This is a genomic window from Priestia sp. MDV22-iso46, from assembly GCF_058629175.1.
On record NZ_JBZVWT010000001.1, the window covers coordinates 2,187,365 to 2,360,853 of the forward strand.

The 173,489-nt window shown below is 38.2% G+C and carries 162 protein-coding genes, 1 tRNA gene and 1 other annotated feature (1 of these 164 cut by a window edge); of the genes, 49 read left to right on the forward strand and 114 right to left on the reverse strand.

Annotated elements, in window-relative coordinates:
- The 5 genes in view from AC4NPH_RS11085 to AC4NPH_RS11105 are tightly spaced (at most 13 nt apart) and all read right to left on the reverse strand, a layout consistent with a single transcriptional unit that may run on beyond the window.
- Window positions 1-869, reverse strand: the beginning of a protein-coding gene (locus tag AC4NPH_RS11085; RefSeq protein WP_097813381.1) for a 2-aminoethylphosphonate aminotransferase. It extends 973 nt beyond the left edge of the window; 869 of the gene's 1,842 nt are visible here — the first part of the coding sequence; the start codon lies at window positions 867-869; the stop codon falls past the left edge of the window.
- A complete protein-coding gene (gene aepY / locus AC4NPH_RS11090; RefSeq protein WP_063670581.1) occupies window positions 862-1,992 on the reverse strand; it encodes a phosphonopyruvate decarboxylase in 1,131 nt (376 codons plus the stop codon). The genes AC4NPH_RS11085 and aepY overlap by 8 nt, the downstream gene beginning before the upstream one ends.
- The gene (gene aepX, locus AC4NPH_RS11095; protein ID WP_013055492.1) at window positions 1,985-3,502 is read right to left on the reverse strand and encodes a phosphoenolpyruvate mutase; all 1,518 of its coding nucleotides are present in this window, start codon (window positions 3,500-3,502) and stop codon (window positions 1,985-1,987) included. The genes aepY and aepX overlap by 8 nt, the downstream gene beginning before the upstream one ends.
- Window positions 3,503-3,515: 13 nt before the next feature.
- Window positions 3,516-4,925 (reverse strand): Mur ligase family protein, encoded by a 1,410-nt coding sequence (locus AC4NPH_RS11100; RefSeq protein ID WP_061859574.1) that lies wholly within the window; start codon window positions 4,923-4,925, stop codon window positions 3,516-3,518.
- Window positions 4,922-7,543, reverse strand: a complete 2,622-nt coding sequence (locus AC4NPH_RS11105) for a putative amidoligase domain-containing protein (protein ID WP_097813382.1) — start codon at window positions 7,541-7,543, stop codon at window positions 4,922-4,924. The genes AC4NPH_RS11100 and AC4NPH_RS11105 overlap by 4 nt, the downstream gene beginning before the upstream one ends.
- A 245-nt stretch (window positions 7,544-7,788) precedes the next feature.
- Here AC4NPH_RS11105 and AC4NPH_RS11110 point away from each other — a divergent pair, with 245 nt between their 5' ends.
- Window positions 7,789-8,463, forward strand: coding sequence for a hypothetical protein (locus tag AC4NPH_RS11110; protein WP_097813383.1), 675 nt, complete (start codon window positions 7,789-7,791; stop codon window positions 8,461-8,463).
- Window positions 8,464-8,466: 3 nt separating this feature from the next.
- On the opposite strand, the gene speE is transcribed toward AC4NPH_RS11110, so the two are convergent.
- Complete coding sequence (speE, locus tag AC4NPH_RS11115; RefSeq protein WP_057274336.1) at window positions 8,467-9,354, reverse strand: polyamine aminopropyltransferase; 888 nt, start codon at window positions 9,352-9,354, stop codon at window positions 8,467-8,469.
- Window positions 9,355-9,723: 369 nt separating this feature from the next.
- On the opposite strand from speE, the gene AC4NPH_RS11120 reads away from it, so the two are divergent.
- Window positions 9,724-10,905: an MFS transporter gene (locus AC4NPH_RS11120; protein WP_029324800.1), complete on the forward strand. Its 1,182-nt coding sequence runs from the start codon at window positions 9,724-9,726 to the stop codon at window positions 10,903-10,905.
- A gap of 49 nt (window positions 10,906-10,954) precedes the next feature.
- Here AC4NPH_RS11120 and nasC read toward each other — a convergent pair whose 3' ends face one another.
- Both nasC and nirB read right to left on the reverse strand, forming a co-directional pair.
- Complete coding sequence (nasC, locus tag AC4NPH_RS11125) at window positions 10,955-13,105, reverse strand: assimilatory nitrate reductase catalytic subunit NasC (RefSeq protein WP_097813384.1); 2,151 nt, start codon at window positions 13,103-13,105, stop codon at window positions 10,955-10,957.
- 19 nt (window positions 13,106-13,124) lie between these two features.
- A complete protein-coding gene (nirB, locus tag AC4NPH_RS11130) occupies window positions 13,125-15,470 on the reverse strand; it encodes a nitrite reductase large subunit NirB (protein ID WP_013055485.1) in 2,346 nt (781 codons plus the stop codon).
- Window positions 15,471-15,807: 337 nt separating this feature from the next.
- On the opposite strand from nirB, the gene AC4NPH_RS11135 reads away from it, so the two are divergent.
- The gene (locus AC4NPH_RS11135; RefSeq protein ID WP_016763097.1) at window positions 15,808-16,242 is read left to right on the forward strand and encodes a hypothetical protein; all 435 of its coding nucleotides are present in this window, start codon (window positions 15,808-15,810) and stop codon (window positions 16,240-16,242) included.
- 55 nt (window positions 16,243-16,297) lie between these two features.
- On the opposite strand, the gene lrgB is transcribed toward AC4NPH_RS11135, so the two are convergent.
- The 12 genes from lrgB to AC4NPH_RS11195 form a co-directional block, all read right to left on the reverse strand.
- A complete protein-coding gene (gene lrgB / locus AC4NPH_RS11140; protein WP_013055484.1) occupies window positions 16,298-16,978 on the reverse strand; it encodes an antiholin-like protein LrgB in 681 nt (226 codons plus the stop codon).
- A 33-nt stretch (window positions 16,979-17,011) separates the two neighbouring features.
- Window positions 17,012-17,446 carry an antiholin-like murein hydrolase modulator LrgA gene (lrgA, locus tag AC4NPH_RS11145; protein ID WP_013055483.1) on the reverse strand — a complete coding sequence of 145 codons (435 nt, stop codon included), beginning with the start codon at window positions 17,444-17,446 and terminating at the stop codon, window positions 17,012-17,014.
- Between the two features lie 162 nt (window positions 17,447-17,608).
- Window positions 17,609-18,349 (reverse strand): LytR/AlgR family response regulator transcription factor, encoded by a 741-nt coding sequence (locus tag AC4NPH_RS11150; protein WP_013055482.1) that lies wholly within the window; start codon window positions 18,347-18,349, stop codon window positions 17,609-17,611.
- A 1-nt stretch (window position 18,350) separates the two neighbouring features.
- Entirely contained in the window at window positions 18,351-20,102 is a 1,752-nt protein-coding gene (locus AC4NPH_RS11155) for a sensor histidine kinase (RefSeq protein WP_097813385.1), read from the reverse strand.
- A gap of 121 nt (window positions 20,103-20,223) precedes the next feature.
- Window positions 20,224-21,552, reverse strand: coding sequence for a 6-phospho-beta-glucosidase (locus AC4NPH_RS11160; RefSeq protein WP_013055480.1), 1,329 nt, complete (start codon window positions 21,550-21,552; stop codon window positions 20,224-20,226).
- Window positions 21,549-21,878 carry a PTS sugar transporter subunit IIA gene (locus AC4NPH_RS11165; RefSeq protein WP_063670569.1) on the reverse strand — a complete coding sequence of 110 codons (330 nt, stop codon included), beginning with the start codon at window positions 21,876-21,878 and terminating at the stop codon, window positions 21,549-21,551. The genes AC4NPH_RS11160 and AC4NPH_RS11165 overlap by 4 nt, the downstream gene beginning before the upstream one ends.
- Window positions 21,879-21,891: 13 nt before the next feature.
- Complete coding sequence (gene celB / locus AC4NPH_RS11170) at window positions 21,892-23,250, reverse strand: PTS cellobiose transporter subunit IIC (protein WP_013055478.1); 1,359 nt, start codon at window positions 23,248-23,250, stop codon at window positions 21,892-21,894.
- Window positions 23,251-23,263: 13 nt separating this feature from the next.
- Window positions 23,264-23,569, reverse strand: coding sequence for a PTS sugar transporter subunit IIB (locus AC4NPH_RS11175; protein WP_013055477.1), 306 nt, complete (start codon window positions 23,567-23,569; stop codon window positions 23,264-23,266).
- Window positions 23,570-23,729: 160 nt separating this feature from the next.
- Complete coding sequence (locus AC4NPH_RS11180) at window positions 23,730-25,679, reverse strand: BglG family transcription antiterminator (protein ID WP_097813386.1); 1,950 nt, start codon at window positions 25,677-25,679, stop codon at window positions 23,730-23,732.
- Window positions 25,680-25,939: 260 nt separating this feature from the next.
- On the reverse strand, window positions 25,940-26,518 hold the full coding sequence (locus tag AC4NPH_RS11185; protein WP_013055475.1) for a TetR/AcrR family transcriptional regulator: 579 nt from the start codon (window positions 26,516-26,518) through the stop codon (window positions 25,940-25,942).
- Between the two features lie 4 nt (window positions 26,519-26,522).
- Window positions 26,523-27,245: an MBL fold metallo-hydrolase gene (locus tag AC4NPH_RS11190; RefSeq protein WP_013055474.1), complete on the reverse strand. Its 723-nt coding sequence runs from the start codon at window positions 27,243-27,245 to the stop codon at window positions 26,523-26,525.
- Window positions 27,246-27,526: 281 nt separating this feature from the next.
- Window positions 27,527-27,865, reverse strand: a complete 339-nt coding sequence (locus AC4NPH_RS11195; protein WP_013055473.1) for a YflT domain-containing protein — start codon at window positions 27,863-27,865, stop codon at window positions 27,527-27,529.
- A 444-nt stretch (window positions 27,866-28,309) separates the two neighbouring features.
- Here AC4NPH_RS11195 and AC4NPH_RS11200 point away from each other — a divergent pair, with 444 nt between their 5' ends.
- Window positions 28,310-29,701, forward strand: a complete 1,392-nt coding sequence (locus tag AC4NPH_RS11200) for an amino acid permease (protein WP_063670565.1) — start codon at window positions 28,310-28,312, stop codon at window positions 29,699-29,701.
- A gap of 288 nt (window positions 29,702-29,989) precedes the next feature.
- Here AC4NPH_RS11200 and AC4NPH_RS11205 read toward each other — a convergent pair whose 3' ends face one another.
- The 3 genes from AC4NPH_RS11205 to AC4NPH_RS11215 all read right to left on the reverse strand — a co-directional run bounded on the left by AC4NPH_RS11205 (window position 29,990) and on the right by AC4NPH_RS11215 (window position 32,369).
- Window positions 29,990-30,619 (reverse strand): copper homeostasis protein CutC, encoded by a 630-nt coding sequence (locus AC4NPH_RS11205; protein WP_013055471.1) that lies wholly within the window; start codon window positions 30,617-30,619, stop codon window positions 29,990-29,992.
- 64 nt (window positions 30,620-30,683) lie between these two features.
- Window positions 30,684-32,129, reverse strand: a complete 1,446-nt coding sequence (locus AC4NPH_RS11210) for a DEAD/DEAH box helicase (protein WP_057274323.1) — start codon at window positions 32,127-32,129, stop codon at window positions 30,684-30,686.
- Between the two features lie 168 nt (window positions 32,130-32,297).
- Window positions 32,298-32,369, reverse strand: a tRNA-Val gene (locus AC4NPH_RS11215).
- A gap of 130 nt (window positions 32,370-32,499) precedes the next feature.
- Here AC4NPH_RS11215 and AC4NPH_RS11220 point away from each other — a divergent pair.
- Together AC4NPH_RS11220 and AC4NPH_RS11225 are read left to right on the forward strand one after the other, a co-directional pair.
- The gene (locus AC4NPH_RS11220) at window positions 32,500-33,111 is read left to right on the forward strand and encodes a DsbA family oxidoreductase (protein ID WP_013055469.1); all 612 of its coding nucleotides are present in this window, start codon (window positions 32,500-32,502) and stop codon (window positions 33,109-33,111) included.
- 20 nt (window positions 33,112-33,131) lie between these two features.
- Entirely contained in the window at window positions 33,132-33,887 is a 756-nt protein-coding gene (locus tag AC4NPH_RS11225) for an arylamine N-acetyltransferase family protein (RefSeq protein ID WP_013055468.1), read from the forward strand.
- A gap of 27 nt (window positions 33,888-33,914) precedes the next feature.
- Here AC4NPH_RS11225 and AC4NPH_RS11230 read toward each other — a convergent pair whose 3' ends face one another.
- Window positions 33,915-34,364, reverse strand: a complete 450-nt coding sequence (locus AC4NPH_RS11230; protein WP_013055467.1) for an Lrp/AsnC family transcriptional regulator — start codon at window positions 34,362-34,364, stop codon at window positions 33,915-33,917.
- Window positions 34,365-34,536: 172 nt separating this feature from the next.
- On the opposite strand from AC4NPH_RS11230, the gene AC4NPH_RS11235 reads away from it, so the two are divergent.
- Complete coding sequence (locus AC4NPH_RS11235) at window positions 34,537-35,157, forward strand: YitT family protein (RefSeq protein WP_491938717.1); 621 nt, start codon at window positions 34,537-34,539, stop codon at window positions 35,155-35,157.
- A gap of 38 nt (window positions 35,158-35,195) precedes the next feature.
- Here AC4NPH_RS11235 and AC4NPH_RS11240 read toward each other — a convergent pair whose 3' ends face one another.
- The 5 genes from AC4NPH_RS11240 to gnd all read right to left on the reverse strand — a co-directional run bounded on the left by AC4NPH_RS11240 (window position 35,196) and on the right by gnd (window position 41,831).
- The gene (locus AC4NPH_RS11240) at window positions 35,196-35,807 is read right to left on the reverse strand and encodes a DUF1349 domain-containing protein (RefSeq protein WP_013055465.1); all 612 of its coding nucleotides are present in this window, start codon (window positions 35,805-35,807) and stop codon (window positions 35,196-35,198) included.
- Between the two features lie 153 nt (window positions 35,808-35,960).
- Window positions 35,961-37,289, reverse strand: a complete 1,329-nt coding sequence (locus AC4NPH_RS11245; RefSeq protein ID WP_029324788.1) for a GntT/GntP/DsdX family permease — start codon at window positions 37,287-37,289, stop codon at window positions 35,961-35,963.
- Between the two features lie 270 nt (window positions 37,290-37,559).
- Complete coding sequence (locus tag AC4NPH_RS11250) at window positions 37,560-39,086, reverse strand: NCS1 family nucleobase:cation symporter-1 (protein ID WP_097813387.1); 1,527 nt, start codon at window positions 39,084-39,086, stop codon at window positions 37,560-37,562.
- Window positions 39,087-39,364: 278 nt separating this feature from the next.
- Entirely contained in the window at window positions 39,365-40,906 is a 1,542-nt protein-coding gene (gene gntK / locus AC4NPH_RS11255) for a gluconokinase (RefSeq protein ID WP_013055462.1), read from the reverse strand.
- A gap of 25 nt (window positions 40,907-40,931) precedes the next feature.
- Window positions 40,932-41,831, reverse strand: a complete 900-nt coding sequence (gene gnd / locus AC4NPH_RS11260; protein ID WP_013055461.1) for a phosphogluconate dehydrogenase (NAD(+)-dependent, decarboxylating) — start codon at window positions 41,829-41,831, stop codon at window positions 40,932-40,934.
- A 150-nt stretch (window positions 41,832-41,981) separates the two neighbouring features.
- On the opposite strand from gnd, the gene AC4NPH_RS11265 reads away from it, so the two are divergent.
- Both AC4NPH_RS11265 and AC4NPH_RS11270 read left to right on the forward strand, forming a co-directional pair.
- Window positions 41,982-42,827, forward strand: coding sequence for a MurR/RpiR family transcriptional regulator (locus AC4NPH_RS11265; protein WP_013055460.1), 846 nt, complete (start codon window positions 41,982-41,984; stop codon window positions 42,825-42,827).
- A 169-nt stretch (window positions 42,828-42,996) separates the two neighbouring features.
- Window positions 42,997-43,476, forward strand: a complete 480-nt coding sequence (locus AC4NPH_RS11270) for a GNAT family N-acetyltransferase (RefSeq protein ID WP_013055459.1) — start codon at window positions 42,997-42,999, stop codon at window positions 43,474-43,476.
- Window positions 43,477-43,601: 125 nt separating this feature from the next.
- On the opposite strand, the gene AC4NPH_RS11275 is transcribed toward AC4NPH_RS11270, so the two are convergent.
- Complete coding sequence (locus AC4NPH_RS11275; RefSeq protein ID WP_013055458.1) at window positions 43,602-44,138, reverse strand: phosphatidylglycerophosphatase A family protein; 537 nt, start codon at window positions 44,136-44,138, stop codon at window positions 43,602-43,604.
- A 172-nt stretch (window positions 44,139-44,310) separates the two neighbouring features.
- Between AC4NPH_RS11275 and AC4NPH_RS11280 the strand changes: the two genes are divergently transcribed.
- The 5 genes from AC4NPH_RS11280 to AC4NPH_RS11300 all read left to right on the forward strand — a co-directional run bounded on the left by AC4NPH_RS11280 (window position 44,311) and on the right by AC4NPH_RS11300 (window position 47,387).
- Window positions 44,311-44,697: a hypothetical protein gene (locus AC4NPH_RS11280; protein ID WP_013055457.1), complete on the forward strand. Its 387-nt coding sequence runs from the start codon at window positions 44,311-44,313 to the stop codon at window positions 44,695-44,697.
- A 162-nt stretch (window positions 44,698-44,859) separates the two neighbouring features.
- Window positions 44,860-45,585: an alpha/beta hydrolase gene (locus AC4NPH_RS11285; RefSeq protein WP_097813388.1), complete on the forward strand. Its 726-nt coding sequence runs from the start codon at window positions 44,860-44,862 to the stop codon at window positions 45,583-45,585.
- An 82-nt stretch (window positions 45,586-45,667) separates the two neighbouring features.
- Window positions 45,668-46,180, forward strand: coding sequence for a YjcG family protein (locus tag AC4NPH_RS11290; RefSeq protein WP_013055455.1), 513 nt, complete (start codon window positions 45,668-45,670; stop codon window positions 46,178-46,180).
- A gap of 5 nt (window positions 46,181-46,185) precedes the next feature.
- On the forward strand, window positions 46,186-46,620 hold the full coding sequence (locus AC4NPH_RS11295) for a GNAT family N-acetyltransferase (protein WP_013055454.1): 435 nt from the start codon (window positions 46,186-46,188) through the stop codon (window positions 46,618-46,620).
- Window positions 46,621-46,709: 89 nt separating this feature from the next.
- Entirely contained in the window at window positions 46,710-47,387 is a 678-nt protein-coding gene (locus tag AC4NPH_RS11300; RefSeq protein ID WP_029324783.1) for a DUF421 domain-containing protein, read from the forward strand.
- Window positions 47,388-47,463: 76 nt separating this feature from the next.
- Here AC4NPH_RS11300 and AC4NPH_RS11305 read toward each other — a convergent pair whose 3' ends face one another.
- Window positions 47,464-47,715: a hypothetical protein gene (locus AC4NPH_RS11305; protein ID WP_029324782.1), complete on the reverse strand. Its 252-nt coding sequence runs from the start codon at window positions 47,713-47,715 to the stop codon at window positions 47,464-47,466.
- A gap of 385 nt (window positions 47,716-48,100) precedes the next feature.
- Between AC4NPH_RS11305 and AC4NPH_RS11310 the strand changes: the two genes are divergently transcribed.
- The gene (locus tag AC4NPH_RS11310) at window positions 48,101-50,419 is read left to right on the forward strand and encodes an ATP-dependent helicase (RefSeq protein WP_097813389.1); all 2,319 of its coding nucleotides are present in this window, start codon (window positions 48,101-48,103) and stop codon (window positions 50,417-50,419) included.
- Window positions 50,420-50,536: 117 nt separating this feature from the next.
- On the opposite strand, the gene AC4NPH_RS11315 is transcribed toward AC4NPH_RS11310, so the two are convergent.
- The gene (locus tag AC4NPH_RS11315; protein WP_161515058.1) at window positions 50,537-50,710 is read right to left on the reverse strand and encodes a hypothetical protein; all 174 of its coding nucleotides are present in this window, start codon (window positions 50,708-50,710) and stop codon (window positions 50,537-50,539) included.
- 86 nt (window positions 50,711-50,796) lie between these two features.
- Between AC4NPH_RS11315 and AC4NPH_RS11320 the strand changes: the two genes are divergently transcribed.
- Window positions 50,797-51,096, forward strand: a complete 300-nt coding sequence (locus AC4NPH_RS11320; protein WP_255256007.1) for a hypothetical protein — start codon at window positions 50,797-50,799, stop codon at window positions 51,094-51,096.
- 226 nt (window positions 51,097-51,322) lie between these two features.
- Window positions 51,323-51,589 carry a M48 family metalloprotease gene (locus tag AC4NPH_RS11325; RefSeq protein WP_231101673.1) on the forward strand — a complete coding sequence of 89 codons (267 nt, stop codon included), beginning with the start codon at window positions 51,323-51,325 and terminating at the stop codon, window positions 51,587-51,589.
- A gap of 47 nt (window positions 51,590-51,636) precedes the next feature.
- Here the strand turns inward: AC4NPH_RS11325 and spoVIF are convergent, their stop codons facing one another.
- The 5 genes from spoVIF to AC4NPH_RS11350 all read right to left on the reverse strand — a co-directional run bounded on the left by spoVIF (window position 51,637) and on the right by AC4NPH_RS11350 (window position 53,109).
- Window positions 51,637-51,894, reverse strand: coding sequence for a sporulation-specific transcription regulator SpoVIF (spoVIF, locus tag AC4NPH_RS11330; RefSeq protein WP_097813390.1), 258 nt, complete (start codon window positions 51,892-51,894; stop codon window positions 51,637-51,639).
- A 133-nt stretch (window positions 51,895-52,027) separates the two neighbouring features.
- Window positions 52,028-52,150: a YjcZ family sporulation protein gene (locus tag AC4NPH_RS11335; protein ID WP_013055448.1), complete on the reverse strand. Its 123-nt coding sequence runs from the start codon at window positions 52,148-52,150 to the stop codon at window positions 52,028-52,030.
- An 87-nt stretch (window positions 52,151-52,237) separates the two neighbouring features.
- Complete coding sequence (locus tag AC4NPH_RS11340) at window positions 52,238-52,417, reverse strand: hypothetical protein (RefSeq protein WP_029324780.1); 180 nt, start codon at window positions 52,415-52,417, stop codon at window positions 52,238-52,240.
- Between the two features lie 61 nt (window positions 52,418-52,478).
- On the reverse strand, window positions 52,479-52,649 hold the full coding sequence (locus AC4NPH_RS11345; protein ID WP_171843210.1) for a hypothetical protein: 171 nt from the start codon (window positions 52,647-52,649) through the stop codon (window positions 52,479-52,481).
- Window positions 52,650-52,716: 67 nt separating this feature from the next.
- Entirely contained in the window at window positions 52,717-53,109 is a 393-nt protein-coding gene (locus AC4NPH_RS11350) for a hypothetical protein (protein ID WP_029324779.1), read from the reverse strand.
- Window positions 53,110-53,370: 261 nt separating this feature from the next.
- Here AC4NPH_RS11350 and AC4NPH_RS11355 point away from each other — a divergent pair, with 261 nt between their 5' ends.
- Both AC4NPH_RS11355 and AC4NPH_RS11360 read left to right on the forward strand, forming a co-directional pair.
- A complete protein-coding gene (locus AC4NPH_RS11355; RefSeq protein WP_013055446.1) occupies window positions 53,371-54,105 on the forward strand; it encodes a BMQ_0737 family morphogenetic spore coat protein in 735 nt (244 codons plus the stop codon).
- 138 nt (window positions 54,106-54,243) lie between these two features.
- Window positions 54,244-55,077 carry an OmpH family outer membrane protein gene (locus tag AC4NPH_RS11360; RefSeq protein ID WP_013055445.1) on the forward strand — a complete coding sequence of 278 codons (834 nt, stop codon included), beginning with the start codon at window positions 54,244-54,246 and terminating at the stop codon, window positions 55,075-55,077.
- 47 nt (window positions 55,078-55,124) lie between these two features.
- On the opposite strand, the gene AC4NPH_RS11365 is transcribed toward AC4NPH_RS11360, so the two are convergent.
- The 4 genes from AC4NPH_RS11365 to mgtE form a co-directional block, all read right to left on the reverse strand.
- Window positions 55,125-55,460 (reverse strand): DUF1360 domain-containing protein, encoded by a 336-nt coding sequence (locus AC4NPH_RS11365; RefSeq protein WP_013055444.1) that lies wholly within the window; start codon window positions 55,458-55,460, stop codon window positions 55,125-55,127.
- 77 nt (window positions 55,461-55,537) lie between these two features.
- Window positions 55,538-56,230 (reverse strand): CotO family spore coat protein, encoded by a 693-nt coding sequence (locus AC4NPH_RS11370; RefSeq protein ID WP_063670555.1) that lies wholly within the window; start codon window positions 56,228-56,230, stop codon window positions 55,538-55,540.
- 209 nt (window positions 56,231-56,439) lie between these two features.
- A complete protein-coding gene (locus tag AC4NPH_RS11375; RefSeq protein ID WP_013055442.1) occupies window positions 56,440-58,299 on the reverse strand; it encodes a monovalent cation:proton antiporter family protein in 1,860 nt (619 codons plus the stop codon).
- Window positions 58,300-58,457: 158 nt separating this feature from the next.
- Window positions 58,458-59,834, reverse strand: coding sequence for a magnesium transporter (gene mgtE / locus AC4NPH_RS11380; protein ID WP_013055441.1), 1,377 nt, complete (start codon window positions 59,832-59,834; stop codon window positions 58,458-58,460).
- 177 nt (window positions 59,835-60,011) lie between these two features.
- Between mgtE and prpE the strand changes: the two genes are divergently transcribed.
- Window positions 60,012-60,752 carry a bis(5'-nucleosyl)-tetraphosphatase PrpE gene (gene prpE, locus AC4NPH_RS11385; RefSeq protein WP_013055440.1) on the forward strand — a complete coding sequence of 247 codons (741 nt, stop codon included), beginning with the start codon at window positions 60,012-60,014 and terminating at the stop codon, window positions 60,750-60,752.
- A gap of 18 nt (window positions 60,753-60,770) precedes the next feature.
- Here the strand turns inward: prpE and AC4NPH_RS11390 are convergent, their stop codons facing one another.
- The 4 genes from AC4NPH_RS11390 to AC4NPH_RS11405 form a co-directional block, all read right to left on the reverse strand.
- On the reverse strand, window positions 60,771-61,679 hold the full coding sequence (locus AC4NPH_RS11390) for an RluA family pseudouridine synthase (protein WP_013055439.1): 909 nt from the start codon (window positions 61,677-61,679) through the stop codon (window positions 60,771-60,773).
- Between the two features lie 14 nt (window positions 61,680-61,693).
- Window positions 61,694-62,491: an NAD kinase gene (locus AC4NPH_RS11395; protein WP_025749877.1), complete on the reverse strand. Its 798-nt coding sequence runs from the start codon at window positions 62,489-62,491 to the stop codon at window positions 61,694-61,696.
- Between the two features lie 61 nt (window positions 62,492-62,552).
- Complete coding sequence (gene yjbM / locus AC4NPH_RS11400; RefSeq protein WP_014461566.1) at window positions 62,553-63,188, reverse strand: GTP diphosphokinase; 636 nt, start codon at window positions 63,186-63,188, stop codon at window positions 62,553-62,555.
- A gap of 27 nt (window positions 63,189-63,215) precedes the next feature.
- Window positions 63,216-63,602, reverse strand: coding sequence for a UPF0738 family protein (locus tag AC4NPH_RS11405; protein WP_013055436.1), 387 nt, complete (start codon window positions 63,600-63,602; stop codon window positions 63,216-63,218).
- Window positions 63,603-63,818: 216 nt separating this feature from the next.
- Between AC4NPH_RS11405 and AC4NPH_RS11410 the strand changes: the two genes are divergently transcribed.
- From AC4NPH_RS11410 to AC4NPH_RS11430, 5 genes are all read left to right on the forward strand, one after another.
- On the forward strand, window positions 63,819-64,409 hold the full coding sequence (locus tag AC4NPH_RS11410) for a CYTH domain-containing protein (RefSeq protein WP_029324774.1): 591 nt from the start codon (window positions 63,819-63,821) through the stop codon (window positions 64,407-64,409).
- Between the two features lie 4 nt (window positions 64,410-64,413).
- Complete coding sequence (locus AC4NPH_RS11415; RefSeq protein WP_013055434.1) at window positions 64,414-65,103, forward strand: lytic transglycosylase domain-containing protein; 690 nt, start codon at window positions 64,414-64,416, stop codon at window positions 65,101-65,103.
- A gap of 286 nt (window positions 65,104-65,389) precedes the next feature.
- Entirely contained in the window at window positions 65,390-65,800 is a 411-nt protein-coding gene (locus tag AC4NPH_RS11420; protein ID WP_013055433.1) for a globin domain-containing protein, read from the forward strand.
- A 26-nt stretch (window positions 65,801-65,826) separates the two neighbouring features.
- A complete protein-coding gene (locus tag AC4NPH_RS11425) occupies window positions 65,827-66,678 on the forward strand; it encodes a ClpXP adapter SpxH family protein (RefSeq protein ID WP_013055432.1) in 852 nt (283 codons plus the stop codon).
- A 294-nt stretch (window positions 66,679-66,972) separates the two neighbouring features.
- The gene (locus AC4NPH_RS11430; protein WP_013055431.1) at window positions 66,973-67,152 is read left to right on the forward strand and encodes a hypothetical protein; all 180 of its coding nucleotides are present in this window, start codon (window positions 66,973-66,975) and stop codon (window positions 67,150-67,152) included.
- Window positions 67,153-67,183: 31 nt separating this feature from the next.
- Here the strand turns inward: AC4NPH_RS11430 and pepF are convergent, their stop codons facing one another.
- The 4 genes from pepF to mecA all read right to left on the reverse strand — a co-directional run bounded on the left by pepF (window position 67,184) and on the right by mecA (window position 72,878).
- On the reverse strand, window positions 67,184-69,001 hold the full coding sequence (gene pepF, locus AC4NPH_RS11435; protein ID WP_063670553.1) for an oligoendopeptidase F: 1,818 nt from the start codon (window positions 68,999-69,001) through the stop codon (window positions 67,184-67,186).
- Between the two features lie 163 nt (window positions 69,002-69,164).
- Window positions 69,165-70,346 carry a competence protein CoiA gene (locus AC4NPH_RS11440; protein ID WP_029324772.1) on the reverse strand — a complete coding sequence of 394 codons (1,182 nt, stop codon included), beginning with the start codon at window positions 70,344-70,346 and terminating at the stop codon, window positions 69,165-69,167.
- 119 nt (window positions 70,347-70,465) lie between these two features.
- On the reverse strand, window positions 70,466-71,983 hold the full coding sequence (gene cls / locus AC4NPH_RS11445) for a cardiolipin synthase (protein WP_013055428.1): 1,518 nt from the start codon (window positions 71,981-71,983) through the stop codon (window positions 70,466-70,468).
- A gap of 214 nt (window positions 71,984-72,197) precedes the next feature.
- On the reverse strand, window positions 72,198-72,878 hold the full coding sequence (gene mecA, locus AC4NPH_RS11450) for an adaptor protein MecA (protein ID WP_013055427.1): 681 nt from the start codon (window positions 72,876-72,878) through the stop codon (window positions 72,198-72,200).
- Window positions 72,879-73,238: 360 nt separating this feature from the next.
- Here mecA and AC4NPH_RS11455 point away from each other — a divergent pair, with 360 nt between their 5' ends.
- Window positions 73,239-73,904, forward strand: a complete 666-nt coding sequence (locus AC4NPH_RS11455; RefSeq protein ID WP_013055426.1) for a TerC family protein — start codon at window positions 73,239-73,241, stop codon at window positions 73,902-73,904.
- Between the two features lie 96 nt (window positions 73,905-74,000).
- On the opposite strand, the gene madM is transcribed toward AC4NPH_RS11455, so the two are convergent.
- From madM to AC4NPH_RS11490, 7 genes are all read right to left on the reverse strand, one after another.
- On the reverse strand, window positions 74,001-74,762 hold the full coding sequence (gene madM, locus AC4NPH_RS11460) for a malonate transporter subunit MadM (protein ID WP_013055425.1): 762 nt from the start codon (window positions 74,760-74,762) through the stop codon (window positions 74,001-74,003).
- Window positions 74,759-75,172: a malonate transporter subunit MadL gene (gene madL / locus AC4NPH_RS11465; protein WP_013055424.1), complete on the reverse strand. Its 414-nt coding sequence runs from the start codon at window positions 75,170-75,172 to the stop codon at window positions 74,759-74,761. The genes madM and madL overlap by 4 nt, the downstream gene beginning before the upstream one ends.
- Window positions 75,173-75,367: 195 nt before the next feature.
- Complete coding sequence (locus tag AC4NPH_RS11470; protein ID WP_013055423.1) at window positions 75,368-76,264, reverse strand: LysR family transcriptional regulator; 897 nt, start codon at window positions 76,262-76,264, stop codon at window positions 75,368-75,370.
- Between the two features lie 201 nt (window positions 76,265-76,465).
- Window positions 76,466-76,864 (reverse strand): transcriptional regulator SpxA, encoded by a 399-nt coding sequence (gene spxA / locus AC4NPH_RS11475; protein ID WP_013055422.1) that lies wholly within the window; start codon window positions 76,862-76,864, stop codon window positions 76,466-76,468.
- 418 nt (window positions 76,865-77,282) lie between these two features.
- Complete coding sequence (locus AC4NPH_RS11480) at window positions 77,283-78,689, reverse strand: amino acid permease (RefSeq protein WP_013055421.1); 1,407 nt, start codon at window positions 78,687-78,689, stop codon at window positions 77,283-77,285.
- Window positions 78,690-78,948: 259 nt separating this feature from the next.
- Window positions 78,949-79,149: a hypothetical protein gene (locus AC4NPH_RS11485; RefSeq protein WP_171843207.1), complete on the reverse strand. Its 201-nt coding sequence runs from the start codon at window positions 79,147-79,149 to the stop codon at window positions 78,949-78,951.
- 58 nt (window positions 79,150-79,207) lie between these two features.
- On the reverse strand, window positions 79,208-80,572 hold the full coding sequence (locus AC4NPH_RS11490) for an amino acid permease (RefSeq protein ID WP_491938718.1): 1,365 nt from the start codon (window positions 80,570-80,572) through the stop codon (window positions 79,208-79,210).
- A gap of 451 nt (window positions 80,573-81,023) precedes the next feature.
- Here AC4NPH_RS11490 and AC4NPH_RS11495 point away from each other — a divergent pair, with 451 nt between their 5' ends.
- Window positions 81,024-81,599 (forward strand): GNAT family N-acetyltransferase, encoded by a 576-nt coding sequence (locus AC4NPH_RS11495; protein WP_013055419.1) that lies wholly within the window; start codon window positions 81,024-81,026, stop codon window positions 81,597-81,599.
- 283 nt (window positions 81,600-81,882) lie between these two features.
- Here the strand turns inward: AC4NPH_RS11495 and AC4NPH_RS11500 are convergent, their stop codons facing one another.
- The 5 genes from AC4NPH_RS11500 to AC4NPH_RS11520 all read right to left on the reverse strand — a co-directional run bounded on the left by AC4NPH_RS11500 (window position 81,883) and on the right by AC4NPH_RS11520 (window position 87,495).
- Window positions 81,883-82,800: an ABC transporter ATP-binding protein gene (locus AC4NPH_RS11500; protein ID WP_029324759.1), complete on the reverse strand. Its 918-nt coding sequence runs from the start codon at window positions 82,798-82,800 to the stop codon at window positions 81,883-81,885.
- A 1-nt stretch (window position 82,801) separates the two neighbouring features.
- On the reverse strand, window positions 82,802-83,872 hold the full coding sequence (locus AC4NPH_RS11505; protein WP_013055417.1) for an ABC transporter ATP-binding protein: 1,071 nt from the start codon (window positions 83,870-83,872) through the stop codon (window positions 82,802-82,804).
- A gap of 14 nt (window positions 83,873-83,886) precedes the next feature.
- Window positions 83,887-84,813, reverse strand: coding sequence for an ABC transporter permease (locus tag AC4NPH_RS11510; protein WP_013055416.1), 927 nt, complete (start codon window positions 84,811-84,813; stop codon window positions 83,887-83,889).
- Between the two features lie 2 nt (window positions 84,814-84,815).
- Window positions 84,816-85,751 carry an ABC transporter permease gene (locus AC4NPH_RS11515; protein WP_013055415.1) on the reverse strand — a complete coding sequence of 312 codons (936 nt, stop codon included), beginning with the start codon at window positions 85,749-85,751 and terminating at the stop codon, window positions 84,816-84,818.
- 97 nt (window positions 85,752-85,848) lie between these two features.
- Window positions 85,849-87,495 carry a peptide ABC transporter substrate-binding protein gene (locus AC4NPH_RS11520; RefSeq protein WP_013055414.1) on the reverse strand — a complete coding sequence of 549 codons (1,647 nt, stop codon included), beginning with the start codon at window positions 87,493-87,495 and terminating at the stop codon, window positions 85,849-85,851.
- A 666-nt stretch (window positions 87,496-88,161) separates the two neighbouring features.
- Window positions 88,162-88,366, forward strand: a binding site (T-box leader).
- 76 nt (window positions 88,367-88,442) lie between these two features.
- On the opposite strand from AC4NPH_RS11520, the gene trpS reads away from it, so the two are divergent.
- Window positions 88,443-89,432, forward strand: a complete 990-nt coding sequence (trpS, locus tag AC4NPH_RS11525; protein WP_491938719.1) for a tryptophan--tRNA ligase — start codon at window positions 88,443-88,445, stop codon at window positions 89,430-89,432.
- A gap of 27 nt (window positions 89,433-89,459) precedes the next feature.
- Here trpS and AC4NPH_RS11530 read toward each other — a convergent pair whose 3' ends face one another.
- The 9 genes from AC4NPH_RS11530 to AC4NPH_RS11570 form a co-directional block, all read right to left on the reverse strand.
- Window positions 89,460-90,209, reverse strand: a complete 750-nt coding sequence (locus tag AC4NPH_RS11530) for a YjbA family protein (RefSeq protein WP_013055412.1) — start codon at window positions 90,207-90,209, stop codon at window positions 89,460-89,462.
- A gap of 300 nt (window positions 90,210-90,509) precedes the next feature.
- Window positions 90,510-91,424, reverse strand: coding sequence for an oligopeptide ABC transporter permease (opp4C, locus tag AC4NPH_RS11535; RefSeq protein ID WP_013055411.1), 915 nt, complete (start codon window positions 91,422-91,424; stop codon window positions 90,510-90,512).
- 11 nt (window positions 91,425-91,435) lie between these two features.
- Window positions 91,436-92,401 carry an oligopeptide ABC transporter permease gene (gene opp4B, locus AC4NPH_RS11540; RefSeq protein WP_013055410.1) on the reverse strand — a complete coding sequence of 322 codons (966 nt, stop codon included), beginning with the start codon at window positions 92,399-92,401 and terminating at the stop codon, window positions 91,436-91,438.
- Between the two features lie 27 nt (window positions 92,402-92,428).
- Window positions 92,429-94,168, reverse strand: a complete 1,740-nt coding sequence (opp4A, locus tag AC4NPH_RS11545; protein WP_098196971.1) for an oligopeptide ABC transporter substrate-binding protein — start codon at window positions 94,166-94,168, stop codon at window positions 92,429-92,431.
- A 43-nt stretch (window positions 94,169-94,211) separates the two neighbouring features.
- Window positions 94,212-95,195, reverse strand: coding sequence for an ABC transporter ATP-binding protein (locus AC4NPH_RS11550; RefSeq protein WP_013055408.1), 984 nt, complete (start codon window positions 95,193-95,195; stop codon window positions 94,212-94,214).
- A complete protein-coding gene (locus AC4NPH_RS11555) occupies window positions 95,195-96,217 on the reverse strand; it encodes an ABC transporter ATP-binding protein (RefSeq protein WP_013055407.1) in 1,023 nt (340 codons plus the stop codon). The genes AC4NPH_RS11550 and AC4NPH_RS11555 overlap by 1 nt, the downstream gene beginning before the upstream one ends.
- A gap of 226 nt (window positions 96,218-96,443) precedes the next feature.
- The gene (locus AC4NPH_RS11560; RefSeq protein WP_013055406.1) at window positions 96,444-97,217 is read right to left on the reverse strand and encodes a DUF2268 domain-containing putative Zn-dependent protease; all 774 of its coding nucleotides are present in this window, start codon (window positions 97,215-97,217) and stop codon (window positions 96,444-96,446) included.
- Between the two features lie 105 nt (window positions 97,218-97,322).
- The gene (fabF, locus tag AC4NPH_RS11565) at window positions 97,323-98,564 is read right to left on the reverse strand and encodes a beta-ketoacyl-ACP synthase II (RefSeq protein ID WP_013055405.1); all 1,242 of its coding nucleotides are present in this window, start codon (window positions 98,562-98,564) and stop codon (window positions 97,323-97,325) included.
- 39 nt (window positions 98,565-98,603) lie between these two features.
- Entirely contained in the window at window positions 98,604-99,542 is a 939-nt protein-coding gene (locus AC4NPH_RS11570) for a beta-ketoacyl-ACP synthase III (protein ID WP_013055404.1), read from the reverse strand.
- Between the two features lie 256 nt (window positions 99,543-99,798).
- Between AC4NPH_RS11570 and AC4NPH_RS11575 the strand changes: the two genes are divergently transcribed.
- Window positions 99,799-99,999, forward strand: coding sequence for a hypothetical protein (locus AC4NPH_RS11575; RefSeq protein ID WP_029324750.1), 201 nt, complete (start codon window positions 99,799-99,801; stop codon window positions 99,997-99,999).
- Between the two features lie 28 nt (window positions 100,000-100,027).
- Here the strand turns inward: AC4NPH_RS11575 and AC4NPH_RS11580 are convergent, their stop codons facing one another.
- The 3 genes from AC4NPH_RS11580 to AC4NPH_RS11590 form a co-directional block, all read right to left on the reverse strand.
- Window positions 100,028-100,222 carry a ComZ family protein gene (locus tag AC4NPH_RS11580; RefSeq protein ID WP_029324748.1) on the reverse strand — a complete coding sequence of 65 codons (195 nt, stop codon included), beginning with the start codon at window positions 100,220-100,222 and terminating at the stop codon, window positions 100,028-100,030.
- A 78-nt stretch (window positions 100,223-100,300) separates the two neighbouring features.
- Entirely contained in the window at window positions 100,301-101,185 is an 885-nt protein-coding gene (locus AC4NPH_RS11585) for an NAD-dependent epimerase/dehydratase family protein (protein WP_013055402.1), read from the reverse strand.
- Window positions 101,186-101,366: 181 nt separating this feature from the next.
- Complete coding sequence (locus tag AC4NPH_RS11590) at window positions 101,367-102,107, reverse strand: hypothetical protein (protein ID WP_013055401.1); 741 nt, start codon at window positions 102,105-102,107, stop codon at window positions 101,367-101,369.
- Between the two features lie 209 nt (window positions 102,108-102,316).
- Here AC4NPH_RS11590 and AC4NPH_RS11595 point away from each other — a divergent pair, with 209 nt between their 5' ends.
- Both AC4NPH_RS11595 and AC4NPH_RS11600 read left to right on the forward strand, forming a co-directional pair.
- Window positions 102,317-102,505 (forward strand): YjzD family protein, encoded by a 189-nt coding sequence (locus AC4NPH_RS11595; protein ID WP_013055400.1) that lies wholly within the window; start codon window positions 102,317-102,319, stop codon window positions 102,503-102,505.
- A 203-nt stretch (window positions 102,506-102,708) separates the two neighbouring features.
- The gene (locus tag AC4NPH_RS11600; protein WP_013055399.1) at window positions 102,709-103,593 is read left to right on the forward strand and encodes an NAD(P)-dependent oxidoreductase; all 885 of its coding nucleotides are present in this window, start codon (window positions 102,709-102,711) and stop codon (window positions 103,591-103,593) included.
- A 42-nt stretch (window positions 103,594-103,635) separates the two neighbouring features.
- Here AC4NPH_RS11600 and galT read toward each other — a convergent pair whose 3' ends face one another.
- Complete coding sequence (gene galT / locus AC4NPH_RS11605; RefSeq protein ID WP_097813394.1) at window positions 103,636-105,159, reverse strand: UDP-glucose--hexose-1-phosphate uridylyltransferase; 1,524 nt, start codon at window positions 105,157-105,159, stop codon at window positions 103,636-103,638.
- 30 nt (window positions 105,160-105,189) lie between these two features.
- On the reverse strand, window positions 105,190-106,368 hold the full coding sequence (locus AC4NPH_RS11610) for a galactokinase (protein WP_013055397.1): 1,179 nt from the start codon (window positions 106,366-106,368) through the stop codon (window positions 105,190-105,192).
- A gap of 338 nt (window positions 106,369-106,706) precedes the next feature.
- On the opposite strand from AC4NPH_RS11610, the gene AC4NPH_RS11615 reads away from it, so the two are divergent.
- Window positions 106,707-107,600, forward strand: coding sequence for a helix-turn-helix domain-containing protein (locus tag AC4NPH_RS11615; protein WP_013055396.1), 894 nt, complete (start codon window positions 106,707-106,709; stop codon window positions 107,598-107,600).
- Between the two features lie 28 nt (window positions 107,601-107,628).
- Here AC4NPH_RS11615 and AC4NPH_RS11620 read toward each other — a convergent pair whose 3' ends face one another.
- The 11 genes from AC4NPH_RS11620 to argC all read right to left on the reverse strand — a co-directional run bounded on the left by AC4NPH_RS11620 (window position 107,629) and on the right by argC (window position 121,331).
- On the reverse strand, window positions 107,629-107,880 hold the full coding sequence (locus AC4NPH_RS11620) for a hypothetical protein (RefSeq protein WP_014461601.1): 252 nt from the start codon (window positions 107,878-107,880) through the stop codon (window positions 107,629-107,631).
- Window positions 107,881-108,080: 200 nt separating this feature from the next.
- Entirely contained in the window at window positions 108,081-110,684 is a 2,604-nt protein-coding gene (clpB, locus tag AC4NPH_RS11625) for an ATP-dependent chaperone ClpB (RefSeq protein ID WP_061859562.1), read from the reverse strand.
- Between the two features lie 114 nt (window positions 110,685-110,798).
- On the reverse strand, window positions 110,799-110,978 hold the full coding sequence (locus AC4NPH_RS11630; protein WP_013055394.1) for a YjzC family protein: 180 nt from the start codon (window positions 110,976-110,978) through the stop codon (window positions 110,799-110,801).
- 129 nt (window positions 110,979-111,107) lie between these two features.
- Window positions 111,108-111,752: an SDR family oxidoreductase gene (locus AC4NPH_RS11635; protein WP_013055393.1), complete on the reverse strand. Its 645-nt coding sequence runs from the start codon at window positions 111,750-111,752 to the stop codon at window positions 111,108-111,110.
- 103 nt (window positions 111,753-111,855) lie between these two features.
- Window positions 111,856-112,806, reverse strand: a complete 951-nt coding sequence (gene argF / locus AC4NPH_RS11640; protein WP_013055392.1) for an ornithine carbamoyltransferase — start codon at window positions 112,804-112,806, stop codon at window positions 111,856-111,858.
- Entirely contained in the window at window positions 112,803-115,913 is a 3,111-nt protein-coding gene (carB, locus tag AC4NPH_RS11645) for a carbamoyl-phosphate synthase (glutamine-hydrolyzing) large subunit (protein WP_013055391.1), read from the reverse strand. Before carB ends, argF begins: the two co-directional genes overlap by 4 nt.
- Window positions 115,906-116,979: a carbamoyl phosphate synthase small subunit gene (locus AC4NPH_RS11650; protein WP_013055390.1), complete on the reverse strand. Its 1,074-nt coding sequence runs from the start codon at window positions 116,977-116,979 to the stop codon at window positions 115,906-115,908. Before AC4NPH_RS11650 ends, carB begins: the two co-directional genes overlap by 8 nt.
- 70 nt (window positions 116,980-117,049) lie before the next feature.
- The gene (gene argD / locus AC4NPH_RS11655; protein ID WP_491938720.1) at window positions 117,050-118,204 is read right to left on the reverse strand and encodes an acetylornithine transaminase; all 1,155 of its coding nucleotides are present in this window, start codon (window positions 118,202-118,204) and stop codon (window positions 117,050-117,052) included.
- On the reverse strand, window positions 118,170-118,994 hold the full coding sequence (argB, locus tag AC4NPH_RS11660) for an acetylglutamate kinase (protein WP_053486825.1): 825 nt from the start codon (window positions 118,992-118,994) through the stop codon (window positions 118,170-118,172). The genes argD and argB overlap by 35 nt, the downstream gene beginning before the upstream one ends.
- A 12-nt stretch (window positions 118,995-119,006) precedes the next feature.
- Complete coding sequence (gene argJ / locus AC4NPH_RS11665) at window positions 119,007-120,239, reverse strand: bifunctional ornithine acetyltransferase/N-acetylglutamate synthase (RefSeq protein ID WP_371388540.1); 1,233 nt, start codon at window positions 120,237-120,239, stop codon at window positions 119,007-119,009.
- 48 nt (window positions 120,240-120,287) lie between these two features.
- A complete protein-coding gene (argC, locus tag AC4NPH_RS11670; protein ID WP_097826863.1) occupies window positions 120,288-121,331 on the reverse strand; it encodes an N-acetyl-gamma-glutamyl-phosphate reductase in 1,044 nt (347 codons plus the stop codon).
- Window positions 121,332-121,682: 351 nt separating this feature from the next.
- Between argC and AC4NPH_RS11675 the strand changes: the two genes are divergently transcribed.
- Window positions 121,683-122,381: a Crp/Fnr family transcriptional regulator gene (locus tag AC4NPH_RS11675; RefSeq protein WP_097813400.1), complete on the forward strand. Its 699-nt coding sequence runs from the start codon at window positions 121,683-121,685 to the stop codon at window positions 122,379-122,381.
- A 30-nt stretch (window positions 122,382-122,411) separates the two neighbouring features.
- On the opposite strand, the gene AC4NPH_RS11680 is transcribed toward AC4NPH_RS11675, so the two are convergent.
- Window positions 122,412-122,720, reverse strand: a complete 309-nt coding sequence (locus AC4NPH_RS11680) for a metal-sulfur cluster assembly factor (RefSeq protein WP_013055384.1) — start codon at window positions 122,718-122,720, stop codon at window positions 122,412-122,414.
- Window positions 122,721-122,955: 235 nt separating this feature from the next.
- On the opposite strand from AC4NPH_RS11680, the gene AC4NPH_RS11685 reads away from it, so the two are divergent.
- The 3 genes from AC4NPH_RS11685 to AC4NPH_RS11695 all read left to right on the forward strand — a co-directional run bounded on the left by AC4NPH_RS11685 (window position 122,956) and on the right by AC4NPH_RS11695 (window position 124,804).
- Window positions 122,956-123,768 (forward strand): Cof-type HAD-IIB family hydrolase, encoded by an 813-nt coding sequence (locus AC4NPH_RS11685; protein WP_050691042.1) that lies wholly within the window; start codon window positions 122,956-122,958, stop codon window positions 123,766-123,768.
- A gap of 118 nt (window positions 123,769-123,886) precedes the next feature.
- Complete coding sequence (locus AC4NPH_RS11690) at window positions 123,887-124,039, forward strand: hypothetical protein (protein ID WP_013055382.1); 153 nt, start codon at window positions 123,887-123,889, stop codon at window positions 124,037-124,039.
- Window positions 124,040-124,042: 3 nt separating this feature from the next.
- Window positions 124,043-124,804, forward strand: coding sequence for a DUF3813 family protein (locus AC4NPH_RS11695; protein WP_013055381.1), 762 nt, complete (start codon window positions 124,043-124,045; stop codon window positions 124,802-124,804).
- 37 nt (window positions 124,805-124,841) lie between these two features.
- On the opposite strand, the gene AC4NPH_RS11700 is transcribed toward AC4NPH_RS11695, so the two are convergent.
- Window positions 124,842-125,681 (reverse strand): YitT family protein, encoded by an 840-nt coding sequence (locus tag AC4NPH_RS11700; protein WP_025749916.1) that lies wholly within the window; start codon window positions 125,679-125,681, stop codon window positions 124,842-124,844.
- A 256-nt stretch (window positions 125,682-125,937) separates the two neighbouring features.
- On the opposite strand from AC4NPH_RS11700, the gene AC4NPH_RS11705 reads away from it, so the two are divergent.
- Both AC4NPH_RS11705 and AC4NPH_RS11710 read left to right on the forward strand, forming a co-directional pair.
- Window positions 125,938-126,798: a DegV family protein gene (locus tag AC4NPH_RS11705; protein ID WP_013055379.1), complete on the forward strand. Its 861-nt coding sequence runs from the start codon at window positions 125,938-125,940 to the stop codon at window positions 126,796-126,798.
- 52 nt (window positions 126,799-126,850) lie between these two features.
- The gene (locus AC4NPH_RS11710; RefSeq protein ID WP_013055378.1) at window positions 126,851-126,982 is read left to right on the forward strand and encodes a DUF3941 domain-containing protein; all 132 of its coding nucleotides are present in this window, start codon (window positions 126,851-126,853) and stop codon (window positions 126,980-126,982) included.
- A 34-nt stretch (window positions 126,983-127,016) separates the two neighbouring features.
- On the opposite strand, the gene AC4NPH_RS11715 is transcribed toward AC4NPH_RS11710, so the two are convergent.
- Window positions 127,017-127,880: a CvfB family protein gene (locus AC4NPH_RS11715; RefSeq protein ID WP_013055377.1), complete on the reverse strand. Its 864-nt coding sequence runs from the start codon at window positions 127,878-127,880 to the stop codon at window positions 127,017-127,019.
- A 255-nt stretch (window positions 127,881-128,135) separates the two neighbouring features.
- Between AC4NPH_RS11715 and AC4NPH_RS11720 the strand changes: the two genes are divergently transcribed.
- The 3 genes from AC4NPH_RS11720 (at window position 128,136) to AC4NPH_RS11730 (ending at window position 131,148) form a co-directional block, all read left to right on the forward strand.
- Entirely contained in the window at window positions 128,136-128,627 is a 492-nt protein-coding gene (locus tag AC4NPH_RS11720) for a YajQ family cyclic di-GMP-binding protein (protein ID WP_013055376.1), read from the forward strand.
- A gap of 140 nt (window positions 128,628-128,767) precedes the next feature.
- On the forward strand, window positions 128,768-129,631 hold the full coding sequence (locus AC4NPH_RS11725; RefSeq protein WP_013055375.1) for an SDR family oxidoreductase: 864 nt from the start codon (window positions 128,768-128,770) through the stop codon (window positions 129,629-129,631).
- Window positions 129,632-129,735: 104 nt separating this feature from the next.
- Window positions 129,736-131,148 carry a sigma-54 interaction domain-containing protein gene (locus AC4NPH_RS11730; RefSeq protein ID WP_029324706.1) on the forward strand — a complete coding sequence of 471 codons (1,413 nt, stop codon included), beginning with the start codon at window positions 129,736-129,738 and terminating at the stop codon, window positions 131,146-131,148.
- A 27-nt stretch (window positions 131,149-131,175) separates the two neighbouring features.
- Here the strand turns inward: AC4NPH_RS11730 and AC4NPH_RS11735 are convergent, their stop codons facing one another.
- From AC4NPH_RS11735 to asnB, 13 genes are all read right to left on the reverse strand, one after another.
- Window positions 131,176-132,594 (reverse strand): amino acid permease, encoded by a 1,419-nt coding sequence (locus tag AC4NPH_RS11735; RefSeq protein ID WP_013055373.1) that lies wholly within the window; start codon window positions 132,592-132,594, stop codon window positions 131,176-131,178.
- A gap of 23 nt (window positions 132,595-132,617) precedes the next feature.
- Window positions 132,618-134,297 (reverse strand): M20/M25/M40 family metallo-hydrolase, encoded by a 1,680-nt coding sequence (locus AC4NPH_RS11740; RefSeq protein WP_097813402.1) that lies wholly within the window; start codon window positions 134,295-134,297, stop codon window positions 132,618-132,620.
- Window positions 134,298-134,400: 103 nt separating this feature from the next.
- Entirely contained in the window at window positions 134,401-135,606 is a 1,206-nt protein-coding gene (locus AC4NPH_RS11745) for an ornithine--oxo-acid transaminase (protein WP_491938721.1), read from the reverse strand.
- A 23-nt stretch (window positions 135,607-135,629) separates the two neighbouring features.
- Entirely contained in the window at window positions 135,630-137,177 is a 1,548-nt protein-coding gene (gene pruA / locus AC4NPH_RS11750; RefSeq protein WP_013055370.1) for an L-glutamate gamma-semialdehyde dehydrogenase, read from the reverse strand.
- Between the two features lie 173 nt (window positions 137,178-137,350).
- Window positions 137,351-137,482, reverse strand: a complete 132-nt coding sequence (locus AC4NPH_RS11755; protein WP_255256005.1) for a hypothetical protein — start codon at window positions 137,480-137,482, stop codon at window positions 137,351-137,353.
- 74 nt (window positions 137,483-137,556) lie between these two features.
- Window positions 137,557-138,591, reverse strand: coding sequence for a LacI family DNA-binding transcriptional regulator (locus AC4NPH_RS11760; protein WP_013055369.1), 1,035 nt, complete (start codon window positions 138,589-138,591; stop codon window positions 137,557-137,559).
- Window positions 138,592-138,648: 57 nt separating this feature from the next.
- Window positions 138,649-140,163 carry an alpha-amylase family glycosyl hydrolase gene (locus tag AC4NPH_RS11765; RefSeq protein ID WP_097813403.1) on the reverse strand — a complete coding sequence of 505 codons (1,515 nt, stop codon included), beginning with the start codon at window positions 140,161-140,163 and terminating at the stop codon, window positions 138,649-138,651.
- A 149-nt stretch (window positions 140,164-140,312) separates the two neighbouring features.
- Window positions 140,313-141,572, reverse strand: coding sequence for an ammonium transporter (locus tag AC4NPH_RS11770; protein ID WP_371388974.1), 1,260 nt, complete (start codon window positions 141,570-141,572; stop codon window positions 140,313-140,315).
- Window positions 141,573-141,749: 177 nt separating this feature from the next.
- Window positions 141,750-142,091 (reverse strand): P-II family nitrogen regulator, encoded by a 342-nt coding sequence (locus AC4NPH_RS11775; protein WP_098315067.1) that lies wholly within the window; start codon window positions 142,089-142,091, stop codon window positions 141,750-141,752.
- A 185-nt stretch (window positions 142,092-142,276) separates the two neighbouring features.
- Window positions 142,277-143,125 (reverse strand): phytoene/squalene synthase family protein, encoded by an 849-nt coding sequence (locus AC4NPH_RS11780; protein WP_053486816.1) that lies wholly within the window; start codon window positions 143,123-143,125, stop codon window positions 142,277-142,279.
- Between the two features lie 70 nt (window positions 143,126-143,195).
- Window positions 143,196-144,653, reverse strand: coding sequence for a phytoene desaturase family protein (locus tag AC4NPH_RS11785; protein ID WP_098315065.1), 1,458 nt, complete (start codon window positions 144,651-144,653; stop codon window positions 143,196-143,198).
- Window positions 144,650-146,182: a phytoene desaturase family protein gene (locus AC4NPH_RS11790; RefSeq protein WP_098315064.1), complete on the reverse strand. Its 1,533-nt coding sequence runs from the start codon at window positions 146,180-146,182 to the stop codon at window positions 144,650-144,652. Before AC4NPH_RS11790 ends, AC4NPH_RS11785 begins: the two co-directional genes overlap by 4 nt.
- Window positions 146,183-146,497: 315 nt before the next feature.
- Window positions 146,498-148,345: an asparagine synthase (glutamine-hydrolyzing) gene (gene asnB / locus AC4NPH_RS11795; RefSeq protein WP_013055362.1), complete on the reverse strand. Its 1,848-nt coding sequence runs from the start codon at window positions 148,343-148,345 to the stop codon at window positions 146,498-146,500.
- Window positions 148,346-148,516: 171 nt separating this feature from the next.
- On the opposite strand from asnB, the gene AC4NPH_RS11800 reads away from it, so the two are divergent.
- On the forward strand, window positions 148,517-149,077 hold the full coding sequence (locus AC4NPH_RS11800; RefSeq protein WP_013055361.1) for a DUF2777 domain-containing protein: 561 nt from the start codon (window positions 148,517-148,519) through the stop codon (window positions 149,075-149,077).
- A gap of 41 nt (window positions 149,078-149,118) precedes the next feature.
- Here the strand turns inward: AC4NPH_RS11800 and AC4NPH_RS11805 are convergent, their stop codons facing one another.
- Together AC4NPH_RS11805 and AC4NPH_RS11810 are read right to left on the reverse strand one after the other, a co-directional pair.
- Window positions 149,119-149,466, reverse strand: a complete 348-nt coding sequence (locus AC4NPH_RS11805) for a DUF1516 family protein (protein WP_013055360.1) — start codon at window positions 149,464-149,466, stop codon at window positions 149,119-149,121.
- A 78-nt stretch (window positions 149,467-149,544) separates the two neighbouring features.
- On the reverse strand, window positions 149,545-150,717 hold the full coding sequence (locus tag AC4NPH_RS11810; protein WP_491938722.1) for a DUF418 domain-containing protein: 1,173 nt from the start codon (window positions 150,715-150,717) through the stop codon (window positions 149,545-149,547).
- Between the two features lie 198 nt (window positions 150,718-150,915).
- Here AC4NPH_RS11810 and AC4NPH_RS11815 point away from each other — a divergent pair, with 198 nt between their 5' ends.
- From AC4NPH_RS11815 to AC4NPH_RS11840, 6 genes are all read left to right on the forward strand, one after another.
- Window positions 150,916-151,137 carry a spore germination protein gene (locus AC4NPH_RS11815; protein ID WP_013055358.1) on the forward strand — a complete coding sequence of 74 codons (222 nt, stop codon included), beginning with the start codon at window positions 150,916-150,918 and terminating at the stop codon, window positions 151,135-151,137.
- A gap of 30 nt (window positions 151,138-151,167) precedes the next feature.
- Window positions 151,168-151,443 (forward strand): spore germination protein GerPB, encoded by a 276-nt coding sequence (locus AC4NPH_RS11820; protein ID WP_029324687.1) that lies wholly within the window; start codon window positions 151,168-151,170, stop codon window positions 151,441-151,443.
- Between the two features lie 89 nt (window positions 151,444-151,532).
- A complete protein-coding gene (gene gerPC, locus AC4NPH_RS11825; protein ID WP_029324684.1) occupies window positions 151,533-152,234 on the forward strand; it encodes a spore germination protein GerPC in 702 nt (233 codons plus the stop codon).
- On the forward strand, window positions 152,231-152,407 hold the full coding sequence (locus AC4NPH_RS11830) for a spore germination protein GerPD (protein WP_013055355.1): 177 nt from the start codon (window positions 152,231-152,233) through the stop codon (window positions 152,405-152,407). Before gerPC ends, AC4NPH_RS11830 begins: the two co-directional genes overlap by 4 nt.
- 12 nt (window positions 152,408-152,419) lie before the next feature.
- Window positions 152,420-152,851 carry a spore germination protein GerPE gene (locus AC4NPH_RS11835; RefSeq protein ID WP_013055354.1) on the forward strand — a complete coding sequence of 144 codons (432 nt, stop codon included), beginning with the start codon at window positions 152,420-152,422 and terminating at the stop codon, window positions 152,849-152,851.
- A gap of 59 nt (window positions 152,852-152,910) precedes the next feature.
- Entirely contained in the window at window positions 152,911-153,129 is a 219-nt protein-coding gene (locus AC4NPH_RS11840; protein ID WP_013055353.1) for a spore germination protein, read from the forward strand.
- A gap of 46 nt (window positions 153,130-153,175) precedes the next feature.
- On the opposite strand, the gene hlpB is transcribed toward AC4NPH_RS11840, so the two are convergent.
- The 8 genes from hlpB to AC4NPH_RS11880 form a co-directional block, all read right to left on the reverse strand.
- On the reverse strand, window positions 153,176-153,481 hold the full coding sequence (gene hlpB / locus AC4NPH_RS11845; RefSeq protein WP_013081707.1) for an HNH nuclease-like protein HlpB: 306 nt from the start codon (window positions 153,479-153,481) through the stop codon (window positions 153,176-153,178).
- 13 nt (window positions 153,482-153,494) lie between these two features.
- Window positions 153,495-156,887, reverse strand: coding sequence for an SbcC/MukB-like Walker B domain-containing protein (locus AC4NPH_RS11850; RefSeq protein ID WP_491938725.1), 3,393 nt, complete (start codon window positions 156,885-156,887; stop codon window positions 153,495-153,497).
- A complete protein-coding gene (locus tag AC4NPH_RS11855; RefSeq protein WP_098315061.1) occupies window positions 156,884-158,068 on the reverse strand; it encodes an exonuclease SbcCD subunit D in 1,185 nt (394 codons plus the stop codon). Before AC4NPH_RS11855 ends, AC4NPH_RS11850 begins: the two co-directional genes overlap by 4 nt.
- Before the next feature lie 53 nt (window positions 158,069-158,121).
- On the reverse strand, window positions 158,122-161,859 hold the full coding sequence (addA, locus tag AC4NPH_RS11860; RefSeq protein ID WP_308334360.1) for a helicase-exonuclease AddAB subunit AddA: 3,738 nt from the start codon (window positions 161,857-161,859) through the stop codon (window positions 158,122-158,124).
- The gene (addB, locus tag AC4NPH_RS11865) at window positions 161,852-165,352 is read right to left on the reverse strand and encodes a helicase-exonuclease AddAB subunit AddB (protein WP_063670529.1); all 3,501 of its coding nucleotides are present in this window, start codon (window positions 165,350-165,352) and stop codon (window positions 161,852-161,854) included. The genes addA and addB overlap by 8 nt, the downstream gene beginning before the upstream one ends.
- A 262-nt stretch (window positions 165,353-165,614) precedes the next feature.
- A complete protein-coding gene (gene fabG / locus AC4NPH_RS11870) occupies window positions 165,615-166,355 on the reverse strand; it encodes a 3-oxoacyl-ACP reductase FabG (RefSeq protein ID WP_013055347.1) in 741 nt (246 codons plus the stop codon).
- A gap of 580 nt (window positions 166,356-166,935) precedes the next feature.
- Entirely contained in the window at window positions 166,936-167,553 is a 618-nt protein-coding gene (locus tag AC4NPH_RS11875; RefSeq protein WP_013055346.1) for a TVP38/TMEM64 family protein, read from the reverse strand.
- A gap of 162 nt (window positions 167,554-167,715) precedes the next feature.
- The gene (locus tag AC4NPH_RS11880) at window positions 167,716-169,695 is read right to left on the reverse strand and encodes a S9 family peptidase (protein ID WP_013055345.1); all 1,980 of its coding nucleotides are present in this window, start codon (window positions 169,693-169,695) and stop codon (window positions 167,716-167,718) included.
- A gap of 176 nt (window positions 169,696-169,871) precedes the next feature.
- Here AC4NPH_RS11880 and AC4NPH_RS11885 point away from each other — a divergent pair, with 176 nt between their 5' ends.
- A complete protein-coding gene (locus AC4NPH_RS11885; protein WP_013055344.1) occupies window positions 169,872-170,108 on the forward strand; it encodes an IDEAL domain-containing protein in 237 nt (78 codons plus the stop codon).
- Window positions 170,109-170,303: 195 nt separating this feature from the next.
- On the opposite strand, the gene aceA is transcribed toward AC4NPH_RS11885, so the two are convergent.
- Together aceA and AC4NPH_RS11895 are read right to left on the reverse strand one after the other, a co-directional pair.
- Window positions 170,304-171,587, reverse strand: a complete 1,284-nt coding sequence (gene aceA / locus AC4NPH_RS11890; RefSeq protein WP_098196964.1) for an isocitrate lyase — start codon at window positions 171,585-171,587, stop codon at window positions 170,304-170,306.
- Between the two features lie 392 nt (window positions 171,588-171,979).
- Window positions 171,980-173,239, reverse strand: a complete 1,260-nt coding sequence (locus AC4NPH_RS11895) for a M48 family metallopeptidase (protein WP_013055342.1) — start codon at window positions 173,237-173,239, stop codon at window positions 171,980-171,982.
- Window positions 173,240-173,489: the final 250 nt, after the last annotated feature.

Below are 173,489 nucleotides of genomic sequence, written 5' to 3' on the forward strand. Positions count from 1 at the left end.
GCAGAGATAAATTCCATTATCTCTCCAAATTGTTTTTCTCTCGGGCAAATGTCCTCCACTATTTGAGCATATTTGACGGTATCTGTTGTAGTTGCCGGTCCGGGGTTTAGGAGTATATTTCTCTTAACTGTATGTGGAATACCTTCTCGAGCTTTAATAATCGGATAAACAATAGTAGTTGCTCTTGCCCAGTGATCTTCATCATCCACTTCACACCATGCCAAATTATCCAGTTTATGAACATACACATTTGCTTTTTCGGAAATTTTAACGAGGCCATATTCATAATCGATCGTTTGATTAAACTGAAACAGCGTATTTGCTTCATCACAAAGTCTCTGAAATGTAGCATAAGAGAGTTTGGTTAAACCAACTAGTTCTGCATAGATACTATTCAACTCTTCTTTTTGTTTTGACATATTCTTAAGGTTATTATCTTCATCAGCTTCAATATAAACTTCATCGCCAGCACCGTTCAATTTACTCGCTAGTATGACATCTGATCTCGAATGATTTACTAATGTTTCCAACGCATTCTTTTCATAAATTACATCCGATTCCAATAGTAAAAAATCTTCTTTAATATAATTTTTAAATTGATACAGCGTAAACAGACTTCCTGTTGTTTCGTATCTAGAATTATAAACACATTTTATTTGAGGATATCTAACCATTAGCTTTTCATATTCTTCTTTCATATAACCTGTTCCAATAAAAATCGTTTTGACTCCTGCTTCTATTAACTTCGAAATGGAATGTTCAATAATCGATTTTTCATCAATCATCAAAAAACCTTTAGGGCGGTTTCCAGCTCTTTTACGAATCCTGCTCCCCATCCCTGCAGCTAGAATAACAGCTGTTTTAATCATCTAAAAACACCTGCAGTCTTTCTCTGACTTCATAAGGCTTCATTTCAGGACGCCCCAGGTTCTTTTTAGATCCTTTCGCTATTTTAAGATATAAAAACGTTAATTTTTTATCACTTTTCCACTGTTTGATATACGTCTCTAACTCATGTAAGTTATGAACATGAATGGAATTTTGATACCCACAGGAAGAAGCAATATCTACAAAATTAATGTTATGAGAGACCGTATGTTGTCCCCCTGTAGAATCATGGGTTTGATTGTCTAAAAGAATGTGTAATAAATTTGCTGGACAGTAGTATCCGTTGGTTGCTAGATTTCCCATGCGCATAAGCAACGCTCCGTCTCCATCAATTGTAATGATGTTCTTTTCATTTCTGCTCAAAGCTAAGCCTAAACCAATGGAACTAACGCACCCCATAGATCCAACCATATAAAAATTATTTCTTGCGTCTTCTATTTCGTAAAGCTCTCTTCCTGTTTTTCCTGTAGCGGCCAATTGAATAGTATCGTTGTCTTTTAATGAATTAACTACTTGTAATGCCTCATACCTTGAAGGTAACTCGTCGGTTGTTATCTGTTCACTTTTCATTTTAGGAGTAACGTTTTTTATTGATTTTTCTAAAAGCTTAACTGGCTCAAACGTTCCTTTTTTTACAATAAAGAAGTAGCTTTCATTATTTTCCACAGCTTGATTAGCCCGCTGTAATTGTTTTTTAACTTCCGCAAAATCAAAAGATAAATATTCCCATTTTATTTTCATCGTATTTAGTAGGGCAGGAGTAATTTCTCCCATTAATTCATGCTGTGGTTCATCTGGACATCCAGGTTCTCCGCGAAAACTGACAAATCCAAGGACAGGAATTTTAAACGGATGAATAAGAGAGGTTAAAGGGGAAACAGCATTTGCTAATCCGGAGTTCTGCATTAAAACAACCGCTTTGTTGCCAGCAATTGATGCCCCAGCAGCAATCGCTACCGCTTCTCCTTCGTTTGCTGCTGCAACATATTCACATTCGTTGATAGCGTAGTTAATAAGATGTTTAAGATAGGAACAAGGAACCCCGCTATAAAATTGAAAACCTAGTTTTTTTAATTGAGTTCCAAATACGGACGTACTAATCATTTTTCCCACCATCTTTTTGAATCTTTGTATACGTTTCGGTATCTATCCATGACCCCATCGTATATTTAACAGCAACTGGGTGAATTAGATTAATATAATTAAAGAAATCAGAAAACGTGAGCTGAGCAAAATCTTTTCTTTGTGCCAGTTCTTCCAAAGCTTTTTTTACAACCTCAGTGCCTTTTCCAGAAACTTTCCAAAGACCAATGAATTCACCATGAATGTTGTTAGAGTTTGGATTGCACGACATTTGAATCAAGTCTACTGTTTTAGAATACAGCTGCTTGGAATAGGGAAGTTTAGCAGTTACATAAGATGTTTGATTCCCTTTTAACTCATAATCAGCTCCTGCTACGATAGTGATATCGCCACTTTCATGAATTAACTCCTCAAAAACATGTGTTTTATATACGATGTTACTATCGCTTATTAAAGTAGCCGTTCCTAGCTTATCTCTTGCAGCATAGAGATGATATAATTCTCCTTTATTAGGAAACGCCTTATCTTCCATAGCTTTGTTGGAACCTGCTTTTATACTATTTGTCACGCCGACTTTTTTTAACTGATTTATCTGCTCGGTTATCAAAGCTTCATTTGCTGATTCTTTTACCAGAATCATAGCGTTCGTGCTATGATTGGCAGAGCTTAAATAAAGTTTCTCTGCCATATCGAGCTCTTCAGCTTTTTGAAGACGGAAAACTTCCTCAAGCGGAGAGACATTTTTTTCTACATTAATCAAACTTTTATCGCAATAAATCTGAGCGGACGTTTTTTGCATAGCTGTAATGGAAGATCTTAAGTTATGGTTGGCCCAAATGCTCAAGCTAATTCCTAAATCACTAAATTTATCAGTTGGAACCGAATAATATTTGGTTGGAACAATAATAACCGGAAGCCTGTTTCCCCACTCTTTCATAAAAGCTTCAATCTCTGTCATATCTGACCTTTTACTATGAATCAAAACGGCGTCGGTTCCTGCTTGGCGATAAGCTTCTGCACGCTTTAAAGCTTCCTTCAGCCCCCACCCTGCAATAAAAGCTTCTACACGCGATACCACTACAAAATCTTCGTCATTTTGGCTATCTTTCATTGCTTTAATTTTGCCGCAAAATTCATTAATATCTGCAAGCGGCTGTGCTTCACCTTTAATAAATGAGTTTGTTTTTGGAAACAATTTATCTTCAATACATACGCCTGGAATGTCTCGCTGCTCCAATTTCTTAACTAATCTTCTTGCATTATTAAAGTTCCCATAGCCTGTATCACCATCAAGAAGAATTGGAACGGACGTTGCGTCACTCATAAACTCTAAGATGTCTAACACCTGTGTCCATGAAGCCTCGTTATTATCTCTTACACCCAGTGCTGCAGATAATGACAGGCCGCTGGCCCATATCCCTTTGAACCCTGCTTCTTCTACAATCTTGGCAGATAGCGCACTGTGAGCCTCCATAATAAACTCTAGCTGTTTACTTTCTATCAACTCTCTTAGCTGTTTAGTCTTCTTCATGTCTATCCTCCTTTTACTCTTCGTTGTCTGGAATAAGTTTATTTCTTAATTCTTTAAAAGTAGGTTTTGTCATAACACGGTGCGTTACTTTTAATAAAATTATTGTATTTTCATTTAAATATGGAGCTAGCACATTGTATACTTCATCACCAGTCTTGCAAAAATAGACTTTATTAGGGTCCATTCCACATTTTAAAGCTCCTGTTCCAATAGCTTTTGCTTCATCTCCTACTACAACTAGAATGTCAATTTTGGATTCCGCTGCTTTTTTTCCCATATCTTCATATTGTTTAATTGCATATGGTCCTTCTCCTAGTTGAGGCATGTAGCCTAATAAAGCGATAGACTGTTTCTCTTTTGACATATCACTAAGAACTCCAAGAGCTGTAGCCATCGATAAAGGTGAAGAGTTCCATGTGTCGTTAATTACCGTACATTCATTCAGTCCTCTTTTAAATTCCAAATGTTCTTCTACTTGTTCAAATAAGCTAAGTCTTTGTATGGCAACGGAAATATCAACGCCCACATAAAATACTGCAGCAATGGCTGCCAGTGCATTATACACATTATGTTCACCATATCCAGGGATAAAGGCATCGTACTCTTTGTTTTGGTACTTTAAAGTGAAAGCCATTCCTCCCTTAGCATATTTAATATCTTTTGCTTGAAATTGGGAATCATCACCTTTACCTATATATACAACACCTTGAAGATGACTAACATCAAGCACTCTCTTAATATTTTCATCATCTGCGTTTAAAATCAAAATGCCGCTATTTGGATCTAAGCCTTCTACAATTTCGGCTTTTGCTTTCATATATTCTTCAGGTGTTTCACAATCAGCGAGATGGTGCACGCCTATATTTAATAGAATTCGTATTTGTGGCTGAAAGTAGCGACACGCAACTTTTAAATAGCCCGGATAAGCGACCGGCATTTCAAAAACAGCTACTTCTGTCGTATCATCAATACCTGTTAAATAACGTAGATTTACAGACATAGAATTCATACTCATCCACGTAGCTTTCACTTTATAATCTTCAATTAATATTTGTCGGATCATCTCTTTCGTGGTCGTTTTTCCACAAGTTCCTGTAACACCAATAACAGGAAGATCAAAAAGTCCTCGGTAGTATTCGATAAATTTCCAATAAGCCTCTTCTAATTGAGCTGTTTTAACAAGAATAATATTTCCCTCTAAGTTCGTGCACAGCTCAGGGTGATCTGTTATAACGACAATTGAATGATTTTCTTTCCAATACTTCCCTCTAATCGGTTCTCTATCTAAATGAAAGATGAGTGTATGATCCTCTATATCCTTTTTAGCGTAGTTTATAGCATGTTTAATAACAGGATTTCCTGATCCATAACAAAGGTCTCCCCCCGTTTGTTTAAGGATTTTATTTAATGTGAAGTGCTTCATGTTAAATCCTCCTTTTCTTCTTCGTAGCCAGCCAGTGAAGACGCATAATTGAGCAGGCGAATCCCCGCCAAAGTACGCAGCTTGTAGGCTCTAATTTGTGAGAATAGACTATCTGGTTTTGCATTTATTTCAAGTAACTTTATGGAACCGTACTGATCTATACATAAATCTACCGCCAGCTCCCCAAAAGGACCCACTTTCTCCTCTACTGTTGCAACAATATTTTTAGATATTTTAGCTAATTGGTTTATAATGAGCCTTCTGTCTGTTGGATCGGGATATAAACTGTTTAATATTTTACTGAGGCGCATATTCGTTTCAGAATCTTCCGTTAGCACATCTTCACCAGTGAGACGCGCAACCATACCCGTTCGAAGCCAAATTTGCTTTTCATTTTTTTGCATATAAACCCGTATTTCTAAATTTTTATCTTTATGCTGTTTTCTGCGAATTCCTTCTTGAACAAGATAAGGATTGTTTTTCATCAAAGGAGAGAGCAAAGTAAATAATTCTTCCATATTACTGAATTGATGCAGCTCTTTTTTATTAAGATCAAACCAAAAGATGCCTGTTGGTCGGCGAACGATACGCATGACTCCTTTACTTAAGGCCCCGCCAAGCGGTTTTAAATAGACTTCTCCGTAGCTATCAAGCATTTCTGCAATGTCAGCAGATTTTTGTACGAGACGTGACTCTGGAAGAAATTCTTCATATTCTTTCATAAGAAGTTCATATGTTGCCCACTTATCTCCCGTGAGCTGAAACAAATTTGAAGAATTAACAAAAGGAATTTTATAAATCGCCTGAAGTTTTGCCCTTACTTCATCTATTAAAATATTTTTTCTACTATCTATGAAATAACGGTCATAGATAACAGCAGGAAAAGGAAAAAGCCCTTCACCGTTAATGGTTGTTCCTTTAACCAATTTTTTCTCCCAATCAATATCTTCGGGTTCAAACACATATACAAGCATTCGCTTTTCATTTGCTAAGCGACATAGATGATGGAAATAGGTTGTTTGTCTTTCAAAAGGACGGTTAGCAAGAATGCCAATGATAGGACCTAAAGTTATGATGCCTTCTGAAGCTGATAGCTTGGGGCACCAATCTTTCGGGAGAGATAGTTTATCACGGAGAGATTTAGAGAGTTGAACCATATTTGGATGGCGAAATGAAAAAGGATAAGAATGAACAGTTGCAGTTGATATTGCCTTTCCTGCACTAACCATCGTAGACTGCCCCTCTTTGAGGCCGTATTTTAAACGGAGCTTTTTGGGGATTTGGATAATATGTCCGCGGTCATAGATTTCTTTAGAAATCGTTACATTCCAATTCCGGCGAATATCATTTGATTCATCACAAGGAATTTCTTTTTCTATCATTTCAAATAGAAAAGATAGTTCATTTTGATAGTGTGGATAGCTGGATGTTTTCATAAGATTGGCTTTGATATCTTTCCACATTCGTTTAAGAAAGATTTTATTCCCTTGATAGTAGGCACGCTGCGTAAGTGGATGAAATAAAAATTCGCTTTTTAATTCATGATGATGGGTAGCAACTAGCTGAGCAAGAGCTAAAGTGGAGAGAGTAATTCTAGGGTCGATAATCCAAGAGCTTAAAGTTAAATACTCAAATCCATACGATTTCTCACGATAGCGTCCAAGACCTCCATGGTTCGTTTTCCGTCTGAGTTTAGCGGTCTTAGATTCTTCTATCAGCGCTACTGGAATAGCAAGGTAGTGGTCAAGAGCTCTTAATAAGGATAAAGAAAGCGGAATACCAAAATGAATATGTCCTCCACATTGATACCCTGAAAACGGCATGCTGCCTGCCCGAAAATGAATATTTTCATATGGTACCTGTGCAGATGCTTTTTCTATTAACTTTTGGATATTCTCAAATAGTTCTGTTGATGAATTTGCTTTTTCAGGCCTAACTTCTACTAATGCATACTCACCGCTATCTTGCTCTATTTGTCTTTCATCACAGCCTACCGGACCTTCAACAGAAAAAAAAGTAGAAGCTGGTAGAAGCTCTCCATCACAACTTAACATAAACTCAACGTCAGCACCCATGCTAAAAGGAACGCTAGGCTTTAATGGATTTTCTATCCATTCACTTTCTGATGAGTTAATATCTGTGACGATACACTCTCCATTTTCTAATACCCCCATTTTGACAAAGCCGCTTTTAGCTCCCGTTACGTAGAGCGCTCGAATGGCTACGTTCACCAGCATTTCCGGTACATCCATGCCGTTTACCTGTTCTAATTTCCAGCCGAAGGCTTGCGTTCGAATGGGTATTTCATTAAATACAACATGTTCACTGGTCACTACTTGTACTGTTTTTACGCTCAGTCCTTCTACTTCTAGACAATATTCTTTGTCTATTGCATATATTTTCGTAAAATAGTCATATCCTTCATATATTGCTTGATCCTTTGTATTTACGATAACAATATCTCTTCCGCTATGGTGACCATACTTCCTCCCTATCACTGGATATGAACAGGTTTTGGGGTCAACTAATTCAACAGACGGTATATTATTCAGATTAAGAGTTTGCAACGTCATTTCTTTATCAGATAATATCCCTAACTCTTCTCTCATTGGATCCATTTTAAAGCCTCCTAATTAGAACTTTCTATCGTATTTTGCTACTTTAATGCCCTATAACAATAATCAGCTACTCATATAGTATGTAACTATTCAAAATAATCCTGTACATTTATCTATTTATCTCCACCATCTCTAAAAACTTTTTATGTATGTATTTAACACGTGTAATAATTCACCGATTTTATTTTTACTGCATTTATTATAGAAAGGATAGATTTCAAACGATATAAAAGGAGAAATAGTCAATGACATTAAAATTCATTCATGGAAACTACTTAAAATACAACAAAGGAACTGGTTTTATAAGCTGTCATGTGGATGCACTTCATGCAGAACCACCTGCTGCTGATTTATTTACGGATAAAGTTGTAGAAAATTTAGTCAAGAAAACAGGATGTGCAGGAATCGTTAGTACGGTTTCCAGAACCATAGCAGATTTAAATAGAAATCTAAATGAAACAAACCATGAGGGGATACATGAATATAGAAGAACAATCCAAGAAATTGTTAAATATTTAAAAATAGCAGATAGTAATAATCGCCTTCTAACGCCCTATTTGCATTTATCTTTTCATGGAATGAAGGATACACATTACGGACCTTATGCAATTGAAGTCGGGACTTTATATGGACAATCTTGCTCAAAGGAAGTTAAAGATTGGTTTCAACAGGTGCTGACTAAAAAATCTGAAGATTCGTTCCCGAAAATCCATGTAATATTTGATAATAAATTTGTTGGAAACGAATCAATTGCCTTTCACAGACAAGGCGACAACAGCGGCTATTTAGGTTACAGTCATAATTTTAATACATTTCAAATTGAATTATCCCGGACCCTGCGCAGCAAACACAGAACTACTATAACAAATATATTTTCCGAGATTATTGATGACTTTCAACAAACATTCGTCGCTACTTAGTTTTTAGGAATCTTTTCCGTCTACTATTTCTTTTATATATTTAGGTAAAACAAATGATGCACGGAAAATTTCAGGATCAATATATTGAGTATCTGTATGCTCTAGCTTCGTCAAATCGGCCTGAAGAGGATCCATTTTTTTAGAAGCAATCGTAAAACTCCAAATGCCGCAAGGGAAAAGAGGTATAGTCACTAAATATGTGCGGACAATTGGAAATAGCTCCTTTAGATTTTTAATTGTGCCTTGTAATGTAGAAGTATTGTAGTAAGGAGATCCTGATTGAAAAACAACCACGCCATCATCCTTAAGGCTGTTGTAGACATATTGATAAAAATCAGGTTGAAATAGTTTTTTTCCCGGTCCAACAGGGTCAGGCCGATCAATTATGAGAACATCATAAACTCCCTTGTGTTCTTGAATCCAATCTATTCCATCGCGATGTATCATATTGAGCCTGGTTTCACCATCATAACAAGAAGCCGGAGTTAGCCATGTGCGGCAGATTTCTGTAACTTTTGGATCGATTTCGACTACATCAATTTGTTGAATTCCGTCATACTTCATGGCCTCCCGTGCAGGACCGCAGTCTCCTCCGCCAATCATCGCAACTTTTTTGGGATTTGAATGCGTTATAATTGGCACATGGCTAATCATTTCATTATAAATAAACCCTTCTCCTGTTGAAATTTGTGGAGTACCATCTAGCACCAACATTTTCCCATACCATTTTGTATCCACAATACTGATTTGTTGATAGGAAGATTGCTCATAGTGAAGCAGACTTTTTACTTTATACCCCATTTTCACTCTAGCCTGTCCAACGTAACTCCATATCCAGAGCACTCCGTTATCATCCTTTTTATAACCTGAAAGAGGATGCTTTTCTGTCACTTTTTCCACCTTCTATTTCAAAAATTTGTGTTCTATATAAAATATGAATTATTTTTTATTTCGCTATAATTCGATAGCACAAATTTATAGATGCTTACTCTATTAATCTCTTCTAATTTCAATTTTTCTTCCATTCTTTCGACAATATTTCTACTTACTGTTCTTTCAAAGCTTTTTAACCGTTTCTTCATCAGCACTTAGATAGAGTGTAAGTCTAAGTTATCTCTCCACTTTTATCTGCGTCCGTTCTTCAGCAAAAGTACGGAAGAAAACCTAACACAGAATGATACATAAGAAAGAAAGCGTAGTATCATAATTACCATATTGCAACAGCTTTACGCTGCATATAAAAAAGGAGGTTTTTAAGCAATGTTTTCTAAACGGCCCTTATCTGTACTTCTTATCTCGACTTTATCTATGATTATTGCTTTTTCAGTATGGTCTGTCTTCGCGCCTATCGCTGCAGATATTCAAGTGATGTATTCATTAACCAATGCTGAAAAAAGTATCTTAATTGCCACTCCCGTCTTATTAGGTTCCCTCATGCGAATTCCGATGGGGATTTTAACAGATCGCTTCGGGGGAAGAAAAGTCTATTCTTTGACTATGCTGGCTCTTTTACTCCCTACCATTTGTGCAGGCTTTACTCATTCTTATTCCATGCTGCTCTTTTGGGCATTTTTTATCGGCATGGCTGGAACAACATTTGCTATTTCCATTACATATGTCTCTAAATGGTATTCACCTCAAAAGCAAGGTTTTATTTTAGGAATTGCCGGGATGGGCAACTTAGGATCGGCGGTAGCAAGCTTTAGTATTCCACTTATCTTTTCTTCTTTTGGCTTGCCTTGGGTATTTTGGAGTTTAGCAATTGCGGTAGCCTTAATGGCTCTTTTATTATGGGTAGGAACTTCAGACCAGCCTTCTGCTGCTTCCCCCAAAACGCTGCAGGAATCTTTATCGGTATTAAAATTTAAAGAAACGTGGTTTTTATCCATTTTCTATTTTTTAACATTTGGTGGATTTGTAACGTTCAGCATCTATCTCCCTACCATTTTGCATGATCAATTTAATGCTTCAACTGTAGACAGTGGGCTAAAAACAGCTGGATTTGTCGTACTAGCAACGTTTGTACGACCTCTTGGAGGATATTTATCGGATGTCTTCGGAGCAAAAAAAGTACTCACCTTCGTCTTTACCGGAATGCTACTAATAGGGTTATTTATTGCATTTACCATCACTGCCTTCTCCTTATTTAGCGTAGGTTGTTTACTTGCAGCCATTACTCTTGGTATCGGAAATGGAGCTGTTTTTAAAATGGTCCCATCTGTTTCAACAGGAAATATTGGAGCTGTTACCGGGATCGTAGGCGCATTCGGAGGAGTAGGCGGCTTCTTTCCCCCTATTGTGCTAGGCTTTATAAAAGATACAAGCGGAGATTACGTTGTCGGTTTTTCCTTACTAGCGCTTTTTGCCCTATTCTGTCTCTTACTGAATTATTCTGGATTCAAAAAACAAGATGTACGTATTAACCAAAAGCACCTTGCCTGATTCCATGTAAAAAGCCTCTTTTTTCAAGAGGCTTTTTGCATCAGCATTTTTAATAGCTGCTTCTTTTTACAGAAGGGCTAATATTCACAGCACTTACTTTAAACCCTGGCATCTTACAGGCAGGATCTAATTTCTCAGAGACAAGGTTATTAACATTTTGAGAATCCGCCCAGTGAAAAGGAACAAATACGGTATCTGGCCGAATGCCCTCTGAAAATTTGCTTCTTACCACAATCCTTCCATATGAAGATTCAATTTGTACTAATTCTTGATTCGAAATTTCATATTTTTTCGCTGTTGAAGGGTGGATTTCCATAAAAGATTCGAAATTTCTAGCAGATAAAGACGCACTTTTTCGCGTTTGTACACCCGTTAAATAGTGCGACATCACTCTCCCCGTTGTTAAATAGAGAGGATATTTTTCGGTTATTTTTGCTTTAGGAACAATAGCTTGATTCGAGACAGGGACCATCATCGCTTTTCCATCACTATGAGCAAAACGCGTCTCAAACAGGCGCTCGGTTCCTTTATCTGTTAAGCTTCTGCATGGCCATAAAATTCCTTTTTCCTCTCGTAATCGTTCGTACGTAATACCGGAGTAATCGGCGATCCCTCCTTTACTTGCTATTCGCAGTTCATTAAATATTTCTTCAGCTGATGCAAATGAAAAATGTTCCTCTTTTCCTAAAACTTTAGCAATTTCACATAGTATTTCCCAGTCGTGTTTGATTTCGCCATGGCAGGGAAAGCTAGCTTCGCGTAATGTAACTCTTCCTTCTATATTTGTCATGGTTCCTTCATCTTCCAAGTAGGAAGATGCTGGTAAGATCAAGTTTGCTAATTTTGCCGTTTCTGATTCAAACATATCTGCTACTACTAGAAATTCAAGCTTTTCAAAAGCCTTCTTAACAAAATTAGCGTTTGGATTTGAAACTGCTGGATTTGAACACATCAAAAACAACCCTTTAATTTCACCATCATGAATTTTTTCAATCATCTCATATGCAGAAACACCTTTTCTAGGAAGATCTTTCTCCTCTATGTTCCACACATCCGCTATATACATCCGGTGCTCGTGGTTTTCGATTGAACGGTAGCCTGGAAGCTGATCCGCTTTTTGACCATGCTCTCGGGCTCCTTGCCCATTTCCTTGACCAGTAATGGCCCCATATCCGCAGCGAGGTTTACCAATTTTCCCGACAGAAAGTAGAATATTCAAAAAATTTTGCACCGCAGCACTTCCGTCTGTTTGCTGCTCTACCCCTCTAGCGGTAAAAATCATTCCCGTTTTTCTTTGGCCAAACATACGGGCAGCTTGGTACATCTCTTCAAGTGGCACTCCCGTTATTTCTTCAATGATATTAAATTCCAGAGACACCACATATTGAATTACTTCTTCAAATCCATTGACACGTTCTTGTAGAAATCGTTCATCTAGATAATTTTCTTCGATAAGAACCTTCAAGATTCCATTGGCTAATGCCGCGTCGCTCCCCGGCTTAAGTTTCAAGTGTAAATCAGCTATTTTAGTTGTAGCTGTTTCTCTTGGATCAATTGCAATAATAAAAGCTCCGTTTTCTTTTGCTTTCTCAAAATAAGGCATAATTGTTGGCTGACATTCCGCAATATTTGTTCCAGCTAACATAATACATTCAGTAAACGGAATCTCTTGCAAGCTATTCGTAAATCCTCTGTCCATGCCAAATGTTTTACTAGCAGCAGAAGCAGCAGCCGACATACATAAGCGTCCATTGTAATCAATATACTTTGTTTTTAACGCAACTCGAGCAAATTTCCCTAATAAATAAGCTTCTTCATTTGTAATAGAGGCACTTCCATAAACACCTAGCGCATCTGCTCCATTCTTCTCTTGAATCTCTGTAACGTTTTCTTTAATATAGTGAAGAGCTTCTTTCCAAGAAATCTTTACAAACTCTCCGTTTACTTTTAATAAAGGATATTGAATCCGATCTTTATGCAAAGGATGCTGATGCGCATTCATTCCTTTGATACATAACCTTCCTTGAGAGGTAGGGTTATCTGTTCCAATTGTTTTATACGTTTTCCTTTTTACATGTGTTTGTTCAACTAACTGCATTTTGCACTGCATGCTGCAGTAAGGACACTGAGTATTATAGATACGCTCGGTTTCAACTTGCTTTTGCTGCTCACGAAAATATTTCAATAGCATCTCAGTCATCGTAGGTCACCCTTCTTTCCTATAATAAATATGTGATTGCACGAGAGCGTTCTGAGCTGAGCCGCTTCATTAAATACTCTCGATTGTCTACCTCAAACAAAACTTCTCTGACATGAACAATTCCTACTCGCTCGATCCAGCTCCCGACAGTTTCTAAATAGTTCCCCGTTTCACGGTAATATTGAATCAAAGAACAGCTGATTTCTACTGCTTCTTCGTTTGTTTCGGCCACATAAAACAGCTCCCCGCTTCTGGCTTCTGCGCTGCTTCCGCCGGCATATATTTCCCATCCTCTGTCTATTCTTCTTAATCCTATATCACTTGTTGTTACATTCTCTGAAATGTGAGAGCACGAAGCAATACTGATTTTGATATCACATGGGGTCTTTACATATTCAAGCTGTTTATCTAATTCATTTGATAAAGCAAGAGCAGGTTCATACTGACAAATACACGTTCCTTTTCCTATATAAACAGATACATTTTTAACTGTACGTTCATATAGCTGCTGAAGTCCTCTATCTATTTCCTCACTTATCAACGGAAGATATTCTTTTTTCACTCCAATAAGTTGAATGCGCTGATCACTTGTTAAACGAATATTAGAGATGTTGTACCTTTCAGCTACATTTGCTATGTTCCTTAATTCCTGTACATTTGTCAGACCACCGTGAATTTGCGGTACCACTGCATAAGTCCCATCGTGAAGCAAAACGGCCTGTTCATTCTCCGTAGTAAATAAAGAATGTCGATTGTTTTCATAATGAGGATTCATCATATCTAAATAGTAATGAAGACCGCCTTCACATAACGAACAGCCTTTCATGTCTTTAAACTTTAATATTTCTCTTACTTGCTGAACCGTCTCAAATTGATATTGCTGCATTTCTCTTACCAGCTCATCTTCTGATAAATGTGTACATGTACAAAAGGTTTTTTGTTCAATGATTTCATCAAACTCATCGCTTTGAATATATGTTAAAAGATCTGTTACAAGGGGTTTGCATCCTCCACATGAACCAGAAGCTTTCGTGCAATTTTTTATTTCATCTACTGTCGTTAAATCATTTTTCTGTACTGCTTCAATAATGGCTCCCTTTGTTACACCGTTACAGTTGCATATGATACCCGTAAGTGGCATAGAAGTTACTGCATTTTCTTTTTCATGTTGAGAAGGAAATAATTGTACTTTTTCCGCTTGCGACAAATCCTTTTTTTCATTAATCATTTGTGATAGCTTTATAGCCTCACTGGTATCTCCAAAAAGAACAGCTCCCACTATTTTCCCTTCGCGAAAAACGACTTTTTTGTATATACCATCTAACATATTCGAAATCGTAATGGCTTTTGCACCTTGATTTTCCTTGAACTCTCCGACTGAGTAAACGTCTATTCCTGATATTTTTAATTGAGTGGAAAGAACGGACCCGCGATAACCATCGTTTTTTATTTGGCAAAGGTGTCGCGCTAAGACTTTTCCTTGTTCGTAAAGAGGAGCAACAAGGCCGTATGTCATCCCTCGATGTTCAGCGCATTCACCTACTGCATAGATATCCGGGATGCTCGTTTCTAAATAATCGTTTACGATGATTGCTCTATTTGTTTCTATTCCGCTTTTTTTAGCTAGATTAACATTTGGCCTCACTCCTGTAGCCATTACAACTAAATCAGCTGCAATTTTGCTGCTATCGTTAAATCGGACGCCTTCTGCTCGATTTCCCCCTATAATCTCATCTGTGTGTTTGTTTAATAGAAAACTCATGCCTTGCTTTTCTAATTCTTCTCTTAACATAGCAGATGCTGCTCTGTCTAACTGTCGCTCCATTAAGAAACCCGAATGATGAATGACTTGAACATCCATTCCCAAATTCAATAGTCCCCTAGCAGCTTCCAGCCCTAACAGACCCCCTCCAATAACCGCTGCTTTTTTATACTGTTTAGAAATTTTAATCATTTCCTGACAGTCTTCGATGGTACGAAAACCGAGGACACCTTCTTTGTCAGACCCTTTAACGGGGAGCATATACGGGCTCGAACCAGTAGCAATAATAAGCTTGTCGTACCTCGTCTCTCTGTTTTTATCTGTTGTTATTATTTTTCTCTTGGTGTCTATGTGCGTAACGCTTTCTCCTTTAAATAAAGTGATATTATTTTCCTTATACCATGCCAAAGAATGAATATTGATATCTTCAAGCTTTGTACTGCCTTGTAAAACGGTTGATAATAAAATTCGATTATAGTTAACGTGAGGCTCACTTCCAAAAACAGTAATATCAAAACAATCTGGAGAATGAATAAGAATTTCTTCAATACAGCGCATTCCTGCCATTCCATTTCCGATTAATACCAGCTTTTGTTTTGTCATATAAAAACCTCCAACACATAGATTCAGACCGTAAAATATACAGTTTTTATTATTTCATAAACTTCTCTAAAAGAAATGAACCTTGTTATAACTTCTAACATTAAAATCTGTTTAAAGCGTATGAATACGCCGATACCATTCGTTGAAAGCAAGCTTTTATATAGAAGATTACTATACTTTAAAAAGGGGTAGAAAAAAGGATGCTATGCTTATATCACCTTTCCCTACGCCTTATAAGTAATCTATATAAAATTTTGTTATCTTCTTTTTGCCTACTATTTATTTATTTTGAAATCAATTATGATAAAAGAAAGAGTCTGAATTGGAGGTTTAAAACATGTCAATAACCGTTCACGCCACTCAGTGGATTCATTTTCAAATTAAATTGTATAACCTTCATTCCAAAACGAGATCGCTTAAAGATCAAAAACTAGAATTACCTCTGCCAGAATTCCATCAAAACCTAATCATATTTACATCAGCAGCTCATCATGGCCTTACGTTTGGATATCAAGCCATTCAATGGGATACACCCTATACTTCCTGTCCGATTTACATAGAGCATCAGTCTATTCCATGGTCTACTTTAGAACAACGTTCCCATAAGCACATAACTGAACATATTACAGCTATTTTCTTAGAGACAATGTTTTATAGACAAAGTCAATTCAAACAATGTCAATTTTGTTTTGAATTTATCATTCCTGAGAGTCTTTTTGACCATACAACCTGTCAAAACTGCGCATCACGACATTTTGGAGTGGTGTATTAATTAACAAACAAAAGCCTGAAGGAGTCAGAAAATCTCTGACTCCTTCAGGCTTTTGTTACATGACTAGCTGAACAAAAAGTGGAATAACGGCAACTGTGACAACGCCTACAATAACAACTGCAATACTTGCCATGGCTGCCTCTACTTCTCCCATTTCAATCCCTACGGCTACTCCCAGCGCATGCCCAGAAGTTCCAAGAGCTAATCCTTTCGAAATTGGATTCTTCACCTTGAATACTTTTAAAAATAAAGCGCCCAGCGCATATACGATGACTGCATTAAAAATAACAGCAAAGGAAGTAATAGCAGGAATCCCTCCAATATCTTGAGACAATGGCAGCGCAATCGCTGTTGTAGCTGCTTGTGGAAGCATTGATTTCATCACAACTTCATCCATATGAATACCTTTAGCAATCGCAAAAATAATCGCTACCGAACAAACTGACCCTACCGCAATAGAAGAAAGAATTTGCCACCAGTACTTTTTTAATTTATCGGCTTGCTTATATAAAGGGATGGCAAAAGCAATTGTTGCCGGTTCTAAAAAGAAGCTGATAATCTTCCCGCCGCTGCTATATTCCTCATAAGAAAAATGACCAATTTTCAAAAAAGCAATTCCGAGTACCATTGCCACAAATAAAGGAGTAAATAAGAAAAAACCTTTTGACTTTTTAAATAAATACGTTCCAATGCCGTACGCAGCTAAAGAAACCACGATTCCAAAATACGGATTCATCTTTCCAACCACCTTGTCTCTTTATAATTGATGTTAAGCAATACCTTGTTTTTTCGTTTTTTCACTCATATCTGCATCTTTTATTTCTTCTTTTGCTTTATTATCTTTTGTCATGCCAAGTATAAGCTGTGAAAATAAGCCTGTAACGCCTAACAAAATAATCGTTGCCACGATAATAACTAAACAAATTTGAATGCCGTACTGCTGCATAACACCTAATGAATTCATAACAGAAATACCTGCTGGTACAAATAAAAATCCGATCAAAGAAGTTAAAGCCGTTCCCAGTGATTCAACTTGCTCTAGTTTAATAATCTTCAAGCAGAGTGCAAGAAATAACAGCACAAGTCCAATGACTGAAGCAGGCATTGGAAAAGGCAAATGCTCTGCAATAAAATCTGAAATCAACATAATTACGGAAAAAATAAATGCTTGTGTTAAAAAGCCATACACTTTTTTAGCACTCATTTCTTTCACCTCTCTCTGTTTGTTGACTTCATTATATAAAATGAAAATCAATAAGAAAGCGTTTTCAAATTAAAGAGTCAAATATTTGTGCTCACTTACAAAAATCGAGCCTTGAAATGCAAAAAACAGCTTGCCAAAATGCATACGCAAGCTGCTTTTTCCTTAAATTCCTAAACGTTTCTTCAATTCTTTAGCATATGTACGGCTGACAGGAACTCGCTCATCGTTTTTCATTACTAAATTATACGTAGAATTAAACCAAGGCTGTACTTCGGAAATATGATTTACGTTGACGATATACCCCCTGTGCACACGACTAAACGACTGAGAAGGGAGCTTTTTTTCTAGCATAGCAAGCGTATCAGCAGTATGGTAGGATTCTGTTATGGTCTGAATGGTGACTTCTCCTTCTATTAATCCTACAAACAAGATGTCCTTTATACTCACCAACACAATCGAATCATCTACAGAAATCGCTAACTTTCCAGTTTGAGAAGAAGACTCTCCTATCGATTCTTCTTCTTTTACAGCGGGATGAGGAACACGCATTTTTTTATATTTATGAATAGCCTGCATCACTCTTTCTTCATCAAAAGGCTTCAAAATGTAATCAATTGCATCTACTTCAAAGGCTTGTAAAGCGTACTGATCGTACGCGGTTGCAAATATAATAGCTGGCGGATTTTTCATTTTTTTAAGCCTTTTAGCAATATCAAAACCGCTGTCATCTGACAATTGTATATCTAAAAATAATAAATCCGGCTTTTCATCCATCATTTTATCCAACGCCTCTTCGATACTTTCAGCTTCTTCAATGAAGTCTACTTCTTTCGTTCGATGTAATAAATATTTTAATTCATCTCGCGCTAACATTTCATCATCTACTATTAGTACTCGCAGCATATTACATACCCTCGCTTTTTAATTCAATTGGTATAACAAACGAAACCGCTGTTCCTTCTGTTACGTCAAACTCCAGCGTTGTTTCTTTTCCAAACAATCCATGCAAACGTTGTTTAATATTGTAAAGAGCCGTCCCCGTTCCTTTTTCTGAAAAAACGGGCTGATTGCCAAGCATTTGCAATCGTTTTGTGTCTATACCTTGTCCATTGTCTTTTACCTTTACGTATACATATTTATCTTTTGTCTCAATATAAACTTCTACGCGACAGTGCTTTTGTTTACGCGGAAACGCGTGCCGAATGGCATTTTCCACAAGCACTTGAAGAATAAATGGCGGAAGCAAGACATCATCTAGCCCTTCTTCAATATACATGTCAATTTCGTATTTATTAGGGAACCTGGCTTGTTCAAGCGATAAGTACGCGTGGACATGATCAAGCTCTTTTGATAACGGAATCAACAGCTGCCTTGCACCTTGCAAATTGGAACGAAAATAAATGCTTAACTGCAAAAGCAGCTTTCTGGTTTTTTCTACGTCCTGTCTGCACAGCGCCGATATCGTATTAATGGCATTAAATAAAAAGTGAGGATTCACCTGTGCCTGTAAAGCTTTAATCTCCGCATCTTTTAGCAATTTACTTCGAAGCTCTGCTTCGCCGAGCTCTAGCTGAGTTGAAAAAAGTTTAGCCAATCCTTCTGCCAGCTCTTCCTCCACCCGGCTTAACCCGCTCGCATCTTTAAAGTACATTTTTAGTGTTCCAATGGTAGTACCGTGAGAAGTAAGCGGCATCACAATAGCGGCATGAAGCGGGCAGTCTTTATGCTGACAATCAATTTGTTCTCTCGATTTTGCTTTCATAATTTTTCCTGTCTTCAGCACTTCGTGAGACAGCCCGGTAATTAAACTATGCGAAGGAACGTGATGATCAATTCCTTCCCCTACATGAGCTAAAATTTTGTGCGTATCAGTTAGCGAAACAGCATCCGTACCTGTGAAGCGATGAATAATATTTGCAACATTTTCACATGATTCACTAGTAAGACCCTGACGAAAATGTGGAAGAGTTTGATCCGCGATTAATAATACTTTGTGTGTCTGGAGCGCTCTCATTTGTTCCTCTTGCCGTAAAATGGACTGAATGATAGATAAGAAAATATAGCTTCCCGTGCCATTTACAATAATCATTGGAATAGCAATAATACTCACTAGCGTCCATGCCGAATCAAACGGTTTAGCAAATAATAAAATAATCAGCATCTGAAGCGTTTCCATCGCTATGCCTACAAGTGCAGCAAAGCGCGGTGTAATCGTTCGATGTTTTTTCCGGTAGGCATAGCCGATATATCCAGTTAACACCCCTGCTAAAACGGATGAAACTGCACAGCTAAACGCCGTACTCCCTCCTAACATAAAGCGATGAACGCCAGCAAGTATTCCTACTCCTAAACCAACAAATGGACCGCCAAGCAGACCGCCCATTTCCACACCCATAATTCGTGTATTTGCAATCGAGCTTGATGGATCTACTTTTAATAATAAGTCTTCATTTCGAATAATTGTTCCTTGAATTTCAATTCCCGTGTAGTTACTAATAATGCTAAAAAGAGAAAAAATAAAAATAAGTACAGCTTTCCCTTTATATCCTTGCTGTTTACGGAGAAATTGCCGAAAAACTTTTGTATGTGCTAGCAAAAAACCTAAGATGACAATAACTCCGACTCGTTCTACCATCATAATTAATAAATGAATCATTTCTAGCCACCCTTTGCTGTCCGTTTCTATTTTATATTGTTACATTGATGGTGGCAGAAATCTAGCTTTACAAATAGAAAAAAAGCTGTGCGAATACGTACTGTATTCGCACAGCTTGATTTTAAGCTTGAACCGTTTTAAAAAATTGAGGCAAGTAATCTTTATGAGCTTCTAGCATCTCATCGACAATTTGCTTAGCTAGCTTATCAGAAGCCACAAGAGGATTAATGGTTAATGCTAAAATAGCTTTGTCATAATCTCCGGTCACTGCTGCTTCAGCTGCAACACGCTCAAATGACTTAATTGTTTGAACAAGACCTCGTACAGGTACAGGAAGGTCGCCGACTGAAATTGGCTTCGGTCCATCTTTTGTAATAATACAGCTTACTTCTACGGCAGAATCAGCAGGAATGCTTGCTATGGCACCATTATTGATAGTATTTACGGGCTGAATATCGCCTTTATCCGTGTAAATGGATGTAATCAATCGAACGGCTGCATCACTATAATAGGCTCCGCCGCGCTGTTCTAATTGAGGCGGTTTAATGTCTAGATTAGGATCTTTATACAGTTCGAACAGCTCTTTTTCCAACTGTTTTACGACTTCTGCTCTCGTTTCACCTTTTTCATAATTAATAAGCTCTTTTTCTACCATTTCACGCGTTTTATAATAGTACATGTGATATGGACACGTTAACGCATTTAGGGCTTTTGTAAATTCTGGCTCCCATCCAAGTCCCGCTACATTTTTCACAAAGCTGCTGTTAGTTGGATCACTCAATAAATCAATAACTTGATCTTTAACGCTTACACCATCTACATATACATCTAATCCATAGACCATGTGATTTAAACCAGCAAAATCAATTCGAATGCGGGAGTGATCTACATCAAGCAGCTTAGCAATCCCCATTTCCATTCCGATTGGTACATTACAAAGCCCTACAATCTTTTTAATGTTACTATAGCGGAGCACAGCTTCTGTTACCATACCTGCAGGATTTGTGAAGTTAATCAGCCAAGCTTCTGGACATAACTCTTCAATGTCACGGCAGATATCTAAAATAACGGGAATCGTGCGAAGTCCTTTAAATAATCCGCCCGGTCCATTTGTTTCTTGACCAAGCACCCCGTATTTAAGCGGTATTCTTTCATCTTTCGCTCGTGCATCTAACAAACCAACGCGAAATTGAGTCGTTACGAAATCCGCATCTTTTAGTGCTTCTCTTCGATCTAACGTTAAATGAACATTAATTGGCAAACCTGATTTTTTCACCATTCGTTTCGCCAAATTACCAACAATCTCTAGCTTTTCTTTTCCTTCTTCAACGTCTACTAGCCACAGTTCTCGAACTGGAAGTTCATCGTATCGTTTAATAAATCCTTCTATTAGTTCAGGCGTATAGCTTGAACCTCCGCCAATCGTTACAATCTTAATACCTTTTGTCATAGTGTAATCCCCCCAGAAATTTTGATTGCTTCATATAAATCTACAAATTCAGTAGCCATTTCTTTTATCGTCATCGCATTCATTAAATGATCTTGAGCATGAATCATGAGCAGAGAAATTTCTGTGCTTTCCCCTCTAATTTCACCTTGAATTAACGACGTTTGGATATGATGAGCAGCATTTAATTCTTCTGCAGCTTGTATAAGCTTTTCACGTGCTTCTGAAAAATTTCCGCTTTTGGCAGCTGCTATCGCTTCCATGGCTGAACTTCTGCCGTTTCCACCGTGTAAGATTAATTTAAAAATATATTCTTGAATGCCTTCCATCCTTTATCCCTCCTCACACAATATCTTTCTTTGTATCACTTGGTACCCCTTCAGCTGCAGGCTGTATACCATTTTCTTCAGTGAATTTTTGTTTATCCCACATTCTAAAGAAAGGATAATAAATGCAAACAGAGATTCCGATATTAATAGCTTGCATAACTGCACCCGATAATTTCCCTCCTGTTGCCAAATAGCCAGAAATAATCGGAGGCATAGTCCAAGGAACCGCAATACCTGCTGGTTTTGCTACCAGTCCTGTCGACATCGCAATATAGGTTGCTACTACCGTCACAAGAGGGGTAATAATAAACGGAATAAGCATCATTGGATTCATCACCATCGGAAGTCCAAAGATGATCGGCTCATTGATATTAAAAAGAGCTGGTCCTATTCCTAACTTACCAAGCTGTTTCATTTGTTGACTGCGTGCTTTTAAAATCATAGCTACAACTAGAGCTAACGTGGCTCCGCTGCCTCCGATATTAATCCAAATATCAAAGAACTGCTGTGTAAAAATATTTGGTAATGCTTCATGATTAGCAAATGCAATTCGGTTTTCATCCATAGCTCCATACCAAATGGGAGCCATAATTCCACCGACAATATTCGCTCCATGAAGTCCACATGACCACATGAGCATAATAACAAGTTCGGCAACTAGCGTACCGCCTAAACTGCCGCCTAACACACCTAAAGGCTTTCCAAGCAATTCTCCAACGATATTATGCAGACTTCCAAAATGCGTTTGTTCTACTAACAAACGTAAAATCCAAATAAATGCTATTACCGTAAAGCCAGGAATAAGAGCAGCAAACGATTTTCCAACAGCGGGAGGAACTCCATCAGGCATCTTGATGATAATGTCTTTTTGAATAAACCATCTGTAAATTTCCGTAGAGAGAATCGCGACAATCATTGCTACAAAGAGTCCTTTACTTCCCATTAAAGCGGTTGGAATTCCGCCGTCTACTAAAATAGCTTCTTTGGCTCCACTTGGGAGAAAGGACACTTTATACGGAGTAGCAAGTAAAAAAGCAGCAAGTGAAATAGCCCCTGCGGACAAAGCATCTACTCCGTATTTTTCAGCTAACCGGTAGGCTATTCCGAAACAAGCAAGCAGCGCCATAATATCGAATGTAGCTCCAACTGGATAGGCCATTTTCGTTGCCCATTCTTTTCCGAAAATCCCTGCCATAAAGTCGTTATAACCTGGTATCGGTAAATTCGACAGTATTAAAAATACTGAACCGATAATAATGAGCGGCATTGTCAGAACAATACCGTCTCGAAGTGCTTGTAAATGGCGTTGACCCGCCATTTTTCCAGCGATAGGCATTACTTTGCTTTCAAGCATACTATTAAATTTGCTCATGTAGTCCACACTCCTATTTTGAAACTAGTTGAACTGCAAATTTTAACACTTGTTCTCCATTACACGTTCCGTAGTGAACAGGATTTATAACGTCAACTGGTACTCCTTTTTCTTCACCTAGCTTCTTAAGCTGCGGCAATAGGTAACGCACTTGAGGTCCTAATAAAAGTACATCCGCTTGATCAATATGGTTGCGAACAGAGTCACCAGGAACCGCCCAAATTTTATACTCCGTGCTTTGCTCCTGAGCGCTTTTTTCCATTTTTGTTACTAGTAAACTTGTAGACATTCCAGCTGCACAACATAATAGAATATTCATTTGTCATTCCCCCGTTTTTTATTTTGCTATCTGTTTTGTTGATAGTTTTATCTTAAAATAAAAGCGCTTACATTTATACACAACCTTTTTCCGCTGCTAACGGAAAAAATATGTTTGAACATTCAGATAAAAAAGAAGCCCCTCTCTTAGACTTCTTTTTTTATCTAATATTTTTCATAAACACCTCTATAAATTCCTCATAACCCTTGCACCTTACTAAGCGCTGCACGACCTGCTTATCATCTACAACTTGAACTAACAAACTGTACATCTTCTGCAAATCGCCTTGATTATTCGCTTTTACACTTAAAAGGCAAATAAATTGTACGAGGTTTCCTTCCCACATAATCGGTTTTTTTAACGTACAAATGGCCCAAAACGTCGTATCCGTTTGAGGAACCATAGGATGAGGAATCGCAACGAGATTGCCAAAACTTGTTGGTGATGCAGCTTCTCTTTCAAAAACAGATTCTATAAATTGAGAAGAAGCTAGTCCTAGATGAGTTAATTTCTCTCCTAAAAAATGAAGCACTTCTTCTCTTGTTTGAAATTCTTGCTGTAAATATACCAATTCTTTTTTTGTGTATTCTAATGAAGGCTGCGGTTTGTTCTTCATTAAACAATCAATTTTTTTAAAATCACTGTTTCCTAGAATAGTACTTACTTGTACTACAGGAACAGGAAGATGATCTGGAATTGGAATGGTACTAACAATAAAATCTAAAGAGTGCAGCGACATTTGGTGAAGCTTATAATACTGCGTTGTTCCTAAAATAGTCAGATTTAATCCAAACGTAGCCTGCAGCTTATATGATAATAGCTTGGCACTCCCTACTCCCGATGCGCATACAATCAAACAGCGCTTAGGCTGATTGATAATTTTCCGACGTTCAATGGCACCTCCAATATGTAAAGCTAAATAGCCAATTTCTGTTTCATGCATGTCGATTTCAAGGCGGTTTTTTAGTACCTTTCCAGCTATAATTCCAGCTTCAAAAGCCAGAGGGTAATGGCTCTTAATCCCTTCAAGCATTGGGTTTCGTAGATTCATTCCATATTTATAGCGGTTGATAGCCGGTTTCAAATGCAAGCTCATACCAAGGATCAGCTCTGAATCTTCACTAATTTCTAAATGAAGCTCCTTTTCAATTGCTTCTAATATAGCCGCTGTTAATTCATAAATATTTGTATCAATAAACTGCTTCACTTCTTTTTCTTCATGATTGCCATTATTGAGCATTTTTGTCCCTAACAAATGAATGGCGATATACGCTGTTTCTGACTTCGGAAAACGAACCTTGAATGCCTTTTCAATTTCTCGTACAATTTCAGCTGCTACTTCATATTCTTTGTGCTCCATAATCTCAAGCAGGTCTTCTGAATACAAAGAGATAAAATTTTCTTCTTGTATTCGCTTACAAGCTATAGCTAAATGAATGATTAAATTGTTTAATCCAATGTCTGAAACCATAATATTGTATCGTTTTATTTGATTTAAAATGTGGGCTTTAATCGTTAAGATTGATTCTTGGGGCAGGATAGATATTTCATTGTGTACCATATCTACTTCTTTATCTTTTCGGTTGAATATGTACTCAGACATACAAAATCTCATTTTCATTTCGTCCCCTTTAGCTTTCAAGCCATAGTTAGGACGTTTTTCTAAAAGGATATCATACTTACACAGCTGTTTTTTAACATCTCTTAAATCGTTTTGAACCGTTGACTTGCTAATATACAACTCGTCTGCTAAATCTTCGAGCTTCAAATATCCGTCTGCTAGCAGCAATCTTTTGATCAAATAATGCACGCGGTCATCAGGAACGGTTGGAATAGACGCTGTATCAAATAATTGATTAGCTGAAAGTTCTTTTAATAGCTGATGAAACTGTTTTTCATCTAAAACGCTAAGTTCATATCCTGTCCCTCGAGCTGATTTAATTTTAGCCCCGTGCTGAGACAAAATGTCATCTAGCTGTTTTATATCCGTTCGAATAGTTCGAGAAGATACTTGATTTACTGTTGCCAAATATTCGCTCGTAACGGTTGATAATGTAGACTGTACGGACATTAGTTCTCTTAATATGACGATCATTCTTGAATTAAGCATGTTTGCTTCTCTCCATTCTCAGAAGATTTCCCCCCTTATAAAACAAATTAAAAGGGCCGGTTATTTTAAACAAAAACAAAAAATACCTAAACAGCAACAAACAGAAACTACCTTTTCTGTCCTTGCAGCTTAGGTTTTGCCTGCTTCATCAGTAACAACCCTAAAACAATAGGAATAAATGTCTTTATTTGTAATCTATCATTCTTTCTCTTTTTTTTCAATTTTAACTAAAGCATTAGGCTTAGTGGCATTAATAGAATTTATGTGGTCTCTTCATACCGATGTAGCCCCAATACAAACGTACGAATTAAAAAGTCCAGGGTCTCATCAGTGCTTAAAGGCATTCCAAATCCCCCTTTTTGCTCCAAAGAAGCAAATCCATGTAAAATGCTGCGAAGACTTCTAACAGCATGAAGGGCTTCATCTTCTGGAAGATGATACGGTTTCAACACATCCAGCACTAAAAGCACAATGTTATCAGATGCTTTTTGTACTTCTTCATCTTGTATCCTTGGTGCTACCGTTGCTGTTGCTTCGTATATTCCCGGAGACTTTCTTACAAATGAAACGTACGCTTTGCTCAGCTGGTAAACAGCGTCTTCTGCAGAAGCATGCTCAACAGCACTTTTTAAAAGATGATATAGCTGCTGCAGTCCACTTAAAGCCAGTTCTTTGCGCAGCTCTTCTAATCCTTTTATATGATTATATAAAGACGGTGGACGAACATCTAATTCTTTGGCTAATGAAGCAATTGTAACAGCATAAAACCCTTCACGATTGGCCAAATTTCCACCCGTTTGAATAACCTTTTTAAAATCTAGTCCCTGTCGTGGCGACATCCCTTCATCCCCTTTTTTCCATTTTCACTTTTGCTTGTTGTATTGCTTTTCCCATCAATTTCAGCGGCCGAGAAAGGAGTCTTCCGTGTCCAACAGCAAGAAGTGACGGGTTTAGTTGATATAGCTTTTCTGCACTTTTAAGTGACAGCTCCTTACTCCACGTTCCAAAAGCGGGAAACGGAAACAGCGGCTTTAACTGACCTGATACCGCAACTCCTCCTCGCACTTGGAAAGAATCTCCCGCAATTAATGCGTTCGTTCTCTGGTCTAAAAAAGACATAGACCCAGGTGTATGTCCAGGTGTAAAAATAGGAGCAAGTGAGCCTATGTAAGACTCTTCTTCAATGAAATGATCAACTTCAGTTGAGATCTTTCCTAGCTTTGGTACTCCTCCACGGATTGGGTTTTGAGGTTCTTCACAATCGAGTGTTAAATCTCCTGAAAATAATCGATAATCTCTTTGCGACATATAAACAGAAGCATTCGGTAAACTTTTCTTCAAAGTATCAATCGCCCCGATGTGATCTTCATGAGTATGTGTAAAAACAATTCGCGTAATCGGTTTTCCAATTCGATCTGCAGCTTTCAAAATACCTGACGCGCTGTACGGAAGAGCTGCATCAATTAATGTAAGGCTATCTTTCTCTTCAACTAAATAACAATTCACTGGAAAAAAACGAGGCAAAAACGTCAGTTGATACAACATTTTCTCACGAACTATTCTCATTTCCTCATCCCCTATTATCAAAATAAAAACTAATGGTATTAGTTTTTATTTTAACTAATACCATTAGTTTTATCAATCATATAGTAAAAAAAACAAAAAAGTGTGAGACATAACGAAATCAATCGAATCTAAAGACGAACAAATGAGATAAAGAAGCTCGTATAGATCACTCGTTACACTGTCCCCACAAAAAATCCGAACGCGTTTGGTTCTCCATCAAGAATCAAACGCGTTCGGATCTTCCTTTAACTAAACTACTTTTGCCCTAGCCTCTATTAAAATTAAATGTCTTTTCTCTCCCCTGTAGCAGCCACTACAATCGCACTGCCTTTCTTTAACTCTTCTTCATATTTCTTTGTTTCGTCTTTTGATAAGCCTAGTGAAGCCATTTTTGTTCGAAGCTCATCTTCTCTTGTTAAAAATAAACTCGCTGCTGAATGTAAAGGACCTTCTTCAGACAGTCGAATAATATTTGTGTCCGTTACTTCTGTTAAATTTTTAGAATCTTCCTTGTCATAAGTAAACACGTATACTTCATTTTTCTCAAAACCTTTGTCTGCAAATTGATTAATTGCTTCGTTAATATCCGCTCCGCTTTCTACTACTTCAACATGTTTCATTATTTATAACCTCCTGTTTCTATAGCACATCTTTCTTTTATACTTAGCAAAAGAATAAACTTCTTACTACTATATATACCCGTTTTCAGAAAGGGAAACCCGCATTTAACGCTTTGCAGAGAGTTTGAATATCATTCCACATTATCCTTTAATAGGATGTATACCTCTTTTGATTAACTTATTTGAAACAATCATTCAGCTTATTTTCAGCTACCATTCATAAGAAATTCATCTACATTGCTTATTATAAAAAAGGAAAAGACGCTAATCAGGTACTTTATACGCATAATGAATGTCTGTGTCAGAGTAAGCCGGATATGAATGCAACAATTCATATCCGTTTTTTGTATGAAAGAACCTCTAACAACATTCTGTCCATACGTCTTACAACATACTATAATTCTCTATATTAACTAAAATTTCAGGTTATATAGGAGGTTACAAATGAACAGCCATCCACAGCCACAGTTAAAAAAAGAGTTAAAGATCCGGCATATCACCATGATTTCTCTTGGAGGAATTATCGGGGCTGGATTGTTTATCGGAAGCGGATCACTCATTAACACCGCTGGACCGGGATCTATTTTTTCGTACGCGTTTGCTGGTTTGCTCGTTATTTTAGTCATGCGAATGCTTGGAGAAATGTCTACTGCAAATCCTTCCAGCGGTTCTTTTTCCACTTATGCAAAAGAGGCATTAGGCCCTTGGGCAGGCTACACGATTGGCTGGCTCTACTGGTTTTTCTGGGTTATCGTTATTGCTGTTGAAGCTATTGCAGGTGCAAATATTATTCAATACTGGTTCCCGTCTTTGCCGTCTTGGGGAGTAAGCCTGGCTCTTACTTTTTTATTAACGATGACCAATCTGTACTCTGTTAAATCTTTCGGAGAATTTGAATATTGGTTTTCCCTCATTAAAGTCGTCAGTATCGTTCTTTTTTTACTTTTAGGTATAGCTATTATTTGTGGATTCATTCCAGGAATTGATTCTCCCGGCACTTCCAACCTTTTGCACAAAGGCGGCTTTTTACCGAATGGAATTAGCTCTGTATTTTTAGGAATTGCCCTTGTCATGTTCTCCTTTATGGGAACAGAAATTGTCGCAACCGCAGCAGGTGAATCGTCTCAGCCTGAAAAAGCCATTACCATCGCCACCAATACCGTTATTTATCGCATTTTGTTTTTCTATTTAGGCTCTATTTTTATTTTAGTAACGGTTCTTCCGTGGAATTCGTCAAGCCTAATGAAAAGCCCATTTGTATCTATTCTTGAATTAGTAAATGTACCGGCCGCAGCTCAAATTATGAACTTTATTATTTTAACAGCCGTTCTTTCCTGTCTGAATTCTGGTCTGTATACAAGTTCTCGCATGCTGTTTTCCATGTCTCAAAACGGCGATGCGCCAAAAAGTTTTTCAAAATTAAATAAAAAAGGCGTGCCAGTTAGTGCGATATTAGCATGTACAGTTATCTCGTACATTAGCGTTATCTTTAACTATATTTCACCGGACAAAATCTTTTTGTTTTTAGTGAATGCATCAGGCGGCGTAGCGCTTCTTGTATATCTTGTTATTGCATTTTCACAGATTAAAATGAGAAAAAAATATGAAAAAGAAAATCCTGAAGCATTAAAAATTAAAATGTGGTTATTTCCTTACTTAACTTACGCTACAATCCTTGCCATCACTAGTATTTTTATTGCCATGGCATTTATTGATTCATTACGTTCTCAGTTCTTCTTAACTCTTTTAATTGCTGTACTCGTCGTAGGTTCTTTTTTCTTTCAGCGTACAAAAGTGACGAGCGGCTTAGCAGCAAAAGAAAATACATCAAAATAAAAGAGGTTGATACATAACTAAATGAATCCAACCTAAAGATGAACAAATGAGATAGATGAGCTGGACTGCTTATTACACCGCAATTGATTTCCGTGCAAGGCTTCGCTTTCCGCGGGCGGCCGCTGAGCCCGCAGGAGTCTTCGCCTTGCCCTCCAATCACCTGCTAGAAGGAACGAAACAGATGAAACTATATTCACCATCAAAAAAAACGAACCACGAATCAAACATATTGATTAATGGTTCGTTTTTCACTTGGACTAAAATGCTTTTGTCCCAGCCTCTTTTTATTTAAGGAGATAAATCTCCTACAATTTTTGTTCCGTGTAATTCAGCTGCTTTTGTTTCTTTCATAACCCGCTCTGCGTTGCCTTCATGAATTCCTCCGCCGGGCAAAATAATAATACGTTCATTAGCATATGTGATCAATTCTCGGATCATATGCAGATTTTGCAAAGCAGATCCTTTCCCTCCTTTGGTCAAAATACGGTCTGCTCCCAATTCACTAAGTATATCAATGGCTTTGTATTTATCTTTAATCTCATCAAATGCCATATGAAACGTAACGCTTAAAGGATGAGCTTCTGCTATTAACTCTTTAGTGCGTCCGTAATCGATTTCAGCTTCTTCTGTTAAAATGCCAAATACTACTCCGTTTACTCCAAGGTCTTTACATGCTTTAACGTCTTTTTTCATAATTTGAAATTCTGCTTCGGAATATATAAAATCACCGCTTCTTGGGCGAATAATCACGTTGATATCTGTATCAAGATGTTCGCTTGCATATTGAATGGTGCCGTAACTTGGCGTAGTGCCTCCTTGACTGAGATTGTCACATAATTCAATGCGGTCTGCTCCTAGCTTCTCTGCTTTTTTTGCCTGCTCATACCCTTCTACACACGCTTCTTTTATGTACTTCATACTCTCAGCTCCTTTATTGGCTGTATAAATAAAGCCCATCTTTAAAAAGATGGACTTCCCTCTGCTATTTAATCGCTTTATGAACTTTTAATTTCTTTCCTTTAATTGTCTTGTTCTTCATTGCTTGTAACACTTTGGTACCTTTTCCATTCAGAATCTCCACATAAGAGACGTTTTCTTGAATCGTAATAATTCCAATATCGTCCGCGGTTACTCCGTCTAATTTCGCAATTGTTCCTACAAAATCGACCGCTCGAATTTTCTTTTTCTTTCCTCCGTTAAAATACAGCTTCATAATGTCTTTATTTAATGACTCGCTTTTATCTTTTTTAACTTCTGGACGCTCATTAATTTTTTCAGTAAAAGCGGATGCTGCCTGCTGTACTTCTTCTTTAGAAGGAGGAGTAGATGTTGGAATTGAAAAGCCGATATATTCCTCAATTTCCGATAGCATTCTCTTTTCATAAGGCGTTACAAATGTGATAGCCTTCCCTTTTTTACCGGCACGTCCCGTTCTTCCTGTACGGTGAACGTAGCTTTCTTTTTCTAACGGAAGATCGTAGTTAATAACGTGTGTGATATTATCAATATCAATTCCTCTCGCAGCTACATCTGTCGCCACTAAATAGCGGAATTTACCTTTTTTGAAATCATTCATAACCTCAAAACGGTCTTCTTGCACCATTGCCCCGTGAATTTTATCACAAGGATACCCAAAATCATCTAAATCATCTAACAGCGTATTTACCTGCTCTTGCGTGCGGCAAAAAATGATGCAGCTGTCAGGGTTTTCTACTGTGGTTACGTCTTTCAGCAGTTCAAATTTACGTTCGTTTTCTACTGATATAACAGAATGGTCAATCGTACTTGTCGTTAATCCATTTGCTTTGATTTCAACATCAACCGGCTTTTTCATATACTTGCGAGAAAGCTCTTCAATATCTTCAGGAAGCGTAGCGGAGAAAAGCATCGTTACACGCTCACTAGGAAGATGTTGAATAATTGCTTCTACTTGGTCAATAAAACCCATATTTAGCATTTCATCTGCTTCATCAATAACCAAATAACGAATTTTCTCTAATGCAAGCGTTTCTTTTTCTATATGATCAAGCACTCGTCCAGGCGTACCTACAACAATATGTGTTTTTTGCTTTAACTCTACTTTTTGCTTGGCAAATGGTGATTTTCCGTAGACAGCTGCTGCTTTAATTCGCTTAAAACGGCCGATATTAGTAATATCTTCTTTTACCTGTGCAGCCAGCTCTCGTGTCGGTGTTAACACTAAGGCCTGGGGCTTATTTTCTTCCCAATTAACTAATTCACACAGTGGAATACCAAAGGAAGCCGTTTTTCCACTTCCTGTTTGAGACTTCACGACCACATCTCTTTCTTCTAGCGCGATGGGAAGCACCTTGCTTTGTACTTCCGTGGGATGATTGTATTGCAGGCTAGAAAGCGCCTTAGCTACCTTGTCACTAAGACCATATTGACTAAAACTTCTTTGATTCATTTTGTACCCTCATTTATTTTAAATTAGTGATTATCTTTATCATGACCTGATGCACTATGTTTCATTATACTTTAATTCTTCTATACGCGCTCAAGATTTAATATAGCATTGATTTGTCAAACAAAAGAGAAAAGCCGCTCTCTTATTAATAAGAAAACGGCTTTGGTATGAGCGATGAGGGATTCGAACCCCCGACCCCATCCCTGTCAAGGATGTATTCTCCCACTGAACTAATCGCTCGTGATATGTATTGACTTTATTATAGAAAGAGTTATCCAATTTTGTCAACTATTTTTCCACAGTTCCCAAGTTGGAAGGATCGTCTTTACTTTTGATAAAATAAAAACATGCCATAAAGGAGCGTGACGGGATGAAAGCGCATATTGAATTTTATTTTGATTTTGTCTGTCCACTATGTTTTCTAGCCACTAAGCCTTTAAGAGAAGTCATTAAAGAACAAAAAGCTGAGATTGAATGGAAGCCTTTTGAACTTTGTCCTGAGCCAGCCCAGCAGATGGAGCAAATAGAAGATTTTTTAGAGAGACCTTGGAATCAATCGATAGCTCCCTTAGCACAACAGCTGCACGTAGAAATAAATATGCCGGACATGCCTCCAGTCCCGCGCACTCATTTAGCACATGAAGGCTTTCATTTTGCTAAAAAACATGGTCAAGAAATTGCCTATGTAGATGCTGTTTTTAAAGCTTATTGGGAAGAGGAAAAAGATATTAGCCAGATTGAAGTCTTAGCAGAAATCGCTGATTCCTTGCATTTAGATCAAGAAATATTTACACGTATCTTAAAAGACCGGACGTTCGAACAAGTTCATAAAGATAGCTTAGTTCATGCGTATGAAGATGCTCATGTAACGAAAGTACCAACTTTAAAAATTGGCAGCCGTGTATTTCAAGGATTCGCTTCCAAAGAGACACTCGAAAAAGCGCTGTTCCATGAACGTTCTGCTAAAGACAGAGAGAAATGATTTACTAAGAGGTGCATTTGATGAATATTAATTATTATTTTAGTCGGTTTTTAGCTAAGAAACCGGATAGCCCAACGTATGAAAGCTTAGCTGCTTTACAGAACAAACACATGCTTCATGTTCCTTTTGAGAACTTAGATGTTCTGTCTCAAACCCCTATCATAATTGATTTAGAACGAATTTTTCAAAAAGTAATTGTAAATTTGCGTGGAGGATTTTGCTACGAATTAAACGGTCTATTTGGCTGGCTGTTAAAAGAAAGCGGATATGAAGTCTCTTACGTTTCAGCTACCGTCAAAAAACCCGACGGCACGTGGACCATTGAAGGAAGTCACGCTACAAACCTTGTGATGGTTGAAAATCAATCTTACATCGTAGACGTTGGATTCGGAGATTCTGTGCGCAAACCAATGCCTCTAAATGGCGAAGTAGTAAGAGATGTAAGCGGCTCTTATCGTATGACAAACGTTGCTGAGCATATGTATGATTTGCAGCGATGGGAAGATGATGTATGGAAAACGCTGTACCGTGTGTCTACGCTTCCTAAGAAACTGACTGACTTTACTCCCATGTGTGAGTTCAATCAAACGTCAGCCGATTCTCCGTTTGTACACAAACGTCTTGTTACGATCGCAACCCCTATAGGGCGCATTACCCTCTCTGGTGAAACGCTAACTGTAACAGATGGAGAAAAAAAGACGAAAAGGAACGTTTCAGAAGAAGAAATACCTGATATTTTACAAAATCATTTTTATATTATTAAAGGATTTTATTAATATCTCCTTACACGAAAAACCGGCCTCTTATGGGGCCGGTTTTTGTACAGGAGTAATCATCCTGTTTTCTACAGGCGACTTTAAAATAATTGAGGTATTCACATTTCCATAAGGAATCAGTTCATCCACTAGCATTCTAAGTCCATCCATTCCAGACACGGCTGCTTTGATAAAGTAAGAAACCGGTCCAGTTACGCGATGACATTCAAGCACGTCTTCATTTTGCTCAATAAAGTCTTCAAATTCCTCCGGTTTTCTTTTTAATTCGCTTACTTGAATAAACAGCTGTGTATCTCTTCCTAAAGCTTTCGGAGACACCGTAGCGCTAAAACGCTGGATCACTCCTCGTTCCTGAAGACGCTGAAGTCTTTCTGATACGCTTGGACGGCTAAGAGCCAGCTTTTTTGATAAATCACTAATCGTCATACGTCCGTCCCTTTGCAAAATAGACAATAGTTGTGCATCGATTTGATCCATACAAACCTTTCCTTTCAAAATGAATATAATAAATAAAATCTTTATTCAAGTTGATAACAGAACAAGTATTATTTCCTTCATTTATACATGTGTTTTCTTTATTTAATATCCTATCATTAAAGTAGATGATTGAAAATGAAAATTCCGAAAAAACAAACAAAGGGGTTTATTTATGAAAAAAGTTTTATGGATTATTCTTGGATGTACGATTGCAAGTATTGGTGTTCTTATCTTGCGGCACTCTCACGTAGTGACGGGGGGAACAGCTGGTCTGTCTCTTAGCTTGTCATATGCCCTTTCCTTATCGTTTGCGGTGATCTTTTTTCTCATTAATATTCCTTTTTATCTCTTTTCCTTCTTTCAAATGGGATGGGAATTTACCGCCACAACTATAGGATCAGTGTCTTTGCTATCGCTTCTCACTTCACTCGATCACTTGCTTCCTTCTTTTACACTTCCCAGCCTGATGGGTGCTGTTACGGGCGGACTAATTGCCGGCCTTGGCTTATCCATTTTATTTATGAACGGAGCTTCTCTCGGCGGTGCTAATATTCTAGCGTTATTCGCACAGCGAAAATTCGGCTGGGATCCTGGAAAAGTGAATTTTTCATTTGATTTCCTTGTCGTGCTGTCGAGCATGTATTCAATTGGACTTTCAAAAGGAATTTTCTCTGTTATATCCATTGCGATTACAGGTTTTGTCATCAGCTACTTCAAGCAAAAAATTGCTTTACACAATCAACCGACATCCGCTTCTGCCACACAGCCTTTAGATAATGCGCTTTCTAAATAAAAACCACGATTTAGCTGTGGCTAAATCGTGGTTTTTATTTACATTTTTTCTACTTTTATAAAATCAAATTGGGCTTCATACCCTGCTCCTTGAGGACTACAGGCATAAATACCAACTTGAACAGGTTCTTTGGCTGAGTTCAATAAGTGAGCGAGTCGGAGCTGAGTCCAAGAATCTCCATCACTTGAATAACAAACGGTGTAATCATCGTTTTTGCGCTGAATTTTAAAATAAAGCGCTGATTTGTTTTGAGTAAAATTTTGACTGGACCAATCTGAGAAACCCTGGTTGGTTACGACTGCTCCTAATTGGTTAGGACCATCGGGATTGTATTCAACTGACGTTTTGATCCACGTATCTTTTGATACACGAATCATGAGACCTGCTTGATCGTAGCGATTAACTGGATATGTATGCACCTTTGTCATGATTTCAAAGTCGCCTTCTACTTCACGGTAAAGAAAGTGTCCATTGTCCGCTTCAAAGCCATAATGAGTACGCTGCCAAAAATCCGTTTTAGCGTCTGTTTTAATCACTAATCGATTCGTTTCTGTGTCAATTTGAAATTGAGCTGGTGGACAATACCAAGAAACGTCTGAATCTAATTTTCCTTCTGAAAAGTTTGTGAAAAATACTAGTTGATTACTCACTCTCTGTCATTCCCTTCTTAGAAGCTATTATTCTTCTATTTCTATTTTGCCATAATTTAACGAATAAATAAAATATTTTGATTATTTTTCTTGTAAATTCTTTTCTTTCATAAAAAATAAGACTCTTTTACATAGAGTAAAAGAGTCTTATTTTTAAATTAATGCATTTAGAATAAGTGCTCCTGCAAAAGCAATAAAGGATAGAAGCGTTTCCAGAACGGTCCATGTTTTGAACGTTTCTTTCACTGTTAATCCTAAATACTCCTTCACCATCCAGAAGCCAGCATCATTAACGTGAGAGAACATTAGTGAACCCGCACCCGTAACGATAACAAGCAGTTCTAAGTTAACACCGGACATGTGCTCAATGATTGGTGAGACAATACCAGCCGCTGTTGTTAATGCAACTGTTGCTGAACCTGTAGCAATACGGATTAATCCAGCAATTAAAAATGCAAGCACAAGTGGTGATAGAGATAGATGTTCAGACATTTGACCAATCGTTGTACCTACTCCGCTATCAATTAATACTTGTTTGAAGCCACCCCCTGCACCAATAATTAAGACAATAGATCCTACAGGAAGCAAACATTCTTCCGTTAGTTTTTTAATCACATCTTTTGTCATACCTTGACGTTTTCCAAGCAGGTAAAACGCTGCAAAACAAGCAATTAAAAGTGCAATTAATGGACTTCCTATTAATTCTACAAACTTCACTACGCCGCTTGGCAATCCGTTAATAACAGGTGCTATAGCTGCTAAGACCATTAATAGAACGGGCAGTAAAATGACAAAGAATGAAACGCCTGTACCAGGAAGATCTTTTGATGTTGTCGTAATACGAATTAGATCAGGTTCTCCTTCTGGAATCACTCGTTTGTGAATCCATTTTGCAAAAACTGGTCCAGCGATAACTGCAGCTGGAATTGAAATGATTAATGCGTATAAAAGCACTTTCCCCGTATTTGCTCCGTAAATACTAATAGCTGCCATCGCTCCTGGATGAGGAGGAACGAGACCGTGAACAATTGATAATCCTGCAATAACCGGCAGAGCAATCAATAATATATTTTGTTTTGTCGTTTTATGAATGGAAATAACTAAAGGCAGTAGAATTAAAATTCCTACTTCGAAGAAAACAGGAATACCAATAATGAAACCTGCTACTAGCATCGCCCATGGCAGTCTTTTCACACCGAATATTCTTACGAAATAATCCGCTACCTGCATGCCGGCACCTGAATCGGCCATCAGCTTACCTAAAATTGTTCCCAACGCTAAAATTCCTACTAAGTGGCCTAAAACACCGCCCACTCCCGTTTCGTAAGCGCCAACAATTTTATCCATTGATAACCCAGAAGCAATTGCCAAAAACAAACTCGCAACCGTTAAACTAATAAACGCATGCCATTTAAAAACTGAAACACCTACAATAACAATAACAATTGCGGCAACTGTAATAGCTAATAAGTATGCATCCATCTTGCTTTCCACCTTCCCTTTAAGTAAACGCTTTCTCTATGTAGCAAAAAAGCTCTACACCCTGTGAATTTTTTAAAAAATAAGTTCAAATTATCGAAATCGTTTACATCAACTATTTTAGAAAACGATTTCATTTTTTTATTACTTAAATTATATGAAAAAAAAATTCTTAAATCAACAAAAAAACTCAAAAAAATTTTATCAATTTTCTTCCATACAATTTTAACTCATAAAAAAATCCAATCATGTTAATGATTGGATTCATCTTATTTATTTGGTGATGGTTGGATCAGCCGTTTGACTGTCGATAATCGGTTTTTCGCTTGTTTTTAACGTTATTTCTTCATATTCCCCCGGCGCTAATACGCTTTTATCTCCTTTCATGAGATACGTGTAAACGATGATAGAAATGAATAGACCAAATGTCCAGGCATTATCCCATAAAAAGCGCAGTCCAGGAATCAGTAAGCCTAAAACGGGTATGGCCACGCCAATTACTAATGCATAAATACCGTTTTTATTAAAACCTGTTGAATAACTGTAGCGACCGTTTACCTCATATAAATCCTTTAATGCCATCTGTCTCCTTCTTACAAGCCAGTAGTCAGCAATGGCGATGCCGTCTATAGGGCCAAGCAGCGCTCCGTATGTTCCAAGCCAGCCGAAAATATAGTTCCCGAAATTAGACATGATGTACCATGGCTGAAGTAAAATAGCAAAAATACCGGTCACTAGCGCCCCCATCGCAAACGTGATTTTCTTTGGATTCAGATTCTCAATTGCACGAGCTGGCGCGACGATATTTGCTCCCACATTAATCGTTAAAGAAGAAAGCACGATAACGATTGTTCCTAAGAAAATGATAAACGGAGGGAATTTAGCTACTAAGGCCACTGGATCCCAAATAGCTTCTCCAAATATAACGATTGTTGCTGAGGTAACAGCAATCCCAATAAATGAAAAAATACTCATTGTCAACGGTAAAGAGAAGGTTTGCGCAACCATTTGAGATTTCTGACTTCTAGCATATCGACAGAAATCCGGAATGTTCAAAGCGAGCGTCGCCCAAAATGCAATAACTCCCGTTAAAGCTGGGAAAAATACGGCTAGAAATTCTCTGGTTGATGTAAATTTAGAAGGCGTAGATAAAATGGGGCCCCACCCTCCCGAGTTTGTATAAGCCCATATAAAAAGAATAATAGCTGAAATACCAATAACGGGAGCAGCAATCGCTCCTAATACTTTAATCGCTTGCGGTCCTTTATATGCTACTCCTACATTTAAAAGCCAAAAAAGAGCAAATACAATGGCTGTATGACCAGCTAAACCGTTCCAAGACGAAAACGAAGCGCTTAGGAGCGTATCAATTGCTTCCGTTCCAATCCATGTATTAATTCCAAACCACCCAGCAGCCACAATGGCCCTAGCCAGTGCTGGGATATGTGCTCCTTTATCTCCAAACCACAGGCGGGCAAATACTGGATAAGGAATGCCAAACTTGGTTCCAGCGTGAGAATTAAGCAAAATAGGAATAAGAACAATAACATTTCCTAAAAAGATTGTACCAATTGCTTGCCACCAGTTCATTCCAAGCGTCATCATTCCGCTCGCCATTGTGTAAGCTGGAATACACAGACACATCCCAATCCAAAGCGTGGCAAAGTTAACTCCTTTCCAAGAATGCTCTTTCATCGTAGTCGGACGTAAATCCTCATTCCAAAGGTCACTGCCGCTCAGCTGGTTGTGCGTCTCATCTGTGAGCGTCACAATTCCATCTTGCTCAATTTGTGTTTTCATCCATAAAACCCCTTTTCATAAAATAAGTTCATTCCAAAAAACAAATTTTGTTTGAATTTTCTGAAATATAAAGGCGTTTGTGACGATTCCTTCTAGTATGTGATAAATACTAACGTTATCCCTTATTATATTTAATGCGAAACGGGGATACACTGGACAAATTGTAACATTATTTGAGGGAACTTTTATATATTGTGTAGTGTCAACTCTTTTTGTTGTTAGATAACCTAACACACAAAAAATCATCGCTTGAAAACTTCAAGCGATGATTTTTGAACTTAATGTACATATTTTTTTTGAAAAGCCGTAATGCTTTCGTATTCTTCTTTAAATAAGCGAGCCAAACGAATATAGATAGCCGTTAACTCTTTATATACTTCACTGTTTTCTTTGATTGGATAATGATGATTAGTCGCTCCAACCATATCAGAAACAACGTTTAATGAGTCAACTTCGCCAAGGCTATATAAGCCAAGGATAACTGCTCCTAGACATGAACTTTCAAAACTTTCCGGCACGGATACTTCTTGGTTAAAAATATCTGCCATCATTTGACGCCAAAGTGCGGAACGTGCAAATCCGCCTGTTGCCTGAATTTTTGTAGGCTCTCCAATTAACTCTTCAAGTGCCAATAATACTGTATACAAGTTAAAAATAACGCCTTCTAATACAGCACGAATCATATGTTCTTTTTTATGATGCAAACCTAGGCCAAAGAATGAACCTTTAGCATTTGCATCCCAAAGCGGCGCACGCTCTCCTGAAAGGTATGGATGAAACAATAAGCCGTCCGCTCCCGGTTTCACTAAAGCCGCAATATCCGTTAATACTTCATACGGATCTTTTCCAAGGCGTTTAGCTGTTTCTACTTCAGACGCTCCAAACTGATCGCGAGCCCATCTGAAAATCATACCTCCGTTATTTACTGGGCCGCCAATTACCCAGTGGTCTTCTGTCAACGCATAACAGAAAATACGACCTTTAGGATCGACTACTGGCTTGTCAGTCACTGCTCGAATAGCTCCGCTTGTCCCGATTGTCACAGCAACAACGCCTGGTTCAATTGCATTTACGCCTAAATTTGATAATACACCGTCACTTGCACCTACAATAAAGGGCGTATCCGGAAGTAAATGCATGTCAACTGCAAGCTCTGGGTTTAACCCTTTTAACTGATGCATTGTTGAAACAGGAGTAGATAACTGATCGGTTGTAACACCTGCTACTTTAAGTGCTTCTTCATCCCACGCAAGATTTTTCAGATTAAACAAACCCGTTGCTGATGCAATCGAATAGTCGATAACATATTCGTTAAACAACTTAAAGAATACATATTCTTTAATCGAAATAAACTTATGCGTTCCCTTCACTAATTCAGGCTGTTCATTAGAAAGCCATGTTAGCTTGGAAAGCGGCGACATCGGATGAATAGGCGTACCCGTACGCAAATAAATCTCATGACCATTGTATTCATTTTTAATTTTTTCCGTCCATTCTGCACTTCTATTATCCGCCCACGTGATACATTTTGTCAGCGGTTTTCCCTGCTGATCAACGGCAATAACACTGTGCATAGCTGAGCTGAATGAAACACATAAAATATCCTCAGGTTTTACATCGCTCGTTTTTACAACCGTTTGAATTGTACGTACAACTGCTTGGAAAATTTCTTCAGGATCTTGCTCAGCCATCGCGGGCGTCGGCGAGTATAATGGATACTCAATCCCATGATTTGCAATGACTGTACCGTCTACTGAAAACAATACAGACTTTGTACTCGTTGTTCCGATATCTACACCTATTGCATATTTTTTGCTCATGCTGCTGTCCCCCTACTTTACTACTTTACTTATTTACAACACCGTGGCCGCCGAATTCATTTCGAAGTGCTGCTACAACTTTTCCTGTAAATGTATCTTCCTCTAATGAACGATAGCGCATCATTAGCGATAAAGCAATAACAGGAGTTGCCGTTTGAAGATCAAGAGCAGTCTCTACGGTCCATTTCCCTTCGCCAGAAGACTGCATGACTCCTTTAATACTGTCTAGTTTAGGATCTTTTGAAAACGCATTTTCCGTTAGTTCCATCAACCAAGAACGAACAACAGATCCGTTATTCCAAACGCGTGCTACGGCTTCATAGTCGAAATCAAATTGACTTTTTTCCAGAACTTCAAATCCTTCAGCAATGGATTGCATCATTCCATATTCTACACCATTGTGAACCATTTTTAAAAAGTGACCGCTTCCGCTTTTACCTGCGTACATAAATCCATTTTCTACGCAAATATCATTAAAAATTGGTTCAATTGTACGGAATACTTCCGCATCTCCCCCGATCATTGTACACGCTCCATTTCTTGCGCCTTCCATTCCGCCGCTTGTCCCTACATCAAAGAAGTAAATACCTTTTTCCTGAAGATCCTGAGCACGTCGAACAGATTCTTTATAATTAGAGTTTCCTCCATCTATTATAATATCTCCTTCTGACAGAAGTTCTTTTAGTTCTGTAATAACATTTTCCGTTACTTCTCCAGCCGGAACCATAATCCATACAACTTTAGGTGAAAGAGGAAGTTCATTGACTAACTCTTCAACAGTAAAGGCGCCAGTTGCTCCTTCATTTGAAAGTTTTTCTACCGCTTCTTTATTTACATCATAAGCTACTACTTCATGATGGTTGTCCATTAAATTTAATGATAAATTATATCCCATTTTTCCTAAACCGATTAATCCAATTTTCATTTTACAAACTCCCTTTGAAAAAAAATTTCACATTACCTCCATTATACGAATTATTTTTCATTTTGCAATCGTTTACAAGAAAATTTTTTTCACTCATATTTTTGTGCTATACTCTTTTTACTACTAAATTCGTGGAAAGGAACATCAGTTATGACGCAAAATTGCTTAGGAAAAATTCGTTCTCACTATGCTAGATTCAGTGAAAAAGAGAAAAAAATAGCAAATTATATTTTAGAACAGCCGGAACAAATTATTCACAGTACCATTAACGAAGTGGCAGACGATTTAAATGTAGCTGATGCAACAGTCTTTCGCTTTTGTAAACGAATTGGCTTCAAGGGCTATCAAGCGATGAAAATAGCGCTGGCTGCTGAAATTATGACGCCTATTCAGCAGATTCACGAGGAAATTGCTGAAACGGATAATGAAAAAACGATTGCTGAAAAAATCTTTCGCTCCAATGTGCGAACGCTTGAAAATACATTACAAATACTAGAAAGCAACGCTATTGAAAAAGCCGTTAAACTTCTTATGAAGGCGGATAAAGTTCAGTTTTATGGCACGGGCGGTTCTTCCGTAGTGGCTATGGATGCTTTTCATAAATTTGTTCGAACAGGAATTAAAACGTTTGCATTTATTGATTCCCACTTCCAGCTTATGTCCGCTTCTCAATTAACAAAACAGGATGTAGCGGTAGTGATTTCTCATTCTGGAACAAATAAAGACACGATGAACATTTTAAATACAGCAAAAGCGAACGGTGCCAAAACGATCGGTATTACGGGTTTTCCAAAATCTCCATTAAGCCAAAATGTCGATGTTTCTCTTTATACGAGTTCAGAAGAAACAGAATATCGATCTGAAGCTCTTGCCTCGAGAATTGGACAGCTAAGCCTCATTGATGCTTTGTACGTTAATGTAATGATTGCGAATAAAGATGCCTCTAAACACTCGCTTGAAAAAGTACGCGATGCCATTGCTGAAACTAGAATTTAATGTTTCGCCCTTATATATTCTTCAACTATAACACCAAACAGAGCGTAGAATATATGCTCTGTTTAGTGCAGTTCTTCGCTTAAAATTTTCAGGTTTTAATTCTCATTTAACATTTTCTAAGTTACTACATATGATAAAGCACAACTTTTAAAAAGTAGGTGAAGTGTGTATGGATATTATCTATCGCACTGCAAAACTAGATGATTATACAGAAGTAAATAAAATATTAGGGGAATCACTAGAACTCCACGCAAATGCGCTTCCTTCTATGTTTGATAATCAAATGGCTGTTTTATCTCCGGAACAATATCAAGCTACTCTTTATTATGCAACCATTGATATTCTTGTAGCTCAATATCGAAATCAAATTATTGGGGCGTCTGTTGTTGAATTAAAATATAACCCTCCCACCACATTAGCTCCTCTTTCCTACACAGCGTACATCCAATATTTTGGCGTTAAGAAAGGCTTTCAAAATTATGGCGTCGGAAAAGGTCTTTTTTCTGCTACAAAACAGTGGGCTGTACAAAAAGGAGCAAATGACCTCCAGCTTACCGTATGGGCATTTAACGAGAAAGCACGTGCTTTTTATGAAAGTCTGGGGCTGAAAAACTTAAGCTACCTTATGACTACTTCACTACAGCCATAAATCGTTCTATTAACGGAGACTAGACACGTAGGTGATACGTGCCTAGTCTCCGTTATTCAAATAAAAGACTAAATCATTTCGACGCGTTAATTTACGCAGCTTATATACATACTAAAAGAAGTTTATTACGTAGCCGGATTGCCTTCTTGCAGCTGTTCTTGTTCATCACGCTGACGGTGAGCTAAACGACTTGCCGCACTAGAAGCTACGCTCGCTACTAAATCATCTAAAAAGGTATTAACTCCTTTTTCTTTTTTACAGTCCAGCTTTTCAATAATGCCTACTTTTACTTTATCTAAATAGCCAAAGGTCGTCACAGCGATACTGCCATAGGTTAAAACGGCACCTAGAGCAATCGTTTCGTCAACACCAAACAACCCTTCGTCTTGTTCTACAATACTTTGAAGAGGTTCTGATAATTTATTTTGCTCAGCTAACTTATCAAGTTCGATTCCAACTAGAAGCGCATGCTGAATTTCTCTCTTTTGCAGTACTCTTTCTACGCTTTCAGCGCATTCCTGAATGGTTAGAGCTGGATGATAAGGAAGCTGTAAATCATACACAATTTCAGCAATATCCAAAACTGTTACGCCACGCTCTTCTAGCAAATCAAATGTTGCCTTTGCTACTTCTTTGCTCGTTGGGATTTTTTTCGCTGTCATGTCTCTCTCTCCTTTTCAAGTTGTTGTCTCTCTTTATACTAAATTCGATGAGAGGCGCTAAAAACCTTTTTTGTTCATCTGCCTGAGTTCATAAACTCGTCACATATCTCTTTAGGCGCTCATTACATTTACTTGCTATAATGAAATTATCTAATCAGGAGGTTTGTCTACTGTGGAAGAAAAACAAAGTAAATTTAGCAGAGGCTTATTATTATTTTTCATTGGCGCAACAGCCCTTTTCTTTATCGTCTTAATCGTTCTGTTTCTCATGTCTACTTTTGGAAAAAGCGAAAAAGAAGCCATAGCTCTTCTAGCAGGGAATCACTACGCTATCGTTAAGGAAGAGAATTCATATACTCTTTATGATCAAAAAGAAAACAAGCCTATTTTAGAAGATGTAAACGGCTATTTCGGTGCTCGCAATATCCGAAGTTATGTAAAAAATGACACAGAATTGGTTTCGATTGATGAAAAAGAAGAAGAATATACGAAGAAGCCGCTAGAAAAAGCCAGCCAAGCGGAAAAAGCTATGTTTAAAAAAATGAAAAAATTAGATTAACCAAAAGCGCTTCAGTCGATTCTGAAGCGCTTTTTTAATGACGCATGCCTCTTTCTCGTCATTTGCTAAAAAATTCGTTACAATAAAATAAAGAACGGTTATTAGAAAATGTGTTACAATAAAGGTAACGCTTTCATTCAAATGCATAGGAGTCGATTATTCATGTCAGAAAGTAAGCGGAAGTTAGAAGAAATTTCTTTTTATAGTGACGCACTGCAAGAAGATGTCACGTTACTAGTCTATTTGCCGTCAAACTATTCTACGCTCTATAAGTATTCCTTACTTATTGCCCAAGACGGAAAAGATTATGTTATGTACGGACGGACACCTCGTTTAATTGATGATTTAATGAACGAGTCGGAAATCGATCGTACTATTTTTGTTGGAATTCCATATAAAAGCGTGGAAGACAGACGTGATAAGTATCATCCAGAAGGAAATCAAGTAGATGCTTACATTCGCTTTTTAGCACATGAACTTGTGCCATTTTTGGATAAAACATATCCTACATATCAAATGGGAAAATCACGTGTTCTAATTGGTGATTCGCTTGCTGCTACAGTTTCACTGCTGACGGCCATTGCGTATCCTCACACGTTCGGGAAAGTAATTATGCATTCTCCTTTCGTGAACGATGCTGTATTACAAACGGTCAACTCATTTGCTTCTCCTTCACTTCTGGATTTGTATCATGTTATTGGAACTGAAGAAACGGCTGTCAAAACAACACAAGATGGTATATTGAATTTTATTGAGCCTAACCGCCTGTTGCACGAACAAATGAAGCAGCGTGGATATTCTATTTTCTACGAAGAATTTAATGGAAATCATACGTGGAAATACTGGCAAAAAGACGTAAAGCGGTCGCTTCAATATATGTTGAAGTAGAAAGATATCATATTTTTTGAAAATTTGTTATAATAAGCTCGCTTTATACATATTTTATGATCTTACTTTGGAGGGATTTTTTATGAAATTTGGCGTTGTACTTTTTCCATCTAAAAAATTGCAAGATGTAGCGAATTCTTATCGAAAGCGCTATGATTCTCACTATTCATTAATTCCGCCTCATCTTACATTAAAAGAAGTCTTTGAAGCTACAGAAGACCAAATTGATGAAATTGCGGCTAACTTGCGTAAAATTGCCGAAGAAACAAATCCATTTACATTAAATGTAACGAAAGTAAGCTCATTTTCACCAGCCAATAACGTTATTTACTTAAAAGTGGAACAAAAGCCAGAACTGACGTCACTTTACAATAAACTTCATGAAGGCAATCTTGAACAGCCAACTGAATATTCATTTATTCCACATATTACAATTGGTCAACGCCTTTCAGATGATGAGCACTTAGATGTGTATAGCCAGTTGAAACTTGTGGATGTCGCTCATGAAGAAACAGTGGATCGCTTTCATTTAATGTACCAGCTTGAAAATGAAACATGGACTGTGTTTGAAACATTTCGTCTTGGAAAGGGATAAGATACGTGAACATCAAGGTACTAACGAACAAACAAGATCATTCTGATGCTTACTTCGTACGTCAAAAAGTATTTGTAGAAGAACAGCAGGTTGATGTAGAGCAAGAAATCGATGAATACGATTCTGAAGCCCTGCATTTAGTTGTATACAAAGGAACTGCACCAATTGGTGCAGGACGCTTCCGTATGGTAGAGGACTATGGAAAAGCCGAACGAATCTGCGTTCTTTCTTCTTATCGAAAAGACGGTGTAGGAAAGCTTTTGATGGATAAGTTAGAAGAGCTCGCAGCAGAGCATGAGATTGAAAAGATTAAGCTGCATGCTCAAACGCATGCGGAAGGATTTTATAAAAAGCTAGGCTACGTAACGGTTTCGGGTGAGTTTATGGATGCTGGAATTCCACATGTAGAGATGGTAAAGAAACTAAGTAAAAAACACTAGGAATTGAACCTGGTGTTTTTGCTTTTTTAAAGGATAAGAACCTTCGCTTTGCTTATACTAATACCTAATCATGTGAATTAGGTGAAAATATGGATGAACTTATCGGAATTGCACTAGAACTCTTTATCGGATTTATCTGCTTGTTTATTTTAACTAAATTTTTAGGCAGAGCGACGATCACTCAGCTTACCACTTTTGATTTTATCTCTGCTCTTGTATTAGGAGAGTTAGTAGGAAATGCGTTATATGACTCAGAAGTAGGAATAGGCAAAATTTTATTTGCTGTTATCTTTTGGGGAGCGCTTATTTATGTCACCGAAGTTGTTACTCAAAAAAATATTCGCCTGCGCTTGTTTTTAGAAGGACGGCCATCTATTATTATTCGAAAAGGGAAAATTTCGTACAAAGAACTTAGCAAAAATCGATTAGATATCGATCAGCTTCTTCATATGCTTCGTTCAAAAGACATATTTTCCATTCGTGAAGTTGAATATGCGATTTTAGAAACAGATGGATCACTAAGCGTATTGCCAAAATCTGATTATGCTAAGCCAACAAGAAGCGACCTGCAGCTCCCTCCTTCTGAACCTGTTTTATCTATCGCCTTCGTCAGTGATGGACGTTTGCTTTTGAAAAACTTGATTCAGTCAGGCTTTGATGAAGACTGGCTAAAGACACAGTTGAAAAAACAGGGATTTACCGATTATAAACAGGTGCTTTATGCTGAATGGCAGCAGGGCAGTACTCTTTTTATTGAATCTTACTAAGGTGTTTTTTACTTGTTCATTACTTTGTGAAAAAATCGTGAGCGCATTTATTCTGCTGCGTTCACGATTTTTTCTATTATGCCCGTGTATTAATCACTAGGCCCTTATTTGTCAGCTTGCTGTATACACGCTCTGCTGCTTGAAGTTTTTTTCGCTTTTGTACTGAACTTGGCGTCAATTCCAGTGAGTGAGAACGCGATTCAAACTCTTCGTCAAAGCTTTTTTTCTCAATAGGCCAAATACGATTTGAAAAAGAAGCATTATTTTTTTGAAGGCGATTTGCATATTGAATAGATTGATAAGGCGTGACGGGCAGTATATATCCCATATGAACCCTCCTCTTTTTCAAGATACCTTCTACTCCCAGACCTCAGTATTTTTCTCAAGAAGTATCGAAATTGAAACAGCTCACTTAAATCCTCTACTTTAGACTTGTTCAAAACAGATGACGCATTGTATCTATACCGCCTTTTTTGAACATATGTGATGTCTTATTCAATATATACCCTTTTTTACATCCTATCCCTCCAAAAATATCCGTGCTCTTTTTAAAAAAAGGTGATTTTGATATGATAGACTTTGACTATAAAACAAAAACTGTGCGTATACACACATCTATATCGATGTAGAACGAGAGCGGCTTCTTGCTTTAACTCCCTCTTATTTACTATTTACTATTGATTATTCATGTTTTAAAAAGGAGGCCATGTTTTTTGCAACGTGCACTTTATCAAAATCAGATACTTAATCTTGCTATAACGGCTAGAGACCGATTTCAATATTTATATGAAGCTAGTCTCCGAGGAGAAATAACGTGTGCTCACTGCGGAGAACCAGTTAAATTATATCTGGGGATTGAGCATTCTCCTTACTTTTATCATGCTCAAGTTCCCCATGAAAGAGAAGAGTGTTCAGACACACTATCAGAAACAACAGCTGTGCAACAAATAAAAGAAAATCAGGCTGAATACAGAGAAACCAATGGATTTCGTATTCCTAAAGGACGGGCTATTGGTGAGAAAAGTTCAACTGTAAAAGAGAAAGCGACATGGAGGTCTTCCGCACCTTTTTCAAGTGTTCCTGCTTTTCGCTTAAAACCAGCTGTTTCTAAACACTCTGATTCTCCTTATTTAAATGAATTCAAAGAGAGCGGTATTGAATTAGATTCGAACCAATGGAAAGCTGTTACACATTCAGAAGGACCGCTCCTTATTCTAGCCGGTGCAGGCAGCGGAAAAACGCGTGTATTAACAGCTCGCACCGCATATATGATACAAGAAAAACAAATTGATCCAAAATCCATTATGCTGGTGACTTTCACGGCTAAATCAGCTAAAGAAATGAAAGAACGATTGGCTACATACCCAAAGATGTCCGGCTTACATCTTCGTCAAATGCTAGTTGGAACTTTTCACAGCATTTTCTTACGTATGATTGTTCATCATAATCCTCAAGCGTGGCAAATGGACCGCCTGCTAAAATGGGATTGGCAAAAAGAACAGATTGTGAAAGAAGCAGCAAGAGAGCTCCACGTGGATGAAAAAGATTTTCCGTTTGATCAGGCACTTCAGCAAATCGGCTATTGGAAAAACACGCTTGTTGGCGTGAAAGACGTTCGCCCAAAGGACAAATGGGAACAAGATGTGCACTTTTTATATCGTCGCTATGAAGAAGTCAAAAAGCAAAAACAGCTATTCGATTTTGATGACATGCTGTATGGATGTTACGAAATGCTAAAACAAAATCCCGATTTACTAACTCGTTATCAAAAAAGGTTTCGCTATTTTTTAATTGATGAATTTCAAGATATCAATAAAGTTCAATATAAAATTATGAAAATGCTAAGTGAAGACTCTAAAAACTTGTGTGTCGTAGGAGATGATGATCAATCAATTTACGCTTTCCGCGGAAGCGACCCTTCGTTCATTTTAAACTTTGAAAAAGATTTTGCTAATACAACTGTTATTACGTTAAACCAAAATTATCGTTCAGCTCACGCCATCGTTTCTTCCGCTAATAAAGTCATTGCACGAAATACAGCGCGACGACAAAAAGAAATGGCTGCCCAGTTTGATAATGAGTTGCCACCCAAATTCTTCTTTCCATACGACGAAGAAGAAGAAGCAACAATGATTGTAACGGATATGAAAGAAAAGATTAAGCAAGGGGCTTCTCCAACTGAATTCGCGGTCTTGTACCGAACTCACGCTTCTTCACGCGCCATCTTTGAACGTTTATCGCAGTCAAACCTGCCATTTTCAATCGAACAAGATGCGGATTCGTTTTATAAAAGACGAATGGTTCGAAGTTTACTTTCATTTCTACGCTTGAGCGTGAATCCAAATGACGCAAGTTCGCTACAAGATTTAGTAAACGCACTCTTTTTAAAGAAAACAGCAGTCAATGACTTAAAAGCAGCAAGTATTCTTCATGATGGTACATTTATTGATGCACTTGAATATCTTCAAGATTTAAAACCATTTCAGCAAAAAAAGCTCAAGAAAGTAATTCCTTTATTCAAGTCGCTAAAATCAATGTCTCCTTCTTTGGCACTTGAGACGATTTCTAAAGATATGGGATTCGATGATTTTGTCAAAAAACGCGGAAATGAAGGAAATATGATGGAAAAAGGTTCGGATGACGTGCGGGATTTAAAAGTTGTAGCACGTAAATTCAAAACCGTACCTGAACTTTTAGAGCATGTGGATCATATGATTGCCATGAACACAGAGATGAAAGCTTTAAGCAAGCAATTTAATGAAAGTATTCAGCTAACCACAATTCACCGAGCAAAGGGTCTTGAATATAAGCATGTATACGTACTGAGCAGCGTAGATGGCGGATTGCCTCATGATTATGCACTCGAAGCTTATCGAGGCGGAGATGATGTGCCGCTTCAAGAAGAACGCCGCCTTTTATATGTAGCAATGACGCGTGCACAAAATTCACTTTACTTATCTGTTCCGCAAACTAGAAGAGGTAAAACTGCTTATCCTTCAAGATTCCTGAAGTCGTTTATAAAAAAAGTATAAAGGAAAAAGAGGCTGGGACAAAAGTATTTTAGTTAAATTGAAGTACGAACTGTTAATCAGAATTATTGATTAACGGTTCGTATTTTTTATTGTCATATAAATGTAGATTTAATATGTTTAGTTGCTTCTAGCTGTTGATTGGAGGGTGAGGCGAAGACTCCAGCGGAAAGCAAAGCCTTGCACGGAAATCAACAGCGGTGTAACAAATGATTCATACAAGCTCATGTACCCAATTGGCTCGTCTTTAAATTGGATTGATTTCGTTACGTCTAAACTTCTATTATTAACCAAACATTCCACAAAGAGGTAGATATTCATAAATAGATGCGTTACACTACGTTATGTACTGTACTACTATATTTTAGGGGGCTCCATTATTGAACACAAAGCTTATTCATGAAAATGAAAAGATTTTTTTCATTCTGTGTATGGTTATCAGCTTATTAACCTATTTCTTTTTAATCATTTCACTCATTGGTATTATCTACCTTGTAATTGGTTTTTTAATTACATTTATACTCCACGGCTTCTCTATTGCTCAAATTCGCAATAATGGGGTTAGATTGACAGAAAAGCAGTTCCCGCACACTTATCTTATCATCAGGCAAAACAGTTATCTTCAGAGCTGGATTTGGAGCTGCCCGATATTTATATTGTTCAATCAGGCGGCTTGTTAAACGCGTTTGCTACACGTTTTTTTGGACGACACTTTGTCGTTTTATACTCGGACATTGTTGAAATGATTGAAGATAATCAAGAAAAAGACCTTTCTTTTATTATTGCCACGAATTAGTTCATATCAAACGTAAGCATACACTCTACCACTCACTTATTCTACCTGCTCTTTGGGTTCCTTTTTTAGGAAAAGCTTACTCTAGGGCCTGTGAATATACGTGTGATCGCATAGCTACCGTTGCGATTGGTGATGCAAAAGCTGCCACTCAAGCACTCACTATACTTGCGGTTGGTCATTGTCTAAATAAAAAAGTAAATCAGGAGGAATTTGTTCATACGCACTCACAAGAAAAAGGTTTTTTTATGTGGTTGAATCAAGCTACTTCAACTCACCCCCCTATCGCTCATCGTATTAAAGAAATTAATTACTTAGCACAGCATCCGGAACTGTTTGATCTTGATTCTAACGCGTTTCAAACAAATGAAATTGCATAAATGGAAAAAAGCCCTGACGTGTCAGGGCTTTATATAAAAACATTAAATTACTTTTTCTCATTTAGCATTTTAGCGATAGTCCCAAAATCAATGGATTGGTTATTATTTGCAATCGCCTTAACAATTTGTTCTTCCTTTTGTTTTGAAATTGGCTTATTCGCAATTTGTGCTACTCGTTTCACAATGTTACGCACCGTTTGCTCATCTTTAAAATTAGCATTTTGTACAGAATTTGCAAGTTCAAAAATATCCTTCATATTAACGCCTGTTTTCTTCTCTATATTTTTAAACATATTATTATCCATTTTGCATGACCTCCTTTATTTATACTTCATCGTATGCACCATGTGCCTAGATGGTGCCCTTTACATTTAATAAAAAAATAAAGTGCGAGTAAAGCTTCACCCGCACTTTTCGGTGCCTTATTCATAGAAGGGATTAATTGTAAAAACAAACACAACCAACAATAATTAATAGAATGAATAATACAACGATTAACGCAAAACCACCGCCGTAGCCACCACCGTAACCACAACCACCGTAGCCAAATCCGCAGCCCATAATATTACACCCCCTATGTTTGACTCTCTATACTGTATGTTCAATCACATGATTTCGTATGGGCTTTTCAACTGTTCTCTGTAAATTTCATTGTCCAAACGGATCTTCAGCATCCTGCTCATCAAGTTTTTTTACATTTTGCTGCAGCTTCCTCTCTTGCTGATTCATCTGCTTTTCTGCTTTTTCTACTTCTTTCATTCTGTTTTGATGCTCTCTCATCATATGCTGTTCAAAAAACCGTTCAAATTCATCAAAAAAATCCGGCATATTTACACCTCTCTTCACTATATGTAAAAAAGCATTGTCAGGGTGACAATGCTTCTGGAGCTTATCGCTTTGGTAACTTTGAACCACAGCCGCAACCATCTTGTTTGGGAGAAGGGTACTGAACTGGCTTAGAAATAGACTGATCTTTCTTCACCGATTGCTTTGTCATAGGTTGTGGATGATAAGGCAGTGGCTGAGGGTATTGATTAGGATTATAATTATAATACATCATGTTTCCCTCCTTTTCACAGCATCCTATCTATAACATTATATTCAGGACTAAAGAAAGACGTTCTCTCTTATTTGTCCATTTTACGCTGCATAGACAAAAATAAATCGGTGCTGCTTTTTGGTTTCCTTGCTCTTGGTGCTTCCACCCTTTCTTGCTCTGTTACTTCTCCCAGCCTGCTCTCTAGCTCCTGAATCGTTTCTCGTGCATGATCATGATCATCATACTGCACAATAGACTGTTCATTTTTTGATTTTTGTTCATTGACACATGCCTTAAGCCAATCTATTTTTTCTTGCAGCTTTCTTTTTTCTTGTTCATGCTTTTCCTTTAATTCAGCTAACTCTTCTTTCATATCTTCATATTCAAATTCTTGGTGCTTGAACTTTTGATATTCTTCCTTATAAAAAGCCAGCTCTGACTTTAATGAAGAGATCTTTTGTTTCACTTTTTCCTCACTCATGCTGCTCACTCCTTCATTATAAACAATGCACAAACCTCTGAAAATCAATTAAAGATGAATAACACTTTTTACTAACATGAATATGCTGTAATTGAGTTTATTATTTCCTTCATTTTTTATGCTCGCTTCATCCAGAAATTATTGCTATAAATTCCGCTTTTACTAAGGAACATAAAAGTAAGTCATTCATACACTATAGTAGTCCGATACCTAGTAACGAACAGCGTAAAGGAAGGACAATTACAATTAGGAGGTTTAAAAATGGGAGAACATTTTGAAGCATTGTGTATCCGCGTACCTAAAGTGTACGATTGGGTCAGACGTCAAGTAGTTTTGCCACAAATCTTTACTAATGACGCTTCACTATTTGATGAAGAGGCGCTTGAAGATTTAGGCCATGATGTAGAAGTAGAAGTTATTTTAACTGATAGTAAAGGACACTCGGTAGACGTTTCTGATGAAGAGGCGCTCGATCATGTAATTGAGCTTGTACCACAAGGTGGTCGCAAACCTAAGAAGGTCATTTTACCAGACGGAGAAATTGTTATTCTTCATGAAGTAAAATTATCAATTAGCGGTTTTTATAAAATTAGGTTAATTAATTTAGGTGGACATCATAAATACAGCGATGTCGAATCTAGTGTTATTCCTTGGAAAATACATCAAACATTCTATCTTTGCGCACCTGAAGGAACAGAACCTGTTGTACACCTTGATTCTTTTGAAGGAACTGATGGTTCTATTAGATTATCAGACATTCACTTACAGCAGCTAAGCTTCGACCTTGTGTTAGGTCTAAGTGTGCAAATTGAAAAAGATGTTAAGATTGAAGTAGAAGGAAGCTTCTGTTATCCTCGCCCCGAAGTTATTTCTACAAGCAGCGGTTTCTCACCGATTGAATATCCACCTCAGTGTGAAGCTATCTTCCCTGGAAGACCTTATCGTGATTCTGATGAAAGTGACTTCGAAAGTGACTTTGAAAGTGACTTTGATTAACTGGATAACCTCAGAGGAGAATATTTCTCCTCTTTTTTCATCGTTTACAAGCTTTGTGCATACATATAAATAAAACTGCTGTGAGCAGCTCTGTTTTACAAAGCTGGTTCATAGCTCAGCAGGAAAGGAGACTAGTAGATGAGTCGTAACTCCCCTTCTCCTAAAGATGATTTAACTCAATTAAAACAAAAGCTCATTCACTATAAATCGGAAATTCGGCACGTGCAAAACCAATTAAAAAGCTATGAACGAGCTTTAGAGCGAGAAAAAGAAAATACATCATTTTGGAAGAAAAAACACGCTGAGACGCTTTCTACATCTGAAAAAGAAGTAGAAATTGAAGGGTTAGAAAGAGAGCTGGATTTACTGAGAAACGAGCTTTCCGAACAAAAAATTATTGCCGAAGCATTTCGAGAGAAGGCATCAAGAAAACAGCCGGTTATTGAAGAAAAGATCGTGGAAAAAATAATCGAAAAGGTTGTAGAAAAGCCCGTAGAAAGGTTTGAAAAGAGTGATATCCTCTGTTTTTTTCAACATTCTATACTGCTGCCAGAACAAAGTGAAAGAGAGCTGATGATATTCGGCAACGTAATTATTCAAAATCAAACGAGCAGTACTTTACACTCTCCCGTGCTCTGTTTAAAGATGAAACCCGTCGCTTCGTCCACATTAAGCGGGAAGATTGTTGATGAGAAAAGCATTGAAGCTTCTAGTATTCCATCTTCTTCTTTAGAATGGCGCTACGCTCATCCAAAATGGAACGAAAAAATTCAACATGACGGTGAGTATTGGATCAAACCTATTAAGCAAACATCATTAAAGCCAAAGGACAAATTACTATTTGACTCTTTCCAAGTAGTTATTCCTCTATCCTCTGATACGACCTCATTTATTCTCGAAGGCTTTTTCTATAGTGAAGAGTGGCAAGAAGGCATTCCTTTTTTAAATAAAGTCGTGCTAAATTTCCCTTAATTATTAAAAGACATATTGATGTTCAATATGTCTTTTAACTCGTCCATTTATTTCATAAAAGATTCTATAATCCCCGCACATCCCGCAATAGCTAAGATCGTAATGACAGGAATAGCAATGTGCGGAACAGCTACATAACTAAAATAAATTCCTACTGCACACCATATGCCCGTACACCAGTAACAGCTGAGCAGCTCTCCAATCCATCTCCGCAACCCTTTACCTTTTATCTCTAAATATGTTATCCTATTTCCTTCTTCATCTTGATCTTCTACAATTTTGTGAAACGGTTTACGAATAAAAGCCGTAATTTTATCAAAAACGATTAGGCGAGTGAGCCGAAACGTCGCAAAGACAAATAACGTTAGATAAATCCATGTCATCTTCATTCCTCCGTGCATTCCCAAGCTTATGAAAATAAAAGCTAACGTGCTTTTTCACTGTTAGCTTTTAGGCTTACTTAAATTTTAATGATAGATATGGTCTGAATATCATTAAATGTCAACACTTTCTTCTCTTTATTAGGAGGGATGCTTACGTACAAACTTCCTTCTTTAAGTTCTAAAATTGTTCCTATATATTTTTGATTTTGACACACAATTTCACAAATAGGTTGAGACATATGAGCTGGAAAACTGCATAGAAACTCAATTTTTTCTTTGATCGTCATAGACTGAAACATTTTATTTGGCTTTTGAGTCTCTGATTGCGGTATATTCACAGGAACAATTGAATGTTCTACACCTTTTTCCTGCTTAATTTCCTTTTTAATTCCTATATCTTTTTCCTGCTTAATTTCCTTCTTAATTCCTATATCTTTTTCCTGTTTAATTCCCTTCTTAATTCCTATATCTTTTTCCTGTTTAATTTCCTTCTTAATTCCTATATCTTTTTCCTGCTTAATTTCTTTCTTAATTTCTATATCTTCTTCCTGCTTAATTTCTTCCACTTTTTCTACCTCAGGCTCGTTAACTTCTTGAATAGAAGAAAAGCTGGGCTCTTCTTTTAATACATGCTCTTTCTCTATTCCTTTATTGTCTTGCTGTTTTGAACTAAAATAATATTGCATAGAACGCTGATTTTGCGTAGCGTTTGGCTGGACAATGTACATTAGCGGCTCGTTTTCTTCTGACTTAGATTTTGAGTTAGTCATGAAGCATACCTCCAATTGCTTGTTATCGTTCTTTTAAAAATGTATGCTTGCACACGGAAAAACTTGTTTATTTTTTTGCAGTAGCCTTTTTTGATGTAAAACCAGCACTATACTTTTGTCTCCCGCATTGAAAGAAACGCAAAAAAAAGCGCTGCATATGCAGCGCTTTTTACTGATTCAATAAGGTAGAAGGATAAGTCCACACCTAATCATCTAATTTTATACTCAAGAAGCATACGCAATTCATTCACATACGAACGAGACCCTGTTACAATCAAACGATCATCAAATTCAAGTTCCGTATCACCATGAGGTACAATTGAATCTTTACCTCTAAAAATTCGAACAAAAATCACATCTCCTGTAAATGGGAACTTGCGAAGCTCTACCCCCTCATATTTAGGGTTACGCATATTGATTTGATAAAGTGCTGTTTCTTGATTTGTTAAGATATTTAAAATATTTGGCGATTCGATTAAAGCTTTTAGCAATGCAGTCGTAGATAACAGCACAGAAAAAACTTCAATGTTATTTTCTTTCATCTTTTCATCTAATACAGGACTTTCTACGCGGGCAATAACCCGTTCTGTACCATATTCTTTTGCAAATAGAGCAATGTCGCTATTTCTTTCTTCTTCCCCTGTTGTTACAACTAATACATCCGCATCTAAAATCCCCATACGTATTAAAGTTTCCTTACTATATCCATCGATGTCGACGATATTAAAAATGGAATCCGACGTACGGTTTTCAATTTTGTCCTGAGTAGGATGATAAATCGTAACATCATATAAATCAAGATCCATTTCTCGAATAACCGGGAGTGTAAATTGATTTGCACCGAGCATATTAACCTTCAGCTTTCTGTCACTGATTTCTGGCTTTGGAAACAGCTTTCTAAAGATAATAGGTGTAATAATACATGTAATAATCGCCACCAAAATCAGCGCACCGGACATTTGTGAATCAATAACACCAATATTTTCACCAACCGTTGCTGCCGCAATAACGAGTGATAAAGTCGATGTTAAAAGAAAACCCGATGCCAAAACGGTTTTCATATCATACCATTTTCTTAAGATTAACGCTGGGACTAGCTTGGATATCAACAGTGCAATGAATAATAAAGGCATTAATATCAGCACTTTTTTATCACTGAACAATGACCAAACGTCAAGCTTCACTCCTACCATCACGAAAAAGATAGGAATTAAAAATCCGTAGCCAAACGAATCTAATTTATGAACTAAGTTTTTGTTAGGCGCAAGAAGAGAAACGAGTGATCCCGCTAAAAAAGCGCCTAAAATGTTTTCAACGCCAATTGACTCCGAAAGACCCACCAGAATAATAATGAGTGCAAATACCGCGCGCGTGTCGATTTGAATTGTGCCTTTAGACATTGTCTCAAGAAACGATCGGTTTTTAAACTGCTTCCCTATGAAGTATAAAATCACTCCTACTCCAAATAAGATTAAAATCAACCATGTATTGCTATTTCCTGATTTATCATAGACGGAAGCAAATACGGCTAGTAAAATCATCGTGACTAAGTCCGCAATAACCGCAATCAATAAAATGGTTTGTCCAATCGGCTTTTTCATAATCTGTGCATCTTTTAATGTCGGCACTACTACTCCTAGTGAAATGGTAGAAATAATAAGCGTCATCAAAAAGGCGTTATCAATAAAACCTGTCCATACAAAAACATAGGACAAAAATAGTGAAACCGCAAAGATAGCTGCAAACACTAGTATAGAAATGGAAAAAGCATTTGGCACCTTCGCTCCTGATACCTTTTTGTCTTTTGAATTTCCTCCAGCAAAAGCAGAAAAATCAATTTCTAAACCACTTAAAAACATCAAAAAGATAAAGCCTAGAGTGGAAAGTGTTTCAAGCCACATATCCTGCTCCACAAGGTCAAAACCACTTTTCCCTATAATTAATCCCATAATAATTTCAGCTACGACTACAGGTATAATGTTGAGTTTAAACCGATGCAACAGTATAGGCGTTAAAAAGGCCAAACTAATGACGATAACAAGTGATGTAAAGGACGCGTGCTGTTCCATTAGATTCCCCTCCTTTTACCTTCGCTATTTATAAAACGAAGACGTTAGTATTCAAAATTAAAGGTTAATCATAAAAGCTTGAAGGTTCTCTGTCAACTATATGAACTGATAATGAAAATCCGACATGATTACTCATGTCGAATTCTAAAGTCCTTTCATTATTTTAAATAACTCATAAATGTTGTCGCTAGACCGAAGTAAATTAAAATACTGATAAGATCATTGATCGTTGTAATAAATGGTCCTGATGCGACTGCAGGGTCAATTTTGAACCTGTGCATGAGAAGCGGGATAAACGCTCCTGCTAGTGTAGCCACAATCAATGTTGAAAATACAGAGACGCCTACCAAAGCGCCTAAAATAAGATCACCTTGCCAAATATAAACAATTAATACAACTAAAAGTCCGCATGATGCGCCCGTAATCATTCCGGTAGCTGCTTCTCGGATTAACAGCTTAATTTTGCTTTCTTCTTCGATTTCTCCCGTCGCCAGTCCGCGAACCGCAACGGCTAGTGCCTGTGTTCCTGTATTACCAGCCATACCGCCAATCAAAGGTATAAATACAGCTAAAATAGCTACTTGATTCAACGTATCTTCAAAACGTCCAATTAAACTCGCTGTCATCATTCCTAAAAACAGCAAAATGATAAGCCAAGGCAGCCTCTTTTTGGCCGCTACTAAAGGATTGTGGTCAATCGTATCATCTACATCACTAATACCCGCTAATTTAGAATAGTCATCCGATGCCTCTTCATCAAGAACGTCCATCACATCATCAACCGTAATGATCCCGAGAAGATGCTGCTGAAAATCAACAACTGGAAGCGCAAGAAAGTTGTAATCGCGCATAATACGCGCAACTTCTTCTTGGTCTTCTGCTACTGACACAGATACGACTCGTTCATTCATAACTTCGCTTATCATCGTATCTTCATCTGCTATAATTAAATCACGAAGAGAAATAACACCTGCTAGATGCTTTTGTTCATCAATAACAAATACGTAATAAATCGTTTCCGCTTCTGGAGCTTCCCTGCGTAGAATGTGCATAGCTGAATGTACGGTTTGATTTTCACGAATGGCCACAAACTCAGTCGTCATAATACTTCCAGCGGTATATTCCTCGTAATGAAGCAGCTCTTTAATTTCATCGGCTGCTTCTTCATCCATAATCGTTAAATAGCTCGCCACTTGTTCTTTATCCAATTCATTTAATACGTCAACGGCGTCATCCGCCGACATTTCCGACAGCATGTCTGCTGCAAAATTGGGGTGCATTTCTGAGAGAATTTCTTGATAATCTTCTTCTCGTATCTCTACATTTTCAAAGATATCCGCCATTTCTTCAGGAGATAACATCTCGTACAGCGCAAATCTAGAAGGCTCATCTAATTCTTCAAAAAATTGAGCTTGGTCATACGTATGCATATGTAAAAATTCTTCACGAAATGCATCGATTTCATTTTTTTCTAAAAGTGATAATAAATGTTCGGCGAACCATGCCTTTTCTTCTTTTTCAATTGAATCTGTCATGTCTTCAACCTCCCTGTCGCACAAAACTCATTTAACTTTATGATGAATTTTGCTTTTTTTCAACTCATAGCTCTTTACTCTTTTCCCAATAATATATAAGTTCTACACATAGTTTGCTCCATATAAGGGTAATTTTATATCGTCAAAGGAAAAACCTTTTAAGGATGTGGATAACAGATGAAAGTAGATATAATAGGCGATATCCATGGGTGCTATGATGAATTAAAAGCATTAACAGAAAAACTTGGGTATGAGTGGCAAGACGGAATTCCTATCCACTCTGACGGACGGCGCCTTGGATTTGTAGGTGATTTAACAGACCGAGGACCTCATTCACTAAAAGTGATTGAGCTCGTATGGTCACTTGTAATAAAGCATCAGCAAGCTTACTACTGTCCAGGCAATCACTGCAATAAGCTATATCGCTTCTTTTGCGGTAACAAAGTGCAAATTACTCATGGGTTAGAAACGACCGTTGCTGAGTACGAAGCTTTACCTTCAAGAGAACAGAAATTCATTAAGAAAAAGTTCATTGAGCTTTATGAGCAATCGCCTCTATATGTGCAGCTTGATCAAAACCAATTAATTATTGCTCACGCCGGTCTTAAAGCTGAATACATCGGCAGAACGGATAAAAAAGTAAAAACCTTTGTGCTATACGGAGACATTACGGGTGAAAAACATCTAAACGGCATGCCTGTCCGACGGGATTGGGCCCAACATTATAATGGAAAACCTTTTATCGTGTATGGGCATACACCCGTAGTAAAAGCCAGAAAAATTCATAATACCATTAATATTGATACAGGCGCAGTTTTTGGAGGGGCTTTAACGGCGTTTCAGTATCCTGAAAGGAATATTATATCGGTGCCTTCATCTATGCCTTACGTAGAGGAAAAATTTAATCACTTCGTGTAAAAAGAAAGTCGCTTTTCATTAAAAAAAGCGACTTTCTTTTACGATTTGAAGTTTCTGCATATCTGGCGGCAAAGGTGCTGTAAAAGACAAAGTTTTTTGTAAAAAAGGATGAAAAAAAGTGAGCTCATAGCTGTGAAGAGCTTGACGAGAAATAAGATGATTCGTTCCGCCATATAAGGTATCTCCAAGCAGTGGATATCCTTTATAAGCCATATGAACACGAATTTGGTGAGTTCTCCCCGTCTCAAGCGAAAGAGCAACTTCTGTAAAAGAAGAATACTGACGAAGCGCCGTATAGTGTGTAATAGCAAACTGCCCATCTTCTCTTACTTCCCGTTCAATGATACTTGACTCTTTTCGGCCAATCGGTGCCTCTATCGTTTCTTTGCCAACAAGCTTACCATGAACAAAAGCTCGGTACACGCGTTTAATTTCATGTTCTTTTTGTGCTTTAGAGAATAAGTAATGAACGTGCCTATGCTTAGCGACAATAAGCAGCCCAGATGTGTCTCGGTCCAACCTATTCACAAGATGAACAGTCGAGTTAATGTTATTTTCCTCATAATAATAGAGCACAGCATTACTTAGTGACCACGTTAAATGTTCTCGAGAAGGTATACTTGGCATGTTTGGCTGCTTATTCAAAACTAATATATACTCATCTTCGTATACAATATCCAAAGGTATAGCTCTAGGAAGAAGACTTTCACTTGCTTTTTCTGGTGGAAACGCCACCTTGATTTCGTCACCTTTTTGCAGAATATATCGAACCGTTGCATGCTTTCCATTTACTTCAATTGCTCCTCCTCTGAACTTAATGTCCGTCAGAGAAGCTTTGGAAATATCATGTTCTTTTAAAAATTCACGAACCGCTACACCCTCGAAAGAATTATCTACGGTCCAACTCAACGTAAAAACTTGTTTCATTCTCTTCCCTGCCTTTAATCATCACATACAAAAGAGTCTCTGACACGCTGCCAGAAAGGAAACGCACGAAAGCGAGCAAATCGAATTTTTTCGCTTGCTACCCGAAATTGAATCGACTTTACATCTTTATGTAAAAGAGTTAAATGATCAATGGTAATTTGAAAGTCTGCGTCGTTGACAGGCTTTAACAGCGCTGTATGATGTCCAGGAAGAACCAATGGAGAACCTATCGTACGGAACACTCGATTGTTAATAGAAGCCATTTCAGCAATTTGAATAGCTTGAAGCGAAGGATGTAAAATCGCGCCTCCAAGGGATTTGTTGTAAGCTGTACTTCCCGAGGGAGTGGATACGCAAAGGCCGTCTCCTCGGAATGTCTCAAATCGCTGCCCTTTAATTTCCACATCCATTACTAAAGAACCTTCTACACTTTTTACCGTACATTCATTCAGAGCTAAGTATCGAGCTTCGCGTCCACCGTTTGTGTAGCGAATAATCACTTCGAGCAGTGGATACTCTACAGTCTGATAGGGTGTCTTTGCAATAGCAATCACCAGCTTCTCAATCTCATCAGGTGTCCAATCTGCGTAAAAGCCTAAATGGCCGGTATGAACCCCAATAAAAGCCGTCTTGTCAAGTCGGTTTCGATAGCGGTGAAACGCGTAGAGAAGCGTTCCATCCCCTCCTACTGACACTACAATATCAGGCTGGTTTTCATCATATTCTAAATGAAAATCTAATAAATACGTTTTCATTTTTTGCATAAGCGTATTTGATATTTGGTTGCCTTTTGATGTAATAGCAAATTTTATTTTCTCCACCTAATTCTCTCCCCCTATCCATCCAATGTACAAAGCTGTTGCTGAGTCATACCTAAGATTCTTCCGCCGATTCTTTTTTTCGTGAGAAAATAGCCTGAGCTTCTTGAATCTCACCTCGTATTTGAGACATTTCTTCATCGAGCTGAGTAGCCGCTTCAGAAGCACGCTGAAGTCGTTTTTTGATATTCTCAGGAAATTTCCCGCTGTACTTATAATTTAAAGAATGCTCAATTGTAGCCCAAAAATTCATAGCCAGTGTACGAATTTGAATTTCCACTAAAATTTTCTTTTCACCTTTAATTGTTTGAACAGGATAACATACGACCACATGATATGAACGATAGCCGCTTTCTTTTTTATGAAGAATATAATCTCTTTCTTCAATCAATTCAAAGTCTGTTCGCTGACGAAGGAGCTCTACGACCGCTTTAATATCGTCCGTAAATTGACACATCATACGGAGTCCCGCAATGTCCTGCATCTCTTCCTCTAAGCGATCGAGAGAAATTCCTTTTCGAGTCGCTTTATCCAAAATACTGGCGATAGGCTTTACTCGTCCCGTCACGAATTCAATAGGTGAATGTGTAGACTTCATATCATACTGTGAACGAATTCCCTTTAATTTCACCTTAAGTTCTTCAACGGCTTGTTTATACGGTGCTAAAAATAAATCCCAATGCCTGATCATTAATAACACCCCCCTTTTTTCTCTCTATTACTTATTTTCTTTATCTAAAAAAACTTCCTCTACTCTTGCTACCATCTCGTCTCCATAATTCACATTTCCTTCGATGTTACTGATGAGATAAGATAGCTCTTCTTTAACGGCTGATAGCTCAATTACTTTCTTATTAATTTCTAAAAATACTTTCATATCTTTATGTAAGACGTGCTTTAAATTTGCCCAAATATTATCACTAAGGCCAACATACATAAATTGATCATTAATATCTACAACATATACAAATGACATGTTATCTGAGTCAACAAGCATTTGTTTTGTATCTTCCAATTGTTCAATTTCCGTCTCAATAGGGTCTGCTTTTAAATGTAATTCATTTGATTTCATCACACAGGTAGTGATGTCAATTCGATTGTGCATAAATAAACTCCTTCCAACTATACAATTCGTTACTATTTTAACACATTCCAGGAACGTTTAATAAAGGTAAAACCTAAACAATCCGTATTTCTTCATTTTCCAAGTTCCCCATATGGTTATTCCTGTTAGGAAATGTAGTTTTACTGTCTCAAAAAGTGTGATAAATTAAGATGGAAAGTGCCTTACCAAAAGACCTAAATTAAAAGGATGATTTCATTGAAACAAGAAATTGAAATTGAATTTAAAAATATAGTAACGAAAGAAGAGTTTGATCGTCTCCGCTCACACTTTCAACTAACTGAAGATCAGTTTGTTTCTCAAGAAAACCACTATTTTGATACACCTGCTTTCTCATTAAAAGACTGCGGGGCTGCCCTGCGAATTAGAAGCAAAAAAGATAAGTCCGTTCTCACGCTCAAACAGCCTCATCAAGAGGGTCTTTTAGAAACACATGAAGCATTAACAAATGAACAAGCTAAAGAATTGCGAGATGGCAGCGCCAAGATTCCGTCAACAATTCAACAGCTTATTACTGATTTACAAGTCGATAGCCATGCGCTAACTTATTTTGGCACTTTGCGTACAAGTCGAGCAGAAATTCCATATAAAAACGGGTTACTTGTACTCGATCATAGCTTTTATCTAGGTGCTGAGGATTATGAACTTGAATACGAAGTAACCGATGCCAATGAAGGAGCAAAATATTTTGAGCAATTGCTTACGGAGCTTGATATTAAAAAGAAACCAACGGAAAATAAAATTCGACGGTTTTACAAGCGAAAGTATACGTTAATGGATGGAGAATAAATTCATGAGCATGAATATTAACAATTACATGTCTTCCGTTCAATTTCCTGGAACTCAGCCATTTTCAGTTAACAACCAGATGCCAACAGCTAACGTGATGCTTGGTACAACTTTACTCTCTGTATTTGCTCAGCTTTTTCAAGACTACGTCAATCAAGAGCCTCAAATGAGTACCAATCTTTACTTGAAGGCAGCGCAGATGTTTCCATCTACGGCGGTTCAAATGCAGTCCGAGCCATCTATTTCTTCCTCAAGTAAGGCAGCGGCTTCAAATGCTGCCTTACCTGCACAAAAAAATGAAACGGCAAAGGCCAGTTCTCAGGATGTACAAACGATAATTACAGAAGCAGCTGCACGCTACCAGCTGGATCCTAAACTTATTCGTTCTGTTATTAAACAAGAATCAAACTTTAATCCATCTGCCAAAAGTTCTGTAGGAGCGGCTGGGCTTATGCAGCTAATGCCAGCAACCGCTAAAGCTCTTGGTGTAGAAGATCCGTATGACTCCAAGCAAAATGTGTTTGGAGGAGCCAAATATCTTCGACAAATGTTAGATAAATACAACGGAAACGTGAAATTAGCATTGGCGGCCTATAATGCTGGACCAGGTAACGTTGATAAATACGGCGGAGTACCCCCTTTTCAGGAAACGCAAAAATATGTAAATAAAATTATGTCTTCTTATCTTGTGTAAATGAGCCAAAGCATTCGCCACTCGAACATGGAATGGCTGTAGTTTGTCGAGGTTACACTATATAAATAGAAGGAAACGTTTGTGAAAGTATTCCTTTGTTTCTCATAATTAGTGATTTGCCACAGCATCATAGACTTTTCTTATGTAAAATTCGACTTTATCTCTTTTCCAGTAGAAGAAGTAAGCGGATAGTTTGAGTTAACGAAATGACACTGCTAAAATTAAGGAAAGTAAAAAACACCAAAGAGTTAAGACGTATATTTCTTATAACAAAGGAGTTATCAACATGAGAGAAAAAATCCACTCCCCTTACGAATTATTAGGCGGTGAACATACGATTTCAAAACTTGTTGATGCTTTTTATACACGCGTTGGACAACATCCTGAGCTCGCGCCAATTTTTCCTGATGATTTAACAGAAACAGCACGAAAGCAAAAGCAATTTCTGACACAATATTTAGGAGGGCCTTCGTTATACACTGAAGAGCATGGTCACCCTATGCTGAGAGCTAGGCATCTTCCTTTTGAAATTACACCGTCAAGAGCCAAAGCCTGGCTGACATGTATGCATGAAGCAATGGACGAAATTAATTTAGAAGGCCCTGAGAGAGATGAACTTTATCATCGTCTTATTTTAACTGCCCAACACATGATTAATTCACCGGAACAGACAGATGAGAAAGGATTTTCACATTGAGTAATCTAAATAGCCAATACCCATCCTTGCATCAGCTTTGTCAAGGTTCAAATAAAAAACCGCTTGAAATCTATGTATTTGTTGACCCTCTTTGCCCGGAATGCTGGGCACTCGAGCCTATTCTAAAGAAGTTACAAATAGAATATGGTCAGCTGTTATCCCTCAAGCATGTGCTTGGCGGAAACTTACAGCAATTAAATATTGGAGCACAGCAGAAATTTGAACATATTGCAAAATCGTGGGAGAAAACTGGAAGCCGCTCCGGTATGTCATGTGACGGCAATCTGTGGCTTGAAAACCCAATCGATACTCCTTACGCTGCATCAATTGCGATTAAAGCGGCCGGTCTGCAAGGAAAGAAACAGGGCATTCGCTTTTTGAGAAGACTTCAAGAAGTAGTATTTTTAGAAAAACAAAATGTTACAGAAGAATCTGTCTTAATACAATGTGCAAAACATGTGGGGCTAGATGTTAATGAATTTGTAAAAGATTTGCATTCAGATTACGCTGCGAAGGCCTTTCAATGTGATTTAAAAATCACGTCGGAAATGGATGTCGATGAAATTCCAACTCTTGTGTTCTTCAACGAAAAAGTTGAAGAAGAAGGCATTAAGATATCAGGATACTATTCGTACGAAACATATGTACACATCATTAAAGAGATGTTAGAAATTGACCCAGATCCAGCTTGTCTTCCGCCTCTTCGTTCATTTTTAAGCTATTTTCAATTTGTTGCTTCAAAAGAAGTTGCGGTTGTGTATGGTTTATCATTAGAAGAGGCTGAAAAAGAATTGAAAAAACTTCAGCTTCAGCAAGTGGTTGAGAGAGTTCCTGTCAAATACGGCACCTTTTGGAGAAGTACTGAAAAGAGCTGTTAATCATTAAATGTTGATGCTTATCCTAAGCATCAAATAAACAAAAAAGACTTGGCTTTCGCCAAGTCTTTTCGTTTGTCTTAAGACAACAAGGGGATGGGAGAAATTTTTCACGGTCAAACAAAGGGGTATATGTTTGTTTTGTGATAAACTTCACGATTAATACTATAGCAAATTATGTCGACTTTTGGCAACCCCTTTTTTCAATTTTATTCACTTTTTTATAAAAAAACTTCATAAACAGCCAGATTCACTCATATAGTACAACCAATTATGCTTTTAATAGAGGTGTTAACTATGAAAATTGCTGGAATTACTCTAGGGGTTGTTATTCTTTTGGTTTCTTTTTTATTCTATATTTTATCTCTTATGCAGCTTGTTCCTCTCATTATCGCAGGCCCTCTCTTATTTTTAGCTATTCTTATTATTTTTACATTGCTTAACAATCACAACAAATTTCGAGGATTTAAAAAATGAAGCAGGATACAGCTCCTGCTTCATTTTAATTTTATTGATTTAATAAACGTTCCATTTCCGTTAATTTCTCTTCAAATACAGCTAGCGCTTCTTCAATAGGCTGAGACGTTGTCATGTCTACTCCTGCTTTTTTCAACACTTCAATTGGATAATCAGAGCTTCCTGACTTTAAGAAACCTACATAGCGCTCAACAGCTGCATCTCCTTCTTCAAGGATTTGCTTGCTTAATGCCGCTGCTGCACTGAACCCTGTAGCATATTGATAAACGTAGTAATTGTAGTAGAAATGCGGAATACGAGCCCATTCTAATCCAATCTCTTCGTCAATTACTAAGTTGTCTCCAAAATACTTTTTATTTAAGTCATAATATAATTTTGTTAATAATTCAGGCGTAAGCGGCTCTCCGTTTTGAGCACGCACGTGCACATCGTGCTCAAATTCAGCAAACATCGTTTGACGGAATACCGTACCGCGGAATCCTTCTAGATAATGGTTAAGCAAGTACAAGCGCTGCTTTTCATCATCAATCGTTTTTAGTAAATAATCGTTTAGAAGCGCTTCATTACACGTTGAAGCTACTTCTGCCACAAAGATTGAATAATCTCCGTAAGGATATGGCTGCGTTTTTCTTGTGTAATAACTGTGTACAGAATGGCCAAATTCATGGGCTAGTGTAAACAAGTTATTTACATTATCCTGCCAGTTCATTAAGATATAAGGATTGGTGCCGTACGTTCCTGAAGAATAAGCACCGCTTCGCTTGCCTTTGTTCTCATGAACGTCTACCCAACGGTTTTCAAATCCTTCTTTTAACACGTTAAGGTAGTCTTCACCTAGTGGTTTCAGGCCTTTTAAAATATAATCTTTTGCTTCTTCATAGGTTACTTCCATTTTTACGTCTTTTACTAAAGGCGTATAGAGATCATACATATGAAGCTCTTCAATTCCCAATACTTTCTTACGTAAATCAATATATCGATGCAATAAATGCAAATTATCGTTCACTGTTTTAACTAAGTTATCGTATACTTCTTCTGGAATGTTATTTGTGCTAAGAGCTGAGTGACGAGCTGAATTATAGTGACGAACGCGGGCGCTAAAATTATCTTTCTTCACCGTGCCGCTTAACGTACTTGCAAACGTATTTTTAAATTTACCGTACGTTTCGTACACCGCTTTAAACGCTTCTTTTCGTACGCGGCGATCGCTGCTTTCTAGGAAACGAATATAGCGCCCGTGCGTAATTTCTACTTCTTCTCCATTTTCATCTTTAATGGAAGGAAATTCTAAATCTGCGTTGTTTAACATTCCAAACGTGTTGCTTGAAGATCCTAGCACTTCAGAAGCCTGAGCAAGAAGCGCTTCTTCGCTTTCTGATAAAATGTGCGGACGCTCGCGAGTAATTTCATCTAATGCATGAGCATATAACTTTAGCTCTTTATGTTCCACCATGTATTGTTTAATTTTTGATTCTTCAATAGACAAAATTTCTGGTGTTACATACGATAGTGCACTTGCAATTTGGGTATAAAGTGTTTTGATACGATCATTTAACCCTTGATAAAAAGAGTTAGTGGTATCTTGATCGTAGCGCATATGAGCATATGTATAAAGTTTACTAACGCGCATTGTGAGCTCGTCTTGCTCTTGAAGAGCGTCGTATAAAGTTTGAGCGGACTCTCCAAGTTTCCCTTTGAATTTTTCCATTTGCGGAATAAGAGCTTTTACTTCTTCAAATTCTTTTTCCCATGCGTCATCTGAAGCAAAAATATCCTCTAGTTTCCACGTATCTTCTACTTTTATCTCGCTTCTACTTGGTAACTTTTTTACTTTTGATTGTTCACTCATGGTCATCCCTCCATCTTTTTCTACCTGTCTATAACTGTTCGCTTTTTCTAAGGCGAATCCTTTTTATTTCTTTCGTTATTGTATGTTGTTTTAAAAGAATTAATCAAAAGTCAGTACGCTTTTGAAAAAAGGATTCTTTCTTAAGCGTACTGATTTTCAGTGATTATGTCACTTCTTTTGCTTGATTTAACCACCTTTTCATCATTTGTCCATCTTCTAAAAAAGCATCAGATGTTTGCTTTGGAATCGTGTAGGGCCTTCTGATTTTGTATACCCCAGAAGTTATATACGTTAGCATCCCTAGCCGGCATAATACCTCTATATACTCAAACAGGGGCTGTTCCACAGCAACAGGGGCCATCGGCAAAGACCGAAATACAATATGCCTCTTACGAATTCTGTAGAGCCATAGCCGGCCTAACTCTTTTTCTGTAACTAAATCCCCTACTTGCTTCTGCTGCATTAAATCGAGAAGCAGCCACGTTTGCCATATAGTAGCAGACGTTTCAACCATGTATAAAGAAGGCAGCGGCATGCCTGCTTCTGCTGGAATATGGGAGGGAGGAATATTATTTTCATAAAGAGCGTGTAAAAAAGGCTGAAGCTTCTGATTAGGATAGAGGATATAATGCGTTCTCCATGCCTTCTTTTTCTTTATCCATGAAGAGAAAAATTGAGGTTGTGTATGTGTAGAAAAAAGATCATGAAAGGTATGCTCGTGAGGAGAGAGCACGACAAGCTGTGCATAACAAATCTGAGATGAAAAAGGAATAAGATGTTCAAGTTTCAACAGTTGATTAGTAGAAGGTGAAAAATAAAGAAGTGTGGGCGTATAATCGGAAAGAGTAAGAAACTGCCACTCTTGAAAAGAAAGTTGATACATATAAGTGGATAAGCGCTTCATTCTTTTTGCCCCCATAATCCAAAGGGGCATATAATTTCCTTTCTCATAATGAATAGAACGTTTGGTTAGCGCTGAGGAAGATAAGGAAGCACATTGAAATTCGATTGCATATTTTTGCGAGGGCGTATCTACAAGAAGATCTGGACGCTGCATAATGTCAGGAAGATAACTTTCTAACTCGACTTCAAGATGAGAACTAAACCAGTGAAACAGCTTTCGTTTTCCGTCGAGATGATAATCTGTTTCACCTTCATGCTGAGCGACGCATGTTTTTTTCAGGTGAGCAAAATGAGGGATTTTTTTTGTACCTGCCTTTAACTGTACAGGGGATTGACAAGAGGGACAGTAGAACTGCTTTTCTTTTTTCCACAGCTTAAGCTGTTCAAGCGAAAAGCGCTGAGCTAGTGAAATGAGGCCTTCTTCTGTTTGTGCAACTAACAATCGTACATTTCTCCTTCCTATAGTAGCGAGCTATATCCTTGTATTCGACACCTTTCTACTAAACCCTTTTCTTTCAGAAAAAAACCACATTACAGCATACGCAATGTGGTTTACAGCGATTATAATAGCGGTGAAAGCAAACGGGCTGTTGATTCAAATAGCCGCTGTATAAATGGCCGCTTTTCAAAGTCTTTAAAGTGAAGCTCATTAGTTTCTTCTAAATCTTGCATATATTCATATACAAGATTTTGAGTACTAGCTGTGCGATATAAAAAAGCATTTACTTCAAAATTCAAATGAAAGCTTCTCATGTCCATGTTAGCTGTTCCAATAGAGGCAATTTCTCTATCAACAATCACAATCTTGCTGTGCATAAATCCTTTTTTATACTCGTAAATTTTCACACCTGCTTCTAGCAGCTCCGGAAAATAAGAGCGTGATGCATGAAAAACAATTTTTTTATCGGGCTTCTGAGGTACAAGAAGCCTTACATCTATACCGCTTAGAGCAGCTACTTTGAGGGAAGTAAAAATATCTTCATCAGGTATGAAGTAAGGAGAAGCAATCCAAATGGACTCTTTCGCAGACGTAATCATCGAAAAAAATAAGTGTTTGATAATTTCCCACTCACGGTCTGGTCCGCCAGCAATCATTTGAACACCGCCGCACTTTTCCATATCAATGTCAATTAAATCCGGCGATAGATACGTTTGAGTAAGCATCGTCTGACCTGTCATATAATACCAGTCTTGCAAGAAAATAAGCTGCAATGAACGGACTGCCTCACCCTTCACCATCAAATGGGTATCTCTCCAAAAGCCAAAATGCCGACTTTTCCCGAGATATTCATCACCAATGTTCAAACCTCCTACAAATCCAATTGTTCCATCAATGACTACAATTTTACGATGATTACGGAAGTTGATTTTATTATTGAGAAATGGAAGTCTGACCGGCAAGAACGGAATCATTTCTACGCCCGCGTTTCTTAACTCGTGAATATAATGCGGTGAAAGCTGAAAACTGCCCACGGCATCATACAAGAAACGTACATAAACTCCTTCTTGTACCTTCTGAATTAAAATATCTTTAATTTGTTCTCCTAAGTGATCATGTCGTACGATGTAATACTCTAAGTGGATATGATGCCTTGCATGCTTTAATGATTCCATAATTTCGTGAAACGTCTCTTTTCCATTCGTCAATGCGCGCGTATCTGATGAAAAAGAAATTGGACTCTTGCTAAGCCTGACGGCTAGCTTCAGCATTTGCTTTCTACTGGTGCCCAACTGCTCAAAGTGATTTTCTAATATACCGGAATCTCTTTCCATCTTTAAAAGCACCTGTTCATCCAGCTTTGCTTTTTTAGCAAATAAACGCCGTTTTCGCGTATTGCGTCCAAATAACAAATAAAAAAAGAACCCTATTACCGGGAAACCGCCTAATACTACGAGCCACGTTAGCGTTTGAGTTGGATGACGGTTTTCTAATGAAATAACAAGACCGATGAAAACAACACTAATCGTAATTAAGATACTTAGCACGCCAATAAATTTACCGTCCCAATACCCTTTTGTAAAATAAAGCAAAGCAATAATACCAATAACAAAAATTAAAAGCTGTAATCTATTTTTCAACTTGTTTTCACCTATCCTAAAACCAATCTTTCATCATTAATAACAGGTCTCTATGCCGTTATTATCCTCAAACTTGTTATTTTAACACTACACTTTCCCGTGTAGGAAGCAGCCGCCTGCTTTTTCCACCTATATTGTTCGATATGAGCGGAGAGCATTTCCAAAAAAGAGGGCAAAACAAAGACCGATTTCATATACATGAAATCGGCTGCTATTATCGTAAAGGAAAATACTGCTTTACTTGTTCAAGTGCATTTTCACTGATTAATTCTTTTCCATATTCCATTAAACGATGAACGGTTACATTTGATTCATTTGCATATTCTAAAATGATACTTAAAATGTTATCAATTTCAGCTACAAAGTCTTCATCATCTGTAAACTCAACGTATAAATAATATTTTCCTTCAAACACGTACATGCTGTTGATAATATCATCTAACTCTAAATGGTGACTTAAGGAAATTAAATGTTCTAAGTCTTGAAAGCGTGCGACGAACTGTAGCCCTTCGTCTTCTATAATTTCTTCTTCAAAATCAGCTTTTTTATTTTGATTCGCTTGATGATCAAGCAACGCTTCAATTTTTCCATCTACAGGGATATCGATTTTATCATTTTCACCAACAGGTACTTCGAACTTTTGACCGTCTTTTGAAACTTGTGCTCTTGTTACAATAACCTCTAGCCCCTTCTCAAGCGCATGTACTTGAATCCAAAGAGGACCTTCTGCTACAAACTCTTCTTCTTGATGAATTTCGTCCATCATCTCCCAGAATAGCTCTTCACTGCGCTCTCGGCTAAACCAAATTTCATTGCGATCAAATCCACGTTCTTCAATATCTACGTAAGTGACAAAGAATTTTACTGTGTTTTCATTAATGCGTTCGATTTCCATTATCATCTCTCCCTTCGGAAAAATCAGTGAAGGTAATCCGGCCATTTCGAACATTACCCCTAAACGATGAAGGGACTATTTTACCCCCGTGTTAAAGCAATATTACATGTACTTTCTCACTTTGTAAAGCATTCTAACTTGGGATATACAAGCATACACTATTTGAGTGAACCTTGTATATCTATTTTATGACAAAATGCGAAAGAAAGGAAATAAAAAATACTCTGACAACTCATAGCCACCTTACACCTTACTTTGTTATATACATAATCTCTTTACCCTATGAACGCTTTTTGTTAAAAATGAACACAGATAAAGCAATATGAGCTACTTATCCTTACATATTGGGAGGGAAGACTATTGGATTTAGAATTAATAACCTCCATTCTTCTTATTATCGGTATCGATATTGTATTAGGTGGAGACAACGCTATTGTTATTGCCTTAGCAAGCCGCAACTTACCTGAATATCAGCGAAATAAAGCTATTTTTTTAGGGACTGGCTTAGCTGTGATAGTTCGCATTGTACTTACTATTTTAGCTGTTTATTTACTAACTATTCCTTACTTGCAGCTCATAGGCGGTTTTTTATTAGTGATCATTGCCTTTAAGCTTCTTGTATCAGAAGGTGATGATGCATCTTCAATCCGTGCAGGTGTGACATTAGGCGCCGCTGTAAGAACAATTGTATTTGCTGATATTGTAATGGGACTAGATAATGTAATAGCTGTAGCAGGCGCAGCTCATGGAAATATTATCTTGGTTGTCACCGGATTACTCGTATCCGTCCCCATTATTGTTTGGGGAAGCAAGCTCATTTTGTATTTGATGGAACGATTTCCCCTGCTCGTTTATGGTGGGGCAGCTATTTTAGCTTATACTGCTGGAAATATGATTGGACATGAAAAGAACTTACATTCATTCTTTGCAGACCATACATCTCTAGGAACATTTATTCCGTTTATAACAATTGCTGTTGTGCTGATAAGCGGCATGGTTGTTAATAGCTTTCGTTCAACTAAATGATAAAGAAAAGGCCATACTAAACATTTTTATTTAGTATGGCCTTTTCTTTAGTTTAATGAGCACAGCAGTCTTTTATTCATAAAACACTTTGTACACTTAAAAAATAATCTCTGTGAGTAAAAAAAGAATAGATGGTACGAGTAAGCAACCAAGACCTGTATAAAATGTAGCTGTCATGGCTCCATAAGGTACAAGTTTTACATCTGTCGCGGCTAAACCAGCTGCTACACCGCTCGTCGTCCCCATAACTCCTCCATAGATCATTGCTGTACGAGGGTTGTTTAATTTGATTTTCTTAGCAAATATCGGTGTCAAAATCATAACTGAAATGGATTTAATTAGTCCTACAGCTATACTTAACGCGATAATATCAGAAGAGGCTCCAATCGCAGTTCCAGAAACCGGCCCCACAATATAGGTCACGGCTCCTCCTCCGATTGTGGTCAAAGCAACGGGATCTCTATATCCAAAACAAAGAGCAATAATTACACCTATTACAAAGGAATAGAAAACCCCAAAAAACAAGGCCGTAATCCCGCTGATTCCCGTTTTTTTGACTTCGCTAAAATTGGCGCCGAACGCAGTAGCAATAATGGCAAAATCTCGCAGCATCCCTCCGCCCATTAAACCAATTCCTGAAAATAACTGTATATCAGAAATTCCTTTCTCTCCTCCTGTGTTCACTCCACCGATATAAGCAAGGATTAATCCAAACATAATAGCAATAGCAGATCCGTGAACTCTTCCTTTTGTTAATTTATCTGATAAAAAATAAGCAATATACATGACACTCCCAATAATAGCAAATGCCGTAATCAGCCCGTTATTTTCTAATCCTTCTTTGATCATATTCATCATTTGATTTGCTCCTTAGGTAAAATAGAAAGCTCTATTTCTTGTTCTTTCACCTTCGCTTTCTCTCCTATTCTGCTGATAAATGGTATGGATAAAAAGCCTACTACGACTACTACCACCCCTGCAAGAAGCGCCATGCCTCCTCCATCAAGAGCAGCTACAACATTTTGCTGTGCAGACATTGCTACCACGATAGGAATATAAATACCTCCCCAAAAAGCAATGCCTTCTTCGGATTTTACTTGGAGCTTATTTTTCTTCTTTAAATAATCCACCGCTAATACAAGAAGAAGCATGGATACCCCTACTCCTCCAACGTTGGCTTCGACTCCCATCAGCCCTCCTAATGCGTCCCCTACAATTACCCCTATCAACATGCAAATAGACAGCAGCGCTACACCGAAGATTATCATATTACTTCCTCCCCACTCCATCATTGAAAGCGTTTACTTTCTGGTTTAAAAATAGTGTAAAGGAAAAAAGTTGAATAACCTATGCATTTTTAGTTATATACTTATATCAAAAATGACATAATGCAGTTTTTCTCTACTGTTCACTTTAGGTTTATTCGAAAAAGAAATAAAAATCATGACATTTAGTCATGATTCTTATATGTATTCACGAGGCATACCGGAGGGTAAATGTTTAAAATAATCAATCACAAACTGCCTGAAGATTTGTTGTAAATCCGTCACGTAGCCTCCGTTGTTCCAAGCTAAAAAGATAGTACGTTCAAATGTTCCCTCTTCAATTTTCAGCAGTTTTACATCTTTGCCTGTAGAACCTCCCCAAGTTACTTCAGGAATAAAACCTATTCCTTGCTTCGCTCTAATCAAACCTCTTACTGTTGCTGGATCATCGCTTTCAAACGTAATTTGAGGTACAAAATTCTGTTCCTTACAAATTACATCCGTTATTTTCCTTAGCTCTTTTCCTTTCTTTAGCACAATGAATTTCTCATTTTTAAGTTCATTTAACTTTACACGTGATTGCTTGGCCAAAGGATGATCAAGAGGCACTGCAAGCAAAATCGATTCACGAAGCAAAGGAGTATGTTCGATCTGACGGGTTGTTAATGGAAAAGCTGAAATACATAAATCAAAATCAGGCTGTGAATTAGAATTAGTCAAATGCTGCATCAGTCGAAAACGCACCTGAGGATATTGCTCACGAAATCTGCTTAATAGCTCTGGAAGTAAATGTGAACTAGCTAATACAACAAGGCGAATTTCTTCACATGGGTCGTTCGACATATCCTTTAGCTCGTGCTTTGCGTCTTCCAATGTTTTTAAAGCAAGTTCTACTTTGGCACAGAATGCTTTACCATACCGATTTAATTTAATGTATTTACCGTTTCGATCAAACAAACGAATGCCTAGCTCTTTTTCTAACTGTGAAATCGTTTTGCTGAGTGCAGGCTGAGATACGTATAGCTCTTCGGCCGCTTTACTGATATGTTCTAGTCTAGCAACTACTTGGAAATATTTTAGCTGTAAAAGCTCCAATCCGTTCACCACCACTTTTATATGTTTAAATACTCTCTTTCTTTACTAATTACATATATACTTCATTTCCCCTGCTATTTCGACAAAAAATAAGCAGCAGAGGCCATTTGGCTCCCTGCTGCTTATTTTTTATATACCAACTTCAAGCAAACGTTACTTGGTTGGTTTCTTATTTAAATCTTAAACAGACAAATATAAAAATTAACCATTCACAAGTCTTTGAGCTTCGCGAAGTTGGAAAGTACGCACTTTACGTGGTAAGAAACGACGGATCTCGTCTTCATTATAACCAACTTGTAGACGTTTTTCATCAATGATAATCGGACGGCGCAATAAGCCAGGATTTTGCTGAATTAATTCATACAAATCTTGCAAAGGCATAGCGTCTACCTGAACGTCTAGTTTTTGGAAAGTTTTCGAACGTGTTGAAATGATTTCATCTGTTCCATCTTCTGTCATACGTAAAATTTCTTTAATCTCGTCGATTGATAACGGCTCTGAAAAGATATTACGCTCTGTATATCCAATATCATTTTCCTCTAACCAAGCTTTCGCTTTACGACAAGATGTACAACTTGGTGATGTATATAATGTAACCATTTACTCCTTCACTCCTTCTATCATAATCGGTCATAACATTTAAAACATGAACTGTAAATCATGTTGTTTTATACAAACTTCAACGAGTGTAAATATTTAATGACTGATAATGAAAATCGATACTACTTTATAATTACTTTTAAAAAATAATATCTATTTGCATTATACTATAAACTTCATCGGAATGATATACTTTTTGAAGCGAACTAGTACATTAGTTCGTTCCTTCACTGTCATTATTTTCATTGCCGATTTTCTTCATTATTTATTTACCACACTACTATTACGAATAAACCTGTAGATTAGTTTCATTTTTTTATTATTTTTTTCTTTTACAAATTCCTCAAATTTTTCAGTCACTAAAAAAGCCTTGCAGAAGAACTGGCTTTTCTGCAAAGCTTTTGAGATAACCTCTTATTTATTTAATAGCTGATGTGCTGCTTTTTCCTCGTCTCATTAAGATAGGATACAGTAACAGCCCGATTACAAATAAGCCAATACCTAAGAAAAATGTTTTTAAATCAGCTGTCCCTGTCTTAATCACCCAAAGTGAATAAATAAGTGCTAACGAGGCAATGATTCCGTCTTTTACTCGCGATCCTTTAATGATATCGTACGTCTCACCCGTCACAATAAGCTTTAATTGATAAACTGTCGTCACGAAATAAGGAACTAAATAAGCGAGAGTAGCTACAACAATAGCGAAATTATAGGCTTGCGAAACTGTACCTGAAATAGTCGCAAACAAAAACAACTGTGTTAAGCCATTTGTTAATGTTAGTGAGCGGGCTGGACTATTGTTCTGATTTGTTTTAGCAAACCACTGTGGAAACAACCCTGATTTTGCTGCTTGATAAGGAACTTCTGCACTAACAACAATCCATCCAACAGTAGAACCTAATAAAGAAATAAGTGCTAAAATGGCCATTACGTAAGCACCTTTATGTCCAATCACCATTTCTAACGTATCTACCAAAGGTTTTTGAGACTGCTGAAGCTGAGCTGTTGAAAGAATCCCCATAGCTAGAAGCGTAATCCCCACATAGATAACCATTGAAATCAATAATCCAAGCAGCGTTGCTTTCTTCACTACTTTTTGTGATTTTGCACGGTTAGATAACAGTACAGCCGATTCAATTCCGATAAACGCCCACAGCGTAGCAATGGCTGCCCCATTGACCTGACTTCCCAATCCTACATTTATACCCTTTGAATTAACAAATTCTGTACTGACCAGGTTGGATGCGCTAAATAGCGATAGCGCTACAACAATAAATAAACCGAATCCAATAATTTTAGCTGCCGTTGTGATAAAGTTAATATTACCGGCGCTATTAATATCTCGCTGCAAAATAGCTTGAATTCCCCATAGGACAATAGAACATACTAAAAACGTAATGAATTTTCCAGCTTCTAATTGAAAATTTCCGACTGAAAATAAAATATCCTTACTCTCCATTACTGGAAAGAACGTTGTTAAATATCCCGCAAACGATATGATGACAGATGCTGTTGCAGCCCAGTTAGCTGCCCAATAGCCCCAAGCCATGCTATACCCTGCTACTTTACCTGCTTTAGGCGATGAAAAAAGATTCGCTGCATAACTTTGAGGCCCTCCTTTTAATTCGGGCTTTCTCATGACTAAATTCCCGAATACAAGAGCAATCATGAATACGCCAAGACCTGTTGCAATCCAAGCAAGTGTTGAACCGATTGGACTTGATACGTTTGCTAAATTAGAAGGAAGCATAAATACTCCGCCGCCTACCATATTACCAACTACAAAGGCTGTTAAAAACCAAAGTCCCCATTTTTTATCTTTCATTTGCTCTGTCTCCTTTTGCTTTCTAAAAGCTTAAACTTTTGAGATAGAAAGCTCGATGCTAATCTATTAACACGTAAAAATTATTTGTTTCTTCATTCATCTCTTCATTTGTTTAACAATATAATATATTAGCACACTAAAGCAAAAAGTGAAATAATAAATCCTTCATTTTCTTTTGGAAAAAAATGCGGCTGGGACACAACTACATCAATCTAAAGGCGAACAAATGGGATATATGAGTTCGTATGGATCCCGCTTGTTACACCGCTGCTGATTTCCGTGCAAGACTTCGCTTTCCGCGGGCGGTGAGCCTTCTCGTTGCTTCCGCTCCTGCGGGGTCTCGCTTTTCCCGCAGGAGTCTTCGCCTTGCCCTCCAATCAACAGCTAGAAGCCCTACATACAGTAAACCTACGTTCACCATCACCATAAAAAAATCCGAACGAGTTGGATTCTTAATCAAGAATTCAACTCGTTCGGATCTTTCTTCAACGAAACTACTTTTGTCCGAGCCTCATTTTTTATCTTTTATGAAAACCTTTTGAATAGTAGACAACAACCAATAAAATAAACCATATCGGACCTACAATAAGGGCTATTCTTGTATCAGAAGAAAAACCCATCACCACTACTACTCCCGCTAAGAAAGCAAGAGAGATATATGACGTATACGGGAAGAACGGAAGCTTATATTTTAAATCACTTACTTGCTGATCGCTTAATCCCTTGCGGAAGCGAATTTGAGAAAGTAAAATAATTCCCCATGTCCAAATTGCTCCAATAGTGGCAATACTCGTCACCCACGTGAACACCTTATCAGGAACAACATAGTTTAAGCCAACTCCGATTAGCAGTACAACAGCTGAAGCAATAACTGCTGCACCAGGCACGCCGCCTTTTGTTAAGTTAGCATAGCGTTTTGGAGCTTCTCCGTGCTGAGCTAAATTAAATAACATACGGCCCGTACTAAAAATTCCACTGTTACAAGAAGATAAAGCCGCTGTTAACACTACAAAGTTTATAATCCCTGCTGCAGCGGGTATTCCAGCTTTATCAAATGTTAAAACAAATGGACTTCCTTGTGTTCCAATCTCTGGCCAAGGATAAATAGACATAATAACAAACAAAGCTCCGATGTAAAAAATCAAAATTCTCCACAGTACATTATCAATTGCTTTTGTTAGTGTTTTTTCCGGATTTTTCACCTCTCCTGCTGTTACCCCAATCATTTCAATACCAAGGTAAGCAAACATAACCATTTGAAGTGATAAAAGAACACCTTTCATACCATTCGGGAAAAAGCCCCCGTGACTCCATAAATTACTGATTCCTGTTGCAATACCGCCATTTCCAATTCCAAAGATAATCATGCCCAGTCCCAGCACAATCATAAGGATAATCGTTACTACTTTAATAAGAGAAAACCAAAACTCTAGTTCGCCATATGCTTTTACAGCTAAAAAGTTAACCCCTGTCATGATAACGAGTGCTGCAAGTGCCCATATCCACTGAGGTACACCTGGGAACCAAAACTCCATATATACTCCAACAGCTGTAATTTCAGCCATACATGTAATAATCCACATAAACCAGTAGTTCCAGCCTGTTAAATAACCAGCAAGTGGCCCTAAATAATCGTTAGCATACTTACTAAAAGAACCGGCTACTGGATTTTGTACTGCCATTTCACCTAACGCTCTCATAATAAAAAACATAATAAGACCATTGATTCCATACATGATAAGAATACCAGGACCCGCTAACCGAATAGCGGATGCAGAACCTAAAAACAGTCCAACTCCGATAGCTGCACCTAAAGACATTAAGCTAATATGTCTTTCCTCAAGTCCACGGCTTAATTCTTTTTCTTGCGTGTTCCCTTGCATAATTCTCTCTCCTAACATATCCATTTCATTTAATAGCGATAGCGGCTACTTGTATAGTATTAACTTATTTTTCAGCCAAATAATTCTAGGCAGTGTATGTACTAATAATCTGATATTGCAAGTTTCACACCTTCACTTTTACCGCTATCACATCTATAAAATACAATATTAAAAAAACTTCACTTTGTTCATTTTATCAAAAATCACAAAAAATGCGATAGTTTTTTGTGATTTTCACAAATAAACTTACGATCGAAATATAATAAAAACCATTTTTTACATTATATGTTCTTACCTCACTATAATTATCTAACTATTAAGAATAATCAATCGATTATTCTTCTATATTTTCAATTATAGATGCTTACTTTTCCCTAAAAAGGGTAAAGATAAGATAACTGTTTAAACACTATTATGAACATCATCATGAAACGATCAGTAGGAGGGTGCTATGAATTGGTATGAAAAACTAAGTCAATATTTTCCCATTGAAGAAATGAAATCAAAGAAGCATATCGAAACGCTTTTACAAGAACGCAGCGATATTTATCATAAAAATGAAGGACCTCACCACGTATTAATGTACGTGGAAACAGACCAATTTATCTTTATTGATTACCTCTTTGTTTCAAAAGACGCTCGAGGTCAAGGGCTTGGTGGTAAATTAATTGATGAGTTAAAACAGCATAACAAACCAATTATTTTAGAAGTAGAGCCTGTAGACTATAAAGATTCAGACTCAGCAAAACGACTGCATTTTTATAAACGTGCAGACTTTAAGCATGCTCAAACAATTGGCTATAACCGCCGGTCATTAGCTACAAATGAAATTAACCAGATGGAAATTCTATACTGGTCTCCTACCTCTGAAACAGAGGAAAGCATTTTAAATAAAATGAAAAAAACGTACGAGTTAATTCATACGTACAAAGACAAAGAAATATATGGTGCGTCTTATCAGCCGGCAGATCAAGTGCTAAAAATTGACAAAAATCGTAAAGATGGCGATATCTTAGCAGATTTATAAAAAGAAGGTAGACATGCGTCTACCTTCTTTTTGTATTTTTTGAATTATTATTCAAAATAAAACATTATTAATCACTTATATTCCTTTAGTTATAAGGTTTATACATAGATATTTTGTCTTAAATATAAAATTCTGAAAATTTTTAATAGTATTTTTCAATCCTTTACTGTATAATACCTGTAAAGCGCTAATGTTACTTGTTCTTACATGTTTTTTGCAACTTGAAGCTTAGTGTTCTTTGATAACTAAATAAAAAAACGACCTCGTTGTGAGATCGTTTTTGTTATGTTGTATATGTGGCAAACTCTGCTTGAGAACAAGACACGTAGTGACCTGGAGATACTTCTCTAAGCTCTGGTTCTTCACCGTTATAGTCATGGATACTTGGATCATAAATTTTGCGCTGACGCGTTTTTTCACTGTCAGGATCGGGAAGCGGAATAGCTGAAAGCAACGCTTTTGTATATGGATGAACAGGGTTTCGATAAAGTTCATCACTTGGTGCAAGCTCTACAATCTTACCTCTGTACATAACGCCGATGCGGTCACTGATGTATTTTACCATTGACAAATCATGGGCGATAAATAAATATGTTAGTCCACGTTCACGCTGTAACTTCTTCATTAAGTTAACAACTTGAGCTTGTATAGACACGTCCAAAGCTGAGATTGGTTCATCTGCGATGATAAAATCAGGTTCTACTGCCAGTGCTCTTGCGATACCGATACGCTGACGCTGGCCGCCACTAAACTCATGTGGATAGCGATTTGCATGTTCTTTGTTAAGCCCCACTGTTTCAAGAAGCTCGTGAACCTTTGCCATACGCTCCTTTCTCGTCTTAGCTAAACCGTGAATATCAATGCCTTCTGCTATGATATCTGCTACGGTCATACGAGGGTTAAGCGACGCATATGGATCTTGGAAAATCATTTGCATTTTACGATTGAATTTTTTAAGCTCTGAGCGAGATTTGCGACCATGTACATTTTCGCCATTAAATAGCACCTCACCGCTAGTAGCGTCATATAAACGAATAATCGTTCTGCCTGTCGTTGACTTTCCGCAACCGGATTCACCTACAAGCCCTAATGTTTCTCCGCGGAAGATGTCAAACGTCAGACCATCAACTGCTTTAATTGTTCCTTTACTTGTGAAAAAATGTTGCTTTAAGCCTTTAATCTCTAATAATTTATCTGTCATGTTATTCACCATCCTTCGCTACGAGTACAGGTGTCCTGTATACATTATCAACTTTACGCATGCGGCGTTGAACTGAAGCAGGCGGCTCTACTTTTGGTGCATCGGGATGTAACAGCCATGTTTTCGCATAGTGCGTATCAGATATTTTGAACATTGGAGGTTCTTGCTCAAAATCGATTTTCATTGCGTATGGATTTCGCGCTGCAAATGCATCTCCTTTTGGAGGATTCGTTAAATCTGGCGGCGTTCCAGGAATAGCAGCCAGCTCTTCTTCTGCCTCGTTATCTAAGCTTGGCATAGAAGCTAGCAGTCCCCACGTATACGGATGTTTTGGATCGTAAAACACTTCATCCACTGTACCCATTTCAACAATTTGACCAGCATACATAACGGCTACTCGATCTGCTACATTTGCTACTACACCAAGATCATGGGTAATAAAGATAATAGATGTATCCGTTTTTTTCTGAATGTCTTTCATCAATTCTAAAATTTGAGCTTGAATTGTTACATCAAGCGCCGTTGTTGGTTCATCAGCGATCAATAGCTTCGGATTAGAAGCAAGAGCCATCGCAATGACAACACGCTGTCTCATCCCGCCGCTGAATTCATGCGGATATTGATTCACACGCTGTTCTGGAAAAGGAATTCCTACAAGCGTTAATAACTCGACTGCCCGTTTTTTTGCTTCTGCTTTAGACACTTTGGAATGCTTGATTACGACTTCACCAATTTGAGCCCCAACTTTCATCGTTGGATTTAAGGAAGTCATCGGATCTTGGAAGATCATACCGATATCTTTACCGCGAATAGCTTCCATTTCTTTATCCGTTTTCTTAGCTAAATCAATGCCGTCAAACAGCATTTCGCCGCTTTTGATTCGGCCAGGAGGCATCGGAATAAGGCGCATGATCGTTTGTGAAGTTACACTTTTACCAGATCCTGATTCACCAACAATTGCTAAAGTTTCACCTTTATTTAAGTGGAAGTTAACGCCGCGAACAGCTTGAACTTCTCCGCCATATGTTTTAAATGATACAGCTAAATTTTTTACTTCTAATAAACGTGACATATGAGTTCACTTCCTTACTTACGTAGTTTTGGATCTAACGCATCTCGTAATCCATCACCAATTACGTTGAACGCTAAGATTGTTAAACAGATAAACAAACCTGGGAAAAATAAGCGCCAAGGATAGTATTCCAAAGCAGGTAAGCCTTCTGAAGCCATTGTTCCCCAGCTTGCAAGCGGTGCCGGAACGCCTAGTCCCAAGTAGCTTAAAAATGCTTCTGTAAAGATTGCTGAAGGAATCGTTAGTGTCATTGTTACTAAAATTGGACCTGTTGCGTTAGGAATAAGATGTTTAAATAAAATACGTTTTGTTGTTGCTCCTAATGTTTGTGAAGCCATTACGTACTCTTGATTTTTCAACTGCAATACCTGTCCACGCACAATACGGGCCATGTTAATCCAGCCGGTAATGGTCATCGCTAAAATCATCGTGCCTAACCCTTGGCCAAGCATAACCATTAAAATAATAACCAGTAAAAGGTAAGGAACACCATATAAGATATCCGCAACACGCATCATTGTTTCATCCGTACGGCCGCCGCGGTATCCAGAGATGCTTCCCCAAACTACGCCGATGAATAAATCAATTAAAGCTGCTGCTAACCCGATAAATAATGAAATACGAGCGCCTTCCCACGTACGAGCAAAAACATCACGCCCTAATTCATCTGTACCGAACCAGTGCTCAGAAGATGGAGCCTGATTAGCATTCAGTAAATCATTGGTTGCATAATCATATTTCACCATCAATGGACCAAATATAGCCATAAAAACAAGGAGAACCATTAGTACTACACCAAACATAGCAAGCTTGTTTTTGCGAAAACGAATAAAAACATCTTGCCAGAATGAAAGACTCGGTTTTTCAATCTTTTCTGCCTGAGCGCGGTCAATCCCTGCTGTTTCAAACATTTCTTTAGGAATTTTCGGAAGTTGCTGCATAGTTACTCTCCTTTCTTAGCACCTGTAAGTTTAATTCGAGGGTCAATGAAGCCGTATGCAATATCTACAAGCAAGATACAAAAAAGTAGTAAAATACTGTAGAACACCGTTACGCCCATAATCGTTGTGTAATCTCGGTTTGAGATACTGAGTACAAAGTGTGAACCTAATCCCGGGATACCAAATATTTTTTCAATAACAAAGCTACCCGTTAAAATCCCTGCTACTAAAGGTCCCATATAGGATACGACTGGAAGCATCGCATTTCGCATGGCGTGCTTAACTGTAATAACGCCTCTGCTTAAACCTTTTGCTTTCGCTGTACGAATATAATCATTGCTTAATACTTCAAGCATACTCGAACGAGTTAATCGTGCGATAAATGCCATAGGGGTTGAAGCAAGCGCGAGAGCTGGTAACACCGTGTGTGCCCAAGATTCCCAGCGTGCAACCGGAAAAATTTGTAGTTTCATAGCCAGAACGTATTGTAATACCGCTGCCATGATAAAACTCGGAACTGAGATTCCTAGAACTGCAATAACCATCGCCGTGTAATCTTGCCACTTATTATGTTTTAAAGCAGCAATAACACCAAGTACTACACCAATAGCAATTGCTATTAAAATAGCTTCCATCCCTAGCATGAATGAAACAGGGAATCCTCCGTTAATCAAATCATTTACCGTTTGGCCTTTATATTTGAAAGATGGACCAAAATCCCACTTTAAAATTGATGTTAAATAATCAAAGTACTGATGGTACCAAGGCTGGTCTAAACCGTAATACTGATTTAGATTTTTTTGAATTTCAGGGGGAAGCTGCTTTTCTGATGTGAATGGACCTCCTGGAACAGCACGCATTAAGAAAAAGGTCGCTGTTACGATCAGCCATAATGATAGAAACATATAAATAAGTCGTTTTCCTATATATTTGAACACCCTGACACACCTCCATATTTTTACAAAATTCGCGCACAAGAAAGAAAAGTATATGGAGCACCAGGCCCCATATACCCTTTGTCACAATTGATGTTACTTACTCAAAATGAGCCCACTTAATCTGAATGTCTCCAAGTCCAGACATCACAACATCTTTCAGCTGCTTGTCTTGTACCCAAGCATTTGTGTAGAAGTAGATTGGTGCCACTGGCATTTCATCCATGAAGATACCTTCTGCTTTTTTCAACATTTCCAGACGTTTTTTAGGATCTGTTTCTTTTTGAGAGTCAATTAATAACTTTTTATATTCTGGGTTTTCCCAGTTTGTATCATTGTTTCCGCCTTTTTTATCACGGAACAATTCTAAGAAGTTGATTGGATCGTTAAAATCTCCTAACCAGCCCATACGTCCAACTTGATAATCTCCTTGGTGTAACTTTTCAATGTAAACAGCCCACTCAGAGTTGTCTAACTGTACTTTAATGCCAAGGTTTTTCTTCCACATATCTTGAACAGCTTGTGCAATTTTTGCGTGTTTTTCATCCGTGTTGTATGAAACCTTAATTGCTGGTAGTTCTGAAGCATCTTTAAGGCCCATTTCTTTCAAGCCTTTTTCTAAATATTCTTTTGCTTTTTTCACATCATTGTCTTTGAAGTAGCCTTTTTTGTTATCTTCAAACATTGTTGGTGGTACAGCCGCCATCGCTGGAACTGAACCGTCTTTTGTAATTTGTTCTGTAATACCTTTACGATCAATTGCATAAGCTAATGCTTTACGAATGTTCACATTGTCTAAAGGTTTTTGTTCTGTATTAAACTTGTACCAGTAAGTACCTGCAATCTCTTGAATGTTTAATGAACCGTCTTTCTTTAATTCAGGAAGTGCATCAGCCGGTAATTGACCAGTAGGCATACCCGCCCAGTCTAATTCACCGTTTTTGAACATTGAAAGTTCAGTATTGTTATCATTGATCATGTACATTTCAACTTTTTTAAGTTTTACAGCATCTTTATCCCAATAGTTTTCATTAGGAACTAACTCGATTTTGTCATTATGTTTCCAAGTTTTAAGCTTGAAAGGACCGTTTGACGTATAGTTTTCGCCTGCATTTGTGTACCATTTTTCATTTGATTCAGCAATTTTCGTATTCACTGGGAAGTACGTATAGAAAGCTGTTAATTCTAAGAAATATGGCGTTGGGTTTTCTAATGTTACCTCAAGCGTTTTATCATCTGTTGCTTTAACGGCAACATCATCTAATGAACCTTTTCCTTCATTGGCAGCTTGTGCATTTTTAACATAGTATAATTGATATGCATATTGAGATTCGTTTTTAGGATCTAACGCCCATTTCCATGCATATTCGAAATCTTTTGCTGTTACAGGGTCACCATTTGACCATTTTGCATCGTCGCGAATAGTAAACGTATATTTAGTTTGATCATCGCTGACCTTCACATCTTTCGCCATTGCATTTTCAGGTTTTCCATCTTTACCGATACGAGTTAAACCCTCAAATGTTTGTAATAATACGTTTGATGACGTTGAATCATTAGCTAAGCCTGGGTTCAGTGAAAAAGGCTCAGTTTTAATGTTTACGCGAAGCTCTTGCTCTTTCTTCTTGTCGCCGCCATCACTGCTAGCATTTTCACTGCCACCAGATTCTTTGTTAAATCCACATGCAGCTAAAAACAAGCTCATTACAAGCAGCAAACTGAAAAGAATCGACAACCTTTTCTTCATTGCGTGTTACCCCCTATTAAATTTTGTTTGTGTGGCAACCATATTTTTTTGATATGTACTAATTTCTTAATCCTCTTTCAATACAAAATAATCAGTTATTTTTTCGCGTAGTAGAGCATTAAAGACCTCACTGCAAAATTATTCTTCTACCCTATGAAACTGTCATCAATTGTTTACATGCTGTAAATCCAATGTATGCGCTTAATATGTAGAAGACTCATTCATTACAAAATTCGCTAATTGAAACAAAACATTGTCTATTTTGTGTTTTCTGAAAACTTAAGAAATTGTAATACCTTTGTAAAAAATATGTTTGTTACGCCTATTATAAATATTTTAAAAATTTATTGCAATACTATTATTTAATGGTATTTTTTTGTCACGAGGGAAAAAACCTTATCTTATAAGGATTGTGCCTACTTGTCAGACGTCCAAAATCTTTTTTGTAGTATAGGTATTACAATAGTATTACAAAGCCATTAGAAATACTAAATAAAAGATTTTTACCAAATCCTCCACCAAATTTTCATTAAGAAATGCTTTAATTAAAAGGTTCTTGTCTTTTTTTGCCGCTGAAAAATTCCAGTAAATTGTCTTATAAAACTTTTTAGCGATAAGATGTTTAAATTCCTGCTTTTTCGCGTTATAATAACGAATAACTATATAATTAAAGCTGTGAAAAAGAGTAGTATGCAGAATTTTCATTTTTAGAGAGTTTGTGGCTGGTGAGAACAAACATTGAAACCTGCAGAATGGACTTTGGAGCTTTCAAGTGCAAAGCTTGAACGTTGACCTCAACGTTATATGAATAAAGATAGTTCACAATTATGTGTGCTAATTAGGGTGGCAACGCGGTCCATTCGCCCCTAGCTTATGCTAGGGGCGGATGGGCCTTTTTATGTTGTATCCGTAAATTAGCATCATATATGTGCAGATGAAAGGAAGATTTGATGAAAACAATTTTTTCAGGTATTCAACCAAGCGGTACAATCACTTTAGGTAACTACATTGGAGCGATGAAGCAATTTGTTGAACTTCAACATGACTATAACTGTCATTTTTGTATTGTAGATCAGCATGCGATTACAACGCCTCAAGATCGTTTAGCACTTCGTAAAAACATTCGCAGCCTTGCTGCTCTGTATGTAGCAGTAGGAATTGATCCAGCAAAATCGACTTTATTTATTCAATCAGAAGTTCCCGCCCACACAGAAGCGGGATGGATGCTACAGTGCGTAGCGTATATCGGTGAACTTGAACGTATGACTCAGTTTAAAGATAAGTCCGCTGGAAAAGAAGCAGTATCAGCAGGATTACTAACTTATCCTCCATTAATGGCAGCTGATATTCTTTTATACAACACCGATTTGGTTCCAGTTGGTGAAGATCAAAAGCAGCATTTAGAATTAACGCGTGATTTAGCTGAACGCTTCAACAAAAAATACAATGATATCTTCACTATTCCTGAAGTACGTATTCCAAAAGTGGGCGCACGCGTCATGTCTCTTCAAGATCCTACGAAAAAAATGAGCAAGTCCGATCCAAACCAAAAAGCTTTCATTACGCTCTTGGATGACGCAAAAACAATTGAAAAGAAAATCAAAAGTGCCGTAACGGATTCAGAAGGTATTGTTCGCTATGATAAAGAAAATAAGCCAGGTATTTCAAACTTATTAAGTATTCATTCAATCCTAGCCAATAAATCGATCGAAGACATTGAAGCAATGTACGAAGGCAAAGGTTATGGTGACTTTAAAGCTGACACAGCTAAAGTAGTAGCTGAAGCACTCGCTCCAATTCAAGAAAGATATTATGAATTAGTTGATTCTAGCGAGCTAGATGATATTTTAGATCAAGGTGCCGATAAAGCAAATGCAACGGCTAATAAAATGCTTCGCAAAATGCGAAACGCAATGGGAATTGGCCGTAAACGTTAAAAAAACGACTGCTATGCAGTCGTTTTTTTAATTAACTTTTGGCTCTTGTTCAATTTCCCAAAGTTTTTCAAAGAAAGGTTGTCCTTTTACTAAGCGCTCGCATAATAATTTATGCTTCGGTGACCACCCTGACTTCGTTTCATCGTATAGCTGATTCCATACGTCTTGAAACGACATCTCTTGAATGTCTTCGTACTTCGTTGGATTCCACTCTGTGTACCAGTAGCGGATTTGAGCTGTATTTTTTGTTGTATGTAGCTGATCAAGTGCCATAAATAACAGCTGTTTTAGCTGACGTTCTTTACGTGTTAGTCCTCTCATCGTTTCAGGAGACGGCGAAAGAATATGATGCTCTTTTTTATTCAGCTCGTCTTCACTGAACTTATATTCTAGCTCTTCTTGATCCGCAATCATCTCATAGACTAACTGTTCTTGTCTTGGAATTAAGCGGCTTTTTCGAATCGGAATATGATATCCCATCGTATCAATTGCTAAAATATTCGTTCCATCTGTAACGATAAAACAATATTCAACCTGCGTGCGTTCATGATTTTTCCGAATGTATGCTTTCTGATAGACATCTTGTAGTAGTTGTTGAGGTAGCTCGGAAAGATCATTTTCAATGTAATGAAATAAAAGCGGATTTACTTTTAATAACGGTGCTTGATCGAGCAGTTCTACACAATCGTCTTTTCTCCACTCATGGAAATGACACACATTATAACCGTTTTCTTCGCCTTCAAACCAATTAACCCATACATCATGAAGATATAGCATAATTTACCCCTCACTTACTATCTGTTTGTTATCCATCAGTATAGGCAGAGAAAGGAATTTTTATTCCAAATGATGTTATTTTTCTAAAAATCAATTGTAAAATGCCTTCGTTTTTGGCTATTATTCAAATGCACTTATTTCGAAGCTCAGATATAACGCCAGTGCTAATGATTACTAAAGGCTTCATGAGCTATATCCACCCCTATAAGCAGAAAAAAATCCGAGTTTCTTCTATAGTAATAGGTTTGTCAGGAGGTCTGACAAACCTAAAAAAATCTATCACACTTTTGTGATAGATTTTTAACGAAGAGATTTGGGATTCAAAGCATCTTTTAATCCTTCACCAATGAAGTTGATAGCTAGGATCGTAAATGTAATAGCTAAACCTGGCGGAACCCACATCCAAGGCTTATTCTGCAGCACATCTGATTCCCTTGCTTCTGTCAGCATATTCCCCCAGCTTGGCGTATCAGCCGGCACGCCAAAACCGATAAAGCTAATCGCTGACTCAAACACAATAAGGATCGCCATTTGCAAACTGGCTTGAACCACAATCGTTGAAAATACATTTGGCAGCAAATGTTTAAAGATGATTTTAAACGGGCTGCACCCAATGGAAACAGCTGAAAGCACATATTCATTTTCTTTTTCAGCCAAGATTTTGCTTCGAACCAACCGGGCCGTACTTCCCCAGCTTAGGAAACTAACAACTAGGATAAGCGTCCAAACGCCTGAGATCTTTCCAATTAGGATTGTATTTAACACTACAACGAAAACAATTAGCGGAAAGTTTAATACAAAGTCTGTAAAACGCATTAAGAATTGATCCACTTTGCCTCCGTAATAACCCGCAATCGAACCAATAAGAGTTCCGATTAAAATAACGAGTGTTGTACAAGCAACTCCAATCAGTAACGAAGTTCTTCCTCCATACAATGTACGTGCAAATACGTCTCGCCCATTAGTATCCGTTCCAAACCAATGCTCACTAGAAGGCGCTGCATTCATCGCCATATAGTCGATACGTGTAATATCTGCTTTTGTAAGCAGCGGTGCAAAAATGGCAAGAAGCGTAATCACAATCATAAAAGCTAAACTTATCATGGCTAGTTTATTTTTAACAAACTTCTTTCGCGCAATCGCCCATGGAGAAAGGTTTTTAGGAGCTTTCATATTCACTTCTGGCTGTACATCTTTTTTCGTTACAATTTCCATACTTTCTCCTCCTAATCCAAACGAATACGCGGATCTGCTACGCCGTATAACAAATCAGCAACCAGATTCCCAACCAGTGTTAAAATTGAAAACAACATTGTAAGCGACATCATAACTGAGTAGTCACGAGTTGCTACAGAGTCAACAAACAACTTTCCGATTCCTGGATACGTAAAGATCGTTTCTGTAATGATAGAACCGCTAATGATTGTTACAAGATCAAACCCTAAAAACGTAATAAGCGGAATCATTGAGTTGCGTAAGATATGAACATTATAAATTTTAGATTCTTTTGTCCCTTTTGCTCTAGCTGTGCGTACAAAATCTTTGCGACTGTTTTCAATAATATCATTGCGCAAAAATTGGGTATACTGCGCGGTCGACATCAAGCCAAGAATCAGCGCGGGTAATATAACGTGATGAATTCTACTTTGAATAAATTCCCATGATCCCTCTTTCAATCCTACTTCAACAGAACCGCTAAATGGAAACCAACCTAACTGAAAGGAAAATAAATAAATGCCTACGATTCCTGCGATAAACGATGGAACCGCTAATGCAAAGTAATTATATCCTGCAATAAAGTTATCTGCTAAGGTATACGGTTTTCTTCCTGCATACATACCTAAAATAAATGCAAACACATACGTAATCAAAAGCGAAGTCAAAGCTAAAAAGATAGTATTAGGCATACGCTCTAAAATAATATCTAATGTCGGTAACTTATGAGTTGTTGACTTTCCTAAATCTCCTTGTGCCACTCCCTTTACCCAGTTCCAATATTGAACGTAGATAGGATCGTTATATCCTAGCTTATCACGCATTTCCTCAATGTATTTTGGATCTGTATTACTAGGGTTGATTTCTCCCCCAAAAGGGTCCCCTGGCATCATTTTTGCCAGGGAAAACACAACAAAGGAGATCAGAATCAACATTGGAATCATCCCTAAAATACGTCTTAGTGAGTATTGCAGCATCGTTGACTCTCCTTTACATTAAAATACTTATTCCGTTACAGACCATTTCTCCGGATCTACAACTACCGTTGATGGATCTAGAGTTACGTTTTTCACACGCTTATTCACAGCATAAATATTGATATTTTCCCATAAAGGAAGTGCTGGCAGCTGCTCATTAAAGAATTTTTGCCATTTTACATATACATCTTTACGGTATTTATCATCAAATGATTTTTCACTCAAACCGTCTTTAAGCATTTCATCAGATTCCTTATTTACCCAACGGCCATAGTTCCATTCAGCATCAGAGCTCCATAATCCTGTAGGATCTGGATCTGAACCAGTGTCCCAAGAACCAAAGAACGCCTCTAACGCCTTATCGTCGTTATCTTTCATTTCATTGTACAAGTTAAATTCAACAAGTGAACCCGTTGCTAATTTTGTTTTAATACCAATATCATTCCATGCTTGCATAATAGCCTTCGCACGACCCTCGAAGTTGGCTGGACCAGCATAGTGACCGAATGAGATCGTAAATGGTTTTCCGTTTGGATCTTCTACAAAACCGTCATTATTCTTGTCTTTATAACCAGCTTCAGCTAATAATTTTTTAGCTTTTTCAGGACTATACTTGTACTTTGTTAAATCTTTTTGGTCAGCAGCAATCCAGAATACAGACGGAATAACTGTGTTAGAAACAACCGCTTTGTCGTTCATAAATGCTTTTACCATTGCTTTTCTATCTATTGCATAAAGCAATGCTTGACGAAGTTTTAGATCTTTGAACTTTTCGTAATCATCTACGTTTTTACCAGCTTTTTGATCACGATGTCCAAATCGTAGACCAATATACGAATAACTAGTTGATTTCCCTTCCAAAAAGTCTAAGTTTTCTGCCTTTTCAACTTGCCCTAGATCAGCTGGGCGAACATCCATAATGTCGACATCGCCTTTTTTCAATGCTCCGGCGGAAACAGATGGATCCAGTACTTTTACAACAACACCATCAAGGTGAGGTTTACCTTTCCAATAATCATCATTACGTTCCATTTGGACATATTCACTTGCTACCACTTTTTTCACTTTAAACGGTCCAACACCAATAGGCTCTTTACGAACTTGTTTGGACTCTGCAAGATCTTTTACAGCAATTCCTTCATAGTACTTTTTCGGCATTGGATACGGCCACAGATTGTCTAAGTTATTTACACGAACTTCTTTAAACGTTACTTTAAATGTTTGCGGATCTACTACTTCAACTCCAGAAATAGAATCCGCTTTGCCGTCGTGATATTCTTGAGCGCCTTTAATATGCTCAACGTTTACATAGCGTGGACCTGTATAGTCTTTATCGGCAATCGTTTCATACGTATATTTAAAATCATCTGCAGTTAATGGATCTCCGTTATGCCACTTAATGCCCTTCTTTAATTTAAACGTGTAAGTTAATTTATCACCACTCACGTCCCAAGTAGCTAAGTCAGATTTAATCTTTAATTTCTTATCATAAGTAAAGAGACCTTCATTGATAAATTCTAAGATTTGGCTATCATATGCACTACCATACAATGCGTACTCAAAAAGCCCTTCCGGCGCTCCGTCAATCCCATACGTAATCGTTCCGCCATCTTTTGGCTTGTCTGTTTTCGCACCTTCAGTTTTTGTTTCTCCGCCTTCTTTATTACTAGAAGATGAAGAACTGCTTCCACCGCTGCATGCCGCTAGAAAAAGCGATAGCACAAGCAAAATGGAAAAAAGTGATAAAAACGATTTCTTTTTCATCATGACGTTCCCCCTATTTAACTAATAATCTGTTCGTATGTAGCTTTTACGAGTTATATAAATGGCAAGCTACTTGATGGCCAGGTCTCACCTCCTTTAAGGCAGGTTTCGTTTGGGCGCACTCTGCCATGGCATGTATACAGCGAGGATGAAACGCACAGCCTTTTGGCGGATCAATTGGACTTGGGACATCTCCCTGTAAAATAATACGCTGTTTTTTCTTTCGCGGATCTGGTTCAGGTATAGCCGATACAAGCGCTTGCGTATAAGGGTGCAATGGCTCTGCGTATAGACTTTTCTTATCAGCAATTTCCACTAAACCGCCTAGGTACATAACACCGATACGGTCACTCATATGTTTAACAACACTCAAATCATGGGCAATAAATAAAAAGGTTAGGTCGAATTCTTGTTGAAGTTCTTTAAGAAGGTTTAAAACTTGTGATTGGACAGAAACGTCGAGTGCCGATACCGGTTCATCAGCAATAATAAGTTTTGGACGAAGTGCAAGTGCACGTGCAATTCCAATCCGCTGACGCTGTCCACCGGAAAATTCGTGAGGATATTTATAGTATGCATCTTCCGGTAACCCTACTTTTGTAAGTAGATTCATAACTTCTGATTTTAATTGATTGGTTGATTTTCCTGTAAAATTCCGAATTGGTTCAGAAATAACATCTCCAACCATTTGCATTGGATTGAGGGAAGCATAGGGATCTTGAAAAACCATTTGAAAATCTTGTCTAATTTTACGGAGAGAAGTTCCTTTTACTTCTGTGATATCTTTACCATCGAAAATAATTTTTCCGCTAGTTGGTTCCAACAGTCTTAGAATCGTTCTTCCTGCCGTGGATTTTCCACAGCCAGATTCTCCTACTAGACCGAGCGTTTCTCCTTTTCGAATAGCAAAAGAAATACCGTCAACTGCTTTTACATCACCAATTTTCTTTCGAAAAAATCCGCCGTGAATAGGATAGTAGGTTTTTAAATGCTGAACTTCTAGCAATACATCTTTCACCGCTTTAGTCATTAGCTTGTCTTCACTCCTTTTGACGGATAGCTATTTTTATACAGCAGACATGCGACATCATGCCCCTGTGAATCCTGGCGAAGAACAGGCGTAACGGAACTGCAGTCTTCCATTGCATGAGGACATCGGTTAACGAAACGACAGCCTGTCCGCGGCATGTTTACAAGAGAAGGCACAATTCCTTTGATCGTATTTAATACTTCTACATCATCTTCCATGCGTGGAATTGAGTGAAGAAGCGCTTTCGTGTACGGATGTTTTGGGGCATAAAATAACGTATCAACATCTGTATGCTCAACAATTTTTCCGCCATACATGACAATCACTTCATCACACATCTCAGCAACTACTCCTAAATCATGTGTAATCATAATAATAGACATATCATTGCTTTCTTGAATCTCTTTTAGCAATTCTAAAATTTGAGCTTGAACCGTAACATCTAGGGCTGTTGTCGGCTCATCAGCAATTAAAAGTTTAGGCTGACAAGCTACCGCCATGGCAATCATGACACGCTGCCTCATTCCTCCTGACAGCTGATGCGGATATTCATCGACGAGCTTTTCAGATCTCGAAATACCAACGCTTTTTAAAAGCGCAATGCTTTTTTCACGCGCTTCCGCTTTCGATATATTCATATGATTAAACAATACTTCCTGCAGCTGATACCCAATGGTTAACACAGGATTAAGGGATGTCATCGGTTCTTGGAAAATCATTGAGATGTCTTTCCCCCGCACATCATTCATCTCATCTTCTGATAAGTGCGTAAGATTCTTTCCTTTAAATAAAACGCTTCCGCTTCTAATTTGACTATTCACTTTAGGTAATAGCCCAATAACGGATAAAGACAATACGCTTTTTCCACAGCCAGATTCTCCTACAACTCCTACAATTCGCTTTCGTCCGACTTGAAACGACACGTCGTCCACAGCATTATGCCAGGAATCATTAATGGAAAAAGCAGTTTGTAAATTTTTCACTTCTAGTAAAGGTGTTGATTCGACGGGCTTTTTATCCATTTATAGTGCACACCTCATTTTTCTAAAAATTGTTATATTTGAATAAGATATTATTACAATTTTATTACAAAATCAATATATTTTGAAAATTAATTATATTTTTTATTTTTAAAATAATGATTTCTGAATATCTCTTCGGCACTTTAACGCATAAACCTCCTAATTTTTTGTTGGAAATAGGATAAAATTTACTATTTTTAACTTCAGGTATATAGAACTTGTTTTTTTACAGTTGGAACGCAGATTTTTTTAAGATAGTATTGGTGCTAAGAGGAAGCAGCTGGGTAGTAGTTAAAGTGTGAGGCTTCATACATGAAGTAACAAGATGATAACCAATATTGTAGCCCATCATTTCTGGATACCAATTTTGACCGAATAACAGTTGATCATATTTCTTTTCGTCAGCGTGCAGATTGTAATAAGGTTTAACATGCTTTTCCCACATTTTTTTAGCTTCTTCAATGGTATAATAATTTGTCCAAGGAGCTAAATATTTTTTACCACAATACTCCTCTACAGCTCTTTCAGCTAACCCTTCCATCATCATAGCGTCTAACAAAGTAATCGTTTCATCAGATTTATTAATGGCTTTTAGCCTGCAAACGTGATGGTATTCATGGGTAAGTACCGCTAACATTTCTTCATCGGATGTATGACTTGTCATAAACACAAATAATTTATCGGTAAAAGCGACACCTGCTCTTCCGTTAAATTCACGCTGCATTTTTCGATTTCTAGGATTGCTTGGAAGCACTAACACCGCTACATCGGGCCCATTCCATGCTTTTTTAAGCTTCTCGTAATGTGCTTTAACTTTCTTCCAAACCTGTCTTTTCTTCATTTCTTCTAGTTCTTTTATAAACATTAAAGAAGGCGGACACATTCCATAGTTAAAAAGTAATTCCATATATTCTTTTTCTTTTAATTTCTTAAAATAGCGCGCAAGATAACGGCTTATTTCTTTCGGCTCCGTCCAAGTAGAAGTTGAAACAATCGGCATGTTTTCCCCTCACTTTCTTCATCCTTTTGTTTCATGATATGTTCACTGCTACTCTTTTGGTTATTAAAAATAAAAAAATTCTAGGCATCAGCCTAGAATTTTTCATTATGCTTCGTATTTTTTAAAGATGATTGTTGCATTGTGACCGCCAAATCCAAGTGAGTTGCTTAGCACCGCTTTTACTTCCTGCTTACGCGCTTTGTTTGGAATGTAGTCTAAATCGCACTCTTCATCAGGTGTTTGATAGTTAATTGTTGGAGGAAGAATACCGTCTTGAATTGCTTTCACACTAAAAATAGCTTCTACTCCACCAGCAGCTCCTAACAAGTGGCCAGTCATTGACTTTGTTGAACTAATTGCTACTTTTTGAGCGTGGTCACCAAATACTTCTTTAATAGCCATTGTTTCAAATTTATCATTGTATCCTGTACTTGTACCGTGAGCATTGATGTAATCAATATCACTTGGCTGTAGGCCTGCATCTTCAATCGCATGACGCATTGCACGAACGCCGCCTTCTCCTCCTGGAGCTGGCGCTGTGATATGGTGAGCATCTCCTGTCGAACCATAGCCCACAATTTCAGCATAAATACGTGCGCCGCGCGCTAGTGCATGTTCAAGCTCCTCAAGCACAATAACACCCGCACCTTCTCCCATAACGAAGCCGTCGCGGTCTTTATCAAACGGACGAGATGCTGTTGCAGGATCTGGATTTGTAGAAAGTGCTTTATTCGCACAGAAACCAGCAATAGATAAACGCGTGATTGGCGCTTCCGTACCGCCCGTCACCATCACGTCTGCATCTCCGCGTTGAATTACTTTAAACGCATCACCAATAGAGTTTGTACCTGTTGCACATGCCGTTACCGTACAAGAGTTCACGCCTTTCGCCCCTAAAGCAATAGAAACTTGTCCTGTTGCCATATCAGGAATCATCATCGGAATGAAGAATGGACTTACACGGCGGGCACCTTTTTCTAATAACGTTGAATATTGGTTTTCAAACGTTTCCATACCGCCAATTCCAGAACCAATCCAAACGCCAACGTTTGGAGCAATTTCTTCTGTAATAGTCAAATCCGCATCTTTAACAGCCGCCAATGCAGCTACCATTGCATATTGAGTAAAGCGATCCATCTTACGAGCCTCTTTGCGGTCAATAAAATCTTCCACGTTAAAATCTTTTACTTCAGCCGCTACTTTAGCCGGGAATTCATCTGCATCTAGTCTTGTTAAAGGACCAACGCCAGACACGCCTGCTACTGCGTTTTTCCAAGCTGTTTCTACATCATTTCCAATTGGTGTAAGCCCACCAAGTCCTGTTACAACTACACGTTTTTTATTCATCGTACATTCATCTCCTTCAGTTGCTTTAAAAATGTAGTGTTATTTTCCCCATCTAATAGCAATAGCTCCCCATGTTAAGCCGCCTCCGAAGCCAACCATTACAATTAAATCATCATCTTGAATTTTCCCTGCTTCAAGCTCATGAACAATTGAAATTGGAATCGATGCTGCTGATGTATTGCCGTAGTATTGGATTGTTTTAGACATTTTTTCTTCAGGCAAGTCTAATCGCTGTCTTGCAGCTTCCATAATACGAATATTCGCTTGATGAGGTACAAGAAAATCAACATCCTCTTTTGTTAAACCTGCTTTTTCAATTACATTAACAGCAGATTCCCCCATTTGTCGAACAGCAAACTTAAATACTTCACGTCCGTTCATGACAATATGATCAAGCTCGTTTTGATACAAGTGCTTGCCTCCCGTACCGTCGGACCCTAGTTCAAAGGATAAAATACCTCGTCCTTCTGATACAGGTCCCATTACAACTGCACCTGCTCCGTCTCCGAATAAAACAGCCGTGTTACGGTCGTCCCAATCTGTAATCTTAGAAAGCTTTTCTACACCGACCACTAATATATGCTTGTAAGCATTGGTTTCAATAAATTGCTTAGCTGTAATCATGCCGTACATAAACCCTGCACATGCGGCACTCACATCAAAAGAAGCTGCTTTTTTTGCTCCCAATTTTTCTTGTAGCATACATGATACTGTAGGAAACGGTTGATCTGGCGTTACCGTAGCAACAATGATCATGTCAATATCTTCTGCCTCGACGTTAGCTTTATGTAAAGCTTCAACTGCTGCTTTATAAGCTAAATCAGATGTGTCCTCGTTATCGGCTGCAATTCGGCGCTCTTGAATACCTGTGCGCGTACGAATCCACTCATCTGATGTATCCATTACTTTTTCAAGATCTAAATTTGTTACAACTTTCTCTGGTACATAACGTCCAATTCCTAGAACACCAGCGTTCATATCAACCTCTCCTTTAAATAAAAGGCTTATATTCCTATAAAACCTATATCCGTCATTTCATTTATCGATTATATAATCAATTATTATGAGTTGGTACTAATTTTACTTCATTTTTTATTTTTTGTCTATATAGGTGTTCGTCCTACTCAGGTATCTATCATGCTACATATAGTAATCATACGGGACCCTCTTACTCTAGTATGGGACATTAGATAAGAACTTACCCACCATTAAAATAGTGAAAGGAATGAGTATCATGGCAAGAAGACAAAGAAATGAAGCTTTTTCTGATTTTATGTTTGGAGCTAGGGGCAGAAAATCAAGAGAAGAAAGAGAGCGAGAGGAGTGGGAAAGATTATTTAAACAAATCGATGAAATTGTACTCGCCGTCGAAGAACTAGCTCCTCTTCTTAAACAGTTTGCCCCTTTAGTCGATTTATTTTCCAAACAAAAATAACAGCTCGGATTCTACCGAGCTGTTTTCTTTAGTTGTTTTCATTTTCAGCTAATGCATCTTGCTTGCCAAGCTCATAGGCGTCGCTCATTACTTTTGTTAGTAATGTCAATACCGGCTGCACGTGTTCCATTGATAACTCAACGCCTGTTTCATCTAAGATCTGCTTTGCTTCTGGCAAGTACTTCATTGCAATTTGCATGAATTGCATATTTTGCTCTTCCATAGTGAAATCTCCTTTATTAAAAAACATTTATTCCTCCTTATATTAGCGAATCTATTCTATAAGTACAACTTTCTCCTTTTAATGAAGAGGTAAAAAGAATGTTCTCATATGTTTTTTTTGCAGATAAATGCCTTCTTTAGCCGTTACTCTTGAAGAAAAATGCAGCAGTTCTTTCGCTTTCCTGCTGATTTCATATTTTTCTTGAGCCGCTTCTTCCTTCACCTCCATATGAGTAATGTTTGCTCCTGCGCTCCAAGGCTGTAACTTTTCTTCAACTAAATGAACCACTTCATATGAATATGCAGCAGTTTTACAGAGTCTAAGTGCACTGACGGCATCTTCAATATAAATAATAAAATCCGTGCCTTCCATAATGTTAAAAGCTTCTTCGTACCCGGCAATATTTTTAGAATAGCACATTGACAAAGGCTGCCAAGGTCCGTAAAGAGTCGGCGTTCTGACAATTATAATGGGCCATCCATCATCTTTATATTTTTCTATCATTCGCTCAAAATGAACGTATAGCCTTCCTTCACTACTGTCCGGTTCTGGAATCGTTGTTTCTTCAATCTTTCGCTGCTGGTCTCCAAATACGCGCATGGTAGAAACAAACACAAATCGAATGTTGAATTGACGGCATTTGTTAAGTGCTTGAATGAGCACTTGCTGGGCTTTTTGCATTTCTTGTCTTAAAAAAGCAGGATGATAAAAATCTCCTCCATCGAAATACGTGAAGTAGACAATATCCGTTTCTGAGGTAATCATATCTAATGACTCTCCTACTTCAGTCGATGCATAATTAGCGTTTCGCCCTAAGAAAAATTTCATCTCTTCCTGCAAATCATCTTCTTCTTTATGAGCAGAATGTGTATATCCTTTTACTTCTGTACCTTCGTCTAAAAAAGCCATACATAAATGAAAACCAATAAAGCGGTTTGCCCCTATTACTACTACATTTCCCATATCGCTTCCTCCAATTCTTCATTCATCATTTATTCAACAAAAAGCTTAAAGCCCTATAGTTATAGAGAGTACTCATTCCTTATTTCAAAGAAGTTCATCTGTAAAAGCATCACGAACTCTTTTTTCCTTTTATCTCTTATACAAAAAGCCCCTATGATATGTATAATCATAGAAGCTTTGCTTATAACACTTTTTCATGCTGTTTATAAAATTGGAGAAGGGACCGTTCAAACAAATAGTTTTTTTCCGGCAAATAAAGTGAAAGCATAATCGGAGAGTGAAGTTCTTCACGATGTAGTTCATATTTTTTACTGTGTGCAATTGGATAATGAGTAGAGGCATTAGGCGCGGTCCATATCTTCACGGGCAGCGTTGATTTTAATTCTGTAACAGAAGGGTACTCCTTAATTAGCTTTGATACTTGCTTCCGCTCCACTTTATAAGCTTGAGTCAAGTCCTTCGTGAATTGTTTATAAAAGAATTTATTGTTTTTTTCATGTTCTGCATGCGTATGAAGATCAATACATGGATTTAGTAAACCAGCTGATCGAATGAACGTATTCCCGTCATTTTCCATTAGCTGCAGCGCTAACAGAGCCCCCATTCCTTCAGCTAAAATATGAATTCGTTTATTTAAAATTTCTTGTTTCATTACTAAATGATAAAGTTGTTTTGCAAGGTGATATGCTTCAGGGGACCCCCAATGCCGGCCATATAAATTGGAATAAAATACTGTGTATCCTTCATCTTGTAAACATTGCAACAGCTGTGACCTTCCGCCGTGCTGAATCCATAAGCTAGTTGAACTTTCAACAAAATGATCTTTATCACCCAATACTAACACACCGAAACCATTCGGTCGTTCAGGGACATGTACGACATTCCATTGCGTATCTAAGCTAAAAAAGCGTCGATGTATCATAGCTCTTCCTCCGTAACTTACTAGTTGTTCCATACAGTGTATGATAGAACCATCAAAAAGCGCACTAGAATAATGCCTATTTCTGACTTATTGCTCTTTTGTTTCTATGTGGGAACACGCCCCTTATTTATTCATAAAAAATTCAATTTCTTATTTGACTGCTATATGCTAAAATGAAATCAAACTGTACTGTAAACGAGGTGAATAGAATGCGTGTCGTAATGGCTTTTGTTTGGGGCTTTTTACTAATGAATATGGCAGTGTACGTAATCTCTGCAATGACGGGCGGTACTTACAGTTTCGCAACCGCTTCCATCCTTGGAGTAGTTTTCACGCTAGTTGTAATTTTGATTGGAGAACTGGGTGTACCGAATAAACCAGCAAATAATCACCACTAAAAAGTGTTGGCTGTAAAGCCAGCGCTTTTTTTATCTTTTGGCATACGCTCTTCTCAGTACTTTCTTTCCTTACCTCGTATTCAAGACACAGGACTGAGAGTACTTTTCTAGATTTGTATATAGTCGGAATCATTGATTATCCCAAACTTTAACTATATAATTTTAGAATAATCAAACTATTAACTTTAGGAGTGAATACTGCTGTGACTAAAGAAAAAATTGGTTTTATCGGAACAGGCGTTATGGGTCAAAGCATGGCCGGGCATTTAATTGACGCAGGATATGAAGTCCTTGTTTATACACGAACAAAAACTCGTGCTCAAGCATTACTTGAAAAAGGGGCCAAATGGAAAGAAACCGTTCGAGAAGTGGCCGAACAATCTGATGTTATTATCACCATGGTAGGCTACCCTCACGATGTAAAAGAGATTTATTTAGGCAAAGACGGCATTATACATAATGCAAAGAAAGGCTGCTATACAATTGATATGACGACATCGAGCCCTATACTTGCTCGTGAGATTTATCAAGCAGCAAAAGAGAAGCACATTCATGCGCTTGACGCTCCTGTTTCAGGAGGCGATATTGGGGCTCAGAAAGCAACATTAGCGATTATGGTAGGAGGCGATTCTGAAGCATTCTCTGCCGTTACGCCTATACTTGAAAAAATGGGGACAAATATCGTTCTTCAAGGAAGCGCTGGTGCTGGTCAACATACAAAAATGTGCAATCAAATCGCTATTGCCTCTAATATGATGGGTGTATGCGAAGCTATACTTTATGCTGAAAAAGCCGGATTAGATCCGAATACTGTTCTAAAAAGTATTGAAACAGGCGCAGCGGGAAGCTGGTCGTTAAGTAATTTAGCTCCTCGCATGATTAAAGGAGACTTCGAACCAGGTTTTTATATTAAACACTTCCTTAAAGATATGAAGATTGCCATTGAATCAGCTGAAGAAATGGAGCTGTATACACCAGGGCTAAAATTAGCAAAATCGCTTTATGAACAGCTCGAAAAACAAGGCGATGATAATAAAGGAACACAGGCTCTGTATACCCTTTTAAAACAGCATGCCCTAACTGTATAAAAACAGGCAGCTCATTACGAGCTGCCTGTTTTTATTAATGATTTACGCTTCATTTAACGAATTCATAAAGCGACTGAATGCGAGCTGCCCTTCAGCAGTTTGTTTAAATACACCTGCATGTTCTAAAATAGTTACAAAGACCAAACCGAGCTCTTGTTGGAGAATGCTTTGGACATTTTCTGCTTCAATATGTGGATATTTTTTCTTGATTTGTTCGGCCCACTTCACGTGTTTTTTCACTTGATCATGTCTGCTGGCTAATTCGCTCAGGTTATTCTGAACTAACCCTTTGGCCACTAGACTCATTTCGTCTTTCAAACGACCGGGTAAAACCGCAAGCCCCATTACTTCAATTAAACCTATGTTCTCTTTTTTGATATGATGAACTTCTGCATGCGGATGATAAATGCCATCTGGATGTTTGCCGTTTGTTCGATTGTTTCGCAGTACTAAATCTAATTCATACAAATCTCCTCTTTTTCGAGCAATAGGCGTGACCGTGTTGTGAGGAGTTTGATCTGTAAAAGCTAAAATATCAGCACTTTGATCACTATATGATTTCCATTTCTTCAAAATGAAATCCGCTGCTTCCACCAATGGTGCAAGGTGCGAACTTTGAAGACGAACGACCGACATCGGCCAATGAACAATTCCAGCTTTCACGTCTGGATATGCTTTAAGAGAGAACAATTTATTTATTTTTGCTTTAGCCATAGGAAAATCATGATAGCCGCCTTGAAAGTGGTCATGAGTTAAAATAGATCCTCCTACGATGGGTAGATCTGCATTTGATCCTAAAAAATAATGTGGAAATTGTTCAACGAAGGCAAGCAGCCGCTTAAACGTTTGCTTTGAAATATGCATGGGTGTATGTTCACTCGCAAAAACAATGGCATGTTCATTATAATAAACATAAGGTGAAAACTGCATGTACCACAGCTCTTCCTGCAATTCCACAGGAATAATCCGGTGATTTTGACGAGCTGGGTGGTTAATGCGACCTGCATAACCAGCATTTTCTTTACAGAGAAGGCACAGCGGATAGTTGCTTTCCTTCAATGATTTGCTTGCTGCAATAGCTTTTGGATCTTTTTCCGGCTTTGATAAGTTGATGGTAATTTCAAGTTCTCCAAAGTCAGTGTTTGTTACCCATCTTTCGTTTTTAGCAATTCGATCTCTGCGAATATAGTGAATGTCTTTTGACAGCTTATAATAATAGCTTGTGGCTTTTTGAGGGCTTTGCTGATAGTGATCATAAAATGTCCGATTAACCTCTGAAGGCATGCTTGCAAAGCATCCCATTATTTTGGTATCGAATAAATCTCTATACGTGATAGAATTCTCGGCGATTCGATTGTTTTCTGCAGCCCAATCAAGCATGTTGTCTAAAATAGCAGCTGGATGTTCCAGACGTTCTTCATTGACTTCTACTATAATACATTCGTCGAGCCTTAACACTTCCAGCAGTTTATTTCTCACCACATCTATATCCCATTTTGTTAATAGATTCTTTTGTAAACCATATTGAATAAGTCGGGTGATTTCTTCATGAATGTTGACTGACATACACTCGTTCCTTTCTCTATCTGTTTTCTCTTATACTGCTTCTAATGTGAGTTCACGCGCTCCTTCTCCAACCGTCACCACATAAAATTCAGCTTCTAAACTCGTTTTCTCATAATAGGTATTCCTTACTTTTTCAACAAACCTATCAACCTGTGCTTTTTGTACGATGCTAATTGTACAGCCGCCAAAACCTGCACCTGTCATGCGTGATCCAATCACGCCTTCTTGCAGCCAAGCTGCTTCTACAAGAGCATCTAGTTCTTTCCCACTTACTTCATAGTCATCTCGCAGTGAGCAGTGCGATTCATTCATCAATTGGCCAAACCCTTTTAAATCACCGTTTTGCAATTTAGCAACCGCTTCTTTTGTGCGTTCATTTTCATATACCGCATGTTTAGCGCGCTTACAATCTACTTCGTTTTGTATCAAAGATTTGTGCTTTTCAAATTGCTCTTTGGTTAAATCTCCAAGCGAATTAATGGAAAGTGAAGTTTGCAAGTCTGACAGCGCTCTTTCACACTCCATGCGGCGTTCATTATATTTTGAGTCTGCCAGCCCTCTTCGCTTATTTGTATTAGAAATAACGAGCACAGCATCTGTTAATTGCAGCGGGCTATACTGGTATTCAAGAGTTTGACAGTTTAACAATACGGCTTGATTTTCCTTTCCCATTCCAATTGCAAACTGATCCATAATCCCGCAGCTTACGCCGATAAATTCATTTTCAGCTTGCTGCGCCATTTTTACAAGGTCCATCATATCAATATTCAATTCAAGAATTTTATTTAAAAGTACGCATGTGACTAACTCAATTGATGCCGACGATGAAAGCCCTGCTCCGTTAGGAATGTTGCCGAAAAACAAGATATCAAAACCAAAAGGAAGATCATATCCGTGCTTTTTAAAGGTGTCCATTACTCCTTTTGGATAATTAGCCCAATCATCTTCGGTTTTGTACGTTAATTGCTCTAAAGAGGATTCAATAACGCCTGCTTCAGAGAAGTTTTTAGAGTACATACGTATTTTTCGATCATGACGTTTTTGTACTACCGCATACGTTCCTATACTCAATGAACAAGGAAAAACATGCCCTCCATTATAATCAGTATGTTCTCCAATTAAATTGACACGTCCTGGCGCAAAAAAGCAGCGAATAGCTTCTGACGAATGAAATATTTGTTTGAACTCTTCGATTAATTTTTCCAGCATTTATTATCACCTATTTTAAGTAGTTTTTTGGAAACGGATTCATATGTACATTGTAAAGTCCAATTTTCCTTGCCTCAATGGTAAAATTACTATCGATAATCGGTACTTTTTTGCTTATCACTTTAAAAATGATTCTTTTGAATTGACGATGAACTACTCTTGCGCCAAAAAGGTGTTATCTTTATGTGAGCCTTGACTTGCAAATGATAAGAAAATAATAGATTTAGAGACATTCCCTAAAAATAATCACGATATTTTCAAAAAATTATAGAAAAATGAAAGCGATTACGTTAAAGTAAGAATTAAGTACTACTTTATTTCAAAAAGAAGGTGAAAATTTGCTCTCACATTTCCAAACTCAAGAATATTCAACGTACGCATACAGGTTTTTAGAATCCCGCACAAATGAAGTTGCGCAGCTATGGTCGGTTGGGTGGGATGAAGTTTTCTCTCCCCTTTATAACTGGAGCGGAAATCAGCGAAAAGACGTAGGGAAATATATTTTTCAATACACGGTTTCTGGGTACGGGATGATTGAAATAGATGGACAAGAATATAAAGTGGATGCTGGGAAAGCATTCATCGTCAATATACCTGGAAATTATCGCTATTACTTACCAAAGGAAAGTGAAAACTGGGAGTTTATTTTTCTTACATTATACGGAGATGAAGTACAAAAATGCTGGGATTATATTCAGTCAACCCACTCCCCTGTAATTAGGTTTCATCCTGAATCAGCACCTGTTCAGCTGCTTGCTCAAATATATAAGCGGGCAAGTGAAAAACATATAGCAGATCCATTTCATGCCTCAAGCTTATCTTACCGCTTTGTAATGGAGCTGTACCAATATATTAAAAGCATGGACAGTTTTACAGAAGATTGGCCTGAAAGTATCATTAGCTCTATTTTATTTGCCCGTAATCATTATCATGAAGAAATCGGTCCGGATGAAATGGCAGATGCAGCTCATTTATCTCGCTATCATTTTAGCCGGTTATTCAAACAAACAACTGGAATTACGCCGATTCAATATTTAACGAAGCTTCGCATTCAAAAAGCGGCCGAGCTATTGCATCAAACCAAGTATTCAATCGAAGAAATTGCTGAAAACGTCGGCTATGCAAATGCCAATTATTTAACAAAAGTATTTCGCAAAACAACCAATATGACACCCGGACAATATCGAAAAAGTGATGCATCCATTGATGAGCACTTTGCATTGCCAAAATAAAAACGACTTCCATAAAAGGAAGTCGTTTTTATTTTTTATCGGGAATTTCTACTACCACAGAACCTTTTTCGTAAATAAAAGTCAATTTTTTACCCGGGATAATCATATTTTCTAAAATATCTCGTGCAGCTTGAAGTGCAAACTCTGTCCGTTCTGCCTTTTCCTGCACTTCTTCATTTTCAGCTTGAAGATCATTTTTATCCAGCGCTCTTATTTTAGTTAATGCCTGATCTATAAAATCGTATGCTTCGTCATATATAAGCTCTATACGGTCCTTCATGTGCTCATTCATGCTCCTTTGCCCATTTTGTATTATCATAAATGAATTAGATATATTCTACAACCTAAAACTGAATAAGTTTTTACCCTTAGCTCTCATGTATTTTTCTTTTATTTCTTTTTATTTTTTTAAAAAAGAGAGCTGCTTTTAATAGCAAAAAAAGACCATTCAATTTATCATGAATGGCCTTTTTAGAAAACTTATACGCTGACAACAAACTCATCATCTTTTACATCAACTGTCACTTGACTATAATCTTCAATTTTCCCTGCAATTAATTCTCTGGCAATTTTTGTTTCAATATATTTTTGAATAAACCTTTTTAAAGGGCGAGCTCCGTATACCGGATCAAACCCGGAGGCTGCAATATAATTTTTTGCTTCTTCTGCTAACGTTAACGAAATATGACGATCGGATAAACGCTTTTCAAGCTGAAGCAATAGCTTATCAATAATCCCTTTTACTTCATGAACAGTTAGCGGTTTGAATAAAATCGTGTCGTCTACTCGATTTAAGAATTCTGGACGAAAATGCTGTCTTAATTGAGCCATCACTTGCTCTCTGGCTTTTTCAGTAATCTCGCCTTCACTTGTTAAACCGTCTAATAAAAATTGAGAACCGATATTCGACGTCATAATAATGACTGTATTTTTAAAATCAATGACTTTTCCTTTTGAATCTGTTGCTCTTCCATCATCTAGTATTTGAAGGAGCACATTAAATACTTCGGGATGGGCTTTTTCAATTTCATCCAACAAAACGACTGAATAAGGCTTGCGTCTCACCGCTTCCGTTAGCTGGCCGCCTTCTTCGTATCCTACATAGCCAGGAGGCGCTCCTATAAGCCTAGAGACCGCATGCTTTTCCATGTACTCAGACATATCAATACGAACCATTTGTTCTTCACTGTCAAATAAAGAATGTGCCAACGTTTTGGCTAGCTCCGTTTTTCCTACTCCGGTAGGTCCTAGGAAAATAAATGATCCAATCGGACGGTTCGGGTCTTTAATGCCTGCCCGTGCACGAATCACAGCATCCGTCACTAAGGATACGGCTTCGTCTTGTCCAATTACACGCTGCTGTAAAATTGACTCAAGCTTCAACAGCTTTTCTCTTTCCCCTTCAACTAGTTTTGATACTGGAATTCCCGTCCATCTTCCTACAATTTCAGCAATTTCTTCTTCTGTTACTTCTTCTCTTAACAAACGGTTTTCTTGTGCTTTTTCAGCAGCTGTTTCTTCCAGCTGTTTTAGTTCTTTTTCAAGAGCTGGAATGCGTCCGTGGCGAAGTTCAGCTGCTTTATTTAAATCATATTTCCCTTCAGCTTCTTCTAGGTCTCGCTTCGCTTTCTCAAGCTGCTCCCGGACATCTTGCACCGTTTGAATCGACTGCTTTTCTTTTTCCCACTGCAGCTTCATTGTATCTGCACGTTCTTTTAAATCAGAGACTTCTTTTCGAATTGCCTCTAACCTTGTGATGCTTGCTTGATCTGTTTCTTTACTTAATGCCGCTTCTTCAATTTCAAGCTGCATGACACGTCGTGTTACTTCATCTAATTCTGATGGCATCGAATCTATTTCTGTTCGAATGGTTGCGCATGCTTCATCAATTAAATCAATTGCTTTATCAGGTAAAAAGCGATCTGAGATATAACGATCAGACATAACCGCTGCTGAAACAATCGCTCGGTCGTGAATATTCACGCCGTGATGAATTTCAAATCGTTCTTTTAAACCACGCAAAATAGAGATTGTATCTTCTACTGAAGGTTCTTCAACCAGCACCTGTTGAAAGCGTCTTTCAAGCGCTGGATCTTTTTCAATATACTGACGGTACTCATCAAGAGTTGTAGCTCCTATACAGTGAAGTTCTCCTCTAGCAAGCATTGGTTTTAAAATATTCCCTGCATCCATCGCTCCATCCGTACGGCCTGCTCCAACGATTGTATGAAGCTCGTCAATGAATAAAAGAATTTGACCGTTGCTTTTCTTAACTTCTTGAAGAACAGCTTTTAAACGCTCTTCAAATTCTCCCCTGAATTTCGCTCCTGCTACTAAAGCTCCCATATCTAATGAAAAGATGGTTTTATCTTTTAATCCTTCAGGTACATCTCGGCGAACAATACGCTGTGCTAGACCTTCAACAATCGCTGTTTTACCAACGCCAGGTTCTCCGATCAAAACTGGATTGTTTTTTGTTTTTCGCGATAAAATGCGAATAACGCGGCGAATTTCTCCGTCTCGTCCAATGACTGGATCAATGTTCCCTGCTCGTACCTCTGCTACTAAGTCTCTTCCATATTTAGCTAACGCTTCATATGTGACTTCGGGATTTTGACTTGTAATTCGCTGATTTCCTCGAAGGCTGGTAAGCACATCTTGCAGAGCTTTTTTTGTTATACCGTGACTTGAAAATAACTTGCCATATTCACTAGAAGACGGTTCCTGTGCTAATGCTAAAAAGATGTGCTCAACTGAAACATAATCATCTTGCAAACGAGATGCTTCTTCTTGAGCTTTAACAAACAGCTGCTGAAGTTTATTCGTAATATAAACCTTCCCTGCTTCAGCACCACTTCCTGTAACGGCTGGTTTTTTCGCAAGCACTTGATTTACCTGCTGCTGAAAAGATTGATGATCTATATGTAAATGATCTAATATGCGAGGAGCAATACCATCTTGCTGATGAATGAGCGTATAAAGCAAATGAGCAATATCCACTTCCTGCTGATTTCGTTTAATAGCTTCGGACTGTGCTTCCATCACGCCTTCTTGCAATTTTTGGGTCATTTTATTTATATCCATTGAACATCCTCCTTCGATACATTTGACCTTTATTGACCTTTATTTCATTATACCCAGCAATAGGAAAACAAGTAAAGCCATTCAATTTAGAATGGCTTCTTTATTTTTTACTATTTAAGGCTTGCGCATGTACGTCCAGTGGCGATCATCGTTGGCCGTCTCTGGAAAACGCTCTCCTGCTTTTAATTTAACCTTTTGAGGATTATTTACGTTGCTTCCTGTTTCACCAATTTCAATATACACTCCGTTATTAGGAGCTTTTTGACCCGGTGTAAAATGACGATTTTGTCCCATTGTCCTGCCTCCTCATTCCTGAAATGAAATGTTCTCCTATACTATTCCCTTAAGATTTCTGTTTCATAATGGAGATGTTTTCATATTAGGAAGAGAAAAAGAGCAGACCTTTAGATCCGCTCTTTTATATTAATGAGTAAATTTAATAGCTTTTTCGATTTCAGTTTCTCCAGCTAGCATTTCAAACGTTTTTCCTATCGTAGCTTCTTCGTTTAGGCATTCTACAAGCACGGTTGCTACATCTGCTCGGGGAATCGTCTGAGATTTATCTTCAATATCATTATTGATATCAATTTTCCCAGTAGCTTGATCATTCGATAAAGTTCCTGGTCGTACAATTGTATACTGTAGATTAGACTGCTTTAGGTATTCATCCGCTATCGCTTTAGCACGCAGGTAAAGCTGTAAGCCTTCTGGTCCTTGCTCAGGTGCGTCTGTTCCCATTGAACTTAACATAACAAAGCGCTTTACACCTTGATTTTTTGCTTCATCAATGATATTTTTAGCACCGTTTTGATCTACAGCGATTGTCTTTTTGTCTCCGGTATGTCCTCCAGAACCTGCTGCAAATATGACAGCGTCCATACCTCTTAAAGCATCTGAAACATCTTGCTCCAAGTCAGCAAGCACAACATTGGCACCTAGCTTCTTTAACGCGTCTGCTTGCTTTTCGTCGCGAATCATCGCATAAGCTTCGTGCTGCTTGCTGTTTGCAACTTTTTCTACCACTTGTTTTCCCGTTGTTCCGTTTGCTCCAACAACTAATACTTTCATCATAAATCACCTTTCGTTCTGTTTAGTATACAATGGGTGTTCCCTCAATTAATTCCCTTTAAACAAAAAACCCCTTCTGATATTCTCAGAAAGGGTTTTTCTCTTAAGCTAAAATGGCTTGTAGCAAAGCTTTTTGTACATGCATACGATTTCCAGCCTGCTGAAAGACAACAGAATTTGGTCCGTCAATAATGCTTGCTGTTACTTCTTCTTCACGATGCGCAGGCAAACAGTGCAGAAATAAATAGTCTGACTTAGCATAGGCAGCTAGTTCTTCATTTACTTGATAAGGAGCAAATATTTTCAAGCGCTGCTGTGCTTCTTCTTCCTGTCCCATACTTGTCCATACGTCTGCATAAATAGCATCGGCATTTTTCACAGCCTCTACAGGATCTTTTGTAATCGTAACCTTCGCACCTGTTGTAGCAGCTATTTCATTAACATAAGCTGTTACAAAGTCTTTTGGCTCATAACCATCAGGGCATCCAATTGAAATATCTATCCCCATTTTTGCACATGCAATCATTAACGAATGCGCTACATTATTTCCGTCTCCAACATAAGCTACTTTTAGCCCTTCAAATGATTTCTTGTGCTCGTAAATCGTTAATAAATCAGCTAGAGCCTGACAAGGATGATAATCATCTGTCAAACCATTAATAACGGGAATGGATGCGTAATCTGCAAGCTCTTCGATCTTGCTGTGTTCAAACGTACGAATCATTATAGCATCGATGAATTCAGATAGTACGCGTGCTGTATCAGCAATCGTTTCTCCGCGTCCAATCTGTAAATCTTGGCTGCTTAAAAAGAGGGCGTTTCCTCCAAGCTGCATCATTCCCGCTTCAAATGAAACTCTTGTTCTTGTTGAAGATTTTTCAAAAATGAGCCCCAGCGTTTTTCCTTTTAACGATGTTACGATTTCACCATTTTTATGCTTTTGTTTCAGCTCAATGGCGCTTTCCAAAAGTGACATAATATCGTCTGATGATAAATCTTTAAGCGTAAGCAAATCTTTTCCTTTTAAATTGGTATTTACCGATACTGTACTCATGATACTGTCACTTCCTTTTTAGTTTTTTGAAACCATTCTTGTAGTGATGAAACCTGATATTCATCGACTTGGAACGATTGGAAAAATAGCGATGCCGTTTCTGCCTCCGTCATGACCATCAAACCGTGTTTTAATGCTGACATACGGCTTTCTTTATCTTCAGGCTGTAAGCTTACGTATAATAAAGCTTCTTTCGTTTTCACCCATTCACTAACTTCTTTATCTTTAACAAGAGTTAAGCCCGCGCTTTGCACAAGTGCTTCAAGACCTTGCGCTTCTCCGTTGATATATACTTCCGCAGCACCGTTTTTACTTAACACATACTGATGGAATACTTTTTTTGCTGCTTCTTCAATCGTTGAAGAAATCGCAATTCCTTCACCAGTTGACTTCATTTCCGGTCCAACAAGTGGATCAACTCCTGATAATTTACTTGTCGAAAACACTGGAAACTTGATAGTTGTGTAAGCCGGATCCGGCAATAAACCTAGCTTTTCACTAATTTCCGACAATGATTTCCCAAGCAATATTTGAGTTGATAGCGAAACAAGCGGCGTGTTGCATACTTTGCTTACTACAGGCACTGTACGGCTGGCACGCGGATTAACTTCCAGCATGTAGACTTCATCGTTGTAAATAACATATTGGATATTCATAATCCCTCTATATTGGAGTTTGTTTACAATTTTTTGAGCGTAGCTCACCATTTTTTCTTTATGTGCTGCGTCTACTGTTTTGGCTGGTAAAAGCGCATAGCTGTCTCCTGAATGAACCCCGGCTTTTTCAATATGTTCAACGATTGTCGGAATCAACACATCTTTTCCGTCTGCTACCACATCAACTTCTGCTTCTTTTCCAGGGAAGTAAGCATCAATAAGCATTGGGAAATGAGACGCTTTAATAGCCGGTAAACAAGCCTGAAGCTCTGTTTCGTTTTGAATTGTCAGCATCCCTTTTCCGCCAATTACGTAAGAAGGACGAATAAGTAATGGGAATCCCATATCTTTTGCTTTTTGGACAAGCTCTTGCTCATCTTTCGCCATTTCACCTGGGATATGAGGGATATCACACTCATCTAAAAGCTTGTAAAACAAGTCACGATCTTCAAGTGCATCAATGACATCATTTGTAATCCCTAGTAAATTGACGCCAGCTTCTTCTAGCCCTTTAACAAGCGAAATAGCTGTTTGACCTCCGTATTGAACAATTACATCCTTCACATTTTCAGCATCAAGAACATTTAATACGTCTTCTACTGTTACAGGTTCAAAATATAAGCGATCTGCTACTTCAAAATCCGTACTTACCGTTTCTGGATTATTGTTAATTAAAATCGTTTCGTATCCTTCTTTTTCAAGAGCTAGCACACCATGTACAGAGCTGTAGTCGAACTCTACTCCTTGCCCGATACGAATTGGTCCAGAACCGATAATCGCAACTTTTTTATTCGTTGATGGTTCAATTTCGCTCTCCCCGTAATAACTGGAATAGAAATAAGCCGTTGAAGATTCAAACTCCGCTGCACATGTATCCACCATTTTATAACTCGGCGTAATATGTAGTGCTTTACGCTTCGCTCTTACGTCAAGCTCAGGCACATTCCATACGTTTGCTAGATACGCATCTGTAAATCCATGCTCTTTCACTTGCTTGAAGTGTTCAGCTGTAATCGAATCAAAACGCACTTCCTTTAAAGAGGCTTCCATTTTAATCAGCTGTGCAAAGTGTGTTAAATAGAAATAATCAATTTGCGTTACTTCATGGATATACTCAGGCGTTGTGCCACGGCGTAAAAGCTCTAAGATAACAAAAATACGTTCATCGCTTTGTTCGCTAAGCTTGCTTTTTAATTCATCCGTTGAAAGTTCTTGCAGTTCTTCTACTTCTAATCCTTGTAAGTCAATTTCTAAAGAAGACAATGCTTTTTGGAAGCTACGTGTAAAGTTACGGTCAATAGCCATTACTTCTCCAGTTGCTTTCATTTGCGTACCAAGCGTTCTTTCAGCGTAGAAAAACTTGTCAAACGGCCATCTTGGAAATTTGACTACTACGTAGTCAAGAGCAGGTTCAAAGCTTGCATACGTGTCTCCTGTGACAGGATTTAATAACTCATGAAGCGTGTAGCCTACCGATAGCTTTGCAGCAATTTTGGCAATCGGATAGCCCGTTGCTTTTGATGCAAGAGCAGACGAACGGCTCACACGCGGATTTACTTCAATTAGATAATACTGCTTGCTTTTTGGATCAAGCGCAAACTGGATGTTGCAGCCCCCAATAATGCCAAGCGATGAAATAATTTTAACTGAAGCAGAGCGAAGCATTTGATATTCCACGTCTGTTAACGTTTGAGAAGGAGCAACGACTACCGAATCTCCAGTATGGACGCCTACGGGATCGATGTTTTCCATATTACAAATTGTGATGCACGTATTGTTCACGTCACGCATAACCTCGTACTCAACCTCTTTAAATCCAGCGATGCTTTTTTCAATTAAGCATTGAGTAATAGCACTTTCACGCAAACCTGACGCTGAAAGCTTTTCAAGCTCTTCCATAGAATGAGCAATTCCTCCGCCCGTTCCGCCTAACGTATAAGCAGGACGTACAATAACAGGAAAACCAATTTTCTCGGCAAAAGCTAACGCTTCTTCTACTTTTGTGACAACTTCACTTTCCGGCACCGGTTCATTCAGTTCATTCATCAATGCACGGAACTCTTCACGGCTTTCACCTTTTTTGATTGATTCAATCGGTGTTCCTAAAAGTTTCACATCGTATTTCGGCAAAATGTTTTGTTCATGAAGCTCAAGGGCTAAGTTTAAACCCGTCTGTCCGCCTAATGTGGCTAACAAACCATCCGGCTTTTCTTTTGCAATAATTTTCTCCACGCAGTCTACTGTTAATGGTTCAAAATAGATTCGATCTGCTACGTGAGTGTCCGTCATAATTGTAGCTGGATTATTATTGATTAAGATAACTTCATAACCTTCTTCTTTTAATGACAAGCATGCCTGAGTTCCTGAATAATCAAATTCTGCTGCTTGCCCGATTACGATTGGTCCTGATCCGATTACTAAAATCTTTTTTAACGTTTGGTCTTTAGGCATATACTTTTCCGCTCCCTACTTGCTGTACTTTCGTCATAAATTCATCAAAGATATACGTGCTGTCACTTGGTCCAGGATGTGCTTCTGGATGGTATTGAACCGACATAACAGGAAGGTCTTTATGCATTAAACCTTCAACCGATCCGTCATTCACATTTTTAAATCGAACGTTTAATGGCGTAGACGTAATCGTCTGTTCGTCTACGACATAGCTATGGTTTTGAGACGTCATACACACTTTGTTATTCGTTAAATCAATTACAGGCTGATTAGCTCCTCGGTGACCGAACGCCAGCTTTTTGGTTTGTGCCCCAAAAGCAAGCCCAATTAACTGATGTCCAAAGCAAATTCCCAAAGTTGGATAAGATGAAATAATTTCTTTTAATTCATCCAGCTGACTGCTCACTTGAGTTGGATCTCCAGGTCCGTTTGATAAGACAATGCCATCCGGCTGCAGTTCTTTTACTTTTGAAGAACTTGTAGAATAAGGAACAACTGTTACTTTGCACTCTCGATTTAACAGCTCTTGTAAAATTGATTTTTTATAACCAAAGTCCATTAATACAACGTGTTTTTCACCGTTTCCGTAAGTAACAGGCTCTTTTGTTGATACTTCTTTTACTACATATCCATCGCATTCAGCAGTAAATGCTGGCGGCTCAGCAGATGTCGAAAAGGCAGATTGCATCGTACCTTCTTTTCGAATTCGTTTTACGACCGCTCTCGTATCCACATGTGTAATAAGCGGAATGTTCCATTTCTTTAAATATTGTTTAAAGCTGTACATCGCTTCGTAATGGAACCCTTCATCTGAACATTCGTATACGACAACGCCTGCTACATGAGGCTTTTTGCTTTCATAATCTTTTTCATTGATACCATAGTTCCCAATCAAAGGGTACGTAAAGACGATAATTTGATCTTTGTAAGATGGATCAGTCACAACTTCTTGATAACCAGTCATTCCAGTAAAGAAAACAATTTCTCCTTCTGCCTGGTGCGTTGCTGTATGTTCAATGTGTCCGGCGAACGAATCGCCGTTTGCTAAGTGTAAATATCCGTTCATTGTGCATCCCTCTTCGAATAATTATTTATAAAACAGAATTTTTATACAAACATATTCAAAAAAATTTGTATTATGAAGTAATTTTTGTTTGGCTAAACGCTTCTTCAATGATATGAATCGCTTGGTCCAACTCTTCTTTTGTTACAGTTAAAGGCGGCAGCAATCGTACTACGTGCGGTCCTGCTCCCAGTGCTAGCAATCCTTTTTCACGCATAGCTGCAAGCAATGCTGACTGATGTTCTCCGCATTCAATTCCAATCATAAAACCTTTTCCACGAACATCGGTTACAAATGAATAATCTGCTATGCTATTTTTCAAAGCATTGGTAAAATAAAGGCTTTTTTCTGTAACCTCTGCCAAAAATGCTTCATTAAAAATAATGTTTAAGGTTGCTTTGGCTGAAGCTAGTGCAATTGGGTTTCCTCCAAAGGTTGTTCCGTGAGTACCAGGTCCAAATGCATCTTTGAGATAGCCTTTTCCAATCATCGCACCAACCGGCATTCCGCTTCCTAACCCTTTGGCTGCTGTAATAATGTCTGGTGACACGTTAAAATACTGATAAGCGAACGGTTTTCCTGTTCTGCCGATTCCAGTTTGCACTTCATCGACTATAAACAGTGCTTCGTGCTTTTTACACAGCTCTTGAATGGTTAATAAAAATGCTTCGGTTCCTGGAACCACTCCGCCTTCTCCTTGAATGACTTCAACCATAATTGCTGCTACGCTATCGTCCATTTCCTGTTTTAATGCTTCTTCATCATTGTATGGCACGTAAACAAACTCATTAACAAGAGGACCGAAGCCATCATGAATTTTTGCCTGCCCTGTAGCTGTCATTGTAGCAAATGTACGTCCATGAAATGATTTTGTAAACGTAATAATTTTGTGTTTTTGCGTGTACTTGCGCGCTAATTTAATCGCCGCTTCGTTGGCTTCTGCACCGCTGTTACAGAAAAATACTGCATCACCGTTTGAGTGTTCCACAAGCTTACCTGCTACGTCTTCTTGAATCGATTGATGAAATAAATTTGACACGTGCCACACTTTATTTAACTGCTCTTCGACCGCTTTTTGAACATCAGGATGACGATGACCTACGTTACAAACAGCGATACCTGAAATAAAATCTAAATACTCATTTCCTTTGTTATCTATTAATTTTGTTCCTTGCGCCTCTTCCACATGGATATCAAACCGTTGATATGTTGGAAACAATGAACTCATCGCTATCTTCTCCACCTTTTCCACTATATTTAATTGCTGTACCAATCAGCTTTCCTTCCTTATCTAAAAATCCATCAGTTCCGCTAATAATATGAACTTCTTCAAGCAAAGGAGATAACGCATTTACCGCTGATGTTACTTTCGGAATCATTCCGCCGTAAATTACTTTTTCTTCAATAAGTGCATCAATCTCTGACTTTGTAAGCTCAGGAAGCAATGCTCCATCCTTTAACACACCTTTTACATCCGTTACAAACATCAGCTTTTCAGCATTTACTGCTTGTGCAACGGCTCCGGCTACCACGTCAGCATTAATATTATAGCTATTGCCTTCTTCATCGGCTCCAATGGAAGAAATAACTGGAATATACTGACTGTCAGTTAGTTGTTTTAATAATGTATCATTTACGCCTTTTACTTCTCCAACGTAACCTAGACGTTCAACATCGATAGCCTCTGCTTTAAGCAATAATCCATCAATTCCTGATAGTCCTACCGCTTTTAAGTTCGCTTTTTGTAGTTCTTTTACAAGCTGCTTATTAACCTTGCCTGCTAATACCATCGTCACAACTTCTAATGCTTCTTTGGACGTTTTTCGAAGCCCATCTACAAATTCCGTTTCAATGTGAAGTTTGGTAAGCGTATCTTGAATATCAGGCCCGCCTCCGTGCACAACAATGATTTGATATCCACTCGCTTTTAACTGCTGAATACTTTCAAAAAAAGCGCTTGTTAACTGATTGACAATGCTGCCTCCGCATTTTACAACGACGATTTTTTCACTGCTCATTTCACTCTCTCCTTACGTTCGATAACTGGCGTTGATTTTGACATAATCGTAAGTCAAATCGCAGCCCCACGCCTTGCCAATTCCATTTCCCTGCTGCAAGTCAACATAGACTTCGACCGTATCATTTTCTAGATAAGCCTTTGCTTCTTCTTCACTAAATGAAACAGGCTGACTGTTTTCTAACATCTGGATATTGCCTAACGAAACATTCACTGTTTCTGGATTAAGCGCTACTCCGCTGTACCCAACTGAACAAATAATTCGTCCCCAATTAGCATCGGCTCCATACATGGCCGTTTTCACTAGGTTCGAGCCCACAATTTGTTTAGCAATCACATTTGCTTCTTCGTTTGTATGAGCACCAGATACGTTTACTTCAATTAGTTTTGTTGCTCCTTCACCGTCGCGTGCAATTTGTTTGGCTAAATCTTCACACGTCAAGCGCAGTGCTTCATAAAACGAATTCCATTCAGGATGATCTGGTGTAAGCGACTGGTGACCAGCTTTTCCATTTGCTAAAACAACAACCATATCGTTGGTTGACGTATCACCATCCACTGTAATTTGATTAAAGCTTTTATTTGTAATAGAACCTAGCGCATCTTGTAGCACTGAAGCTTCAACCTTAGCATCCGTTGTGATAAAGCTAAGCATCGTAGCCATATTTGGGTGAATCATGCCTGATCCTTTCGCTGTGCCGCCAATGGTAACTACTTTGCCATCAATTTTTGTTTCATAGCAAGCTGACTTCATCACTGTATCTGTTGTTAAAATAGCCGTTTGAAATTCTTCTGCTTTTTCTTTGTTCGACGAAGGACTTAATAACCCAATACCTTTAACAATTTTTCCCATATCTAGAAGCTCTCCAATTACGCCTGTAGAAGCTACCGCTACATGATGAGGTAGGATATTAAGCTTTTCTGCACATGTATTTCGCATTTGGTATGCATCTTTTAATCCTTGTTCTCCAGTACATGCATTTGCACATGCGCTGTTCACAACGATCGCTTGCAGCTTCTGCTCGACCGCTACACTTTCTTTTGTAACAGCTAAAGGCGCTGCTTGAAAGGCATTAAGCGTGTAAACAGCTGCGCAATTAGCTGGCACGTCGCTTACAATAATTCCTAAATCTTTTTTAGCATAACGTAAACCAGCGTGAACGCCATCTGCTGAAAAACCTAGCGGCGTTACAATTGTACCGTTCTCTATTTTCTTTATCTTTTCTTTCGTTTGTTTAACCGTAATCACTATACGTTCCCTCCTGCTTTTATCGTGATTAGTGATGCTGTGTCTTTATGGGAAGACAGGCAGTAGCCCGATACCCGCTTGCTGTTCAAATCCCATCATGATATTGGCATTTTGAATGGCCTGACCGGCTGCCCCTTTAACTAAGTTATCAATGACAGAAACAATCGTGACACGCTTTGTTCGTTCGTCAAATGCAACACCGATATCGCAATAATTTGATGCACTTACTTCTTTAGTAGACGGAAATTCACCAGCTTTTCGAACGCGAACGAACGGGGAGTTTTGATATGTATCTACATATAGCTGATGAAGTTCTTGTACTGAGCTTTCTTCAGAAAGTTCAGCGTATATTGTACTCATAATCCCTCGCGTCATTGGAACTAAGTGCGTACTGAACGTAACGTGGCCAATTTCCTCATCCCACTTTTCTAAAATAGATTCGATTTCTGGGATATGCTGATGTTGGTTAACTTTGTATATTTTCATATTTTCATTGATTTCAGCATAATGAGCCATTTGCGAAAGACCGCGTCCTGCTCCTGAGATTCCGGACTTTGCATCAATGATAATAGAGTTTGATTTCACCATTCGTTTACTAACAAGGGGAGCTAGCCCAAGCAGTGTAGCTGTTGGATAACAACCCGGGTTCGCAACGAATGTACTGCTTTCGACTTCATCTGCAAACCATTCTGATAATCCATACACAGACTGTTGTAAAAACGCTCCGGCTGCAGCAGGCTTTTTGTACCATTTTTCATAAAGCGCTTCTGTTTTTAATCTAAAATCTCCAGATAGATCTACCACTTTTATTCCTTCTTCTATTAATTGAGGTACAAGTTTGCTAGAAACACCGGACGGAGTTGCTGTAAACACTAAATCTAATTCTTCAGCCATATTCTTAGGGTTTATATCTTGCAGTGTATATACAGTATTAGAAAGGTGAGGATAAACTTCTGCTAGTTCTGTCCCATCCTGAGATGATGAATAAACTGCATAAACATGAAAATGTGGGTGATTCGCTAACAAACGAATCAGTTCTACTCCTCCATACCCTGTTGCTCCAACAATTCCTACCTTGTATTCTTTCATTTTAAAACTCCTTTTTCCACGTATCTATTTGAATTATTTATCATTATAATACCGTATAAAAATAAAATCAAATGAATATTTAAAAAATCCAACACTTTATTCTATATTTTTAAACATTTTTATTTATTCATAAGTTTTTATTTTTATAACTACCTTTCTATTTTCGTTTAGAAATTGTTCACAGATAGTTTTGGAAAACACTGGTTGTTTTTGTGTATAATAAGAATATCGATAAAAATCATCCGTATGATATTTTTTATACGGCTAGTGGACGTACAGCATATACAGACTGTTCTAACTTAATAGATTAATAAGTAGCAGTCGAAAAAATTTTAATTAAAAGGTGATAACATGATGAACATCACAACGGATTCTTTTTCGAATGAGCTTCAGCAATTTTTTATGAACTTTGATCATAAAATTTCGTTTAAAAAAGGTGACTTTCTCTTTCAAGAAGGTTCGACTTCAACTCATTTATTTTTTATTACGTCAGGGGCCGTGCAAGTAGGTAAAGTGACACCGGAAGGACGCGAGCTGACGCTTCAGCTGGCGAGTTCAGGAGACTTAGTCGGGGAAGTCATGCTATTTTGCGGATCTACTCCCCATATGCTTCAAGCAAAAGCTATTGAACCTTGTACGGCAATCAGTATTCAAAAACGGGTGTTAGAAAACGAACTAACACAATACCCTGCTCTTTCTATGGAGTATATGAAGTGGATGGGACTACAAATTAAGCGAATGCAGACAAAATTTAGAGACTTAATTCTAAATGGAAAAAAAGGTGCTCTCTATTCTACTCTGATCCGCATGTCTAATAGCTTTGGAGTAATGAAGCCAAATGGTATTTTATTAAACGTAACGTTGACAAATCAAGAAATCGCCAATCTATGCGGGACATCTCGAGAAGTGGTCAACCGCATGCTCGCTGAGTTGCGAAAAAACGAAGTGATTTCAATGGCAGATGGAAAAATTATCATTCATAAGCTTTCTTTTTTAAAGAAAGAAATAGACTGTGAGGACTGCCCTGTGGAATTGTGCAGAATTGAATAAGAAAAAAAGCCATCGTTGATGGCTTTTTTCTTATTGAACACCTAATGCAATTTTAGCGTAGCGCGTCATGCGATCTTTATCCCATGGCGGATTAAATGTGATATTCACTTCTACATTTTCTACTTCTTCAAGCGAAATTAATTGTTTTTTCACTTGTTCGCCAATCACACCAGCTAGCGGGCAGCCGATAGAAGTTAACGTCATCGTCACGATAACCGTGTTGTTCTCTTCCATTTCTACACCATACACTAAGCCTAAATTTACGATATCAACGCCAAGCTCTGGATCAATTACTTCTTCTAGTGATTCCATGATTTTATCTTCTAACTGTTTATCCATATTCATTCTCCTTTCTTTTACTTCCGTAATTATCTTCACGTATTAAATATACCCTTAAACAATTTATCGTAAGCAATCAATAACTATGTCTTACACCGTAACAAGACAGCTTTTGCATGTCAATCGTTCTGCTTTGCTCCTAAGGAAAAGTTGTGTAAAATATGGGAATACAAGCATGAATATTAGTAGAATTCAATATAATCGTATAACTACTTCAATTTAAAAGGAGCCCTATATGAGAAACGATCAACACTTAATCGCCTTAGATCTGGATGGAACATTGTTAACGAATGAAAAAACCATTTCACCTACAACAAAACGGGTATTAGAAAAAGCCAAACAAGAAGGACATATTGTAATGATTGCAACTGGTAGACCTTATCGTTCCAGTGCTATGTATTACAGCGAATTAGATTTATCCACGCCTATCGTAAACTTTAACGGAGCGCTTGTCCATCACCCCCTTCAGCCTGATTTCGGCACGCATCACGAACCTTTAAACCGCCGCACTGTCCATGACATTGTGACAGCTATGCAAGACTATCGCATCAACAATATCATGGCAGAAGTACAAGATGATGTGTATCTTCATTTTGAAGATCGAAAATTAATGGATGTACTTAGCCTAGGGGATCCTAAATTACAAACGGGTGATTTGCGTCATACGCTGCAGCACGATCCAACGTCTATTTTAATTCACGCAGATGAAGAACATGTACAAGATATACGCTCTCACCTTTCAGATGTTCATGCAGAAGTACTAGAACATAGACGCTGGGGAGCACCTTGGCATGTCGTTGAAATTGTAAAAAAAGGACTTAATAAAGCTGTAGGTCTTGAGCGCGTAGCTAATCATTATCAAATTCCACGCGAACGAATTATTGCGTTTGGAGATGAAGACAATGATTTTGAAATGATTAAATTTGCAGGACACGGTATCGCCATGGAAAATGGTATTAACGAATTAAAACAGCTAGCACGTGAAGTAACAAAATCGAATGAAAATGATGGTATTGCTTATTATTTGGAAAAAACGTTAAATTTATAACTTAGCTTTTTTTGAAAAGCAAGGTAAATTTTTATCGCTATCATTTTTTTTATTTAGCACACACTATAACCGACACTTCTTAAGGTGTCGGTTTTATTTATATTACGAGGAGGAATTTATGATGGGCAGAGGCAATCGATCAAAACGTTTTGTGAAACAAGGTGCAGATGCAGTTCAAAAACATGATGAACGAATTCCTTATCATATGACTATGGCAGAGGCAGAAGCATTTCAAGCTCAGCAGCGCCAAACTCCTCATGGAGGACAGTAACTTATGAAAAATTCACTTTTTGGTCAAGTAAAAGATGCGATTCGAAATGCAGTATCCGGCCATTCAGAAGATCAGCTTCACCGTCAAAAGCACGGCAATGGTGAGCTTGATATTTCAGAAGGCGTATTAAATAGTATTGCTTCTAACGCTTCTCCTGAGGAGCAAGAGCAGCTGAAGCAATTCCAAAACTCATTGCATCAAGCGTATGATACAGATGGAGAATCACATTCACAAGAGAAAAGCGCAGACATTACGTCTGATACGCTGTCTCATATCGTTCAGAATGCTTCTCCAGAAGAGAAGGCACAGCTTGAACAGCTTCAAAACACTTTAGAAGGCGGTCAGTCTCACGCTCACGGTAAAGCTCACACGTCCAGTGAAAGCGTGGCAGCTGATATATTATCTCATGCACAGCAAAATGCTTCTCCTGAAGAAAAGAGCCAGCTTGAACAGCTTCAAAGCACTTTAGAAGGCGGTCAGCCTCATGCTCACGGTGAAGCTCACACGTCTAGTGAAAACGTAGCAGCTGATATGCTGTCTCATGCACAGCAAAGCGCTTCTCCTGAAGAACAAGCTCAGCTTCAGCAGCTTCAGAATACATTGGGAGCTGCTGGTCAAAATCATCAAACGTCTCAGGCTCATACGTCTGCAGCTTCTGATGAAAACATTGCAGCTGATATGCTGTCTCATGCGCAGCAAAATGCTTCTCCTGAAGAACAGGCTCAGCTTCAAGAACTTTCTAATGACTTAAAAGGTACACATTAATACAAAGGGTCCAGGTAATTAATACCTGGACCCTTTTTTAATCCTTGCGAAACAAACCAAAGATTCCCGTTGTCTGAACGATATTAGTAAATGCTTTAGGATCTACCTCTTTAATCACTCGTTCCAAGTCAAATAATTCATATCTGGTCAAAACAATCATTAGCATTTCTTTATCTTCGTTTGTAAAGCCGCCTTTAGCCGGCACCGCCGTAATCCCTCGCACGAGTTTGGCGTGAATCGCCTTTCTTAGCTCCACTCCTTTTTTCGTTACGATCATTGCTGTGAGTTTGACATGACGCGTATGAATAACATCAATGACGCGAGTAGTTGTATAAAGTGTCACAAGCGTATAGAGTGACTTCTCAGCCCCATATAAAAGACCTGCTAGCACGATAATAATTGCGTTTAATATGAACATATAAGTGCCAATTGGTCGGTCTTTTACTCGAGACAAAATCAGGGCAATAATATCGAGCCCACCAGTTGAAGCTCCAAATTTTAACGTAATTCCTACCCCTACCGCTAAAATAACGCCTCCAAAAACTGCGTTAAGGATGATGTCTTTAGAAAGTGCTTGAATAGGAATAATTCCAAGAAACAAAGTTGTTGCAGCAACGCTGATAAAGCTGTAAACAGTAAATGACTTCCCAACTTTTTTCCACCCTAAAATAGTTACAGGAATATTTAACAACAACAGCAGCACTCCCGTGGAAATAGTAAAAGGGGTGTAATCTGTCACGATACTCGATACAAGCTGCGCTACTCCTGTAAAGCCGCTCGAATATACATTAGCAGGTATCAAAAACAAGTTGAGCGCAAGCGCATTCAATAATGCTCCTACCAAGACGACTATCGCTTTTTTTGTTTCAAGCCACATATTCAAATGACCGACCTCCGCTTTTTTAAAACTTCTTACTCTCCTATACCCATTTATAAAATGAATAAAGTCAGCATCTTTAAAATAGTTAGTACATATAGTATGTACGATTTGGCAGAATTAAAAAAACTTATTCAAAAATTGTATTTTCCTCAAAGTGCTTATACACTAATACTATGTCGTATATAACGCTTCTCAATGTTTATACATCAAATTCATTTAATATTTTATAAATGCAATTAGGAAGGTGACATTTATGTCAATTAAACTTTTAACCGATAGTGCAAGCGATTTGCCTTTATCCTTTTTTCAAGAAAATAACGTTGGCTTTTTACCGCTTCGCGTAAGCCTGGATAATCAAGAATTTTTAGATCTACAAACGATTGAGCCAGCTTCTGTCTACGAAGCCATCCGTAAAGGCAAGATGCCAAAAACATCTCAAGCGGCTCCAACTACTATGTATGAAGTCTTTGAGGACATAGCTAAATCAGGTGATTCTTGCGTTTATTTAGCTTTTTCTTCAGAATTATCCGGTACATATCAAACAGCAATGATGATTCGAGAAGAACTCCTAGAAAAGTATCCCGATTTCCAATTAGAGATAATCGATACGAAATGTGCATCTCTTGGCCAGGGAGTAGTTACTTATTATGCAGCACAATTACTACAACAAAACCTCTCACTAGTAGAGATGACAGAAAAAATAAAACAATATGCGCTGCATATGGAACATATTTTTACGGTCGATGACTTAGATTTTCTTGCTCAAGGAGGACGCGTGAGCAAAGCTTCTGCTTTTGTAGGAGGTCTGCTTAATATTAAGCCGCTGCTTCATGTGGAAGATGGAAAATTGATTCCAATCGAAAAAATCCGCGGCCGTAAAAAAGTATTTAAGCGCATGCTTGATGTAATGGAAGAGCGAGGAAAAAACCTCTCTTCTCAAACCATTGGAATTAGCCATGGAGATGATTTAGAAACAGCTCTTCAGCTGAAAGAGATGATTCAAGAACGTTTTGGGACCAAACATTTTATTATTAATATTATTGGTGCAGCCATAGGTTCTCACTCTGGCCCAGGGACGATTGCAGTCTTCTTTTTGAACGAAACCATCGAATAATTTAAAGAGGTCAGGGCATTCTAAAGGTACGATCAAAAAGGGGTGTATCACAATGCCAAAAACGAGCGATAACGATAAAAAAGCAAAAGATAATAACGCAAAGCTTCACGAAAAGAATCTGCAAGCTAAGCATAACCGTGAGCTTGGAAAACATTCATTTTCTAAAAAAACTGATCACTTATAAAAAGAAGCCGCTGAATTTTCAGCGGCTTCTCCTTTTAGTTTTCTTCTTTTTTAAAATATGTCCATCCTTCTTCTTGATAAACTTTTCCTTCTTTCATCAGTTTACCAAGCGCACGTTTGAACGCAGCTTTACTCATATTAAAGCGCTCGCGAATATCTTCCGGATAGCTTTTATCCCAAAATGGCATAACGCCACCGCGGCTTTCCATGTAATCGTATAGTACTTGTGCATCTTCATCCATGCTTTCTTGCTTGCGCGGAAGAAGCGATACGTTTAGCGTTCCGTCTTCTTTTACATTAATTACGCGGCCTGTTACATACGTACCAAGCTTTGGTTCTTTGCGTCTCTCGCTTTCATGAATAAATCCAACATATCCTTCATCTGTCATAATAAATGAACCTACGCGCAGTACGCGATAGATGTATCCGCTCACTTCACGATTAAAAAGTTCGGGCGGAGCATCTAATGCCATTGCTTTCATCACATCGTCTGTAGCAATTTTTCCGTACATCTTACCGCGCTTTGAAATCTTCATTGTACAGTAAACCTTGTTTCCGACTTCTGGCCACAGATCTTCTAGCGCAGGTAAGTCTGTTGAACCAATTAACATATCTTTGTTCATGCCGATATTTACAAACACGCCCAAACCTGGATTAACATCTACGACCTCGACCCACTCATAAACACCTTCTTCAACAAGAGGTAAGTGCATCGTTGCCGTTAAACGGTCATGCTGATCAAGGTATAGAAAAACTTCTACTTCTTCTCCTTCAGCAAGTTCTCTTGTTGTTTCATTTTTATGTAGCAAAATTTCTTCTTCACCTTCTGCTAACATATAACCAATCGGCGTTTCCCGGTTTACTGTTAAATACGCTTTCATCCCAGCTTCTACATTCATCGTTCTATCCATCCTTTATATAAATTAGTAGTGACTATTCCGTCACCACATACCTTCTCACTTTGCATCGAACAGCATTTTAAATTTCAAATCAACTTAAATGCATGCATTGTTTAAAAAAGCTGCTTCTATAGCTTACAACAAAAAGCATAACTTGTATTGTATCAATTACCGGCTCTCTATTCAATATCAGTTGTATACAGTTTGTGTTTTATTTATAATAAAAGAACAAACTCTTTACATATGGAGGTTATTATGGCTAAAGATAGTTCATTTGACATTGTGTCACAAGTCGATTTATCAGAGGTAACAAACGGCATTACCATGGCAACAAAAGAAATTAAAACCCGCTACGATTTTAAAGGCAGTAAAAGCGAAATCTCGCTTGAAAACGAAGAGCTTGTTCTTATTTCTGATGATGAATTTAAGCTTGAACAGTTAAAAGACGTATTGATCTCTAAGCTTATTAAACGAGGCGTACCTACACGCAATATCTCATATGGAAAAATTGAGAACGCCTCTGGAGGAACGGTTAGACAACGCGCCAAGCTAATTCAAGGTATCGACAAAGACAACGCTAAAAAGCTAAATACAATTATTAAAAATACTGGTTTAAAAGTAAAAAGCCAGATCCAAGATGATCAGCTTCGCGTAAGCGGTAAAAATCGTGATGACCTGCAGCAAATTATTTCAGCTATTCGCAGCGCTGATTTACCTATTGACGTACAATTTATTAATTACCGCTAAAAAAATGGATGCCCCGGCATTCATTTTTTCTTTTAAAGCCTTTTTTTATTCGTTCAGGCTTATTCCTATGCATAGATACACTTTCTTAACAAATACTAGTATACGCTTACATACTCATATTAATTAAGGAGTGTATACCAATGAATCAAAATCAAAAACAAAACTTCCCTCCTCAGCATCAGCAAACTCAGCCAGGTATTGAGAAAGATATGCATCCAATCCCTACCTCTATCGCTCCAGACTATAAGGCAAGCGGAAAATTACAGAACAAAGTAGCCATTATCACCGGAGGAGACAGCGGCATTGGACGTTCCGTCGCTTATCATTACGCTAAAGAAGGCGCAAATGTTGTCATAACCTATCTTAATGAACATGATGATGCAAATGAAACCAAAAAACAAGTTGAACGAATGGAAGCTTCTTGTTTATTGCTTGCTGGTGATATAGGAGATGAGCATTTTTGTCAAGAAGTCGTCTCAAAGGCCATTCAGACTTTCGGAAAAATAGACATCTTAGTCAATAATGCAGCTGAACAGCATCCTCAAAAAAGTATTACGGATATTACGACTGAACAGCTTACTCGTACGTTTCAAACGAATATTTTTTCAATTTTTCATCTCACCAAAGCTGCATTGCCTCATTTAAAACAAGGAAGCGCTATTATTAATACAACGTCTGTGACAGCTTACCATGGGCATGATCAGCTGATTGATTACTCTTCAACCAAAGGTGCTATCGTTGCTTTTACACGTTCTTTATCAGCTTCGCTCGCAACAAAAGGCATTCGCGTAAACGGCGTAGCTCCGGGACCCATTTGGACACCTCTTATTCCGTCTACGTTCGACGAACAGCAAGTTGCGACATTTGGGTCTAATACACCTATGAAACGGGCAGGACAGCCTTCTGAGCTCGGACCGGCCTATGTATACTTGGCAAGCTCTGATTCTTCTTATATGTCCGGGCAAGTTCTGCACATTAATGGGGGATCCATTGTAAACGGATAACATTTCTCTTCGGTCATTCATTTATTTTTATGTGGAAACACTATCAGAATTCAGTTATTTTTGTTTAAATAGAGATATGAACACCGCTAAAGGAGAGTATTTGAATGACCGATACATTAAGCACTCTTAAACATATATATGAAACCATTTTAAATAAAGTCGATGCCGGTATCCATGCGGTCGATGAAACAGGAAAAACTATTATTTATAATGAAAAGATGACAAAGATGGAGCTGATGGATGAACAAGACGTTTTACATAAAAACTTGTTAGATGTGTTTATGTTCAAAGAAAATCAGCAAAGCACACTTGTACAGGCGCTGCAAAAAGGAAAAGAAACGGTTAACGTCAAGCAAACGTATTTCAACAATCAAGGACAAGAAATCACGACGATTAATAATACCTTCCCTATTTTAAAAGACGGGGTCATTCAAGGAGCGGTTGAAATTGCTCAGGACGTGACGAAACTAGAGCGTCTAATCCGGCAAAACATTAGGCAAAAAGGAAACACACGCTTTACGTTTGATAGCATCATCGGAAGCAGTCAAGCGGTTCACGATGTGATTGAAGATGCCAAGCGTGCAACTAGAACTCCTTCTTATGTCTTAATTATTGGAGAAACAGGAACAGGGAAAGAACTGTTTGCTCAGAGCATACATAATGGCAGCAGCCGCTCTTCTGCTCCTTTTATTTCACAAAACTGTGCTGCGCTACCGGATAATTTAATTGAAAGCCTTTTGTTCGGTACGAAACGCGGAGCTTTTACAGGTGCAATGGATAATCCTGGTCTTTTCGAACAAGCGCAAGGAGGCACATTACTGCTAGATGAAATCAACTCGTTAAACCCAAATCTTCAGGCTAAGCTTCTTCGAGTGCTGCAGGAAAAAACCGTACGAAGAATTGGGGATACAGTGGACAAACCGGTTAACGTTCGAGTGATTGCGAACATGAATGAAGATCCAATCGATGCAATTGCAGAAAACCGATTACGCAAAGACTTATATTATCGACTTGGCGTCGTGACGCTTTTTATTCCTCCTCTTCGTGAACGAAAAGAAGATATTATTGAATTGACAAAGTTTTTCATCAAAAAATACAATGATTTGTTTCAGATGAATGTAAAAACCGTAGATCACCAAGTCATGTCTTCTTTTCTCTCTTATGACTGGCCAGGGAACGTACGGGAATTAGAACACATTATTGAAGGTGCAATGAACTTGGTAATGGACGAAGATGTTATTCACTATTCTCACCTTCCTTTCCAATACAGAACGAAGTTCCAGCTAAAGCAGCATGAACATTTTGAAAATAAAGCAAGCAGTGACGCACCTTCTTATCCAAGCGCTTTTCACCCTTCTCTTCCTTTAAAGGAACAGCTGTTAGCGTTCGAAGCAGAATGTATTAAACAAACGCTTGAACAACACAGACACAACATCTCAAAAAGTGCTAAGATACTAGGGCTGACCAGACAAAGCTTGCAGTATCGTATGAAACGATTAAACATCCGCTCTAAATAAAAAAGAAGTGCACAGTGCACTTCTTTTTTATTTTGCTTTATAAACCGGTGAATCCGATTGTTTTTGATCAATATTTTTCTTGATTCCTACGTGATAATACACGTAGAGTACAATGATTAAAGGGACACCACAGTAAAGACCAATTCGTTGATCCGGAATAAAAATTAAGCTGATTAATACAAGTCCATACAAACAAAAACCTAGAATAGGAACGAACGGATAAAGCGGCGTTTTAAATTTCAGTTCCTTTATGTCTCCTCCTTCCGCTAAAAAACGACGGCGGAACATAAATTGAGAGGCACAAATGGACATCCAAACAATAATGGTCACCATTCCTGAAATCGAAATAAACCAAAGATATACGGTTTCAGCAGCCACGATGCTTGTAATCAACGAGCACCCTGAAATAATCATTGTCACAATTAATGCGTTAATTGGAACACCTTTTGAAGATAATTTCTTCAAAGATTTTGGCCCCATATTGCTGTTTGACAGTGACCAAAGCATACGAGAAGCAGCATAAACGCCGGAGTTCGCCACTGATAGAACGGCTGTTAAAATGACAAAGTTCATGATATCCGCTGCGTATGGAATGCCAATTTGATCTAATACGGCAACAAACGGACTTTCAATGACGCCTGCTGTTTTGTATGGCAGAATAGAGACTAAAACAAACATAGCTAACACAAAGAAAAACAGCGTTCTCCAAATGACGTTTCGAATAGATCTCGGCAACGTTTTCTCAGGACTTTCACTTTCTCCTGCTGCAATGCCGACAAGCTCCGTTCCTTGAAACGAAAAGTTAACCGTTACTAAAGTCAATAGAACTGCCAGTATTCCATTTGGAAAAAGACCTGCACCTTGCGTGAAATGCGAAAGAAACGGTGCGGGTTCTCCTCCCTTGAAGTCGATAAAACCAAAGACAGCAGCTCCTCCAATTAAAATAAATAGAATAATAGCCGTAACTTTAATACTCGAAAACCAAAACTCAGTTTCAGCATAGCTTCGAGCAGAAAGAGCGTTAATTAAAAATGTAATGACGCCAAAAATCAAGCACCAAGACCATACAGGTACATCAGGAAACCATCTCTGCATTAAAATTCCTGCTGACGTAAATTCAAGCCCTGTCGTATTTGCCCAGCTGAACCAGTACAGCCATCCAATCATAAAGCCTGTAGAAGGTCCTAAAAACCTTGTAGCGTATTCTTGAAAGGAACCTGAAACCGGCATTGCTACCGCTAGCTCTCCTAAACAAAGCATAACTAAGTACATGAGGAAGCCGCCTATTATATATGCAAGAATGGCTCCTCCCGGCCCTGCCTGGCTAATAGTAAAACCCGAACCTAAAAATAGGCCTGTTCCAATCACGCCTCCTAACGCAATCATAAATAAATGTCTGCTTTTCATTGTTCTCTGTAATTGGTTTTGTTCTGTATGTCTATTCATCGGTACCTCCGTTCTTCATTTTCTTATATGTGGTTTGTACAAGCATGCCTACTTTTTAGCATCTGAACAGTTGTTTCTTGAATTAACTTAGGAAGAACTCCGAACGAATAAGGCTTATACACTCGCTCTGTCCACTTATGTCCGTCTTTCCCATATACTCCTATATTGATGGACGGAATATTTAACTCTCGAATTTCACGGAAAGGAATCGCCCCTGCAATCCCCCACCCCGGAAAGTTACGTGTAAAAGCATCGATTTCCTCATCTGTCTCATGAAGAGATAAAAAGCTGCCATCCGCTAGGTAGGGAAAAAATTTTTTAAACTGAAACGTCTCTCCCGTCTGTTTTCCAACCTTCTCCACAGCTGCTTGCAAGGGATAAAGAAGCTGCTGATCTCTGCTTTCGTCTTTCTTCAAGTGATTATGAGGCAAGTAAGGCGGTGCAAAAAAGACAATTACGCGCGGACTTTGATGCGGATCTAACTTTTGAAGTTCTTCAATTACTTTAAAGCACCTTGTTCTAAGTTCTAAATGCGCATACTGTTCGAAAGCTCGTTCAATACAAGCCTGAGCATTTATCCCTTTTTGATCCAATTCTTCCAGGTAATCTTCCAAACTCACAACATCCACTTTCCAAGACAAGTTTCGCTTTGGTAAATTCGTTCTCCGAACAAAAAGTTCGTAATAATCAGAAAGTTTTTTCTCCACTTTTTCACATGCTTCGATTGATAATCCAATTAATTGACTCATCACTTCTTTTGCCGTTCGTTCATAGATGAAATAGTTAAAATACAAATGACTGCTTACAGCAGTTTGCACATTATAAGCCTCTTTATTATCTCGTTGATACAGACAGGAAGGTGGCAGTACCAGCTCTCCTTCAATATTTTCAGCTAGATTAATATTGTTATGGATGCTTCCCGTAATCTCAGATGCAATCAAATTAGGATCTATACCAGCAAGCGTATCTCCTACGTGTACCTCCCTTCCGTAAATATAAAAACATGGAAGCAGTTTCCCAGCGGCTCCTGTATAAATATAGCGCGTGGAATCTCCATCGTAAAGAGGTGTAATAAAGTCGGTATTAATCGCTGCTACATATGAAAGATTTTTTTCTTTTTTCAAACGGTTCAGTTCAGAAACAGCAGAAATAATTCCAGCATGCTGACTTTCCTCATCTGGGTTGACCATAAAAAGGACGTTTCCTTCTAATTTATTTAGATGCTTAGTAAAATGCAGCACATTGGCTAAATGTACAGCAATTCCACTTTGCATATCAACGGCTCCTCTTCCAAACATCCATTCACCTGAGCGAGCATCTCGCTGTACATCTTCATTAATGTTATGCATAGAGAAATAGCGCTGAAGTTCTTCTGGGTCTAATGCTATGTCTTTTAATGGACCAAAATCTTCAATGCCAACCGTATCTAAGTGAGCGTGATAAATCATTGTTTGAGCATTTTTTTTGCTGCCTTGAATAAAAGCAAATACATTTTTTCTACCTAGCGTATCGCCATTAATTTTCTGTTCCCAAACGTGAAGGGGATTTTCTTTGAAATAAGGAAAACTTTGAAGCGTGTTTTTAATGAAATCAGCAATCTTTACTTCGCCGCTTGTCCCATTGATACTTTTGATTTTCACTAACGCTTTTGTTAAACATTCAACTTGCTCTTCCATGCTTAGCTGTGAGAGTTGGATATACACTTCTATTCCTCCTGCCTATCAAATAAAAACGTCATTTAGCTGCATATGAATAAAAATAGTACGATATATACATATCGTACTATTTTTATTTATTTTAAACCGATTACTCAGCAAATACTTTTTCAATTCGTTCAATTGCCCAGTCTAACTCTTCTTTTGAAATCGTTAGCGGCGGAGCAAAACGAATAACCGTACTGTGCGTTTCTTTACAAAGCAAACCTTGGTCTTTTAATTTTTCACAATAAGGACGAGCTTCTTCGTGTAATTCTACCCCGATGAATAGACCTCGGCCGCGCACTTCTTTAATAACTGGATTGCTTAAGCTTTGGAGCTTCTGCTTGAAATAAGAACCTAATTCTAATGAACGCGCTGGAAGTTCTTCATCTTCAATTACTTCCAAAGCAGCTAATGATACGGCACAAGCAAGCGGGTTTCCTCCAAATGTTGAACCATGAGAGCCAGGGTTAAAGACACTTAAAATGTCTTCGTTAGCGACTACGCAAGAAATAGGGAAAACTCCTCCTCCAAGCGCTTTACCTAAAATCAGCATATCTGGTTTTACGCCTTCCCAATCACAAGCAAACATTTTGCCTGTACGCGCTAAGCCAACTTGGATTTCATCAGCAATAAATAGCACATTATGTTCTTTACATAAATCAGCTGCAGCTTTTAAGAAGCCTTCTGGAGGTAAAACGATACCTGCTTCACCTTGAATTGGCTCAATTAAAAATGCAGCTGTATTTGGTGTAATAGCAGCTTTTAACGCTTCTAAATCACCATAAGGAATGGTTTGAAGCCCTGGAAGCATCGGTCCAAAACCACGTTGATATTCTGCTTCAGACGATAAGGAAACAGCTGTCATTGTACGACCGTGGAAGTTGCCCACACATGCGATGATTTGTGCTTGATTTTCAGCAACGCCTTTCACATCGTAAGCCCAGCGGCGTGCAGCTTTAATGGCTGTTTCCACCGCTTCTGCTCCCGTATTCATTGGAAGAGCCATATTTTTATTTGTTAATTTACAAACCTTTTCATACCATGGACCAAGCTGATCATTATGAAACGCTCGTGACGTTAACGTTACTTTATCAGCTTGACGTTTTAATGCTTCAATAATTTTCGGATGACGATGTCCTTGGTTAACAGCGGAATAAGCACTTAGCATATCCATATATTTATTATTTTCTGGATCATGTACCCATACGCCTTCTGCCTTTTCAATTACAATCGGCAGCGGATGATAGTTGTGTGCCCCAAATTTTTCTGTTTGTTCAATGATTTTCACCGTTTTTTGTGTTTCAGTTGTCATATTTACTCCTCCTTATTTTCCAATTAGAATGTTTCAGATGTTGTTTTTGCTTGCATGTGAAGAACAAGATAATCCGGTCCGCCTGCTTTTGAATCCGTTCCTGACATATTAAATCCGCCAAAAGGCTGGTAACCAACAATCGCTCCCGTACATCCTCTGTTAAAATACAGATTTCCAACATGGAACTCTTCACGAGCGCGCTCAATATGCTCGCGGTTGTTTGATAATAAAGCGCCTGTTAATGCATATTCTGTATTGTTTGCAATCTCCATCATATGATCAAAATCTCGCGCTTTAGAGAATGCTACTACCGGACCAAAAATTTCTTCTTGCATGAGACGAGCTTTTTCATCTACATCCGCAAAAATAGTTGGCTGAATAAAGTATCCAGTTGAATTGTCTGCTTCTCCTCCCGCAACAAGCCGTCCTTCTTCTTTTCCAATTTCAATATACGATAATACTTTGTTATACGACGCCTCGTGAATAACAGGTCCCATATAAGTTGAAACTTCTTCCGGGGTTCCAACAGTTAATGTTTTTGTTAGCGCAACTGCTTTTTCAAGCACTTCATCATACACATCTTGATGCACAACAGCACGCGAACCAGCGGAGCACTTTTGCCCTGCAAAACCAAATGCAGAGTATACGATTGAAGAAGCAGCTAAATCAAGATCCGCATCTTTGTCTACAACCACCGTATCTTTTCCCCCCATTTCAGCAATAACGCGTTTTAGCCATTTTTGGCCCGGCTGTACTTTTGCTGCTCTTTCGTAAATGCGGCAACCTACTGCGCGCGAGCCGGTAAATGAAACAAAGCGTGTTTTTGGATGTTCAACTAAGTAGTCACCGATTTCAGGTGTAGCACCAGGAATAAAGTTTAATACGCCTTTCGGTAAACCTGCTTCTTCCATTACTTCTACAAATTTCGCTGCTACTACAGGAGTGGCATCAGCTGGCTTTAATAAAATCGTGTTGCCTGTTACGATAGCTGCTACTGCTGTTCCAGCCATGATAGCTAACGGGAAGTTAAATGGTGAAATGATAATACCTACGCCAAGCGGAATATAATTGTACTGATTATACTCACCGTCTCGACTCTGTACTGGAGAACCATCTTTTAACGTCAGGACTTGACGTGCATAGTACTCTAAAAAATCAATTGCTTCTGCTGTATCAGCATCTGCTTCGTTCCAAGGCTTTCCTGCTTCTTTTACAAGATAGCTAGAAAATTCATGCTTTCTGCGACGGATGATGGCCGCTGCACGGAAAAGAATATCTGCTCGATGTTCTACTTTCCATTTTTTCCACGTTTCAAAAGCTTTTAAAGCTGACTGCATCGCTTGCTCTGCTAGATCTTTATTTACTGTAGAGACATATCCAATCACTTCTTTTATATTCGCTGGGTTAACAGACGTAATTTTCTCTTCAGTTTCCACTTTTTCACCGTCGATCACAAGTGGGTACGTTTTGCCAAGCTGTGTATTTACATATGTTAATGCTTCTTGAAATGCCTTTTTATTGTTTTCTTCCTTAAAATTTGTAAATGGTTCATGAGAATAAGAAACTACCATGATATATACCTCCTAGTATGCAAATCTTTGTTTACTTTATAGTTATGCAAATAGCGTGCCAACTTTTAATAAAACTTTACAGCCTATTTGTCATCAAGGTTTTCATCACTTATATCATTCTTTCTTTTTGATAAAGGAAAAAATAATTGGCATATGTATATTTTTTTTGCACTTTAAATGCCAATATCTTTGGCATAAAGAATATATTGAGACATACCTAAATCAACCCAATCAACAGCTAAGAAGCAGCTACCTACGTTTACCCTCCCAACGAAAAAATCCGAACAAGTTTGATTCTCCATCAAGAATCAAACTCGTTCGGATCTTCCCTTCAACTACAATACTTTTGTTCCAGCCTCTTTTCTATTTGTATATAAAGTTATCTCTTCGTCATTTGAATAGTTTTACAGGACTGTCTTTTAATCATTTTGTGAGGAACGCGCACTTGTTCTGCAACAGCATATGGCGTTTCAATCTGCTTAATCAAGCAGCGTACAGCCTGATAACCAAGTTCAAAAATATTAATATCAATAGATGTGAGAGCAGGTCTAGCCATTTCGGCGATCAGAACATTATTAAAACTGACAATCGAAATGTCTTCAGGAACTGAAATCCCCATTTCATCCAATGTATTTAAAACGCCTAATGCCATTAGATCGTCTGCTACTACCAGAGCCGTTGGACGTTCTTTTAGAGATAAAAGTTCGCAAACAGCTTCTTTTCCTCCCTTCTGTAGAAATTCTTCATGAATCACATACTCGTCCCGGTAAGGAATGTTTGCTTTTTGAATCGCTTTATCATAGCCTGTTAAACGGTCAATGGTAACGACTAATTCAAGACTTCCGCCAATAAAAGCAATACGCTCATGCCCAGATTCAATTAAATATTCCGTCGCTTCTTTTCCAGCTTTAAAATTATCATTATCAACAAACGTGATGCTTTCACTATGTTTAAACGGCTTTCCAATAACTACAAACGGCACGCTCTGTTCTTGCAAATAAGAAAGTACTTGATCATCAACTTTGGAGTACAGCAAAATTAATCCATCCACTCGTCTCCCCTGTACCATTTGAACAACTTCTGCAAAAATCTCTTCTTCCGTTTCTCCAGTGGACATATAAATCGCTCTTTTGTTTTCGTGAGCTCCGGTGCTGATTCCTCTTAGCACTTCGGGAAAGAATGGATTTTGAAACACCTTGTCTGCTGAGCTCGGCATCACTAGGCCGACTGCCTCTGTCGTTTGATTTGCTAGACTTCGCGCAATAATATTTGGGTGATAACCAAGTTCTTTCATAGCCGATCGCACGCGCTGTTTTGTTTTTTCACTAATTCTTGAGCTGTCTGCAATGACGCGAGATACCGTCGAAGGGGCTACATTTGCTAAATTTGCCACATCTTTTATTGTTACACCCATAATTCCACCTCTTAATTATGTTTTCTTCATTAATACTTATCCAATATAATTTGACAACTACGACGCGCTGTCCTTTTTACGAGATTGAGAAATTTTCTTTTCTTTTCTTCTTTTTGAAGATGCTTTGTACAAAAAGATGCCAAATCCCGTATAAACAACAGCAACCGCTGCGATATATCCAATATTAAACCCTGACTTTTTCACTACTTTATATACATTTGTGGTCTCAGGCTCCGATGAAATGTTGTATACATCGTCAACGGGTCGTATAATTCCTTCCGTTATTAACCCTCTTAGTTCATTTTCTTTTCCAACTTTTTTAAACGGGACATTAATGACCGACGTTTCCTTTGTATTATTAATCACAACAAACGTCGTTTCGTCCTTATACCTTCTCTTGTATACAGCCACACCTTTTTGCTCAGACACAAGGGTAAAGCTTCCTTTTCGAAGAGAAGGCGACTTTACTCTAAGTTCAGCCAGTTTTTTTAAATGATCTATAATATCGGGATTAGCTAAAAAATTCATCATGCCATAATTTTCTGCTCCCTTTCCCCCATTCAGCGCAATTTCCGTTCCATAAAAAACGATTGGTACACTCGGCGAAGTATAAAGGTAGGAAAGCCCTTGCTTTGTTCGGGCTCCAGGATGATTTTCACTCTTTAATGCTTGTGCTGTAAAACGTGTGCTATGAACATCATCTAAAAAATTGGCTAAAGGCTGATTACTTCTTTTCCCCCACTTGTCATACAACATTTTCTGCGGACGATTAGTACCGCTAAACGTAGCAGCAGTGGCTTCGGCTAGCGTTCTATCTACAAGCAAATCTACTCCTAACGAATCAGCCTGCTCATTTTTTTTTAATGGTTGCCCGTTTATTTCTCCTATTAATAGAAAAGAAGGATCCATGCTTTTTAGCGTCTTAGAAAAGGATGAAATAAATGCAGAAGGAGCTTGATCGATATCTTTAACGTAATATCCGTCAATATCTGCTTGTTTGCTCCACCAAGCAGCATTTTTAATAAGGTATTTCTGCACAGCACTTTCTTTTAAATTAAGGTGAGGCAATGCTTTAATTACTTCGTTATCTGTACCAGATTCATTACTTATCCATGTTTGTTTTCCTTTATCTGCTACCCAGGTATGATTGTTACTGATTGTCAAAGGAAATTCGACCATAATTTTTATCTTGCGCTCATGTGCTTTCTTCACAAGATTTTGTAAGTCTTTTAACGTTCCAAAATGATCGTCTATTTTATAATGGTTGGTCACCGCATATCCATGATAGCCTGTCTCATCATTTTCCATAAAAGGAGTTAATAAAACAGCGGTAAATCCCATCTCTTGAATATAGTCTAACTTTTGTGCTATTCCCTGTAAATCGCCTCCATAATAGGCATCTGAGCGTTCATAGTTAACATTTCGATCATTCTGTTCACTTCCGTTATAAAAACGGTTGATCATCAATGAGTATATTACCTCATCCCGTATATCTTTATGATCTTGCGCTGAGGCACTGCTTCCAAAAAGCAATAATAGTATAAGTAGCATACTTGTCCTTTTCCATTTCATCTATTCCCCTCCTATAGACGAACTGTTTCAAACTCACTTTTGTTTCCATTATAACGTTAACGCTTACATTATTGTTAAATAAGTTGATAAAAACAAAAAAAGTGATTAAAAGTTTTTACTTTTAATCACTTTTTTCCATCTATATACTGCTATACCGTCTCATTTACGTTCGATATATGAGGTTTATCCGATACTTTACCAACTTTATTTAATCGATCAATCAATCCAACACCAAATTCAGGATGAAGGTTACCATCTCCTGTCGCTACGAAACTTTCAAGAAATTCGTATGCGGATGAACCGTGTTCAGCAAAATCTAAACCAGCAATTTCTTCTTCGCTTGATACTCGAATAGAAGAAAAACGCGTGAGAACAAATAAGAATAACCCAACCGTTCCAATTGTCCAGCCCATCACAGCTATAATTCCAAGAGCTTGAATACCTAATAGCTGTACGCCACCGCCATAAAATAAACCATTAGCTGTATCAAACAGTCCCACTGCTAACGTCCCCCAAATACCGCAAATTCCATGAACGGTAATAGCACCAACTGGATCATCTAACTTCATTTTGCTATCGATAAAATGCACAGCTTCTACTAGAATAATTCCTGCAATTAGCCCAATGACGATCGCACCTGGAATCGATACGTTTGCTGTTCCAGCTGTAATCCCTACAAGTCCAGCTAAGGCACCGTTTAATGTTAAGCTAGCGTCAATACGTTTGTAGCGAAACTTTGTATATAAAGCAGAAGACAGGACTCCGCATGACCCAGACATTAATGTAGTTGCGATGATTCCTGGTACAAGGGCAGGATCCGCTGCTAATGTACTTCCTCCATTAAATCCAAACCATCCAAACCAGAGGATAAATACACCTAATGCGCCAAGTAGAATATTATGTCCTTGAATAGCATTGACTTTTCCATCGCTTCCATACTTTCCAAGACGTGCTCCTAGAAAAATAACTGCTACAGCCGCACCAAGAGCTCCAGTCAAATGAACAACTGTCGACCCTGCAAAATCTACGAAGCCTAGTTTAGACAACCATCCTCCTCCCCACACCCAGTGACCTACAACTGGATAAATAACAGCTACCATAGCAATTGTGAGCATCATATAGCTCGATAATTTCATACGTTCTGCTACCGCTCCTGAAATAATCGTAGCGCACGTTGCTGCGAAAACAATTTGAAAGACAAAAAAGCTCATTTGATCGCTTTCTCCATTTAAAAAGAAACCGCTCGAACCGATAAATCCTCCTTTAGTACTTCCAAACATAAGCGCAAAACCAACCACAAAATACAAGACGGAAGACACAGCTACCGTTAGCATATTTTTCATTAAGATATTAAGCGAATTTTTCGAACGAGTGAAGCCTGTTTCAACCATCGCAAACCCTGCGTGCATTAAAAACACAAGTACTGCCCCAAACATTACCCACATCATGTCAATTGATGCGCTGACTGATTCAACAGTTGGGTCAGCCGCATTAACGCGTGTGCTGCCAACAAACTAATAAACAAAGCCGCACTAATTTTCTTTTTCGACGCTTAACTCCCCCTCTATTAAAATAACACTCTCTTTTTATAAAATAGCCTCTACACCTGCTTCTCCTGTTCTAATTCGTACAGCATCCTCTACCGGATATACAAAAATCTTTCCGTCGCCTATTTGATTCGTAGAACAAATTGATTGAATGGTCTTAATGACTTCATCAACTTGTTCTGTTTCTAAAATCATTTCTACCTTGACTTTAGGTACTAGTTTGATTTCAAAACTTTGTCCCCTGAACAGTCCCTGCTCTCCTTTTTGCTGACCGCATCCTGCTACTTCTGAGACCGTTAATCCGTTTATTCCTACTTCCTCTAATTTTACGCGCAGTGCTTGAAATTTTTCTGGACGAATGACGGCTTCTACTTTTTTCATCGTAACCCCTCTTCCATGTTAGTTTTATTAACATTTAATGTTATGTATATTATCATATAGGTAATTTTCTGAATATTCAAGTTAATATGTGATAAAAATGAGACTTTTTTCTTATTTACATCATAGTTAACGCTTTCATATCTTTTCAAAAAAAAGTAACGCAAAGGAAAAGTAATTCCTTTGCGTTACCCCGTAGAAATAGATGTCATAATTTTCTTTTTCACTTGACTTGTGACAAAGTGCTTTTCTGTAAATACGTCATAATTTTCTTTTCGAATTTTATCAAGAATCGCTCGGTATAAATGCGCCGCTCCTGTAAGAGGCAAACGAGAAGCCACCGGATATTTATGAATCGACTGAAGTCCTTTTATATAATACATTTCCGCTTCTTTGGCCAGGTGCTCCCACATCTCTATGAATTCAGAAGTGACCCACCGGTTCTCTAATAGCATGCGCATATATCCGTAAGAATTCATAAGGTCTTTCGGTAAATAAATGCGCCCTCGCTCTAAGTCTTCCCCAACGTCTCTTAAAATGTTGGTCAGCTGCATCGCAATGCCTAATGCAACTGCTTCTTCTTCTAATTCTTTATGAGTAGTTGGAGCTAAAATCGGTAAAAGCATTAACCCTACCGTACTCGCTACGTGATAAGAGTATGTTTTCACTTCATCAAGCGTATCGTATTCTTTTTTTACTAAATCCATTCTCTGGCCGGTAATCATATCATCAAACGCTTGAACATTCATCTCATATTGTTCAAATACATTGCGCAGAGCTACCCACATGGCGCTTTCGTTTAATAGTTCTCCATTTTTAAATCGGGCAAATTCTGATTCGAATTGCTGCAGCTCTATTTCAGGGTTGCATCCTTCATCTACAATATCATCGACTTGACGGCAAAATGCATATACTGCCCATACTGCCTTTCTTTGTTTTGACGGCAGCATGGAAAAAGCTTTGTAAAACGTTTTTGAGTTTTCTTTAATAATTTCTTCACACTGATTGTACGCTTTGTCTAACGAAATGTTCATCATATAGGACCCCTTTCTCTATTACTTTCTCTATTAAAGGATAAACCATCATTTCCTTATGGCTTACAAGATCTTAAGAAAGCTTTGCAACCGTTTGAACAGATGATTGTTCAATAAGATGATCAGCTAACATTTTTGCTCCTTGCATAACAATTGGCACGCCTCCGCCTGGATGAATAGATGCTCCGACCGCAAAAACATTTTTATATTCGTACGGCTGGTACTGGGGTCTGAATACGCCCGATTGAAACAGCTCAGGAGCAATACCAAAGCTTCCTCCTTCGTAAAGTCCAAATGCTTGAGCATCATTTGGCGTGCGTACTTTTACCCACTCTATTTCTTTACGAAGCTCTTCAAACCCTTTTTCTTCTAAAGTTCGAATGATTCCATCAACAAAATCTTGCTGATTGCTCCAATCAATGTGGCCACCTGATGGAACCGGTACAAGTGCATATAGCACACTTTTCCCTTCAGGGGCTAACGATGGATCAATAACAGAGGGATTAAATGTATAAATAGCGGGATCTTCAGGAATCGTTTTATGCTTAAACACTGCTTCCATATGTTTAGCTAAATCATTGCCCATAAAGTATTGATGCACATTGTGATGATCATATTTTCTCTTCAAACCAAGATAAAGCAGCAGACAGCTGGACGAAGGCACATACTTCTTTTCTTTTTTTCGAGCAATTTTCTCCATATTAGGAAAGTCGCCATTTAAAACAACTTGATCAAACGGATAAAGTTTTTCGTCAACAATAACCCCTTCCGTCTTGTCTCCTGATATAGAAAGCTCTTGAACCGCCTTATTCAAATGAATGTTTACACCTTGCTCTATCAGCGCCTTTTCAAGAAGTGGCACAAGACTTGCGTATCCGCCTTTTACGTAATAGATGCCATGAGCATGCTCACTGTAAGGAACAAGGGAATAAATAGCTGGCGCCGAATAAGGATTTCCTCCAATATAGAGAGATTGCAGGGAATAGGCATCTACTAGACGTTCATCATGGAAATACGTTGAAACAAATTTTCTCATTGATTTATTTGCATTCATTTTTTTTAATGCCTTGATGTTTTGCCATGTCCAAAAATCTCGTTTATTTACAAATATTTTTTCCAAAAATGCCTTACTTCCTAATTCAAATCGCTTTTTTAATTCAGTCATAAAACGCCGGTAGTTTTGCTCTTCGCCTGGAAACAAACGGCTAATCTCCTCTAACTGATCTTTTTCAGTCGCTTTTTTTGTATAGGTCGTACCGTCTGGAAAATGAATATCATAAAGTGGATCACAGCGTATTAGTTCATATTGAGAAGCAGAAATGCCTGCTTCATCTAAAATACGTTCAAGCATTAAAGGCAGTAAGACAATCGTGGGACCTTCATCAATTTTATAACCGTCTTTTTCTACAAACGCCAACCGGCCGCCAAGCTTGTTTTCTTTTTCGAAAATATCAACAGAAAATCCTCGTTTGCTTAATAACAAAGCGGTAATTAAACCGCCTATGCCGCCTCCAACAATTGCTGTTCTCATAATGCACTCTCCATTTCCTTCATGGTTTTAAACGGCTCATTCAGTAATTGTCCGTCTCTTTTTAAGATGAGCTTTGTCGTAATGCGAGATGATTCGAGAATAGTTGGTAGACCGCTTCCTGGATGAGTTCCTCCTCCAACTAGCCAGCAGTTTTCTAATTCTTCAAATTTATTATGCGGACGCAGCACCATCATTTGAGTGAGCTGATGTCCAAGGTTAAATGTCGCTCCTTTATAGACCAGCACGTCTTCTTCCCACTGCTTTGGTGAAATGATTTTTTCAACTTCAATATGACTCTCTAAATCTTTGAAACCCGTTTTCTTTTCTACAATTTTTAATACTGCATCCCGAAAATCTTTTTGTTTTTCATCCCAGTTTACACCGCTGAAATTATTTGGAACCGGCGCTAAAATATAAAGAGCAGACTTTCCTTCTGGTGCTAAAGTTGGGTCTGTTACACCTGGGTTTTGGATGTAGATAGAAGGGTCCTCTGAAAGAGCTAGCGTTTTTGTGATCTCTTCTACATTTTTTTTATAATCTTCAGCGAACACAATCGTGTGATGAGGCAGATCTTTGTACTGTTTGTCTATGCCTAAATAAATCATGAAAGTAGAACAAGAGTATTTTTTCTTTTCAAGTTTTTTAACTGCATATTTTTTAAGGGTACCTTCATCTATTAAATTCGTCATGGCATGAGCAAAATCTCCATTGATAATGACGTCGTCTGCCCCTATTCGCTCTCCATTTTCTAGAATAATTCCTTTTACTCTCTTATTTTCAATCCATAGTTTTTGGACACCTTGGTTTAAGTGGATGTGCCCTTGATGTTCTTCCACTACTTTTGCTATTGCTTGAGATAGTTGGTTTACTCCTCCTATTGGATGGAAGATACCGTAAGCGTGTTCCATAAACGATAAAATAGAAAAGGCTCCTGGACATTCCCAAGGGGACATTCCCAAGTACTTAGATTGAAAAGTAAAAGCTAATTTCAATTTCTCATCAGTGAAATACTTGCCAAGTACATCATAGAGCGTTTTACCTAAGGATAAATGCGGCAGTGCTCGAATTGCTTCAGGCTTTAAATAGTGATGAAAACGATCCATCTCGCCCTGCAATAAAGGCAGCAAAGCCGCCATCTTTGCTTCGGTGTCTTTCATAAAGCGCTCATAGCCTTCTCCGTTTCCTGGGTATAAACGTTCGATTTCTTCTTTCATCTTTTTATGGTTATCCGTCATCTGAATCTGCGCATCATCGAAAATAAGCTCATACATGAGATTTAGACGTTTTAAGTCCATATAATCATGCGCATTGCGATTAGCAGCTTGAAATAATTCTTCAAAAATCTGTGGCATGCTCAAAAATGTAGGACCCATATCAAACGTATAACCTGACATTTTAATCGCTGAATTTCGCCCGCCCACGTATCCTTGCTTTTCATATACATCTACTTTATAGCCATGACTTGCTAACAGCATCGCTGCCGCTAGTCCTCCTGGACCTGCTCCAATCACGATTACGTTTTTTTGCATACATACACTCCTAATCCTATACAATAGTTATACAAACATTATACAAATCTTTATTATTAAACACAACGATAAACTGCTTGTCTTTATTCGAATCATAAAATTACCAATAACTAAACCATTAAAACATGACGTTTGTACCATTTTTCCAGGGTTTCAGTACACTTTCCCTTTATTCGGTGCTTTCAAGCTTTTATTTTATATCTATGTAAAGTTATACAAAAATAGACTGCGGTCTTCTTCTCTAGTTAAACGTACAAAAAAGAGAAACAGATGACTTATTTCATAAAAAAAACCCTCTGTACTGAGAGGGTCCTGTCATTCAACAATTTGAATATTATTGTGAGTAAACCAGACGTGAATTTGAGCTAGATGAGCTAGCAGCTGAGGTCCTGTCATTAATTGACCAAACCAAGGTGCTTTAAATCCTTCTCCGCCTGTATCAATAATATGCTTTAACTGCTGCTTATCAAAAAATTCATGAAGAGGTGACTGTTTATCTTGTAAAAGAGATTGAAGCCATACAGTTACAGCTTTTGTATAAGCTGGGTTATGCGTTTTAGGATAAGGGCTTTTCTTGCGATAAAGAACATCATGAGGCAAAATTCCTTCAAGCGCTTTTCGTAAAATCCCCTTCTCTTTATTGCCCGTCATTTTCATCTCCCACGGAATATTCCATGCATATTCCACAAGGCGATGATCTGCAAAAGGTACGCGTACTTCTAAGCTCGCGCCCATGCTCATACGATCTTTACGATCTAATAAAGTTGTCATAAACCAAATCTGATTTAAATAAAACAGCTTTCTTCGCTGCGCATCTTCTAACGATTCACCTTCTAATTCAGGCACTTCCTTTAATGTTTCTTCATATCTTGCACGCACATAATCTTCTAACTGTAATTTCTTTCTCCATGAACTTTGCAGCAAATCAATTCGAGCATCTAATGAACGCATCCATGGGAAGGTATCCGAAGACAAATCATGTTTTCGGTGAAACCACGGATATCCTCCAAAAATTTCATCCGCACATTCTCCTGATAAGCTCACAACAAAATCTTGTTTGATTTCACGGCAAAACCAAAGCAGCGATGAATCTACATCAGCCATTCCAGGAAGGTCTCTCACCTCTACAGCCTCTGTTAAATGCTGCACAAGGTCCTCCGTTGAAATAATGCAGCGGTGATGATTTGTTTGAAACGTATCCGACATGAGCTTGATATAAGTTCCATCAGAATTTGGCTGAAACTCATTTGCTTTAAAAAATTTATCATTGTCTTCATAATCGATAGAATACGTATGAAGAGAGCCCTTGCCGCTTTCTTTGAACGCATTTGCAGCAATTGCTGTAATGGCGCTTGAATCTACTCCACCTGATAAAAATGTACAAACCGGGACATCGGACACTAGCTGTCTTACAATCGCGTCTTGCACTAAAAATTTAACTTTTTCTGTAGTTTCACCTAAATCATCTGTATGCTGCTCACTTTTTACGTTCCAGTATCGCCAAATCTTCAACCCGTTACGCGTAAGCGTGAGGGCGTGAGCCGGGCGCAATTCATTTATTTCTTTAAATACGCCGTGGCCGGGAGAACGAGAAGGTCCTAAGCCAAACACTTCTGCTAATCCATCTAATCCTACTTCGGCTTTCACCTCAGGATGAGCTAATATCGCTTTTAATTCCGATGCAAATTGAATTCCACCTTCATAAGATCGATAGAATAAGGGCTTCACTCCCATTCTGTCGCGTGCTATAAATAACTTTTCATTGGCTTCGTCCCAGATTGAAAAAGCAAAGATACCGTTAAAATGATCTACGCATGATTCTTTCCATTCTATATAAGATGTTAGAAGTACTTCCGTATCTGAATGTCCCTGAAATTGATAACCTCTTTTTAGTAATTCTTTCCGAATATCTTCCGTGTTGTAAAGCTCTCCATTATAGCAAAGCGTATAGCGCTGTTCATTTTTTTCTCTTGTCATCGGCTGTCTTCCGCCTTGAGGATCTACTACAACTAAGCGTTTGTGCCCAAAAGCAACATGCTGCTGTGTCCATACGTTGGTGTCATCAGGACCTCTTTTCGATAAAGTGTCAGCCATTTTTGTTATTGTTGCTGTTTCATTTAAAAGCGATCGCTTTAAGTCGACCCAACCCGTTATACCACACATCGTTTATCATCCTTTCTTTCACGCTCTTGTTTATGAATGAAATAATGCCATTGTATGCACGCAATAGTTACAGTTGAATTGTCCTTATATTTTATTTTCACTTTCGAGTTATAAAGAGAGCTTTTTTAGGCAATAAAAAAATATGGATAAATTTCACACGGAGGTTTGATTATGAATCATTATTCTAAACAACAAGCTCTGAACAATCAGCCGCGTTCCTTCGTGATTGGTACGGTTGAATGTGTTGATTCACAGTGGATTTTCTTTGAAGATGAAAGTGACGAAGCTTCCATGCTCCATGAAGTAATGGATGATACATTAGAACTTCTTATTGATACACGCTGGGAAAAAGCCATTATGGTTGATGACCGTCAAATAAAGCTTCACGATGGAACGTATTTATTGCGAAATGGGGATAAGCTAAGACTGACTAAAAAGCTACCTTATGCATACGAACAGCTTCTTCAATCACTACCGAAAGAGACCTTTTTATCATTCACTCAGCACTTAAATTCATTAAAATTCTCTCTTTATGATTGTATTTACTGTCACAACACATTATGTTTTTTACCGACAGACGGTGATACAAAAGGTGCTAATTTTATCATTTATGACAATGAGGAAAAAATTTGTGCCGTTCAGCATTTATTCGAACGAGGCACGCATCACCTAGATCGATTTGAATATACCGTTAATGATGGAGAACGTTCAATGAATCTTTTTTTAGATTAAAGCAAAAGAAAAAAGCTATCTTATCCAAGATAGCTTTTTTCTTATCCTAGTACGACATATCCGTAATAGAATACTAAGATAAGCGCAATTACAAGAACTGCCCAAGCAACGCCTGTACGCTTTCTTTTTTCAGTACGAACAAGTACCATTTCCATTCCCACAAGCACTAACACGCCTGCAATCCCTTTAATGAGCGCTGCGCCTTGAAAATGGTACCAAGCTGCTAACATATGCAGACCTGATACTAATACTAATAAGTATAGGAGTCTCGCCACCATATGTAGGATTTTTTGACCTTTAGCTTTACCTGCTCGATGTAAAATCAACGAAACCACAAACGAGATAATTAATAATGTCCAAAGCGTTACATGAATATGTAGTGGAGCCATTTATCTCACGTCCTTTCTGAAAATATCATATCATGAAAACCTTTCCTTCACCAATGATATAAGGAAGGAAAAGGATTTTTAGCGGCTGCGTCCATAAGTAGCATACCGAATGAGTTTTTCAAGGGGTCCATCTGAAAATAGGCTCATCCATATCCAGCTTCCCAGCAGTTGAACAAAAATGATAATCCCCGCAATAGCCAAGCCTTCTACAATTGAAATATGTCCATAGTATCCTAACCCATATGAGTAAAAAAGAAATGTACATACAATGGACTGGACAATATAATTAGTTAAAATCATTCTCCCCAAAAAGGCAAATGGCTGCATGACTTTTTGAATAGATACACTTCGCATAGCTAATGTGACCAACGTTACAATAAAAATTGCTCCTGCCGTTCCTCCGATTGTATCGTGAATATAAGATGTCGCTACATTGCGATCTAAAACATACGGCAATACAGATGATGCTGCATACACGATAAATGAAATAAGACAAAGCCACTTTGTCTCCACTATATATTCTTCTATTTCTTCGAACCACTCGCTTTTTGCCACAAAACCGCCTAATAAAAACAGTGGAAATAGCGATAAAAACAGAAAAGGAACCGTATTTAAATTATACGCGTAGTACCAATCAAGCAAGCGCTGATGAAAGATTGACGCAAAACTTCCGTGTCCATATGCTTGAAGCGCTTGGTCAATAATAGGCTGGTGAATTCCCGCTGCTGTATCTCCTTCATTAACCAAAGCCGCTGCTGTTAAAATAACAATCATAATCACAGCATAAATGCTAAATATTCCGGTTCCCCACGCTAATAACACTTCTTTCTTTGCTTCTTGAAAAAATAGCATGATCAAAGCAAAGAAGCTGTACATCACAATCATATCACCGTGCCACATAAATAAAGCATGAATAGCCCCAATGAGAAGCAAAGCCGTGATTCTTCGTACATAAAAAGGAGTAAAGCTTACTTGCCTTTCGTATGTACGCTGGAACATTTTCATAAAACCAAATCCAAACAAAATAGCGAGCAGCGCGTAGCCTGTCTGCCCTACAACTACATCAACTAATCCATTAGCAACATAATTCATTCTTGAACCATCCAACAAATTATGGTCGTAATAGGAAGCAGGTGAATAAAAATTCGGCATGTTCATGAGCAAAATACCAATAAGCGCGATTCCTTTTAATACATCCGCTGCCTCAATACGCTGTTCTTTATCAGCTGCGTTCATTTTGAAACGTTTCATTCTTTCACACCTTACATTATTTCATTATTGCTTTCACATTATATCGAACGCAAAAGTTTTTCTTCAATGTTTACTATTTCCATTCCTCTCTTTAATGTTTTGCTTACTCTCGGCATATAGATAAAGAAAAAGCATTAATCACCTTTTTGTCTAGGCTTCATATGCTGTTACTAGACTAAATTAAAAGGGTGTTTGCCTATGCCTGCCATTGTTGGTGTTGTTAATCTTAACAGTGTTGGTTCAGCCAGCGTCTTTCATATTGGAGATGTTTATACAATAGCCCCTATTTCCACTGCTAAAACATTTGCTGGCGCAGGTTCGTTTAATACAGGTGACGGATTATATGTTGTGAATCAGCAGAGCTCAACCAATACGTCAGACAATGACGTAAATGATCAAAATGTCGCTGGAAATCTATAATAGAAATGAAGCTCATACAGGAGGATGCTTATGAACTTTTATGTGAATCAAAGTATCTGTATTCAAAGTATGAAAATCAGTGCTGTAAGTAACTCTTCGGTACTTCAAATTGGAAGCGTCGGTGTCATTAAACCAAACTCAAATCTCTTTAATACAGGAGGATTTACAGGCGCCGCACCTACTGAAACAAAAAAAGGCATTCTTGGATCTGTTTCTCCTTCTACCTTTACTCCCGGAACCGGCGCAGGCACTGCCCCAGCTCCTTTTTCACAGTCGTTAACTCCTCCAGCTCGAGACAACGACTGACATGTTACAACCTTCATCGCCATATGTATATATATAACTATTTTCTTTATCAGAAGATAAGGGAATCGAGGTGATTGAAGGTGGATAACATGAACTATATTCAGCAAGTACATCAGTATGTTCAGCAAATGTCTTCGTATATTCAACAGCAAGAAGGACGCATTGCTCAGCTTGAAAAAAACGTACAAGAACTTCAGCAAAAAATAAAAGAGTTAGGTGAACAGCCACCTATTAAAATTGATAAAATTGAATATAAATTTGAACAGTTAAAAATTGATTCATTAGATGGAACATTAAATATTGGATTAAATCCTCTTACGCCTGATAATTTAGAAGATATCATTATCAATGAGAAACCAGAAGTAACGTTTTCGCAAGGGCAGCAGCCTCAAGGTGAGCAGCCGGGACAACCCGGAGGTCCTGGACCGCAAAATCCTAGCTTAAAACCATTGGACCGCCAGCTAGAAAAACAGTGGGTCTCTGATATCCACGAAACGATTTTAGCTGAACTTAATCAATATGGATTTTCTATGGTTCAACATGTGCTTGATGAGCGCTCGATGATGATTGATGAATCGTACTACGAGTTTATTTTAGAAGATATTAAAAAGCAGCTGCAGCAGCGGATTACTTTTTATATACAGCAAGTTCAGCCGGAAGAAATGGAACGAAATTTTGAACAAATCAAACCTCAAATTATCGGTAAACTTTATGAAGATATGAAAAAAGGAATTGACGCATTTTTAACGTATTTACCTGAATCTTTAAAGAAAGGTGGACCCCCTTCATGAACTTTAACGTTGTAAACCGCGAATTGCTTGTTGGAGACGTTAGTATTACAGGCGTATCTTCTTCTTCTCTTTTTTTAATTGGTGATGCCAATTACATCTCTCTATCCTCAACATTTGATACGCCGGCTGAATCTTTGATTATCGGCCCTTATGTTCCATTATCGTTATCATAAAGGAGCTTACCTATGCTTTCACGCACATCTTCTGTTAATTATATAGAAATTAATTCCTTGTCGGCGAGCTCCTTTTGCCAAATTGGAGATTCAACAGAAATTCATCTACTTAATAAAGCTTTAGCTGATCGGAGACAGTATCCGTTTTTCTACGGTCGAGAAGGAAACTTTGATGATTACGCTATCTTTAATGAGCCTATTCCTCATGGCGATTACGAACCTATTCCTGTTCAAACATGGAATGAAATACCTTTGATCCGTGTTAACAGAATTGATATAAAGGGATGCTCATTCTCATCAGTTATTCATGTTGGCTCAACGTGCAATGTTTATGCAGAAGCTCGCATTAAGCATATTCGCGAACTGATCAACGATGAACCTTCAAAGGAAGCTGAAGCAGGAACATCAAGTAGTGCTTCTTCACAAGCTAGCAGCAGTGAGTGAACCTTTTAAAAAGCGGCTCATATACTAAATTAATATCACGAAAAAAGGGTGTGAATCTCATGCCAGCAATAATTGGACCCGTTAGTATCACGAGCGTCGGAGGCGGTGTCGTAACGTTTGGAGATACGTTTTATGTTTCTCCAAAAAGCGCTGCTAAAACAGCGTCAGGCTCTGGTTCTTTAAATACAGGTAACTTTGTTAATACAAATAACGGCATTTCCGGAACAAATACGTTAGATCCAGATTTATTCGATCAAAATATAGCAGCAAATGCTTAAAAAAACCCCTTATCTTTGCTACTAAAGCGGATAAGGGGTTTTTTATTCACTTGGATTTTCGGCTGTTTGATTTCTTGGTTTTAGGTAATTTAGAAGAAGGCTGTTTACGAATCCATTTAATAAAAGAGCTAATTTTAGAATCAGCTTGTAATAAAGAAATCGTGTTAAGACGAATGGCTAATTCATCATTTGTGTATAATGCATGAATTTGCTTATGACACGGAATACATAAGTTTGCCGTTGGTTCAAACGCTCCGCCCATTTCCTTTGGCGTTAAATGATGTACGGTCGTTAAGACATCCTGCCTTCCGCATAATTCGCATGTTCCTATCCGCCTGTCTTTTTTCTTCATATAGATTTCCTTCCTATAAAGTTTCTACTCTTACACTAGTTCCTTTGCCAGAAGGCTCGGATGGCTCAACAATCAAACGTTTTGGCAGACGAGCGCGAAGTTCTTGAACGTGACTGATGACTCCAATTGATAAATTATTTGATTGAAGCTTTTCAAGCGCTGTAACAACCGTATCAAGAAGCTCTCCATCAAGCGTTCCAAATCCTTCATCTAAAAAGAAAAACTGCAGTGGATATTCTCCTCTTAGCTGAATTTGTGCAGATAATGAAAGGGCTAAAGCCAGCGAAGTTAAAAACGTCTCTCCACCAGATAAAGTTGAAACCGGACGTTTTACGCCTCCATTTGCATCATCTCTCATAATAAAGCCGCCTTGGGAATCAACTTCAATCGCATAGCGCTGACGTGTTAATATACCCAGACGCTCTGAAGCATCTCGGCTAACGGACATCAGCTGTTCTTCAGCAATGTATTCCACGAAAGCATTTCCTTTAAATACTGTTTGAAGCTTTTGATACTGTTCAAATAAGGCTTGTTTTTCTTCACGGTCTTGTTCAAGCACTAAAAATCGCTCATGTCGTTCTTTGACGCTTTTTAACGTTTGCTCAGCTGCTCCCTTGAGCTGAACGGCTTCTTTCACAGCCGCTTTTATATCATGAAGCAGCTGCTGAGTTTCTTCAAATTGCTGCTCTTCTATGGACTGGTGATTCAGCTGGATATTTAACTGTTCAATTGATGACTTCATCTGTTTTATGTTGTCCCAATAAGCCTGAACAGTTTCATCCAACAATTTCATCTCATCATGTGATAACAAAGCTTGCTGAACTTCTTTTCCTTCGCTGAATAAAGAATTCCCTATAGCTTCTTCCCATTTTTCAGCTGCTTTTTTATACTGCATATGAGCTGTTTCTAGAGATTCGCTCGCTGCTTTTTCATCCATTTGCAGCGTTTGATACGCTTTTTGAACAGTCTGCCAATGTTGATATGCCTGCTGTTCATTCGTCTCTAATTCCGCAAGTAAAAGAACTGTTTTTTGCAGCGCCTGTTCAATATCTTCTTGATCTGTAAGCGTACGCAAGCGTTCAATTTGCGAGTGAACAAGAGATTGTTTATGAGACAGCATTGCTTTTAATTCTGTAAATTCTTTTTCGCCCGCATATTTCTCTTCTTTAAGACGTTCGATTTTCTTTTGCTGATTTTCAAAAAATACGCTGCTTTTTTCAATTCGAGCCTTTATTGTCTGCTCTTCTTTTTCTCTTTCAGTCAGCCTTTTATTAATTTTTTCCATCTCTTCAAATACAAAGGAAGGATAGTCTTGTTGAAAAGCTTCTTTTCCCGCTTGTAGCGCCTGTTTTTGCTGATTTACTTTTCCTTCTAATTCAGCTTGTTCTTTTTGATAATGAGCAAGCTCTAATTCAATCTTTTCAAGACTTTGCTGGACCTTTTGCATCTGCCCGAGAATTGCTTGCTGTTTTTCACTTACCTGCAAATAATCCTGCTCAAGAGATTTGATTTCAACTTCTATTTTCTTAGCATAATGGCCAAAGGCATCTGTATCCATTTCTCCTAAAGCAGGAACTTCGCCAGCTTCGTTCATAAACTCAGCTAACTCAGGTATTTTTTCAACAAGAGGTTTAGCTAGCTGTTCAAGCTGCATTTTGAGCGACGAATAACTAAATCGCTGTTCACGCAATTGATTAACTTGATCTTCGAACTGATCCGCTGATTCAGTTGTGATGTCACCTTCTTGTTGGTGTAACACGGGGTTAGGGTGATGCTCAGAGCCACAAACTGGACAAGGCTCACCTTGGGTCAGCTGCTCAGCTAATTGATGAGCCAGACGGCGTGACCATTCTTTTTCTTTGCGTCTTTTTAGATTGCTCATTAAACGATCTGCTTGTTGAAAAAGCTGCTGAAATTCTTTTTCCCGCTCACATACAGTGTGATACAAGCCTTGAATATCTGAAAATAACCCTTTACTTTGTTCTACTGTTTGCTGATATCTCTCTTGGTGTGTTTGTTTTTGTGTGTGCAAATGCTTAAGCTGTTCGGCTTTTTCTTTATACGTTTTTTGACCTTCATCTAGGTTTTTTTTATCGTTATTCCATACTTGATAACGGTAAAATGCTTGCTGAACAGCCTGCCGATAATCAGGTTGAATCTCCACTTTTGTTAATGCTTCTTTTAACTCTTTTTGAAGAGTCAAGCCTTGCTGATACCGCTTATCTGCTTCCATTAATTCATCATTTTTCGCTTGAAGTGCCTGCTGCTTTTGCTGAAGAGAAACTTCCCCTTCTTTTATTTCTTGCTGTCCTTCTTTAATTTGTTTTTGAAGATCAGATGCTTGTTGAAGCTGTTCTTTTTGAACAACTAATTTGGGCTGCTGTTCATTTTTTTGTAAGCGAGCCTGCTCATATAAACTATTCGATCGCTTATATTCCTCACTTTTTTGAACAATTTGTGCTTTTAATTTTTCTACTTTATCTTCGTAAAGCTTTTGCTGTTTTTCAGCTTGTTCAAATGTTTCTAAATAGGGAAAAAGACGTTCTGCCTGCTGAGCTTTCGTCAGCACATCTTGCTTTTGTCTAATCTCCTCTTCCTGCTTAGAAGCATGCACTAGTTTTTCTTCTATCAGTGCTTTTTCCTGCTGCGCTTTCCAAAGAGACGCCTGCTGATCGTATCTTTCCTGCAAATCAGACGCTTCTTTTTCTCGTTTTTCCAAAAGTACAATGCTATCACTTACAAGCTGCTCCGCTTCCCTTACTTTCTCTGTTGAAGCTTCACCTAATCCCGTTTGTTCTGCCGTGATTTTATCTAGGTCTGTCTTTAGCTGCTGAACTTGATAGCGTATTTTCTTACTAAGCTGATCTCCGTACTGCTCGAGATTAAAAAGACGCTGCAGCATTTGACGCCGCTCCGTTCCTTTTAACGATAAAAACTCCGCAAATTTTCCTTGCGGTAATACAACAGCTCTTGTAAAATCATCAATTGTTAAACCAAGAAGCTCCTGTACCTGCTGGTTTACATCATTTGTTTTATCTGCTAATACGTACGTTTCATCTTCGATTTCAATCAATCGACTTGAAGCTGATTTTACACGAAGCTCATCCGTCCGTTTAAAGCTTCGTTCAACAGTATAGCGTTTTTTATGACTAGCGTTTTCCAGCTCGAACGTAAACGATACTTTCAGTTCATTTTCCCCGTGATTTAAAATTCCTTGTGTATTATTGGCTGCACGCTCTACTTTTCCGTATAAAGCTAGTGTAATGGCATCCAAAATGGAAGATTTCCCGCTTCCTGTAGGACCAAATATTCCAAACACACCGCCTGAACACAGCGCTTCAAAATCGACAGTTTGTTTTTCTCTAAAACTGTGAAGCCCCGAAACGGTCAAGTTAATAGGTTTCATTTTTCATCCTCCTTTCCCGATACTTCTTCATCGTTAATCAAGGTTAAAAACAGTTTGACTAATTCAGTATCTGGTGCCCCTCCGCCGGTTTGCCTGCCGTAGAACTTTGTAAATAGTTCTTCGATCGGCACTTCGCGCTGTGAACGTGTTTCAAGTGCTAGTTCTTCTGCTTTGAATACCGGACGAATATGAATAAAGCCTGGATGAAGCTTGCGAAGGCGATGGATTTCTTCTAGTGAAAGTGCATCTTCTACGTGAACTTCTAAATCAACCCATGCCTGCGTATCTTTTTGCTCATCAAGCCACGTATATACTTCTGCCAATCCGTTTTTCGCTTTCCAACGTGCCAAAGGCTTTCCACTAGATAATGGAATTTCAGTCATCTCAATCTCTTTTCCTGGCTTAGCGTCTAAAATGGTAACGGACTTTGCATATCCTGACTCTGAAAAACTATAGGCAAGAGGTGAACCGGAATATCTTGCAAGGGTGCTGGCGCGATTGATCATTTGCGGGCGATGCAAATGTCCTAGAGCTACATATTGAGCATTAGCAGGTAAACTAGTTGCCGCCACCGTATAAGCTCCTCCTACTTCAATTGGACGTTCTGAGTCCGTTGAACTTCCGCCTGCTACGTAAATATGACTCATGGCAATATTAACGCTATCTGTTGTGAACTGCTCACTCATTTTATCGAAAATACCTTTTACTCTGGCATCATATGAGTTTCGAAGAACCTGCTCATCATTTTCTTCTGCTAACAGTTCCTTTAACCTTGATTCAGATGGGTAAGGAAGAGCCGCAACCTTTAACATTTCATCTGATGTAGGAATGTGAATGCTTTCTACATCGGTAGTAGGCAAACCAAGAAGCGTAATATTTTGATGAACAGCTAATGGAGAAGCCGCCGACAGCCGATCTGGGTTATCATGATTACCTGCAATAACAATAATCGGACGTTTTCCATTGTTGCTCAACCTAGACATACTTTCGTAAAAAAGCTGCTCTGCCGCTGCTGGAGGGTTAACCGTATCAAAGGCATCTCCCGCCATGAGAATAGCATCTATCTTTTCTTCTTCCACAATGTCTGCCAGTTCATCTAAAAACTGTGCTTGCTCAGCCAGACGGCTTCGCCCTTCTAACGTTCGCCCCAAATGCCAATCCGCTGTATGTAATAAACGCATGTTACTCTCTCCTTATTGTTGAAAAAGAAGAAGACTAGGGCCTTCTTCTTTTTTTATATTTCAACAGCATGTCCACCATCTAAAAAGTACAGATAGCGATGCTGCACAGGTTGTTTTACAATCCGCTCAATGGCCTTTGCGTAAAGCTCTAACTGAATGCGGTATCTGTCAATTAGAAATGGTTTTGCTCGTTCAAAATCCCCTTGAAAACGATCCGAAATATTATCCGTTTTAAAATCAAGTAAAACGAGGCCTTCTTCTGTTTCATACAAACAATCAATAATACCTTGCACTAAAATTGTTTCGTCTTCCTGCTCCCAGTGATCATAGATTTCTTTAGCGGAGACACCTAAACTAAAAGGCATCTCTCTATAAACCGTGCGAGCCTTTCGAATACCTTGTGCAATGTCACTGTCTAGAAAGTCTGCTACATCATTTGCATCAACAGCATCCGCTTGTTCTTGCGTCAATAATTCTTTGGTAACCATTGATTGAATAAAGTCTTGAACCATTTCAAGGGTATAAGCTTTATTTAATGGAAGCTGCTGCATAACGGCATGTGTAGCTGTTCCTCTTTCAGCTCCTGTGAGAGATTTCTCTTGAAGAAACAGCGGACGATTTTCAAGAGGTGCTTTAGATCCCCGAACGAGATCGTCGCTTCCACCTGCATCCGTCAGCTGCTGCTGCCTTTTTAATTCAGAAACAGATTGCTTCGAACGATGAACGGAAGCTACACGATAATCATAAGACCAATTTAAGCGTCTATACACTTCGTCTTTATAATCGCTCGATTCTGAAACTGGCTCATGCTTTTGAAGAGCGTTTAAAAGCTCTTCATGATGCTGCTGCTCTTCAAGAGGCTGTTCGGCTAAATCACCTGCTAATAACGTTGAAAGTTTCCAGCTTGAAGCATGCTGATGAATCATCTCAGCCGGCTGGACCTCTCCTTCAACCATATGACTAACATTTTGGTGACGAATTAAAGAAGGTCCAATCCAGTCTAAATAACATTTTGCATCTCTTCTCACGTGAGCTGGAAGCGTCCAATCTTCATGTGCCATAACGGAGCTCCATTGTCTGAGCTTTTCTGGTGCATCTTTTACTGTTCCAACTAAAATAAGTTTTTCTTTCGCACGCGTCAAAGCTACGTATAATACCCGCATTTCCTCTGCCATGCTTTCTTTTTTCATTTTTTTCTTCATGGTCTGCTGAAGAAGAGTAGGGTACGTAATACGCAGTTTTGGATCAATATATTTAGATCCAAAACCTAGTTCTTTATCGAGTAAATATGCTTTATTCAAGTCCATTAAGTTAAACTGGCGAGCAAGACCAGCTACAAAAACAACAGGAAACTCAAGACCTTTACTGCTGTGGATCGTCATCAACCGCACCACATCTTCTTGTTCTCCCAGTGCTCGAGCAGCTCCTAAATCGTTGCCTCGGTCCTGCATGCGTTCAATAAAGCGTAAAAATCGAAACAGACCTCTAAATGAAGTTGCCTCGTACTGGCGAGCGCGATCGTAAAGAGCACGTAAATTGGCTTGACGCTGTTTCCCGCCAGGAAGTCCGCCAACAAATTCAAAGAAACCCGTATCGCGGTAAATTTGCCATACCAGTTCTGACAAAGAGCTTTGTCTAGCTTGTGTTCTCCATGCTTTTAACTGCTCATAGAAATACTTTACTTTATCGCGAAGTTCTTCATCATCTGAAACCGCTAAGTACGTTTTTAACGCATCGTAATACGTTCCTTTCTTTTGCTCTGCTCTCAGTGTAGCTAACTCTTCATCTGAAAGCCCTACTACCGGTGAGCGAAGAACAGAAGCTAACGGAATGTCTTGATGCGGGTTATCTACTACTTTTAATAAAGACATCATAATCATCACTTCAGTAGCATCAAAATAACCTGTTGATAAATTGGCATAAATGGGCACGCCTTCTTGCTTAAATTCATCCATAATCTGCGCAGCCCAAGGCATGGAACGAAGCAAAATAACAAAGTCACGATACGTCACATTTCTCATGATATCGAGCTTGCGATCATATATTTGAAAGCGGTTTTGAACGAGTTCTTTGATTTTACGCGCCATTGCTCTTGCCTCTAACTGAGCCGTTTCAAGCTCTGCTTCTGAAAAAGCGACGAGAGAAGAATCCGATTCTTCTTCCCCTCCTTCTTCTGCATTTTCTTTTGCAATGAGCAGAAGCTCCGTTTCCATTCCTTCCACTTTTGGATACGATGCTCCTAATTTTAAAGAAGCATCATCGTCATATGCAATTTCTCCTACTTCTTCATCCATCAGCTGATTAAAAATAAAGTTTGTAGCATCAAGCACTTGAGAACGACTGCGGAAGTTTTTATTCAAATCGATACGTTTTCCGAACTGGCGACCATCTTGTGTAAAGCGCTTGTACTTTGTTAAAAACAAAAATGGCTCCGCTAAACGAAAGCGGTAAATGGATTGTTTTACATCTCCAACCATAAATAAATTTCCTTGTTCTTCACTATCTCTCGTCACTAATTTAATCAGTGTTTCTTGAACCATATTTGTATCTTGATATTCGTCAACAAGCACCTCTTCAAACTGAGTGCGATATTTTTGGGCAATGGACGAAGGCTTAAGCACTCCATCTTCTTTTACACTCAAGATTTGCAGGCAATAATGTTCTAAATCAGAAAAGTCCACTAACCCTTTCTCTTTTTTCATATGTTCATATCGTTCACCGAAGCGCTGAACTAAAAAGATTAGCGTTTCAATAACGGGCTTCATTTTCTCAAAATCAGCCATGTAGCCGTGCAAAGGCCTAGAAAACAAATCAGCATGAAGTTTTTCAAGACTTGTTTTAGCTTTTTTGCGAAGCTCTCCGAAATCATCTAAAAGCTGCGAGTCGTATGCTTCTCCTTTACATGGCTTTAAACGAGTAAAATTCAAATTCTGCATTTCCTCATGCAAATCAGCAAAAGAATGCTTAGAAGCGCTGATCAGCCGATGAATTTGAGCCAGGTCTTCCTCTGCATTAACGGCGCGAGGAGCAGGCCCTCCTGGCAGCTTTGTTAACTCTAAGCCCTGTTTTAAAATCGACTCAATGCCCATCAGCTGCGTTGTTACTTCTTGTAGAAGAAAAGATAGAAACGGAAGTGAATCAATAGAAGAGTCTTCTGTCACATCATATTGACTCACGATCATTTCAAGCCAGCCGTTTGGGTCAGGGTTAGATCTTGCAAAGTCATACAGCTTTCTTACCATAAGCTGAATATCTAAGTCATTTCTGTCACTTGTATAACGATCAATTAAATCAAAGAATCGCTCGTTCTGTTCAATACTGTACTGTTCTTCAAACAATTCTTCTAATACTTCTTCACGCAGAAGATCCGCTTCCGTATCATCTGCAATCCGAAAACCAGGGTCTACATCGATCAAATAATAATACGTTCGAATGACTTCTAAACAAAAAGAATGGAGCGTAGAAATCGACGCACGGTTTAATAAATTAAGCTGTCTGCGCAAGTGCAAAGAAGATGGATTCTTTTTTAACTCTTTTTCCAATGCTTCTCCAATTCGATTTCTCATTTCGGCTGCAGAAGCATTTGTGAACGTAGCAACGAGTAATCTATCAACATCGATTGGCTCATCACCCATCGTAATCTTTTTAATAATACGTTCAACTAAAACCGCTGTTTTTCCTGAGCCAGCCGCCGCAGCTACTAATATATCTTGACCGGATGAAACAATGGCGTTCCACTGATCATCCGTCCACTGGGAGTCGGCCGGTTTTACGTGTATATCTTCACTCATCTCGTTTGGCCTCCTCTCGAATTTTATCTAAAATAACACTTTGACTCTCTGTACTAAGCTGACGATATTCGTTGTTTTCCATTGATTCATCGAACTGACAAATTGAGCGGTATTCACAAAACGCACATGGTGTTTTATCTTTTAGTTTATAAGGCGAAATATCAATTTTCCCATTTGTAATCTCTGTACCTGCCTCCACAAATTTACCTCGCACATACTGACGGAGATGTGTAAAATCTTCTTCGCTCGCAACCGAAGAATTGGAATAAAAGCCCCCTGTCTTTTTAATGCCAGCTGATATAACCTGTGAGTGCCCTGATTCTAACGTTTCGTCCATTAACCTTACTGCTTCCTCGTCTCCTACAAGCAGTCCTTTCATTTTAAACTTCTTGAAGATTTCAGCTTCAATTTGATCAGGCTGTAATGCTTTAGTACTGTTGATCATTGGGTTATGAACGTGGAAATAAAGAACGCCAGCAGGTAATGCTCCTCTATTATCATGAAGAAGCTGTTCAGCATACGTCACGACTATGTCTAAATAAGCTAAAATTTGAAGAGATAAACCGTAGTACACTTCCACTAAGTTTAATGCTTTATCGCTTGATTTATAGTCGACAATACGCAGTAAAAGTCCTTTTGAGCTTTCCGCTTTATCTACCCTGTCAATTCGGCCAACGAGTTCCATCGTATGGCCATTTGGCAGTGTGAACTGCATAGAAGGCAGCTCTGCGCTAGGTCCAAATCCAAGCTCCAATCCAACAGGAACAAAGCCGCTCATCTTAGCGTGCTCACTTAACACAAGCGACGCACGTTCAATAATTTGCTGCAGCTTATGTGTTAAATAGTGGTGGCGATTCGAGCTCAATAAAATCTCATTTTGCAAGCGCGGAGCAAGTTCATGCACCGCAGCCGTAGAAAGCTGCTGACAGTCTTTTCTCGTTAAGTTCTTCCATTCTTTTTGACCGCCGCGAAGTTCGTCTGAAATCATTTTCAACGCCGCGTGAAATAACTCGCCTATGTCAGGAGCCGCCAATTTGAAAACTTTTCGTTCTTTAAGCTTGAGCCCGTGAGAAGCAAAATGCGCATATGGACAGGCTTCAAATTTTTCCATTCTGGATACGCTTGCTTGAATATGCTTTCCATACAGACGCTGACTAGTTTTCTTTGTTAACCGTTTTGCTTCATTTTGATAAAATAAGCTGCTTAGTACTTTCTCACTGTATGAGTTCCAATCTGGATTTTTCACATAAAAATTATACACATCCCACCAAGCGGAACTCATCGGATAATGGCGTTTCCATCCTTGCAGCTGGCTGGCTAAATGCGCGATGCTCGTTAAAGGATTTGTTATATAATCAACTTGCTTTTCTTCTTCTAAATCTGTAGGTTCCGTCATTAACAGCTTTTCCTGCAGGAGCGGAAATAGCTCTTTTACTCGATTAATAACGAGTGAAGGCAGCAGGGTCTTCCCTTCCTCATTGGCAAGAGGATACGAAACATAAAGTTTTTCCGAAGAGCTGGAAAGTGCTAAATAAATGAGAAATTGTTCGTCAAACAGCTTTTGTCTTCCGGTTGGCGCAAGTAATAAACCTGATTCAAGCAGCTGCTCTCTCTCCTTCTCAGATAACAGGCCATCGCTTTTTGGTTTAGCTGGAATCACACCGTCATTTACACCTAACACAAAGCTTGCTTTGATATCGGATAAACGCGAACGCTCAAAACTTGCCACAACCACTTGATCCAGCGCAGGCGGAACAAGTGCAAACTGCATGCTGTCAAGCCCTGTCTCAAATAGATCTGCGAACAAAGAAATCGATACTTTCTCTTCTCCCATCATTTCAACAAACTGATCAAATAAGTGAAGAATTGCTTTCCATACCTGCTCGTGCTCTCTTGCTTCTTGAAGCTTTCCTTCTTCTTCACATCGATTGCGCAGCGCTTCTATCTTTTGTGGAATATCTAAATTCGTTAAAAAACGATAGAGCGCTTCTGCTTTTTCTTTTCCTATTTTCCCTTGTTTTAATTTTTGCTGAAGCGAATAAATAGGAGGAACAATCATATTTTTTAATTCATTTATTTTTTGCTCAAAAGCAAGCTCTTCGTCCGTTTTCCCAAGGTTCATGTCTTCAAGTGAACGATATTTTCTGTAGGTAAATGGTTCCTTGCTCGTCCACTTAGATCCTTGAATACCGTAAGCAAGTACATAATTTTCTAATTCATCCATCTCTTCGCGAAGTTGGTGCACATCAGATGACAAAGGAAATAAAAGATCTGTTTTCACTGCTCGAAAGATGGTTTCATATCGCCATGACCCGCTTACCACCTCTAAGACTGAGCGAACAAATTCAACGAGTGGATGGTGAAACATCGCTCGCTTTTGGTCAATAAAGTACGGAATTTCATAATCTCGAAAAATGGTTTGAAGCAAGTCATGGTAGTCTTCTGCATTTCTAACAATCAAGGCGATATCACGGTAGCGATAGCCGCGATCGCGCACAAGTGAAAGCACTTCTCTTGCAATCCCTTCAACTTCTGCTCTTCGGCTAACAGCCGGCAGCAGCTGAATGTTCTCGGGCTCTGACTGAAATTCCGGCGTTGGCCGTTCATCATAATATCGTTCTAAATAGGCAAGCTCTGGACTGTTTTGATGCCTTTTTTGTTCGTTAAATACGATTGGCTCTTGAATCTCTATCCCGTTTTCAGCCGCCAGGCCCATTAGTTCTTGGTACGTTTCGCTCGTTAATCGAAACAAGTGCAAGTCATTTGGAATAAAATCTTGATATGAATAATCAGAAGTCACCGCTATTTTTACTTCTCTACAAACTTTCATCAGCTCTACTAATACGGTTAATTCTTGAGGAGTATAGTGATGAAATCCATCTACATAAATCGTTGCTTGAGCAAGGTAGGCAGAAGACGCTACTTTTTCACTCAGCAGCTTCAAATAATCTTCTCCATCTACATATTTCGTCATCAGCTGTTTTTCTAATTCTCCGTAAATGAGATGTAAATCATGTAATTTATCAGCAAGGACTTTCTCATCTTCTGCTTGAAGCTTTTTCTTCATCTCTTCGAGAGACGGGGCATCTACTGTGTACTGTTTAAATTCTTTAACCATTTTTTCTAGTTCTTCAATAAACCCTGCTTGTTCTGAAGAATTCGCAAACAGTCGAAGCTCTTCTTTTTGATGTTCGATAATTTTTTTAAGCATCATATGAATACCTGTTTGATCCACATGATAGCGGCTAATACCTCCCACTTCTTGCAGGATACGCCATGCAAGACGTGTAAAACTATAAACTTGAGCACGCATCATGCCTTCTAACCCAGGTGTTTGAACAAGCGCATACTCCGACTGAAATGTCATCTGTTCAGGTACAATATAAATAAGTGGATGCCCAAGCGGAGCATTTAACAGCTCTTGGCGCATGCTATTTAAAAGATATTCCGTTTTCCCGCTTCCTGAACGTCCTAATAAAAACTGTAGCCCCACGTTTTCACCCCTTCATTTTTTTCTCTATGTTTTCATTTGTTTAAGTACAAAATGGATAAACGCCACGTAAACACGTGACGCAGTCGTCAAAATTTTATAGTGATAATCATCTAAATCTCTCTATCTCTCTCCTTATTATTTTACTGAACTTGCAGACAAAATTCCACTTTGCCGATATGTGAAATGCTGGATGCAACAAAAAAACTTTTCAGTAGTCAAAAGACCACTGAAAAGTTTTAGAAAAGCGAATTATTTTCTACTTTTACATCATGATTCCACCATCTACATGAAGTGTTGTACCGTTAATATAGTTGGACTCATCAGATGCTAAATACAGATACGCATAACCAATGTCAGAAGGCTGACCTAATCTTTGTAAAGGAATAGTGGATTTCATTTGATCAATGATTTTGTCTGGCATCGCCTTCACCATATCCGTCTCAATAAACCCGGGAGCTACAGCGTTTACATTAATTCCTTTTCGCCCCAGCTCTTTAGCCCATGTTTTTGTCATTCCTACTACGCCTGCCTTTGTCGCCGCATAGTTTGTTTGACCAACATTTCCATATACGCCAGATACCGAAGATGTGCTAATAATTTTCCCTTTACCTTGAGCAATCATATGCGGTACCACTGCTTGTGTACAGTGAAAAACGCCTGTAAGGTTTACGTTGATTACTGCTTGAAAATTTTCAACTGATAATTTGGTTAGCATTCCATCTCTGGTGATACCTGCATTGTTAATTAAAATATCTATTTTAGAGTAGCGTTTCACTACTTCTTCTACCATTGCATCTACACTGTCTCGATCCGCTACGTTCACTTGAAAAAATGCTACATCTCCGCCTTCTTCTTTTAGCTGAGCTGCTCGTTCTTCTCCCGTTTTTGCATCGTAGTCAACCATAGCGACCTTTGCACCCTCTTGTGCGAATATTCGAGAAGCTTCGAACCCTAATCCATTTGCTGCACCCGTAATAATTGCCACTTTATCTTTTAATCTCATGTCACCCGCGCTATAAGATGCTTACTAACAACGATTAATCAGCAAGTCGCTTGAATCTTAGTAGCACATTCCCCTCCTCAAAACGACGCCAAGCACGTCTTAATGATCATTCGGTGCTTTTCTAGTAATGATCCCTCTACTTACATCTTAGTAGTCAAGCTCAAAAATCATTCATATAATTTTTAAGAAAACGTTTTGAAATACATGAGGTGATAATACATGTTGAGAAAAAACATGTATATCTCTAGAAAACAAAGGGTTCATTACTTAGGTGCAACTAGGAATAGACGTCTAATTTATTCCCAGTTTTTTCTTTTATTTTAGCATATTTTTCATAATTGATAAACAAAAAACTTGTTCATTACTGGACAGATACTCTGCATGTGCATTGTTCTGCCAACCGAATAAACAGACAAATAACTTCTTTAAGAAAAATTTTAAGATCCTTTCAAAAATGCTGTTGTATCCCTATAAGAAAAGGTTTTTCTATAGTTTACAATACCCCTTTTGGCTGTATGTATAACAAAAGACTGCCTATTAAAAAGCAGTCTTCCATCACTATTTGTTATATATAAACAAACTATTTGTCATACTGTTTCACTTTAGATTTTTCATTTAATCTTCGTTCAATTTGTTTTCCAACAAGCCATAGAACAAAAATGATGACTAAAACAAGTACTGCTTTTAGAGGCTGTTTCACAAATGAAACAAAATCGGCCCCAATAAAGCTCATCATAAATATCATCACCATTTTACCGGCTAATACAGCAAGCATAAACTGAGCCATACTAACACGTGATAGCCCTGCTACTACATTAATCGCCGAAGACGGGGTAAAAGGGAAACAAAGCATAATAAACAGCGGTCCGAACCCGTGTCTTTCTACCCAAATCATAATCTTTCGAATTTGCGCATGCCGGCTGATGAAATGTAAAAACCTCGCCTGTCCATATTTTCTAAAAATCAAAAAGACAAGCAGTGATCCAACGCAGCTGCCAACCCATGAAATTAAAAAACCTAACCATAAGCCAAAAGCGGCAGCATTGGCCATTACAAACGCAAAAAGCGGCAAGATGGGGATGAACGCTTCTAAAATAGGAAACAGCAGCCCTGGAATGATTCCAAATGATTGATATTGTTTTAATAACTCGAGGACGCCGTCTAATGTCAAATAATGCTTTAATGTTTCAAAATCCATCGAATGTTCTCCTTATTTAAACAACTGTGCTACTTTTCACTTATTGTACTACTTTCCTTTACCAAACAAAAGTTTTACAGCGTTTTACCTTTCCTGTCCTTTTACGTTTGTCATACAGCCTTTATTTACGCACACATATTTGGTTGAACAGCCATGCACTTTTTACTGAGACTGTTTTAAATAACGTTTAAACCAGCTTGTTAAATATTTTAGTCTTGCCGTTCGTAAATTAGGCTTACCGCTTCTAGAAAGTTCATGATTAGACTGGGGAAAACGAATAAATTCTACTTCCTTATTTTTTCTTTTCAGTGCCACATAAAGCTGTTCAGCTTGTTCAATTGGACATCTATAATCCTGTTCGCTATGCAAGATTAACAGCGGTGTTTTAACGTTCTCCGCTAAACGAAGCGGCGAGTGGTTCCAAAGTTTTTCCGGATTTTCATAAATATCAGCTTTTAATTCCCATTCGGTAAAATAATAGCCAATATCACTAACGCCGTAAAAACTTGTCCAATTTGAAATAGACCGTTGCGTTACCGCTGCTTTAAATCGATTTGTACTTCCTACAATCCAGTTTGTCATAAACCCTCCGTAGCTTCCTCCTGTTACGCCAAGCTTATCTTCATTAATATAAGAGTAGCGCTTAACTGCTTCGTCGGTCACTGCCATCAAATCCGTATAATCCATGCCTCCGTAATCCCCTCGAACCGCATCTGTAAATGCTTGACCATATCCTCTGCCGCCTCTTGGATTAGAAAAGAGGATATTGAACCCTTTTGATGCAAGTACTTGGAATTCAAGCATAAATGTATGACCATACATAAGATGCGGACCTCCGTGGATTTCTAAAATGGTTGGAGATCCATGGTTTGTGGCAGCAGCTTTTACTACCCAACTGTGGATATGTATACCGTCCGTAGAAGTCGCGTAAAAAGATTCTGCTTGTGTGAGCTGCACATGCTTTAAAAATGAGTCATTAACGTTTGTCAGCTTCACTAATTCCTCTGTTTTTAAATTTAGAGAATAAAGATCTCCGGGATGTGTAAATGTACTGATTGCCACGATAGCTTTCTCACAATTTGGAAGAACAGATACCCCATATACGTGAGCATTATCCATAAATACAGGGTCTAACTTTCCATTCACATTTCCTTTATATATGCCTACAGACCCCTTTTCACTTACGACAAAATAAAATTCTTCATTACTGCCCCACATAATTCCCGCTGCGGTTCTGCCAAAGTGAAAATCTCCTGCTACCATATCTCCTACTTCTAAGTCTATGCCAGCAGTGATACAAGCTGTTTTTTGGTTAGAGATCTGATAAATGTATATGTCATTCATTGAAGCTGATCCATATGTACGTTCATTTCCAATGTATGCTATGTATGACCCATCCGGTGACCACGAAACTTGATGAAAATATCCTGTTTCTGCTGTAATAGATGTTACTTTTTTAGTATCGCGATGCAAAATAAACACGTCCATAGTTAATGATAAATCCGGATTCTCTCCTCGGCTGCTGCAAAATACAATTGAGTTTGCATCAGGGGACCAGCACCCAACAGAGTGATGATAAGGTCCATCCGTTAAAAACGTCACTTCTTTATTTTTAAGTTTAACGACAGCAACGTGAGTATATTCACCTTTTAAATAACCGCTAACATCGGATTTGTAAAGTAAACGTTCCACTTCATACGGCTGGGGATGTTCATGATTTTGTTCAACTCTTACAGCTTTTTCTCCTACTTTTGTAGAAAACATAATTTCGTCACTATAAGGAGACCACACCGGATTACTAACGCCTTTTTCAAGATCTGTGAGTGCTTCTGCTTCCCCGCCTGTCGCTGCTAATAGGTAGAGCTGAACGGCTTGACTGCGATCGGATAAAAAAGCAATCCACTTGCCATCAGGAGACCATACTGGAGAATGATTATTTCCTTTGTAGTACGTTAATTGCTTAGTTTCTTTCGTTTCAAGATCTAACATAAACAGCTGCGTTTCATACGCGTTTTCTATTTTCTTCGTTTCTCGAACCGTATAAACTACACTTTTTCTATCTGGAGAAATCTGAGGATTATAAACAGACTTCAATTCATACAAATCCTCTATCATTACCGTACGCTTTTTTAAATCATTCAATTTCTTCGCCCCCAAGGATTCATTTTTAAATCAAATAGTCAATCGATAAAAACGAAAGTAGTGTTTCCCTCTTACTTTATCATTTCCAAAAATAAAAATCTAAAAATTTAGAAAATTAGTTGTTTTTTCTTCTTTTAATCTATATAATAATAAAAAGGGTGCAGAGGTGATGAGGTATGAACAATGAAAAATCGTACACGGAAATGATGAAGTCCCTCGCTCGCAAGAAAAAAGTAATTGATACTGTGAGTATGTTGGATGTTTATATCGAAATGGTAATTGATGAATCGCTTTTTAAGCGTCAAAAAGAACTGTTAGAAACAAACATTAACACGGCATTAGATCAACGTGATGAAATTGCTTTTTATGAGCTATCAGCCCAGTACCAATCCCTGCTTCAAACATCTACTTAATATTTTAAGAACTTAATTCATGTTAATGATTTATATGTACGTTTAACAGGCAGATCCTTTCTTCTCAGGAAGAACAGCTGTCTGTTAAATCGTGTTTACTACATAAAAAAAGATTCTTACATCTGTAAGAATCTTTTTTGTTAGGATTTTTCCTATGAGTGGAAGTAACCAACCGTTCCACTCATAGGTTTTTTGTTATTTATGGGCTTGAAACTGCTCTTCTTCCGTTGAACCTTTTAAAGCTGTTGTAGAGGAAGTCCCACCAGAAACTACTTGCGCCACTTCATCAAAATAACCCGTGCCTACTTCACGCTGATGTCTTGTAGCAGTATATCCATTTATTTCACTAGCAAACTCTCTTTCTTGTAACTCTGAATAAGCTGCCATTCCTCTTGTTTTATATCCTCGTGCCAGCTCAAACATGCTGTGATTTAAAGCGTGGAAGCCAGCAAGCGTAACGAATTGGAATTTGTAGCCCATTTTTGCGATTTCTCTTTGGAATTTTTCAATCGTTTTCTTATCTAATTTTTTCTTCCAGTTGAAAGATGGTGAACAGTTATAAGCAAGCATTTTACCTGGGAATTTTTCATGAATAGCATCTGCAAATTTTTGTGCTTGTTCCAAGTTTGGTTCAGACGTCTCACACCATACTAGATCCGCATATGGCGCATATGCTAAGCCGCGAGCAATAGCTTGATCGATTCCGGCTCTCGTGCGATAAAAACCTTCAGCAGTGCGTTCACCTGTAATAAACTGGCGATCTACAGGATCAACATCACTTGTAATTAAATCAGCAGCATCAGCATCGGTACGAGCAATCAGAAGTGTTGGAACACCCATTACATCAGCAGCTAAACGAGCAGCAATCAAGTTTTTCACAGCGGTTTGAGTTGGAAGCAATACCTTCCCGCCGAGATGACCACACTTTTTCTCAGAGGATAATTGATCTTCAAAGTGTACGGCAGATGCTCCCGACTCAATCATTCCTTTCATGAGTTCAAATACGTTTAACTGTCCTCCAAACCCTGCTTCTGCATCTGCTACAATTGGAGCAAAGTAATCGATATTCTCTTCTCCTTCTAAATGCTGAATTTGATCGGCACGCTGCAGCGCTTGATTAATTCGTTTCACAACATGCGGCACGCTGTTTGCCGGGTATAAACTTTGATCAGGATACATGTTTCCTGAAAGATTTGCATCTGCAGCTACTTGCCATCCGCTTAAGTAAATTGCTTTTAACCCTGCTTTTACCTGTTGTACTGCTTGATTTCCTGTTAAAGCTCCTAAGGCATGAACGTATGGCTCTGTTTTTAATAAGTTCCAGAACTTTTCGGCTCCTCTTCTAGCAAGCGTATGTTCAATATCAATGGACCCTCTTAGCCCAATGACTTTTTCTGCAGAATATGGACGTTCAATTCCTTTCCAACGCTCATCGCTTTTCCAGTTCTCTTCAAGGTTTTTTACACGAATGTCTTTCATTCTTTATACCCCCTAATGAATTTAAAATTCTATATTCATAAAAATATAAAACGCAGCAGTTAGAATATGTCTGTTTCATGATGAAGTAAATTAGCAGCTTGCCATAATATTAGCAAGAACGTAGATGAAATAAGTAAGTAGTTGAAGGACATGTAGTAAGACTTAGCTGAGGTGAATATACGCTGAGAATTTAGACTGCTATCTTTTCAATCACAAATAACTATTCCTCCCTATTGTTATAAAACAGTTTTTATTTTACATACGTTATTATATAACAGTACTTTCGAAAATGAAACCTCCTTTTAGAATTTTTTTCCTACTCGCAAGGAGGCTTTTCTATTAATACCTACGTATAAAAGGCTTCATATATCCTTTACTTTTTCTTATATCACTTATTCATTTCTTTCATACTTCTCAACAAATGAAATTCTTTCCAGTATTGTTGGGTGACCATATCGAAAAATCTTCACTAAATACGGCGGATTTACCTGAGACAGTCCTGATTTCGTTAAGTCCTGAAACGTTTTAATAGCAGCTTGCTTATCTCCTGTTAGGTCCATGGCGTACGTGTCAGATTGAAGTTCATGATGACGCGACTGCATATTTGTTAACGGACTCACAGCAAATGTAAGAATAGAAAAAATAAGTAGAATAAGCGGTAAAGAATTTAAATCACTAAGAGAAGTAATTTTTAATGCTTTCCCCCATCTCTTAATCACAAAGCGAGCTAAGTGCTTCGTTAGCCATAAGCCTACGATCGATAAAACTAATGCTGAAGCAATCCCCACATAAATATGTTTCTTTACATAATGACCCATTTCATGCGCCATGATAAACAAAATTTCACGTTCCGTTAATTTATTAAGAGTAGTATCCCATAACACAATTCTTGAATTAGAACCTATTCCCGTCACATATGCATTAAGAGAGTTCGTTTTTTCAGACATGTTTACTTCATATACATGCTTAGCAGGTATGTGAGCTTCATCTGCTAAATGTAAAATTTTCGTCTCCAGCTCTTTATTCTTTAATGGATAAAAATCGTTATATAACGGATCGATAACCACTGGTTGAATAAACGTCAAAAATAGCGTAAATGGAATAGATACTATCCACGCATACAGCCACCATCTTTTTGAAAACTTACGAATGAATGCATATAACACAGCAATCACTAAAAACATGGTGGCATAGTTCACCCAAAAATCTGTAAAAAGATCTTTCATCCATCCTTGGAAAGGTTGCGTCGTAATATGGTAAGCCTTTGAAAGCTTATAGCTAATCCAGTCCATAGGAAAAGAATAGATCAGCAGCAGAACGGATAACCAAAATACATAAATAGCAGTTTGGAGAAGACTGAAACGGCTGACGTCTTTAGACCACTTATTAACTTTCTTAGACACACCTAACACTAAAATTAAAATAAACCCTAGCCACTCATATGGAATTCGGATAAAAAAGAGCGCATCTCTAATTTTTGAATATTTTTCGGTTAACATAAGTTCTCGTGCATTCATAAACGTAGCCGGGTCTACGCTGGTGCCTTTTAATGATTGTGGAATAGAGGTATCGCTTATATAGAATAAATACACCCAAATACACGCTCCATACACAAGAAAAACTCCGATGGACCACCAAACAATTTTTTTCACGCATTCCCCTCCTTTTGTACAAACAGTATGCCGTTATTACTATTGTAGGTTTTTTTTCGAAATTTAGAACAAGCGTTTATAGATGTGCTATAAGAAATGCAATTTAGGGCGAGGAAATCATAGAAAAACGAAAAATAGAGTTTAGACAAAAGAATAAACTCTGTTTCCAAACAAAAAAAGCAGTTTGCATATGCAAACTGCTTTTAAGATGACCCGTACGGGATTCGAACCCGTGTTACCGCCGTGAAAG

What these genes read in the sequence shown, in the direction of transcription:
- aepY (WP_063670581.1), bottom strand. Translation starts at nt 1,992, where the DNA reads ATGATTAGTACGTCCGTATTTGGAACTCAATTAAAAAAACTAGGTTTT.
- aepX (WP_013055492.1), bottom strand. Translation starts at nt 3,502, where the DNA reads ATGAAGAAGACTAAACAGCTAAGAGAGTTGATAGAAAGTAAACAGCTA.
- AC4NPH_RS11100 (WP_061859574.1), bottom strand. Translation starts at nt 4,925, where the DNA reads ATGAAGCACTTCACATTAAATAAAATCCTTAAACAAACGGGGGGAGAC.
- AC4NPH_RS11105 (WP_097813382.1), bottom strand. Translation starts at nt 7,543, where the DNA reads ATGGATCCAATGAGAGAAGAGTTAGGGATATTATCTGATAAAGAAATG.
- AC4NPH_RS11110 (WP_097813383.1), top strand. Translation starts at nt 7,789, where the DNA reads ATGACATTAAAATTCATTCATGGAAACTACTTAAAATACAACAAAGGA.
- AC4NPH_RS11120 (WP_029324800.1), top strand. Translation starts at nt 9,724, where the DNA reads ATGTTTTCTAAACGGCCCTTATCTGTACTTCTTATCTCGACTTTATCT.
- nasC (WP_097813384.1), bottom strand. Translation starts at nt 13,105, where the DNA reads ATGACTGAGATGCTATTGAAATATTTTCGTGAGCAGCAAAAGCAAGTT.
- nirB (WP_013055485.1), bottom strand. Translation starts at nt 15,470, where the DNA reads ATGACAAAACAAAAGCTGGTATTAATCGGAAATGGAATGGCAGGAATG.
- AC4NPH_RS11135 (WP_016763097.1), top strand. Translation starts at nt 15,808, where the DNA reads ATGTCAATAACCGTTCACGCCACTCAGTGGATTCATTTTCAAATTAAA.
- lrgB (WP_013055484.1), bottom strand. Translation starts at nt 16,978, where the DNA reads ATGAATCCGTATTTTGGAATCGTGGTTTCTTTAGCTGCGTACGGCATT.
- lrgA (WP_013055483.1), bottom strand. Translation starts at nt 17,446, where the DNA reads ATGAGTGCTAAAAAAGTGTATGGCTTTTTAACACAAGCATTTATTTTT.
- AC4NPH_RS11150 (WP_013055482.1), bottom strand. Translation starts at nt 18,349, where the DNA reads ATGCTGCGAGTACTAATAGTAGATGATGAAATGTTAGCGCGAGATGAA.
- AC4NPH_RS11155 (WP_097813385.1), bottom strand. Translation starts at nt 20,102, where the DNA reads ATGATTCATTTATTAATTATGATGGTAGAACGAGTCGGAGTTATTGTC.
- AC4NPH_RS11160 (WP_013055480.1), bottom strand. Translation starts at nt 21,552, where the DNA reads ATGACAAAAGGTATTAAGATTGTAACGATTGGCGGAGGTTCAAGCTAT.
- AC4NPH_RS11165 (WP_063670569.1), bottom strand. Translation starts at nt 21,878, where the DNA reads ATGGAAGGCATTCAAGAATATATTTTTAAATTAATCTTACACGGTGGA.
- celB (WP_013055478.1), bottom strand. Translation starts at nt 23,250, where the DNA reads ATGAGCAAATTTAATAGTATGCTTGAAAGCAAAGTAATGCCTATCGCT.
- AC4NPH_RS11175 (WP_013055477.1), bottom strand. Translation starts at nt 23,569, where the DNA reads ATGAATATTCTATTATGTTGTGCAGCTGGAATGTCTACAAGTTTACTA.
- AC4NPH_RS11180 (WP_097813386.1), bottom strand. Translation starts at nt 25,679, where the DNA reads ATGCTTAATTCAAGAATGATCGTCATATTAAGAGAACTAATGTCCGTA.
- AC4NPH_RS11185 (WP_013055475.1), bottom strand. Translation starts at nt 26,518, where the DNA reads ATGTCGCCACGACAGGGACTAGATTTTAAAAAGGTTATTCAAACGGGT.
- AC4NPH_RS11190 (WP_013055474.1), bottom strand. Translation starts at nt 27,245, where the DNA reads ATGAGAATAGTTCGTGAGAAAATGTTGTATCAACTGACGTTTTTGCCT.
- AC4NPH_RS11195 (WP_013055473.1), bottom strand. Translation starts at nt 27,865, where the DNA reads ATGAAACATGTTGAAGTAGTAGAAAGCGGAGCGGATATTAACGAAGCA.
- AC4NPH_RS11200 (WP_063670565.1), top strand. Translation starts at nt 28,310, where the DNA reads ATGAACAGCCATCCACAGCCACAGTTAAAAAAAGAGTTAAAGATCCGG.
- AC4NPH_RS11205 (WP_013055471.1), bottom strand. Translation starts at nt 30,619, where the DNA reads ATGAAGTACATAAAAGAAGCGTGTGTAGAAGGGTATGAGCAGGCAAAA.
- AC4NPH_RS11210 (WP_057274323.1), bottom strand. Translation starts at nt 32,129, where the DNA reads ATGAATCAAAGAAGTTTTAGTCAATATGGTCTTAGTGACAAGGTAGCT.
- AC4NPH_RS11220 (WP_013055469.1), top strand. Translation starts at nt 32,500, where the DNA reads ATGAAAGCGCATATTGAATTTTATTTTGATTTTGTCTGTCCACTATGT.
- AC4NPH_RS11225 (WP_013055468.1), top strand. Translation starts at nt 33,132, where the DNA reads ATGAATATTAATTATTATTTTAGTCGGTTTTTAGCTAAGAAACCGGAT.
- AC4NPH_RS11230 (WP_013055467.1), bottom strand. Translation starts at nt 34,364, where the DNA reads ATGGATCAAATCGATGCACAACTATTGTCTATTTTGCAAAGGGACGGA.
- AC4NPH_RS11235 (WP_491938717.1), top strand. Translation starts at nt 34,537, where the DNA reads ATGAAAAAAGTTTTATGGATTATTCTTGGATGTACGATTGCAAGTATT.
- AC4NPH_RS11245 (WP_029324788.1), bottom strand. Translation starts at nt 37,289, where the DNA reads ATGGATGCATACTTATTAGCTATTACAGTTGCCGCAATTGTTATTGTT.
- AC4NPH_RS11250 (WP_097813387.1), bottom strand. Translation starts at nt 39,086, where the DNA reads ATGAAAACACAAATTGAGCAAGATGGAATTGTGACGCTCACAGATGAG.
- gntK (WP_013055462.1), bottom strand. Translation starts at nt 40,906, where the DNA reads ATGAGCAAAAAATATGCAATAGGTGTAGATATCGGAACAACGAGTACA.
- gnd (WP_013055461.1), bottom strand. Translation starts at nt 41,831, where the DNA reads ATGAAAATTGGATTAATCGGTTTAGGAAAAATGGGATATAATTTATCA.
- AC4NPH_RS11265 (WP_013055460.1), top strand. Translation starts at nt 41,982, where the DNA reads ATGACGCAAAATTGCTTAGGAAAAATTCGTTCTCACTATGCTAGATTC.
- AC4NPH_RS11270 (WP_013055459.1), top strand. Translation starts at nt 42,997, where the DNA reads ATGGATATTATCTATCGCACTGCAAAACTAGATGATTATACAGAAGTA.
- AC4NPH_RS11275 (WP_013055458.1), bottom strand. Translation starts at nt 44,138, where the DNA reads ATGACAGCGAAAAAAATCCCAACGAGCAAAGAAGTAGCAAAGGCAACA.
- AC4NPH_RS11285 (WP_097813388.1), top strand. Translation starts at nt 44,860, where the DNA reads ATGTCAGAAAGTAAGCGGAAGTTAGAAGAAATTTCTTTTTATAGTGAC.
- AC4NPH_RS11290 (WP_013055455.1), top strand. Translation starts at nt 45,668, where the DNA reads ATGAAATTTGGCGTTGTACTTTTTCCATCTAAAAAATTGCAAGATGTA.
- AC4NPH_RS11300 (WP_029324783.1), top strand. Translation starts at nt 46,710, where the DNA reads ATGGATGAACTTATCGGAATTGCACTAGAACTCTTTATCGGATTTATC.
- AC4NPH_RS11305 (WP_029324782.1), bottom strand. Translation starts at nt 47,715, where the DNA reads ATGGGATATATACTGCCCGTCACGCCTTATCAATCTATTCAATATGCA.
- spoVIF (WP_097813390.1), bottom strand. Translation starts at nt 51,894, where the DNA reads ATGGATAATAATATGTTTAAAAATATAGAGAAGAAAACAGGCGTTAAT.
- AC4NPH_RS11335 (WP_013055448.1), bottom strand. Translation starts at nt 52,150, where the DNA reads ATGGGCTGCGGATTTGGCTACGGTGGTTGTGGTTACGGTGGTGGCTAC.
- AC4NPH_RS11340 (WP_029324780.1), bottom strand. Translation starts at nt 52,417, where the DNA reads ATGCCGGATTTTTTTGATGAATTTGAACGGTTTTTTGAACAGCATATG.
- AC4NPH_RS11345 (WP_171843210.1), bottom strand. Translation starts at nt 52,649, where the DNA reads ATGATGTATTATAATTATAATCCTAATCAATACCCTCAGCCACTGCCT.
- AC4NPH_RS11350 (WP_029324779.1), bottom strand. Translation starts at nt 53,109, where the DNA reads ATGAGTGAGGAAAAAGTGAAACAAAAGATCTCTTCATTAAAGTCAGAG.
- AC4NPH_RS11355 (WP_013055446.1), top strand. Translation starts at nt 53,371, where the DNA reads ATGGGAGAACATTTTGAAGCATTGTGTATCCGCGTACCTAAAGTGTAC.
- AC4NPH_RS11360 (WP_013055445.1), top strand. Translation starts at nt 54,244, where the DNA reads ATGAGTCGTAACTCCCCTTCTCCTAAAGATGATTTAACTCAATTAAAA.
- AC4NPH_RS11365 (WP_013055444.1), bottom strand. Translation starts at nt 55,460, where the DNA reads ATGACATGGATTTATCTAACGTTATTTGTCTTTGCGACGTTTCGGCTC.
- AC4NPH_RS11370 (WP_063670555.1), bottom strand. Translation starts at nt 56,230, where the DNA reads ATGACTAACTCAAAATCTAAGTCAGAAGAAAACGAGCCGCTAATGTAC.
- AC4NPH_RS11375 (WP_013055442.1), bottom strand. Translation starts at nt 58,299, where the DNA reads ATGGAACAGCACGCGTCCTTTACATCACTTGTTATCGTCATTAGTTTG.
- mgtE (WP_013055441.1), bottom strand. Translation starts at nt 59,834, where the DNA reads ATGACAGATTCAATTGAAAAAGAAGAAAAGGCATGGTTCGCCGAACAT.
- prpE (WP_013055440.1), top strand. Translation starts at nt 60,012, where the DNA reads ATGAAAGTAGATATAATAGGCGATATCCATGGGTGCTATGATGAATTA.
- AC4NPH_RS11390 (WP_013055439.1), bottom strand. Translation starts at nt 61,679, where the DNA reads ATGAAACAAGTTTTTACGTTGAGTTGGACCGTAGATAATTCTTTCGAG.
- yjbM (WP_014461566.1), bottom strand. Translation starts at nt 63,188, where the DNA reads ATGATCAGGCATTGGGATTTATTTTTAGCACCGTATAAACAAGCCGTT.
- AC4NPH_RS11405 (WP_013055436.1), bottom strand. Translation starts at nt 63,602, where the DNA reads ATGCACAATCGAATTGACATCACTACCTGTGTGATGAAATCAAATGAA.
- AC4NPH_RS11415 (WP_013055434.1), top strand. Translation starts at nt 64,414, where the DNA reads ATGAGCATGAATATTAACAATTACATGTCTTCCGTTCAATTTCCTGGA.
- AC4NPH_RS11420 (WP_013055433.1), top strand. Translation starts at nt 65,390, where the DNA reads ATGAGAGAAAAAATCCACTCCCCTTACGAATTATTAGGCGGTGAACAT.
- AC4NPH_RS11430 (WP_013055431.1), top strand. Translation starts at nt 66,973, where the DNA reads ATGAAAATTGCTGGAATTACTCTAGGGGTTGTTATTCTTTTGGTTTCT.
- pepF (WP_063670553.1), bottom strand. Translation starts at nt 69,001, where the DNA reads ATGAGTGAACAATCAAAAGTAAAAAAGTTACCAAGTAGAAGCGAGATA.
- mecA (WP_013055427.1), bottom strand. Translation starts at nt 72,878, where the DNA reads ATGGAAATCGAACGCATTAATGAAAACACAGTAAAATTCTTTGTCACT.
- madM (WP_013055425.1), bottom strand. Translation starts at nt 74,762, where the DNA reads ATGATGAATATGATCAAAGAAGGATTAGAAAATAACGGGCTGATTACG.
- madL (WP_013055424.1), bottom strand. Translation starts at nt 75,172, where the DNA reads ATGATAATCTTCGGTGTAGCGCTGCTGTCTATTTGCATGTTGATAGGG.
- spxA (WP_013055422.1), bottom strand. Translation starts at nt 76,864, where the DNA reads ATGGTTACATTATATACATCACCAAGTTGTACATCTTGTCGTAAAGCG.
- AC4NPH_RS11480 (WP_013055421.1), bottom strand. Translation starts at nt 78,689, where the DNA reads ATGAAAGATAAAAAATGGGGACTTTGGTTTTTAACAGCCTTTGTAGTT.
- AC4NPH_RS11490 (WP_491938718.1), bottom strand. Translation starts at nt 80,572, where the DNA reads ATGCAAGGGAACACGCAAGAAAAAGAATTAAGCCGTGGACTTGAGGAA.
- AC4NPH_RS11495 (WP_013055419.1), top strand. Translation starts at nt 81,024, where the DNA reads ATGAATTGGTATGAAAAACTAAGTCAATATTTTCCCATTGAAGAAATG.
- AC4NPH_RS11500 (WP_029324759.1), bottom strand. Translation starts at nt 82,800, where the DNA reads ATGACAGATAAATTATTAGAGATTAAAGGCTTAAAGCAACATTTTTTC.
- AC4NPH_RS11505 (WP_013055417.1), bottom strand. Translation starts at nt 83,872, where the DNA reads ATGTCACGTTTATTAGAAGTAAAAAATTTAGCTGTATCATTTAAAACA.
- AC4NPH_RS11510 (WP_013055416.1), bottom strand. Translation starts at nt 84,813, where the DNA reads ATGCAGCAACTTCCGAAAATTCCTAAAGAAATGTTTGAAACAGCAGGG.
- AC4NPH_RS11520 (WP_013055414.1), bottom strand. Translation starts at nt 87,495, where the DNA reads ATGAAGAAAAGGTTGTCGATTCTTTTCAGTTTGCTGCTTGTAATGAGC.
- AC4NPH_RS11530 (WP_013055412.1), bottom strand. Translation starts at nt 90,209, where the DNA reads ATGCTATATCTTCATGATGTATGGGTTAATTGGTTTGAAGGCGAAGAA.
- opp4C (WP_013055411.1), bottom strand. Translation starts at nt 91,424, where the DNA reads ATGGAAATTGTAACGAAAAAAGATGTACAGCCAGAAGTGAATATGAAA.
- opp4B (WP_013055410.1), bottom strand. Translation starts at nt 92,401, where the DNA reads ATGCTGCAATACTCACTAAGACGTATTTTAGGGATGATTCCAATGTTG.
- opp4A (WP_098196971.1), bottom strand. Translation starts at nt 94,168, where the DNA reads ATGATGAAAAAGAAATCGTTTTTATCACTTTTTTCCATTTTGCTTGTG.
- AC4NPH_RS11550 (WP_013055408.1), bottom strand. Translation starts at nt 95,195, where the DNA reads ATGACTAAAGCGGTGAAAGATGTATTGCTAGAAGTTCAGCATTTAAAA.
- AC4NPH_RS11555 (WP_013055407.1), bottom strand. Translation starts at nt 96,217, where the DNA reads ATGGATAAAAAGCCCGTCGAATCAACACCTTTACTAGAAGTGAAAAAT.
- AC4NPH_RS11560 (WP_013055406.1), bottom strand. Translation starts at nt 97,217, where the DNA reads ATGCCGATTGTTTCAACTTCTACTTGGACGGAGCCGAAAGAAATAAGC.
- fabF (WP_013055405.1), bottom strand. Translation starts at nt 98,564, where the DNA reads ATGAATAAAAAACGTGTAGTTGTAACAGGACTTGGTGGGCTTACACCA.
- AC4NPH_RS11570 (WP_013055404.1), bottom strand. Translation starts at nt 99,542, where the DNA reads ATGAACGCTGGTGTTCTAGGAATTGGACGTTATGTACCAGAGAAAGTT.
- AC4NPH_RS11575 (WP_029324750.1), top strand. Translation starts at nt 99,799, where the DNA reads ATGGCAAGAAGACAAAGAAATGAAGCTTTTTCTGATTTTATGTTTGGA.
- AC4NPH_RS11580 (WP_029324748.1), bottom strand. Translation starts at nt 100,222, where the DNA reads ATGGAAGAGCAAAATATGCAATTCATGCAAATTGCAATGAAGTACTTG.
- AC4NPH_RS11585 (WP_013055402.1), bottom strand. Translation starts at nt 101,185, where the DNA reads ATGGGAAATGTAGTAGTAATAGGGGCAAACCGCTTTATTGGTTTTCAT.
- AC4NPH_RS11590 (WP_013055401.1), bottom strand. Translation starts at nt 102,107, where the DNA reads ATGATACATCGACGCTTTTTTAGCTTAGATACGCAATGGAATGTCGTA.
- AC4NPH_RS11595 (WP_013055400.1), top strand. Translation starts at nt 102,317, where the DNA reads ATGCGTGTCGTAATGGCTTTTGTTTGGGGCTTTTTACTAATGAATATG.
- galT (WP_097813394.1), bottom strand. Translation starts at nt 105,159, where the DNA reads ATGTCAGTCAACATTCATGAAGAAATCACCCGACTTATTCAATATGGT.
- AC4NPH_RS11610 (WP_013055397.1), bottom strand. Translation starts at nt 106,368, where the DNA reads ATGCTGGAAAAATTAATCGAAGAGTTCAAACAAATATTTCATTCGTCA.
- AC4NPH_RS11620 (WP_014461601.1), bottom strand. Translation starts at nt 107,880, where the DNA reads ATGAAGGACCGTATAGAGCTTATATATGACGAAGCATACGATTTTATA.
- clpB (WP_061859562.1), bottom strand. Translation starts at nt 110,684, where the DNA reads ATGGATATAAATAAAATGACCCAAAAATTGCAAGAAGGCGTGATGGAA.
- AC4NPH_RS11630 (WP_013055394.1), bottom strand. Translation starts at nt 110,978, where the DNA reads ATGGGACAAAATCGTCATTTTACACCGGGTCAAAAAGCTCCTAATAAC.
- AC4NPH_RS11635 (WP_013055393.1), bottom strand. Translation starts at nt 111,752, where the DNA reads ATGAAAGTATTAGTTGTTGGAGCAAACGGAACAACGGGAAAACAAGTG.
- argF (WP_013055392.1), bottom strand. Translation starts at nt 112,806, where the DNA reads ATGAGTACAGTATCGGTAAATACCAATTTAAAAGGAAAAGATTTGCTT.
- carB (WP_013055391.1), bottom strand. Translation starts at nt 115,913, where the DNA reads ATGCCTAAAGACCAAACGTTAAAAAAGATTTTAGTAATCGGATCAGGA.
- AC4NPH_RS11650 (WP_013055390.1), bottom strand. Translation starts at nt 116,979, where the DNA reads ATGAACGGATATTTACACTTAGCAAACGGCGATTCGTTCGCCGGACAC.
- argD (WP_491938720.1), bottom strand. Translation starts at nt 118,204, where the DNA reads ATGAGTTCATTGTTTCCAACATATCAACGGTTTGATATCCATGTGGAA.
- argB (WP_053486825.1), bottom strand. Translation starts at nt 118,994, where the DNA reads ATGAGCAGTGAAAAAATCGTCGTTGTAAAATGCGGAGGCAGCATTGTC.
- argC (WP_097826863.1), bottom strand. Translation starts at nt 121,331, where the DNA reads ATGAAAGAATACAAGGTAGGAATTGTTGGAGCAACAGGGTATGGAGGA.
- AC4NPH_RS11675 (WP_097813400.1), top strand. Translation starts at nt 121,683, where the DNA reads ATGATGAACATCACAACGGATTCTTTTTCGAATGAGCTTCAGCAATTT.
- AC4NPH_RS11680 (WP_013055384.1), bottom strand. Translation starts at nt 122,720, where the DNA reads ATGGATAAACAGTTAGAAGATAAAATCATGGAATCACTAGAAGAAGTA.
- AC4NPH_RS11685 (WP_050691042.1), top strand. Translation starts at nt 122,956, where the DNA reads ATGAGAAACGATCAACACTTAATCGCCTTAGATCTGGATGGAACATTG.
- AC4NPH_RS11690 (WP_013055382.1), top strand. Translation starts at nt 123,887, where the DNA reads ATGATGGGCAGAGGCAATCGATCAAAACGTTTTGTGAAACAAGGTGCA.
- AC4NPH_RS11695 (WP_013055381.1), top strand. Translation starts at nt 124,043, where the DNA reads ATGAAAAATTCACTTTTTGGTCAAGTAAAAGATGCGATTCGAAATGCA.
- AC4NPH_RS11700 (WP_025749916.1), bottom strand. Translation starts at nt 125,681, where the DNA reads ATGTGGCTTGAAACAAAAAAAGCGATAGTCGTCTTGGTAGGAGCATTA.
- AC4NPH_RS11705 (WP_013055379.1), top strand. Translation starts at nt 125,938, where the DNA reads ATGTCAATTAAACTTTTAACCGATAGTGCAAGCGATTTGCCTTTATCC.
- AC4NPH_RS11710 (WP_013055378.1), top strand. Translation starts at nt 126,851, where the DNA reads ATGCCAAAAACGAGCGATAACGATAAAAAAGCAAAAGATAATAACGCA.
- AC4NPH_RS11715 (WP_013055377.1), bottom strand. Translation starts at nt 127,880, where the DNA reads ATGAATGTAGAAGCTGGGATGAAAGCGTATTTAACAGTAAACCGGGAA.
- AC4NPH_RS11720 (WP_013055376.1), top strand. Translation starts at nt 128,136, where the DNA reads ATGGCTAAAGATAGTTCATTTGACATTGTGTCACAAGTCGATTTATCA.
- AC4NPH_RS11725 (WP_013055375.1), top strand. Translation starts at nt 128,768, where the DNA reads ATGAATCAAAATCAAAAACAAAACTTCCCTCCTCAGCATCAGCAAACT.
- AC4NPH_RS11730 (WP_029324706.1), top strand. Translation starts at nt 129,736, where the DNA reads ATGACCGATACATTAAGCACTCTTAAACATATATATGAAACCATTTTA.
- AC4NPH_RS11735 (WP_013055373.1), bottom strand. Translation starts at nt 132,594, where the DNA reads ATGAATAGACATACAGAACAAAACCAATTACAGAGAACAATGAAAAGC.
- AC4NPH_RS11745 (WP_491938721.1), bottom strand. Translation starts at nt 135,606, where the DNA reads ATGACAACTGAAACACAAAAAACGGTGAAAATCATTGAACAAACAGAA.
- pruA (WP_013055370.1), bottom strand. Translation starts at nt 137,177, where the DNA reads ATGGTAGTTTCTTATTCTCATGAACCATTTACAAATTTTAAGGAAGAA.
- AC4NPH_RS11760 (WP_013055369.1), bottom strand. Translation starts at nt 138,591, where the DNA reads ATGGGTGTAACAATAAAAGATGTGGCAAATTTAGCAAATGTAGCCCCT.
- AC4NPH_RS11765 (WP_097813403.1), bottom strand. Translation starts at nt 140,163, where the DNA reads ATGAAATGGAAAAGGACAAGTATGCTACTTATACTATTATTGCTTTTT.
- AC4NPH_RS11770 (WP_371388974.1), bottom strand. Translation starts at nt 141,572, where the DNA reads ATGCACGCAGGGTTTGCGATGGTTGAAACAGGCTTCACTCGTTCGAAA.
- AC4NPH_RS11775 (WP_098315067.1), bottom strand. Translation starts at nt 142,091, where the DNA reads ATGAAAAAAGTAGAAGCCGTCATTCGTCCAGAAAAATTTCAAGCACTG.
- AC4NPH_RS11780 (WP_053486816.1), bottom strand. Translation starts at nt 143,125, where the DNA reads ATGATGAACATTTCGTTAGACAAAGCGTACAATCAGTGTGAAGAAATT.
- AC4NPH_RS11785 (WP_098315065.1), bottom strand. Translation starts at nt 144,653, where the DNA reads ATGAGAACAGCAATTGTTGGAGGCGGCATAGGCGGTTTAATTACCGCT.
- AC4NPH_RS11790 (WP_098315064.1), bottom strand. Translation starts at nt 146,182, where the DNA reads ATGCAAAAAAACGTAATCGTGATTGGAGCAGGTCCAGGAGGACTAGCG.
- asnB (WP_013055362.1), bottom strand. Translation starts at nt 148,345, where the DNA reads ATGTGTGGTATAACGGGTTGGGTCGACTTAAAGCGATCGCTTTTAAAT.
- AC4NPH_RS11800 (WP_013055361.1), top strand. Translation starts at nt 148,517, where the DNA reads ATGAATCATTATTCTAAACAACAAGCTCTGAACAATCAGCCGCGTTCC.
- AC4NPH_RS11805 (WP_013055360.1), bottom strand. Translation starts at nt 149,466, where the DNA reads ATGGCTCCACTACATATTCATGTAACGCTTTGGACATTATTAATTATC.
- AC4NPH_RS11810 (WP_491938722.1), bottom strand. Translation starts at nt 150,717, where the DNA reads ATGAAACGTTTCAAAATGAACGCAGCTGATAAAGAACAGCGTATTGAG.
- AC4NPH_RS11815 (WP_013055358.1), top strand. Translation starts at nt 150,916, where the DNA reads ATGCCTGCCATTGTTGGTGTTGTTAATCTTAACAGTGTTGGTTCAGCC.
- AC4NPH_RS11820 (WP_029324687.1), top strand. Translation starts at nt 151,168, where the DNA reads ATGAACTTTTATGTGAATCAAAGTATCTGTATTCAAAGTATGAAAATC.
- gerPC (WP_029324684.1), top strand. Translation starts at nt 151,533, where the DNA reads ATGAACTATATTCAGCAAGTACATCAGTATGTTCAGCAAATGTCTTCG.
- AC4NPH_RS11830 (WP_013055355.1), top strand. Translation starts at nt 152,231, where the DNA reads ATGAACTTTAACGTTGTAAACCGCGAATTGCTTGTTGGAGACGTTAGT.
- AC4NPH_RS11835 (WP_013055354.1), top strand. Translation starts at nt 152,420, where the DNA reads ATGCTTTCACGCACATCTTCTGTTAATTATATAGAAATTAATTCCTTG.
- AC4NPH_RS11840 (WP_013055353.1), top strand. Translation starts at nt 152,911, where the DNA reads ATGCCAGCAATAATTGGACCCGTTAGTATCACGAGCGTCGGAGGCGGT.
- hlpB (WP_013081707.1), bottom strand. Translation starts at nt 153,481, where the DNA reads ATGAAGAAAAAAGACAGGCGGATAGGAACATGCGAATTATGCGGAAGG.
- AC4NPH_RS11850 (WP_491938725.1), bottom strand. Translation starts at nt 156,887, where the DNA reads ATGAAACCTATTAACTTGACCGTTTCGGGGCTTCACAGTTTTAGAGAA.
- AC4NPH_RS11855 (WP_098315061.1), bottom strand. Translation starts at nt 158,068, where the DNA reads ATGCGTTTATTACATACAGCGGATTGGCATTTGGGGCGAACGTTAGAA.
- addA (WP_308334360.1), bottom strand. Translation starts at nt 161,859, where the DNA reads ATGAGTGAAGATATACACGTAAAACCGGCCGACTCCCAGTGGACGGAT.
- fabG (WP_013055347.1), bottom strand. Translation starts at nt 166,355, where the DNA reads ATGAGATTAAAAGATAAAGTGGCAATTATTACGGGTGCAGCAAATGGA.
- AC4NPH_RS11875 (WP_013055346.1), bottom strand. Translation starts at nt 167,553, where the DNA reads ATGGATTTTGAAACATTAAAGCATTATTTGACATTAGACGGCGTCCTC.
- AC4NPH_RS11885 (WP_013055344.1), top strand. Translation starts at nt 169,872, where the DNA reads ATGAACAATGAAAAATCGTACACGGAAATGATGAAGTCCCTCGCTCGC.
- aceA (WP_098196964.1), bottom strand. Translation starts at nt 171,587, where the DNA reads ATGAAAGACATTCGTGTAAAAAACCTTGAAGAGAACTGGAAAAGCGAT.